Source organism: Aquipseudomonas guryensis, assembly GCF_014164785.1.
Taxonomy (GTDB): domain Bacteria; phylum Pseudomonadota; class Gammaproteobacteria; order Pseudomonadales; family Pseudomonadaceae; genus Aquipseudomonas; species Aquipseudomonas guryensis.
This window is the reverse complement of record NZ_JACJFN010000003.1, coordinates 1-223677: the sequence shown is the minus strand read 5'-3', so window position 1 is coordinate 223677 and position 223677 is coordinate 1. Positions and strand designations below refer to the sequence as shown.

Below are 223677 nucleotides of genomic sequence, written 5' to 3'. Positions count from 1 at the left end.
TGTCCGGCAGTTCTGTGTAAGTCCGGCCCGCGCCTGGTTACTGCTCGTAGCGCTGGTACAGCGCCTGGTACTGTCCGTTGCTGCGCAGCTTGTCGAGGGCTGCCTGCCAGCGCACCACGTCATTGGACGAGGTGTCTTTCGACAAGGCGATAAAGCCCTGGTCATGGCCGAGCACCACCGGGGTGGCCTGGATGCGCGCAGGGTTGACCTGGGCTTCGGCCAGCTCCTGCTGCAAGCCGCCATCGGCCGAAGCCACCAGTTGCACCCGGCCGGCGGCGAGCATACGAAAGCAGCCGCTGTAGGAATTGTGGCGCTTCAGCCGGGTAAAGCCCTGCTGTACCAGCAGCGTGTCGTGGGAGCTGCCGTTGAGGATGCACACCGGCAGCTCGCGGGCATCACTCAGGTGTTGGATGCCGGTGGGCGCGGCGCTGTTTTCGTAGAGGTAGTCGGTTTCCTGCAGGGTCGGTCCGACCCAGTACACCAGGCTCTCGCGCTCCGGCGTGCGGCTGAGGTTGAACAGCACCACATGCGGCTGTTCGGTGACCAGTTTCAGTCCGCGTGCCAGCGGAACTTCGCTGATCGGTGCGCTGCTGCCCAGTTCAGCCAGCAGGGCATGCACCAGCTCCAGGTAAAAAGCGCGCTTGCCGCCGTGTTCCTTGCCATGCAGGGTGCCGCCACTGGCCACGCCTTGCTCGCCCAGGCTATGGGTATAGACCTGCCAGTGCTCGGCACTGGCGTAGCCCGGCGACAACAGCAACAACAGGGTGATCAGGGCGACCCTCACTGCTCGGTCTCTCCTCGGGGCAGATGCGCGACGATGGGTTTAGGTGGCTGCTGTAAGGCCAGCCAGCTAAGCATGTACAGGCAAGAATACGGCCAAGTCAATATTCCTCCCGACAGCCACGGACTGCTTGGCCGTGTGCTGAGGCGATGGGTGCTTGTGCAGGATCAGGCAAAATTTCGGCAGCATTCGGATAACGGCCAACGGCCGTCTGCGTGCAACCTCTGGGCTGTCGCGGTGACCCGCAGTGGGTCATGGCCAACCCTTCCACGCAGAGGAATGCAGCATGTCCAACATCGCAGAAAAAGTCGTGATCATCACCGGCGCCAGCAGCGGCATTGGCGAGGCCACCGCCCTGTTGCTGGCCCGCCAGGGCGCCAAGGTGGTGCTCGGTGCCCGCCGCAGCGAACGCCTGGAACAACTGGTGGCGCAGATCCGCCAGCAGGGCGGTACGGCCGAGTTCCGCAGCCTGGATGTGAGCAGTCGGGAAGACGTGCAGGCTTTCGTCGACTTCACCCTGGCCCGTTTCGGCTGCCTCGATGTGCTGATCAACAATGCCGGGGTGATGCCGCTGTCGCCCCTGGCCGCGCTGAAGTTCGCCGAGTGGGACCGCATGATCGACGTCAACATCCGTGGCGTGCTGCACGGCATCGGCGCGGCCTTGCCGGTGATGCAGCGCCAGGGCAGCGGCCATGTGATCAATGTGGCCTCCATCGGCGCCTACCGCGTGGTGCCGACGGCGGCCGTGTACTGCGCGACCAAGGCTGCGGTGGTGTCGATCTCCGAAGGCCTGCGTCAGGAAGCGGGCGGTACTGTCCGCGTCACCGTGGTGTCCCCGGGCGTGGTCGAGTCGGAGCTGGCCGAGAGCATTTCCGACAGCGCTACCCGCGCGATGATGGACGAGTTCCGCCAGGTGGCGATCCCCGCCAGCGCGATTGCCGAGGCGATTGCTTTCGCCATCGGCCAGCCGCCGCAGGTGGATGTCAGCGAGCTGATCGTGCGGCCCAGTGCCAGCGCCTATTGAGCCATCTGCCCGGCGTTGCTGCTTGGGCGGCGCCGGGTTCTCAGGGAGTGCCTGTGATGAACGATGCGATTCTCAGCCTGGCGCAGATCCGCGCCACTTTCGGCCGCAGCGAGGAACTCGGCCAGCGCTTGTGCGAGTTAGTGCTGCAGGCGCGGCACGACAGCGGCTGCCTGGGTTATGGGCTGCGCCGCGATGCGCGGCAGGCCGATCTCTGGCATTTGCGCGGCCACTGGAGTTCGCCGGAGGCGCTGCAGGCGCACCTGCAACAACCCCATGTGCAACTGCTGGCGCGCCTGGTCGCGCGTGGGCTGATCCGCCAGATGAGTCTGGCCACCGAGCCTGCCACGGCGCCTTATTCGCTGGGGCTGGCCTCGTAGCGGTAGGCGCCGCTGAGGCCGTCCAGTGCGATACGAAAACGCTGGCGTGTGCCGTCATGGCCACTCTCGGCGATGCCGCTGATGTCCAGGCGGGTCTGGCCATCGCTGGTGCAGCGCAGCTGGCTGAGGCTGATTTCGGCGTGGTCGTTGTTGAACTCGACGAAGCCGAAGCCGCGCTCGACCTGCGGGTGGGTACCGTCGGCAGCGGCCTGCAACTGATCGACGAACAGCAGGTCCTGGCCATACAGGGAGAAGCGCAGCAGGCGCAATTCGACGCTGCGTTCGCCCAGTTTCCAGTCACCGCAGCGCTGCAGCTCCTGCAGGCTGGCGAACTGGCCGGCGGCCTCGGCATAGCCGACCTCGCGGCCCAGGCCCAGGGCGGGTTCGACCAGGCAGGCGGCGAGGGCGCCGCACAGCCAGCGCACGGGCTTAACCGCAGCTGACCTGCAACACCACGCCGGCATTGTCGATGTCGATGTTCAGGCGCTGCGAGTTGTAGTCCATGGTCACCGGCTGGTTCGGCCGGGTGATGCGCAGGAAGCGCGCATCGGCCTTGTCGCGTGCCTCTACTGCCATCTCGTCGTCGAGTTGTTCGCCAATCAGGTCATGCACCGGGTCGGCGTCGCAGCGGCTGTCGAAGTCGGCGGTGGGCTCGCTGAGCATTGCCTTGCTGCTGTCCGGGGCCTTGTCCTGGGTTTTTTCCGGGTTGCTGCTGCAGGCGGCGAGCAGGGTCAGGCTGAGGCCGAAGAGGGCGGTACGGGCAAGTGTGCCGGTCATGGTGTCGTCCTTGTGGTGGTCAGGCGCAGAGTGAAACAGGCGGCGCTATGCCGCCCTGACAAGGCCACAATCATAACCAATTACCGCGCGACCTTGGTCGATCCTCTATGCAGGTCGCGCCTGGTGCAAGCCTCACAACACCTTGTACACCTGGCCGGTCTGCTGGCCCTCGGCGCTCTTGGCGTAGGCCAGTGCCACGGTCGCCGCCGGTACCGCCTTGAAGCCGCGGAAGTACGGGCCATAGGCCGGCAGCGATTCCTCCAGCACGGTCGGGCTCACGCCATTGATACGCAGGCCGCGCGGCAGTTCTATGGCGGCGGCGCGGACGAAGCCGTCGAGTGCGGCGTTGACCGTGCTCACGGCGGCGCCGTAGCGGATCGGGTCTTCGCTGAGTACGCCGGAGGTGAGGGTGAAGGAGGCACCATCATTGGCGAACTCGCGGCCGATCAGCACCAGGTTGATCTGGCCCATCAGCTTGTCGTCGAGGCCGACGGCGAACTCCTTGGCCGTCAGTTCCTCCAGCGCGCCGAAGTGGGCGTTGCCGGCGGCGCTGATCAGTGCGTCGAAGCGACCGGTCTGGGTGAACAGGTGGCGGATCGAGGCCGGGTCGCGGATGTCCACCTGCAGCTCGCCGCTGCTGCGGCTGACGCGGATGATCTGGTGACGCTCTTGCAACTCGCTGGCGATGGCCTGGCCGATGGTGCCGCTGGCGCCGATGAGGATGATCTTCATGGGGTGACTCCCGATTGCTGTGGATGACGGAGCCAGTCTAGGGAAAGTGCTGTTGCCAATAATCTAGGCAATGTGAAACCTTTGGTTCTCATATGGAAACAATGAGTGCCGCGTCATGAGCGATCTGCAAGACCTGGCCGCCTTCGCCCTGCTGGTCGAGGCCGGCAGTTTCACTGCCGCCGCCGAGCGCCTGGGGTGCAGCAAGGGTCAGTTGTCCAAGCGCATCAGCCAGCTCGAACGCAGCCTCGACTGCGTGCTGTTGCATCGCACCACCCGCCGTCTGCACCTGACCGCCGCGGGTGCCGCGCTGCTGCCCGAGGCCCAGGCGCTGCAGACCCAGGCCCAGCGCGCCCGCCAGGTGGTGCAGAGCCTGCAGGAGGAGGTGGCCGGCACGGTGCGCCTGACCGTGCCGGTGTCGCTGGGCGAGACCTTCTTCGATGCGCTGCTGCTCGACTTCGTCCACCAGTACCCCAAGGTGCGCGTCGAGCTGGACCTGTCCAACAGCTACCGTGACCTGGTCGCCGAGGGCTTCGACCTGGGCATCCGCTCCGGTCAGCAGCTGGACGAGCGGCTGGTGGCCAAGCCGCTGTTTGCCCTGCAGGAAATCACCTGCGCCGCGCCGGCTTATTTGCAACAGCACGGCACGCCGCAGCAGCCGGCCGAGCTGGCGACCCGGCAGTGCCTGCTGAACACCCATTACAGTGGTTTCGAGGAATGGCTGTACCACCGCCAGCACCAGCTGGAGCGCGTGCGGGTCTCCGGCAATCTGGCCAGCAACCACTACAGCCTGCTGAAGAAGGCGGCGCTGAGTGGCGCCGGCATCGCCCGCCTGCCGTCTTACATGGTTCAGGACGAACTGGCTACGGGTCGCCTGCAATGGCTGCTGCATGATTATCAGACCCGCAGCACCGCGGTGTTTCTCGTGCATCCCTGGCAGGGCAGCCTGCCGCGGCGCACCCAGGCACTGGCGGATTATCTGCTTGGCTGGTTTGAACGCAGTCGCCTGGTACTGGATGGCCTGACTAGGCCGATCGGCGCGCGGCCCACTGGCTGATATGCCGTTCCAGCAGGTCGGCCAGGGGCAGGCAGGCGCCGAGGCGGTAGAGGTTCCAGTAGTGACCTTCCAGCGTGCGGTTGACCAGCAGGGTGCCGGAGGCCGGTTGCAGGCTGCCGAGGGCGGCCATCAGCAGCGGGAACAGTTCCAGCAGTTGCTGGTGCAGGGCGGCGCCGTGGAAGTCCCACTGCGCGCCGGGTTGCAGCAGCGGGTGGAGCAGCTTGTGGATGCGCTTGTACAGACCATGCGGCGCCGGGCTGTCGGCCTGGCGCCCGCCGAGGGCCTGGAATGCCGGCTCCAGGGCGTCGCTGCTTGGCCCGCGCAGGGCGGCGAACAGCTGCACATAGGCATCGAGCAGCGCCGGTTCGAGGGGCTGCACGCTGCCGAAGTCATACACCACCAGCTCGCCGGCAGCGGTCCAGGCCAGGTTGCCGGGGTGCGGATCGGCGTGCAGCAGGCCGAGGCCGAACACCTGCTCGCCCAGCCAGTCACAGAGGTTCAGGGCCAGGCGTTCGCGCACGGCGGCCGGTGCGCTGCCGACTTCGGCCATCGAGTGCCCTGCCACTTCGTGCAGCACCAACACGCCGGGGCGGCACAGTTCGGGCACCGGCTGCGGCAGGCGCAGGCCCGGCCAGCCGGCGAAATGACTGCAGAAGCGTTGCAGGCTGGCCTGCTCGGCCTGGTAATCCAGCTCGGCGTGGATGCTGCCGTGCAGCTCGCTGTATAGCGCTTCCAGCTGCTCAGCTGGTGCGCGGAACAGGCGGCCCAGCGGCAGCAGGCGGCGCAGTTGCTGCAGGTCGGCGGCGCAGATCTCGCGGATGCCCGGATACTGGATTTTCAGCACCAGGGCCTGGCCCTGTGCATCGCGGGCACGGTGCACCTGGCCCAGAGAAGCGGCGGCGCAGGGTTCGGTTTCGATTGGCTGGAACAGCTGGTGCAACTGGCCGTCGTAGAGCTGCTGCAGATGGTCTTCCAGGGCGCTGAAGGGCAGGGCTGGCACGCGGTTCTGCAGGCGCGTCAGAGCCTGGCTGATCGGCTCAGGCAGCACGCCCTGCCACTGCGAGGCCTGCTGGCCGAGCTTGAGCACCGGGCCTTTCATCTGCCCCAGCACATCGCCGAGCAGATCGCCCACCGGTTGCCAGTCCAGACCCGCCTTGCCGGGCGTCAGGCCCTGCAGCATGAGGTTGCCGGCGATGCGCGCACCGGTGCTGCCCAGGCGCAGGAAGCGGCCCAGGGCGGAAACATTCGGTGGCGATGAGCGCGGCATGCTGCTGGCCTGTGGCAAGGCAAAAGCTGATCATGGGCCGACTGGCCGGTGCCGCCAAGGCGAGAATGCTTGCCGGCTGTTGCCGTCCGGGTGCGCGGTGTTCAGCAAGGCCGGTACGGATCTTCCGGTGAACCCACGGCGCACCCTATGCTGGGGTTAGCCGCTATTGCGTGGAGGCACTGCTGCCGATGCTGATTGTCGAGAACCTGCACAAGTCGTTCGCCACCGCCCAGGGCAACCTGGCGGTGCTGCGTGGGGTCGATCTGCAGTTGCCCGGCGCCAGCAGCCTGGCACTGATGGGCGAGTCGGGCAGCGGCAAGAGCACCCTGCTGCACCTGGTCGCCGGCCTGGAGCGGCCCGACAGCGGGCGCATCCTGGTCGATGGCGTGCCGCTGGACGGGCGTCGCGAGGCCGAACTGGCACGCTGGCGCCGCGAAGGCATCGGCCTGGTGTTTCAGCAGTACAACCTGATCAGCAGCCTCAGCGTGGCGGCCAATCTGGCCTTCCAGGCGCGCCTGGCCGGTCGCCATGATCCAGCCTGGGTCGCCTACCTGGCCGAGCGCCTGGGCCTGACGCCACTGCTGCAGCGCTACCCGGAACAGCTCTCCGGTGGTCAGCAGCAGCGGGTGGCCATCGGCCGGGCCCTGGCCGCGCGACCTTCGCTGGTACTGGCTGACGAACCCACCGGCAGCCTGGATGAGGCGAGCAGCGAGGCGGTGCTCGACCTGCTCCTGCAACTGGTCGGCGAGGCCGGCAGCAGTCTGCTCATGGTCACCCACAGTGCGCGCCTGGCCGCCCGCCTGGAGCACAGTCTTTATCTGCACCTGGGCCGGGTTGCGGCTCAGGAGGCTTGATGGGCACGCTGCGCATCAGTCTGCAGGCGCTGCTCAGCCACTGGCGCCGCCATCCGCTGCAGTTCTTTAGCATTCTCACCGGTCTGTGGCTGGCCACGGCGTTGTGGACTGGGGTGCAGGCGCTGAATAGTCAGGCGCGTGCCGACTATGCCCGCGCCAGCGCCGTGCTGGCCGGTCCGGCACAGGCGCAGCTGGTGGCGCGCCAGGGCCCGCATTTCGCTCAGTCCGTCTATGTGCAGCTGCGCCGCAGCGGCTGGCCGGTGTCGCCGCTGCTGGAAGGGCGCCTGCGTTTCGCTGGAGAGGAACCGCTGAGCGTGCAACTGCTTGGCATCGAACCGCTGAGCCTGCCGCATGGCAGCGAGGTGGGTGGGCGCCCCGCCGATGGCTCGGATATCGCCAGCTTTCTCGGCAGTCCGGGCCAGGCCTGGATTGCCGCCGACACCCTGCAACGCCTCGGCCTGCAGGCGGGCGAGCAGGCGCTCACGGCGGACGGCCAGCGCTTGCCGCCCTTGCAGGTACAAGAGCAACTGGCGCCGGGGGTGATCGTGGTCGATATCGGCCAGGCCCAGCGCCTGTTGCAGGCGCCGGGGCAATTGTCGCGCCTGCTGTTGCCGGCGGATTCCGCCACGCGCGCACTGCCGGGCGATCTGCAGGCCGTGCTGCAGCTGCAACCGGCCGCCGACGGCGATGACCTGCAGCGCCTCACCGAGAGCTTCCACCTCAACCTCACGGCCCTCGGCCTGCTGGCCTTTATCGTCGGCCTGTTCATCGTGCATGCCGCCATCGGCCTGGCCCTGGAGCAGCGCCGCGGCCTGCTGCGCACCCTGCGCGCCTGCGGGGTCAGCCTGGGCGGCCTGCTCGGCGCGTTGGCCATCGAACTGGGCTTGTTCGCTCTGCTCAGTGGCTTGGCTGGGGTGGCCAGCGGTTACGGGCTGGCTAGCCTGTTGCTGGCCGATGTCGCCGCCAGCCTGCGCGGCCTGTATGGCGCCGAAGTGGCTGGCCAACTGAGCCTGGCGCCGCAGTGGTGGCTGGCCGGGCTGGCCATCAGCCTGCTCGGCGCCTTGCTCGCTGGCGCCAGCAGCCTGCTGCGGGCGGCCAACCTGCCGTTGCTGGCGCTGGCCCAGCCACAGGCCTGGCGCCTGGCCCAGGGCCTATGGTTGCGCCGTCAGGCCTGGCTGGCAGCCGGGCTGCTGGTGCTGGCGCTGGCCTGCTGGCAATTCGGCGACAGCCTGCTGACGGCCTTCGTCCTGCTCGCCGCCTTGCTCCTGGCCGCGGCGCTGCTGCTTCCGGCCTTGCTGGATGGCGCCCTGGCGCTGCTCGCCCGGCGTTGTCGCGGGCCGTTGAGCGAATGGTTCGTTGCCGACAGTCGTCAGCAACTGCCGGCCCTGGCCCTGGCGCTGATGGCCCTGCTGCTGGCCCTGGCCGCCAGCGTCGGGGTGGGCAGCATGACCGAGGGTTTTCGCCAGACCTTTACCGGCTGGCTCGACCAGCGCCTGTCCGCCGAGCTGTACCTGGCCCCGCGCGACACCGAGCAGGCCGAGCAGATCAGCGCCTGGCTTGCCGCCCAACCAGGTATCACGGCAATCCTGCCGCACTGGCGGGTCGACCTGCGCCTGCAGGGCTGGCCGGCGCAGCTGCAGGGTATCGTCGATCACCCCAGCTACCGCCAGCACTGGCCGCTGCTGGAGCAGCAGGACGATGCCTGGACGCAGCTGGCGGCGGGGCAGGGCGTGCTGCTCAGCGAGCAACTGGCGCGCCGGCTCAAGCTGCGCCTGGGCGACGCGCTGGTACTGCCAGCGGCAGGCGGCGAACAGCGTCTGCCGGTGCTCGGCCTGTACGCCGACTATGGCAACCCCAAGGGCCATCTGCTGCTGAGCGCCGCCTGGCTGCGCCGCCATTGGCCGGACGCCAGCCTGAGCAACCTCAGCCTGCGCCTGCCGGCCGCGCGGGTCGAGCCGCTCAAGGCCGAGCTGGAACAACGCTTTGAGCTGGATGACAGCCGGCTGATCGACCAGGCCTCGCTCAAACGCTGGTCGACCCGGGTGTTCGAGCGCACCTTTGCCGCCACTGCTGCGCTCAACAGCCTGACCCTGGGTGTGGCCGGGGTGGCGCTGTTCATCAGCCTGCTGACCCTCGGCCAGAGCCGCCTGGGCCAGCTGGCACCGCTCTGGGCCCTGGGCCTGGGGCGCGCGCGCCTGGCCTGGCTAAGCCTGGGGCAGACGCTGCTGCTGGCCAGCCTCACTGTGCTGCTGGCCATGCCCCTGGGCCTTCTGCTGGCCTGGTGCCTGGTGGCGGTGGTCAACGTGCAGGCCTTCGGCTGGCGCCTGCCGCTGCATGTGTTCCCCGCCCAGTTGCTGCAGCTGGGCCTGCTCGGCCTGTTTACCAGCCTGCTGGCCGCCGCCGGGCCGCTATGGCAACTGGCGCGCCGCCAGCCGGCCGACCTGTTGAGGCAGTTCGCCGATGAACGCTAGAAGTCTGTTGCTGCTCGCCGCCGTGCTGCTCGCCGGCTGTGACGACGCGCCCGCGCCAAGCGCCGGTTTCGCCGGTCTCGGCCAGGATGTCGCTGGTTTCAGTGCGGTCGAACCCGGCCGGGTGCTGCAGTTCCCGCTCGATCACGGCGCCCACCATGGCTATCGCATCGAATGGTGGTACGTCACCGCCAATCTCACCGACGAGCAGGGCCGCGACTGGGGTGTGCAGTGGACGCTGTTCCGCTCGGCGCTGCGCCCCGGCGCCGAGCAGGCCGGCTGGGACAGCCCCAACCTGTGGCTGGGCCATGCCGGTCTGAGCGGGCCGTTCGGTCACCAGTTCGCCGAGCGCCTGGGCCGTGGCGGTATCGGCCAGGCCGGGGTGGCGGCGCAACCGTTCCGCGCCTGGATCGACGATTGGTCGCTGCACAGCACGGCTGGCGAGGGTTTGCAGCAGCTGCAGATGCAGGCCGCCGGTGCGGACTTTGACTACGACCTGCAACTGCGCGCCGACGGCCCGCTGGTGCTGCACGGCGCGCAGGGCTACAGCGAGAAGTCCGGCCAGGGCCAGGCATCCTATTACTACAGCCAGCCGTTCTACCGGGTCAGCGGCGAGATCGAGCGTGACGGCCAGCGCTACCGGGTTAGCGGCCAGGCCTGGCTCGACCGCGAATGGAGCAGCCAGCCGCTGGCCGCCGAGCAGCAGGGCTGGGACTGGTTTTCCCTGCACCTGGACGGTGGCGCCAAGCTGATGCTGTTCCAGGTGCGCCAGACCGAGGGCCAACCTTATCGTGCCGGCACCTGGATCGGCGCCGACGGCCGCAGCCAAGCACTGCGCGGCGAGCAGATCCAGCTCAGCCCGCTGGCCACTACCGAACTGGACAACGGCCGCCGCGTGCCGACCCGCTGGCGTGTGCAGGTGGCGGGCCATGGCGTTGATGTCGAGGTCGAGGCGCTGCAGCAGCAGGCCTGGATGGGCACCACGTTCCCCTACTGGGAAGGCCCGGTGCGCTTGCAAGGCAGCGGCGGCGGGCGCGGCTATCTGGAAATGACCGGCTACTGAGCTGAGCTCAGAGGCGCACTATTCAATTCATCGATACTGGTCATCAAAGCGTTCGAATTATCGCAGCACTGCCCGGTCTCTAAGATGCCCCCACAGATTTTGCCGAGGGCTTTATGCCCGACAGGAGAACGACGATGAAGATTCTGATGGTGCTCACGTCCCACGACCAGCTCGGCGATACCGGGCTCAAGACTGGTTTCTGGCTGGAGGAGTTCGCCGCGCCTTACTACGTGTTCAAGGATGCCGGTGCGACCATCACCCTGGCCTCGCCCAAGGGCGGCCAGCCGCCGATCGATCCGAAGAGCGATGACGAGGGTGCGCAGACCGATGCCACCCGGCGCTTCCTCGCTGACAGCGCGGCCAAACAGGCACTGGCCAACACCCTGACCCTCGATCAGGTACGCGCCGAAGACTTCGATGCACTGTTCTACCCCGGTGGCCACGGCCCGCTCTGGGACCTGGCCGAGGATGCCCGCTCGATCGCCTTGATCGAACGCTTTCATGCCCTCGGCAAACCGCTGGGGGCCGTGTGCCATGCACCGGCGGTGCTGCGCCACAGTAAGGCGGCGGATGGCCAGCCGTTGGTCAAGGGCAAGCGCGTCACCGGTTTCAGCAACAGCGAGGAAGAGGCGGTGCAGCTGACTCAGGTGGTGCCATTTCTGGTCGAGGACATGCTGGTCGGCAATGGCGCCAGCTACTCGCGTGGCGAGGACTGGTACAGCCATGTGGTGGTCGACGGCCTGCTGGTGACCGGGCAGAACCCGGCCTCCTCGGATGCCAGCGCCGAAGCCCTGCTCAAGCTGATCTAACCCAATATCCATGATGACGGCGGGGCTGCCAGCCCCGCACGGGAACCTGTATGCCGATTGCCCTGTTTGCCAGCCTGACCGCCCACCCCGCGCACCGCACCGCCCTCGAACAGGCGCTGCGCCATATGGTCGAGGCCAGCCGCCGCGAGCCCGGCAACCTGCGCTACGACCTGTTCGTGCGGGGCGATGACGCGGCGACCTTTGACCTCTTCGAGCTGTATGCCGACGCAGCGGCGGTGGCCGCCCACCGTGCCAGCACCCACTACCAGGCCTTTCGCGAACAGATCGGCGGCTGGCTGGCCGCGCCGGTGGATGTGCGTAGCAGCCATGTCCTCGACCTGGCTCCTTTAAATTCCTGAGGCGCTTTGCGCCCACTGATCCATTGCTGTGAGGATTGACGATGTCTGCTCTGTTTTCCCCGTTCCAGCTCAAGGATGTCACCCTGCGCAATCGCATCGCGGTGCCGCCGATGTGCCAGTACAGCGCCATCGACGGCGTCACCACGGACTGGCACCTGCATCATTACGCCGGCCTGGCCCGTGGCGGCGCCGGCCTGGTGATCGTCGAGGCCACGGCAGTATCCCCGGAAGGGCGCATCAGCCCCGGTTGCACCGGCTTGTGGAATGATCAGCAGGCCGAGGGCATGGCCCGTATCGCCCAGGCGATCAAGGCCGGTGGCGCGGTGCCGGGTATCCAGATCGCCCACGCCGGGCGCAAGGCCAGCGCCAACCGTCCCTGGGAGGGCGACGACCATATCGCCGAAGGCGATGCGCGCGGCTGGCAGACCATCGCCCCGTCCGCCGTGGCCTTCGGCGCGCACCTGCCCAAGGTGCCCCAGGCCATGACCCTGGACGACATCGCCCGGGTCAAGGCCGACTTCGTCGCCGCTGCCCGCCGTGCTCGCGATGCCGGTTTCGAGTGGCTGGAGCTGCACTTCGCCCACGGCTACCTGGCGCAGAGCTTTTTCAGCGCGCACTCCAACCAGCGTGACGATGCCTACGGTGGCGATTTCGCCGGCCGCAGCCGTTTCCTCCTGGAAACCCTGGCGGCGGTGCGCGAGGTGTGGCCGGCCAACCTGCCGCTGACGGCGCGTTTCGGCGTGATCGAGTATGACGGCCGTGACGAGGAAACCCTGGCCGAGTCCATCGAGCTGGCCAAGGCCATGCGCCGTGGTGGTCTGGATTTGCTCAGTGTCAGCGTCGGCTTCACCATCGCCGAAACCAACATTCCATGGGGGCCGGCCTTCCTGGCGCCGATCGCCGAGCGCGTACGCCGCGAGGCGGAACTGCCGGTGGCGTCGTCCTGGGGCATCGATGCGCCGGCCAATGCCGAACGCGTGGTGGCCGAGGGGCAGATGGATCTGGTGATGGTCGGCCGCGCCCACCTGGCCAACCCGCACTGGCCGTTGCAGGCAGCGCAGCAACTCGGGGTCGAACGGCCCACCTGGGTTCTGCCGGCGCCTTATGCGCACTGGCTGGAGCGCTACCAGGTCGCCCAGTAACATCCACAGGGTCCGGCATGCCGGACCCTTTGCGTTTAGCGGTCTGGCGTTAACATGAGGCAGGATGCTTTGAGCGGGGCGTATTGATCCGTGCCGGCAAAATGCACCTGCGTGATCCATCAACTTTAGGTTTCCAACGCCCATGCAGCTCAACGCCGACTTCAGCCAACGCGCCGTTATCCGCCCCGGCGACAGCCCCTGGGTGCCCTCGCCGATGCCTGGAGTGGAGCGGCGCATGCTCGACCGCATCGGTGAGGAGCTGGCGCGGGCCACGTCCATCGTGCGCTATGCCGCCGCTTCGCATTTCAGTGAGCACCAGCATCCGGGTGGTGAGGAGTTCCTGGTGCTGGACGGGGTGTTCTCCGACGAGCGTGGCGACTACCCGGCCGGGACCTATGTGCGCAACCCGATCGGCAGCCAACACGCGCCGTTCAGCCGGGAAGGCTGCATCATCTTCGTCAAACTCATGCAGTTCGCCGCCGATGATCAGCAGCCAGTGGTGATCGACAGTCACTCGGCCGCCTGGCACCCGGGGCTGGTGCCGGGCCTGCAGGTACTGCCGCTGCATCAGCATGGCACCGAGCATGTGGCGCTGGTGCGCTGGGCGCCGGGCACGCGCTTCAACCGTCATCGCCACTGGGGTGGCGAGGAAATCCTGGTACTCGAAGGCACCTTCCAGGACGAATTCGGTGACTATCCGGCCGGCAGCTGGCTGCGCAGCCCACACCTGTCCGAACACACGCCGTTCAGCGAGTCAGGCTGCTTGATCTGGGTAAAAACCGGGCATTTGCCAGCTTAGATTCTGTACGGGGCTCGCGCAGATTGTGCCGTGCGCAGCGCAGACCGCTGCGTCGGTACGGCGCACCCTGCGGATCAGGGCTTGCGTTGGGCCAGCAGACGGTCGAGGCGGGCGTCGAGGCGGCGCTTGAGTTCGGCCTCGATCTGCGGGACGAAATCGTCGATCACGTCCTGCAGCAGCAGCTGAGCGGCGGCACGCAGTTCGCCGTCGAGACGGTTCAGTTCGCCGAGCCCCTGAGCGCTGACACTGCGCTGGATGGCGCTGCTTATGCTCGAACTGGCAGGTGCGGTTGTCGCGACGGCGGGTTTGGCCGGCGCTACGGGGGGCGCTGCGGGCTTCGGGCTAACCGGCACAGCCGAGCGCATGGGTGGAGTAGGGCTTGTCGCAGGGACGCTGGCCGGCTGCGCGGTGCCGGCACTTGGCAGCGGGGTGGGCAGGCTTACGGTCGGGCCGGGCTCGATGATGTCGGACAGCAGGGGAATCTGCAGGTCGTCGTCGAGGCTGTCAGTCAGCAGTGGCGGCTCGAGCTGTTGCTCTTCCAGCAGCTTGCGGATGGACTCAAGGTCATCCAGCAGGTGGTCGGGCTTGGGCGGTTTCGGGGTGTCCATGACTTGAATCAGAGCTCTACACGCTGCGGATCATAGCCTTTCTGCCGGTACAGGCGGAAATTCTCGCGGCACAGGGCCAGCAATTGCGGCTCCTGGTTGACGATCTCGATGACCCGGCTGAACTGCTCCAGGTGCGGCGAAAGCGCCGGATTGAGGTTGATCAGCAGGCCCTGGCTGGTCGCCGGAGGTTCGTCCAGGCCGAGTACCACCGGTGCTTGTGGATTGTGCTGGTGCAGGTCGTGGGGCACGAAGCTGTCGTTCTTGAAGTGCCACAACAGCTCGTCCAGCTCTTCGCACTGGGCCTGGTCGGCGCCGCGCACAAACACCGGCATGCCGGCGCGCCAGGCTTTCAGGGCCAGCTGGCAGGCCGCGCGCTGGCGGTCGGCCGGGCTGGCGGTGGAGAGAACGTAGAACTCGACTCTCACTTGACCCTATCCAGCAGGTATTGGGTCAGCAGCGGTACTGGGCGGCCGGTGGCGCCCTTGTCCTTACCACCACTGATCCATGCGGTGCCGGCGATGTCCAGGTGGGCCCAGTGCACGTCCTTGGTGAAGCGCGAGAGGAAGCAGGCGGCGGTGATGGTGCCGGCCTTGGGCCCGCCGATGTTGGCGATGTCGGCAAACGGGCTGTCCAGCTGTTCCTGGTATTCGTCGAACAGCGGCAGCTGCCAGGCGCGGTCGTCGGCGTGCTCGCCCGCCTTGAGCAGTTGCTTGATCAGCGTGTCGTTGTTGCCGAGCAGGCCGGAAGTGTGCGCGCCGAGGGCAACTACGCAGGCGCCGGTGAGGGTGGCGATGTCGATCACTGCCTGCGGCTTGAAGCGCTGGGCGTAGGTCAGGGTATCGCACAGCACCAGGCGGCCTTCGGCGTCGGTATTGAGGATTTCCACGGTCTGCCCGCTCATGGTGGTGACGATGTCGCCGGGGCGGGTGGCGCTGCCGCTAGGCATGTTCTCGGCGCAGGCCAGCAGGCACACCAGGTTGATCGGCAATTGCAGTTCGAGCACGGTCTTGAGGGTGCCGAATACGCTGGCAGCGCCGCACATGTCGTACTTCATCTCGTCCATGCCGGCGGCCGGCTTGATGCTGATGCCGCCGGTGTCGAAGGTCACGCCCTTGCCGACCAGGGCGTAGGGTTGCTCATCCTTATGCCCGCCCTGGTAGTGCATGACGATCATCCGCGGCGGTTGGGCGCTGCCCTGACCGACGGCAAGGAAGGCACCTGCGCCGAGTTCCTTGAGCTTCTTCTCGTCGAGGATCTCAACCTTGAGGTTCTTGTGCGCCTTGCCCAGGGCCTTGGCTTCTTCAGCCAGGTAGCTGGGGTGGCAGAGGTTCGGCGGCAGGTTGCCGAGGTCCTTGGTGAAGGCCATGCCGCTGGCGATGGCCTGGGCATGCAGACTGCCGCGCTCGACGTCGGCCAATTCGGCCTTGTCGGCGATCAGGGTGATCTTCTTCAGCGCCTTGGGTTCGGCCTTCTTACTCTTGAACTGGTCGTACAGGTACTCGCCGTCGGCCAGGGTTTCCACCAGCAGGCGCGCCTTGCCGTAGGCATCGCGACCCTTGACCTTGAGTTCGCCGAGGGCCAGCACGGCATCAGTACCGCCCAGACCTTTCAGTGCGCCCTGAGCGGCTGCAACCAATTTGCGGTACTGGCGGTCGGATAGCTCGCCCTTGCCACTGCCCAGCAGCAGTACGCGTTCGGCCTTGAGGCCCGGCAGGCTGTGCAGCAGCAGGGTCTGCCCGGGTTTGCCGGCGATGTCGCCGCGCTTGAGCAGGGTGCTGATAGCGCCACCGCTGGCCTCGTCGACGGCCTTGGCTGCCGCGCCGAGCTTGCGCCCTTCGCCGAGGGTGACCACCAGGGTGGCGGTCTTCAGGGTTTCCGGACGGGTGCTTTTGACGAGGAATTCCATGGTGAGCTGTCCCCAAGACAAAGAGTCGGGTTTGGCGGATAATGCCCGCTATTTTTTCGAGGGCCTGCATGTGCTGCAGGCCGGCAAAGGTGCGGCTAGTTTGAGCGTAGCCACCGGAGCCTGACAACCCTGGAGTGTCCGGTTTGATCGTCTTCCGCTATCTGTCTCGCGAAGTCTTGCTCACCCTCAGTGCGGTCAGTGCCGTACTGCTGGTGATCATCATGAGCGGGCGTTTCATCAAGTACCTGGCCCAGGCGGCGCAGGGCCTGCTCGATCCCAGCGTGCTGTTCATGATCATGGGCTTCCGTCTGCCCGGATTCCTCCAGCTGATCCTGCCGCTGGGACTGTTTCTCGGCATCCTGCTGGCCTACGGACGTCTGTACCTGGACAGCGAGATGACCGTGCTCTCTGCCACCGGCATGAGCAACAAGCGTCTTCTCACCTATACCATGGCCCCGGCAGCGCTGGTGGCCCTGCTGACGGGCTGGCTGAGCCTGGGTCTGGCGCCGCAGGGGGTGACCGAGGTTACGCGGATCCTCAATCAGCAGGATGCTCTGACCGAGTTCGATACCCTGGTGCCTGGCCGCTTTCAGGCGATGAAGGATGGCTCGCGGGTCACCTACACGGAAAGCCTCTCGGCGGATCGGGCGCAGCTGTCCGGCGTGTTCATTTCCGAGAAACGCTTCAGCCGCGACCAGGCGGAGAAGAATAAGGAGCGTGGCATCACCGTACTGGTCGCCGAGAAAGGTCGCCAGGTGATCCAGGCCGATGGTAGCCGTTACCTGATCCTGGAAAACGGTTACCGCTACGATGGCAACCCTGGCCAGGCCGATTACCGGGCGATCCAGTACGAGACCTATGGCGTGCTGTTGCCCAAACCGTCGGTGAGCAACGAGATCAGCGAGCGTGAGGCCATTCCTACCCGCGAACTGCTGGGTAGCGACAACCCGCGTTATCAGGCCGAGCTGCAGTGGCGCCTGTCGATTCCACTGCTGGTATTCGTCGTCGCGTTGCTGGCAGTGCCATTGTCGCGGGTCAACCCGCGCCAGGGCCGCTTCCTCAAGCTGCTACCGGCGATTCTTCTGTACATGGCCTACCTGGCGCTGCTGATCGGCGCCCGGGGTCAGTTGGACAAGGGCAAGATTCCCCAGGACCTGGGGCTGTGGTGGGTGCACGGCCTGTTCCTGTTGATCGGTCTGGGGCTGTTCTGCTGGACGCCCCTGCAACTCAAGCTGGCCAGCCGCCGCGCAGTGAAGGAGATGGCCCATGGTCAGGCTTGATCGTTACATCGGAACCAGCGTGTTCTACGCCATCCTGGCAGTGCTGGGGATCATCGTCGGCCTGGCGCTGTTGTTCGCCTTTATCGACGAGCTGGGTGACGTAGGCGAGGCCTATGGCACCTTTGAGGCGCTGGTCTATGTCCTGTTGACCTTGCCACGGCGTATCTATGAGATGCTGCCGATGGCCGCGCTGATCGGTTGCCTGATCGGTCTGGGCAGCCTGGCCAGCAATAGCGAGCTGACCATCATGCGTGCGGCTGGCGTATCGGTCAGCCGTATCGTCTGGGCGGTGATGAAGCCCATGCTTGTGCTGATGCTGGTCGGCGTGCTGATCGGCGAATACCTGGCGCCCTGGAGCGAGAACCTGGCTCAGGCCCATCGCTCCATGGCCCAGGGCGGCGGTGAGGCGCAAAGCTCAAAGCGCGGCCTGTGGCATCGTCAGGGGCAGGAATATGTGCACATCAACGCGGTGCAACCGAATGGCCGGCTGTATGGCGTGACCCGCTATCAGTTCGATGAGCAGCGTCACCTGCTTTCCTCAAGCTTTGCCCGGCGTGCCTTGTACCAGGGCGATCACTGGCAGCTGGAAGACGTCAAAACCACGCATTTCCGCGAGCGCAGTACCGAGGTGATCGACGCCCCGATCGAGCGCTGGGATGTCGAACTCAACCCGCAACTGCTCGGCACCGTGGTCATGGAGCCGGATTCCCTGTCGATCAGCGGCCTGTGGCGCTATATCCGTTACCTCGGCGAGCAGGGCCTGAACAATGGCAGTTATTGGCTGGCGTTCTGGACCAAGGTGCTGCAACCGCTGGTGACGGCAGCGCTGGTGTTGATGGCGATTTCCTTCATCTTCGGTCCGCTGCGCTCGGTGACCCTCGGCCAGCGCGTGTTTACCGGTGTGCTGGTGGGCTTCGTGTTCCGCATCGCCCAGGACCTGCTCGGCCCATCGAGCCTGGTGTTCGGCTTCTCGCCGCTGCTGGCGGTGCTGGTGCCGGCCCTGATCTGTGCCGGTGCGGGCTTCGTGCTGTTGCGCCGCGCGGCCTGATCCCAGGCGGGATGTGCAAAGGCCGGGCTTAGCCCGGCCTTTTTGTTGGTGGGGATCGCTGGTGAGCGGATGGCTGCGATGCTGCTTGCCGCGACCGGCCTGATTGCAGCCGCGATGGGCTAAGAGGGGTTGAGTCTGTAAGGCTGTTCACTTAAGTGCTCCCCTCTCCCTAACCCTCTCCCACAAGTGGGAGAGGGGACTGTCCGTATTGCCAGAAAGTCATTATCCCGTTGCATGGCCGCTGCACTTGCCGCAGAAAAAACGCCGCGACTCCTTGGGAGATCGCGGCGTTTTTCTTAAGGGGCAGTGCCAGGGCTAAGGACGGCCTTTCGGCATTATCGAGTGGTTACAGCGTGGCGGGGTTGCTGACGGTGTTCAGGCGCCGGGCCTGCTTCAGGTACAGGGTGACTTCGCGGGCCGGCAGCGGTTTGCTGTACAGGTAGCCCTGGCCCTCGTTGCAGCCGTTGGCGATGATGTAGGCCTCTTGCTCGATGGTCTCCACGCCTTCGGCGATGACCTGCATGCCCAGGCTCTTACCGAGCTGGATGATGGCACGCACGATGGTGGCGTCGTCTTCGTCTTCCAGCACATCCTGGACGAAGCTGCGGTCGATCTTGATCTTGTCCAGTGGCAGGCTCTTCAGGTAGCTCAGCGAGGAGTAGCCGGTACCGAAGTCGTCGATGGCGATCAACGCGCCGGCGCGGCGCAGGCTGAGCAGGTGCTGGGCAGCGGTGGTGATGTCTTCCATCAGGCCGGTTTCGGTGACTTCCAGCTCCAGGCTGCGTGCCGGCAGGCGGTAGACCTGCAGCAGGTTGTTGACCATGCGCGGCAGCTCGGCGTGGTGCAGCTGCACGGTGGACAGGTTGACCGCCATGCGCAGGTTGGTGAAGCCCTGGTCGTGCCATTCGCGCAGCTGGCGGCAGGACTGATCCAGCACCCATTCGCCGATGGCGATGATGGTGCCGTTCTGCTCGGCCAGCGGGATAAACAGGTCTGGCGGGACGAAGCCATGTTGCGGGTGCTGCCAACGCAGCAGGGCCTCGACGCCGACCACCTGGTGGTCGCGGTAGTCGACCTGCGGCTGGTACACCACATGCAGCTCGTTGCGGCCGAGGGCCTCGCGCAGGTCCTTCTCCAGCTCGCGACGGCGACGCATCTCGCTGTCGACGCTGGCGATGTAGAACTGGTAGCGGTTGCGCGAACGACTCTTGGCCAGGGTCATGGTCTGTTCGGCTTTCTGCAGCAGCTTCTCGGTGCTGTCGCCGTCTTCCGGGAACAGGGTGATGCCTATGGTGGCGCGCAGGCGGACTTCCTGCTGCTCCAGGGAGAAGGGCGTGTCCAGGCTGTCGAGGATGCTCTGCGCCAGTTCGGCGGCTTCATAGGGCTGTTCGATGTCGGCCTGGACCAGGGCGAACTGGTCGCCGCCGAGACGGGCCAGGGCGCCCAGTTTGCCGCTGTGGCTGCGCAGGCGATCGGAGAGGGCCAGCAGCAACTGGTCGCCGGTCTGGTAACTGAACTGTTCGTTGATGCCTTTGAAATCGTCCAGGCCGACACACAGCACGGCTACGCGGCGTTGCAGGCGACCGGCGTCTTCGAGGATCTGGTCGAGCTGCTGCTGCAGTTGCTGGCGATTGGGCAGGCCGGTGAGGAAGTCGTACTGCGACATGCGCAGAAGGCTGGTCTCCGCTTCGCGGCGCAGGTGGGTGTTGCGCTCGATAGATTCCAGCAGCTGGTTGGCGGTGTTGATCCACAACCCCAGCTCGTTCTTCTCGTTGCCGCGCAGCATGGGCAGCTTGTGCTCGCTGGGGCGGTCCGGGTTGATGTTGGTCAGGTGCTCGATGATCTTCGACAGAGGCTTGGTCAGCAGCAAGTGGTAGACCAGGTACAGCACCAGGCCCATGGCGAGGGCTCGCAACACGCCGGAGATGAAGATGATCACCGAGGTGGTGAGGAAGTTCTCGCCGTAGCTGGCGGTGTCGAGGGTGATATTGAGATCACCGTAGTACTCGCTGTAGGGACCTTTGCCTACCAGTTGGGTGCTAAAGACCTGCTCCTTGCCGAGAATCGGATCGGTCATCCAGCGGCTGGTCGACTCGATCAGTTCACGCGAGCGTTCGGCCAGCATCGGTTCGTTGGGGTGGCCGATGGCGGCGTAGCGCACTGCTTCGTGCTGGAACAGGCCTTCGATGACCTGCATGCCCATCTCCCGGTCCAGGCTGTAGACGGCCTGGGTCGAGGGGTCGCGGAACATGCCGAGGATGCGCTGGGCATCGCTGGCCACGGCCTGACGAGTCTTGTAGATGTCGAAGACGATCTGTGCACAGCTGAGCACCACGCCAACGATCAGCGCCGAAAGCAGAACCACTCGGAGCAGTTTGAGCGACAGGCTGTTTTTCAATTCCAGCTTCAAATGCGTATTCCTTGTTATCTGCCGGAGCCTACTGACCGTTGTGAGTATTGGCAAATGCGTGGGAGCCGTCAAAGGGCCATTACGTCATCGAGCGGTTTTTTTAGCATTGTTCTGCGCTGGCGCATGAGCGGGGTATGAAATTGGTGATGCGCTCTGCCTTGGTGCGAGCGCATGGCAGGAGCCTCTCGCCTGAGGCTCTCAGGGCTGGCGCAAGAGTTGCTAAGGCTTATCCGTCACTGTGTCGGGGGGCTTGCCATGAAGATCTACCTGCTGTCGCTGTGTGCCTTGTTCTTTCCGTCGCTGGCCCATGCCGCCACGGATGTTGAGCTGAATAGTGCCTGGGTGGTGCTAGCCAGTGCCCTGGTGTTTTTCATGCAGGCGGGTTTTGCCCTGCTGGAAAGCGGCATGTCGCGAGCGAAGAATGCCGTCAATGTGATGATGAAGAATTTCATGGATGGCTGCGCCGGCGGCATCGTCTTCTGGCTGGTCGGCTTCGGCCTGATGTTCGGTGCCAATGCCACCGGCTGGTATGGCATGAGCCACTTCGCGCCACACCAGGGCGAACCCTGGGATTTCACCTTCCTGCTGTTCCAGATGATGTTCGCCGCCACGGCGGCGACCATTGCTAGCGGCGCCATGGCCGAACGTACCCGCTACAGCGCCTACCTGATCGGCGCGGTGGTGATCAGCGGCTTTATCTATCCGATCTTCGGTAGCTGGGTGTGGAGCGGTATCTATGGCGGCCAGGGTTGGCTGGCGAAGATGGGCTTCATCGACTTTGCCGGCTCCACCGTGGTTCATAGCGTCGGTGCCTGGTGCGCGCTGGCCGGGATCATGGTGCTCGGCCCGCGGCTGGGGCGCTTTGCCAGTGACGGCACGCCGCGGGTGATCCCCGGACACAACCTGGCGCTGGTCACCCTGGGTGGTTTCATCCTCTGGCTCGGCTGGTTCGGCTTCAACGCAGGCAGCACCCTGGCGATCAATGCAAGCATCGGCCTGATCGCCCTCAACACCCATCTGGCTGCAGCTTGCGGTGCGGTGGGGGCGATGCTGGCGCTGCGCACCACATCCAGCCCGGTGTTGCTGAGCACCACGGTGAATGGCTCGCTGGGCGGGCTGGTCGGCATAACCGCCGGTTGCGCCACCATGCTGCCGGGCTTCGCCATGCTTACCGGGCTGGTGGCGGGGTTTGTCGTGGTTTTCGGCATGCGTCTGCTCGATCGGCTGCGCCTCGACGATGTGGTGGGGGCCATCCCGGTGCATGGTTTGGCCGGTGTCTGGGGGACTGTCGCCGCTGGTCTGTTCTTTACCGGCGACCTGTTCAGCTGGGCGCGTGTCAGCGTGCAACTGATCGGTGCCGGCATGGCCTTCGTCTGGGCTTTTCCGCTGGCCCTGGCCCTGTATTTCATCCTGGCCAAGACCATCGGTCTGCGCATCAGCACTCAGGATGAACAGCGTGGCCTGGACTATGCCGAGCATGCCGAGATCGGTTACCCGGAGTTCAACCAGTCGCTGACCTTCGATGGCACCGAATTGACGCGGAGGGCGTGAGATGAGTCTGACTACCCGTCGTCGCGCCATCTATACCGGGTTGGCCGGGCACTTTGGCGAAGATGAGCTGCTGCCGCTGTTATCACTGTGGGAGGCCAAGTACGCAGACAAGCCGCCTTTCGCCCTCAACGAATTTCTCGCCGAAGTGGCGCAGCGCAGCGGTCGCAAGCTGGAGCGCGCGCGTCTGTACCGTGAGCTGGTCGGCGCACTGACCGGCCCGACCAGCAATCTGCTGCCCGATCCGGCGCCGCGGGTACATGCCTGGCGCCAGGGTGAAGGCCTGGAAGCAGAAGAAGTTTCCGGGCCGGATGCGCTCGCCCGGCAGACCTTCGATGCGCTGAGCCAGGCCCTGTTCGGCCTGCTCGACCCGGAGATGGTACCGCGCCTACGCCGCTTTGCTGCCGGTAATCTGAATGGCATGCAGGTGGAAACCGAGCTGCGTCTGCGCCTGCGCGGCTGGCTGGAGCAGGGCGGGTCACTGGGGCTGACGGCACTCACGCTGGAGCACCTGCGGGTGCTGCTCAATCTGCTTTATATAGGCCTGTGCGAGTACCTCGGCCCGGTTACTGCCGATCAGGTACTGACCCGTGCCGTGCAGAAGACCGAGCGTATGAATCTGCAGTTGCCACCGCAGAAGCTGCTGTAAAAACCCCTTTGCGATCTTTTCTGCATCGCTTTAGCGGCGTGTAGAGACTGATGCGGAGTGTTTTGCCCCCTCTCCCACAAGTGGGAGAGGGGAGTTTCCGAGATCGTAGACAGGTTCTGAACCACCCTGCAGAAAGCAAAAAACCCGGCCTTAGCCGGGTTTTTTGTGGACGCTGGGTGTGACTCAGGCAGCGAAGTTCTTCGCCACGAAGTCCCAGTTGACCAGGTTCCAGAACGCCTCGACGTACTTCGGACGCAGGTTGCGGTAGTCGATGTAGTAGGCGTGTTCCCATACGTCGCAGGTCAGCAGCGGGGTGTCGCCGCTGGTCAGCGGGCAGCCGGCGCCGATGGTGCTGGCCAGGGCCAGGGAGCCGTCAGCCTTCTTCACCAGCCAGCCCCAGCCGGAGCCGAAGGTGCCGATGGAGGTCTTGCTGAACTCTTCCTTGAACTTGTCGAAGGAACCGAAAGCCGCGTTGATCGCGTCGGCCAGGGCGCCAGTCGGCTGACCACCGCCGTTCGGCGACAGGCAGTTCCAGTAGAAGGTGTGGTTCCAGATCTGTGCGGCGTTGTTGAATACGCCACCCGAGGAAGTCTTGATGATCTCTTCCAGGCTCTTGCCTTCGAACTCGGTGCCTGGCACCAGGTTGTTCAGGTTCACCACGTAAGCGTTGTGGTGTTTGCCATGGTGGAATTCCAGGGTCTCGGCGGACAGGTGCGGCTCGAGGGCGTTTTTCTCGTACGGCAGCGGCGGCAATTCGAAAGCCATGGTCTATCTCCTACTCAGGTCGGGGGCGCGCGGTGCGCACAGGGGCCGTTCACGGGCGGCCGGACTGGCGGCGGAGAGTTTGTCCTCTTTGCGCCGCGAGCCGGGGATCATAGCACCCGAGCTGGGCCTTAACCACGCAGCAACTGTGTGGAAAAGCCGGTGCCAGGGCCTTTGCCACGCCTTACATGGAGCCCATCAGCTGATAGGCCATGGCGAACATCATCAGCGCCACGCCCAGGTCGAGTAGGCGCCAGGTGGCGGGGCGGGCCAGCCAGGGTGCAAGCCAGGCCGCGCCGAGGGCCAGGCTGAAGAACCACAGCAAGGATGCGCTGGCCGCGCCCAGGGTGTAGGCGCCCGGGTCCGGCTGCTGGGCGCCGAGCGAGCCGATCAGCAACACGGTATCCAGGTACACATGCGGGTTGAGCAGGGTGACAGCCAGTGCTGCCAGCAGCACGGCGCGGCGTGAGCGCGGGCCACTGTCCCCAGCCTGCTGCAACGCCTGCGGACGCATCGCGCGCTGCAGAGCCTTGGCACCGTACCAGAGCAGGAAGGCGATACCGCCCCAGCGGGCGATGCCGAGCAGCAGCGGGTTCTGTGCCAGCAAGGCGGCCAGGCCGAAGACCCCGGCAGCGACCAACAGGGCGTCGCACAGCACGCACAGCGCGGCGACCGGCAGGTGATGTTCGCGGCGCAGGCTCTGCGCCAGGACGAAGACGTTCTGTGCGCCGATGGCGATGATCAGGCCGGCGGCGACCAGCAGGCCGTTCAGATAGCTCTGCCACATGGCGTTCACTCCTGTGCCTGGTTGGCGGCGAGTTGGTGCAGCACGGCCATGGCCCGCTCGGCATCGGCTGCGGCGACGAACAGATGATCGTGGTAGAAACCGGCCACTACGTTGCAGCTGATATTGGCGGCGGCCAGGGTGCTGGCGAAGGCAGCGGTGAGGCCGACAGCGGCGAGCGCCGAATGCACGCTCAGGGTGATCCAGGCGGCGACATAGTCGTAGTTCAGGCCCAGGCGGTCGGCCTCTTCCTGGGCGAGGATCAGGGTCAGGCCTTCGGCCTCGCGAAAGCTGCCAATGATCGTCTGGACATCCAGCGGGCTGTCGCTAGCCACGCTGCAGAACACGTAGCGGCCGGGGTTGAGCTCGGGTGACAGGCTGCCGAGCAGTTTGCCGAGTGAAGTTTCGCCAGCCATGGGAGCATCCTTATAAGTGTTGCAGTGATCGTTGCCGGGCAGTTTCCTCTGCGCTCGTGTATAAGAAAAACAAATCATGCTGATCGCTCATTAGGAGAGCTGATTTGTTCGACTACAAACTCCTCGCGGCCCTGGCTGCGGTGGTGGAGCAGGGTGGTTTCGAGCGGGCCGCACAGCTGCTCGGTCTGTCGCAGTCGGCGGTATCGCAACGGATCAAGCTGCTCGAGGCGCGGGTCGGCCAGCCGGTGCTGGTGCGTGCCATGCCGCCAGCGCCCACGGAGATCGGCCGGCGCCTGCTCAACCATGTGCAACAGGTACGCTTGCTCGAGCGCGACCTGCAGGGCCAGGTGCCGGCGCTGGACGACGGTGGCCTACCCGAGCGCCTGCGCATCGCCCTGAATGCCGACAGCCTGGCGACCTGGTGGGCGCGGGCATTGGGCGACTTCTGCGCCGAGCACCGCTTGCTGCTGGATCTGGTGGTGGAGGATCAGGACGTCGGTCTCAAGCGCATGCGTGCCGGCGAAGTGGCCGCCTGCGTGTGTGCGGCCGAGCGCCCGGTGGCCGGCGCCCGCTCCCTGCCGCTTGGCGCCATGCGCTACCGCGCCCTGGCCAGCCCGGACTTTATCGAACGGCACTTTCCCCTGGGCGTGCAGGCCGGCAGCCTGGCGCGGATTCCGGCCATCGTCTTCGGCCCGGACGACCTGCTGCAGCATCGCTATCTGGCGCAGCTGGGCGTCGAGGGGGGCTTTGCTCATCACCTGTGCCCTTCGTCTGAGGGGTTCGTGCGCCTGACCGAAGCCGGCTTCGGCTGGGGCCTGGTGCCCGAACTGCAGGTGCAGCGCGAACTGGCCAGCGGCGCGCTGGTCGAGATCATCCCCGACCTGCCGTTGGATGTGCCGCTGTACTGGCACCACTGGCGTAATGGCGGCGAACTGCTGACGGCACTGACCGAGCACCTGCACCGCGGCGTGGCCGGCTGGCTGGTCAAGCCGTAGCCCGTAGGCAATCCTTGATAGTCGGCATCTACGGCCACGGATTGCATCCGGACTACCAGGCTGACTTTGCCCTAGGTGTAGGAGCCAGCTTGCTGGCGATCAGCTGCTCAATGATCGCCAGCAAGCTGGCTCCTACAGCCACAAACCTCACACCCGCCCTACGCTAGAACACTGTCACAGCTGAAAATGCGCCACCAACTGCTGCTGGCTGCCAGCCACCTTGCGCAGGTGTTCGCCGCAGTTGCGGGTGTGTGCGGCAGTCTGGCGATTTTCCCCGGTCATCTCATGCAGGCGGTGCATGTGCTGGTTGACCTCCTGGGTGGTGGCTGCCTGCTGCTCGGCAGCTGCCGCAATCTGGAAGGCCAGGGCATGCACGCCTTCCAGTGACTGGCTGAGGTGCTCCAGCGAGCCGAGTACGGCCTGGGTTTCGTCTTCCAGTGCGCGGGCCTGCTCGGTGGAACCCTGCATGCGCTGCAGCGCCTCGTCGGAAGAGTCGCCGAGGGCGCCGATGATCTGCACGATTTCCTCGGTGGCGGTACGGGTGCGCAGGGCCAGGTTGCGCACTTCATCGGCGACCACGGCAAAGCCGCGGCCCTGTTCGCCGGCCCGCGCCGCTTCGATGGCGGCGTTGAGGGCGAGCAGGTTGGTCTGCTCGGCGATAGCGCCGATCACACTGAGCACCGAGCCGATCTGCTGGCTGTCGCCGGCCAGGGTCTGCACCACCCGGTCGGCCTGGCGCAGGCCGTCGAGCAACTGGTCCTGGCGGCCGATCATGCGCTGCAGGGTGCTTTGCATAGTGCTGAAAGCTTCCCGTGCGGCGGCGCTGCCATCGGCACTCTGGCTGGCGTTGCTGGCGATTTCCTGGACGGTGGCGGCCATCTGGTCGACCGCGCTGACCACCATTTCCAGAGCTTCCTGCTGCTGGTCGAGGCGGCTGCTGGTCTGCCCGGCGGCGCCGAGGATGTCGCCGCTGGCATCGCCCACCGCACTGCTGGCCTGACGCAGACGTTCGATCACTTCGCGCCAGGCGCCGGCCATTTCATGCAGGGCCTGCATCAGGCCACTGTGCGGAGTGTTCTGGCTGGCCAGGCGCAGTTCGCCGGCGGCCAGACGGCGGGCCAGGTCCGCCATGTTGCTCGGCTCGCCGCCCAGCGGACGCATCACGCTGCGACTGACCAGCCAGGTGGCCAGGGCTACGCCAGCGATGGTCAGCAGGCCGAGCAGGAGCACCTGCCACATCAGCTCACGCACCGGGGCGAAGGCCTGGGCCTGGTCCATTTCAGCGATCAGTGCCCAGCGCTGGCCGTTGAACTCCAGCGGGACGAAGGCCTTGAGCGCCGGTTTTCCGTCCAGCCCCGGTTCGGCCAGGCGGCCTTGCTGCCCCTGCAGCGCCAGTGTCAGGGCTTGGCCGACGAGTGGCGTAGTCTGCGCGCTGCCGCGGCTGACCTGCAGATCGCTGAAACGTACCGAGTCGGAGCGCAGCAGGCCGTCGCTACCCACCAGGTAGGTTTCCCCGGCTTCGCCGAGACCCTGGCGAGTCTGCATCACCGCATTCAGCGGGTCGATCGGCAGTTCCAGCATCAGCATGGCTTGCAGTTCGCCGTCGCTGATGATCGGCGCAGCCAGAAACTGGCTGGGCTCGCCGGTCTGCGGGTTGTTGGCCAGATCGCTGATCAGTGCCTGCTGGCTGTCCAGGCTGGCGCGCGCCAGGCGGGCCATGGGCGTGTCGCGCCAGGCCGGGTCGTTGAGGTTCTGCTGGTAGTCATTACCACGCAGCACGCTGAACAGCACCTTGCCGTCACTGGAGATCAGCTTCAGCTCGCGGTAGCCGAAGGTCTTGATGAAATTCTCGAAAATCGGCCGGTCATAGTTGGCGGTGCTGAGCAGGGCTACGGCGTCCAGGCCGGCGTAGCTGGTGCCGAGGTTGCTGGCCAGGGTGCTGAGCTGGTTATGCCGGGATTGCCAGTTGTCCTGCAATTGCCGTTGTTTGATATTCGCTACGGCTTCCAGGGCGTTCAGCGTCTGCTCCTGCAGAGCCTGGCTGGCCTGGTGGTAGACGGTGAACGCCATGGCCATGACCGGAATAAGGCCGATCATTAGGTAACTTAAGGCTAGCTTCAGGCGTAACGGCATTTCCGTTGGCTCCACGGGTAGAAGAGTTACAAGCGAGGGTGGTGTTGAATATTCTGCAAGAAGCGTGCGAATTGCTTAACGGATGTCAAAAATAATGTCCGGAGTCTGTTTGCAAGGCCGGCTTTCTGGCCTGCCATGTCACAGCCGGACTGGGGTGGGGCTGCTAGAGTCGCTGCTACAACAAGAGTCGCAGGGGAGAGGCGCATGAAAATTCTGGTAACGGGGGCGAGCGGTTTTATCGGTGGGCGCTTTGCCCGGTTCGCCCTGGAGCAGGGTTTGCGTGTGCGGGTCAACGGTCGCCGCCCTGAAGGGGTGCAGCACTTGATCAAGCGTGGTGCGGAATTCGTCCAGGGCGACCTGGCCGATGCCGATCTGGCGCATCACCTGTGCCGCGATGTCGAAGCCGTGGTGCATTGCGCCGGTGCCGTGGGGGTGTGGGGCAGTCGCGAGCACTTCCAGCAGGGCAACGTCGGCCTGACCCAGAACATCATCGAGGGTTGCCTGGGGCAGAAGGTGCGGCGGCTGGTGCACCTGTCTTCACCTTCGGTGTACTTCGACGGTAAGTCGCACATCGGCCTCAAGGAGGAGCAGGTGCCGAAGACCTTCGTCGATCACTACGGCGCGACCAAGTACCTGGCCGAGCAGAAGGTCTTCGAGGCCCAGGAGTTTGGCCTGGAGGTGATCGCCCTGCGTCCGCGCTTCGTTACCGGTGCCGGCGACACCAGCATCTTTCCGCGGTTGATCAACATGCAGCGCAAGGGGCGCCTGGCGATCATCGGCAACGGCCTGAACAAGGTCGACTTCACCAGCATGCAGAACCTCAACGACGCCCTGTTCAGCAGCCTGCTGGCCGCCGGGCCGGCGCTGGGCAAGGTGTACAACATCAGCAATGGCGCGCCGGTGCCGCTGTGGGATGTGGTCAATTTCGTCCTGCGCCAGTTCGACTTGCCGCCGGTGAGCAAGCACATGCCCTATGGCCTGGCCTATGCCGCGGCGACGCTCAACGAGATGGTCTGCAAGGTGCTGCCGGGGCGCCCGGAGCCGAGCCTGTTCCGCCTCGGCGTGGCGGTGATGGCGCGGGACTTCTCCCTGGATATCAGCCGCGCCCGGCAGTACCTGGACTACGACCCGCAGGTGCCGATCTGGACCGCGCTGGAAGAATTCTGCCAGTGGTGGAAGGTGCAGGGGCGCTGAGTACCAATGCTGTGGCGGTTCTCATCGGGGCGCGATCTGAGCCGTACACTGTGACTCTGGTTATCAGGACTGGGTGGCTTATACCCAGTCAACCCAGCCGCAGGTAGCGCCCGACCTATACTGGCCTGTAAAGCCAGCAAGGAAATCCGCATGTTCGCCATGATGGAAAGCGCCCGGCTCGAAGCCCTGCATCTGGCGCAAGATCCTGCCACCGGCCTCCAGGCCATCATTGCCATTCACAACACACGCCTCGGCCCCGCCCTTGGCGGTTGCCGTTATCTCGCCTATCCCGATACCGACAGCGCCGTGCGCGATGCTATCCGCCTGGCCCAGGGCATGAGCTACAAGGCCGCCCTGGCCGGTTTGGAGCAGGGCGGTGGCAAGGCGGTGATCATCCGTCCGGGCCATGTGGATAACCGTGGCGCGCTGTTCGAGGCCTTCGGGCGCATGATCGAATCGCTCAAGGGGGCCTACATCACCGCGATGGACAGCGGCACCTCCAGCGCCGATATGGACTGCATCGCCCAGCAAACCCAGCACGTGACTAGCACCACCAGCGCCGGTGACCCGTCGCCGCACACCGCGATGGGCGTCTACGCCGGCATCCGCGCCACCGCCCTGGCGCGTCTGGGCAGCAGTGATCTGGAAGGGCTGCGCATCGCCGTGCAAGGCCTCGGCAATGTCGGCTTCGCCCTGGCCGAGCAGCTCGCGGCGGCTGGGGTGGAGTTGTTCGTCAGCGACCTCGACCCCGGCCGTGTACAGCTGGCGGTGGAGCAGCTCGGCGCCCATGCGGTGAGTAGTGAGGCATTGCTCAGTACGCCATGCGAGATCCTCGCCCCCTGTGGCTTGGGTGGCGTGCTCAATGCCCAGACGGTCGGCACCCTGCACTGCGCGGCGGTGGCCGGTGCGGCCAACAACCAGCTGGCCAGTGGCGAAATCGCCGATGAGTTGGAGGCGCGCGGTATTCTTTACGCACCGGACTACGTGATCAATTCCGGCGGGCTGATCTATGTCTCGTTGCAGCATCGGGGTTATGAACTGCCGGCGATCACCGCGCACTTGGCGCAGATCGGCTTGCGCCTGACCGATATCTACGCTCATGCCCAGGCCGACAAGCACTCGCCCGCGCGGGTCGCCGACCGGCTGGCGGAGCGACTGCTGTACGGCTAGCTGACAAGGCAACGCCCACGGCAGCAATGCCGTGAACGTTGTCGGCCGCAGGCTCTAGCCCTTGCGAAACACCAGAACCAGCCCCAGCACGATGGCCGCCATACCGACAAGGCTCAGGCTGCTCATGCGGTTGCCGAGGAACAGATAATCCATGGCCGCCGTCACCCCCGGCACCAGGTAGAACAGGCTGGTGACGTTGACCAGATTGCCCGCCTGGATCAGTCGATAGAGCAGCAACTGCGCCACCACCGAGATCACGATGGCCAGCCACAGCAGCGGCAGCAGCAGGTCTAGTGACCAGTCCACGCTAAAGGGCTGCAGCGGCAGCAGCGCCGCGCAGGCCAGCAGGCTCGCGGCGTATTGCAGGGGCAGGGTGTGCAGGGGTGTCTGCTGCAGGCCCTTCTGCAGGATGGCGCCGCCGGTCATGCAGGCCAGCGCCGCCAGGGCATAGACCATGCCTGTCGCGCCCAGGGCCGCTTGCTGCAGGCTATGCCACACCACCAGCACCAGCCCCGCCAGAGCGATGCCCAGCCCCAGCAGGCGCAGCGCGGCAAAGCGCTGCTCCAGGATGAACAGGGTGAGGATTGGCTGCACGCCGAGCAGGGTGGCCAGCACGCCCGGTGTCACGCCGTTATCCAGCGCCAGCAGATAGCAGATGGAGTAGCCGCCGATCAGCAGCAGGCCGGTCGCCGCCGTGCGCCAGCGCTTGCCACGCGCGGGCAACCAGGTACGCGTGAGGCTGCCAATCAGCAACAGAACGCTGAGGGCCAGGGCAAAGCGCAGGGTCAGCAGGGCGAAAGCCGAGGCATGGTCCAGGCCCAGCCTGGCGAAGATCGCGCCGCTGCTCCAGAGCAGGACGAACAGCGCAGTCGAGGCGCATGCGCCCCAGAAGGTCTTGTTGAAATACATGATGAATCACCTGTCGCAAAGGCTTAACAGGCTCCACTAGCCGGTCACTTAGGACAGGCAGGCCAGAAGCGCAACGGAGCCGGGAGTCGGGCTGAAATCAGCCCGCAGCGGTGTACGCGGGTGGCGGCGGAGGTGTGCCGGCCCGACGTGCAGCGGGAGGTGCGACAGGTGGGGAAATCAGGCTCAGGCGCGCAGCAGCATCCCCGGCAGCATGGGCAGCCAGCGGGATGACGAGGGAGTTGTGCGCTTGAAAGGTCATGGGCTCAGGTTGCGAGTGAGCGGAAAGAGGCGATGAAACTAGCGATTGGCGCCTGCGCCGTCAATCCACCGGGTGATCGCCGGCTGCTTGCGGCAAGCAGCCGGTAACGACCTGAAGCGACTTTACTCGGCGGTTTCTGCGCCCAGTTCGGCCAGCGCTTCCGGCTGGTTCTTGAAGGCCTTGGCGAAGGTGTCGCGGTTCTTCGCCATGAAGATGCCGAGTTCTTCCACCTGCTGCTCGCTGAGCGAGGGCACGGCTTTCTGCAGCGCCTCGGACAGCGCTTCGGCCAGTTCCAGCATCTTGTCGTAACGATCGGCTTCGGCCTTATCCATGAACAAGCGCTCCAGGTCGCGACTGCTGCGGTACACCACTTCGACGGCCATTCATCACCTCATTCCTGTATCTGTTGGGAAGAAAAATACTGTATTTGCATACAGTATAAAGAGATGCATCATTGCTGCAAGGCCTGCGCCAAAGTCTTTGCCGGCAGCCCCATCGCTGTGCCCGCAGCCAATGCCCGGGCGTCATGCTGGCCTCCATTCTGCATAACCGTCATCAGGTAGTGCCAGCATGGCCAATCAAGAGTAGTCAGGAGTAACAGCGTGAAATCGAAACAGATCGAAGCCCTGCGCGAGGGCATGCATGACTTTGCGCAGTCCGTCGGCAACCTGATGGTGGAGTCGTTCCACTACCTGGCGCTGTTCGGCATTGGCGGCATTACCGCCTGGGCCTCGGTGGTGGCCTTTCTCGGCATGCTGGAGAAGGGCCATATCACGGTGGATGACATCCTCCTGCTGTTCATCTACCTGGAGCTGGGGGCCATGGTTGGCATCTACTTCAAGACCAACCACATGCCGGTGCGCTTCCTGATCTACGTGGCGATCACTGCGCTGACACGTCTGCTGATTTCCGATGTGTCGCACCATCATCGCCCGGACATGGGCGTGGTCTATGTCTCCGGCGCCATTTTGTTGCTCGGCCTGGCGATCCTGGTGGTGCGCTATGCCTCCTCGCGCTTCCCTTCGGTGCAGGCGCCTATGCGCCTGAGTCGGGAGCGTGAGCGCGAGGCCGGCGAAGTCTGAGGTGGTTCGTGACTAATTTGGCAGGCTTGCCGCCTCTTGTTATGCGCAAGGTCTGCCCGGAAGTGCAGAGGCTAGAACGTTAATAGCTTTCCACTGCAAGTGTTTCTCAATACTATATGGCGCTGATTCGTAGTTGCCAGCCGCTCCCAGATGAGCGGCTTGCATGTATTTACCGAAAACAGCGAGCCGATCTTGAGCAAGAACCCTTCCCTGTCGCGCTGGAGCATTGCCTCGCGTGTGCTGGCTGCCCTGTTCGGCGGTTATGCACTGGCCTATGGCTTTACCGCGTTCTTTTCCGTTTATCTGCCGCTGGTTCGGGCCGACCGCGTGGTGTACGCCAGCCTGGTCTGCTTCGCCATCTGGACGGCAGCGGTGATCTACGTGTTCGCCGCCCGCAGCGCGACCCGCGCCTGGTTGTGGCTGGTCGGCCTAACGGCAGTCTTGTGCCTGGCCGCCTTCCTGCCGACTGAACTGGGAGTACGCCCATGAGCCTGCGTCAATCCATGGCCGGCCTGCATACCTGGGGCGGCCTGCTGCCGAGCTGGCTGCTCTACGTGATCATCTTCGCCGGCACCCTGGCCTGCTTCGACAAGGAGCTGGAGCGCTGGATGCGTCCGGCGCTGCACCAGGGCGTGGCGTCGAGCATGACGGCCGATCAGGTGCGCGGCTGGCTGGAGGCGAATGTCAGCGACGAGCTGCATGCCTTCTGGATGCATGGGCCGACCAGCCGTGATCCGTTCTGGCGCCTGGGCTGGGAAGTGGACAAAACCGAGGAAATGCACAACGTCGCCTTCGATCCGGCCAGCCAGCAGCCGATGCCTGAAACCCTCGGCGGTGGCTTCTTCTTCGAACTGCACTACAACCTGCATGGCGGCACGCTTGGCATGTACATCGTCGGCCTGGCCGGCATGTTCATGCTGGTGGCGCTGGTGTCCGGGGTGATCATCCATCGGCGCATCTTCAAGGACTTCTTCACCCTGCGGCCTAATGCCAATGGCCAGCGCGCCTGGCTGGATGCGCACAACCTGTTCGGCGTGGTCGGCTTTCCCTTCCACCTGGTACTGGCCTACACCGGCGTGGCGATCTTCGTCGCCACCTACATGCCAGCCGGGGCGCAGGTGGCCTACAACAGCAATATCGAACAGTTCTTCACCGACGTGATGGGCGGCTACTCGCGCGAGGGCGTCGGGCAGAAGGCGGCGAGCCAGATGTCGCTGGACGAGCTGATTGAACAGTCGCGCCAGCGCTGGGGTGGCGGTGAGACCGGTTGGGTCAGCGTGCATCATCCGGGCGATGTGGCGGCAGTGGTGGATATCCGCCGTCTGGACAACTCGCGCATCGGCTCGCCGCAGGACACCCTGAGCTACGACGCCGCCAGCGGCGAGCTGCTCAATCAGCAGCAGGCCTCGACCGCCTACCGTGCCTATGCCTGGCTGGCCGGTCTGCATATGGCGCAGTTCGGCGGCACGCTGGTGCGCCTGCTGTACCTGCTGCTCGGCCTGGCCGGTTGCGCCATGCTGGTCGGTGGCTTACAGGTCTGGTTGGCCAAGCGTGAAGCCCGGGGCGGTGCCGGCATCGGCCTGGTGCGGGCGCTCAATGGCGCCGTGTTTGCCGGTTTGCCGCTGGCCAGTCTTGCGCTGTTATGGGGTAACCGATTGATCCCCGCCGATCTGGCCGAACGCGCTACGGCCGAGGGCTGGGTGTTTGTTGGCAGCTGGCTGCTACTGGCGCTGTGGGCGGTAGTGCAGCGCAACCAGCCGCGCCGTCTGCTCAGCCAGCAGTTGGCTCTGGGTGCTGTGCTGGCCCTTGGGTTGCCGCTGGTCAATGTGCTGACCACCAGCCATGGCGGCTTGCCGTCCAGCCTATTGCGCGGCGACTGGGCGCTGGCCGGCATCGATCTGTTCCTGTTGTTCAGCGGCCTGCTCTGTGCCCTGTTCGCCTGGCGCTGGGCCCAACCGCAACAGGCCCAGGAACCCCGCGCGCGTCGCGTGCTGGTCGAGGAGGCACTGTGATGCTGCTGGGTTTTGCCCTGAGTTACCTGGCGCTGCTGGCTCTCAGTCTGGCCATGTCGCGCCACCACAAGACCCTGCTGCAGGGCGCACCCAGCATCGGCCGTCAGCGATTGCTGCACAGCCTGGCGCTGGTCTGCCTGGTTCTCGGTCTGCTGCTGTCCATCGAGCAGTCGGGCGGCGAGATCGGTGCGGTGACCTGGCTGTGCCTACTGATGCTGGCGGGGCTGCTGCTGGTCGCTATGCTGGCCTGGCGCGCGCGCTGGGTGTTGCCGCTGGCCGCGCTGTTGCCGGCTGCTGGTGGCTTGAGTCTGCTGGTCTGATCAGTCCGCTGCGGCGCGTAGCAGACCTGGAGCGGCGCCAAAGACTGCGCGGAAGCGATTGCTGAAGTGGCTGGCGCTGGCGAAGCCGCAGGCCAGGGCGATCTCGCCCAGTGGCAGGCGGCTGTGCTGCAGCAACTGGCGCGCACGCAGCAGGCGCCGTTGCAGCACATAGCGGTGCGGCGGCAGGCCGAAGCTGGCGCGGAACATGCGCACGAAGTGGTATTCCGACAGCGCTGCCAGCTGCGCCAGCTCACCCAGGCTGAGGGACTGGTCGAGATGCTGCTCGATGTACTCGGCCAACCGGCGGCGCAGGTGTGGCGCCAGACCACCCTTTACCTTCAGGCCCTGGCGCAGGCCGACCTGGGTCAGCAGCACATGGCTGATCATCTCGTGGGCCAGGCTGCTGCCGAGCAGGCGCTCGCCTGGCTCCTTCCAGTCCAGCTGCACCAGCTGGCGAAATTGTCCGGCCAGTTGTGGGTCATCGAGGAAGGTGCTTTCCCGCAGCTGCAGTTCGCGCGGCTCGCGGTCGAGCAGGGTGACCGCGCTGGCGGCGAAACGCTCGGGGCTCACATAAAGGTGGGCCAGGCAGATTTCGCCATTGATCACCCAGGATGATTCATGTCCGGCCGGCAGGATGCACAGCTTGTCCGGCGCGCCCTTACTGCCGGGCCTCTCGCGGCGAAAGGTGCCAGTGCCGCCGGCCAGGTAGCAGGACAGTGTGTGCTGGCTCGGCCCCTGGTAGTCGCGGGCGTCGTGGTGGTTGGTCCACAGCGCCGCGGCCAGGTCGTCGCCCAGCTCGGCACCATGCAGCAGGCGCGCGTGCGGAGAGCTGCTGAGGGACTGGAAGACCTGGTTGTGGGCGAGGCTGGTCATTGACGTGTGAGTGCGGAGTTGGACAGTTGCCATCCTACTCCCGGCATTCGTCGCTGCCACCGGCCTGGCGCAGATAAGCGCAATTTTGTGCAAGCGCAGGCGGCCTGGCGGGTCGAGACTGAAGGCCTGTCTCGCGGAGCCTGGCCATGAACCTGTCGCTGTACCTGTTGACCGTGCTGATCTGGGGCACCACCTGGATCGCCCTCAAGCTGCAGTTGGGCGAGGTGGCCATTCCAGTTTCCATCGCCTACCGCTTCGCCCTGGCGGCCCTGGTGCTGTTCGCCATTCTGCTGCTCAGCGGCCGTCTACAACCGATGAACCGCCGGGGTCAGTTGATCTGCCTGGCGCAGGGCTTGTGCCTGTTCTGCATCAACTTCATGTGCTTTTACACCGCCAGCCAGTGGATTCCCAGCGGTCTGGTGGCGGTGATCTTCTCCACCGCGACGCTGTGGAATGCGCTCAATGCACGGATCTTCATGGGTCGGCGGATTGCCGCCAATGTGCTGGCCGGCGGCGCGCTGGGCATGTTCGGCCTGGCCCTGCTGTTCTGGCCGCAACTGGCGGGCCATGAGGCCAGCCGCGAAAGCCTGATCGGCCTGGGCCTGGCGCTGATCGGCACGCTGTGTTTTTCCGCCGGCAACCTGCTGTCCAGCCTGCAGCAGCAGGCCGGGCTGCGGCCGCTGACCACCAATGCCTGGGGCATGTTCTACGGCGCGCTGTTGCTGGTCGGCTACTGCCTGGTCAGCGGTATCCCGTTCACCTTCGAGAACAGCCCGCGCTATATCGGCACCCTGCTGTACCTGGCGATTCCCGGCTCGGTGATCGGCTTCACCGCCTACCTGACCCTGGTCGGGCGCCTCGGCCCGGAGCGCGCGGCCTACTGCACCGTGCTGTTCCCGGTGGTGGCGCTGAATATCTCGGTGTTCGTTGAGGGCTACCAGTGGACCCTGCCGGCGCTGTTGGGGCTGGTGCTGGTGATGCTCGGCAATGTGCTGGTGTTCCGCCAGCCGCGCTCGGTGGTGAGTCCGCAGGCAGATCGGGCCTAATCCGGCCAGTGCCAGGCGGGTTCATTGAGCAGACTCTGGCCCTGTATGGCGGTCTGCCCGAAGCTTTTGTCGAGGACGATGGAGTTGCATTCCGGGTGTTGTTCCAGTGTGGCGATCAGCCGACTGGCGTGGGACACCACCCACACCTGGGTATGCCGCGAGGCCTCGATGATCAGCCGCCCGAGCGCCGGCAGCAGATCCGGGTGCAGGCTGGTTTCCGGCTCATTGAGCACCATCAGTGAGGGCGGTCTGGGGGTGAGCAGAGCAGCCACCAGCAGCAGGTAGCGCAGGGTGCCATCGGATAGCTCTGCTGCCGACAGCGGGCGCAGCAGGCCCTCCTGGCGCAGGGCTACGCTGAAGCGCCCACCGGGTTGGCAATCGATGCTCAGTTCGGAACCGGGGAAAGCGTCGGCGATAGCCTGTTCCAGAGCCGGGCGGTAGCCAATTTCGCGGATAGTCTGCAATGCGGCCGCAAGGTCGCGCCCGTCGTGGTGCAGCACAGGAGTGCGGGTGCCCAGTTGCGGCTGGCGGGCTGGTGCTTCGGCGTCGGTGCGAAAGTGATCGTAGAAGCGCCAGCGACGGATGGCCTCGCGCAGTTGGAACACCTCCGGGAAACCTGGGTCGTTGCCAATCTGGTCAAACAGGCTGTCGTAATTCGGCAGATGCTGGGCCAATACCTGCCAATCGCGGCCCTTACGCTGGCGCACCATCGGCCCTTCGCGATCGACCAGGAGTGCGGCTGGGCGATAGCAGGGGCCGGCCCAGATGCATTCGCGCTTGATCTCGGGGTCGAGGGAGAAGGCTGAACTCGACGGCTCGGGCAGGCCAAGGGAAATGGCGTAGCTGAAGTCCTCACTGGCGAAACCCAGGCGCAGACGGACGACCTCTCGGCGCGGACCACCCTGGATCGGCACCTCGCCGTTGCGCATGCGCCGGCTGATTGTTTCCGGCCCCGCCCAGATAGTCGACTCCAAACCGCCGTCCCGAGCCAAAGCATTGACTACGCCACCTTGGGCCGTTTCGGCCAGCAGGCGTAAGGCGCGGTAGAGGTTGGACTTGCCACTGCCATTGGTACCGGTGATCAGATTGAGCCGACCCAGCGGCATCACCAAATTGTTGATGGAGCGGTAGTTGCCGACGGCAAGGGTATGGAGCATGGCGAGTCGTCCTGACAATAGAACTGCCCTAGGCGATGGCTAGGGGCACACAGGTATCGTAGCGCAGCGGACCGAACAGCTGATCGGCCTGGTAGGTGCAGTAGTGCAGTTCATGGACCGTGAAGTGGAGTGGCTGCGGTTGGCTCAGTGCGGCGGCACGTTCACGCCAGGCCTGGGCGCTGATCGACTGCCGGTAGAGACCGAGGGTCAGGTGCGGCAGGTAGGGGCTCTGGCGGATTTCTTCGGCGTGGCCGGTGAGGCAGTCGCGCAGTGGCTGCAGGCGCCGCTGCGGATCGTCGACCTGCAGAAAGGCCGCGCTGGAGAAGCTGTCCAGGCGGCCGATCTGCAGTTCGAAAGGCGCGAGTGGCAACCGCTGCAAATCCTCGCGCTGGCGCTGCAACTGGTCGCTGCAGAAGTCATCGTCATAACGGCGTTGTAGTGCCTCGAAGCCACAGACGAACAGGGTGATATGGGCCTGGCGCAGATAGCCGGGGTGTAGCCAGTCGCCCAGAAGTTCGCGCGCTGCCTGCATGCGCGCCAGCACTGCCGGGCAGCCGACCGGGATGGCCCAGAGCCCATAACGTTTTCGACCGCAATGCCACTCCGGGTAGTCGCGCAGCTCACAGATCTGGGTATGCGTCGGGCTGTTATGGGCTGTGGAAAACCGCATGCGTTAGGTGGGGCGCCGGCCCAGGTGCAGGGCGAAAGCCAGCGCTACGGGGTAGCTCAGGTAGTGCAGGACGAAGATCAGCTGACCCATATGGCCAGGCTCGTCTTTCAGCCACATCAGGCCCCACAGGCCGAGATAGAGCAGGCCGAGGATCGCGCCGTAGAGCAGGTTGAGGCCCCAGGCTTCGCCGTGGCGTGGCAGGTGGCCTTCGATGCGGGTGAATAGCCAGCGCAGGCCCAGCGCGACGACGATAGCTACCAGCAGGGTAGCGGGAAGACCGCCGATTTTGAGCAGGCCGCGCACCAGCAGGTTGAGCGCGAACACCGCCGCGGCGGCGCCGAGCGCGTACTGGTAGAGGGCAAAGCGGCGCGGGCTGGGCATGGTCTTAGATCAGCTTCTGATTGAGGCCGAAGCGTTTCTTCAGCACGGCCTGCAGCAGTGTGCGCGGCAGCAGGAAGACGAGCAAGGGCAGGCTGCGGCAGCCATGACCAAGGCGCAGCAGGGCCGGGCGCTTGGTGCGTTGCACGGCGGCGAGCAGGTCGGCGGCGAACTCGCTGGCCGGGGTCGGTTTGTCCTGGGAGGCATTGGCGCGGGCGCGGATGCCGTCGCGCAGCGGCCACCAGGGCGAGTTCTGATTGAGCAGCTGCTCGGCCTGGGCGCTGGCATTGCTGCCGAAGCTGGAGGCGATGGCGCCCGGCTGCACTTCCATGACCTCGATGGCGAACGGCGCCAGCTCCATGCGCAGGGCCTCGGACAGCGCATGCACGGCCGCTTTGGAGGCGCAGTAGGTGCCGGCGAACGGGGTCACCAGCACGCTGGAGATGCTGCCGATATTCACCACCAGACCTCGGCTGGCGCGCAGCAGGGGGAAGCAGGCGCGGGTCAGTTCGACCAGGCTGAACACGTTGGTTTCGAACTGTTGGCGCATGCCCGCGGCGCCGCCATCGAGCAGCGGACCCATGGCGCCGTAGCCGGCATTGTTGATCAGCACGTCGAGGCGCCCGGCCTCCGCCCGTACACGCGCGCTGGCGCGGGCGATGTCCCCGGCGTCGTTGACGTCCAGTTTGACCGCGGTGAAGTCGGCCGCGGCCAGCCTCTCTAGATCCGCGCCCTTGCGTGCGGCGGCGAACACCCGGTAACCGGCACCCTGGAAGGCGTCGGCCAAGGCGCGGCCGATGCCGCTGGAACATCCGGTGATCAGTACCACGGGCTGGCTCATGCTGGCTCCTTGTTGTCATGGCTGCGGGGGCTGGTCCCTGCCCGCATCCTACACAAGGGCCGCGCCGCCTGTACTTGCCTTGCGGGCCAAAGTGGCTGGCCCGGCGTGCCAGATGTTTGGAGGCCTGTAGTCCGTAGGGCAGATGACGCTTGTCTCATCCACCATGACGCCGCTCGGTGGATCGACGGAGCGCGATCCACCCTAGCAACTGCCCCTGCCCAGGGCTGAGCCAGTGCGGATCGACGGATTGGCGCGGACTCTTATTCCGTTGGTTGGTCGCGCAGGAACACCAGGCTGTCCGGCTTGGACTGCTCGGCGCTGTAGCGGTAGCCGGCGTAGCTGAAGTCCTTCAGCCCAGCCGGGTCGCGCAGGCGTTCCTTGATCACGTAGCGGGCCATCAGGCCGCGGGCCTTCTTGGCGTAGAAGCTGATGATCTTGTACTGGCCGTTCTTCAGGTCCTTGAACTCGGTGTCGATGATTCGCGCATTAAGGGCCTTGCGCTTGACCGCGCCGAAGTACTCGTTGGAGGCCAGATTAAGCAGCACGTCGTCGCCCTGTTCGGCCAGGGCTTCATTGAGCCAGGCGCTGATCTGCTCGCCCCAGAAGGCATACAGATCCTTGCCGCGCGGGTTGGCCAGTTTGGTGCCCATTTCCAGGCGGTAGGGCTGCATCAGGTCGAGCGGGCGCAGTACGCCGTACAGGCCGGAAAGCATGCGCAGGTGTTGCTGGGCGAAGTCGAAGTCGGCCTCGGCGAAGTCCTCGGCATTGAGCCCGGTGTACACATCGCCCTTGAAGGCGAGCAGCGCCTGCTTGGCGTTGGACGGGTTGAACGGCCGCTGCCAGCTGCCGTAGCGGGCGACGTTGAGGGCAGCGAGCTTGTCCGACAGGTGCATCAGTTCGCCGATCTGCTGCGGGCTCAGTTCGCGCAATTGGCCGATCAGCTCCTGGGCATGGTCCAGGTGCGCGGGCTGGGTGAAGCGGCCGATCACCGGCGGCGTCTCGTAGTCCAGGGTCTTGGCGGGGGAAATCACCATCAGCATTGGATCGTCTCCATAAAACGTGGCGGCGATTCTAGGCTGGATACGGGGCATGGCTCCAGCTATCGGGGCGATCAGTCACAGACTGTGCTGCGGGCTGCGGTTATAGTGGCCGCCGTGCGGTCGTCTGGCCGCGCCTTCCATTCATCGCTTTGACAAGGAGGTCGCAGTGAGTTTTCTCCCTCGCGCCATCGTATCCCTGCTGTTCGCATCCACCGCTGCCCTGGCCCAGGCCGAGCAGTTGCCCATCGAAGTGCTCAGTGCCGTGGTCAAGGACCAGCGCATTGCCGACGCCGAAGTGCTGGTGCAGAAGAACGGTGCGCAGACTGTGGTCGGCAAGACCAACGCCCAGGGTCAGGTCAGCCTGACCACGGCCTTCCCTGATGACGCCGCCAGCCTGCTGATCATCAAGAAAGCCGGCTACTCCAACCTGGTCGCCAAGTGCCCGTGCAAGGGCATGACCTACGCCATCAGCCCGGTCATGCAGAGCCTCGACGGCATGCGTGTGGTGCTCAGCTGGGGTCAGGCCCCGGCCGACCTCGACTCGCACATCGCCTACCCGGGTAATCACATCTTCTTCATGGAGAAAGAGGGCGACGAGGCCAATCTGGATGTCGATGACACCGACAGCTACGGTCCGGAAACCATCACCCTGCAGAAGAAACGCTTCGGCGAAACCTACGTGTATGCCGTGCATGACTTCATCAACAGCGGCAACCCGTCGGCCAATGCCCTGAGCGCCAGCCAGGCCAAGGTTTTCGTCTATGTCGGCCAGTCGCTGGTGCGCACCTATTACGTGCCGCAGGGCCAGCGCGGCAACCTGTGGACGGTGTTCCGCGTCACCGGCAACGGCGACTTCCAGGACATCAACCAGCTGCAGGGCATCAGCGGCGAAAGCGCCACCATCGGCGGCATCCTCCAGCCGCTGCAGAACGAAGGCCAGAGCATTGCCAGCCTGAGCGCCACGCAAACCGCCCAGGGTGATGCCAAGGCGCTCAACCGCCAGGGCGAGACCGCCTACCATGCCGGCCAGCTGGACCAGGCCATCGACTTCTACCGCGAAGCCATCGAGCTGGACGCCAACTACGGCCAGGCCTACGGCAACCTCGGCCTGGCCTACCAGAAGGCCGGGCGCACCGCCGAGGCGATCTGGGCCAACCGCAAGGCCATCGCCCTGGCCAGCGGCGCCAGTGCGGCCACCGTGCGTGCAGGCTCCTACTACAACATCGCGCGTATCTACGAGGCCGCCGAGCAGTACGACGACGCTCTGCGCCACTACCACCTGGCCAAGGAACAGAAGGCCAACCCGGTGTACGACAAGGCCATCCTGCGGGTGCAGGATCGTCACTGATCGGTTGCCGGCTTAATCAGCGCGCTCCTTCGGGGGCGCGTTTTTATTCAAGGAGAGAATTCATGCTTAGAACCCTGGTACTCGGCCTCGGCCTGCTGGCCGGCAGCGCCCAGGCCGCCGGCCCCGCGACCTTCGCCACCCTCGATCGCGGCACCTGGCCCGAGCCGTTGCACAGCCAGGCCGCTTTCGATAGCGCCTCGCGCGCGGAAATCCTCACCTTCGCCCAGGCCCTGCAGGCCAGCGAGGGGCTCGACGAAGCAGGCTGGAAATCCCGCCTGGGTCTCAAGTCGGCCAACCTGCAGTCGATTGCCCAGGTGCGCGAACGCCTCTGGCAGCGCCTGCTGGAGAATTACCGCTTGGCTCGGCAGAGCTGCACGCCAGCCAGCGATTTCTGCGCACCGGTTGCGGATGTCGCCGCGCTGCGCGAGCAGGCCCGGCAGTGGGTGATCGCGCCAGACTCGCGCTACTTCGCCTGGGCCGAGGCCAGCCAGCGTTTCCACCTCGGCTACCTCAACGAGCAGATGCGCCTGGCCGCGCTGTTCCCGCGGATCAGCAGCGAGATCGCGCTGTTCTCCGAGCAGGAACGCAACGGCGACGAACTGGCCGATATGCAGTTCCTCCTGACCTTCGACGACGGCCCCACGGCGCTCGGTGGCCACACTGACAAGTTGGCCGCCTGGCTGCGCCAGCAGGGCCTCAACGGCACCTTCTATGTGCTCGGCAGCAACCTGCAGCAGCGCCTGCAGAAAACCTCGGCCGTCGCCCTGAACCAGCTGTATGCCGGCCAGTGTGTGGCTTCCCACGGCTGGGAGCACAAGTCGCACGCCAGTTGGGCCGACTGGCAGGGCTCTGTGAGTCGAACCCGTGAACTGCTGCAGCGCGAACTGCCGGCGCTGTACGTGCCGCTGTTCCGTCCGCCCTATGGCCAGCGCCAGGCCGACAGCCAGGCCTTCTTCGCCGCGCAGGGCCAACAGGTGGCGCTGTGGCAGATCGACTCGCAGGACTGGAGCAGCAAGGTCAACGCCGAGGCCGCTGGCCAGCGCGTGCTGACCCTGATGCTGTTGTGGCGCCGCGGCGTGCTGCTGTTCCACGACATCCACAACAAGGCCCAAGGCGCCTTGCCCTGGGTGCTGCAGGCGAGCGTAGGGGTGCCGTTGCAGTGGCAGGATTGCCGCAGTTATCGCTGAATTGTGCGCAGATAAAGAGGGTTTTTCGGGGGCTTGCGAAGGGCGTTGCTGAACGAGTCATGGCGGGCTCGTCTAGGGGCAGGACTTCCGACTTTAACGGTGCTGATCGGGTACGCCAAGGGTTATTCGTCTAGCCGATAAAAAAGTCTGCAAGCGATGAAAAAGTTCTTTTTTCTGTCATCCCGAATGGAGTATTAACAAAGACAGACCGCCGAACCCTGCAGCACAGGTGGCGGCCATCGGCCATCACTTTTGCTAGCACTTTCCCGACTTCGGTCGGGTGGTCGGCGGCCCTTCGACGGAGCGCTTTACCGGCTCCGCATGGCCTCCAGATAAGGTGACCGAGTATGGATGATCACGGACACACCCGCTCCACCCAGCCCACCCTCTATGTCCTCGACACCAACGTCCTTATCCACGATCCAAACGCGCTGCTGAACTTCCAGGAACACCACGTCACCATCCCCATGACCGTGCTCGAGGAGCTGGACAAGCTCAAGGCCGGCAAGCACTCGGTCGCCGCCGAATGTCGCCAGGCCATCCGCCTGATCGACCAGGTACTGGGCGAGGCCACACCGGAGGAAGTGGAGAAGGGCGTACCGATCCAGCGTGGCAAGAGCGGGCCTTGCGGCAGTCTGTCGATTCTCATGAGTAAGCGCGCGGAGCCGCTGACCTGGCTACCCGAAGACCTCAACGACAACAAGATCATCAACCAGCTGGTCGATCTGCGCAGCCGCAACCCGGGCGTGCGTGTGGTGCTGGTGACCAAAGACATCAACATGCGCTTGAAGGCGCGTGCCTGTGGCATCTCCTCGGAGGACTACCACACCGACCAGTTGGTCGACGACGTCAACCTGCTGTCGCGCGGCTACCACAACATGACGGGCTCGTTCTGGGACCGCGTGAACAAGGTCGAGACCCGTCAGGGCCACGGCCGTACCTGGCACCAGGTGCAGCTCACCGACAACCTGCCGGCCGTGCATGTCAACGAGTTCATCATCGACGAGCAGGGCTTCGTCGGCTGGGTCAAGGGCATCGACGGACGTACCCTGACCATCCTCGACCTGCATCAGGAGCCGCTGCTGCACCAAGAAGCCTGGGGCCTCAAACCGCGTGACATCTACCAGTCGCTGGCACTGTTCGCCCTGCTCGATCCGGACATCCACCTAGTCAACCTGTCCGGCGCCGCCGGTTCGGGCAAGACCATCCTGGCGCTGGCCGCGGCCATCGAACAGACCATGGTCAGCAAGCGCTATCGGCGCATCATCGCCACCCGCAGCGTGCAGGGCCTGGACGAGGACATCGGCTTTTTGCCCGGTACCGAAGCAGAGAAGATGGAGCCCTGGCTGGGCGCCATCACCGATAACCTGGAAGCGCTGCACATGGACGACGAGAGCACCCATGGCAGCGTCGACTACATCCTGCAGAAGGTGCCGCTGCAGTTCAAATCGCTCAACTACATCCGCGGGCGCAGTTTCCAGCACAGCCTGATTCTGATCGACGAGTGCCAGAACCTCACCCCGCACCAGATGAAGACCATCATCACCCGCGCCGGTACCGGCTCCAAGGTGATCTGCCTGGGCAACCTGGCGCAGATCGATACACCTTACCTGTCCGCCACCAGTTCCGGTCTCACCTATCTCACCGAGCGTTTCAAGGACTTCGAGCACGGCGTACACATCACCCTGCAGGGCGTGCCGCGTTCGCTGCTGGCCGAGTACGCGGAAACTCATATGTAAGGGGGCGAATGTAGAACATATTTACGCTTGTTGAGTGAGGAGATTTCACATGATTGAGTACACGATCAGGCTGGAGCGCAGCAATAACGTTAGAGGCATTCAGGCGGCTTCAAGTCTTGGTACCGACTCCGTGAATGGGATGCTGTCGATTGCTGGGGTTGAACAGCCGGAGATTCTGAGAGAAACAGACGAGTTCGTAGATCTCACCTACAGGTGGAGTGGTGCGAGTAAGTTCTGGGAGACTGATGAGTATCTTGCAAAGTTCGGCGTGCGCCGAGTTTGGCCTGACCCTGTGCGATAAAAGCGGTAGTGATTCGGAGTGGGCGGCAAAGTTTGCACAGAATGCCGACCCACTCTCCTTTTTCGTTTTAACATGGGGCATCTCTAGCCGGTAGAAAGTCCCATGCTGACCCATCTCGATTCCCAAGGCCGCGCCAACATGGTGGACGTCACCGACAAGGCGGTGACCTCCCGCGAGGCCGTGGCCGAAGCCCGCGTGCGCATGCTGCCCGCCACCCTGCAGATGATCGCCAGCGGCGGCCATCCGAAAGGCGACGTGTTTGCCGTGGCGCGCATCGCCGGCATCCAGGCGGCGAAGAAGACCTCCGACCTGATTCCCCTGTGCCATCCGTTGATGCTCACCAGCGTCAAGGTCGAACTGCAGGCCGAGGGCGACGACTGCGTGCGCATCCAGGCGCGCTGCAAGTTGGCCGGGCAGACCGGCGTGGAAATGGAAGCGCTGACCGCCGCCAGCGTCGCCGCGCTGACGATTTATGACATGTGCAAGGCGGTGGACCGCGGCATGGTTATCGAGTCGGTGCGTCTGCTGGAGAAACTGGGCGGCAAGAGCGGCCACTTCGTAGCGGAGCAGCAGGCATGATTCGCGTGCAGTATTTCGCCCGTTACCGTGAGGTGCTGGGTATCGATGGTGAGCAGTTGCAGCTTGCCGCACTGAGTAGCCTCGATCAGCTGCGCCAGCACCTGCTCAGCCGTGGCGGCGTGTGGCAGGTACTGGCCGAGCAGAACCTGATGTGCGCGCGCAACCAGGAGCTGTGTAGCCTGGACAGCGAACTGGCCGATGGCGATGAAGTGGCTTTTTTTCCCACGGTTACCGGAGGTTAGGTCATGGGCGTTCGCGTCGAATCCGCAGCCTTCGACCCCGGCGCCGAGCTGAACGCCCTGCATGCGGCGCAACTGGGCATTGGTGCGGTGGTCGGTTTCGTCGGTTACGTGCGCGACTTCAATGACGGCCAGGACGTGCACGGTATGTTCCTCGAACACTACCCGGGTATGACCGAGAAGGCCCTGCAGAACATCGTGGTGGAAGCCGAGCAGCGCTGGCCGTTGCTGCGGGTGGAGATCGTCCACCGCGTCGGCCAGTTGCCGCCGGGCGAGCCGATCGTCTTCGTCGGCACCGCCAGCGCCCACCGCCAGGCCGCCTTCGACGCTTGCAACTTCATCATGGATTACCTCAAGACCCGCGCGCCGTTCTGGAAGAAGGAAGACACCGCCGAAGGTGCGCGCTGGGTGGAAGGGCGTAGCAGCGACCAGGACGCGGCCGAGCGCTGGAGCAAACCCTGAGCGCCAGGCGTAGCGCGCTCCAGCTCGACATTTCCTGGTTCTTCAGCGGTTCTCTTTGCCCGCCGATTGGCCGTCGACTTACGGTTGTTGCAGTCTGTTGACGATATGTACATAAAAGTCCAGTATGGACTCATAAGTACAAATCAGCAGTGACCGATCATGCATCAGCACCTGCCCCAACCGGCTTCACTCCAGCAGCGACCTGCGTCGCCTGCCCTTTCTTCTGCCACGCCAGTAACGCCTATAGCCAACCTGCCTGCCACCTGCGGCGGGCGTCCACACGTATAGCGGGAGTCGCACCATGAAGAAACTCGTCCTGTTGGGCAGCCTTGCCCTGAGCCTGATGGCATCCAGCCTGTTCGCTGCCGACAAGCCCCTGCGTCTGGGGATCGAGGCTGCCTACCCACCCTTCGCCTTCAAGACCGCCGAGGGTCAGCTGGCGGGCTTCGACGTGGAAATCGGCGGCGCCCTGTGTGCCGAGATGAAGGTCGAGTGCCAGTGGGTCGAGCAGGAGTTCGATGGCCTGATCCCCTCGCTGAAAGTGAAGAAGGTCGACGCTGTACTGTCGTCCATGACCATCACCGACGAGCGCCGCAAGTCGGTGAATTTCACCGGCAAGTACTACTACAGCCCGGCGCGCCTGGCGATGAAGGCCGGCACTGAGATCAGCGCCGACTTCAGCAGCCTCAACGGCAAGCGCATCGCCGTGCAGCGCGCTACCACCACCGACCGTTTCGCTACCGAGGTGCTGGCGCCCAAGGGCGTGGAAGTGGTGCGCTACAGCTCGCAGAACGAAATCTACCTGGACATGGTGTCCGGTCGCGTCGACGGCACCCTGGCCGATGCTATCCCGGTGGATGAAGGCTTCCTCAAGACCGAGCAGGGCAAAGGCTTCGCCTTCGTCGGCCCGGCGTTCACCGACCCGACCTACTTCGGCGAAGGCGCCGGCATCGCCGTGCGCAAGGGCGACCAGGCCCTGCTCGACAAGCTGAATGCGGCGATCCTGGCGATCCGCGCCAATGGCGAGTACCAGAAGATCCAGAGCAAGTACTTCAGCTTCGATATCTACGGCGAGTAATCGGCGCAACTGAAAAAGGCCGCGCATTGCGCGGCCTTTTTGTTGGCTATGGGTCTGTTATCTAGTCCGTCACCGAAGGCTCGGCGACTTGAGAGCACTGGCTTTGCAGCGAGGTGATGAGTGGGCCTAGTCGACGGTGCGCTGAGCTCGATTGATCGCAGTGGCAAGATCGAGCCAATGGCAACTCGGCGAGCAGATACATATAAATGCGCGCCCTAAACGCCATGCCCGGCTCACCGGAGCCGAGCATGGCACCTGACATTACAGGTTGGGTTTGCCACCAGCGGCGGTTGAAGTGACGTTAAGTCCAGCGATGACAAAGCCGGTTTCGCTATCGGCCCGCGGGCAGTGCTCCACGCCTCTGGGGACTATGAACATCTCACCAGGCATGAGCTCGACCGTCCCCTCGCGCAGTTGGATCGTTAGGCAGCCATAGCAGACGATGAACAGCTCATCCTGATCTTCGTGCTTGTGCCAGCGTGTCTCGCCGATGCCCTTGGCTAGCTTGATCAGTTGCCCGTTGGCCTCGCCGACGATGCGCTGGCTCCAGTGCTCGTCGATCCGCGCCAGTTCGTCGAGAAAGTTGACCTTGTGCATGGTTCCTCTCCCTTTACTTGATCCCGGACGTCCTCAGGGCCGCCGGCAGGAATTCAGATTTGGTCGCTCTGAATCCGAACGAAACGGGATTGCCGGAGTTGTACAGTAAGCCCATCACCAGATAGCGGGAGCTGTTGAAGTCATAGATGGCTTCAGCGGCGTACCAGGGCGTATCGGCATAGTAGTACTGCACGTGGAAACCCTCGGAGAAACGCCACAGGGAACCGCGACTGTCATAGTGCTCTGCCAGGGCGATCTGCCAGGTGTCCTCGTCGATGTAGAAGACCCGCTTGGCATAGACGTGGCGCTGACCCTCGCGCAGGGTGCCGACCACTTTCCACACCCGATGCTTCTCGTAACGAAGGAGTTCGGGGTTGAGATGCCCTTGTTGGATCAGGCGTTCGGAGTCGAGATTCTGATCGGTCAGACGGTGGTTGTTGTAGGGGATGTAGATCTCTTGCTTGCCTTCCAGCTTCCACTCGTAGCGATCTGGCGAGCCCGAATACATGTCGACGTTGTCGGAAGTCCTTAGCCCGTCGGCTGCTGTGCCTGGGCCGTCATAAGCGACCTGAGGGGCGCGGCGCACGCGGCGCTGCCCTGCGTTATAGAGCCAGGCCAGGCGAGGTTGCTGGTATTGATTGACGGTTTCGTGGACCAGCAGCATGTTGCCGGCCAGCCGAGCGGGTGCCACGACCTCCTGCTTGGCATAGATCATCACGTTGGCGTCGGTGGCCTGGTCGAAACCGTTGAGATTTTCGGGCCATACTGCGCGCTCTTCGATCTGCACCTCGTTGAAAGAGCCGCTTGACTGTGTCACGACCTGGGTCTGCGACCTGAACAGACTGCCGCCGCGATAGCGCATGAAGTGGTTCCACAGTACTTCCAGTCCGGTCTTGGGCGCGGGGAAGGGGTAGTAGCCCTGGTAACCGGTTACACCATTGCCATCCGGGGTAAGTTGCGCGGTCTCGCGGTTGCGGCTGGCTGCCTGGTAGACCGGCTCGGGCACCGCGGCGGTGCGGCGGGTCTGATAGACGTTCAGCCGGTAGCCGTCTTTATTCCTGCGCAGCTGTTCGATCTGTCCGGGGGTGAGGTGGTTCTGATATTGCTGATAGTTGCTGTGATCGATGGTGAGTTCGATGGGGTCACTGGCAAAGGGATCGATAAAGTCGCGGGCAATGTCGGTTGAGGCCAGCGGCTGACGATAGCCACCTTGCCAGGCGGGAATGGAGCCATCGGCGTTGCCGGCCAATTCCGCACCCAGTGGCGTGGTTTCTGTCGCTTGGGCGGCGGAGTGCAAGGCGAGGCCGAGCGTGAGGAGCAAGGGCAGTCTGATCATGATTACTGGGCTCCTGCGGCCAGTTGCAGGCGGGCGTAGGTGGTGTCCAGCTGTTCTTGCGCGTCTGCTGCGCCCAGTGCCTTGGCCTGCAGGAACCAGCTGTGGGCGTATTCGAGGGCGGGCAGGCCATTGGCGTCGTTGGTTGCCGTGGCGAGATGGCACTTGCCGATTTCCAGCGCGAGGGCCGCATTGACTATGTCGCGCTCCAGTTCGTTGGTGATGCAGTGGCTGTCCGGCTGAGCCAGCACGGCGCCGCTGGCGATGAGCAGACCGAGTGCCAGGAGTTGTTTGATCATGTTGTGGAGACCTCGATTCAGGGTGTTTTGACTTTGGTTCTATAATAGAACCATGCAGGGTTGAAATTAGGTTCTATAATGAAACCTGTCAAGCGCTTTCGCGCCGGGTTTCTCTCGTGGCTTATCTGGAGGTTTGCAGGGTGGAAAGGCTTACGTTCGAGGATCGGAATTGCTCCGTCGCGCGCTCGCTAGATGTGCTGGGGGACTGGTGGAATGTGCTGATCGTGCTGGAGTGCCTGTGGGGCTCTTCGAAATTCGATGAATTCCAGCGCAACCTGGGAGTGTCCAAGGGGATTCTGTCGAAGAGACTGAAGCTGCTGCAGGATCACGACATTCTGATCAAGCGCATGGTCGATGGGGGAACCGAATACCAACTGACCGAGAAGGGCTTGTCATTGCATGTGATAGTTGTGGCCATCCTGCAATGGGGCGACCGCTGGAATCCCTTGCCCGGTGGAGCCCCTGTGATTCCTGTCAATCGCAACAGTGGTGCTCCGGTGAAACCGGTGCAGCTTTTCGACACGCAGGGTGAGGCGGTGGACATCCGCAACCTTGGGTTGCGTGCCGGGCCCGGAGCGAATGCAATCACCAGCCGTCGCCTGGAAGAGCTGGTGCAGCGCCGCAAGGCTGGCGTGAAGGGGGCGCTGGCGGGCTGAATCAGGCCTCGCCCTTGATTTCCTTGAGGTGCTTGTAGACCGTGGCGCGGCCCATGTTCAGCACATTGGCCACGTAGTTGGCCGCGCTCTTGCCCTTGAACGCGCCCTCGTTGTGCAGCGCCTCGACCAGCTCGCGCTTGTGCTCGCGTGTCAGCAGGTTGAGGCCGAGCTGGCGTTGCTGCAGCCAGGCGTGCAGGAAGGTGTTGATACGCTCCTGCCAGTCGTCGCGAAACAGTGCGTCCGGTTGCGGAATCAGTTTGCTGGCGGAGAGGAACAGGTCCAGCGCCTGCTTGGCGCGCTCGAACATCGAGATATTCAGGTTCAGGCACAGCACGGCGATCGGTGTGCCCTTGGCATCGCGCAGTACTGTGCTGACCGAGCGGATCTTCTGTCCATCCCAGTTGAGCTTCTCGTAGGGGCCGATATTGCGCTCGTCCACCTCGCCGCTGAGCATGTCTTCCAGGGCTGCATCGTCGCCGACCGCGCGCTTGGACAGGTTGTTGGCGATATGGTCGATCTTCTGCGTACGCAGGTCGTGCAGCACCACCTCGGCATGGGGATAGAACAGGGTGGCGATGGCGTCGGCGATGGCGCGGAAGTTATCGAGGTCGGCGGCGGGGCGGGGCGTCATGCGGTGGGCTCCTGGATCGGCTCGGCGAGTGTGCCGCAAAGCGCCGGGTGCGTCATCAGGTGCACCGCGGCGCAGTGTCGCTGTAGCTCGGAGGCAATCCGGAGCGGGCGCGAGGCTTATTCCCGGACTGCACCTGGGCTACGCAGGCGGTCGGGGCTGAGCATTGCCGCGCTCAGGCCGAAGGCGGTGAAGCGCTCCGGCAATGGCTGTCGGCGGATCAGTGCGGCGCAGGCCTCGCCCATCGCCGCGCTGGTCTGGATGCCGTAGCCACCCTGGGCAGCGACCCAGAAGAAACCGTCTACCTGCGGGTCGTAGCCGCCGACCAGATCACCGTCGGCAACGAAGCTGCGCAGCCCGGCCCAGGTGTGCTGCGGGCGGCGAATCGACAGCGTGGTGTGCTCCTCGATCTGGTAGATGCCCAGGGCGATATCCAGTTCCTCCGGTTGCACGTCATGAGGCTCGACCGGGTCGGCATTGGCCGGCGAGCCGAGCAGCTGGCCGGCGTCCGGCTTGAAGTAGAAGGCTTCGTGCAGGTCCACCAGGCAGGGCCAGGTATGGCTGTCGATGCCTTCCGGCGGCAGGAAGGTGAAGGCCGCGCGGCGCTTGGGAATCAAGCCAATGGGCGCGACCCCGGCCAGTTGGGCGATCTGATCGCACCAGCCGCCGGCAGCATTGATCAGCACGCGGGCGCGGTATTGCTGCTCGCCGCAGCGCACCAGCCAACCCTCGGCAGTTTGCTCGATGGAATCGACCTCGCGCTGGCAGTGGATTTCCCCATCCTGCTGGCGAATGCCGCGCAGGAAGCCCTGGTGCAGGGCGTCGGTATCGATGTCGGCGGCGCTGGGGTCGAGCATGGCGCCCTGCACCTTGTCGCGGCGCAGCACCGGCACCAGGGCGCAAGCCTGGTCGGCATCCAGCAGGCGCATGTCCGGCACGCTGGCCTTGCCACTCTCGTACTGGCGCTGCAGCTCGTCCGGGTCGCCGCTGAAGTCCACCACCAGTTCGCCGCGTGGGCTGAGCAGCGGGTGGTCGCTGAAACCGGCCGGTGGCTGGTCGAGGAAGGCGCGACTGGCGGCGGTCAGTGCGCGCACCTGGGGCGTGCCATAGGCCACGGTGTAGAGCGCGGCGGAGCGACCGGTGGAGTGGTAGCCGGGCTGACTTTCGCGCTCCAACAGGATGGTCTTGCCGTGCGCAGCGAGGAAATAGCCGGTCGAGGCGCCGGCAATCCCGGCGCCGATAATCAGGTACTCGGTGTCTATCACCGCGCTCATTGGCCCTGCTCCCGCAGCTGGTAGAGGGCGTTGGCCAGAGCGATGTCTTCCAGGCCGAGGCCGATGGAACGGAAGAATACCGGGCGCTGGTAGTCCGGCTTAGGTGCTAGGCCGCTGAGCAGCTCGGGCAGGTCGCCACTGATACTGCTGCGGCTCCAGCCGGCTTCTGCCGCCAGGAGCATCTCGCCGGCCGCGCCAGGGGTGGTAGCGCGGTAGTCGCAGTACACGTCCATGCCAGCCAGGCTGGTGGGCGGCACTTCATGGGCACGCAGGGCGTTGGTGCTGATCGAGGTGACCAGCGTGGCGCGGCCAAGGCTGAGTGGATCGAGCAGGGCCTGGGCCGAGGAGGTGCACAACAGGATCACCTCGGCATCGGCCACCGCCGCTTCCTGGCTGTCGCACAGCTGCAGGCGGCTATCCAGGGCCTGCAGGGCGGCGCGCTCGGCGGCGCTGCGGCTGGCCAGGCTGGGCGAGTACAGGCGGATGCTCTGCCATTCGCGTAGATCTTTCACGTAATGCAGGTGGGCGCGAGCCACCGCGCCGCTGCCGATGATCGCCAGGTGACGGGCGCCGGCCGGTGCCAGTTCGTCGACCGCCAGGGCAGTGGTGGCGGCGGTGCGTGCGGTGGTCAGGCTGTGGGCGTCGCACAGCAGCAGCGGCTGGCCATTGCGCATCGACATCAGCAGGGTCCAGGCGGTGACCACGGCGCCTTGCGGGTCGGGAATGTACGGCGAGGTCTTGACCCCGTACACACCTTCTTCGGCCAGCACGCCCAAGTAGTTGATGAAATCGCCGCCCGCGGGGAATTCCACCAGCTGCTGCGCCGGCTGCACGGCCTTGCCGGCGGCCAAGCTGCGGAACATGCTGCGCAGGGCTGCCGGCACGTCGATGCGGGCGAGCAGGCGTTCGGCTTCGGCCTGGTGGATCACATAGGGAGTCGGGCTGGACATAGGGAAGGCGCTCCGCTGGGCTGGAATTAAACTTATTTGTCCATGTTGGACTTTTAAGTATTTTCCGGCAAGACCGTTGGTCCGTGCATGGCGCCTGCTTGAATGCTTGCGTCGCAGACCTGTCTGCAACCATGAGAATCAGTCCGGGCCACTGGGTCAGATGGTGCCGGCGGCCTTCAAGGCCGCAATCTGTTCGGTGCTGTAGCCCAATCCGCCGAGTACCTGCGCGTTGTGTTCGCCCAGCGCCGGCCCTGTCCATTCCACTGCGCCGGGTGTGTCGCTCAGCTTGGGTACGATGCCGGGCATCTTGAACGGCTTACCGTCCGGCAGCCTGGCCGAGAGGAACATCTCGCGGGCGAGGAATTGCGGGTCCTTGAACATGTCTTCGGCGGAATAGATGCGGCTGGCCGGAACCTCGGCACGCACCAGGGTAGCTTCCACCTCGCTCAGCGGCAGGCTGGCTGCCCAGCGGTCGATCACCCCGTACAGCTCGTCGCGGCGGGCATCGCGGCCGGCGTTGTCGGCCAGGTCCGGTGCATCGGCCAGATCATCGCGACCGATGGCACGCATGAAGCGCTGGAAGATCGCATCGCCATTGGCGCCGATCTGGATGTGCTTGCCGTCGGCACATGTGTGGATCGAGGAGGGGGTGATGCCGGGCATGATGTTGCCGGTGCGTTCGCGGATAAAGCCGAACACGTCGAACTCCGGGACCATGCTTTCCATCATGGCGAAGATCGCCTCGTACAGCGCCACGTCGACCACCTGGCCCTGACCGCCGTTAACCTCGCGATGACGCAGCGCCATCAAAGCGCCGATCACGCCCCACAGCGCAGCAATCGAGTCGCCGATGCTGATGCCGGTGCGCACCGGCGGCCGGTCCTCGAAACCGGTGATGTAACGCAGCCCGCCCATCGACTCGCCCACCGCGCCGAAGCCCGGCTGGTCGTGCATCGGCCCGGTCTGACCGAAGCCGGACAGGCGCACCATCACCAGTTTCGGATTGAGCGCATGCAGCACGTCCCAGCCGAGGCCTAGCTTTTCCAGCACGCCGGGGCGGAAGTTCTCGATCAGGATGTCGGCCTCGCTGAGCAGCTTCTTCAGCATCTCGCGGCCGGCCTCATGCTTGAGGTTGAGGGTGATCGACTGCTTGTTGCGCGCCTGCACGAACCACCACAGCGACGTGCCCTCGTACAGCTTGCGCCACTTGCGCAGCGGGTCGCCGCCATCCGGCGATTCGACCTTGACCACCTCGGCACCGAACTCGGCGCAGATACGCGAGGCGAACGGCCCGGCGATCAGGGTGCCGAGTTCGACCACTTTCAGGCCGTCGAGGGGTTTGCTGGGAATCATGGTGGCTCCGGGGCAGAAGGTGAGCGCATAAGCCTATGCCATTGTGTGCCGGCTGGGGAGCGCGGAGCGCCTGACCAGGCTGTCGCGCGCCGGCATTGTGCGGTTAAATCGCTGGCACCCGCCTAGATGGCCTGGAGCATGGAGCACAGCGGAACGTGAAAGCCTGGATAGTCCCCCGCCTGCAAACGCTGTTAGGTATCGCCGCCTTGATGCTGGCGCTGCAGCTGATCAACAGCCTCAGCGGCAATGCCCTGAATGTCTGGGGCGTGCTGCCGCGTTATCCGGCCAGCCTGCCCGGCATCCTCGCCGCGCCCTGGCTGCATGCCGGCTGGTTGCACCTGTTGAATAACCTGCCGGGGCTGCTGGTGCTCGGCTGGTTGGTCAGCCTGGGTTCGTTGCAGCGTTTTATCGCCGCCAGCGCCTTCATCATCGTCGGCAGCGGCCTGCTGGTCTGGCTGTTTGCTCGTCCTGGCATGCACCTGGGGGCCAGCGGCTGGCTGTTCGGCCTGTGGGGCCTGTTGCTGGCCCAGGCCTGGTTCCAGCGTAGCCTGGGCAATCTTCTGGTCGCGCTGCTTGTGCTGTTCTACTACGGCGGCTGGTGGTTCGGCTTGTTGCCGAGCCAGGGCGTGTCGTTCGAGTACCACCTGTTTGGTGCGCTGTGCGGAGTGTTGTATGCCGCCCTGTTCCGTGAACGGGCGCGACCTGCGGCGAGCTGAGCGCTTGCGCTCGGATGATCGGGCAAGCATCCGGCGTAACCGTGGCGGGTCTTTCGGGTAGACTTGCCAGCTTTCCAGAACATCAAGAAGCACGCCCATGGCCCTGCAAGCCACGCCTTACAAAGTCGACCTGAACCTCACCGATATCGACCGCAGCATTTACGAAAGCCTGCGTTTCACCGTGGCCAAGCATCCCTCGGAAACCGAGGAGCGCCTGTGCGTGCGGCTGATCGCCTATGCGTTGTGGTACCACGAGCAGCTGGCCTTCGGTCGTGGCCTGTCGGATATCGACGAGCCGGCGTTATGGGAGAAGAGCCTGGACGACCGCGTGCTGCACTGGATCGAAGTCGGCCAGCCGGATGCCGAGCGCATCACCTGGTGCTCGCGGCGCGCCGAGAAGTTCAGCCTGGTGGCCTACGGCAACCTGCGCGTGTGGCAGACCAAGGTGCTCGACAATGTGCGCAACCTGAAGAACATCAATGTGGTTGGGGTGAACCAGGAAGCCCTGGAAAACCTGGCCCGTGACCTGCCGCGTACGGTCAGCTGGAGCGTGATGATCAGCGACGGCGAGCTGTTCGTCACCGACGAGCGCGGCCAGCACGAGATTCCCTTGGAGTGGCTGGTCGGCGAACGCTGAGTTCAGCTCGATCGTTCCCAGGCTCTGCGTGGGAGTGCAGCCCGGACGCTCCGCGTCCAGCTTGGGCACACCGGGACGCGGAGCGTCCCTTGAGGGGTTCCCACGCAGAGCGAGGGAACCATCAGTACGAGTCACCCAGGCTTGCTTGGAAGAACAACCGGAATACCCATGCGCATCGAACCCCGCCCGCTTCCCGCCAACTTGCCTGACCTCGGCGATCTGCCGCCGCTACTGACCCGCCTGTATGCGGCGCGTGGTGTGCAGTCTGTCGCCGAGCTGGACAAGGGCCTGGCGCGGCTGATTCCGTATCAGCAGCTGAAGGGTATCGATGCGGCGGTCGAGTTGCTGGTGTTGGCTTTACAGCAACGCCAGCGCATCCTTATCGTCGGCGATTTCGATGCCGACGGCGCCACCGCCAGCTCGGTCGGCGTGCTCGGCCTGCGCATGCTCGGTGCGGCGCATGTCGATTACCTGGTACCCAATCGCTTCGAATACGGCTACGGCCTGACCCCGGAAATCGTCGCCGTGGCCCTGCAGCGCCAGCCTGATCTACTGCTGACGGTGGACAACGGCATCTCCAGCGTCGAGGGCGTGGCCGCAGCCAAGGCGGCCGGGCTGACCGTGCTGGTCACCGACCACCATTTGCCCGGTCCGCAATTGCCGGCTGCGGATGCCATCGTCAACCCCAACCAGCCGGGCTGCGAGTTCCCGAGCAAGGCGCTGGCCGGGGTCGGGGTGATGTTCTATGTGTTGCTGGCTCTGCGTGCCAAGCTCCGCGAAATCGGCTGGTTCGCCAGCAGTGGCGTGGCGGAGCCTAATCTGGGTGAACTGCTTGACCTGGTCGCCCTGGGCAGCGTGGCCGACGTGGTGCCGCTGGACGCCAACAACCGCATCCTGGTCCATCAGGGCCTGGCGCGCATCCGCGCCGGTCGCGCTCGGCCGGGCCTGCGTGCGGTGCTGGAAGTGGCGGGGCGCCAGCATGGGCGCATCACCTCCACTGACCTCGGCTTCATCCTCGGTCCGCGCTTGAACGCGGCTGGGCGTCTGGACGACATGAGCCTGGGCATCGAATGCCTGCTCTGTGACGACGAGGCCCTGGCCCGCGACATGGCCCAGCAGCTCGACGAGCTGAACAAGGACCGCAAGTCCATCGAGCAAGGCATGCAGCGCGAGGCTCTGGCCCAGCTCAAGGATCTGCCGGTGGAAAGCCTGCCTTTCGGTCTGTGTCTGTTTGAGCCAGATTGGCACCAGGGCGTGATCGGCATCCTCGCCTCGCGCCTGAAGGAGCGTTACCACCGTCCGGCCATCGCCTTTGCCGATGCCGGTGAGGGGGTATTGAAAGGTTCGGCGCGCTCGGTACCGGGCCTGCATATCCGCGATGCGCTGGACGCCGTGGCGGCCAAGCATCCGGGGCTGATCAGCAAGTTCGGCGGGCATGCCATGGCCGCCGGCCTGTCGCTGCCGCAGGAACATTACGGTGCCTTCGCCGCTGCTTTCGATGCCGAGGTGCGCCGCCAGCTGAACGAGGACGACCTGACCGGACGCCTGCTGTCCGACGGCCAGCTCGGCGTCGAGGAGTTCCATCTGGAGCTGGCCAAGGCCCTGCGCCATGCCGGACCCTGGGGCCAGCACTTCCCCGAGCCGCTATTCCACGGCGTGTTCCAGATCGTCCAGCAGCGCCTGGTCGGCGACAAGCACCTCAAGCTGGTGCTGAAGACCGAATGTGGCGGGCAGACCCTGGATGGCATCGCCTTCAATATCGACCGCGAGGTCTGGCCCAATCCCAACGTGCGCTGGGTGGAACTGGCCTACAAGCTCGACGTCAACGAGTACCAGGGGCGTGAGAGCGTGCAGTTGATGGTGGCGCATATCGCGCCGCGTTGAGCGTTTGTTTGCGGGCTTTGCCAACCACGGCAAATGAGTGCGCAGTATTCAAGGGTGGCGTGGCGGCCTGGCGTATTCGCTAGCGCGTGAACAGGCACTTAGCGCATGACCAGCATGGCCGCCTTCTGCATGAACATGGCGCTATCGGCTTTGGACATCAGCTCATCCAGCTCCTCGCCATCGCGCGGATACAGGGCCACACCCAGGCTGGCGCTGACCTGCAGCTGGACGTCGGCCCAGCGCAGCGGCAGGGCGATGGCCCGGCAGATCTGCGCAGTCAGCTGCTGGATGTCGGCATCGTTGTGTACCCCGTCGAGCAGGATGACAAATTCGTCGCCACCCATGCGCGCCGCCATGTCGGCTTCGCGGATATGCGCACTGATGGCCCTGGCCGTGTGGATCAGGATCGCATCGCCGGCCTGGTGGCCGTGGGCATCGTTGATCTGCTTGAAGCGGTTGAGGTCGATGTAGCACAGCGCCAGGCATTCGCCGTTGCGCTTGGCGCTTAGCAGTTTCTGCTTGGCGTAGGGGATGAAGCTGTTGCGGTTGGGCAGGCCGGTGAGGCTGTCGTGGAAGGCCAGGTTGCGCACTTCTTCTTCGGCCACCTGGCGGCGCTGGATCTCACGTCTTAGGCGGCGCTGGCTGGCTAATAGCAGTAGCGCAGCCAGTAAGGTCAGAACGGCGCCGATACTGATCAAAACGATCATCTTCTGCAGGCGTTCGATCTGAGAGTGTGGGTTGGGGTCGTAGATAAACCCTTCCAGTGCGCGGGTATCGCTGACCATGCCCAGTTCGTGAAAGGCCTCGGCCATGCGCTGCCAGCGGCCCGGGTTCATGTGGCCGATCTCGATCAGGTCGGGGAGGATCAGGTCGCGCATGGCCTGGGCCTCGAACTGCAGGTGGGCGCGGGATTTCTTCACCTGATACTGCGTAAGCAGCAGGTCGATGATTTCCTCGGGGTTGTCCATGGCGTAGCGCCAGCCACGCAGGGTGGCGCGACGGAAGGCTTCGACCCGCTCGGGGTTGTCGCGCACCTCTGCTTCGCTGGTGAACAGGATGTCGCTGTAGAAGTCGATGCCGTAGGTGTTGGGTGAAATCACCCTGTAATCGATGCCGCGCTGTTGCAGGTGGTACGGCTCATTGGTCAGGTAGGAATTGAACGCGGCCACCTTGCCGGAAACCAGATCTTCGATGTCGTAGCTGCTGGGCTGTAGCTGGATCAGCGTAGGGTCGATGCCTTCCCGGCGGAACATAGCCTGAAAGTCGGCATCGGTCTGCGCGTTCATCAGCATCACGTTCTTGCCGATCAGGTCGTGGGCATTCTCGATGCCGGCATCGGCGCGGGCCAGCAGCACCGAAGGCGAGTGCTGGAAAATCACCGCCAGGGCCACCAGCGGCTTGCCCTTGAGACGCTCGTAGAGCAGTTCGCTATTGGACTCGGCGTACTGTGCGCGGCCGGCCAGCACCTCATCCACCGGAGTACGGCCCGGTGCGCCTTCGTGCAGGCGCACCTCGAAACCTTCTTCGCGGTAATAACCCTGGGCAATGGCGGCGTAGTAGCCAGCGAATTGGAACTGGTGCTTCCAGCGCAGCTGGAAATCGATGATCTGCAGCGTTGGCTGGCCTTTACGCCTGTCGGCTTGATCGCTGACGGCAAGGCCGGGCAGGCACAAGACAAGCAGAAGCAACCCACGGATGAGGGCTGGTCCTGCTGGGTAACGCGTAGTGTGGCGCGTGCAGTAACCGGTCATGGAGCATCATCCGTGAAGGCTGGGCGCCGCCGATATGGCCGCTACCGTACATAAACCTTGTTTCGATGATGCCTGCCGCACTGCCTCGGCGCAATTGCCCGGCCCCGCCTGCCGACAGAGTGAACAGCCGAATGTCTGCTTTAACCCTGCGGCGCTTGCACGGGCGAGCCGTCGACCAGCGTGCGCGCGCTGACGTCCTGCCAGCGCGACAACAACTGCGGCGACTGTTTCGACTGGCGCTGCGGCGCGCTGCCGAGAAAGATCCCGTGGTTGTTGAAGGCATACACCGGCAGCAGGTCGCGGCGTTGGCTGGCGGGACGGATCTGCTGTTGCAGGTTGTCGAGAATCAGTGGTTCTGCGCTCGGGCTGGGGTAATAGGCCAGCACCATATGCGCCTGCTGGCGCTGCAAGGCCTTGACGAAGGTCAGGCGCATCTTGGCGCTGGGCATACCCATGCGCACCAGGCTGAAGTACTTGGCGATGGCGAAATCTTCGCAATCACCACGGCCACGGCTGAGGGTTTCCAAAGGTGTGGCCCAGTAGTCGGCTTCGCCCCAAAGCTCGGTATCTTCAGCATGTACGACGCTGCGGTTGATAAAGCGATTGACCGTTTCCAGCATGGCCAACTCATCCTGATTACCTGGCTGTTGCAGCAGGTTCTGCCAACTGCTCAGACGGGTATCGCGCAGCGCTTCGCCGAGGGCTGTCGGGGCGCTATCGGCATTGCTCAGGTTGCCGCCCAGGCACAGCAGCAAGCTGCTGGCGCATAGCAGTACACGGCGCAGCGCATGGGCACAGCGGAAGAGCTGTTCGGGCATAGTGAGGGGCGCTTCTGCTTTATTGGCTAACCGGGATGGCTGCCGTTTATCGTTATGCCGTCATCCTATCGGCGCGCAATTGCCAGCGCCTAGGCCCGGACTGTGACGCTGGCCACTTTTTGCACAACTTTTCACCGCAGATCGCCGGAATAATCACCATAAATGCACAACCCCGGCACGTGGCCGGGGTTGTGGGTTGCTGGCGAGACTACCAGCCGAGCTGCTTGTTGAAGCCAAGTGCGTCGTAGTAGTCGCCCTGGTAGGCAATCTTGCCGTCCTTGATGCGGATGAAACTGACCCCTTCGAACTTCACTGGCTTGCCAGTTGCCGGGGTTTCCGCGCTCCAGTTGCCAGTGTTGGTACCACTGAATACCCACTGGAAAGCGATACCGTCGGCGCTGACGATCGGCGCGCCAGTCATCTCCCACTTCAGGTCTGGGATTGCGCCGACGAACACCTTGATCACGTTGTCGCGGGCTGCGGCGCGGCCTTTCTGTGCGGTGCCGACGGTGACGTCGTAATACTCGGCATCCTCGGCGAGGAACTCTCCGGCCTTGTCAGCATCATGAGCGTTCCAGGCGGCCATGTAGCCAGCGACGATGGCCTTGGCATCATCCGCCGCCTGGGCCAGGCCGGCGCAGGCGAACAGGGCGAGGAAACCGATATTGCGGAGTACGTTGTGCATTTCTTATTGCTCCAGCTGATTTTCGGGGGTGGAAAAATCGGAGCGATTTGGGCGTAGCGAGCGACTGCCGGGCTAGGCGGCCAGAGCCGAGAAAGCGGAATGTACTGGAGTACATGAGCATTTCGAGGTTCTGGCCAACAACGCCCGGCTGAGCGCAGTAGCCCAAATCAGTGTTTGAACATCACGTGGCGGATCGCCGTGTAGTCCTCCAGTCCGTACATGGACATGTCCTTGCCGTAGCCGGACAGCTTCACCCCGCCATGGGGCATTTCGCTGACCAGCATGAAGTGGGTGTTGACCCAGGTGCAGCCGTACTGCAAACGCGCAGAGAGGCGATGGGCGCGGCCGACATCGCGGGTCCACAGCGAGGAGGCCAGACCGTAGTCGGAGTCGTTGGCCCAGGCCAGTACCTGCGCTTCGTCGTCGAACGGGGTGACCGAGACCACCGGGCCGAACACTTCGCGGCGCACGATTTCGTCGTCCTGGCGGGCGCCAGCGAGCACGGTCGGCTCGAAGAAGAAACCGGGCCCGTCGACCGCCTTGCCGCCGGTCACCACCTGGATATGCGGCAGGGCCTTGGCCCGGTCGACCATGCCCACGACTTTCTGGCGGTGCTGTTCGGTGATCAGCGGGCCAAGCTCTGTGCTTTCGTCATCCTGCAGGCCGTACTTGATGCTGCTCACGGCCGCGCCAAGCTTGGCCACGAACTGCTCATAGATACCTTTCTGCGCGTAGATGCGGCAGGCGGCCGTGCAGTCCTGGCCGGCGTTGTAGAAGCCGAAGGTGCGGATGCCTTCCACGGCGGCGTCGATGTCGGCGTCGTCGAAGATGATTACCGGGGCTTTGCCGCCCAGTTCCATGTGCATGCGCTTCACGGTGTCGGCGGTGCTGCTGATGATGGCCGAACCGGTTGGGATCGAGCCGGTCAGCGAGACCATGCGCACTTTCGGGTGAGTGGTCAGCGGCGCGCCGACGCTCGGGCCGCGGCCGAAGACTATGTTGACCACACCGGCGGGGAAGATCTCGGCGAGGAATTCGGCCAGTTTCAGCGCAGTCAGCGGAGTCTGTTCAGATGGTTTGAGCACCACGCAGTTGCCTGCGGCCAGTGCCGGGCCGAGTTTCCAGGCGGCCATCATCAGCGGGTAGTTCCACGGCGCGATGGAGGCGATCACACCCAGCGGGTCACGGCGAATCATCGAGGTATGCCCCGGCAGGTATTCACCGGCCGCCGAGCCGCTCATCACCCGGCTGGCGCCGGCGAAGAAGCGGAACACGTCGGCGATGGCCGGCAGTTCGTCGTTCAGTGCAGCGCTGTAAGGCTTGCCGCAGTTGTTGGACTCCAGGCGGGCGAGTTCCTCGGCGTGGGCGTCGATCTTGTCGGCCAACTGCAGCAGCAGGGTGGCGCGGTCCTTGGGCGTGGTCTGCGACCAGCTGTCGAAGGCCGCATCGGCGGCGCGTACGGCGGCGTCGACCTGCTCCGGCGTGGCTTCGCGGATTTCCACCAGGGTGGTGCCGAGGGACGGGTTGAGCACGGCCTGCGCGGCGCCTTCGCCAGCGACCAGCTGGCCATTGATCAGCAGTTTGGTTTGCATCGCGTTTCCCTCGTTATGGAGTTGCATGAAAAAGTGAGGGGGGAGGCTGGCCCTCTCCCCCGGCCCCTTTCCCGCAAGCGGGAGAGGGGAGAAGCCTTACTTGCCGCTACCGGCCACGCCTTCGCCGCCCTTGGTCAGGTAGTAGGCGCCGAGAATCGGCAGCATGGTCACGAGCATCACCAGCATCGCCACCACGTTGGTCACCGGCACATCGCGCGGGCGTGACAGCTGGTTGAGCAGCCACAGCGGCAGGGTGCGCTCGTGGCCGGCGGTGAAGGTGGTGACGATGATCTCGTCGAACGACAAGGCGAAGGCCAGCATGCCGCCAGCCAGTAGGGCCGAGCCGAGGTTGGGCAGGACGATGTAGCGGAAGGTCTGCCAGCCATCGGCGCCCAGGTCCATGCTGGCCTCGATCAGGCTGTGGCTGGTGCGGCGAAAGCGGGCGATGACGTTGTTGTAGACGATCACCACGCAGAAGGTGGCATGGCCGATGACGATGGTCAGGAAGCCCGGCTCGATGCCGAAACTCTTGAACGCCGCCAGCAGTGCCAGGCCGGTGATGATGCCGGGTAGGGCTATCGGCAGGATCAGCAGCATGGAGATGCTTTCCTTGCCGAAGAAGTCGCGGCGATACAGCGCGGCGGCTGCCAGGGTACCGAGGATCATCGCCACCAGCGTGGCCAGGGCGGCGATCTGCGCCGACAGCTTGATCGCCTCCAGCACGTCCGGGCGCGCCAGGGCCACGCTGAACCAGTTCAGGGTGAAGCCTTGAGGCGGAAAGCTGAAGCCCGCGCTCTCGGTGTTGAAGGCGTACATGAAGATGATCAGGATCGGGAAGTGCAGAAACACCAGCCCGCCCCAGGCGGCCAGTTTCAGACCCCAGGAGGCTTGATCCCCGTGCTTTTCGACTTTAGAGCGCATCGAAGGCCCCCAGGCGTTTGACGATGGAAAGGTAGACGGCGATCAACACGATCGGTACCAGGGTGAAGGCGGCGGCCATAGGCATGTTGCCGATCGAGCCCTGCTGCGAATACACCATGTTGCCGATGAAGAAGCCGGGCGGCCCCACCAGCTGCGGCACGATGAAGTCGCCGAGGGTCAGGCTGAAAGTGAAGATCGAGCCGGCGGCGATGCCTGGGATCGACAGCGGCAGGATCACCTGCATGAAGGTCTGTCGGGGCTTGGCACCGAGGTCGGCGGAAGCCTGCAGCAAGGAGGGCGGCAGGCGTTCCAGTGAGGCCTGGATCGGCAGGATCATGAACGGCAGCCAGATGTAGACGAACACCAGGAAGCGCCCCAGGTGCGAGGTCGACAGGGTATTGCCGCCCACGCCGGGGATGCCGAGGATCAGCTCCAGCAGCGGCTGCAGGTGCAGCGCCTGGATGAACCACATGGCCACGCCACCCTTGGCCAGCAACAGGGTCCAGGCATAGGCCTTGACGATGTAGCTGGCCCACATCGGCAGCATCACCGCGATGTAAAAGAACGCCTTGGTTTTGCCCGTGGTGTAGCGCGCCATGTAGTAGGCGATGGGGAAGGCCACCAGGGCGCTGGCGATCGATACGGCCACAGCCATGCCGACGGTGCGCAGGATGATGTCGAAGTTGGCCGCCTGGAACAGCGCGGCGAAGTTGGCCAGCGTGAGGTCCGGGGTGACCGTCATGCTGAAGTCGTCGAAGGTATAGAAACCCTGCCACAACAGGGTCAGCAACGAACCCAGGTACACCGCGCCGAACCACAGCAGCGGCGGAATCAGCAGCATCGACAGGTACAGCGTGGGCTTGCGGTAGAGCAGGTCGGACAGCCGGCGCATCAGGCCGCCGCCGCTGTGGTCGAGGGTGAGGGTCTGGCTCATCTCACACGTCCTCGCGCAAGCCGACCATGGCGCCACGCGCCCAGCGCGCGCTGACCCGCTGGCCCGGCTGCACCGGCGCATCGCCCAGTTGCCATTGGTTGTTGGCCTGGCTGACGCAGAAGTTCTGGCCGTTCTCCAGCTGGATCTCGAAACGGGTCGAGGCGCCCTGGTACTGGATGTCGTGCAACAGGCCGCTGATTTCCACTTCGTCGCTGCCCAGCGCTTCGCCAGTGCTCAGGCGGGTGTGCTCGGGACGGATCGAAATCGGCTGTGGCGAACCATTGATACGCGCGGCCAGCTCACCCTTGAGCACGTTGCTGGTGCCGACGAATTCGGCGACGAAAGGGGTAGCCGGCTTCATGTACAGGTTGCGCGGAGTGTCGACCTGCTCGATGCGGCCCTTGTTGAACACCGCCACGCGATCCGACATGGACAGCGCTTCGCTCTGGTCGTGGGTGACGAAGATGAAGGTGATGCCGAGCTGGCGCTGCAGCTTTTTCAGCTCGCTCTGCATCTGCTCGCGCAGCTTGAGATCCAGCGCGCCGAGCGGCTCATCAAGCAGCAGTACACGTGGGCGGTTGACCAGGGCGCGGGCCAGGGCCACGCGCTGACGCTGGCCGCCGGACAATTGCGCCGGTTTGCGCGAACCGTAGCCGCCTAGGGCGACCAGGGCCAGGGACTCTTCGGCACGGGCCAGACGCTCGGCTTTACCGACACCTTTGACCTTGAGGCCGTAGGCGACGTTTTCCAGCACGTTCATGTGCGGGAACAGGGCGTAATCCTGGAACACCGTGTTGACGTCGCGCCGGTAGGGCGCAAGGCCCACGGCCTCCACGCCATGAATACGAATGGAGCCAGCGCTGGGCTGCTCGAAGCCGGCGATCAGGCGCAGGCAGGTGGTTTTGCCCGAGCCGGAAGGGCCGAGCATGGAGAAGAATTCGCCATCCTGGATGTCGATGGACACCCGGTCGACGGCTTTGACGTCGCCGAACGCGCGGGACACATCGGTAAATTGCACTGCAAGGGTCATTTCACGAGCTCCAGGATAAAAGCCATCCACCACCGTCTCGCCCGGGTTGGGTTTGCCGACACAAGACGGGAGAGTCGGTGGTGGATGTACAACGGTGAAAACTGGGGGTGTGCAGGCTGAGGCAGGCTGTACCGCTCATTGCCTGCTGCTGGCGATCCGCTCTTGCGGACGGACAGCAGGATCGCCAGCAAGCTGGCTCCTACAGGTGAGGGTGGCGGCACTACTCGCGTGGTTGCTCGCGCCTCATCAGCTCAGCGAGTTATCTGCCGCCCATGATGGCGATGTAGTCCTGGGTCCAGCGGCTATAAGGCACGTACTTGCCGCCCTCGGCCTGCGGGGTTTTCCAGAAGGCGATCTTCTCGAAGTTGTCGAAGCCGTTGGTCTTGCAGCCTTCGGCGCCGAGCAGCGCGTTGCCTTCGCACGCGGCCGGTACGGCTGGCACCGAGCCGAACCAGGAAGCCAGGTCGCCCTGCACCTTGGGTTGCAGCGACCAGTCCATCCACTTGTAGGCGCAGACCGGGTGCTTGGCTTCGGCGTGCAGCATGGTGGTGTCGGCCCAGCCAGTGGCGCCTTCTACCGGTACGGTGGAGGCGATCGGCTGTTTCTCCAGTTGCAGTGCGTTGACCTGATACGGCCAGGCACCAGAGGCGACCACGCCTTCGTTCTTGAAGTCGTTCATCTGCACGGTGACGTCGTGCCAGTAGCGGTGGATCAGCGGCTGCTGGGCGCGCAGCACTTCCAGCACGGCGGCGTACTGGGTCTCGTCGAGCAGGTAGGGGTCGGTGATGCCCAGCTCCGGCTTGGTGGCCTTCAGGTACAGGGCGGCGTCAGCGATGTAGATCGGGCCGTCGTAGGCCTGCACGCGGCCCTTGTTGCTCTTGCCGTCGGCCAGGGTCTGCTCTTCGAACACCACTTTCCAGCTGGTCGGCGCTTCCTTGAACAGCGTGGTGCTGTACATCAGCACGTTCGGGCCCCACTGGTACGGGGTGCCGTAGTGCTGGCCGTCGACTACGTGCCAGGGCGAATTCTGCAGGCGGCTATCGACATTCTTCCAGCTGGGGATCAGGTCGATATTGACCGGCTGCACGCGCTTGCCGGCGATCAGGCGCAGCGAGGCGTCACCGGAGGCGGTGACCAGGTCGTAGCCGCCCTTGGCCATCAGGCTGACCATCTCGTCGGAGGTGGCGGCGGTCTTGACGTTGACCTTGCAGCCGCTGTCCTTCTCGAACTGGGTTACCCAATCGTAATTCTTGTCGGTTTCGCCACGCTCGATGTAGCCGGGCCAGGCGATGATGTCGAGCTGGCCTTCGGCAGCGCCGAGGGTTTTCAGCGGTTCGGCGGCCTGGGCGGCGCCTGCGGCGAGCAGAGCGGTGGCCAGTGCACTGAGCACTGCGGTTTTATGCGCGGACATCGGGATTCCCTCTTCTTATGGACTGTTATTGGGCAGCAAAATGTCGGCGATACCGCTGCCGAACGGGTGTAATCGATCAGTCTAGTTGTTGTCCGTGGCGCGCCATGATGTGGCGCACCACGCTGTAATCCTGCAATGAGTCGCTGGATAGATCCTTGCCATAGCCGGAGCGTTTGAGCCCGCCGTGGGGCATCTCGCTGGCCAGCATGAAATGGGTGTTGATCCAGGTGCAGCCGTACTGCAGACGCCCGGCAACTTGCATGGCCTTGTCCAGATTCTGCGTCCATACCGAGCTGGCCAGGCCGTACTCGGAGTCGTTGGCCCAGTCCACGGCCTGGCTCAACTGGTCGAAACGGGTGACGGTGACCACCGGGCCGAACACTTCGCGCTGGACGATCTCATCGCTCTGCTTGCAGCCGGCCAGCAGGGTCGGCTGGTAATAGAAGCCGGCCCCGGAATGCGCGGCGGCGCCGGTGACCCGCTCGATATGCGGCTGGCCGAGGGCGCGTTCGACGAAGCTGGCCACGCGGTCGCGCTGGCGGGCGCTGATCAGCGGGCCGATCTCGTTGTCGCTGTCCTTCTTGCGGGCGAAGCTGATGCTCGCCACGGCGTCGCCCAGCTCGCGCACCAGGCGGTCGTGGATGCCGGCCTGGGCGTAGATGCGGCAGGCGGCGGTGCAGTCCTGGCCGGCGTTGTAGTAGCCGTGGGTGCGGATGCCTTCAACCACCGCCTCGATATCGGCGTCATTGCAGACGATCACCGGCGCCTTGCCGCCCAGTTCCAGGTGCGTGCGTTTCAGGGTGCGTGCGGCGCTCTGCAGGATCTTCTGCCCGGTGACGATGTCGCCGGTCAGCGACACCATGCGCACCCGCGGGTGGCCAACCAGCTGGCTGCCGACGCCTTCGCCACCGCCACAGACGATGTTGAGCACGCCGGGAGGGAGGATCTGCGCCAGCGCCGGGGCCAGCGCCAGGATCGACAGCGGGGTATGTTCCGAGGGCTTGAACACCAGCGTATTGCCGGCGGCCAGGGCCGGGGCGATCTTCCACGCGGCCATCATCAGCGGGTAGTTCCATGGCGCGATGGAGGCGACTACACCGACCGGGTCGCGGCGCACCATGCTGGTGTGGCCGGGCACGTATTCGCCGGCCAGCTGGCCCTGTTGGCAGCGTACGGCACCGGCGAAGAAGCGGAATACGTCGGCCGTGGCGGGGATATCGTCCTGGCGCGCCAGGTGCAGCGGTTTGCCGCAGTTCAGCGACTCCAGGCGCGCCAGTTGCTCGGCGTTCTGCTCGATGGCGTCGGCGATGGCCAGCAGCGCTGTGGCGCGTTGTGCCGGGGTGGTGCGTGACCAGCCGACGAAGGCGCGGTGAGCGGCCTGCACGGCGGCTTCGACCTGCTCTAGCGAGGCTTCGGCTATGGCAGTGAGCACTTCGCCGCTGGCGGGATTGATGATGGCTTCGACCAAACCTTCCCCGGCGACCAGTTGGCCGTCTATCAGCAATGTGCTGTACAGGGTGGGTTCGGACATTTTTGGATTTCTTCTTTTTGTTTCTACCTGCATGGCGGCTCCAGTACTGCGCGGAACGCCTGCCTCAATGAGGAACAGAGACTAGGGCCCGGCGCAGAGGTCGACAAATTCTAAAAAATGAAAGCAGCGTTCGATTAAATCGAAACCTTGCGGCTATGCGGTTGTTCGCGCGCCACCGTGAGAAATGGGTCGACCAGCGCAGGTCGCGCCGTGCCTCGGCGCCAGGCCAGGCCGACATCCAGCGGTTCGCTCAGGTCGGCCAATGGCAGGGCCTCGATGATGTCGCCTTCCAGCGACCAGGGTCGGTAAGTCATGTCCGGCTGGATCGACAGGCCGAGGCCGGCCGCCACCAGGCTGCGCACTGCTTCCACCGAGGCGGTGCGCAGGGTCACATGCGGCGTCAGGCCGGCGCGGGTCCAGATGCGCTGGGTGTGCAGGCCCATTTCGTCGGCGTTGAGCTGGATCAGCGGCTCGCCGGCCACATCGGCCAGGCTGATGCTGTCGCGCTCCAGTAGCGGATGCCGTGCCGGTAGCCACAGGCGGTGCGGCGAATGAGTGAGTACTTCGGTCTGCAGGGCGTGGCGGTCTTCCAGGTTGGAGAGGATCAGCACGCCGACATCGATCTCGCCGCTGACCAGCAGGTGCTCGATATAGGGGCGCTCGTCCTCGACCACGCGGGTCTGCACATTGGGGTAGGCGCGCTGGAAGCGGGTGATCAAGTCAGCCAGATAGTAGCCGGCGACCAGGCTGGTCACGCCGATGGTCAGGCTGCCGGCGACCTGATCGGTACTCTGCTGCAGGCTGCGCTTGGCATTATCCACGGTGGCCAGGATCAGGTGCGCCTGGCGCAGGAACTGATGGCCCTGGTGGGTCAGACTCATGCCCTTGGCGTGGCGGTTGAACAGGCTGACGCCAATTTCTTCCTCCAGCTGCTGGATGGCCAGGGTCAGGGTCGATTGGGAAATGAACACCGCCTGGGCGGCGGCGGAGATCGAGCCGGTCTCGGCGACGGCGATGAAATGGCGGATCTGGCGCAGGGTCATCATGGAGGGGCATCCGGTGCGGGCGCAGGGCAGTCGGCATTATGGTTAGTAGATAATGGTTGAAAGCGTTCTTTTTTATAGAAATTAAAGTGTTTTCCCCTGCGCCGGCTGGCGCGGTGCGGTTGCCAGTCGTGGATGGCAATATCTAGAAGCACTCTGTCGGGCCCGCTCCGGCAACCGGCATGGCTAGAATCGGTCGCATCAGGGAACGACACCATCTCAGAGGAGACGCTTATGAATACCCGTGGTTTGCTCGATCAACTGCTGAAATCCGGCCAAGATTTGCTGCAGCAAAAATCTGCTGGTTCATCCGCTGGCGGCCTGAGTGGCGGCCTGGGTGGTGCGCTAGGCGGTCTTCTGGGTGGCGGCAAGGGCGGGCAGGGTGGCGGTGATCTCGGCACCCTGCTCAAGGGCGCTGGCGGCGGTGCCCTGGCTGCTGGCGCGCTGGGCCTGCTGCTGGGCAACAAGAGTGCGCGCAAGTTGGGCGGTCAGGCGCTGACCTACGGCGGCCTGGCGGCTCTCGGGGTGATTGCCTACAAGGCCTACGGCAACTGGCAGGCCCAGCAACAGCAGGGCGGCTTGGCGCAGCCAGTGCATGAGCCGCAGACCGTGGACCGCCTGCCGGCCCCGCAGGCCGAGCTGCACAGCCAGGCCATCCTCAAGGCGCTGGTGGCGGCGGCCAAGGCCGATGGTCATGTCGATGCCAAGGAGCGTCAGCTGATCGAGGAGCAGATCGGTCAACTTTCGGGTGATCCGCAGCTGATGCGCTGGCTGGATGCCGAGCTGAACAAGCCGCTCGACCCGGCCGAGGTGGCGCGTGCCGCCAGCACCCCGGAAATGGCCGCGGAGATGTACATCGCCAGCGTCCTGATGGTCGATGAGGAACACTTCATGGAGCGCGCCTACCTGGAAGAACTGGCCCGCCAGCTCAAGCTCGACCCCGCCCTCAAGGCCGAGCTGGAAGCCCAGGTGCGGCAGACCGTAGCGGTCAACTGAGAGCCAGCCGGGGCAACCTGGCTAACCGGCTCCACGACCGGCGCGGCAGTTTCCAGAACGCGCCTCAGGCAGCCGGCGGTTCGTGCGTCTGAAACTCCGCGCGGTTCCTGCCGGCATGCTTGGCGCGATACAGCGCCTGGTCGGCCAGTTCCAGAGCTTCGCTAAGGTCGGCATGGTCCAGCGGCCATAGGGCGCCACCTATGCTGCAGCCGACTCGTGCCTGCTGGCCGTCCAGGACTACTGGGGCGGCCAGTGCCTGCAGGGTGCGTTCGGCTATCTGCCGGGCCTGCTGCTGTGCCTCGTGCTGCGGCACCTGCAGGATCATCAGAAATTCGTCGCCACCCAGGCGCGCCACCAGGTCGCCGTCACGCAGGCAAGTGCGCAGGCGCTTGGCCACTTCCTGCAGCAGCAGGTCGCCTGCGGCATGCCCGAACTGGTCATTGACCGGTTTGAACCCGTCCAGGTCGAGGTAGAGCAGGGCCAGGCAACCCTGGTGAGCCTGGCTGTGGTGTTGTGCGTGGGGCAGATATTTTTCCAGTGCGGCGCGGTTGGGCAGGCCGGTCAGTGGGTCGCTGTGGGCCTTGTCTTCCATCAGATTGAGAGCGGTCTGTTGGTGGGTCAGGCTTTCCACCAGATGGCGGATCGATTGGCTGAGCGTGGCGATTTCACTGGGGCTGCGCAGATCAGGAATCACTGTGATCTCGCCAGCACTGAGACGGTCGGCGGCATGCGCGATCTGCCGCAGCGGACGGGTGAAATAACCGGTCAGCAGCCAGCCGATGGCGGCGAACAGCAGGGCCAGGCCGCCTCCCCAGAGCATGGTGCTGTGCATCAGCTCGCGGGCCGGTGCGTAGGCCTCGTCGACGGACTGGCGCGCTACCACGATCCAGCCGAGGCCGGCGTAATCACCATAGCCTTTGCTGGCGGCAATCCCGGTCAGGTAGGACTGACCGTCAGGCCATTGCTGTACTGCCCAGGAGCCATCCTGCTTGGCGGATTGTTGCAGTGCTGGCAGTTCAAGCTTCTGGCCGATCATCGCCTTGGGGCCGAGCAGCACGGCGTGGTCGTGGCCGAGCACGAGGAATTCGACGTTGCGTCGTTTCTGGATGGGCTCCAGCAGTGAGCGGCGTACCTCGTCAGCCCATTCCCACGACAGGTGGCTGGCCAGTACGCCGGCCAGCGCGCCATCGGGGCCTTGTACCGGCAGGCTGATATCGACGAACTTCATCGCTTCGCCACTGGGGTTGGGTAGCAGCTTGGCCAGGAGCACGGCTTCGTGCACGTCGCCGATGAACAAGCCCTTGAGGCCTTCCAGATAGACTGGCCGCTGGATGAGGCTAGCGCCTTCGAGAATGCCGTTGCTGGAGGCCAGCACCGTGCCTTGCGGATCGGTTAAGCCAATCCAGGCGATGCTGGGAATCTCATGCTGTAAACGATCGAGCAGGACGCGAATCTCTGCGTTATCCCGCGGTTGGCGCAGGACGCGCAGGCTGCCGAGCACTTGCAGGTAGCTGGCGCGGCTGGCCATGTCGCGGTCCAGGCGATCAATCATCTGCAGCGACACTTCGGCCAGGTCGCGTCCGACTTCTTCGCGAATGCGCTGGCTGGAGTTTTCGCCGATCAGCGAGCCCAGCAACCAGCTGAGCAGGGTCACCAGCAAGGCGATCAGGACGGCGAAACGGCTGCGCAGGCTGTGCGGGAACGGCATGGCACGATGGCTCCTGGAGCAAAACAACGATGGCCCGTGACGATCCCCGAAGTTTAGTTCGGAGTGCCGGCGCGAGTGGCGCCGGCTATTCCACACAATAGTGCGGGCAACTGCAATCTCCGTGGCGTGCGGGTTTAGACTCTACCGATCGACAAGGGAGCCTGCCGGTATGCAAGAAACATCCACCACTGCGCTGCTGCTCACCCTGCTGGCTCTGGGTGGCGCGGGTGTACAGGCGGCTGAGTTACCGCTCAGCCAGCGCAGCCTATTGCTCGACGACAGTCGCCTGCCGCGCGAGGCGGCGCTTGATCGCATGCAGCAGATTCGCTTCGCCTTCCGCGAGCGGCCGGCGCCGGCCGGCCAGCTACAGGGCTGGTCGCGCGGCTATGGGGGGTATGGCTCCTGGGATGGCAGCAGTGACTCGGCGCGTCTGGAACGACGCAGTAAAGGTCTGCTGGTCGGCATCGACCGGCCGCTGACGGGCATGTGGATGGCCGGTGCGCTGGCTGGCGTCAGTCGCAGCGAGTTGCAGGCCGATGAGGGCGGCGACAGCGATGTCGACAGCTATCACCTGGCGGCCTATGCGACGACCCGCTATTACCAGTTGGGCTTCAAGCTCGGTGCCGCCTACAGCTGGCACGAACTGGACAGCCAACGGCGCAGTGCCGGGCAACGCCTGCGCGGCGACAGCCAGGCCGCCAGTACCCAGTTGTTCGGCGAAGCCAGCTACCCCCTGGATTTCCGTGAATTCACCCTGGAACCCTTCGCCGGCCTGGCCTACGTCCACCTGGATGCCGACAGCCTGCGCGAGACCGGCGGTACCGATGCCCTGCAGCTGAGCGGCGAGCAGCAGGATGGCGCTTACCTGACCCTCGGCTGGCGCCTGGCCAGTGCCTGGCAGGTGCGCGAGCGGCGCCTGGTCGGGCGTGCCAGCCTGGCCGCGCGGCATGGCTTCCTCGATGACCGAGCCACGGCTCAGGCCTGGCAGCCGGCGACTGGGCAGGGTTTCGAGCTGAGCGGCCGCGAATTCGAGCGCCATCAGCTGCGCCTGGACCTGAGCCTGGACTATCAACTGAGCGAGCAGCTGTACCTGGGCCTGACCTACGCCGGCCAGTACGCTGACGATGCCCGCGACAATCAGCTGGGTGCTCGTTTCAGCTTGCAATTCTGAGGTTTCCGCCGGTCAGGCCGGGCCTCGCCAGCCGCCTTGGCGGGCTGCCCGCGCGGCGCGGACTCGGGTATACTCGCCGGCTTTTCTGAAACTTCGGGGTCACGGCCTGTCGCCGTGTCCGGTCAGCGGCCGTCCAGGCTGGCTCGCCGGGCCGCACAGGGCCGCTGCGTCCCTCTTTCGCCTGCGAGTGCTGACAGCCATGGAAATCAACCCGATCCTCAACAGCATCAAGGACCTGTCCGAGCGGACCCAGACCATTCGGGGGTATCTTTGACTACGATCACAAGCATGATCGTCTGGTCGAAGTAAACCGCGAACTCGAAGACCCGAACGTCTGGAACAACCCCGAATACGCACAGAACCTGGGCCGCGAACGCGCCGCCCTGGCCCTGATCGTCGACACCCTGGATGACCTGCACAGCAGCCTCGCCGACTCGCGCGACCTGCTCGACATGGCCGCCGAAGAGAACGACGAAGGCGCGGTGAGCGACATCGTCAGCGAAGTCGAGCGCCTGCGCGGCATCCTCGAGAAGCTGGAATTCCGTCGCATGTTCAGCGGCGAGATGGATATGAACAACGCCTACCTGGATATCCAGGCCGGTTCCGGCGGTACCGAGGCCCAGGATTGGGCCAACATCCTGCTGCGCATGTACCTGCGCTGGGCCGACAAGCGTGGCTTCTCCGCCGAGATCGTCGAGCTGTCCGCCGGCGAAGTCGCCGGGATCAAGGGCGCCACCGTGCATATCAAGGGCGAATACGCCTTCGGCTGGTTGCGTACCGAGATCGGTGTACACCGCCTGGTGCGCAAGAGCCCGTTCGACTCCGGCAACCGTCGCCACACCTCGTTCTCCGCGGTGTTCGTCTCGCCGGAAATCGATGACAACATCGAGATCGAGATCAACCCGGCCGACCTGCGCATCGACACCTACCGCTCCTCCGGTGCCGGTGGTCAGCACGTCAACACCACCGACTCGGCAGTACGTATCACCCACGTACCGACCAACACCGTGGTGGCGTGCCAGAACGAACGCTCGCAGCACGCCAACAAAGACACCGCGATGAAGATGCTGCGGGCGCGCCTGTACGAGCAGGAGGTGCAGAAGCGCAACGCCGCCTCCCAGGCCCTGGAAGAGACCAAGTCGGATATCGGCTGGGGTCACCAGATCCGCTCCTATGTACTCGATGCCTCGCGGATCAAGGATCTGCGTACCAACATCGAACGCAGCGACTGCGACAAGGTGTTGGACGGCGATATTGACGAATACCTCGAAGCCAGCCTCAAGCAAGGCCTGTAATACCTTTCGATTCCGCTCTCCAGAGGAGGGCGGCAACGACACCGTGACGGAAACCGATGACCATGAGCGACCAACAACTCGACCACCACGAACTGCAGCAGGAAGAAAACAAGCTGATTGCCCAGCGCAAAGAGAAGCTTGCTGCCATCCGTGAGCAGGGCAACGCCTTCCCCAACGACTTCCGCCGCGACAACTACTGCGCCGATCTGCAGAAACAGTACGCCGACAAGAGCAAGGAAGAGCTGGAAGCCGCTGCCATTCCGGTCAAGGTTGCCGGGCGCATCATGCTCAACCGTGGCTCGTTCATGGTGATCCAGGACATGACCGGGCGCATCCAGGTCTACGTCAATCGCAAGACCCTGTCGGAAGAGAAACTCGCCGAGGTCAAGCACTGGGACATGGGCGACATCATCTCCGCCGTCGGCACCCTGGCCCGTTCCGGCAAGGGCGACCTGTACGTGGAAATGACCGACGTGCGCCTGCTGACCAAGTCGCTGCGCCCGCTGCCTGACAAGCACCACGGCCTGTCCGACACCGAGCAGCGCTACCGCCAGCGCTACGTCGATCTGATCGTCAACGAAGACGTGCGCGAGACCTTCCGCGTGCGTTCGCAGGTGATCGCCCATATCCGCAGCTTCCTGATGCAGCGCGACTTCCTTGAAGTCGAAACGCCGATGCTGCAGACCATCCCCGGTGGCGCCGCGGCCAAGCCGTTCGAGACCCACCACAACGCCCTGGACATGCAGATGTTCCTGCGTATCGCCCCGGAGCTGTACCTCAAGCGCCTGGTGGTCGGCGGCTTCGAGAAGGTCTTCGAGATCAACCGCAACTTCCGTAACGAAGGCGTCTCGACCCGGCACAACCCCGAGTTCACCATGCTCGAGTTCTACCAGGCCTACGCCGACTACGAAGACAACATGGACCTGACCGAGGAGCTGTTCCGCGAGCTGGCCCAGCTGGTCCTCGGCACTACCGACGTGCCGTATGGCGACAAGGTGTTCCACTTCGGCGAGCCGTTCGTGCGCCTGTCGGTGTTCGACTCGATCCTCAAGTACAACCCGGAAATCAGCGCTGCCGACCTCAACGATATCGACCGCGCTCGCGAGATCGCCAAGCAGGCCGGCGCCAAGGTCCTCGGCTTCGAAGGCCTGGGCAAGCTGCAGGTGATGATTTTCGAGGAGCTGGTCGAGCACAAGCTGGAGCAGCCGCACTTCATCACCCGCTACCCGTTCGAAGTCTCGCCGCTGGCCCGCCGCAGCGACGATGATCCGAGCGTCACCGACCGCTTCGAGCTGTTCATCGGTGGTCGCGAAATCGCCAACGCCTACTCCGAGCTCAACGATGCCGAAGACCAGGCTGCGCGCTTCATGCAGCAGGTGGCCGACAAGGATGCCGGCGATGACGAAGCCATGCACTACGATGCCGACTTCGTCCGTGCCCTGGAGTACGGCATGCCGCCGACCGCTGGTGAAGGTATCGGTATCGACCGCCTGGTCATGCTGCTGACCAATTCGCCATCGATCCGCGATGTGATCCTGTTCCCGCATATGCGCCCGCAGGCTTGATCGCCGGGCCCGTTGCGGGCACTGTGCGCACCGCGCTGCATGGCACATGGCTATCACTGCCATGCCGGCGATGAAAAAGAAGGGTCTGCCCATGGCAGGCCCTGTTTTTTGTCCGGATTTTGCGAGGTTTAACCAGCAGTGACTCTCAGCTCAGCCCCGGAATGCCCGGCCAAGATCGCCGGCGAGCTCGCCGAAAACGTGCAATACCGTGGCCGCAAGGCCAGTCGCCAGGGCAGTGAGCAACGCCGCCTGAGCATTCTCGAAGCCGCTCTGCGCATCATCGTGCGTGAAGGGCTGCGTGGCGTAAGGCACCGCGCGGTGGCTGCCGAAGCCGGCGTACCGCTGTCGGCCACTACCTACTATTTCAACGATATCCAGGACCTGATCGCCGACAGCTTCGCGCTGTTCGTCAAACGCAGCTCGACCAATCTGGCCAGTCTGTGGAGCGGTATCGATGAAGACTTCCTGCGTATGTCCGCCGCCATCGAGGGCAATCCGCAGGCGCGGCGTGACATGGTCGAGCATGTCATCGAGCTGGCGGTGGCGCATATCGAGGCCAAGGCCCGCGAAGGCGATGCCGAGCTGCTGGTCGAGCTGGCCTTCCGCCAGGAAGCACTGACCAACAGCGGCCTCAATGCGCTGGCCGTGGCCTACCGCAACCTGCGCTTCCACTTTGCCGAGCGCGCCCTGCGGGCCATGGGCTCGACGGCTCCGTTCGAGGATGCGCAGGTGTTGACTACGCTTATTTTGCGGATGGAATATCATGCCCTTGTCGATGGGGTGGAAAACCTGGATATGCCAGGCCAGCGTGCGGTGCTCAAACGCTTCCTGGACCTGGTCATAGGGCTGTAGGATCAGGCCCGACCAAGCCCCGCTGCTGCGGGGCTTGCCGTTTTCGGCGGCAGTAAACCCCCGCAAGCGGCACCAACGGATCTCACAAGGAGTGCGTAATGAATGCCTGGCGCGTTGCGGTAGCTGCCTTAGCCTGCCTGTTGTTGAGTGGTTGCCTGGTCACCTTCAAGGATCCGATTCCGGCCAACGAGGCGGCGCCGATGCCGCTGCTCGGTGACTGGGAGCGCCAGGACGAGTGGGGCGAGCGCCAGTACCTGTCGATCAGCCGCTCCGGCTCCAACGTGTACAAGGCGCGCGCCTGGCTGGATGGTGAGGAGGGTCTGAAGGAGGTCGACGAGTACGGCTTCACCGTCGCCCATCACGGTCGCCGCTGGTATGTCTCGGCGGGCTTGCCCAAGCGCCTAGGGGCGAATTTCGCGATTGCCGGTTTCGAGCTGACGGCCAACAACGAGCTGGTGATCTACAACCTGGATGTGGAGCGCATTCTGCAGGAAATGCAGGGCGGTACTCTCCAGGGCCAACCGGTGGAAACCAGCGAAGGCGAGGCCGTGCTGGTGACCAGCCCGCTGGATCAGGTCTTCGGTTATCTGGATGACCAGGCCAACGCGGACGTCTTCGTCGAGGTGGCGCGTTATCAGCGCAGCAGCGAGCAGTAGCGAGTAGTCGCGAGCAATAACGGAGCAGTTCGATGAGCAGACGCAAGACGCCGGACGATTACCACAGCACCATCCGTGCCCTGTCCGACCGCATCGTCGAGGCGCAGACGCCGATTCGCGTGCTCGACGCGATCAAGTGGGACGACAGCATCCGCCAGGGCTTCATCAAGGCCAAGGGCAAGCAGATGCCGGCGGTCGACCGCAGCTATTACGACAGCCGTCCGCTGAGCTTCGACTCGACGGCGAAGAAGCTGGAATTCCAGAACATCGAGCGCGACATCACCCGCCAGCTCGGCCAGTTCAACCCGGTCGGGCAGATCATGCGGCGCATGTGCAAGGAATACCGCATGGTTATCCGCATGCTCGAAGCGCGCGGTACTGCGGATTTTGGCCTGATCTCCCAGGAACTCTATGGCGCGGCGTCTGACGCTTTCCATGCCGGCGACCCGACCCTGGCTGATCTCGGCCTGATGCTCTCCGACTACCTGAATAACATCGCTGCCCGGGGTGACCTGGAGGACGAGGCCAAGAACCTCACCGCCAAGGACGCCGTGGCCATCCTCCAGGAGCGCCTGGCTGCGGTGTTCGGCGATGACACCATCCGCGTGTTCGAGTCCGACGGCATCGTCGCCGACGCGGCGGCGGGTGCCGACTACATCAAGGTGCGCGCCGATGCGCTGTTCAATCAGCGCGATGTGCGTGCCCTGGAAGTGCACGAGGGCATGGTGCATGTCGGCACCACGCTGAATGGCCTGAACCAGCCGATTTGCACCTTCCTGGCCAAGGGCCCACCCTCGTCGACGGTGACCCAGGAAGGCCTGGCGATCCTCATGGAAGTGATTGCCTTCGCTTCCTACCCGACCCGTCTACGCAAGCTGACCAACCGCACCCGCGCCATCCATATGGCCGAGGAGGGCGCCGACTTCCTGCAGGTCTACGAGTTCTACCGCGAGCAGGGCTTCAGCCTGGAAGAGAGCTACGGCAACGCCAGCCGCGCCTTCCGCGGCTCGACCCCGACCGGCCTGCCGTTCACCAAGGACTTGTCCTACCTCAAGGGCTTCATCCTGATCTACAACTACATCCAGCTGGCCGTACGCAAAGGCAAACTGGAGCAGATTCCGCTGCTGTTCTGCGGCAAGACCACCCTGGAAGACATGCGCACCCTACGCCAACTGGTCGATGAAGGCCTGGTGGCGCCACCCAAGTACCTGCCACCGCAGTTCCGTGACCTCAACGCGCTGTCGGCCTGGATGTGCTTCTCCAACTTCCTCAATCACCTCAGCCTGGATCGCATCGAAGCGGATTACGCCAACATCCTCTGACGGGCGCGCCGCGTCATCTGTAGGAGCCAGCTTGCTGGCGATCATCGGGTTCTCGGGTGAACGAATCGCCAGCAAGCTGGCTCCTACAGTATCCCTTCGTCTTTCATGGAGCCTGCCATGCCCAGCCACAAACTCGACTACGAAATCCTCGGCGCTTCGGCGCAGACCGTGGAAATCATCCTCGATCCGGGTGAAACGGTGATCGCCGAAGCCGGGGTGATGAACTACATGACCGAGGGCATCCGCTTCGAGACGCGCATGGGCGATGGCTCGGCCAGCGGTGTGCTGGGCAAGCTGTGGGGCGCCGGCAAACGCCTGCTCACCGGCGAGTCGCTGTTCATGACCCACTTCAGCAATGCGGGCCAAGGCCCGCAGCGGGTCGGTTTCGCCGCGCCTTACCCGGGCAGCGTGGTGCCCATCGAATTGAGCCAGGTCGGCGGCAAGCTGATCTGCCAGAAGGACGCCTTCCTCTGCGCCGCCCACGGCACCGAGATCGGCATCAGCTTCAACAAGCGCATCGGCGCCGGCTTCTTCGGTGGCGAGGGCTTCATCCTGCAGAAGCTGGAAGGCGACGGCCTGGCCTTCGTGCATGCCGGCGGCACGGTGATCCGCAAGGAGCTGAACAACGAGACCCTGCGCCTGGATACCGGCTGCCTGGTGGCCTTCACCAGTGGTATCGACTACGACATCGCCCTGGCAGGCGGCTTGAAAAGCATGCTGTTCGGCGGCGAAGGCATTCTCCTGGCCACCCTCAAGGGCACCGGCACGGTATGGATCCAGAGCTTGCCGTTCTCGCGGCTGGCCGAGCGTATCTATGACGCGACCTTCAAGGCGCGCGAGGAAGTCCGTGCTGGCGGCAAAGCATAGTGTTGGCGGGCGCGGCAATCCGTCGCGCGCTCTTGCCAAGGCTGCGCGGCTGTATCAGGCTGCGCCGCCATTGGCTCGAGGCAGCCATGTCCTATTTAGTCAGTTCTAACGGTGAACAACGTCATGAGTGAAGAACGCAACGCCATCCCTCTGATTCTGACCGGCATCGCCAGCATCATCGGCACCATCGGCGTGCTCTGGATGTACGGTTACCTGCATTTTGCCAAGGAGGAGGATGCCCTCCTGCTGGCCGAGTTCACCATGCTCAAGACCGTCCCTGGCGATCAATACAAGCTCCCGGTGAAGCCGGCAAACCAGGTCGCCCAGTGCATCGACGGCGTGCTGGTGCTGTTCGATACCCAGCAGAAGGGTCTGACCGGTGTGCTGGTGGATGACAAGAAGCAGGCCGTGCGCTGCATGGGGCAGGAGACCCCGCAGGCTCCAGTCACCGAGTAAGACGGCCGGCCGCGGGCACGCGGGGCGGGCGCGATAGCCTCTAAGGCAGCCACGAGTCACCCGTGGGTGTGCCGCGCAAATTGCCGCTGGTGCGCCTGGTGCACCCTACGAGCCAGGCATGCTCAGTGCTTGGCGCCGTCCTGCTTGGCGCTCAGGGTCTGCAGGTAGCGGCGCGACAGGGCGAGAAAGCGCGGCGTCGGGCCGATGTCTTCATACAGCGGGTCGCCCTGTTCGTCGGTGGCCACCACCTTGCTGCCTTTCACATAGGGCAGGCTGGCTTCCAGCTCTTCCAGGGCGGCGCCAATCAGCTCGCCGAGTAGCTCCTCGCTGCTGCGTTTCGGGTACATTTCGGAGAGCGCGGCCAGACGGGCGGCGGACTCAAGGTCCAGGTGGATCTGATAATGGCTGGGGGTCAGACGACCCTTGGCGTTCTGTTCCCAATGGCGGACAAGCTCGCGGATCTTCATAAACACCTCTAAGTGCCCATTCATGGTGGGCGGAGTGCAGCCCGGAAACCACTGCAGTCCGGGCAGCGGGCGCTTATGGCGTCCGCTACTCTCAGCCTAGCTCGCGCTCCAGTCTTGCAAGGCCATTCGTCGCGCCCTTGTCAGAAAGCGTCGCGCTGGGCAAGCTGAGGCTCTACCTCGGGCGGAGAGCTGGTTTATGGCGAAAATCGATGCGCGCCTGCGTGAAGAGGTCCATCTGCTGGGCGACCTGCTCGGTGACACCATCGGCAATCAGCGCGGCGCGGCCTTTGTCGACAAGATCGAGCTGATCCGCCAGGGGGCCAAAGCCGCGCGCAAAGGCTCGGCGGCTGGCGAGCAGCAGCTGCGGGCGACCCTCGATGGCCTCAGCGACGACGAGCTGCTGCCGGTGGCGCGGGCCTTCAACCAGTTTCTCAACCTGGCCAATATCGCCGAGCAGTACCACCGTATCCGTCGGCGTGGCCCGAATGAGCCGGAACCGTTCGAGAACCGCGTGCTGGATGAGCTGTTGCAGCGCCTGCAGGGCGCCGGGCACAAGCCCGAGCAACTGGCCCGGCAGATCGGCCGGCTGGATATCGAGCTGGTGCTCACCGCCCACCCCACCGAGGTGGCGCGGCGCACCCTGATCCAGAAATACGATGCGATTGCTGCCCAGCTCGCGGCGCTGGATCACACCGACCTGCTCGCCGCCGAGCGCGCCCAGGTGCAACTGCGCTTGCGCCGCCTGATTGCCGAGGCCTGGCATACCGAGGAAATTCGTCGCACTCGCCCCAGTCCGGTGGATGAGGCCAAGTGGGGCTTCGCGGTCATCGAACACTCGTTGTGGCAGGCCGTGCCGAACTTCCTGCGTCGCACTGACCAGGCCCTGCAGGCCGCTACTGGCCTGCGCCTGCCGCTGGAGGCGGCGCCGATCCGCTTCGCCTCGTGGATGGGCGGCGACCGCGATGGCAACCCTAATGTCACCGCCCAGGTTTCGCGCGAGGTGCTGTTGCTGGCGCGCTGGATGGCGGCCGACCTGTATTTGCGCGATATCGACCAGCTGGCCGCCGAGCTGTCCATGCAGCAGGCCAGCGACGAGCTGCGCCGGGTGGTCGGCGTGCATCCAGAGCCGTACCGCGCGCTGCTCAAACAGCTGCGCGAACGCCTACGCGTCACCCGTGCCTGGACCGAAGCGGCATTGGCCGCTGAAGTCGCCCCCGGCCCCGAGGTGCTGCACGATAACCGCGAGCTGCTCGAACCGCTGGAGCTCTGCTACCACTCACTGCACGCCTGCGGCATGGGCGTGATCGCCGAAGGCGCGCTGCTCGACTGCCTGCGCCGCGCCGCGACCTTCGGCTTGTTCCTGGTGCGCCTGGATCTGCGCCAGGATGCCGCGCGGCATGCCGCCGCCCTGAGCGAGATCACCGACTATCTGGGCCTGGGTCGCTACGCCGAGTGGGACGAGGAGCGACGCATCGCTTTCCTGTTGCGCGAGCTGGACAATCGTCGCCCGCTGCTGCCGCCGCAGCACCGGCCCTCGGCAGACACGGCCGAAGTACTGGCCACCTGCCGGGTGGCCGCCGCCGCACCTGCTGCCTCTCTGGGCTCCTATGTAATCTCCATGGCCGGTGCACCTTCCGACGTGCTGGCGGTGCAACTGCTGCTCAAGGAAGTCGGGTTGCAACGGCCGATCCGTGTGGTGCCACTGTTTGAAACCCTGGCCGACCTGGATAACGCCGGCCCGGCGATCGACCGCCTGCTCGGCCTGCATGGCTACCGCGCGCGTCTGCACGGTCCGCAGGAGGTGATGATCGGCTATTCCGACTCGGCCAAGGACGCCGGCACCACCGCGGCGGCCTGGGCCCAGTACCGCGCCCAGGAAACCCTGGTCGAGGTCTGTCGCAAGCACGAGGTCGAGCTGTTGCTGTTCCATGGTCGCGGGGGCACGGTCGGCCGTGGCGGCGGCCCGGCCCATGCGGCGATCCTCTCGCAGCCGCCGGGCTCGGTAGCCGGGCGTTTCCGCACCACCGAACAGGGCGAGATGATCCGCTTCAAGTTCGGCCTGCCGGACCTGGCCGAGCAGAACCTCAACCTGTACCTGGCAGCGGTGCTGGAAGCCACCCTGCAGCCGCCGCCGGCGCCCGAGCCTACCTGGCGTGCGGCCATGGACCGCTTGGCCGCCGATGGCGTGGCGGCCTACCGCGCGGTGGTGCGCGAGCATCCGCAGTTTGTCGAATACTTCAGCCAGGCTACCCCGGAACAGGAGCTGGGTCGTCTGCCGCTGGGCAGTCGCCCGGCCAAGCGGCGTGCCGGTGGGGTGGAAAGCCTGCGGGCGATCCCGTGGATCTTCGCCTGGACCCAGACCCGCCTGATGCTGCCGGCCTGGCTGGGCTGGGAAGCGGCTCTGGGCAACGCCCTGCAGCGTGGCGAACAGACCCTGCTGGCGCAGATGCGCGAACAGTGGCCGTTCTTCCGTACGCGCATCGATATGCTCGAAATGGTTTTGGCCAAGGCCGATGGCAGCATTGCCGCACTCTATGACCAGCGTCTGGTCAGTGCTGAACTGCGACCGTTGGGCGCGCAATTACGCGACCTATTGTCGCAGTCCTGTGCCATCGTTCTCGGCTTGACCGGGCAGTCGGAGCTGCTTACCCATAGTCCGGAGACCCGCGAGGCAATCACGGTGCGCAACATCTACCTAGACCCGCTGCACCTGCTGCAGGCCGAGCTCCTGGCCCGTTCCAGGCAGCGCCAGAGTCCAGAGGGCAGCCCCCTGGAACAGGCCCTGCTGGTAACCGTGGCGGGGATCGCCGCCGGCTTGCGCAATACCGGCTGAGGCCTATTGGCCTGCTACTTTTGGTGGCTTGTGTGGCAGGGGGCTGCTGTGTATCTTGGTCAACCTTTTGGCCGCTCAGTGACGCCGAAACCCGAATAGTGAGATTGGCCCCATGAGGCGAATCCGACGATTTCTAGTCATTTCTTGAGGAGCACATCGATGCGCGTGATTCTGCTGGGGGCGCCCGGTGCCGGCAAAGGTACCCAGGCTGGTTTTATTACCCAAAAGTTCGGTATTCCGCAGATTTCCACTGGCGACATGCTGCGTGCAGCGGTCAAGGCCGGTACCGAGCTGGGCCTGAAGGCCAAAAGCATCATGGAAAGCGGCGGTCTGGTCTCCGACGACCTGATCATCAACCTGGTCAAGGAACGCATTGCCCAGGCCGACTGCGCCAAGGGTTTCCTGTTCGACGGCTTCCCGCGCACCATTCCCCAGGCTGAAGCCCTGAAGGAAGCCGGCGTGGTCATCGACAATGTGGTCGAAATCGCCGTCGACGACGAAGAAATCGTTCAGCGCATCGCCGGTCGTCGCGTGCACGAGGCCAGCGGCCGCGTCTACCACGTCGTCTACAACCCGCCGAAAGTGGCAGGCAAAGACGATGTCACCGGCGACGAACTGGTGCAGCGCAAGGACGACACCGAAGAAACCGTGCGTCATCGCCTGTCTGTCTACCACTCGCAGACCAAGCCGCTGGTGGACTTCTACCAGAAGCTCTCGGCCGCCGAGGGCACGCCGAAGTACAGCGCCATCGCCGGCGTCGGCTCGGTGGACGAGATCACTGGCAAGGTGCTGGCTGCTCTCAGCTGATCGGCTGCGCGTCGGCCATGCGTCGTTGGAAAAGGGCCTCGGGTGCTCATTTACTGCATGTAAACTCCGCGCCCTCGGCCCTTCTCCGCCTAGCCTGGCTCTAGCTCGCTCGATCATTGGCTAGTAGTTCAACGGCCCGCGCATGCGGGCCGTTGGCGTTTATAATGCGCGACTTTTCTGCCTGACCTGACCGGATTGCCCGATGACCACCTTGCTGGCCCTGGATACCGCCACCGAAGCCTGTTCCGTTGCCTTGCTGCATGACGGCAAGGTGCTCAGTCACTACGAGGTGATCCCGCGCCTGCACGCCCAGCGCCTGCTGCCGATGATCCAGACCCTGCTGGGCGAGGCGGGTGTCGAGCTCTCGGCGCTGGATGCGATTGCCTTCGGCCGTGGCCCTGGGGCATTTACCGGTATCCGTATCGCTATTGGTGTGGTTCAGGGCCTGGCTTTCGCCCTGGATCGCCCGGTGTTGCCGGTGTCCAACCTGGCGGTGCTGGCCCAGCGCGCGTTGCGTGAGCAGGGTGTGCAGCAGGTTGCGGCGGCTATCGATGCGCGCATGGATGAGGTGTACTGGGGTTGCTACCGCGCCGAGCAGGGCGAGATGCGCCTGCAGGGTGTCGAAGCCGTGCTGCCGCCGGAGCAGGCCAGCCTGCCGCGTGGCGCCACGGGTGACTGGTTCGGTGCTGGCACCGGCTGGGGCACCTACGGCGCGCGTATTGCCGTGCAACCCGCTGGCCAGGATGGCGGCATGCTGCCGCACGCCGAAGATCTGCTGCAGCTGGCCCGCTTCGCCTGGGCCCGTGGCGAAGGTTTGCCGGCCGACCAGGCGCAACCGGTCTACTTGCGCGACAAGGTCGCCACGCCCAAGGCCGCGCCTTAGAACCTGCTCAGGGCGAACGGAGTCAGGTTCTTAACCTTCTGTCCGCCCGCTGAGCGTAGAATTGCCAAGGGCCTGCGGCGCCGCTAAATTGCCAGCACGTACTCCGAGCAGTAACTGATGCGTATCGACGGTTTCACTTCCTCTTATTCGCTGGATCGCACGCCCCGTCCGGGCAGTGCGGTCACGCCCTTGCGCGAGAGTCAGCGCGAGATCGAGGATCGTCGTGAGCCAGCGGTTACCCCCAGCCCGGCCAGCAGTCAGGGCTTCGAGCAGACGCCACAGCTGCGTCGGGTGCAGCCGGGCACGGCCAGCAGCGACAGCCTGCCGGCACGCAGCCAAGACGTGCTGAGCCAGCAACGTCCACTGAACGCCAAGGCCAACCAGGCGCTGGCCGCCTATGGCAGCACAGCCAGCTTCACCAGCGAGAGCGACGCGACGGAAGTCCTCGGCCTCGACCTGTACGCCTGACCGCGTGCTGCCTTACTTTCTCGGTTGCCCGTCCTGGAGCGAGCCGGCCTGGCGCGATTCCCTCTATCCCGACAACGCCCGCAGTGCCGATTTCCTGCCGCTGTATGCCCGCCTGTTCAATGCCGTGGAAGGCAACACCACATTCTACGCCCGGCCTTCGGCGCAGACCGTGGCACGCTGGGCGAAGCTGATGCCGGCGGGCTTTCGCTTCTGCGCCAAGCTGCCGCGTGATATCAGCCACACCACCGATCTGCGCGAGCAACTGGCAGCCGCTCAAGACTTCCTGAATCTGCTTGCGCCACTGGGCGAGCGCTGCTCGCCGCTCTGGCTGCAGTTGCCGGCCAGCTTCGGGCCGGCGCGCCTGGGCGAGCTGCAGTATTTCGTCGCGGAGTTGGGGGGCAGTCTGGCGGTGGAAGTGCGCCACCCGGCGTTTTTCGCCAAGGGCGAGGAGGAGCGGGCGCTCAACCGGCTGCTGCGCGATCTGCAGGTGGAGCGCATCTGCCTGGATTCGCGGGCGCTGTTCAGCTGCCAGTCCAGTGATCCGGCCGTATTGCATGCGCAATCGAAGAAACCGCGTCTGCCGCCACGGCCGGCCGCATTCACCGCGCACCCGCAGCTGCGCTTTATCGGCCATCCCGAGCTGGCGGCGAATGATGTGTTCATGGCGCCCTGGCTGGACAAGGTGGCGAGCTGGATCGAGCAGGGGCTAAAGCCGTACGTATTCCTGCATACCCCGGACAACCTGCGGGCGCCGCATCTGGCGCTGCGTTTTCACCAACTGCTGAGTGAGCGCTTGCCGGGGCTGCCGGCGCTGGCGTTTCCCGCGTCAGTGGCAGAGGTCGAACAGCTGGGACTGCTTTATTAAACCCTGTTTCAGCGCTGTGCTAACAGCAGATCGGCGGCCTGGCCAAGACGGCCATCGCTGAAGTCGAAACTGCCGAGCTGGGCGATGGTGTCGTATTGGCCGAGTGCCTGTTTCACGTCGCGGGCCTGCAGCTGGATGGCACTGACCCCAGCCTCGCTCAGGCTGATCTGCTGCTGGCGGCCCTGGGTGTCGAAGCGCAGCAGGCTGAGGCGCTCGAAGATGGCATCCTGAGCGTCGATGCGGCCATCGCGGTTGTCGTCGTATTTGCTCAGCTCGGTAAAGCCGTTGGCGGCGCCGTTCTGGTCGCCGAACAGTTCGCGGCCATCATCGATACGGCCATTGCCATTGCGATCCAGGGCGAGCAGGGCGTCATCGCCGCTGGGGGCGCTGATGCGGTCGATGCGCCCGTCGGCATCCAGGTCGAAGCGCACCGGGTCTTGCAGGCCGCGGGTGGTGAAGCCGTTGCTGGCCAGGTCGAGCACCAGTGGATCGGTTTGCTGCGGCTGCGGGTTTACGCTGACGTTGAGTTCCAGTTCGCGCTGCTGCAGCACCTGCTGGAAGCTGGCGGCCTGGGCGCTGGCCTCAGCCATGGCGCTGCTGGTAGTGCTGTCCGGGCTGCGGGCCTCGTTGATTTCGGCTGCGGCGGCTTCGGGTGCTGGCACTTCGTCCTTGGGCATCAACGTGCGGCGCAGGATCTGGTAATCCAGCGAGTCGCGCAGGCCCGCGTCGAGGTTGTCTTCCAGGTCACCGTTGCGCGAAGGGCGTGCGGCAGCACTGTGCGGGGCGGAAAGGGCATCAAACATGATCAACTCGATGCGGCTGCTAACTACCGCGTCTGGCAAAATAGGGCGTTATGCCTGTATCGGCCGAAAGTTGGCCCGATTGAACATTTTTTGAGCATATTTCCTGATGAGTGACGAGCGGCATATAGCCAGAATTCGCGTCGAAGCCCTGGCTCCAAGTCATGCGGCAGCTGCTGTGCAGTGGGCGCAGCGTCTGGGGTTGCCCCTGGAGGGCGAGGCGGAGTTCGCCCTGCAACTGGGCGCCGAGGGGTTGCAGTTGGCCGAGCTGGGGCCGCAGGCACCGGGGCCGGTGCGGGTGGATTTCGTCGAGGGCGCGGTGGCGCATCGGCGTCTGTTCGGCGGCGGCAGCGGGCAGATGATTGCCAAGGCGGTCGGCGTGCAGTCCGGGGTGCGCCCGGTGGTGCTGGATGCCACGGCGGGCCTGGGTCGCGATGCTTTCGTGCTGGCCAGCCTGGGTTGCCAGATGACCCTGATCGAGCGTCAGCCGATCATCGCCGCATTGCTTGAAGATGGGCTGGAACGTGCCCTGCAGGATGCCGAGGTGGCGCCGATTGCCAGGCAGATGCGTCTGCTCTGTGGCAACGCCATCGAACTGATGAGCCACTGGCAGGGCGAGCCGCCGCAGGTGATCTACCTAGACCCGATGTTTCCCCATCGCGACAAGAGTGCGCTGGTGAAGAAGGAGATGCGTCTGTTCCGCCCGCTGGTCGGCGATGACATGGATGCCCCGGCACTGCTCGAGGCTGCGCTGGCCCTGGCCAGCCACCGGGTGGTGGTCAAGCGCCCGCGCAAGGCGCCGATCATCGAAGGCGGCAAGCCAAGCTATGCGCTGGAAGGCAAGTCCAGTCGTTACGATATCTATCCGAAGAAGGCGCTGAAGCCCTGAGAACCTGCTTACGATCTCCTGGCTGTCGGCCATACGGCGTTAAAAGTGGCCTCAAAATGCTCATTTACAACTCGTAAACTGCGCTTTTTCGGCCATTTTTGCCTTGTCTGGCTCTAATCCAGAAGATCGTAAACAGGTTCTGAGGAGTTGCCCTCTCTCGTAAACGGGAGAGGGGCAAAGGCCAGTGCTACCGCGCTCAGGGCCGGTAGGCGCGCAGAAACAGTTTCACCACTTCCTGCACATGCTCGTCGGCCGCCAGGCCGCTGGGCGGTTCGCAACAGCCGATCAGGCGGCGGAAGTTGCAGCCGCCCTTGATCAGGCTGAAGAAGTGCTCTGCGGCGCGCTGCGGATGCTCAACGCGCAATTGGCCATTGGCGTTGGCCTGCTCCAGCAGATGCTCCATGGCCAGCAGCATGCGCTGCGGACCGGCGTCGTAGAACAACTGGGCCATTTGCGGATTCTGCACGGATTGGGTCATCACCAGACGCATCATCGCCACTGACTCTTCACTGTTGATCAGGCTGTTGAAACCGCGACCGATGGCCAGCAGCACTGTGTCGATGGCGGTGTCGCTGCGCAGCTCGAAATAGGGGGTGGGCAACTGCTCCTCGCACTTGGACTCCACCGCACAGGCGAACAGTGTCTCCTTGTCGGTGAAGTGGCTGTACACCGTGAGCTTGGACACGCCGGCCTCGGCGGCGATGGCATCCATGCTGCTACCTTCATAGCCGTTGCGCATGAACAAACGCTTGGCAGCCTCAAGAATGGCCAGTCGCTTGGCTGGATCCTTGGGTCGTCCGGGGCCGCTGGAGGGCGGTAACAGTTTGTTGGACATTTCGCGTTTTAATACTGGACTGGTGAGTTTGCTATTTTTACTATACCGCTCAGTATAAGTATTCCAAGCATTTCTTTGCGAAAGGTCATCCACCATGTTCCGCCATGCCCTGTCCCTCGCTGTGCCCGTAAGCCTGATCGCCCTGCTGGTTGCCTGCGGCAACGGCGACACCGTTGAAGCGCCGGTACGTCCGGCCATGGTGGTGCAGCCGCAGCCTGCGGGCGACGCCATGGAAACCTACCCGGGCGAGGTGCGCGCGCGCTTCGAGCCTGAGTTGGCCTTCCGTATCGGCGGCAAGATCAGCAAGCGCCTGGTGGATGCCGGGGCACGGGTGAAGAAGGATCAGCCGCTGGCCGAGCTGGACCCCGAAGACGTCAAGCTGCAGCTGGAGGCCGCTCGCGCCCAGGTCGCGGCGGCGGAAGCCAATCTCAAGCTGGTACGCACCGAGCGTGATCGCTACCAGACCCTGCTGGCCCGCCAGCTGATCAGTCAGTCGCAGTACGACAATGTGGAAAACCAGTACCGCGCGGGTGAAGCGCGGGTCAAACAGATCAAGGCCGAGTTCAACGTGGCCAACAACCAGGCCGGCTATTCGGTGCTGCGCGCTTCCCAGGACGGCGTGATTGCCCGCCGCCTGGCCGAGGTCGGTCAGGTGGTCTCGGCTGGGCAGACGGTATTCACCCTGGCGGCCGATGGTGAGCGCGAAGTGCTGATCAGCGTCCCGGAACATGCCTTCGAGCGCTTCCGCATTGGCCAGGACGTCAGCGTCGAGCTGTGGTCACAGCCGGGCAAGCGCTTCCCCGGACGCATTCGCGAGCTGTCGCCGGCTGCCGACGCGCAGTCGCGCACCTTCGCCGCGCGCGTGGCCTTTGCCGGCGGGGCGATGAAAGCCGAACTGGGGCAGAGTGCCCGCGTGGCGATCAAGGCCGAGGGCGAGGTGCCGCTGTCGGTGCCGATGTCGGCACTCAGTGCAGAGAAGGACGTGCCCTTTGTCTGGGTGGTCGATCCCAAGGAGTCCAAGGTGGTCCGTACCCTGGTACGCATCGGTCGCTACGGCCAGGAGCGCGTATCAGTGCTGGAAGGCCTGAAGGAGGGCGATTGGGTAGTCGCCGCCGGTGTGCAGATGCTGCGTGACGGGCAGAAGGTCAAACCGGTGGATCGCGATAACCGCACCGTCAAGCTGATCGCCGGGGAGTAAGCGCATGTCCTTCAACCTCTCCGAATGGGCGCTGCGCAACCGCGCCGTGGTGCTCTATCTGATGCTGGTGATCGCCGTGGTCGGCGCGCTGTCCTATACCAAGCTGGGACAGAGTGAAGACCCGCCCTTTACCTTCAAGGCCATGGTCATCCGTACCGACTGGCCGGGTGCTACCGCCGAGCAGGTCTCGCGGCAGATCACCGAGCGCATCGAAAAGAAGGTCATGGAGACCGGCGATTACCAGATGGTCATGTCCTACTCGCGTCCTGGCGAGTCGGTGGTGACCTTCATGGCCCGCGACAATATCGTGTCGAAGAATATTCCCGAACTCTGGTACCAGATCCGCAAGAAGGTCGGCGATATCCGTTACACCTTGCCAGCGGATATTCGCGGGCCGTTCTTCAACGATGAATTCGGCACCACCTTTGGCAACATCTATGCGCTGACTGGCGAAGGCTTCGACTACGCCGTGCTCAAGGACTATGCCGACCGTCTGCAGCTACAGCTGCAGCGGGTCAAGGACGTTGGCAAGGTCGAGCTGCTCGGCCTGCAGGACGAGAAGATCTGGATCGAGCTGTCCAACGTCAAACTGGCCACCCTTGGCCTGCCCCTGGCGGCGGTGCAGCAGGCGCTGGAAGAACAGAACGCGGTAGCTTCCTCGGGTTTCTTCGAGGCCAGTACTGACCGTATTCAACTGCGGGTTTCCGGCAGCTTCGAGACGGTCGACGAGATCCGCAATTTTCCCATGCGCATCGGCGACCGTACCTTCCGTATCGGCGACGTGGCCGAGGTATTTCGCGGTTTCAATGATCCACCTGCGCCACGCATGCGCTTCATGGATCAGGACGCGATCGGCCTGGCTGTGTCTATGAAAGCCGGCGGCGACATCCTGGTGCTCGGTGAGGCGCTGGAGCAGGAGTTCGCTCGTCTGCAGCAGACCTTGCCGGTCGGCATGGAGCTGAGCAAGGTCTCCGACCAGCCGGCGGCGGTGAAAACCGGGGTTGGCGAGTTCATCCGCGTGCTGGTCGAGGCACTGATCATCGTGCTGTTGGTGAGCTTCTTCTCCCTCGGCCTGCGTACCGGCCTGGTAGTGGCGTTTTCAATTCCGCTGGTGCTGGCGATGACCTTTGCCGTGATGCACTACTTCGGCATCGGCCTGCACAAGATTTCTCTCGGCGCTCTGGTGTTGGCCCTCGGCCTGATGGTGGACGACGCAATCATTGCCGTGGAGATGATGGCGATCAAGATGGAGCAGGGCTATGACCGGCTCAAGGCGGCCAGCTTCGCCTGGACCAGCACGGCCTTCCCGATGCTCACCGGCACCCTGATCACCGCCGCCGGTTTCCTGCCGATCGCCACTGCGCAATCCGGCACTGGCGAGTACACCCGCTCGATCTTCCAGGTGGTGACCATCGCCCTGGTGGTGTCCTGGATCGCCGCCGTGGTGTTCGTGCCTTACCTGGGGGACCGGCTGCTGCCGGACCTGGCCAAACTGCATGCGAAGAAGCATGGTGGCAGCGCCGGCGGCCATGATCCCTACTCGACCACCTTCTACCAGACGGTGCGCGAAATGGTGGAGTGGTGTGTGCGCCGCCGTCGCACGGTAATCCTGGTTACCGTCGGCCTGTTCGTCGCCTCGGTGGTGCTGTTCCGCTTCGTGCCGCAGCAGTTCTTCCCGGCATCCGGGCGCCTGGAGCTGATGATCGACCTCAAGCTCACCGAAGGTTCGTCGCTCAAGGCCACCGAAGAGCAGGTCAAGCGCCTGGAGGCACGCCTCAAGGATCACGACGGCATCGAAAACTATGTGGCTTATGTTGGCACCGGTTCGCCGCGCTTCTATCTGCCACTGGATCAACAGCTACCGGCGACCCGGTTTGCTCAGGTGGTGGTGCTGGCCAAGTCGATTGAGGACCGCGAAGCATTGCGTGTCTGGTTGATTGACGTGCTCAACGACGAGTTCCCGACCCTGCGCACCCGCGTCTCGCGCCTGGAGAACGGCCCGCCAGTGGGCTACCCGATCCAGTTCCGTGTCTCGGGTGAGCATATCGACGAGGTGCGTGCGATTGCCCGCCAGGTAGCCGACAAGGTGCGCGAGAACAGCCATGTGTCCAACGTGCACCTGAACTGGGAAGAGCCGAGCAAGGTGGTCTACCTCAACATCGACCAGGAGCGTGCCCGCGCCCTCGGTGTGAGCACAGCCGATGTTTCGCGCTTCCTGCAGAGTTCGCTGTCCGGCTCCAGCGTCAGCCAGTTCCGCGAAGGCAACGAGCTGATCGAGATCCTCTTGCGTGGCACCGTGCGTGAACGCCAGGAGCTGGAACTGCTACCGAGTCTGGCGGTGCCGATCAGCAATGGCAAGAGTGTGGCACTGTCGCAGATCGCCACCCTGGAATACGGTTTCGAGGAAGGTGTTATCTGGCACCGCGATCGCCTGCCGACTGTCACCGTACTGGGTGACATCTACGGCGGCGAACAGCCGGCCGGGCTGGTCAAGCAGATCATGCCGACCCTGCAGCCGATCCGCGATGCGCTGCCCAGCGGCTACCTGCTGGAAGTCGGCGGTACGGTGGAAGACTCGAGCCGTGGCCAGCAGTCGGTGAATGCCGGTATTCCGCTGTTTATCCTGGTGGTGATGACCCTGCTGGTGCTGCAGCTGAAGAGCATCTCGCGCTCGGTGATGGTGTTCCTCACCGCACCGTTGGGGCTGATCGGCGTGACCCTGTTCCTGTTGGTGTTCCAGCAGCCATTTGGCTTCGTCGCCATGCTCGGCACCATCGCCCTGTCGGGGATGATCATGCGCAACTCGGTGATCCTCATCGACCAGATCGAGCAGGACATCGCCGCCGGCCAGGACCGCTGGCACGCCATCATCGAGGCCACGGTACGGCGCTTCCGGCCCATCGTGCTGACTGCCCTGGCGGCGGTGCTGGCGATGATCCCGCTGTCGCGCAGCGTGTTCTTCGGGCCGATGGCGGTGGCCATCATGGGTGGCCTGATCGTCGCCACGGCGCTGACCCTGCTGTTCCTGCCGGCGTTGTATGCGGCCTGGTTCAAGGTCAAGGAAGTCGAGGCGTAATTAGCGCCATGCCAACAAAAAGCCCGGCTAATTGCCGGGCTTTTTGTTGAGGGCTTAGACGCTCAGAGCGCGCCAAATACCTTCTTCGCCAGGCTGGTAGCGGCGCCGGCCGGGTTTTCGCGGATGCTGGCTTCCTGCTCGGCGATCATCTTGAACAGGCCGTCCAGAGCCTGTTCGGTGACGTAGTTCTCGACGTTGGCGCTCTTCGCATCGACCACGCCGAAGGCTGCAGCCTGACCGGCGAAGGCGTTGTACTGCTGGGCTACGCCCACCTTGTCGGTGGCCTGCTTGACGATCGGCAGGAACTTGGCACGGATCTGCTCGCGGCTGGTCTTGTTCAGGTACTGGGTTGCCGAGTCCTCGCCGCCGGCGAGGATGCCTTTGGCATCGGTCACGGTCATCTTCTTCACGGCGTCCAGCAAAATCACCTGGGCTTGCGGTACGGCCGCTTCGGCAGCCTGGTTCATGCTGGCTTCCAGTTCATCGACTTGGGCGCCCATGCCCATCATCTTCATGGTCTGCGCGGCTTTACCCAGCTTGCCGGGCAGTTCGATGCGCACGTCTTCGTTGTTGCTGAAGCCACCGGGCTTGCCCAGTTGCTTGACGGCGATCTGCGCGCCTTGCGTCAGGGCATCCTTGAGGCCGCTGCTGGCATCGGTCTGGCTGAGGTCGGCGAGGGACAGGGCGAAGGCGTTGGCGCTGAGCAGCAGGCCGGTGGCCAGGGCGGAGAGGCGGAGCATGGGAAGATCCTTTTGCACGGGGGAATGTACCGAGCTTATCGGAGCCGGGCGGGGGAGCCAAATCAGCAGGCGTTCTGTCGCACTTTTAAGGGGGCGGGCAGCCCGGCAGGTCGTGCGCCCGCGTGCGCTTGCGGGTATCGTTGCCCACTCTGCATCCATGCGTTAAGGATCTATCCGCTTGATCATCCGCAATCCCGTTCGCGCGCTCATCCTCGGCGCAACCCTGTTCTGTGCCCCAGCCGCTATGGCCAAGGTCGAGGTGGAAGCCGTGCAGCACAAGACTATCGGCCGCATGCTGGTGGCCAAGGTGTCCGAAGAAATCGCCCCAGGTGACTATGAGCAGCTGCTGCGCGGCATCATGGCCAATCCGGGCAAGTTTGCGCAGAAGGTCCTGCTGCTGGACTCTATCGGCGGTAGCGTGCCCGAGGCGATCAGGATGGGGCGGCTGGTGCGTGAGGCGGGGTTCGATACGCTGGTGCCTTCCACCGGGGTCTGCCAGGGCACCTGTGTCTACCTGCTGGCCGCTGGTCGCGACAAGACCGTGCGTGGCCATGTCGGCATCCATCGACCGCCTTTCCCGGGGGGCGATTCGGCCCAGTCCGCCCTCAGCCCTGCCGGCGCGAGGTACAGCCCGGCAGCCTATTTCAGGGAGATGGGCATTCCCGGCAGTCTGCTCGAAGACATGCACAGAATCGAACCCAGCAAGATGCGCGTGCTGTCGATTCAGGAACTAGCCCGCTATCGGCTCAACTGAGCCTGATTCTCCCGTCGCACAACGCACAAGGGCCGCATAAGCGGCCCTTGCTGTTACAGCGGCCTGGATCAGGCTTGCTGTTCGGTGTCCTCACCACGCTCCAGTGCGACCTGGCGGATCGACAGGCGAATCTCCGCCGGTAGCACGCGCTTGGCCGCGCCCTCGGCCAGCCCGTCCAGCTGCGGGTGGTGGCTGAGCTTGCCGGCGCTGTCCTGACGCAGCACGCCTTCGTCGAGCAGGGTCTGGATGAAGTGGCGGAACAGGCTCTTGTCGAAGAACTCCGGGGCATTCAGGCCATGCAGGATCGACAGGCGCTGGGCCATGACCACGCAGAGGTTCTCCAGCTCCTCGGCCGACAGCACGTTCTGCCCGGCGTTGCTCAGCAGTGCGGTGGCCATGTAGAAGCGCTGCAGGGTCTGCACGATGGCGCGGGCCAGTAGGGTGAGCAGGACGAACTGGCGCGAGCTCGGTGCCGGGCGGATGTACACATCCTCTTCCTGGCGCAGCAGGCCCTGTTCGACGAAGGCCGCCAGCCACTGGTCGACCACGCCTTCCAGCTCCTCGCGTGACCAGCGGATGAACAGCTCGGACTGCAGGTACGGGTACAGCGCCGTGGTGTAGCGCAGGATCTGTTCGCGGCTCATCCGCGAACTGCTCTGGAAGAAGCTCGCCAACAGCGCCGGCAGGGCGAAGATGTGCAGCACGTTGTTGCGGTAGTAGGTCATCAGGACGGCGTTCTGCTCGTCCAGATAGAAGATCTTGCCCAGTGCATCCTTCTGCTCGGCCAGCAGGTCCATGCTCTGAACGTAGCGAATCAGCGCCGCGCCATCGCCTTCCGGCAGGGTCGCGTGGGGCGAGTAGGGCACCTGGCGCAGCAGCGCCAGATACAGGTCAAGCACCCGCACCAGGCTCTTCTCGTCCAGCGCCAGCTTGCTGGTGGAGAGCAGGGCCAGGCCGACCAGGTTGACCGGGTTGACCGCCGCGGCCTCGTTGAGGTGCTGCGCCACGCGCTCGCCGAGGCGGTTGGTGGTGCTGTTCAGCCAGTCCGGGCGGAACTGCGTACCGTAGTCCTGGCTGCGCCAGTCCGGCTGCTCCGCATCGAGGAACTCGGCCAGCTTGATCGGCTCGCCGAAGTTGACCCAGACGCTGCCGAAGCGCTGTTTGCGGATGGCGCTGATGACCTTGAAGATGTCGAAGATCGACTCTTTCTTCTTCGCCGCGCCACGCAGCTCGCCTAGGTAGGTGCGGCCTTCCAGTACGCGCTCGTAGCCGATGTAGACCGGCACGAACACCACCGGCAGGCGGCTGGAGCGCAGGAAGCTGCGCAGGGTGATGGCCAGCATGCCGGTTTTCGGCTGCAGCATGCGCCCGGTGCGCGAGCGCCCGCCCTCGACGAAGTACTCCACCGGGAAACCGCGGCTGAACAGGGTGTGCAGGTATTCGTTGAACACCGCGGTGTACAGCGGGTTGCCCTTGAAGGTGCGACGCATGAAGAAGGCGCCACCGCGGCGCAGCAGGCCGCCGATCACCGGCATATTGAGGTTGATCCCGGCGGCGATGTGCGGCGGGGTCAGGCCGTTGCGGAACAGCAGGTAGGACAGCAGCAGGTAGTCGATGTGGCTGCGGTGGCAGGGCACATAGATCACCTCGTGGCCGTGGGCCACTTCGCGCACGGCATCGATATGGTTGACCTGGATACCTTCATACAGCTTGTTCCAGAACCAGCTCAGCACCAGTTCGAGGAAGCGGATGGCGGTGTAGGTGTAGTCCGAGGCGATTTCGTTGCCGTAGCGCAGGGCCTGGCTCTCGGCCTTCTCCACGCTGATCTTCTCGCGCTCGACTTCGTCGAGGATCGCCTGGCGCACTTGCGGGCCGTGGATCAGGCCCTTGACCAGGTTGCGCCGGTGCGACACGTCGGGGCCGATCACCGCCGCCTTCTGGTTGCGGAAGTGCACGCGCAGGATGCGCTGGGCCATGCGCTGGGTACGTTGCAGGCCCTTGTCCTGGGCCAGCAGCTCGCGCAGGTGGATTGGCGCGGAGAACTGCACGCGGGTCTTGCGGCCGAGGATCAGGATGCTCACCAGCTTGCGCAGGCGTCCGGTGACCGCCCAACTGTCGGCGAACAGCAGCTTCCACGGGCTGGTCTCGCGATCCGGCGACTGGCCCCAGAACACGCTGACCGGGATGATCTGTGCGTCGTCCACCGCATTGCGCTCGAGGGCGGCCAGGGTGCGCACCAGCGCCGGCGGCGCGCCGCGCTTGTCATGCCCGCCAAACCAGCCCGGCTCGGGGGTCAGGTAGAAAAATGCGGCAGGCTCGATCTGCTCGCCGATCGCCACCGGCAGCACCGGGCGTGGCAAGCCGGCCTTGCTGCATTCCGTGTCGACCACTGCCAGGTCGCTCGCCGAAGGCTGCTGCAGCACGTAGAACACCGGCTTGCTGCGGTCGAGCTTGAGGGTGAAGGCGGACTGGTTGATGGTTTCCGAGCGCACCCAGAGGTACAGCACGCGGCGTAGGGCACCAAAAACGAGACGGCGGAAGGGCGAGCGGGTCATACGGACTCTGCGGGGCAATCAAGCGAGCATTTGCTCGGGGGCGCTAGTTTGCCGGATTCGCCGCGCGGCGGCAAAAGCCATCAGTGCTGGCGTGCGCTGGCCAATGGCCGGGACTCGACCCGGCTGGTGGCCGATTGGGGACTATTCTCCAGGTCTGACGTTTGTGCCCCGCGAGTCATGGCCTGACCAGTTGTTGATCGCCGGCGAGAGGGCGGGAACGCAGCACATTCAATGCTATGCAAGGAGGTTGCTATGAACAGGCTTTCATTGCTCTGTCTGTGCGTTGCCGTGGCGGGGGCTGCTGGCCAGGCACAGGCCGAAACAGTGGTGCCGCTGCAGGGCCAGAGCTCCCAGCAGATCCAGCAGGATATCGATGCCTGCCGCAGTGCGGCCACCAGTTCGTCCAGCAGTTCGACGGACAGCGGGCCGTCCGGTCAGCGCCTGCGTGGTGCTGCAGTCGGGGCTGCCGCAGGGGCTGCCGGGGCGCAGGTGCGCGGCAACCAGCACGATGAGGTGTACGACCGCGTCGATGATGATGTGAAGCAGGAGTACCGCCAGGATCGCGCCAAGGAAACCGCGGTGGCGGGTATGGTGGTCGGTGGCTCGCGCGAACGCCGTGATCGCCGGGACGAGCGCCGCGCCGACTCGACCAGCACTGGTCAGGTCGATTCGGCGGCCTATGCCAGTTGTCTGCAGGGGCGGGGTTATCAGGTCAGCCCCTGATTCTGCTGCGTTTACGCGCAGAAACACTCTGCGCAACTTTCTCTATGACAGGCTGTCTTGCAATAGCCGCGATGGCTTCATATAGTCCGGCGGCATTTTGGCAGCCTGTCTCCGCTGGGTTATCCAGGTGTCGAGATGGGTCCTCATGGGCCCCGTGGTGAGTACGGCTGGGCCCTTACCGAAAATGGTGAGAGACCATGATCGAGATAAAAAATCTAACTAAACGTTTTGCCGGACATACGGCCGTCGATAACCTCTCGTTCAACGTCCAGCAGGGGGAAGTGCTGGGCTTTCTCGGCCCTAACGGTGCCGGCAAATCCACCACCATGAAGATGTTGACCGGGTTCCTCGCGCCGACTTCCGGCACGGCGAGCGTCCTCGGCTACGACATACAGCGTCAGACCCTCAAGGCCCAGCAGCAGATCGGCTACCTGCCGGAAGGCGCGCCGTGCTATGGCGACATGACGGTGCGCAGCTTCCTCGAATTCATCGCCGAGGTGCGTGGCTTCCGTGGCGCCGAGAAGCGCGAGCGGGTCAGCCGTGCGGTCGGCCAGGTGGAGCTGGACAAGGTCCTCGGCCAGTCCATCGACACCCTGTCCAAGGGCTTCAAGCGCCGTGTCGGCCTGGCCCAGGCGATCCTGCATGATCCCAAGGTGCTGATTCTCGACGAGCCCACTGACGGCCTCGACCCGAACCAGAAGCACCAGGTGCGCGGGCTGATCCAGAGCCTGGCCCACGACAAGATCGTCATCATCTCCACCCATATCCTCGAAGAAGTCAGTGCCGTGTGCACCCGCGCTGTGGTGATCGCCTCCGGCAAACTGGTTGCCGATGGCACGCCGCTGGAGCTGGAAAGCCGCTCGCGCTACCACCAGGCCGTTACCCTGGTCAGCAGCAGCGAGCTGGACCAGGCCGCGCTAGCGGCCCTGCCGGGCGTGGCCGGGGTCGAGGAAAACCGCCAGGAACGCAGTCTTACCGTGCTGGCCCAGCCGGGCCAGGTGATCTTCCCGCAGGTCAACGCGCTGATTCACCAGCGCGGCTGGCTGGTCGAGGAACTGGACGTGGAGCGCGGTCGCCTCGATGAAGTGTTCCGTACCCTGACGCGCGGAGAAGCGGCATGAAACAGCTACCGGTAGTCTTCAAACGCGAGCTGGCCAGCTATTTTGCGACCCCGCTTGCGTACGTGTTTATCCTGATCTTCTTGGTCCTGTCCGGGGTCTTCACCTTCTATATGGGTGGTTTCTACGAGGGCGGCCAGGCCGATCTCAAGGCCTTCTTCAGCTTCCACCCCTGGCTCTACCTGTTCCTGGTGCCGGCCCTGGCCATGCGCCTGTGGGCCGAGGAGCGCAAGTCCGGCTCGATCGAGCTGCTGATGACCCTGCCGATCACCCGTTTCGATGCGGTCACCGGCAAGTTCCTCGCCGCCTGGGTGTTTGCCGGCATCGCCCTGCTGCTGACCTTCCCGATGATCATCACGGTCAACTACCTGGGTGAACCGGACAACGGCGCCATCGTCACTGCCTACCTGGGCAGCTGGCTGCTGGCCGGCTCCTACCTGGCCATCGGCTCGTGCATGTCGGCCCTGGCCAAGAACCAGGTGATCGCCTTCATCCTCGCGGTCAGCGCCTGCTTCCTGTTCATCGTCAGCGGTTTCCCCATGGTGCTGGATGCCTTCACCGGCTGGGCGCCGCAGTGGCTGCTGGATGCGGTGGCTTCGCTGAGCTTCCTGACCCGTTTCGACGCGATCAGCAAGGGCGTGATCGACCTGCGCGACCTGCTCTATTTCATCACCCTGATGGCTGCCTGGCTTGCTGCCACCGCCATCGTGGTCGATCTGAAGAAGGCTGACTGAAGATGAAAAAACTGATGTATTCCGGCGCCGGCCTGCTGCTGATCGCCGCCGCCTTCCTGGCATTCAACGTGCTGTCCGGGTTGACCCTGGGTAATGCCCGCCTCGACCTGACCGAGCAGAAGCTCTACACCATTAGTGAGGGCACCAAGCAGATCCTCGGCGAGATCAAAGAGCCGATCGACCTGTACTTCTTCTACTCCGACAAGTCGGCCCGCGAGTTGGCCGTGCTGCGCAACTACGCCACCCGCGTGGAAGAGTTGCTCAAGGCCTACGAGCGTGCGGCCAAGGGCAAGATCAAGCTGCATGTGATCGACCCCGAACCGTTCTCCGAGGACGAAGACAAGGCCGCCGGCTTCGGTCTGCAGGCCGTGCCGGCAAACCAGAGCGGCGAGCAGATCTACTTCGGCCTGGCCGGCACCAATGGCCAGGACGACAAGCAGATCATCCCGTTCTTCCCGCTAGACCAGGAAGAGTTCCTCGAATACCAGGTCAGCCAGCTGGTGCAGAGCCTGGCCAAGCCTGAGCTGCCGGTGGTTGGCCTGATGTCGGGGCTGCAGATCAACGGCGGTTTCGACATGGCCAGCCGCCAGCCGACTGCGCCCTGGATGTTCATGGAGCAGGCGCGTCAGTTGTTCAAGATCGCCAGCCTGAAGATCGGCATCGACCAGATCCCGGACGATATCTCGGTGCTGCTGCTGGTACACCCCAAGCAGCTGCCTGAGGCGACGCTGTATGCCATCGACCAGTTCGTCCTGCGCGGCGGCAAGTTGCTGGTGTTCGTCGATCCGTTCAGCGAAGCCGATACCGGCATGCCGATGCTACCGGGCGATGGCGCCGACAAGGCATCCGATCTGGAACCGCTGTTCAAGGCCTGGGGCCTGCGCCTGATGCCGGACAAGGTACTCGGTGACGGTTCCTACGCCATGGCCGTGGGCATGGGCCAGAGTCAGCGTCCGGTGCGCCATGCCGGTTGGCTGGGGCTGCCGCCGCGCGCGCTGAACCAGGAGGACGTGAGTACGGCCGGCCTGGAAAGCATCAATGTCGCCACCAGCGGTATTCTCGAACCGGTCGAAGGCGCCAAGACCCAGTTCCTGCCGCTGCTGCAGAGCTCGGAATACGCCATGCCCTTCGAGGCCGCGCGTTTTGCCATGCTCAACAATCCGGAAGAACTGCTGCGCGATCTGCAGCCAACCGGTGAGCGCTATGCCATCGCCGCGCGCATCAGCGGCCCGGCGCAGTCGGCCTACCCGAACGGCATCGAAGGGCAGAAGGACGGCCTCAAGGCGGCGGACAACATCAATGTCATCGCCGTAGCGGACACCGACCTGCTCAGCGACCGCATGTGGGTGCAGGTGCAGGACTTCTTCGGCCAGCGCATGCCGCAGCCGTTCGCCGACAACGCCGGCTTCGCGATCAACGCCTTGGACAACCTGTCCGGCTCGGATGCGCTGATCAGCGTGCGCTCGCGCGGCCGTTTCAGCCGCCCGTTCGAGGTGGTCGAAGCGCTGCAGCGCGAGGCCGAGGCGCAGTTCCGCGTCAAGGAAGAGGACCTACAGAAGCGCCTGGGCGAGACCGAGCAGAAACTCGCCGCCCTGCAGCAGAACCAGGACCCGAGCAAGCCCATGGAGCTGACTCCGGAACAGCAGGCCACCGTGCAGCAGTTCCTCGCCGAGAAGGTGCGCATCCGCAAGGAGCTGCGCGAGGTGCGCTTCCAGCTCAACTCGAAGATCGAGGAACTGGGGGGCGTGCTCAAGTTCGTCAACATCGCCCTGGTGCCATTGCTGCTGACCCTCGGCGTGCTGGCGCTGTGGCTGTGGCGCCGGCGCAAGGCCGCTTAAGAAGTCATTCGCCTCTAATGAGCCAGGCGCCTTGCCTGGCTCAACCGTGGATAACGCTTTGCTTATCCACCACGGCTGACTCGTCGCGGCTGTTGGCGGAAAAAGCTGACCGTTCTGCTCCCTGAGAAACCCTGTAAAAGCCCTGTAGGCCATATGCTACGTGCCTTGCAGGCTGTCCTGAATTATCTCTTGGCAGGCCAAACACTTGTTTTATACTCGGCTGGCGGTTGCTTCAGGAGCACTTTCAGCATCCCGTCCCATGCCGGTCTGGTGTGTGGACGAAGCGCGGGGGAGGGCGCCAGTGGCACCGGCGAAGTCCATCCGGGCAATAACAATAATGTGAGTCGAGGAAGTGCGAATGGCTGAGCGTGAGACTGGAACCGTCAAGTGGTTCAATGATTCCAAGGGCTATGGCTTCATTCAGCGTGGCAGCGGGCCGGACGTATTCGTCCACTACCGCGCCATCCGTGGCGAAGGCCACCGCTCGCTGGTCGAAGGCCAGCAGGTCGAGTTTTCCGTGATCCAGGGCCAGAAAGGCCTGCAGGCGGAAGACGTATCCCAGCTCTGATCCCTACAGCTCGCAGAAAAACAAAAGGCCCGTCAGTGACGGGCCTTTTGTTTTTCCGGGCAGCGCTTCAGTCGGTGCGCCAGATGATCTCTTCTTCACCGTCGCTGCTGATGCGAATCCAGCGGTCGGCGGTTTCCACGCTTTCCTCCTCGTCCCAGCCACCAGGGGCGCAGCGTACTTCCACGTCCAGTGCAGCGAAGGCAGCGCGGGCGCAGGCAAGGTCGTCGTCCCAGGGCGTGGCGTCGCTTTCCAGATAAAGGCTGTGCCATTTGCCCACGGCCTTCGGCAGCCAGGTTACCGGCACGGTGCCGGCGCGGCATTTGAAGGTCTGGCCCTGTTGGCGCCATTCGCTGACCGGGCCAATGGCTTGACCCAGCCAGGCGGCAATGGCCTTGTGATCGGCGTCCTTGAGGTAGATCTCGATATCGGGTTGGCGCATGGCGGGCTCTCTAGATTTTCTCGATCCAATCGTAGCGAATGGATACAGTCACTTCGAAGTCTTCGGCGATCACCGCGGCGCGGCGTTCGGCGCTGGCGCGCCAGCCGTGCGGGGTCATGGCCAGCAGGTCGGCACGGGCCTGGCTGCTGTCCAGCTGCAGGGCAAAAGTCAGGGTTTCGCTGTGGGCCAGGCGCATGCCCGGTGGAATCAGTTCGAGGTGCTTCTGCTCATCATAGTCGCGCACTTCGTCGTACAGCTTCTGCCGCAGCTGCATCAGGTGCTCGCCGGTCGGGCCCATGCGCAGCAGGCCGCCACCGGGAGCGAGCAGGCGCAGCGCTTCCTGCCAGTCGAGCGGGCTGAACATGCTGGCCAGCAGATTGCAACTGGCATCCGCCAATGGCACCCGGGCCATGCTCGCCACCAGCCAGCTCAGCTGAGGGGCGCGCTTGCAGGCCCGCTTGACCGCCTCGCGGGAGATATCCAGGGCATAGCCATCGGCATCCGGCAGCAACTCGGCGAGCTGCGCGGTGTAGTAGCCCTCGCCACAACCGATATCCAGCCAGCGCTGCGGCGCACGCTCGGCGGCCAGTTCGGCCAGGCGCCGGGCCAGCGGGGCGTAGTGGCCGCCGTCGAGGAAACGTCGACGGGCCTCGACCATGGCCGCGTTATCGCCTGGGTCACGGCTGTTCTTGTGCTGCACCGGCAGCAGGTTCAGGTAACCCTGGCGCGCGCGGTCGAAGCGGTGGTTGGCCGGGCAGGCCACGCCGTTGTCGACGACGCTCAGCGCCTGCTGGCAGATCGGGCAGGTCAGACTCATGCGAGCAGATTGACCAGGGTCTGGTAGTAGATTTCGGTCAGCACATCCAGGTCGCTGGCCAGCACGCGCTCGTCGATCTGGTGGATGGTGGCGTTGACCGGGCCCAGCTCGACCACCTGGGTGCCCAGGGTGGCGATAAAGCGCCCATCCGAGGTGCCGCCGGAGGTCGAGGGCGTGGTCTCGCGCCCGGTGACGCTGCGGATGCTGGCGGCCACGGCGTCGAGCAGGTCGCCCGGCTGGGTAAGGAATGGCAGGCCAGACAGGGCCCAGTCCAGTTCGTAGTCCAGGCCATGCTTGTCGAGAATGGCGCGCACGCGCTGCTGCAGGCCTTCGACGGTGGATTCGGTGGAGAAGCGGAAGTTGAACACCGCCTTCAGTTCGCCGGGAATCACGTTGGTGGCTCCGGTGCCGGCATTCAGGTTGGAGACCTGGAAGCTGGTCGGCGGGAAGTAGGCGTTGCCATTGTCCCAGTGCTCGGCGGCCAGTTCGGCCAGGGCCGGAGCGGCCAGGTGGATGGGGTTGCGGGCCAGGTGCGGGTAGGCCACGTGGCCTTGCTTGCCGCGCACGGTCAGGGTGCAGCCGAGCGAGCCACGGCGGCCGTTCTTGACCACGTCGCCGACCAGGGTGGTACTCGACGGTTCGCCGACGATGCACCAGTCCAGGCGTTCGCCGCGCTCGCGCAGGCGCTCGACCACGGCCTTGGTGCCGTGGTGGGCCGGGCCTTCTTCGTCGCTGGTGATCAGGAAAGTAATCGCGCCCTTGTGGTTCGGGTGGTCGACGACGAAGCGCTCGACGGCGATGATCATCGACGCCAGGCTGCCCTTCATGTCCGCCGCGCCGCGGCCGCAGAGCATGCCCTGCTCGTCGATCAGCGCATCGAACGGCTGGTGCTGCCAGGATTGCAGGGGGCCGGTCGGTACCACGTCGGTATGCCCGGCGAAGCACAGCACCGGACCGTCGCCGCCACGATGGGCCCAGAAATTGTCCACTTCCTCGATACGCATTGGCTCCAGCGTGAAGCCGACGGCGGCCAGGCGCCGCATCATCAGTTCCTGGCAGCCTTCGTCGACTGGGGTCACGGACGGGCGGCGGATCAGGTCGCAGGCGAGCTCGAGGGTGGGGGTGAGGGCGGTCATGGAGAACACTCAAAGCACGGAAAAGGCGCATATCTTAAAGCAAAACGGCGGCCCAAGGCCGCCGTTTCGACAAGCAGAAACTCACTCAGACCGGGGCCGTGGCCTCGTCCTCGCTCGTTTCCAGCGGCTTGGGCAGGGACGACAGCAGCGCCATGATCAACGCCGCCAGGTACGGCAGCGACTGCACCAGGAGCATGGCCACCCAGAACTTCACGTCTGAGCTGGGGAAGCCCTGGACGATGCCGATACCGACCGCCGAACCCCACAGCAGGAGCATGATGAATACCTCCTCGCGGGCTTCGGCCAGGGCCACCATGATGCCGTGGTTGCTGGCCATCTTCGGCGTGCGGAAGAACGGGATGGTCTTGGTGAAGGCGCCGTAGAGCACCGCCTTGGCGATGGTGTGCGACAGCGCCAGACCGGCCAGGGCCGCCTGGAACGAGCGCACCAGGTCGACGCCCATGGCCTTGCGGTAGAGGAACAGGATCTTGCCCAGCTTGAAGAAGAACAGTGCCAGCGGCGGGATGGCGAAGATCATCAGCGGCGGGTCGACCCGCTGCGGCACGATGATCATGCCGGCCGACCAGAGCAGGGCGCCGACGGTGAAGAAGATGTTCAGGCCATCGGCGATCCATGGCAGCCAACCGGCGACGAAGTGGTAGCGCTGGCCAGTCTTGAGTTCGGAGTCCTTGCCGAGGAACAGGCTGCGCGCATGGCCCTTCATGATCTGGATGGCGCCATAGGCCCAGCGGAAGCGCTGCTTCTTGTAGTCGATGAAGGTGTCGGGCATCAGCCCCTTGCCGAAGCTCTCGTGGGCGTAAGCCGCCGAGTAGCCCTTCTCGAATACGCGCAGGCCCAGCTCGGCGTCTTCACAGATGGTCCAGTCGGCCCAGCGCAGTTCGTCCATCACGCTGCGGCGGATCATGGTCATGGTGCCGTGCTGGATGATCGCGTCGCGGTCGTTGCGGGTCACCATGCCGATGTGGAAGAAGCCTTTGTACTCGGCGTAGCAGAGCTTCTTGAAGGTGTTCTCGTTGCCGTCGCGGTAGTCCTGCGGTGACTGCACCACGGCGATCTTCGGGTCGGCGAAGTGCGGCACCATGTGCTTGAGCCAGTTCCTGTCGACGCAGTAGTCGGAATCGATCACCGCCACCACTTCGGCATCGGGCGCGGTATGCGGCAGGATGTAGTTCAGCGCGCCGCCCTTGAAACCGTGCAGCGGGGCGACGTGGAAGAAGCGGAAGCGCGGGCCGAGCTGCTCGCAATAGGCCTGCACCGGCTCCCACACCGCAGGGTCCTTGGTGTTGTTGTCGATGATGATGACTTCGTAATCCGGGTAGTCCAGCGCAGCGAGGGCGTCGAGAGTCTGTTTGACCATCTCCGGCGGCTCGTTGTAGCAGGGCACGTGGATCGACACCTTGGGCCGGTAGGCGGTATCCGTCAGCACCGGCAGGAAGGGCCGACGGCGGGTGCGGGTCCAGGCGGTCTCGGCCAGCTCATGGGCTTCGGTGAGCAGCACGATGAACACACCGAAGGCGCCGATGCCGAGCAGCAGGCCGACGAGGGTACTGAACCAGGTGCTGTACTGCTGGCTATAGTCGTAGCCGATCCACACCAGCATGGAGCCGCCGGCGAAGGCGACGAAGGTCAGGAAGGTGCGGCCGCGCTGGCGCAGCGCACTGCCGTCGATCAGCATCAGGGCCAGGGTCAGCAGGGCCAGAACCACCGAGGCAATGGCCAGCAGGCGCCATTGCGGAATGGCCACCACCGGGCCTTCGAAGGCGAACTTGGGTTGGCGGTCGAGGTTGTACACGCCCCAGTAGGCGCCGACCGAACCTTCTTCGCTGGCCTTCCACGGCTGGTCGAAGGCCTCGATGACGAAGTAGTTGTAGCCCTTGGCGTTGAGCGCATTGACCAGGGTGCGCAGGTAAATGGCCTGGTCCGCCTGGGAGGCCTCGGCGCCACCGCGCATGCGGCCGTTGCTTGGCCAGCCGACCTCGGAGAGCAGCAGGGGCTTCTTCGGGAAGAGTTTCTTCAGATCCTTGGCGCGCTCCAGCACGAATTCGGTGGAGTCCTCCATCGGCACGAATTCCCAATAGGGCAGCACGTGGGCGGCGACCAGGTCGGTGTGCTTGGCCAGCTCCGGGTATTCCTGCCAGATGTGCCACTGTTCGGAGGTGGTCACCGGTACCTTGACCGCTGCACGCACACGGTCGATGTAGGCGATCAGGTTTTCTGGGGTCACCTCGGTGCGGAACAGGGCTTCGTTACCGACCACCACGCGCACCACACTGCGGGAGTCGTTGGCGATCTCGATGGCCTTGGCGATTTCCCGCTCGTTGCGCTCCAGGTCCGGGCTTATCCAGATACCCAGGGTTACGCGCAGGCCGAATTCCTCCGCCAGCTGCGGGATGTTGGCCAGGGCGCCATCCACCGAGTAGGTGCGGATGTTGTCGGTGTGTTTGCTCAGCAGTTCGAGGTCGGCGCGGATCTGCGCATCGCTCGGGTAGGTGTTCTGCTGCGGGTTCTGCCCGGCGCGGAAAGGCGAGTAGGAAAAACCGGAAATCTGTTCCGGCCAGTCCGGTGCGGTTACAGGGCGGTTGTACAGGGCCCAGATGCCAGTGAACAGGGCGGCGACCGCCACGAAGACTGCCAGGTTGAGTCCGAATTTGCGCGTTGGCATAGCTGTTTTCAGGTTCCGCAGGGAGCAGCAGGGGGAAAGATCCGACGAACGCCGGTCGGCGCGCATGCTACTCCCCTGTCCGCAGGCTGTATAGGCCGCCAGCCCCGGCGCACGGGGCCTGCCGCTGGATGGCAGATGGTCGTATGGAGCCTGTTTCCGATGGTTGCAGGGTGAGTCCTGCGCCGTAGGCCCCTATAATGCCGGCCGGTTTTCGAGGGTGGCGGTATGGCGACAGATGATCAGCGTTTCGGCGGGATTGCCCGGCTCTATGGCCTAGAGGGCTTGCAGCGCCTGCAAGCGGCGCACGTGGCGGTGGTCGGCATTGGCGGCGTGGGCTCCTGGGCGGCCGAAGCGCTGGCCCGCTCGGGGGTGGGCGAGATTTCCCTGTTTGACCTGGACGATGTCTGCATCACCAACACCAATCGCCAGGTGCATGCCCTCAGTGGCGCGGTGGGCAAGGCCAAGGTCGAGGTCATGGCCGAACGTATCCGCGCCATCAATCCGGCCTGCGTGGTACATGCAGTGGCCGATTTCGTCACCCGCGAGACCATGGCCGAGCACATCACCGAGGAACTCGACGCGGTGATCGACTGTATCGACAGCGTTACGGCCAAGGCGGCGCTGATTTCCTGGTGCAAGCGGCGCAAGATCCAGATCGTCGCCACCGGTGGTGCTGGCGGGCAGATCGACCCGACCAAGATCGAGATCGCCGACCTCAACAAGACTGTCAACGACCCGCTGATCGCCAAGGTGCGCTCACTATTGCGCCGCGACTACAACTTCTCGCGCACCCCGGGGCGTACCTACAGCATCACCTGCGTCTACTCGCGCGAGCAGCTGCGCTACCCCTTGCCCGACGGCAGCGTGTGTCTGAGCAAGGTCATGCCCAGCGATGGCACCCGCCTGGACTGCGCCGGTGGCTTCGGCTCGGCGATGATGGTCACGGCCAGCTTCGGCATGGTCGCGGCGGCGAAAATCATCGACAAGCTGGTGGCCGGTGCCAGGCGACCAGCGGAACGCCAGCGCTCGGACTGATGGTCGTACTCGGCTAAGCTAAAACCACGGACGATGAATCAGCCGCCAGGGACAGAATCGAGGTGTACCTGAGGTGCCAATCAATTGCGCTGTATGTGTGTGAAGACCTGGCTGGTGTTGCTCTGCCTGTTGTTGCCTGTAAGTGCCGCGCAGGCGCAGCAAACCGTGCGTATCGGTACTGGCGATTGGGCGCCCTATGTCGATCAGCGCCGCGCCGATGGTGGCGCCCTTGGGCGGCTGATCAGCGCCGTGTTCGCCGAGGCTGGCTATCGGGTCGAATACCTGTTCTACCCCTGGGATCGCAATGTCCTGCTGCTCCAGCATGGCGAGCTGGATGCCATCATGCCCTACAGTTGTACGCCCAAGCGCCTTCAGTACGGGGCGTGCAGCGAGCCGCTGGTGCAGGGTGAGATCGTCCTGTTTCACCGCAAGGACCTGTCGTTCGACTGGCGCGGCATCGATGACCTGCGACCCTTCCGTATCGGCACCACCCTGGGGTACTCCTACGGTCCGCAGTTCGATGCGGCATTGCAGGCAGGCAGTTTGCAAGCGCTGCAGAACCACAAGGAGGACACCAACTTTCGTCTGCTGGAGCTTGGGCGCATCGACCTGCATCCGCAGGATCGGGCGGTGGGTTACAGCATGCTGCGCCAGCGTTTCTCCGCCACCGAACTGGCCAGCATTACCCATCATCCGCGCCAGTTGAATACCGAGCCGTTGCGCCTGCTGTTTCGCAAGGATGACCCGGCGTCCCTGGCGGTGATGCGGCAGTTCAATGAAAGTCTCAGGCGTTTTGCCGAACGCGGTGAGCTGCAGGATCTGCAGCGGGCACTGTATAGCGGTGATCCGGATAGCTGGATGCCGACGTTGCTGGCGCCGCGCGACTGAGGAAAAACTGCCTTTGGCAGCAGGGCTGCGCTTTTATCTGCCGTGTGGCCGGCCGGCTACCCGTATAATCGCGCCTTTCCCGCGTCTGCCGGGCCTTACGAGATGTACCGATGATCAACAACGATGTGCTGCGCAGCCTGCGCTACCTGCTGGATGTCAGCGACGCCAAGCTGGTCGAAATCTGCCAGCTGGCCGACTACTCGCTGAGCGAGGCCGATGTCGCCGCCTATCTGCTGAAGGAAGAGGAAGAGGGCTATCTGCCCTGCCGCGACGAGGTGCTGGCGCATTTCCTCGATGGTCTGGTGTTCTTCAAGCGTGGCAAGGATGACAGTCGCCCGGCCTTGCCGGTGGAGAAGCGCCTGACCAACAACATCATCCTGAAGAAGCTGCGCGTGGCCTTCGAGCTGAAGGACGACGATATGCACGCCATCCTCCAGGCCGCCGACCTACCGATGACCAAGGCCGAGCTGAGCGCGCTGTTCCGCAAGCCGGGGCACAAGAACTTCCGCCTGTGCGGCGACCAGGTGCTGCGCAACTTCCTCCGTGGCCTGACCCAGCGCCAGCGCGGCTGACAGCCTGCCGCAGGCTGGCTGGTGGATAAGCACAGCGTTATCCACCATGGGTTCCTAGAACCTGCTCACGACTTCCCGTGGGGTGCGCTGTGCGCACCACAACCCCCATACGAGTATTCCGGTGCGCACAGCGCACCCTACGCAAAGGGCGTCCGGTCCACAGCTGTGCGGTCTGCTTGCTTATTTGTCGCGGTTGGGAAAGATCGCAAATAGGCTCTTAGCCCCGGGTCAGCTCGCGCATGCGCTGCAGCACGGCGTTGAGGCCGTTGCTGCGCGACGGTGACAGTTGCCGGGCCAGGCCCAGCTGGTTGAACCAGTCGGCCAGGTCGACGCCCTGCAGCTCGCCGCCGTCCAGGCCATTGACTCGCGCCAGCAGCACGGCCAGCAGGCCGCGGATGAGGCGGGCGTCGCTGGCGGCGCGGAACTGCCAGTGGCCGTCGCTACAGGCGCCGACCAGCCAGACCTGGCTGTCGCAACCGTGTACGCGGTGGCTTTCCTGCCGTTCCTCTTCGCTCAGCGCCGCCAGGCGTTCGCCCCACTGCATCAGCAGGCGCGCGCGCTGTTCCCAGCCGGGGCACTGACCGAAGGCCTCCAGCGCTTCACGGGCGGCGGCGGGCAGGCTCATCGCAACAGCTCCAGGCTTTTGTCCAGGGCAGAGAACAGCCGTTCCAGGTCCTCGCCGTCGTTGTACAGGCCCAGGGACACGCGGATCGTCCCGGGCAGGCCGAGGCTTTTCAGCAGCGGCATGGCGCAGTGATGGCCGGCGCGCACGGCGATGCCCTGTTCGCTGAGCAGGTGCGCGAGGTCGGCGCTGTGCACGCCGTCCACCACGAAACTGGCCAGGGCCACCTGGGGCGCGCCGAGCAGGCGCACGCCTTCGCGCGCGTTCAGGCCGGCCAGCAGCTTGGCGTGCAGGGCGGCCTCATGGCCGGCGACGGCGGCGCCATCCAGGCCGGCCAGGTAGGTGAGGCTCGCGCCCAGGGCGATGACGCTGGAAATCGCCGGGGTGCCGGCCTCGAAGCCCAGCGGAGCAGGGCGGAAGCGCGCGTGCCGGTAGTCGGCCTCCAGCACCATTTCCCCGCCGAACTGCCAGTGGCGCAGCTGCGCCAGGGCCTCCCGGTGGCCGTAGAGCAGGCCGACGCCGTCCGGGCCGTACAGCTTGTGGCTGGAGCAGGCGTAGAAGTCGCAGCCCAGCGCCTGCACGTCATGCCGGCCATGCACCACGCCCTGGGCGCCGTCGACCACCGTCAGCGCGCCCTGTGCCTGGGCCAGGGCGATCAGCTCGCGCACGGGCTGCCAGCAGCCCAGCACATTGGACAGCTGCGACACCGCCAGCAGGCGGGTGCGCGGGCCGATCAGCGTGGCGGCCTGGGCCAGGTCGATCCGTCCGTCGCGGTCGAGGGGCAGCACCACCAGCTTGAGCCCACGGCGCAGGGCCAGTTGCTGCCAGGGCAGCAGGTTGGCGTGGTGCTCCAGGGCGCTGATGGCGATTTCGTCGCCGGCGGCGAACCGATGCTCCAGGCCATAGGCCAGCAGGTTGAGGGCTTCGCTGGTGCCGTGGGTGAAGACGATCTCTTCGCTACTGGCCGCATTCAGCCACTGCGCCACCTTCGTCCGGCTGGCCTCGAAGGCGCGTGTGGCGCGTTCGCCCGGCAAGTGCTGGGCGCGGTGCACGTTGGCGGCGCCGCTGGCGTAGTAACCGAGCAGGCTGTCGAGCATGGCCTGCGGCTTCTGCGCGGTTGCGGCGCTGTCCAGGTAGGTCTGGCCTTGGTTGTCCAGGGCCAGGATGCCGGGGAAGTCGGCGCGCCAGGGGGAGTTCAGGGGCATGGGCTTCGGCACTGCTGGGAGATGTGCTGAGTATAAATAGACAGGCCGGGCATGGGCCCGGCCTGTAGCGACTGCAGTGCGCTTAGTTGTGCGCGTGCAGGGCCTCGTTCAGCTCGATCGCGGTCTTGTTGGTCTTGCACTCCACTGCACCAGTCTGCGAGTTGCGACGGAACAGTAGGTCGGCCTGGCCGGCCAGTTCGCGGGCCTTGATCACCTTGACCAGGTTGTTCTGCTCGTCGAGCAGGGCCACCTTGGTGCCGGCGGTGATGTACAGGCCGGATTCTACGGTGCTGCGATCACCCAGCGGGATGCCGATGCCGGCGTTGGCGCCGATCAGGCAGCCTTCGCCGACGCTGATGATGATGTTGCCACCACCGGACAGGGTGCCCATGGTCGAGCAGCCGCCGCCCAGGTCCGAGCCCTTGCCGACGAATACGCCAGCGGAAACGCGGCCTTCGATCATGCCCGGGCCGGCGGTGCCAGCGTTGAAGTTGACGAAGCCTTCGTGCATTACCGTGGTGCCTTCACCGATGTAGGCGCCCAGGCGCACGCGGGCGCTGTCGGCGATACGCACGCCGGCCGGCACCACGTAGTCGGTCATTTTCGGGAACTTGTCCACCGAGAACACTTCCAGCAGCTCGCCCTTCAGGCGTGCTTCCAGTTGGCGCTCGGCCAGCTCGGCCAGGTCGACGGCGCCCTGGCTGGTCCAGGCCACGTTCGGCAGCAGCGGGAAGATACCGGTCAGGTTCAGGCCGTGCGGCTTGACCAGGCGATGCGACAGCAGGTGCAGCTTGAGGTAGGCCTCGGGCGTGCTGGTCAGGGCGATGTCGGCATCGAGGAAGGTCGCTACCAGCGGCTTGTGGCTTTCGGCCAGGCGGGTGAGCAGGGCGGCCTGGGCAGCATCGATACCTTTCAGGCTTTCGGCCAGCTCGGCGGCCTGCTGGGTGGTGAAGGCGATGGCCTGGTTGCCGCCGCTGTAGCCGAGCTTCTGCGCGACTTTATCGGTCAGAGCGGTGCTCGGGTGCAGCAGCGGCTGGGCGTAGAAGATTTCCAGCCAGTTGCCCTGGCGGTTCTGGGTGCCGACACCGAAGGCGATGCTGAACAGTTGGGTAGACATGGCAATTCCTCTTGCTGAATCAGGTTGTGACAGGCCGGCGCTTGAGCAGCCAGGCAAATTCGGGGGATCAGTTCAGGGCGGCGGCGTACAGCTCAGGCTTGAAGCCGACCAGGGTCTTGTCACCGAGGTCGAGCACCGGGCGTTTGATCATCGAGGGCTGGGCCAGCATCAGTTCGATGGCGCGTGCTTCGTCGAGATCACTCCTCTGCGCCTCGTCGAGTTTGCGGAAGGTCGTGCCGGCGCGGTTCAACACGGTTTGCCAACCGTGCTCGGCGCACCACTGCTGCAGACGGGCGCGGTCGATGCCGGCGACCTTGTAGTCATGGAATGCATAGGTAGCACCCTGCTCGTCAAGCCAGGTACGGGCCTTCTTCATCGTGTCGCAGGCCTTGATGCCATACAGACACAGGTTTTGGCTGGTTTTGCTCACTCTGCGCGCTCTCCGCAAGCGATTGAACGTTCGGTGCAATCAGCCGGCAATTATGCCACGCCCGGCTGCTTTCGGCCGTTTTCAGGCTGTTTTCAGTGATTCGCCTGGAATCTGGCGTCAGACGAACGGCGATTCAATATGAGACCTGGTCGAAAATTAACCAGTTGCTACCTGTCTATCCTGCGCCGGGTGCGAAGTAGAGAGGTGCACGCCATGATTGATCTTAGCCATTGGGATCTGTCGATCCCGGAAGGAAACCCCGTTATCGTCATTGAGAGTCCGCGGCTGGTGGCAGGTTACAACGACCAGTATTTCAAACCTGCGGGCAGCTCCATCCAGTTCTGGGCCCCGGTCAGCGGCACCAGTACCAACCTCAGCGATTACCCGCGCACCGAGCTGCGTGAAGCGTATGCCGATGGCAAGCCGCGCAACTGGCTGTACACCGAGGGTACTGCCACCCTCAGTGCGCGCTTGGCGGTCAACCAGCTGCCGTCCGCTGGCGGGGTGATCGTCGGGCAGATCCATGCCAAGGACAATCCCTATCCCTTCCTCAAGCTCAGCTATCGCCTGGTTCAGGGGGTCGGCTACCTGGATGTCACCCTGCGCCGGAAGCCGACGGACACTGCCAGCCCGGTAGTGCTGACCTACAAGAGCATGCCGCTCAACACCGCCTTCGACTATTCCTTCAAGGTTTCGCCGAGCGGTCGGTTGGATGTGAATGTTGCGGGCATGCAGTACAGCACCACGGTCAATAGTGCCTGGGCGCAGAAGGCGTTCTACTTCAAGACCGGCAACTACATTCCGGACAATCAGGGTCCGGCCACCGAGGGTGGACGGGTGACCTTTTATGACATCAAGGTCGGTCACCAGCCCAAGTAATCAGCCGCGGATGAACTGGCGAATGCGCTCGGCGGCTTCCACGCATTCGGCCAGCGGTGCGACCAGGGCCATGCGCACGCGCCCGGCGCCCGGGTTATCGCCGTTCACCTCGCGTGACAGGTAGGAGCCGGGCACCACGGTGACGTGCTGTTGGGCGAACAGTTCGCGGGTGAACTGGCTGTCATCGCCTGGCGTCTTGGCCCACAGGTAGAAACCGCCGTCGGGGCGCTGCACCTCGAGCACAGGGTCGAGGATGTCGAGCATGGCGGCGAACTTCTCGCGGTACAGGTCGCGATTGGCGCGTACGTGGGCTTCGTCGTTCCAGGCGGCGACGCTGGCCAGCTGGGTCTGCACCGGCATGGCGCAACCGTGGTAGGTGCGGTACAGCAGGAAGGCTTTGAGGATGTCGGCATCGCCGGCCACGAAGCCCGAGCGCAGCCCCGGCAGGTTGGAGCGCTTGGACAGGCTGTGGAACACGACGCAGCGCTTGAAGTCACTGCGGCCCAGCTCGGCGCAGGCGCTGAGCAGGCCGGGTGGTGGGTTGTCCTCGTCGAAATACAGCTCGCTGTAGCACTCGTCGGCGGCGATCACGAAGTCATGCTCATCGGCCAGGGCGATCAGCTTCTTCAGCTGTTCCAGTGGCACCAGGGCGCCAGTGGGGTTGCCGGGCGAGCAGAGGAAGAGGATCTGGCAGCGCTGCCAGACATCGGCCGGTACGGCGTCGAAGTCCGGATTGAAGCCGTTGGCTTCCAGGCACGGCAGGTAATGCGGGGTGGCGCCAGCGAGCAGGGCGGCGCCTTCGTAGATTTGGTAGAACGGGTTGGGGCTGACCACCAGGCCCTGGCTCTCACGGTTTACCATGGTCTGAGTGAAGGCGAACAATGCCTCGCGGGTGCCATTGACCGGCAGTACGTGGCGCGCGGCATCCAGCCAGCCAGCGGGTACCTTGAAGCGGCGTTCGCACCAGGCGGCGATGGCTTCGCGCAGGGCCGGGATGCCCAGGGTGGTCGGATAGACGGCCAACTGATCGAGATTGGCGCTCAGTGCTTCGGCGACGAAGGCTGGCGACTTGTGCTTGGGTTCGCCGATAGACAGGGCGATCGGGCGTTTGTCTGCCGGCGGCTGGGCACCAGCGAGCAAGGTACGCAGTTTCTCGAAGGGGTAGGGCTGCAGCTGGGTCAGGGCGTGGTTCATAACGTCTCTTTCTACACAGGCGGGCCGCGCGGCCCGGGTCAGATGCGGATGGCGCCGGTGGTCTGGGTTTCGCCGTTGGCGTGCGACAGTTGCTGGACGATGGCGTCCTGCAGGCGGGCGCACAGCTCCGGGTCGGCCAGTGGCTGGTGGTGTGCGTCGGTGATGAAGAAGATGTCTTCTACGCGCTCGCCCAGGGTGGCGATCTTGGCGTTCTGCAGCGACAGGTCGAAGTCCAGGAAGATCTTGCCGATGCGCGCCAGCAGGCCGGGGCGGTCCGGGGCGGTCAGCTCGATCACGGTCACCGGGCGCTGCGCATCGTTGTGGATGCTCACCTGCGGGGCGAAGGCGAAGTGCTTGAGCTGGCGCGGCACGCGGCGCTGGATGATGTTTGGGTAGTCGTCCGGGTTCTTCAGCGCGCCGATCAGGCCTTCGCGGATCTGCTTGATGCGTGCCGGGTTGTCGCCGATGCGGCCGCCCTCGGTATCCAGAACGATATAGGTGTCGAGGGTGAACTGGCTGGTTGAGGTGATCACTCGCGCGTCATGGATGTTCAGGTTGAGCTGGTCCATGGCGGCCACGGTCACGGCGAAGAAGTCGTGCTGGTCCGGGGCGTAGATGAATATCTGCGTGGCGCCCTCGAACTCGCGCTGGGCGGTTTCCTTGATCAGCACCAGTGGGTCGTTGCCGGCCGGGTGCTGGAGGATTGCCTCGGTGTGCCAGGCCACGTCGGCTGCGGTGTGGCGCAGGAAGTAGTCGTCGCCGAGCTGGCTCCACAGTTGTTCGGCGTCGTCCTGGTCGATGCCGCCGCGCACCAGGATGTCGATCGCCGAGCTCTGCGTCTGGCGGATCTGTTCCTCGCGGTCCAGTGGGTTTTCCAGGCCGCGGCGCAGGGCACGCTTGGTCTCGGTGTAGAGCTGGCGCAGCAGGCTGGCGCGCCAGGAGTTCCACAGGCTGGGGTTGGTGGCGTTGATGTCGGCCACGGTCAGCACGTAGAGGTAGTCGAGGCGGGTCTGGTCGCCGACCAGTTGGGCGAAGTCGAAGATCACCTGCGGGTCGGAGAGGTCCTTGCGCTGGGCGGTGGTCGACATCACCAGGTGGTTCTGCACCAGCCAGGTGATCAGGCGGGTGTCCCAGGTCGGCAGTTGGTGGCGTACGCAGAAGGCTTCGGCATCCACCGCGCCCAGTTCCGAATGGTCGCCACCACGGCCCTTGCCGATGTCGTGATAGAGGCCGGCGAGGTAGATCAGCTCGGGTTTAGGCAGTTTGCCCATGACCTTGCTGGCCAGCGGAAACTTCTCTGCCAGCTCCGGCCACTTGAGTTTGCGCAGGTGCTTGATCAGGTTCAGCGTGTGCGCATCGACCGTGTAGATGTGGAACAGGTCGTGTTGCATCTGTCCGACGATCAGGCCGAACTCCGGCAGGTAGCGGCCGAGGATGCCGTAGCGGTTCATTCGCCGCAGGTTGCGGTGGATGCCCTGGGGTGACTTGAACAGTTCGATGAACAGGCTGGTGTTACGGATATCGCGGCGGAAGTCATCGTCGATCAGATGGCGGCTATCACGCAGCAGGCGGATGGTGTCGGCGCGCACACCCTTGATCTCTGGGTGCTGGGCCATCAGCGCGAAGACTTCGAGGATGGCGAATGGGGTGCGTTTGAATACCCCGGCGCTGGTCACTTCGATATAGCCATCGCGCAGCTGGAATCGACTGTTCAGCGGCTGCGCTGTGCCGCATTCGCCGGCGCGCAGGATGACTTCCTCGAAGTGCTGGTTGATCAGCTCGCTCAGCTCGGCAACGCCCATCACCACGCGGTAGTACTTTTGCATGAAGCGCTCGACTGCCATCTTGCCGTCGCCGTCTTCGAAGCCGAGGAGGGCGGCGATCTTGCGCTGGTGGTCGAACAACAGGCGGTCTTCGGCGCGCCCGGCGAGCATGTGCAGGGCGTAGCGCACCTTCCACAGGAACTCCTGGCTGGAGGCGAGCATGCTGTACTCGCTGTCGACCAGGAAGCCTTCCTTGACCAGCGAGTGCAGATTGAGCGTGGCGAGCTGGCGGCGGGCGACCCAGAGGATGGTCTGGATGTCGCGCAAGCCGCCGGGCGAGCCCTTCACGTTGGGTTCGAGGTTGTATTCGGTGTCGTTGTACTTGGCGTGGCGCGCCATCTGTTCCTTGCGCTTGGCCAGGAAGAAGTGCTTGCTCGGCCACATCTGCTCGCTGCTGGTGACGGCCTGCATGCGCAGGCGCAGGCGCTCGGGGCCGGCGATGGTGCGACTTTCCATCAGGTTGGTGATCACCGTCAGGTCGGCGCGCGCCTCTTCGGCGCACTCATCCACCGAGCGCACGCTCTGGCCGACTTCCAGGCCGATATCCCAGAGCAGGGTGAGGAAGCCTTCGATGGGGCTGCGGAAGACTTCGTGGTCGGCGCTGTCGAGCAGGATCAGCAGGTCGATGTCGGAGTTGGGGTGCAGCTCACCACGGCCGTAGCCGCCGACCGCCAGCAGGGCGATGTCGGCGTCTTCGCTCCAGTCGAAGCGTTTCCAGGCCTCTTGGAGAATTTGGTCGACGAACCAGGCACGATCTTCGACCAGGCGGCGAATGTCGCGACCTTCGCGGAAGCGCCCGTCGAGCACTTCGCGGGCCTGTTTCAGGGCTTTCTTGAAGGCGGCGATGGGGCTGGACTTGAGCGCCAGTTCTGCCTGGAACTGGCCGCGATCAAACAACTCCGGGTCCATCTGCGGCATGCGTGCCTACCTTCTATATATGTGGGCTCAGGCTGAGGTGCGCGGCAGGGTGTCGTCACTGCGCAGGGTGAGGATCTCGTAACCGTCGGCGGTGACCAGTACGGTGTGTTCCCACTGTGCGGAGAGCTTGCGATCCTTGGTGATGGCGGTCCAGCCGTCGCCGAGTAGGCGGGTTTCCGGGCGGCCCTGGTTGATCATCGGCTCGATGGTGAAGGTCATGCCTTCCTTGAGTTCCATGCCGGTGCCGGCGCGGCCGTAGTGCAGTACCTGCGGCTCTTCATGGAATACGGCGCCGATGCCGTGCCCGCAGTACTCGCGCACCACGCTGAAACCATGCTTTTCGGCGTGTTTCTGGATGACTTCGCCGATATCGCCCAGGCGTGCGCCCGGTTTGACCAGCTGGATGCCCTTGTACATCGATTCCTGGGTGACCTGGGCCAGCTTGACGGCCCACTCGGGCACCTTGCCGACCATGAACATCTTGCTGGTGTCGCCGTGGTAGCCATCCTTGATAACGGTGACGTCGATGTTCAGCACGTCGCCATCTTTCAGCGGCTTCTCGTTGGGGATGCCGTGGCAGACCACATGGTTGAGCGAGGTGCAGATCGACTTGGGGAAGCCTGGGCGGCCCGGTGCGGCGCCATAGTTGAGCGGTGCCGGGATGGCCTTCTGCACGTTGACGATATAGTCGTGGCAGATGCGGTCGATTTCTTCGGTGGTGACGCCGGGCTTGACGTGCTCGCCGATCATCTCCAGCACTTCGGCGGCCAGGCGGCCGGCCACGCGCATTTTTTCGATTTCTGCGGGAGTCTTGATGGTGACGGTCATGCAGTCTCTCTCGGCGCCGGCGGCGCAAGGCAAAAACAGGGAAGACGGCGATATTAGCAGCTTCAAGCCTCAAGCCATAAGCTCCCAGCTGTAGCATTCTCTTTCTGGCAGTTTGGCTGCTTGTAGCTTGTGGCTGCTCTTTATGGTATAAAACGCGCCGCTTTACGGGCAGTGGGCTCGTGAAGCTTTAATCCGCACACGTATCGACACGTTATCCTGGGTGCCTGAAAGGGTTGGATAGCGGGATGCGTGGAGGCCTAACCCGACTTATCAAGGAACTATCATGTCCCAAGTCAATATGCGCGATATGCTGAAGGCCGGTGTGCACTTCGGCCACCAGACCCGTTACTGGAACCCGAAAATGGGCAAGTTCATTTTCGGCGCGCGCAACAAGATTCACATTATCAACTTGGAAAAGACCCTGCCGATGTTCAACGAGGCCCTGTCCTTCGTTGAGAAACTGGCTAACGGCAAGAACAAGATTCTGTTCGTGGGCACCAAGCGTTCCGCTGGCAAGATCGTTGCTGAAGAAGCTGCACGTTGCGGTTCGCCGTACGTCGATCATCGCTGGTTGGGCGGCATGCTGACCAACTACAAAACCATCCGTGCTTCGATCAAGCGCCTGCGTGATCTGGAAACCCAGTCCCAGGACGGCACCTTCGCCAAGCTGACCAAGAAAGAAGCCCTGATGCGCACCCGCGACCTGGAAAAACTGGATCGCAGCCTGGGTGGTATCAAGGACATGGGCGGTCTGCCAGACGCTCTGTTCGTGATCGACGTTGACCACGAGCGCATTGCTATTACCGAAGCCAACAAGCTGGGCATCCCGGTCATCGGCGTAGTCGATACCAACAGCAGCCCGGAAGGCGTTGACTTCATCATCCCGGGTAACGACGACGCCATCCGCGCCATCCAGCTGTACATGGGTGCTATGGCCGACGCCGTGATCCGTGGTCGCAACAACGCTGCCGGCGGCGCCGACGAGTTCGTCGAAGAAGCTTCCTCCGAGGCCAGCGAAGGCTGATAGCGGGCGACCAACGTCACCCGTTGCGCAAGAAGGGGGCTAGGCCCCCTTTTTGCCACTTACGAATTTGTACCCGGTATCCGGGTTGATTGGTTGACTACCGATTCAAGAGGATCAAGAACATGGCAGAAATTACTGCAGCCCTGGTTAAAGAACTGCGCGAGCGCACCGGCGAAGGCATGATGGATTGCAAGAAGGCCCTGACCAAGGCCGGCGGCGACATCGAAAAAGCCATCGATGACATGCGTGCCTCGGGCGCCATCAAGGCCGCCAAGAAGGCTGGCAACATTGCCGCCGAAGGCGCCATCGCGATCAAGGACGACGGTAAATCCGCCGTGCTGCTGGAAGTCAACTCGCAGACCGACTTCCTGGCTCTGCAGGATGACTTCAAAGCCTTCGTCGCTGCCAGCGTCGAGCAGGCTTTCGCTGACAAGCTGACCACCGTCGAGCCGCTGATCGAAGCCCGTGAAGCTGATCGTCTGGTGCTGGTTGGCAAGACCGGTGAGAACGTCAACATCCGCCGTCTGGCTCGCGTTGAAGGCGACGTGCTGGGTTCCTACCTGCACGGCAACAAGATTGGCGTGGTCGTGGCTCTGAAAGGCGGTAGCGTCGATCTGGCCAAAGACATCGCCATGCACGTAGCTGCCAGCAACCCGGAATTCCTGCTGCCGAGCCAGGTCTCTGCCGAGGCCATCGAGCGCGAGAAGAACGTGTTCCTGTCGCTGAACGAAGACAAGATGAAAGGCAAGCCGGCTGAAATCGTCGAGAAGATGATTGCTGGTCGCATCAGCAAGTTCCTGGCCGAAGCCAGTCTGGTTGAGCAAGCTTTCGTCAAGGATCCGGAAATTACCGTCGGTGCTCTGGCCAAGAAAGGCGGCGCTGAAATCGTTTCCTTCACCCGCTTCGCGGTCGGTGAAGGCATCGAGAAGCCGGTCGACAACTTCGCTGACGAAGTTGCTGCTCAAGTGGCTGCCGCCAGCAAGCAGTAAGACGGTTCTACACTGTCGTACCGAAGAGGCTGCCCGCTTATGCGTGCAGCCTCTTTTGCAAAGCGCGGCATAATTGTCCGTCGCGCCGCACCAATTCACCGGGCAGTGGTCTGACTGCCGGGTAAAAATATGAAGCTCACGAGGCTTCGCTAGAAAACAACGCCGCAGGAGAGATACGCATGGCTCAGCAGGTGAGTGGTCGCCAACCTCGCTATAAACGCATTCTGCTCAAACTTAGCGGCGAGGCCCTGATGGGCTCCGAAGACTTCGGTATCGACCCGAAGGTTCTCGATCGCATGGCGCTGGAGGTCGGCCAACTGGTCGGCATCGGCGTGCAGGTCGGTCTGGTGATCGGCGGTGGCAACCTGTTCCGCGGTGCGGCGCTGTCCGCGGCCGGCATGGATCGGGTTACCGGTGATCACATGGGTATGCTCGCCACCGTGATGAACGCCCTGGCCATGCGCGATGCGCTGGAGCGCTCGAATATCCCGGCTATCGTGATGTCGGCGATTTCCATGGTCGGCGTGACCGATCACTACGATCGCCGCAAGGCCATGCGCCACCTGAAAACCGGTGAAGTGGTGATTTTTGCGGCCGGTACCGGCAATCCGTTCTTCACCACCGATTCCGCCGCCTGCCTGCGTGCAATCGAAATCGATGCCGATATCGTGCTCAAGGCCACCAAGGTTGATGGCGTGTACACTGCCGATCCTTTCAAGGACCCAAATGCAGAGAAGTTCGAGCGCCTGACCTATGACGAGGTGCTCGACCGCAAGCTGGGCGTCATGGATCTGACGGCCATCTGCCTGTGCCGCGATCACAAGATGCCGCTGCGGGTTTTCAACATGAACAAGCCAGGCGCCCTGCTGAATATCGTGGTGGGCGGCGCCGAAGGAACCCTGATCGAGGAGGATGCACAATGATCAACGAGATCAAGAAAGACACCCAGGAGCGCATGCAGAAGAGTCTGGAGTCGCTGAGCCATGCGTTCAGCCGGATTCGTACCGGTCAGGCGCACCCGAGCATCCTGGGTGGCGTGATGGTGCCTTACTACGGCGCTGATACCCCGCTCAATCAGGTGGCCAACGTCACCGTCAAGGATGCTCGCACCCTGCAGGTGGTGGCGTTCGAACGCGGCATGCTGGCTGCCGTCGACAAGGCGATCCAGAGCTCCGGCCTGGGCTTCAACCCGACCAACCTGGGCGAGCTGCTGCTGATTTCGATGCCGGCGCTGACTGAGGAAACCCGCAAGGGCTTCACTAAGCAGGCGCGTGGCGAGGCGGAAAACGCCCGTGTGGCGGTGCGCAATATTCGTCGTGATGCCCTGGCCCAGCTGAAAGACCTGGTCAAGGAAAAGGAAATCAGCGAAGACGAAGAGCGTCGCGCTTCCGACGAAGTGCAGAAGCTGACTGACAAGTTCATCGCCGAGGTGGAGAAGGCTCTGGAAGCCAAAGAAGCCGATTTGATGGCGGTGTGACGGTCTTCTAGCCATGGTCAAGAGCAAGCAGGAAGCCCAGGCGATAGTGCCACGTCACGTGGCCATCATCATGGATGGGAACAATCGCTGGGCGAAAAAGCGTCTGCTGCCTGGTGTGGCTGGACACAAAGCCGGCGTCGATGCCGTGCGTGCGGTGATCGAGGTGTGTGCCGAGGCGGGGGTCGAGGTGTTGACCCTATTCGCCTTCTCCAGTGAGAACTGGCAGCGCCCGGCCGATGAGGTTGGGGCGTTGATGGAGCTGTTCCTCAGCGCTCTGCGCCGCGAGGCGAAGAAGCTCAAGGACAATGCCATCAGTCTGCGCATCATCGGTGATCGCTCGCGCTTTCATCCGGAGTTGCAGGCTGCCATGCGCGAGGCCGAGCAGGCCACGGCCGGGGAAAATCGCTTCGTCCTGCAGGTGGCGGCCAATTATGGCGGTCAGTGGGATATCGCTCAGGCTGCGCAGCGTCTGGCGCGTGATGTGCAGGCTGGGCATCTGCAGCCGGAGGATCTGACTCCCGAGCTGTTGCAGAGCTGCCTCACTACCGGTGATCTGCCGCTGCCTGACCTGTGCATTCGTACCGGTGGCGAGCACCGCATCAGCAATTTCCTGCTCTGGCAGCTGGCTTATTCCGAGCTGTATTTCTCCGACCTGTTCTGGCCGGATTTCAAACACGAGGCCATGCGTAAGGCGCTGGCCGATTTCTCTACCCGTCAGCGGCGCTTCGGCAAGACCAGCGAGCAGGTAGAAGCCGAGGCGCGTAGCTGATGCTCAAACAACGGATCATCACGGCGCTGCTTCTGCTGCCGATTGCTCTGGGTGGTTTCTTTTTGCTCGATGGCGGGTTGTTTGCCCTGTTCATTGGTGCAGTAGTCACTCTCGGTGCCTGGGAATGGGCGCGCCTGGCCGGTTTTGCCGCGCAAGGCCTGCGTGTCGGCTATGCCGCGCTGGTCGCGGCGCTGCTCTATCTGCTTTATCTCATCCCGGCGCTGGCGCCCTGGGTGCTGGGTGCTGCGGTGCTCTGGTGGGCGCTGGCGACCTTGCTGGTGCTGACCTATCCGGATAGCAGCCGCTACTGGGGTGGCCTGCCTGGCAAGTTGCTGATCGGCCTGTTGATCCTCTTGCCGGCCTGGCAAGGCCTGGTGCTGCTCAAGCAGTGGCCGCAGGCGAACATGCTGATCATCGCGGTAATGGTGCTGGTCTGGGGTGCCGATATCGGCGCCTATTTCTCCGGCAAGGCCTTCGGCAAGCGCAAGCTGGCGCCGAGCGTCAGTCCCGGCAAAAGCTGGGAAGGTCTGTATGGTGGGCTGCTGGCCAGCCTGCTGATCACCGCGGCTGTCGGCCTGCAGCAGGGCTGGCAGGCTAAGGGCTTCGTCCTGGCCCTGGCGGGCGCGGCGCTGGTGGTGCTGGTGTCGGTGGTTGGTGACCTGACCGAGAGCATGTTCAAACGTCAGTCCGGGATCAAGGACAGCAGTAATCTGCTGCCCGGTCACGGCGGCGTGCTGGATCGCATCGACAGCCTGACCGCCGCCGTACCGCTGTTTGCCGTATTGCTCTGGCTGGCCGGTTGGGGCGCCCTGTGAGTCAGCCACAACAGATCACGGTGCTGGGGGCGACCGGTTCGATCGGTCTCAGCACCCTTGATGTGATTGCGCGTCACCCCGATCGTTATCAGGTGTTTGCGCTGAGCGGTTTCTCGCGCCTGCAGGAGCTGGAGCAGCTCTGTCGCACACATCGCCCGCAATTCGCGGTAACCCCTGATGAGGCTTCGGCGGCAGCACTGCAGCGTGCGTTACGCGCCGCAGGTCTGTCGACCGAAGTGTTGGCGGGTGCGCAGGCGCTGTGCGACGTGGCCGCACATGTCGAGGTGGATGCGGTGATGGCTGCTATTGTTGGTGCTGCGGGCTTGCAGCCGACCCTGGCGGCAGTCGAGGCGGGCAAGAAGGTGCTACTGGCCAACAAGGAAGCGCTGGTGATGTCCGGCGACCTGTTCATCCAGGCCGTGCGCCGCAGCGGTGCCGTGCTGCTGCCGATCGACAGCGAGCACAATGCGATCTTCCAATGCCTGCCCGGCGACTATGCGCGCGGCCTGGGGGCGGTCGGCGTGCGGCGTATCCTGCTGACCGCTTCCGGTGGGCCGTTTCGTGAAACGCCGTTGGCCGAGCTGGAGCAGGTCAGTCCCGAGCAGGCCTGCGCCCATCCCAATTGGTCGATGGGGCGCAAGATCTCGGTCGATTCGGCGAGCATGATGAACAAGGGGTTGGAGCTGATTGAGGCCTGCTGGCTGTTCGATGCCAAGCCGGCCCAGGTCGAGGTGGTGATTCATCCGCAGAGCGTGATCCATTCGCTGGTCGATTACGTCGACGGCTCGGTGCTGGCTCAGCTGGGCAATCCTGATATGCGCACGCCGATTGCCCATGCGTTGGCTTGGCCACAGCGGATCGACTCCGGGGTGGCGCCGCTGGATCTGTTTGCCGTCGCGCGTCTGGATTTCCAGCGTCCGGATGAGCAGCGTTTTCCCTGTTTGCGTCTGGCGCGGCAGGCAGCGGAAGTCGGTGGCAGTGCGCCGGCCTTGCTCAATGCGGCGAATGAAATTGCGGTGGCGGCCTTTCTCGAGCGGCGCATCCGCTTTCCTGAGATCGCGCGTATCATCGATGAAGTGCTGAATCTTGAGGCGGCCGTTGCGGTCGAAAGTCTCGATGCGGTACTGGCCGCCGATGCTCGGGCACGGGTGCTGGCCGGTGAATGGTTGAATCGCCACGGGCGTTGAGTCCGGAGGAAGACGATGAGCGCGTTGTACATGATTTTTGGCACCCTGATCGCCCTCGGGGTGCTGGTCACGATCCACGAGTTCGGCCATTTCTGGGTGGCCCGTCGCTGCGGGGTCAAGGTTCTGCGTTTTTCCGTGGGTTTCGGTAGCCCGCTGCTGCGCTGGCATGATCGCCAGGGTACCGAGTTCGTCGTTGCTGCCATTCCGCTGGGTGGCTACGTGAAAATGCTCGATGAGCGTGAGGGTGATGTGCCTGCCGATCAGCTCGAGCAGTCCTTCAATCGCAAGCCGGTGCAGCAGCGCATCGCCATTGTTGCAGCCGGGCCGATCGCCAACTTCCTTCTGGCCATTCTGTTCTTCTGGCTACTGGCCATGCTGGGCAGTCAGCAGATCAAGCCGGTCATCGGTAGCGTGCAGCCGGATAGCCTGGCCGCGGCCGCTGGTCTGTTGCCGGGGCAGGAAATTCTGGCGGTGGATGGTGAGCTGACCCAGGGTTGGGGGGCGGTCAATCTGCAGCTGGTACGTCGTCTCGGTGAGAGCGGCACGCTGGAGTTACTGCTGCAGGAACCTGGCTCTACGGCGCAAAGTACCCGCCAGGTGATTCTGCGTGATTGGCAGAAGGGGGCGGATGAGCCTGATCCGCTGCGCTCCCTGGGTATTCAGCCGTGGCGCCCGAATATCGCGCCGATATTGAAGGAAATCGATCCCGATGGTCCGGCCCATGCCGCCGGTGTGCGTCTGGGCGATCGTTTGCTGGCGATCGGTGAGCAGCGTATCGAAGACTGGCAGCAGGTGCTCGATGTGCTGCGTGAATTGCCGGCCAAACAGGTCACGCTGGTTGTCGAGCGTGCGGGGGAGAGGCTGGAGTTATCCGCCAACCTGGGGGTGCGTGGCGAGGGTGATTCGCGTGGCGGCTATCTCGGGGTGGGCGTCGGCTCCGTCGAGTGGCCGGCAGAAATGCTCCGCGAGGTGCGCTACGGGCCTTTGGATGGCGCGGTCGAGGGGCTGCGGCGGACTTGGCACATGACCCTGCTGACCTTCGATTCGGTCAGGAAAATGCTGGTCGGCGAGCTCTCGGTAAAAAACTTGAGTGGGCCGATAACCATTGCTAAAGTGGCGGGCGCTTCAGCCCAGTCGGGAGTGGGGGATTTTCTTTATTTCCTGTCCCTGCTGAGCATTAGTTTGGGGGTTCTCAACCTGTTGCCCATCCCCGTGCTGGATGGGGGGCATCTGCTGTTTTACCTGGTGGAATGGGTGCGCGGGCGTCCACTCTCCGAACGGGTGCAGGGTTGGGGAATGCAGATCGGCATCAGTCTGGTGCTTGGGGTGATGTTGCTGGCCCTGATCAACGACTTGGGTCGCCTGTAACAAATCGCTGAATTGTGAAGCTGCCGCGTATCGCGGCAGTTTCTTTATTGCCAGTTGGAATAAGAAAGGACTTCATGAAACGTCTGCTGCTACCTGCGGTGCTCGCCGCATTGATGATCGCCGAAGTTCACGCCGAGTCCTTCACCATCTCAGATATTCGCGTCAACGGCTTGCAGCGGGTTTCCGCTGGCAGCCTGTTCGGCGCTCTGCCGCTCAACGTAGGTGAGCAGGCGGACGATAATCGTCTGGTTGAAGCCACTCGCTCCCTGTTCAAGACCGGTTTCTTCCAGGATATCCAGCTGGGTCGCGAAGGCGATGTGCTGGTTATCAATGTGGTAGAGCGCCCGTCCATCTCCGGTATCGAGATCGAAGGCAACAAGGCGATCACCACCGAAGACCTGATGAAAGGGCTGCAGCAGTCTGGCCTGGCGGAAGGCGAAATCTTCCAGCGCGCCACCCTTGAAGGTGTACGTAACGAGTTGCTGCGCCAGTACGTGGCTCAGGGGCGTTACTCGGCGACCATCGAGGCTGAAGTCATTCCGCAGCCACGCAACCGCGTGGCGCTGAAGATCGATATCAATGAAGGTTCGGTTGCCGCCATCCAGCACATCAACGTGGTGGGTAACAGCGTATTCCCGGACGAAGATCTGGTTGGTCTGTTCGAGCTGAAGACCACTAACTGGCTGTCCTTCTTCAGGAACGATGACAAGTACGCCCGCGAAAAGCTCTCCGGTGACCTGGAGCGTCTGCGCTCCTACTATCTGGATCGCGGGTATATCAACATGGATATCTCTTCTACTCAGGTATCCATTACGCCTGACAAGAAGCACGTCTACGTCACGGTCAACGTCGAAGAAGGCGAGAAGTACAGCGTCAGCGAAGTCAAACTGTCCGGCGACCTGAAAGTGCCGCAGGAAGAAATCGAGAAGCTGCTGTTGGTCAAACAGGGTCAGGTGTTCTCGCGCAAAGTGATGACCACCACCTCCGAGCTGATCACCCGTCGCCTGGGCAACGAAGGCTATACCTTCGCCAACGTCAACGGTGTGCCGCAGCCCAACGATGAAGACAAGACCGTTGCCATCACCTTCGTGGTTGATCCGGGCAAGCGCGCTTACGTTAATCGCATCAACTTCCGCGGCAACACCAAGACCGAAGACGAAGTACTGCGCCGCGAAATGCGCCAGATGGAAGGTGGCTGGGCGTCGACCTACCTGATTGATCAGTCCAAGACCCGCCTCGAGCGCTTGGGCTACTTCAAGGAAGTCAACGTCGAGACCCCGCAGGTTCCGGGTACCGACGATCAGGTTGACGTCAACTACAGCGTCGAAGAACAGGCTTCCGGTTCGATCACCGCCAGCGTCGGCTTTGCCCAGAACGCCGGCCTGATCCTCGGTGGCTCGATCAGCCAGAACAACTTCCTCGGCACCGGTAACAAGGTTAGCGTCGGTCTGACCCGCAGCGAATACCAGACCAGTTACAGCTTCGGCTTCGTCGATCCCTACTGGACCGCCGATGGTGTCAGCCTGGGTTACAACGCCTTCTACCGCACCACTGACTATGACGATCTGGATGTCGACGTATCCAGCTATGCGGTGGACAGCTATGGTGCCGGCGTCAGCATCGGCTACCCGATCAGCGAGACCTCGCGCCTGACCTATGGCCTGACCATTCAGCAGGACAGCATCGATACCGGTGACTACACCGTGGACGAGATTCTCGACTTCCTCGAGGAAGAAGGGGATGACTACCTCAACCTGAAAGGTTCGATCGGTTGGTCTGAGTCGACTCTGAACCGTGGCGTGATGGCCAACCGTGGCCACTCGCAGAGTCTGGTGCTGGAGACCACTATTCCGGGTAGCGACTTGTCGTTCTTCAAGATCGACTACCGCGGCCAGCTGTTCAAGCCGGTGACCGAGAATTACACCCTGCGCTTCCACACCGAACTGGGTTATGGCGACAGCTACGGCTCCACGTCTGACCTGCCGTTCTACGAAAACTACTTCGCCGGTGGTTTCAACTCGGTACGTGGTTTCGAAGACAGCAGCCTGGGCCCGCGCAGTACCCCAAGCGTGGCTCGAGATGCCAATGGCAACCCGTTGCCGGGTGGCGAAGGTGCTGGCCCTGGTGTCGACGGTCGCTATACCGACGATCAGGATCCGCTGCCCTTCGGTGGCAACGTGCTGATCCAGGGTGGCGTGGAAATGCTCTTCCCGCTGCCGTTCGTCAAGGATCAGCGCTCCCTGCGTACCGCGCTGTTCTGGGACGTGGGTAACGTGTACGACACCAATTGTTCCAAGACCCAGAAGCAGAATGGCAGCACCTGCGACCTGGATCTTGGCGAGCTGGCCAGTTCCGTGGGTGTGGGTCTGACCTGGATTACTGCCCTGGGCCCACTAAGTTTCAGCCTGGCAGCACCGATCAAGAAACCGGACGATGCCGACACCCAGGTCTTCCAGTTCTCTCTTGGCCAGACTTTCTAATTGCTTGATAAATGACAACAGTGTTTGTTGCAGGAGTGCATCGTGCGTAAGTTGACTCAACTGGTTCTGATCACCATGGCCCTGGTGGCGACTCCGGCGTTTGCCGAGATGAAGGTGGCAGTACTGAATTACCAAATGGCCCTGCTTGAGTCTGACGCTGCGAAGAAATACGCCGTGGATGCCGAGAAGAAATTCGGTCCGCAACTGAACAAGCTTAAGCAGCTGGAAACCGACGCCAAGCGTATTCAGGATCGCCTGGTCAAAGAAGGCGAGCGTATGCAGCAAGCCGAGCGTGAGCGCCTGGAGCTCGAGTTCAAGCAAAAAGCCCGTGACTTCCAGTTCCAGTCCAAGGAGCTCAACGAAGCCAAGGCCATCTCCGATCGCGACATGCTCAAGCAGCTCAAGCCGAAGCTGGACAAGGCAGTCGAAGAAGTGATCAAGGGCGGCAATTTTGACCTGGTGCTGGAGCGTGGTGCGGTAATCGACGTCAAGCCGCAGCTCGACATTACCCGTCAGGTCATCGAGCGCATGAACAAGCTGCGCTGATCATGAGCGCAGTGTCGTTTACCCTCGGTCAGCTGGCCGAGCAGCTGGGCGCCACCTTGCGTGGCGCTGCCGACAAGCCGATTCGTGGCCTGGCGTCCTTGCAGGATGCCGGTTCCGAGCAACTCAGCTTTCTGGCCAATGCCCAGTACCGCAAATTTCTGGCCGATACGCAGGCCGGCGCCGTATTGCTCACCGAGGCGGATGCCGATGGCTTCGCGGGTGATGCTCTGGTGGTTGCCAATCCCTATCTGGCTTATGCCCAGCTGTCTCATCTGTTCGATCGCAAGCCCGTTGCCGCTGCCGGGATTCATCCGACAGCCATAGTGGCTGCCGATGCTCAGGTCGACGCGAGCGCCAGTATCGGCGCCTATGCGGTGATCGAAAGCGCGGCGCAGATCGGCGCTGGCGTGACCATCGGCGCGCATTGCGTGATTGGTGCGCGCAGCTCTATCGGCGAGCATGGCTGGCTTGCGCCGCGCGTGACCCTGTATCACGACGTGCACATCGGCAAGCGTGTGGTCATTCAGTCCGGCGCCGTGCTCGGTGGCGAGGGCTTCGGCTTCGCCAACGAAAAGGGTGTCTGGCAGAAGATCGCGCAGATCGGTGGCGTGACCCTGGGTGACGATGTTGAGATCGGTGCCAACACCACCATCGACCGCGGCGCCCTGGCCGATACCCTGATCGGTAACGGGGTCAAGCTGGATAACCAGATCATGATCGCGCACAACGTGCAGATCGGTGACAACACGGCCATGGCTGGTTGTGCGGGAATTTCCGGCAGCACCAAGATCGGTAAGAACTGCATGATTGCCGGTGGCGTGGGCATGGTTGGGCACATCGAGGTGTGCGACAACGTGTTCGTCACCGGTATGACCATGGTCACCCGTTCGATTACCGAACCTGGGGCCTACTCCTCAGGTACTGCGATGCAAACTGCGGCCGACTGGAAGAAGAGCGCTGCGCGCATTCGCCAGTTGGACGATATGGCACGACGCCTGCGCGACATGGAAAAGCGCCTGGCTGCCGTGACCCCGGGCGCCGATGCCTCATCAGATGCCTGACCCGCGTCTGACGCACGTCCCCATTCTTTAGAACAGGCTTTCCGTACATGATGGACATCAACCAGATTCGCGAATACTTGCCGCACCGTTACCCGTTCCTGTTGGTGGACCGGGTTGCAGAGCTGGATCTCGAGGGCAAGAGCATTCGTGCTTACAAGAATGTCAGCATCAATGAGCCGTTTTTCAACGGGCATTTCCCCGAGCATCCGATCATGCCGGGTGTGCTGATCATCGAGGCAATGGCCCAGGCCGCCGGGATTCTCGGTTTCAAGATGATGGATCTGAAACCCTCCGATGGCACCCTGTATTACTTTGTCGGCTCCGACAAGCTACGCTTTCGTCAGCCAGTGGTACCGGGTGATCAGTTGATGCTCGAAGCCAAGTACCTGAGCAACAAGCGCAGCATCTGGAAGTTCGAGTGCAAGGCCAGCGTCGATGGCAAGGAAGTCTGCTCGGCAGAAATCATCTGTGCGGAACGCAAACTATGAGTTTGATTGACCCTCGTGCCATCATCGATCCGTCGGCCAAGCTGGCGGATGACGTTCAGGTCGGCCCCTGGTCGATCATTGGACCCGATGTGGAAATAGGCGAGGGTACCGTGGTCGGCCCCCATGTGATCATCAAGGGCCCGACCCAGATTGGTAAGCACAACCGCATCTACCAGTTTTCCTCGGTGGGTGAAGACACCCCTGACCTGAAGTACAACGGTGAGCCGACTCGCCTGGTGATCGGTGACCACAACGTGATTCGCGAAGGTGTCACCATTCACCGCGGTACCGTGCAGGATCGCTCGGAAACCACCATCGGCGATCACAACCTACTGATGGCCTATGTGCATATCGGTCACGACAGCGTGATCGGCAATCACTGCATCCTGGTCAACAACACCGCCCTGGCCGGCCACGTGAAGATGGATGACTGGGCAATCCTCTCCGGCTTCACCCTGGTCCATCAGTTCTGCCGCATTGGCGCGCACAGCTTTTCCGGCATGGGCACGGCGATCGGCAAGGATGTACCGGCCTACGTCACCGTGTTTGGCAACCCGGCCGAGGCGCGCAGCATGAACTTCGAAGGCATGCGTCGGCGTGGTTTCAGCGCCGAAGCCATCGCCGCACTGCGCCGTGCCTACAAGGTGGTGTATCGCCAGGGATTGACCGTCGAGCAGGCGCTCGCCGAGCTGGCCGAGTCCTCCGCGCAATTTCCGGAAGTGGCGGTATTCCGCGACTCCATCCAGGCTTCGACCCGCGGCATCACCCGCTAAGTCATGACACGTCCTCTTCGCATAGCGTTGGTGGCCGGCGAGGCCTCTGGCGATATTCTCGGCGCCGGCCTGATGCAGGCGCTCAAGCGCCAGCATCCGCAGGTCGAATTCATCGGCATCGGTGGGCCACGCATGGAGGCCGAAGGTCTGGCTTCCTACTTCCCCATGGAGCGCTTGGCGGTGATGGGCCTAGTCGAGGTGCTCGGCCGCCTGCCTGAGTTGCTGGCCCGGCGCAAACGCCTGATTCGTACGCTGATCGAGGCCAAGCCGGATGTGTTCATCGGCATCGATGCGCCGGACTTCAACCTGACCCTCGAACTCAAGCTGCGCCAGGCCGGGATCAAGACCGTGCATTACGTCAGCCCGTCGGTCTGGGCCTGGCGGCAGAAGCGCGTGTTGAAGATTCGTGAAGCCTGCGACCTGATGCTGACCCTATTCCCCTTCGAGGCGCGTTTCTACCTCGATCACCAGGTGCCGGTGCGTTTTGTCGGGCATCCACTGGCCAATACCATTCCCATGCAGGCCGACCGTGCGGCGGCGCGCGACGTCTTGGGGTTGGATCGAGATGTTGCGGTAGTTGCCCTGTTGCCGGGCAGTCGTGGTGGCGAGGTGGCGCGCCTGGGTGCCTTGTTCCTCGATGCGGCCGAGCGTCTGCGCGCTCTGCGCCCGGGCGTGCGCTTCGTCCTGCCCTGCGCCAGTCGTGAGCGACGTGTGCAACTGGAAGAACTGCTGGGTAACCGCGATCTGCCGTTGTTGTTGCTCGACGGTCAGTCCCATGAAGCCTTGGCGGCCTGTGATGCCGTGCTGATCGCTTCCGGTACGGCGACCCTCGAAGCGCTGCTGTACAAGCGGCCGATGGTGGTGGCCTACAAGGTGGCGCCGCTGACCTATCGCATCCTCAAGCGCCTGGTGACCAGTCCTTATATCTCGCTGCCCAACCTGCTGGCCGAGCGCCTGCTGGTGCCGGAGCTGATTCAGGATGCCGCCACTCCGGATGCGCTGGCGCAGACTCTGGCGCCGTTGCTGGATGACGGCGCGGTGCAAACCGAAGGCTTCGATGTGATTCATCGCGCTTTGCGTCACGATGCCTCCGAGCAGGCCGCCGATGCGGTGCTCAAGCTGGCGGGGCTGGCCTGATGCAGATGGGGTTGGATTTCACTTTGGTCGAGGAGCTGGTTGCCGGGGTCGACGAAGTCGGCCGTGGTCCGCTCTGTGGTCCGGTGGTCACTGCTGCGGTGATCCTCGATCCGGCGCGGCCGATCCTGGGTCTCAATGACTCGAAAAAACTCAGCGAAGCGCGCCGCGAGAAGCTGTTCGACGAAATCTGCGAGAAAGCCCTGGCCTGGTGCATTGCCCGCGCCGAGGTGGAGGAGATCGACCGTCTGAATATCCTGCACGCCACCATGCTGGCCATGCAGCGCGCGGTGGAAGGGCTCAGCGTGACGCCGCGCCTGGCGTTGATCGACGGCAACCGCTGCCCGAAACTGGCGGTGCCCAGCGCGCCGGTGGTCAAGGGTGACAGCCAGGTACCGGCCATCGCCGCCGCCTCGATCCTGGCCAAGGTCAGTCGTGATCGCGAGATGCAAGCGCTGGAAGCCCTTTATCCCGGTTATGGCATCGGCGGGCACAAGGGCTACCCCACGCCCGTGCACCTGGAAGCGCTCAAGCGCCTGGGGGCCACGCCGATCCATCGGCGCTCCTTCGCACCGGTGCGCAATGTGCTTGAAGGTATCGACTAGCGACAGTCTCAAGCTGTCGTTTGAGTGCAGGCCCGGTACAATCCGGGCCTTATTGTTTTTGTGTTCTGTACAGGATCGTCATGACCACCACCTTCGTCCATCTGCGCCTGCATACCGAGTTTTCCCTGGTCGATGGCCTGGTCCGGGTCAAACCCCTGGTCAAGGCGGTGGCTGGTGCCGGCATGCCGGCAGTGGCGGTGACCGACCAGAGCAACATGTGCTCGCTGGTGAAGTTCTACAAGGCGGCCATGGGCGCCGGTATCAAGCCGATCTGCGGCGCCGATATCTGGCTTGCCAGCGATCAGGAAGATGGCCCGCTGACGCGCATGACCCTGCTGGCGATGAATGCCAAGGGCTATCGCAACCTCACCGAACTGGTTTCCCGTGGCTGGAGTGATGGGCAGAGCAACGACCTGGTAATCATCCAGCGTGACTGGGTCAAGGAAGCGGCCGAAGGTCTGATCGCCCTGTCCGGTGCCCGCGACGGCGAGATCGGGCATGCTTTGCTGGCAGGCGAGCAGGCGCGTGCCGAGGCGCTGCTGGGCGAATGGCAGGCGGTATTCCCCGAGCGTTTCTACCTCGAACTGCACCGCTGCAACCGCATCAACGACGAGGAACACGTGCATGCCGCCGTGGCCCTGGCCGCTCGCTGCGGTGCGGCGCTGGTGGCGACCAACGATGTGCGCTTCCTCAAGCAGGGCGACTTCGAGGCCCACGAAACCCGCGTGTGCATCGGCGAGAGCCGCACCCTGGATGATCCGCGCCGGCCGCGTACCTATTCCGACCAGCAGTACCTGAAGACCCCGGCCGAGATGGCCGAGCTGTTCAGCGACATCCCCGAGGCGCTGGAAAATACCGTCGAAATCGCCAAGCGCTGCAACATCGAAGTGCAGCTGGGCAAATATTTCCTGCCGGACTTCCCGGTGCCGGATGGCATGACCATCGACGAGTACTTCCGCAAGGTCTCCTTCGACGGCCTGGAAGAGCGGCTGCAAGTGCTGCTGCCCAAGGACACTCCCGACTACGAGGCGAAGAAGCAGGTCTATATCGACCGGCTGAATTTCGAGCTGGATATCATCATCCAGATGGGCTTCCCCGGTTACTTTCTGATCGTGATGGACTTCATCCAGTGGGCCAAGAGCAACGGCGTGCCGGTCGGCCCGGGCCGCGGTTCGGGTGCCGGTTCGCTGGTGGCCTACGTGCAGAAGATCACCGATCTCGACCCGCTGGCCTACGACCTGCTGTTCGAACGCTTCCTCAACCCCGAACGCGTTTCCATGCCCGACTTCGACGTCGACTTCTGCATGGACGGCCGCGACCGGGTGATCGACTACGTGGCCGAGAAGTACGGCCGTAACGCGGTGAGCCAGATCATCACCTTCGGCACCATGGCGGCCAAGGCTGTGGTGCGCGACGTGGCGCGGGTGCAGGGCAAGTCCTACGGCCTGGCCGACCGCCTGTCGAAGATGATCCCCTTCGAGGTCGGTATGACCCTGGAGAAGGCCTACGAGATGGAGGAGCCGCTGCGCGACTTCCTCAAGGTCGACGAGGAGGCGGCGGAAATCTGGGAGATGTCGCTCAAGCTCGAGGGCATCTGCCGTGGTACCGGCAAGCACGCCGGCGGTGTGGTGATCGCACCGACCAAGCTCACCGACTTCTCGCCGATCGCCTGCGATGAAGAGGGCGGCGGCCTGGTCACCCAGTTCGACAAGGACGACGTGGAGGCGGCCGGCCTGGTCAAGTTCGACTTCCTCGGCCTGCGCACCCTGACCATCATCAAGTGGGCAATGGAGACGATCAATCGCGAGCAGGCGAAGAAGGGCCTGCCGGATGTGAACATCGACTTCATCCCGCTGGATGACAAGAAAACCTACGACATGCTGCAGAAGGCCGAGACCACTGCGGTGTTCCAGCTTGAATCGCGCGGCATGAAGGAGCTGATCAAGAAGCTCAAGCCGGACTGCCTGGAAGACATGATCGCCCTGGTGGCGCTGTTCCGTCCCGGTCCGTTGCAGTCAGGCATGGTGGACGACTTCATCAACCGCAAGCACGGCCGTGAGCAGCTGTCCTACCCGCACCCGGACTACCAGTACGCGGGCCTGGAGCCGGTGCTCAAGCCCACCTACGGCATCATCCTGTACCAGGAACAGGTGATGCAGATCGCTCAGGTCATGGCCGGCTACACCCTCGGCGGTGCGGACATGCTGCGTCGTGCCATGGGTAAGAAGAAGCCCGAGGAGATGGCCAAGCAGCGCGGCGGTTTCATCGAAGGCTGCGCCAATAACGGCATCGACGCTGAGCTGGCGGGCAACATCTTCGACCTGGTGGAAAAGTTCGCCGGTTACGGCTTCAACAAATCTCACTCGGCCGCCTATGGCCTGGTCTCCTACCAGACCGCCTGGCTCAAGGCGCATTTCCCGTCGCCGTTCATGGCGGCAGTGCTCTCGGCGGATATGCACAACACCGAGAAGGTTGTGACCCTGATCGAGGAGTGCCGCAGCATGAAGCTGCGCATCCTCGCCCCGGATGTGAACAATTCCGAGTTTAAGTTCACTGTCGATGACGACGGGCGCATCGTCTACGGCCTGGGTGCTATCAAGGGCGTGGGCGAGGGGCCGGTGGAGGCTATCGTCGAGTCGCGCCAGGATGGGCCGTTCAAGGACCTGTTCGACTTCTGCTCGCGGGTCGACCTCAAGCGCATCAACAAGCGCACCCTGGAAGCATTGATCCGTGGCGGCGCGCTGGATCGCCTGGGGCCTTACTTCGCTGACGAACTCAAGGCCTACCAGGCCGGCATCGACCGCAACCGTGCGGTGCTGCTGGCGGCCATGGAAGAGGCGGTGCAGGCAGCCGAGCAGGCGGCGCGCAGCCATGACAGCGGGCATGCCGACCTGTTCGGCGGCTTGTTCTCCGAGCCCGAGGCGGACGTCTACGTCAACCATCGCAACGCTCGCGAGCTGTCGCTGAAGGAGCGCCTGAAGGGCGAGAAGGACACACTCGGTCTGTACCTCACCGGTCACCCGATCGACGAATACGAAGGTGAAGTGCGCCGCTTCGCCCGTCAGCGCATCATCGACCTGCGTCCGGCGCGCGAGAGCCAGACCATCGCCGGTCTGATCGTCAACCTGCGGGTGATGAAGAACAAGAAGGGCGACAAGATGGGCTTCATCACCCTCGACGACCGCTCCGGGCGGATCGAGGCCTCGCTGTTCGCCGATGCCTTCGCCAGCAACCAGGCGCTGCTGCAGAGCGATGCGCTGGTGGTGGTCGAGGGCGAAGTGAGCAATGACGACTTCTCCGGCGGCCTGCGCCTGCGCGCCAAACGCGTGATGAGCCTGGAAGAGGCGCGTACCGGCCTGGCGGAAAGCCTGCGCCTGCGTGTAGGGCGCGAGGCGCTGCAGGGTGATCGCCTGCGCTGGTTGGGCGAGTTGCTCGGCAAGTACCGCGGCGCCTGCCCGCTGACCCTAGATTACAGTGGCAGCGACGCCAAGGCCGTGTTGCAGTTTGGCGAGCAGTGGCGCATCGATCCGGCCGATGGTCTGATCCAGAGCCTGCGTGACCAGTTCGGCAAAGACAACGTCTTCCTCCAATACCGCTGAGTGGCGGGCCACAGGCCTGCCTTCTCGGTCTCGACCCCAGGCGCCTTATCCCTTAAGGTAATGCGCCAGATGGAACCAGCCGCCCGGCCATTCGGCCGCCGATGCAAGACGGACGCCTATGAACCCGAACTTTCTCGACTTCGAACAGCCGATCGCCGACCTGCAAGCCAAGATCGAAGAGTTGCGCCTGGTCGGTAACGACAATGCGCTGAACATCAGCGACGAGATTGCCCGCCTTCAGGACAAGAGCAATACGCTGACCGAGAGCATCTTCAGTAACCTCAGCAGCTGGCAGATCTCCAAGCTGTCGCGCCACCCGCACCGTCCTTATACCCTCGACTACATCGAGCACATCTTCACCGAGTTCGACGAGCTGCATGGCGATCGGCACTTCTCCGACGATGCCGCCCTGGTCGGTGGTGTTGCCCGCCTGGATGACCAGCCGGTGATGGTGATCGGTCACCAGAAGGGCCGCGAGGTGCGCGAGAAGGTGCGCCGCAACTTCGGCATGCCGCGCCCGGAAGGCTACCGTAAGGCCTGCCGCCTGATGGAAATGGCCGAGCGCTTCAAGCTGCCGATCCTGACCTTTATCGATACGCCCGGTGCTTATCCGGGTATCGACGCCGAAGAGCGCAACCAGAGCGAGGCCATCGCCTGGAACCTGCGCGTGATGTCGCGCCTGAAAACCCCGATCATCGCCACCGTGATCGGCGAAGGCGGTTCCGGCGGCGCGTTGGCCATCGGTGTCTGCGACCAGTTGAACATGCTGCAGTACTCCACCTACTCGGTGATCTCGCCGGAAGGCTGCGCCTCGATCCTGTGGAAAACCTCGGAGAAGGCGCCGGATGCGGCCGAGGCCATGGGCATCACTGCCGATCGCCTGAAAGGTCTGGGCATCGTCGACAAGGTGATCGCCGAGCCATTGGGCGGCGCCCACCGTGACCCTGCTCTGGCGGCGGCGAGCATTCGCAAGGAGCTGCTGTCGCAGCTCAAGGGCCTGAAGAAGCTCGATAACGACAAGCTGTTGGAGCGTCGTTACCAGCGTCTGATGAGCTACGGCATCGCCTGATCATCCTGCTGCACGCACAACGGGCCTTCGGGCCCGTTGTTGTTTAATCTAGACCGATGATCGCTCTCGAAAACCGCCTGCTCGAAACCCTGCGCCCCTGGCTGGCGGCCCCAGCCTGGCGGGTGGCGCTGTCCGGTGGCCTGGACTCCAGTGTGCTGCTACACCTGCTGGCGCGTCTGCGCGTGCACCAGGCCTTGCCGCCGCTCTCGGCCATTCATGTGCACCATGGCTTGCAGGCGGTTGCCGATACCTGGCCGCAGCACTGTCAGCAGTTGTGCGATGGGTTGGACGTGCCGTTGCGGATCGAGTATGTGCAGGTCGACGCAGGTGCCAGCCTTGAGCGGGCAGCGCGTGAGGCGCGCTATGGCGCATTCGAGCGCTGTCTGGGGGCTGGCGAACTGTTGCTGACCGGCCAGCATCGCGACGATCAGGCCGAAACCTTGCTGTTTCGCCTGTTGCGTGGTGCCGGCGTGCGCGGTCTGGCGGCCATGCCGGTGCAGCGGGCGCTCGGCCATGGCCTGCTGCTGCGCCCATTGCTGGCGGTTTCGCGCAGTGAGCTCGAGGCTTATGCGCTGCAGCATGCGCTGAGCTGGGTCGAGGATCCGTCCAATATCGATACGCGGTTCGCGCGTAACTTCCTGCGCACGGAAGTACTGCCCCTGCTGGCGCGCCACTGGCCGCAGGCTGGGCAAAACCTGGCACGCAGTGCCGAGCACATGCGCGAAGCACAGGGCCTGCTCGATGAGTTGGCTGAACTGGACCTGGCTGCTGCTGCGTGCCCGTCGGAATATGCCTGGCTGGGGCTGCCTTCGCTGGCGCTCGAACCGCTGCGTCAGTTGTCGGCAGCACGCCAGCGCAATGCGCTGCGGCACTGGCTGGCGCCACGCACAGCGCTGCCGGATAGCGAGCACTGGCAGGGCTGGCAGGATCTGCGTGATGCGGCAATCGGCAGTGCGCCGGTCTGGCGTCTGGCGGCGGGTGAGCTGAGGCGGGCCGACGAACGGTTGTGGTGGCTGGCGGGCGATTGGCTGCGCATGCCGTCATCCCCCGCAGCCTGGTCTGAACCGGCGCAGTCGCTGCAATTGCCGGGCAATGGTCGGCTCCATTTGCGCGGCGAATACCCCGTGGGCGCGTTGCAGGTGCGCTACCGCGTAGGGGGAGAAGTACTGGCGCTGCCGGGGCGTGGCCATCGCGATCTGAAACGTCTGCTCAACGAGCGCGGCGTGCCGGCTTTTGTCCGCGGCCGATTGCCGCTGCTGTATCGCGGCGAGGAGCTGCTGGGCGTGGCCAACCTGCCTGGCCTGGACGGTTCGCAGTGGGGCGAGTGGCAATTGTCCTGGCAACCGCCGACGAGCGAGCAAGGTTTGAGCTGAAAGGGCCTTTCCGGTAGACTACGCTCCCGTCTTGTTACTGCTTTCTGCGAGTTCCCCGGAGCCCGCGGAAGCTTGCTTATTTCAGGTTGGCCAAGAGTGCCGGCCTGCGCTTTCACCCCGGCGGCGCTGACCGCTTGAACGCAGACTTCTAGGATTTTTCATGACGCGCTACATCTTCGTCACGGGTGGTGTTGTTTCTTCATTGGGGAAAGGCATCGCTTCGGCTTCACTGGCAGCCATCCTGGAGGCGCGGGGCCTGAAGGTCACCATGCTCAAGCTGGATCCCTATATCAACGTGGATCCGGGCACCATGAGCCCGTTCCAGCATGGTGAGGTGTTCGTCACCCACGACGGCGCCGAGACCGACCTCGATCTGGGCCACTACGAGCGGTTCATCCGCACCACCATGACCCAGAACAACAACTTCACCACCGGCCGCGTCTACGAAGACGTACTGCGCAAGGAGCGCCGTGGTGATTACCTGGGCGCGACCATCCAGGTCATCCCGCACATCACCGACGAGATCAAGCGCCGCATCATCAAGGGTGCTGGCGATGCCGACGTGGCTATGGTCGAGATCGGCGGTACGGTCGGCGACATCGAGTCGCAACCGTTCCTCGAGGCGATTCGCCAGCTGCGCGTGGAAGTGGGCGCCAAGCGCGCCATGCTGATGCACCTGACCCTGGTGCCGTACATTGCCACCGCGGGCGAGACCAAGACCAAGCCGACCCAGCACTCGGTCAAGGAACTGCGCTCCATCGGCCTGCAGCCGGACGTGCTGATCTGCCGCTCCGACCATGAAGTCGACCAGTCCTCGCGGCGTAAGATCGCCCTGTTCACCAACGTCGAAGAGCGTGCGGTGATCGGTCTGGAAGACGTCGACACCATCTACAAGATTCCGTCCGTGCTGCACGCCCAGGGCCTGGACGACTTCGTCGTCGAGCGCTTCGGCCTGCAATGCAATCCGGCCGACCTCTCCGAGTGGGATCGCGTGGTGGATGCCAAGCTGAACCCGGAGAAGGAAGTCACCATCGCCATGGTCGGCAAGTACATGGAGCTGCTGGATGCCTACAAGTCGCTGATCGAAGCGATGAGCCATGCCGGCATCCAGAACCGCACCAAGGTCAACCTGCGCTATATCGACTCCGAAGACATCGAGAACAAAGGCACCAGCCTGCTCGAAGGTGTCGATGCCATCCTGGTGCCCGGCGGCTTCGGTCTGCGTGGCGTGGAAGGCAAGATCACCACCGTGCAGTACGCTCGCGAGAACAAGATCCCGTACCTGGGCATCTGCCTCGGTATGCAGGTCGCGGTGATCGAGTTCGCCCGCAACGTGCTGGGCTGGAAAGACGCCAACTCCACCGAGTTCGACCAGAACGGCGCGCACCCGGTGGTTGGTCTGATCACCGAATGGCAAGACGCCACCGGCGCCACCGAAGTCCGTACCGATGCCTCCGACCTGGGCGGCACCATGCGTCTGGGCGCCCAGGACTGCCAGCTGCAGGCCGGCTCCAATGTGCGTGAGTGCTACGGCAAGGACGTGATCGTCGAGCGCCATCGCCATCGTTACGAAGTGAACAACAACCTGCTGCCGCAACTGCTGCAGGCCGGTCTGAAAGTCACCGGTCGCTCTGCCGACGGCGCCCTGGTTGAAGTGGTCGAGGCGCCGGATCATCCGTGGTTCGTCGCCTGCCAGTTCCACCCGGAATTCACCTCCACCCCGCGTGATGGCCACCCGTTGTTCAGCGGTTTCGTCAAGGCCGCACTGAAGCAGGCCGGCAAGGCATAAGGCAAAGGACATGACCCAGAAGATCATCAAGGTCGGCGGCATCGAGATCGCCAACGACAAGCCGTTCGTGCTGTTCGGCGGCATCAACGTCATGGAATCGCGTGACCTGGCAATGAAGGCCTGCGAAGAATATGTACGGGTTACCGAGAAGCTCGGCATCCCCTACGTGTTCAAAGCCAGCTTCGACAAGGCCAACCGCTCCTCGATCACCTCCTTCCGCGGCCCTGGCCTGGAAGAGGGCATGAAGATCTTCGAGGAAGTGAAGAAGACCTTCGGCGTGCCGGTGATCACCGATGTCCACGAGCCTTATCAGGCCGCCCCGGTGGCCGAGGTATGCGACATCATCCAGCTGCCGGCCTTCCTCTCGCGGCAGACCGACCTGGTGGTGGCCATGGCCAAGACCGGCGCGGTGATCAATATCAAGAAGGCCCAGTTCCTCGCCCCGCAGGAGATGAAGCACATCCTCAAGAAGTGCGAGGAGGCCGGCAACGACCAGTTGATCCTCTGCGAGCGTGGCTCCTCCTTCGGTTACAACAACCTGGTGGTGGATATGCTCGGCTTCGGCATCATGAAGCAGTTCAACTACCCGGTGTTCTTCGACGTCACCCATGCCCTGCAGATGCCAGGCGGGCGCGCCGATTCCGCCGGTGGCCGCCGTGCCCAGGTCACCGACCTGGCCAAGGCCGGTATGAGCCAAGGGCTGGCCGGCCTGTTCCTCGAGGCTCACCCGGATCCGGATAACGCCAAGTGCGACGGTCCTTGTGCCCTGCGTCTGGACAAGCTGGAACCCTTCCTCACCCAGCTCAAGCAGCTGGATGATCTGATCAAGAGTTTTGCGCCGATCGAAACTGCCTGAGTTTCGTTTACGGATCGCGTATTTCAACTGTTGGAGCTGACAAGAATGGCAAAGATCGTCGACATCAAGGGCCGTGAGGTTCTCGACTCCCGTGGCAACCCCACCGTAGAAGCCGATGTAATCCTCGAAAACGGCATCATCGGCAGCGCCTGTGCGCCGTCCGGTGCTTCCACCGGTTCGCGCGAAGCGCTGGAACTGCGTGATGGCGACAAGAGCCGTTACCTGGGCAAGGGCGTGCTCAAGGCCGTGGCCAACATCAACGGCCCGATCCGTGACCTGCTGCTGGGCAAAGATGCTCGCGAGCAGAAAGCCCTCGACCTGGCTATGATCGACCTCGATGGCACCGAGAACAAAGGCAAGCTGGGCGCCAACGCCATCCTCGCCGTGTCCCTGGCCGCCGCCAAGGCTGCCGCCCAGGCCAAGGGCGTGCCGCTGTACGCGCACATCGCCGACCTCAACGGCACCCCGGGCGTCTACTCGATGCCGGTACCGATGATGAACATCATCAACGGCGGCGAGCATGCCGACAACAACGTCGATATCCAGGAGTTCATGGTGCAGCCGGTTGGCGCCAAGACCTTCTCCGACGCACTGCGCATGGGCACCGAGATCTTCCATCACCTGAAAGCCGTGCTGAAAGCCCGTGGCCTGAGCACTTCCGTCGGTGATGAAGGCGGCTTCGCGCCGAACCTGGCCTCCAACGAAGACGCTCTGGCTGCGATCGCCGAAGCCGTGGCCAACGCCGGTTACAAGCTGGGCAGCGACGTGACCCTGGCTCTGGACTGCGCTTCTTCCGAGTTCTTCGAAAATGGCCAGTACGACCTGGCTGGCGAGGGCAAGGTATTCAGTGCCGAAGGTTTCGCCGACTACCTGGCCGGCCTGACCCAGCGCTACCCGATCATTTCCATCGAAGATGGCATGGACGAGTCTGACTGGGCTGGCTGGAAAGTGCTGACCGACAAGATCGGCGAGAAAGTCCAGCTGGTTGGCGACGATCTGTTCGTCACCAACACCAAGATCCTCAAGCGCGGCATCGACGAGTCGATCGGCAACTCGATCCTGATCAAGTTCAACCAGATCGGCTCGCTGACCGAAACCCTGGAAGCCATCCAGATGGCCAAGGCTGCCGGCTACACCGCGGTGATCTCGCACCGTTCGGGTGAAACCGAGGACAGCACCATCGCCGACCTGGCTGTGGGCACTGCTGCCGGCCAGATCAAGACCGGCTCCCTGTGCCGTTCCGATCGCGTGTCCAAGTACAACCAGCTGCTGCGTATCGAAGAGCAGTTGGGCGGTAAGGCTCCTTATAAAGGCCGTGCCGAGTTCCGCGGCTAAGCCGGGAATGGTAAAAGGGCAGCGCAAGCTGCCCTTTGCTTATGGATTCTGAGTTCGATGGCTAAAGCCCCTTACTGGTTGTTCCTCGCTCTGCTGTTGGTGCTGTCCGGCCTGCAGTATCGCCTGTGGGTGGGCGATGGCAGCCTGGCCCAGGTCACCGAGCTGAAGCGCCAGATCGCCGAACAGCAGGGCGAGAACGAGCGCCTGCTGGAGCGTAACCGGATTCTCGAAGCCGAAGTCATGGAGCTCAAGCAGGGCACCGAGACCGTCGAGGAACGGGCGCGCCACGAACTGGGTATGGTCAAAGAGGGCGAGACCCTCTATCAGCTGGCCGAATGACCACTACCGCCTTGCCGCCGTTCTGGGTGGTGATTCCCGCTGCCGGCATCGGTTCGCGCATGCGTGCCGACCGGCCCAAGCAGTACCTGCAGTTGGCCGGGCGCAGCATTCTCGAACACACCCTCGATTGTTTTCTCGATCATCCGCAGCTCAAGGGCCTGGTGCTCTGCTTGGCGGCGGACGATCCCTTCTGGCCGGCACTGCCCGGTGCCAGTGATCCACGTATCCAGCGTGTCGATGGCGGCGGCGAACGCGCCGACTCGGTACTCAATGGCCTGCTGCATCTGCGCGAGCTGGGGGCGCAGGAAGGCGACTGGGTGCTGGTACATGATGCGGCGCGGCCTAACCTGGCGCGCACCGATCTCGATCTGCTATTGGCTGAGCTGGCCAATGATCCTGTCGGCGGCCTACTTGCCGTGCCGGCACGCGACACACTCAAGCGCGCCGGCGCAGATGGCCGAGTGCAGGAGACGGTTGATCGCAGCGTGATCTGGCAGGCCTACACGCCGCAGATGTTCCACTTCGCTGCACTGCACCGTGCCCTGGCCGATGCCCTGGTCGCGGGTGTGGCAGTGACCGACGAGGCGTCGGCGCTGGAGTGGGCGGGCTTGTCGCCACGCCTGATCGAGGGGCGGGCGGATAACCTGAAGATCACCCGCCCGGAAGACCTGGAATGGCTGCGCCAGCGCTGGGTACTCAAGACCTGATAGACCTGTAGGAGCCAGCTTGCTGGCGATCAGCGGGGCGGCGGATCGCCAGCAAGCTGGCTCCTACAAAGCAGGCCTTTTCTCTGCTTAAACGCGGAACTGATTGATCAGACGACGCTGCTGCTCGGCCAGCTTGGTCAGTTCGGCGCTGGCCTGGCTGGCTTCGTCGGCGCCCCCGGCAACCTCTCCAGCCACCTGGCCGATATTGGTGACGTTGCGGTTGATGTCTTCGGCTACCGCGCTTTGCTCCTCGGCGGCACTGGCGATCTGGGTGTTCATGTCGTTGATCACCGACACTGCCTGGGTGATCGATTCCAGCGCCTGAGCGGCAGCGGCGGCCTGCTGCACGCTGTCGTCGGTGCGCGCCTGACTCTGCTCCATGACGTTGACCACTTCGCGGGTGCCATGCTGCAGCTGCTGGATCATCGACTGGATTTCTTCGGTGGCCTGCTGGGTCTTCTGCGCCAGATTGCGCACCTCATCGGCGACCACGGCGAAGCCACGGCCCTGCTCACCGGCTCGTGCGGCCTCGATGGCGGCGTTGAGGGCGAGCAGGTTGGTCTGCTCGGCTATGCCACGAATGGCGGTAAGAATGGCGTTGATGTTCTCGCTGTCCTTGGCCAGGGTCTGCACCACGCTGGTGGCACGACCGATTTCGGTAGCCAGCGAGGCAATCGCGTTGGAGGTTTTCTGCACGATGTGCTTGCCGTCGTTGGCCGAACGGTCGGCATGGTTGGCGGCCTCGGCAGCCTGGGTGGCGTTGCGCGCCACGTCCTGGGCGGTGGCGGTCATCTCGTGCACTGCGGTGGCGACCTGGTCGATCTCGGCCATCTGCCGCTGTACGCCTTCGTTGGTGCGGATGGCGATGTCGGCGGTGTGCTCGGAGGAGTCGCTGACCTTCTGCACCGAGGTGACCACGTCACGGATCATGTTCTGCAGCTTGTTGAGGAAGGTGTTGAAACCTTTGGCGATCTGACCCAGTTCGTCGGCCCGGTCTACTTGCAGGCGCTTGGTCAGGTCGCCATCGCCTTTGGCAATATCGTCAAGCATCAGCACCATCTGCCGCAGCGGCTGGGCGATGCCGTAGCCGACGAACCAGATCACCAACAGGCCGATACCGGCCACCAGCAGGCCGACCAGGGTCATGCCGAAGGTGTCTTCCTGGGCTTGCTCGGCAAGACCGCTCTGGAGTTTTTTCAGGTCAGCAAATACGGCGCTGGTCGGCAGCTCGATGGCCAGGGTCCAGCGTGTCGCGGTGCCAGCCACCTTGAATGGCAGTAGCAACTGGAACAGCTCACGCTCCTCGTCGAGCCTTTTGATTGCCTGCTCACTGCTGCTCTGTTTGAGCTGGTCGAGCAGCTCGGCATCCAGTGCCTTGCTGGCCGGTTGGCCGATCAGGCTGGCGTCTTTGGTGGCGGCGATCAGGGTACCGTTGGCGGCGATCAGGGCCAGTTCGCCAGCACCGTCATACAGTTCGCCCTTGGCGGTATTGAGCAACCCCTGGATGAAGTCCAGAGCCAGGTCGTTACCGACGACGCCTTTGAATTGGTTATCAACCAGAACGGGAGCATTGAAAGAAGCGACCAGCACCTGCTTGCCGCCGAAATCGTAGGAGGCTGGGTCAACTACGCAGGGCTGCTTGGTAGCCTTGGGGCACAGGTAGTACTCACCTTCACGTACACCCGTGGGCAACACCTTCTCGCTTTCCATCTGTGCAACGGTCAGCGGAGCTACCTTGAGTTGGCCGCCGTCCCTGTACCACCAAGGCATGAAGCGCCCTGTGGCGTCATAGCCTGCGGCCTCCTGGCCGGCGTAGAGATCATCATCCTGATCGAAGGCATTGGGTTCCCAGCCGATATAGAGGTCTATCAGTTCCGGATTCTTTTCTAGGTACAGGCCGACCAATGTCGACAGCTCCTCCCGGCTGAGACTTACCTTGGGTGCGCCATCCGCGCCTTGGGCCATCTGGCTATTGAGCGCAGCCAGAAACTTTGAGAGGTTCATCGGTGTTTCGAACTGGCGCTGAAGGTCGCCGACTTGCGCCTCGGCCAGTGCAACCAGGCGCTGATTGATCACTTCCTCGAGCAGGCCTTGAGTGCGTTCCTGCACCAGGCTCTGGGTACGTGATCCGGCGAACAGGGCGTAGAGCACCAGTGCTACTACCACAGCCAGAATGCTGGCTCCCGCCAGGGTGACTACGGAAAACTGGATCGACTTGAATTGCATGGGGACTCCACAACTGTCTGGTTGTTGCACCGGTCCCTGGCTTATCGGCCGCAAATCAATAAAGCATTAGCTGGCCATGCAACTAGCAAAGAACGCTGTGGGTCATAGTGCAAGTAGTGCAGGTTGTTCTGTTATCAAGGCCGACCTAGCATATGTGCCCTGTTGTAACGGAGAACTGCGATGAACACCCCATTTCGCCTGGCCGGGCTAACGCTCTGCACCCTGCTGACGGCTTGCCAGGCCGTGAATACCACCAGTGGTGGCGCCGTTGGCGTCGAGCGCAAGCAGTACATGTTCAGCATGCTGTCGACCGCCGAGGTCAACCAGATGTATGCGCAGTCCTACCAGCAGACCCTCAGCGAGGCATCGAGCCAGGGCGTGTTAGACAAGCGCAGCAAAAATGCCAAGCGTGTCGATGCCATTGCCAGGCGTCTGATTGCCCAGGCGCCGGTATTCCGCGCGGATGCGGCGCAGTGGGACTGGCAGGTCAATCTGATCGACAGCAAGGAGCTGAATGCCAACTGTGGGCCGGGCGGCAAGATCATCGTCTACAGCGGTTTGATCGAGCAGCTGCAACTGACGGACGATGAGCTCGCTGCGGTGATGGGGCATGAGATTGCTCATGCGCTGCGTGAACACAGCCGCGAGGCGATGTCCAAGGCTTACGGCATGGAAATGGCCAAGCAGGGCGCAGGGGCCTTGCTGGGGCTCGGTCAGGACAGCCTGGCGCTGGCCGATGCGGCCGTGCAATACGGCATGACCCTGCCCAACAGCCGTGGCAACGAGAACGAGGCGGATATCATCGGCCTGGAGCTGGCAGCACGTGCCGGCTACAACCCGAATGCGGCGATCAGCCTGTGGCAGAAAATGAGTCAGGCCGGCGGTGGCGCACCGCCGGAGTTCATGAGTACGCACCCATCGTCCAGTACGCGTATCTCGTCACTGCAGGCGGCGATCCCCAAGGTGATGCCGTTGTATCAGCAGGCCAGGGGACGGTGATCTGAGAAGCCACGCTGTTGTGCCTCTATCGGATCTCGCGAGCTAGAGTGAGACAAGGCAAAAACAGCCGAAGACGCGCAGTTTACAAGTTGTAAATGAGCAGTCTGAGGCTGTTTTTAACGCAGTATCACCGACGCGCAGCAGATCCGAGTTCAGGGCAGGGCTTTTTCGGCGAACGGGCGGGTCTCCAGTCCCAGCTGGGCGCGGAAGCTTTCCATGTCGAACATGGTGCAGATCTCGCGAATATCGCCGGCCGGAGTAAAGGTCCAGAAGGCCATGGCCGAGATGCTCATGACCTTATCGCTGGGTGGGTAGCCCAGGGCCGGTTTCTGGATGGTGCCGATCAGGGTGCTCCAGGTGACGACCTTGTAGCCTTCGGCGATGCAGTCCTCGATCACCACTTCCAGATCCGGCATGGCATGGCGGATGTCCTGCACCATCTGCACATAGCCGCTACTGCTCAGCGGCCGGCCCACGAACGAGCTCTTGTAGAGAAAGTCCTGGCTGTGCAGCTGCTCGGCCAGGGCCAGGCGGCCCTTATTCCAGGACAGGTCGATATGCTGGCGAACCCGTTTCTTCATCTCTTCCAGTGACATGTACTGCTCCTTGCCTGGGTTGGTAACTGCGCAACTTGCTGCACAGATTACCAGCCCGACTGCAGACGTCATCCCGCTATTGCAAGCTGTCAGGCCAGGCGAATTGTCACGCGGTGCTGCCCAGGCCCAGTGCTTGACAGGCCGCGTAGATGGCCAGGGCGAGGAAGCAGGCAGCGGCGAGGCGATGAATGAGCGTCATTGGCAGACGATCGGCAGCAAAGTGTCCTGCCAGTACGACCGGCACGTTGGCCAGCAGCATACCCAGGGTCGTACCGGCGACCACCATCAGCAGCTGTTGGTATTGGGCGGCGAGCATCACAGTGGCGATCTGCGTCTTATCACCCATTTCGGCAATGAAGAATGCGATCAGCGTGGTGAGGAAGGGGCCGTAGCGCTTGAGGCTGGAGGCTTCGTCGTCATCGAGTTTGTCCGGGATAAGGGTCCAGATGGCCACGGCGAAGAAACAGGCAGCGAGGATCCAGCGCAGGGTGGTTGGGGAGAACAGTCCGGCGACCCAGTGCCCAGCGGCGCCAGCGACGAAGTGGTTGGCCAGGGTGGCGATGACAATGCCCCAGATGATCGGCCAGGGGCGGCGAAAACGAGCGGCCAGGACCAGCGCGAGCAGCTGCGTCTTGTCGCCGATTTCAGCGAGGGCAACAATTCCGGTGGAAACGAATAGGGATTCCAGCATTGAGCGGTTCCTAAGGGGCGGGTTCGACAGTTGGCTATGACACGTACGACCTTCCCGCCCCGGGTAAGGTGTGCGTGTCATAGGTCTTGTCAAACCCAGGCCGGTAAAGGCCTTGGGTCGCATGCGCCATGCTCTGCGGAGCAAGTGTGTTGACGCATGCCGGGTGAGCGGGCGCTCACGGGAGACTACTCCCCTAGGACGGGTGGCATTTTGCCCAACTTGGCCGGGATGGGCAACCCAGGGCGACAGATAGTCGCGCCCGTGGGCCCAGATTCAGCGACGGATGGCGCGGTAGATGCGAAAGCCCTCGGCGTCCTTGAGCGTCTGGCAGTTGCCCAGGTGCTGCTCGATCAGCGGTGGGTACTTGAGGAAGCTGTTGGCCACCAGGCGTAACTCACCACCGCGCACCAGATGGCTGGCAGCCTGGCGCAGCAGGTGTTCGCTGGCTTGATAGTCGGTGTGCACGCCCTGGTGGAAGGGCGGGTTGCTGAGGATGGCGGCCAGCTCCCGTGGCGCTGCATCGATGCCATCGCCGGCGATCACCATGCCCTCCAGGCCGTTGGCAGCCAGGGTCAGGCGGCTGCTTTCGACAGCGAAGGCATCCACATCCAGCAGGCTGACCTGGCTTTGCGGGTAGCGACGTTTGAGTACCGCGCCCAGTACGCCGGCGCCACAGCCGAAATCCAGCAGATGGCCGCTGGGCAGGCCTTCCAATTGCTCCAGCAGCAGCGCGCTGCCGCGGTCCAGGCGACCATGGCTGAACACGCCTGGCAGGCTCAGCACCTGCAGTGGGCCGTCGCTAAGCTCCAGCTGGTAGTGCTGCGCCAGGCTGTGCAGGTCAGGAGTCGTAGGGGCTTGCGTGACGCTGACCTGCCACAGCTGGCAGTGGCGGGCGCTGTCCAGCTTGCGCGGTTTGCCGTAGGCGGCCAGCTGCTTGGCGGCGCGCTCGATGCCGCCACGTTTCTCACCCACCAGAAACAGTTCGCCACCGGTCAGGCGTGCGGCGAGGGACTGCAGCAGGTAATCGGTGAGTTCGCGTGATTTGGGCAGGAACAGTACGGCGCTGTCGAAACTGCGCTGCGGCGCAATGGTGCCGAACTGGCTGCGCCCGGCAAAGCGGGCGCCCAGCACCTGCTGCTCGCCAGCGTGCCAGCTCCAGCCGTGGGCGCGCGGCAGGCGGCCGAGTAGGTCGTCGGCGGGCAGCCCGGCGAGCAGCAGGTCGCCCTGGAAAAGTTCTGCCTGGCGCAGGAGTACTTCGCTGCGTGGATCCATTCCGGTTCTCCGGCCGCTGAAAAAGGCGCGTAGTTTACCCGCTGACTACTCGCTTGGGCGCGCCGGAAAAGAACGCCGCGGCGTTCTCGGCCAGTTGCCCGACGATGCGTTGGCGCGCCTCGCGGCTGCCCCAGGCATTGTGCGGGGTGATGATCAGTCGTGGGATGTTGGGTGGCAGCAGTGGATTGCCGTGGCGTGGCGGCTCCTCGCTGAGCACATCGCAGGCCGCGCCGCCCAGATGGCCCGCGCGCAAGGCATCGGCCAGGGCCTGTTCGTCGATCAGGCCGCCGCGGGCGGTGTTGATCAGTAACGCTTGCGGCTTCATCAGGGCCAGCTCGGCAGCGCCGATCAGGTTGCGGGTGTCCTCGGTCAGCGGGCAGTGCAGGCTCAGGGCATCGACCTGCGGCAGCAGTTCGTGCAATGGCAGGCGATCGGCGCGAACGGGGCGGCCGGGCAGGGCGCCGAGTAGCACACGCATGCCGAAGGCCTCGGCCAGGCGCGCCACCGCGCCGCCCAGTTCGCCGTGGCCGAGTAGGCCGAGGGTCTTGCCCTGCAACTCGATGATCGGGAAGTCCAGCAGGCAGAATTGGCTGGCGCGCTGCCAGGCGCCGTCACGGATGGCGCGCTGATAGTCCGGCAGGCGGGTGGCCAGAGCGAGCAGCAGCATCAGTGTGTGCTGCGCGACTGAAGGTGTGCCATAGCCCTGGCAGTTGCTGACGGTAATGCCCAGGGCGCGCGCTGCGGCCAGGTCGATATTGTTGGTACCGGTGGCAGATACCAAGATCAGCTTGAGCTCGGGGCAGGCTGCCAGGATGGCGGCATCTAGGCGCACCTTGTTGCTGATCGCTACCTGTGCGCCTTGTAGGTGTTCGGCCGCTTGCTCTGGGGTGCTGCTGGCATGCAGGGTCAGCTCGGCGAAGGACTGGCGCAGGGGCGCCATGTCGAGGTCGCCGAGGTCGAGGGAGGCGTGGTCGAGGAAGACCGCGCGAATGCTGTTATTCATCAACTGTGCCTGTCGTCAGCAAGGGTGCTGGCGTAAGGTTGCCAGCCTGGGCGGATGTTTCCCACTATTTGGAGGTTGTATGTACTGGGCAGAGTTTCTCACCGTGGCGCTGATCCACCTGTTGGCCGTGGCCAGCCCGGGGCCGGATTTTGCCATCGTGGTGCGCGAGAGCGTGGCCCATGGGCGCCGCGCCGGCACCTGGACTGCCGTTGGCGTCGGTACGGGCATCTTCGTGCATGTTGCCTATTCGCTGCTGGGTATCGGCCTGATCGTGTCGCAGTCGATCGTGCTGTTCAATGCGCTGAAGTGGCTGGCGGCGGCCTACCTGTTCTATATCGGCATCAAGGCCTTGCGCGCGCGCCCGGCGCCAGCGGGTGCGCTGGAGGTGCAGGTCGATGGGCTGGCGCGCTCGGCACGCAGTGCGTTCATGATCGGCTTCGTCACCAATGGTCTGAATCCCAAGGCCACGCTGTTCTTCCTCTCGCTGTTCACCGTGGTCATCAATCCGCATACCCCGCTCACCGTGCAGGCTGGCTACGGCGTCTACCTGGCCATTGCCACGGGCCTGTGGTTCTGTCTGGTGGCGCTGTTGTTCAGCCAGGCGCGGGTGCGTTCGGGTTTTGCGCGGATGGGCCACTGGTTCGACCGGATGATGGGCGCCGTGCTGGTCGGGCTGGGTATCAAGCTGGCCTTTACCGAGCTGCGCTGATCGTTCGCACATAAAAAAGCCCCGCCTAGGCGGGGCTTTTCGTTGGCGTGTTACTTACAGCAGTTCGATTGCTACTGCGGTGGCTTCACCGCCGCCGATGCACAGCGAGGCCACGCCGCGCTTGCCGCCCTTTTTCTGCAGGGCGTTGATCAGGGTGACGATCAAGCGCGAGCCGGTCGAGCCGACCGGGTGGCCCTGGGCGCAGGCGCCGCCGTAGACGTTGACCTTGGCGTGGTCCAGGCCGTGCTCACGCATGGCCAGCATGGTGACCATGGCGAAGGCTTCGTTGATCTCGTACAGATCGACGTCTTCCTTGCTCCAGCCGGTCTTCTTGAACAGATTGCTCATGGCGCCGATCGGCGCGATGGTGAACTCGCTCGGATCCTGGCTCTGGGTGGCGTGGGCGACAATCTTGGCCAGCGGCTTGAGGCCGCGCTTGGCCGCTTCCTCGGCAGTCATCAGCACCAGAGCGCTGGCGCCGTCGGAAATCGAGCTGGCGTTGGCGGCGGTGATGGTGCCGTCTTTCTTGAATGCCGGCTTGAGGCCCGGAATCTTCTCCAGGTTGGCATTCAGCGGCTGTTCGTCATCCTTCACGACCACCTCACCTTTGCGGCTGCTGACGGTGACCGGGACGATCTCGCTGGCCAGCGAGCCATCGGCGATGGCGGCCTGGGCGCGCTTGAGCGACTCGATGGCGTAGGCGTCCATCTCTTCACGGCTGATGCCGTACTGGTCGGCGGTTTCCTGGGCGAAGGAGCCCATCAGGCGACCCGTGCGGGCATCTTCCAGGCCGTCGAGGAACATGTGGTCCTTGATCTCACCGTGGCCCATGCGCAGGCCGGTGCGGGCCTTCTCGAGGATATAAGGGGCGTTGGACATGCTTTCCATGCCACCGGCGACCATGATCTGGTTGCTACCGGCCTTGAGCGCGTCGAAGGCCTGCATCACGGCTTTCATACCGGAGCCGCACAGCTTGTTGATGGTGGTACAGCCGGTGGCGGCAGGCAGGCCGGCACCCAGCGACGCCTGGCGGGCCGGGCCCTGCTTGAGGCCGGCAGGCAGCACGCAGCCCATGATCACTTCCTGCACGTCGGCGGGCTGGATGCCGGCACGGGCCACGGCTTCGCGGATGGCGATGGCGCCCAGCTCCACGGCGGGCACGCCGGACAGGCTGCCCTGGAAGCCACCCATGGGGGTGCGGGCGCCGCTGACGATGACGATATCGGACATCGGTATTACCTCTTGTTGGAAAACCTAATACCACTTACTCAAGACGATTCTACTCCGTGACTAAAAGCGGCCAAAGAGTCATGGGGAAAATCATTCTTTGGGCTGATTTAGCACGGGTTGCGCCCCTCTAGATTGGGCGCCATAGAACAACTCCAAGAAGTCAGGTGCCGACATGCTGCAGACCAAGATCATCCCGCCAACCGAAAGTGCTAACCAGGCGCCGCTGCTGATCAAGCGTCTGCTGCTCTCCGGTGTGCGCTATGAAAAGACCCGTGAGATCGTTTACCGCGATCTGGTGCGTTACAACTACGCCACCTTCAATGAGCGTGTGGCGCGCCTGGCCAATGCGCTGAGCGAGGCCGGGGTCAAGGCTGGCGATACCGTGGCGGTAATGGACTGGGACAGCCATCGCTACCTGGAGTGCATGTTCGCCATTCCGATGATCGGCGCGGTGCTGCACACCATCAACATCCGTCTGTCTGCCGATCAGATCCTCTACACCATGAACCATGCCGAGGATAAGTTCGTCCTGGTCAACAGCGAGTTCGTGCCGCTCTACAAGGGCATCGAAAGTCAGCTGACCACCGTGGCCAAGACCATTTTGCTGACAGACGCACCGGAAAAAACTGCAGACATCGCCAATCTGGTGGGCGAATACGAGAACCTGCTGGCCGCTGCCAGCACGAAGTATGACTTCCCGGATTTCGACGAAAATTCGGTGGCTACCACCTTCTACACCACCGGTACCACGGGCAATCCCAAGGGCGTGTATTTCACCCACCGCCAACTGGTGTTGCATACCCTGGCCGAGGCCAGTGTGCTGGGCAGTCTGGATAGCGTGCGCCTGCTCGGTACCAGTGATGTGTATATGCCGATCACGCCGATGTTCCACGTGCATGCCTGGGGTATTCCCTATGTGGCCACCATGCTAGGCGTCAAACAGGTTTATCCCGGCCGCTACGAGCCGGACATGCTGTGTCGGCTGATTCGCGAGGAGAAGGTGACCTTCTCGCATTGCGTGCCGACCATCCTGCAGATGATGCTCAATGCACCGAGCGCTCAAGGCTATGACTTCGGTGGGCTGAAGGTGATCATCGGCGGCAGCGCGCTGAATCGCGCCCTCTACGAAGCAGCCAAGGCGCGCGGCATTCAGCTGACGGCGGCATACGGTATGTCCGAGACCTGCCCGCTGATTTCCTGTGGCCATATCAATGACGAGTTGTTCGCGGGCAGCGAAAGCGAGCGCATCAGCTATCGGATCAAGGCGGGTGTCCCGGTGCCTTTGGTGGAAGCGGCCATCATGGCTGCGGACGGGAGTCTGCTGCCGGCCGATGGCGAGACTCAGGGGGAGCTGGTGCTGCGTGCGCCCTGGCTGACCATGGGCTACTTCAACGAACCGCAGAAAAGTGCCGAGCTGTGGGAGCACGGCTGGCTGCATACCGGTGATGTGGCGACCCTGGATGACTTCGGTTTCATCGATATTCGCGATCGCATCAAGGATGTGATCAAGACCGGTGGCGAATGGCTGTCTTCGCTGGAACTCGAGGATCTGATCAGTCGCCATCCGGCCGTGCGTGAAGTAGCGGTGGTGGGGATTGCTGACCCGCAGTGGGGGGAGCGTCCATTCGCGTTACTGGTCGTCCGCGAAGGGCAAACCCTCGATGCGCGTGGGTTGAAGGAACATCTCAAGCCCTTCGTTGAACAGGGCAGTATCAACAAGTGGGCGATACCCAGTCAGATTGCACTTGTTACCGATATTCCCAAGACCAGCGTAGGCAAGCTGGATAAGAAACGTATTCGCCTGGATATCGCTCAGTGGCAGGCTGCGGGGAGTGCATTCCTGTCTACTCTGTAGGCGCCTGATCACGCCAATCGCAGCTTTTATCGAGAACCGAGCAAACGCTTGGCTTGTAAATTGCTGTTGAACGGCGTGCTTTCAGCCCGTATGAGTTTCGTGACTCGGCGGTCTAGAGGGGTTGGGCTCGGAAATCACACTTTCGGGGGATCAAGCCCAATGGGCCACTGGCTATAGTCCGCACCATCCATAACAAAAAACACATGGAGTAGCGTCGATGACAACAACTAAACCGTTCTGGCGTCTGGCCAAGCTGCCTCTGGCAGTCAGCCTTGCCTCAACCCTGGCTGCCCCGGCATTCGGCGTCACCTTCAACATCGGTGAGATCGAGGGTCAGCTCGACTCCTCTCTCTCCGTGGGTGCCAGCTGGTCCACCAAAAGTGCCGATCCTGACCTGATTGGTGTCAACAACGGTGGGCAAGGCCTGTCGCAGACCACCGACGACGGTCGCCTGAACTTCAAGAAGGGCGAAACCTTCTCGAAGATCTTCAAGGGTATCCACGACCTGGAGCTGAAGTACGGCGACACAGGCGTGTTCGTCCGTGGCAAGTACTGGTACGACTTCGAACTGAAGGACGAAAGCCGCCTGTTCAAGGATATCGACGACAGCAACCGTAAAGAGGGCGCTCAGGCATCCGGTGCGGAAATCCTCGACGCCTTCGTCTACCACAACTACTCCATTGCCGATCAGCCGGGCTCCGTGCGTCTGGGCAAGCAGGTAGTGAGCTGGGGTGAAAGTACCTTCATCCAGAACAGCATCAACGCCATCAACCCGGTCGACGTTTCCGCTTTCCGTCGCCCGGGTGCCGAGGTCAAGGAAGGTCTGATCCCGGTCAACATGTTCTATGTGTCGCAGAGCCTGACCGACAACCTGTCGATGGAGGCTTTCTATCAGCTGGAGTGGGAGCAGACCGTAGTCGACAACTGCGGCACCTTCTTCTCCCAGGTTGACGTGGCGGCAGATGGTTGCGACGACAACCTGCGCCTGCTGACCAACAACGAAGCCTTGGTCAACGGCGTACTGAACCCGATCCTGGTTGGTAATGGTCTGGATCCGCTGGATGTCAATGGCGAGGGCAACTTGGTTGCACGCGCGGATGATCGCGATGCTCGCGATAGCGGTCAATGGGGCTTGGCATTCCGCTACTTCTCCGAGCCTCTGGATACCGAGTTCGGCGCCTATGCCATGAACTACCACAGTCGTGCACCGATTCTCAGTGCCACTGCGCCTGGCCAGGACGTGTATGACGTTGCCAACGGTGTTTTGGGAGTTAGAAATGGTGCTGCATCGGCACTGGCGATTGCCGGTAGCTCCAGCTATTTCATCGAGTATCCGGAAGACATCCGCCTTTATGGTCTGAGCTTCTCCACTACGTTGCCCACCGGCACTGCATGGAGTGGCGAGGTCAGCTATCGTCCCAACGCTCCGGTTGCGCTCAATACCACGGACGTTCTCTACTCGGCTGTCCGTCCGTTGAACAACCCAAATGTCGACAACCCCTATGCTGATGCTTCTGTGTTGGAGGGGGGAGTTGGTGCTACTCGCCACGGCTATAACCGTAAGGAAGTTACCCAGATCCAGACTACTTTCACCCACTTCCTCGATCAGGTCATGGGTGCAAGCCGTTTGACTCTGGTGGGCGAGGTTGGTATGACTTTTGTCGGTGGCCTGGAGCACACTAGCGAAGCGCGTTATGGACGTGATCCGGTCTTCGGTCCGGGTGAACTTCCGAATGGCACTTGTGAACTCTTGAATAACTCCACCGTTGGTGGTGCTGTCGACAATGCCGACTTCTCCAACGCCACCAAGGACTGCAACGACGACGGCTACACCACTCACAGCTCCTGGGGCTATCGTACCCGTGCGATCTGGGATTACCCGGATGTGTTTGCCGGTGTGAACCTGCGTCCGAGCGTGGCCTGGTCGCATGACGTGGATGGTTACTCGCCTGGCCCGGGTGCCAACTTCGAGGAAGGCCGCAAGGCTGTGAGCCTGGCCGTAGAAGCTGAATACCAGAACACCTACACCGCCAACCTGTCCTACACCGACTTCTTTGGTGGCGACTACAACACTTCGATCGACCGTGACTTCGTAGCGCTCAGCTTCGGCGCGAACTTCTAAGCGCTCAGGATCCTTTGAGGAAAGACATGCAAATGAAAACAACAAAGTTCTTGCTGCAATCCGGTGCTCTGGCTCTGTCCCTGATGGCTACCAGCGTGATGGCTGCAGTTTCTGCCGATGAAGTAGCCAAACTGGGCAACAGCCTGACTCCGCTGGGGGCGGAGAAGGCTGGTAACGCCGATGGCTCGATTCCCGAGTGGACTGGTGGTCTGCCAAAAAACGCCGGTACGGTTGATGATCGTGGCTTCCTGTCCAACCCGTTCGCTGGTGAGCAGCCGCTGTTCACCATCACTGCGCAGAATCTGGATCAGTACAAGGACAAACTGACCCCGGGTCAGGTAGCGATGTTCAAGCGCTATCCGGACAGCTACAAGATTCCGGTGTACAAGACCCATCGCTCCGCCACTGTGCCGCAGAACGTACAGGACGATGCCAAGTTCAACGCCGCCAATACCAAGCTGGTCGAAGGTGGTAACGGCCTGGAGAACTTCAAGTCCGCGTACCCCTTCCCGATGCCGCAGAACGGCCTGGAAGCGATCTGGAACCAGATCACCCGCTACCGCGGTGGCAGTGTCCGTCGTCTGGTTACCCAGGCCACTCCGCAGCCGAACGGTTCCTACAGCCTGGTGTACTTCCAGGATGAGTTCAGCTTCCCGACCAGTCTGACCGACTACGACCCGAGCAAGCCGAGCAACATCCTGTTCTACTTCAAACAGCGCGTAACTGCTCCTTCGCGTCTGGCTGGTAACGTGCTGCTGGTGCACGAAACCCTCAACCAGGTGAAAGAGCCGCGTCTGGCCTGGCTGTACAACGCCGGTCAGCGTCGCGTACGCCGTGCCCCGCAGGTTTCCTACGACGGCCCAGGTACCGCTTCCGACGGTCTGCGTACTTCCGACAACTTCGACATGTACAACGGTGCTCCTGACCGTTATGACTGGAAGCTGAACGGCAAGAAGGAAATCTATATTCCGTACAACACCTACGAGCTGGATTCGCCGAAGGCCAAGTACGCCGATATCATCAAGCCGGGCCACATCAACCAGGAAATGAGCCGTTACGAGCTGCACCGTGTATGGCACGTGACTGGTACCCTGAAGGCGGGCGAGCGTCACATCTACGCCAAGCGTGATGTGTACATTGATGAAGATACCTGGCAGGCCGCGGTAATCGACCACTACGACGGTCGTGGTGCCCTGTGGCGTGTGGCTGAAGCCCATGCTCAGTACTACTACGACAAAGAAGTACCGTGGTACACCGTGGAAACCCTGTACGACATCATCTCCGGTCGTTACCTGGCCCTGGGTATGAAGAACGAGGAAAAACAATCCTACGACTTCAACTACAAGGCTGGCACCAGCGATTACACCCCGGCAGCCCTGCGTCAGGCTGGCGTGCGTTAATCCGCTACCCGCAACAAGAAAAAGCCGGCCTAGTGCCGGCTTTTTTCTTTCCGGGGACGAAGCGGGCTTCAAATACGGGGAGCAAGGGGATAGGCTGCGCTCATTTAACCGCCGATGAGCCGCAATCTGCCCAGTGACTGACCTGTCCCGCTCGCCCAGCATCGCCTGTTTGCCTGTCAATCCTGGGGAAGGGCGTTTCTTTCGCCCGCCGTTGCCAGACGGATACGTTTTGCGTCCCCGTTTATGTGAACGGCTTGCCGAGGGAATGGCGGGGCGTTTGATGTTGGTCTGTGCGCCAGCAGGCTTCGGCAAGAGTTCACTGGCCATCGAGTTTTGCGAGCGCTTGCCAGAGCAGTGGCAGAGCCTCTGGCTTGGCCTGAGTCGGCGCGACAGCGATCCCGGACGTTTCCTGGAGCGTCTACTTGATGGCTTGCGCCAGTCGTTCCCAACGATTGGCGAGGAAGCGCTGGGCCTGTTGAAGATGCGCCAGCGCCATCAGCCGTTTGCCTTTGAAGAGCTGCTGGATGGGCTGCTCGATGAGTTGGGGCAACGCCTGGATCCTGCGGCTCCGCTTTTGCTGGTCCTCGACGATTACCACCTGGCCCAGGGCGCGGTGCTGGATCGTTGCCTGCAGTTTTTCCTCAATCACCTGCCCGCCGGAATGCTGCTGCTGGTCACCAGCCGCCAGCGTCCGGACTGGCATCTGGCCCGCCTGCGCCTGTCACGGCTGTTGCTTGAGCTGCAGGAGCAGGATCTGCGTCTGACCACGGAGGAGACCCAAGAGCTGCTGGCCAGCCAGGGAGCGAGTCTCGATGGCGAGGCCTTGCGCAATCTCCTGCAGCGCAGTGAGGGTTGGGTGGCTGGGCTGCGCCTGTGGCTGCTGACGGCGGATGAAGCAGGTAGCGAAGAGTCGGTGCGGGATCTGCACGGCGCCCAGGGACTGATTCGCGACTACTTGCTTGAAGAAGTGATTGAGCGCCAGCCCGCCGAGGTGCAGAGCTTCCTCTACGATACGGCGTGCCTGGAGCGTTTCTGCGTCGAACTGTGCGATGCGGTGCGTGAGAGCCATGACAGCGCGGCTATCCTGCAACACTTGCAGGCCAACCAGATATTTCTGGTGCCACTTGATGAGCATGGGCGCTGGTTCCGCTATCACCACCTGTTTTCCGACTTGCTGCGCGCCAGTCCAGCCCTCGGGTTGTCGCTGCCGCTGTCGAGCCTGCACTTGCGCGCTTGCCGCTGGTTCAGTGGGCAAGGCGTGCTCGATGAGGCGGTGGAGCAGGCCCTGCGCGCCGGTCAGCCGGATGTGGCCGCCAGCCTGGTGCAAAACTTCTCCGAAGAGCATCTGCTGGCCGAACAGAATGTGGCCATGCTGCTGCGCTGGAAGATGGATTTGCCCGATAGCCTGCTGAGCAGCACGCCGCGCCTGATCGTGTTGTACAGCTGGGCTCTGGCCCTGGCTTGCCAGCTGGATGCGGCGGAAGACCTGGCCAGCCAGCTTGTGCGTTTTTTGCCTGCCCCCTCGGCGGTGGAGCAACAATCGCTGCTGGCCCAATGGCTCGCCGTAAGTGGCGTGATTGCCCGGGGCCGTGGTGATAGCACGCGAGCCGAGGAATATTGCACGGCGGCCCTGGCGACCTTGCCGATACAACGCTTCGGGCCGCGGCTTTTGTGCCTGTCGACCCTGGCCAATCTGGCAGTGGTCAGCGGTGATCTGTGGCGTGCCCGCGGTCTCAATCGCGAGGCCCTGGAGTTGGCCCAGCGCCAGGGTAACCCGCTGTTCGAGGCCTTCTGTCACTACGATCGTGGCCGGGTGCTGCAGGCACGTGGCGAAGTGACTCGTGCACTCGAAGAGGTGCGTCACGGCCTGCAATGCCTGCGCGAGCTGCCGGCGCAGCGTCTATATGCCGTGCGGGCACGGCTGACCTTGTATGAAGGCTTCCTGCTGGCATTGCGTCTGCAACCCGATGAGGCGAAGAATCGGCTGTTGGCCGGCGTGGCCGAAGCCCGTGGTTGTCGAGACATCAGCCTGTTGATCGGCTATTGCATTCTGGCCAGCCAGGAAGGACGCTCTGGGCGTTTCGCCGAGGCCTTTGCCTATCTGGCTGAGGCCGAGCGGCTGATGCATATCTGGGATGTGCCGCCGGTCTACTACCTGGCGATGATCACCCTGAGCAAGTGTGAGTTGTGGTTGACCCAGGGGCAGGTCGAGCTGGCCAATGCCTGGTTGATGCGTCTGGCCGATACCTACAGCGGCGAGCAGGCGGCGACGGCACCGGAGTTCCATCCACAGCTGTCCCTGCATATCGAAATTCACCGTGCTGCGCTGGAGCGTCGTCAGGGCCAGGTGGAGGCTGCCGAGCGTCGTCTGCGGGCTCTGGTGATAAGAGCGCAGAGCTGCGGTGGGCAGTTGCTCGGCACGTTTGCTCATGTCCAGTTGACCTTGCTGTTGTGTTCCACCGGTCGTGAACGGGAAGCTCAGCAGCAACTGCTGAGTTGCCTGGAGGCTGCTGCCGGTGGTTGCCTGTTACCCTTCCACGAATTGCTTGCCCACCAGCCGGACTGGTTGCGCGAGCAGTTGCAGACGGCACCGAACACCGCCCTGACCGAGGCCTTGCAGCTGCATTTGCCGGAAAGTGCGGAAGTAGGGCAGAGCTTCGCTTTTCTGGGTGTGGCTGAGAGTCTGAGTACCCGCGAGCTGGCGGTTCTGCGCCTGATTGCGCTGGGCTGTTCGAATCAGGAAATTAGCGAGCGTCTGTTCATCTCGCTGCATACCGTGAAGACCCATGCCCGCCACATCAACAGCAAGCTGGGGGTGGAGCGGCGCACCCAGGCCGTGGCGCGGGCCAAGAGCCTGGGGCTGTTGCGTTAAGCGCTGCTGCCGTTTCGTTCCGGTTAAAGAATCAGGCAGGCGCAGTTTTTAAGCGGCTTCGACCACGCCGTCGAACTCGCGGCGGTAGTGCAGAATCACCTGCATGTTGTCGTGTTGCCAAGGGTGGAAGTCGCGCTTGTAGAAGTCCAGGTAGGTGCGCACCAGCGGCCGCAGGATGCCCCGACTTCCCCACAGCCAGCCCAGCCCATCGCGCCATACCCGCCAGTTCCACAGCAGTCCATCGCGCTTGAGCATGTGCACCAGGCCTTTGAAGGTATCCAGGGTGAAATACAGCGTGCTGTGCAGCATGGCTCGCCGCCGCAGCCAGACACTGCCGCAGACCTGTTGATACAGATCGAAGGCGACTGCCTTGTGTTCGCTTTCTTCCAGTGCATGCCAACGCCACAGTTTGGCCATGCTCGGCTCGGCTCCGGCCAGCCAATTCGGGTTCTGCAGGATGGCGTCGGCCATGATGGCGGTGAAGTGTTCCACAGCCACGGTGGAAGCCAGGTGCAACTTGGGCGGCAGATGCTTGCGCACAAATGCCAGGCGGCGCTTCAGCCGATGCTCCAGGTAGTCGAGGTCGTAGCCGCAGTGGCGTAGTGCCTCGCTATAGCGATCATGCTCGCGGCTGTGATGTGCCTCCTGGCCGATGAATCCACTGATCTGCTTCTGCAGGTGCGGGTCCGTGGCCTGGTCGCGGTAGTGTCGCACCGAGTCGATGAAGAAGCGTTCGCCATCAGGGAACAGCAGCGACATGGCATCGAAGAAGTGGCTCTTGAAGGCATTGTCGTCGTGCCAGTGGCGCACCCAGGGCTGGGGCAGGGTAAAGCCGGGCTGGCGTGCCTTGATCAGCAGGTCTGGCGGTGTCGGGCTGGGCATGCTGCCTCCCCTTTAATTGTTATGGTTACAGGGTCTGTTGCCGCTTCGTTCGTGGTCGCGACGGAGCCCGTTTTTGCGCGGAGCTAGGCGCGAGACGCGAAGTTTGGTGGTCCAAATGAGTCGTCGAGTAACGACGTTCCGCGCAAAAACGGGCCCGTCCCTTCGGGTTGCGCGAAAAATCGCGCCATGCGTCGTTGCGGGACTTGCCAAGGGATGACCATTGCCTGCGTCCCGCGCCTAGTCTGGCGCGATTTTTTGCAGCAACGCGGCTCACGAACGAAGCGGCAACAGACCCTTGGACTATGGGCTTGTCGGGTTTCGGCGGGCAAGGTTATCTTCTGCCATTATTCGGGTCATTTCCGGCCACTGCTGATAGGCGGCAGACTGATGAAGAAGCTGCTCACGCTGAACTCCGCGCTGGTTCCGCTGGCTTACGCTCAAGCTCTGATCGAGCTTGCCGGGGAGCTGGGCGTGCCGCGTGATCAGCTCTTGTTCGCCGCCGGCATCGCCCCGCAGGTTCTGCAGAATCCAGCTGGCAGGCTGTCTTTTCTCGACTTCCGCCAGCTCGCCAACGCCGCGTTGCTGGCGGCTGACGATCCAGCCCTGGGGCTGTTGCTGGGGCAGCGCCTGAACGCCTCGGCCCATGGCATTCTTGGCTATGCACTGCTCTCCAGTGCCACCCTGGAGAAGGCCCTGCACTTTGCGCTCAAGTATTACCGCGTCCTCGGGCTGAGCTTCGATCTGGAGCTGATCGAACATGCTGACCGCCTGGAGTTGCGGGCCAGCGAGTCGATTCCGCTCGGAGCGCTCAGCCGTTTTGCCGCAGAAGGTCTGTTGGCCAGTCTTTACAGCATCGCCCAGTTCCTTCTCGGCGAGACACCGCAAGGCGTGGCGCTTGGCTTTTCCTATCCGGCTCCCAACTATGCTGATCGCTACCGCGACGTCTTCGGCGTTGCAGCATCGTTCGAGCAACCCTGGCACTGGCTGAGTCTGCCGCGAGCCTATCTGGATCGGCCGATGGCCCTGGCCAATCCGGCGACCATGCAGATGTGCGAACAGCAATGCGAAGCTCTGCTGGCGACACTCGATGTGCAGGACGGCTTGCTCAGCCGGGTGCGCCGTCTGCTGCTGGCCCGTCCAGGCGAGTTTCCCGATCTGGATAGTGCTGCGCGGGCCTTGCACATCAGTGGTCGCAGTCTGCGGCGTCATCTGGCCGGTTCGGGGACCAGTTACCAGCAGATCCTCGATGAGGTGCGTAAGCGCCTGGCCTTGCAGTACCTGAGCACTACCCACCTGCCGCTCTATGAAATCGCCGCATTGCTGGGTTTCAGTGACCCCTCCAATTTCCGCCGCGCCTTCCGCAAATGGACGGGGCGGCAGCCGAACGATTATCGTGCCGGCCCTGATCATCGATGAGGATTGTCCAATGAGCACCAGCCCCCAGCCCCAGCTGATTCGTGAAACCTTCCCCGTCGGGCCGTTACAGTGCAACTGCACCATCATTGGCGACCCGTTGACCAAGAAGGCCATCGTGGTTGATCCGGGCGGCAATCCCGAGTTGATCATGGCGCGCCTGGAGGCCCATGGCCTGCAAGTGGTGAGCATCATTCACACTCATGCCCATCTCGATCACTTCCTCGCTTCGGGCCAGATGAAAGAGAAGACTGGTGCCACGCTGCACCTGCACAAGGAGGACCAGTTCCTCTGGGACAACCTGGAGATGCAATGCCGCATGTTTGGTGTGCCCTATACCCCGGTGCCGGCGCCGGACCAGTGGCTGGCCGATGATGAGGAACTGGCCTGTGGCTGTGGCGTGGCGCTGCATACCCCAGGGCATACGCCAGGCTCGATGAGTTTCTGGTTTCCCCAGGACAAGTTGCTGATCGCCGGCGACACCCTGTTCCGTCGCGGTATCGGGCGCACTGACCTGTGGGGTGGTGACTACGCCACCATCGAGCGTTCAATTAAGCAGCGTCTGTACAGCCTGGACGAGGAAGCCACCGTGGTCACCGGGCATGGGCCGGACACGCGGCTGGGTGATGAAATGCGCGAGAATCCCTTTATTCGCGCCTGAGGCTGGCACGCTGGCTGTGGCTGATTGTGCCGCGAGGGAATCTTCTGCGCGGCCAGTGCTCTAAACTTCATCTGTTTATCTGCACGCAAGACTGCCTCAGGAGCTTCAACCATGTTTACCCCTTCACGCCTCGTCCTCGCCGCTACCCTGGCCGCCCTGATGACCGGCTGTGCCTCGCAAAACCCGTACGACAATCCAAGCGCTGAACAGAGCACGGGTGGCATGAGCAAGACCGCCAAATACGGTGGTCTCGGTGCCCTGGCCGGTGCAGTCGCCGGTGCGGCGATCAACCATGACAACCGTGGCAAGGGTGCGCTGATCGGTGCCGCTGTTGCCGGTGCTGCGGGTGCCGGTTACGGCTACTACGCCGACAAGCAGGAAGCCGAACTGCGCCGCAGCATGGAAGGCACCGGGGTGCAGGTCGAACGCCAGGGCGACAACATCCAGCTGATCATGCCGGGCAACATCACCTTCGCCACCGATTCGGCGGAGATCGCCAGCAACTTCTACAACCCGCTGAACAACCTGGCCAACTCGTTTCGCCAGTACGACCAGAACAGTATCGAAATTATCGGCCACACCGACAGCACGGGCAGCCATACCTACAACATGAGTCTGTCGCAGCGCCGTGCGCAGAGCGTGGCCAACTACCTGCTGGCACAAGGGGTCAATGCCGGCCGCGTAAGCACCCGTGGCGCCGGCCCGGATCAACCGATTGCCAGCAATGCCACAGCAGAAGGGCGTTCACAGAACCGTCGGGTGGAGATCAACCTGCGCCCCTTGCCCGGCCAGCAATAACCGCTGCTGCTTTACAAGAGGCCCCGAACAGGGGCCTTTTGCATTTTGGGTGCCGCCCGTCGTGTCACTCGACGGCCTTAAATTCCTGACTAGACTGCTCAACATATGTTCTGCAGTCCGCGTTCCTGACACCTGTCCCTGCGCCGATTGCCGTGCATCAATCAAGGATCAGGAGAGTGCATGGACGACACCGCACCGGCTATTTCACCGCGTAAACCCTGGATCCCTCTGCTGGTCACCGTCTTGCTGTTGGCCGGCCTGAGTGTCCTGGTGACCTGGCAGTGGCTGGTGCTGGGAGCCAGCAACCGCGAAGAACAGAACGCCCGTTTTGCCCTGGCCGTGGATGGCATCGAGCAGAGTGTGCGCGAGCGCATGCTGGCCTACGAAATGGTTCTGCGGGGCATGTCCGGATTGATGGCCGGCAGTAGTGACGTGTCCCATGAAGAGTGGCAGCGTGCGGCGGACCAGTTGCAGTTGCAGGAGCGCTACCCCGGCATCCAGGCCCTGAGCTGGGGCCGCTACCTGCGTGACAGCGAACTGGATGCCTTCGTGCAGCGCGAGCGCGGCAATGGCCGGCCAGAGTTTCAGGCCTATCCCCCAGGGCCGCGTGACGAGTACCTGATCGTCGACTTTATCAATCCGCTGGACTGGCGCAACCGTCGGGCCCTTGGCTTCGACATGTACAGCGAGGCGACCCGGCGCCTGGCCATCAGCCAGGCCCGTGACAGCGGTGAAGCGGTGCTGACCGGGCCGCTCAAACTCAGGCAGGAAATCGAACAGGATGTGCAGGCCGGTGCCCTGCTGTACCTGCCGGTGTATCGCCATAACGCGCCGCAGACCAATGTCGATGAGCGGCGCGCCGCAGTGTTGGGCATGGTTGCCGGCACCTTTCGCATGGGCGACCTGATGCAAGGCATCCTTGGCAGCAGCAGCGAACTGTTCTGGGTCGAGCTGCGCGACAGTCAGGATGCCGCCAACCCATTGCTTAAGGCGGTCTCGACAGACGCTCAGCAACCTCGCTTCGAGACTCAGCGCACGCTGAACATCTACGGTCGGACCTGGCAGCTCAAGGTCAGCAGCACCCCCCAGTACGAGCAGACGCTGCACAACAGCAGCCTGAGCATCGGCCTGGGCAGCGGCTTGCTGGCCGCGTTGCTGCTGTCCTTGCTGATTGGTGGTTACCTGTTCCTGCGTGAGCGTGCGCTGGCCAACAGCGAACGCCTCAATCAAGGCGTGCGCGAGCGCGAGGAGCGTTTCCGTCTGGTGATCGAGGCATCGCCCAACGCCATCGTGCTGGTCGACAGCCATGGCCGGGTCGCCATGGTCAATCGGCAGACCGAGCTGATGTTTGGCTATAGCCGCGAAGAGACCCTCGGCCAGCCGGTGGAAAAGCTCTTGCCGGAGTCCATTCGCAAGGCCCACGTCGGCATGCGCGAGAACTTCCAGGCGGCGCCGGAGCCTCGGCGCATGGGCGGCAGCCGCGAGCTGTTCGGTCAGCATCGCGATGGTCGACAGATTCCCCTGGAGGTTGGTCTGTCACCGATCCGCGCCGGTACTGAAGTGCTGGTGCAGGCGGTGATTATCGACATCAGCGAGCGCAAGGCCGCCGAAGAGCGTTTCCGCCTGGTGGTCGAGGCGTCGCCCAACGCCATCGTGCTGGTCGATGGCCATGGTCTGGTGGCCATGGTCAATCGGCAGACCGAACAGATGTTCGGCTACTCGCGTGATGAGCTGTTGGGTCAGCCGGTCGAGCAGCTGCTGCCGGAATCCCTGCGCAAGATGCACCCGCACCTGCGCGATAGCTTTATCAACGACCCGTCGCCACGGCGCATGGGCGGCAACCGCGAGCTGTTCGGCCAGCATCGCGATGGTCACCTGATCCCCCTGGAAGTAGGCCTCTCGCCGCTGCGCAGCGGCACTGATGTGCTGGTGCAGGCGGTGATCATCGACATCAGCGAGCGCAAGGCTGCCGAGCAGCGCTTGCGTGAGCAGGCTGAGCAGCTGGCGCTGGCCAACCGCTACAAGTCCGAATTCCTCGCCAACATGTCCCATGAGCTGCGCACGCCGCTGAACAGCATCCTGATCCTCAGTGAACAGCTGAAGCAGAACATGGCTGGCAACCTCACGGAAAAGCAGGTCAAGCATGCCGATATCGTCTACAAGGCCGGCAATGATCTGCTGCAACTGATCAACGATGTACTCGACCTGGCCAAGATCGAAGCGGGGCGGGTGCAGCTCAAGCTCGAACCGCTGAATGTCCACGACATGCTGGTGGAACTGGACTCCAGCCTGCGGCCGATGGCCGAGCTCAAGGGCCTGCGTCTGCTCAATACCTTGGAGCCTGGCGTGCCGCGGGTGATTCATACCGACCGCGGGCGCCTGCATCAGATCTTGCGCAACCTGCTGTCTAATGCGCTCAAATTTACCGAGGCGGGTGAGGTGGAGCTTTCCATCAGTCGCTCGCCAACACCGCTGGATGATGAGCGCGAAACCCTGCAGATTGTCGTACGCGATACCGGCATCGGGATCGCTCCGGAGCAGCATGAGCGGATCTTCCAGGCCTTCCAGCAGATCGACGGTTCCACCAGTCGGCGCTTCGGTGGCACCGGTCTGGGGCTAGCGATTACCCGTCAGCTGGTCGAAGTGCTGGATGGCAAGATCAGCCTGGAGAGCCTGCCTGGGCAAGGTTCGCGCTTCATCGTGCAGTTACCGGTGGTGGCTCTGACTCAGGTCGAGCCGGATCAGCCCCTGAGCAGCGTGCCCGTGCGTAGCGGTCAGGGGCCGGCGCTGCTGGTCATCGAGGACGACCTCAATTTCTCCGCGGTGATTGCCGAAGAGGCCCAGGCCCATGGTTTTTCCAGCGTACTCTGCCGCAGTGGCAAACAGGCGATCAACCTGCTGCAGAGCGAGCGCTTTGTCGCCGTAGTGCTCGACATCCTGCTGCCGGATATCAGCGGCTGGCAGATCTACCGGCGCCTGCGCAGCCTGGCGCAGTACCGCGATATACCGGTACACATCATTTCCTGCGTGCCGCAGCCACAGGACTGGCATGAGGATGGCACGCGCTATCTGGTCAAACCCATAGGCCGCAATGATCTCGAGCAGGTCTTCGTCGGGCTCGCCGGCCTTGGTCAAACCCTACGCCCATTGCTGCTGGTGGAGGACGTCGAGATTGAGCGCGAGCACTACCACGAGCACTTGAGCCAACTCGGCTTCACCGTCACCTCGGTCAGCAGTGCCGAGGCGGCGCGCCAGGCCTATGCGGAGCAAGGTTTCAGCGCTCTGGTGATCGATCTCGATCTGCCGGACCAGGACGGTTTCGAGCTGCTCGAAGCCATGGACCGACAGCGTCCCCTGCAGTCGACCCAGGTGGTGATCAACACCGGCCTGGATGTCACCCGCCAGGATCTGCAACGCCTGCGCCGTTACTCGGCCGTGGTGGTGCGCAAGAGTGGCGACGACCTGAGTCCGCTGAGCGCTGCCCTGCAAGGCTTCCTGTCCGGGGTGCGCGAGCCGCAGAGCGACAGCTCCGGCCTGGCCGGCAAGCGTGTACTGCTGGTGGATGACGATATCCGTAACATCTACGCGATGACCGCGTTGCTGGACGAGGTCGGTCTGGTTGTCACTCCGGCCAAGGATGGTGTGGAAGCGCTGGAGCGCTTCGCACTGCAACCGTTCGATCTGGTACTGATGGACATGGCGATGCCGCGTATGGACGGCTACACCGCCACACGCCTGCTCAAGGAAGAGCACGATTGTCGGGTGCCGATCATTGCCCTGACCGCCCATGCGATGAAGGGTGACCGCGAGAAATGCATCACCGCCGGGGCCGACGACTACCTGGCCAAACCGGTTAGTCGTCAGGAGTTGCTGGAGCACCTGCACCGCTGGTTGAGCGCTGCTCCGCAACCGTTGCGGCAGGCACAGGGATGAACAGGGCGGGCAGATTGCGGATGGTCTGCCGCGAGCCGCGCGTGAGGAGGGCGATATGGCGCAGTTAGAACTCGATACGCAGGTGGATTCCCAGGTGCTGCTGGTGGTCGATGACCGCGAAGAAAACCTGGTGGCCATGGAGGCCCTGCTCGGTGATGGCGAGTGGGATGTGCGCACCGTCAATTCCGGCGAGGCCGCCCTGCAGTGCATGATTGATGAGCCGGTTGGCCTGGTCCTGCTGGATGTGCAGATGCCAAAGATGGATGGCTTCGAAGTCGCCCGTCTGATGCGTGGCAGCCCGCACACCCGGCATACGCCAATTATCTTTCTCTCTGCCATCGCTCATACCGAGGATTCGGTGCTGCACGGCTATGCCATCGGCGCCGTGGACTTCATCCTCAAACCCTTCGACCCCAAGGTGCTGCGGCACAAGATCAGCGCCTTGCTCGAGCATGAACGTCATCGCCATGAGCTGCTCCAGCTCAGCCAGCAGCTGGACAGCGCGCGGGCCTTCAATGCCTCGGTGCTGGAGAATGCCTCTGAAGGCATTCTGGTGCTGGATCAGGAGGGTAAGATCAGCTTTGCCAACCCGGCCATGGCGCAGATGCTCCACGGCGAAGTGGCCGACTTGCAGGGCACCCAGCTGCTTTCCTACCTGCATGCACCGCAGATGCCGGCGGACTGGAAGACCTCCGAGTTCTACCTCAGTTGGCGCTCCGGCAAGACCTATCGTCTGCATGATGCCGTGCTCAGCACCTTCAGCGGCAGCTTCCTGCCGGTGGCGCTGTCCTGCTCACCACTGCCGCAGTACCAGAACGCGATGGTGCTGATTGCCCTGGACATGTCGGTGGTGAGCAACCTGCATGCTCAGCTCGAGTCGCAGGCGATTACCGATGCGCTGACCGGCCTGTACAACCGCCGCGGCTTCAATCAGGCCCTGGAAGCGGCACTGTCGCGCATCGACCGCAGCGGCAAGCGCATGGCCGTGCTCTATCTCGACCTGGACGGCTTCAAACGGGTCAACGATTCCCTGGGGCATGCCGCTGGCGACGAGATCCTTCGCACAGTGGCCGAGCAGCTGAAAACCTGCCTGCGCCCCTATGACATCCTCGCGCGCATGGGTGGTGACGAGTTCACCGCGCTGCTCGATTCGCTGGACCATCCGGAGGATGCGGCGCGGGTGGCGGAGAAGCTGATCGAGCTGGTGTCGGTGCGCCACAAGGTCGATGGCGTCGAGTTCACCCTGGGTGCCAGCGTCGGTATCGCTTGCTTCCCCGAGTGCGGGCAGACCGTCGATGGCCTGCTGCGTGCAGCGGACATGGCCATGTACGAAGCCAAGCGCGCCGGGCGCCAGCAGTACCGCTTCTTCTCCCCGGAAATGAACGGCCGCGCGCGCTCGCGGTTGATGCTCGAGGAGAGCCTGCGCACGGCCATCGATCAGGACGATTTCGTCCTCGTCTACCAGCCGCAGATCGACCTGGCCAGCGGCCGCCTGCGCGGTTTCGAGGCGTTGCTGCGCTGGCAGCACCGGGTCGCCGGCACCATCGCGCCGGGCGTGTTCATTCCGTTGCTGGAGGAAACCCGGCTGATCAACCGCCTGGGCGACTGGATCTTCCAGCGTGGCATTCAGCAGTGCCGTGCCTGGCGTCCGCAATTCGGCGAGGACCTGCTGCTCAGCCTCAACGTCAGTCCGGTGCAGTTCAGCATGCCGCAGCTGGTCGGTGACCTGCGCCGGGTGCTGGAGACCCATCAGCTCAAGCCGTCACAGCTGGAAGTGGAAGTCACCGAGAGTGCGCTGATGCAGAATCTCGACACCACCCGCGAGCAGCTTCAGCAGCTGCGTGCGTTGGGGGTGCGCATCGCCATCGACGATTTTGGCACCGGCTATTCATCGCTGGCCTACCTGCGCCATTTCGAGCTGGATACGCTGAAGATCGATCGCCTGTTCATCGCCAACATGCTCGACTCCCCGAAGGATGCGGCCATCGTCAGCACCATCATCGACCTGGGCCATCACCTGGGTCTGGAGGTGATCGCCGAAGGGGTGGAGACCCTCGCCCAGCGCGACTGGTTGATCGCCCATCAGTGCAGCACCATGCAGGGCTTCCTGGTGGCGCCAGGGTTGTCGGTGGAGAAGGCCGGGGCATTTCCGCCCCAGCTCGATTGGGCGACCTGGGCGCCCGAGGCCTGATTACCGGCGGGTGGCTGGGAACTGCTGGTGCAGCTGCGCCAGTTCGGCATCCTTGGCTTCCCAGAGCTGGTTGACCCACTGCTGGAAGGCCAGTCGGTAGCTCTCATCCTGGTCGTAGTTCTGGCCGATGAACTCGGCCGGAATCTGCAGCTCGGCAAAACGCACCACTACCTTGTCCAGACGCCCACAGAGCAGATCCCAGAAGCCCGGGCTGCCGCCTGGGTAATGGATGGTCACGTTGATGATCGAGTGCAGTTGCTCGCCCATGGCGTCCAGCACGAAAGCGATGCCGCCGGCCTTGGGCTTGAGCAGGTACTGGAAGGCCGAGCCCTGCTGATCATGCTTGGCCTGGGTGAAACGGGTGCCTTCGAGGAAGTTGAACACCGACACCGGGTTGCTTTTGTAGCGCTCGCACGCCTTGCGCGTGGTGGCCAGATCCTGGCCGAGCTTCTCCGGGTGCTTGGCCAGGTAAGCCTTGGAGTAGCGCTTCATGAAGGGGAACTCCAGCGCCCACCAGCACAGGCCAATCACCGGCACCCAGATCAGCTCCTGCTTGAGGAAGAACTTGAGCAGTGGCATGCGCCGGTTCAGTTGGTACTGCAGCACCAGGATATCGACCCAGCTCTGGTGGTTGCTGGTTACCAGGTAGGAGTGGCGGGTGTCGAAGTTCTGCGTACCGGCTACGTCCCAGTGGGTGCGGCAGACCAGGTTCATCCAGAACTTGTTGACCCCGATCCAGAACTCGGCGATGCCATGCATGACGGAGCGCAGGCCGCGTTGGAGCGCCGGTACCGGCAGGAGCAGCTTGAGCAGCGCTACGGCGAACAGTGGCCAGCAGCAGATCAGGGTGTTGGCAGCCAACAGCAGGGCAGCGATGACGCCACGCAACGGGGCAGGCAGAAAGTGCAGCATGGGGGCGTGAGCCTCCTGACAGTGGGGGCATTCTGTGTGCCCCGGAGCGGTCGGGTTACCTGCGGCAGTTCCCTTGCACAAGGCGGTCGGTTGCCAAGGTTAACGCTTGTACACTGACCGGCAAGCGCTGGCTTTGACTAATGGGTCAATCGACCCGGCGCATTTCACCGTATTCAGACGGGACGAATTCTAACGCAAGCAGCGCTTTCGTAGCCTGGATGCAATCCGGGGAGTTCTCGGTGTGGGCTTACCCCGGATTGCATTCGGGCTACGTTGGCCTATGCCTCCCTGGCCGCGGCCTGGATGGCGGTGAGGGCGATGGTGTAGACGATGTCGTCGACCAGGGCACCGCGCGACAGGTCATTTACCGGCTTGCGCAGGCCCTGCAGCATCGGCCCCACGCTGACGCAGTCGGCACTGCGTTGCACCGCCTTGTAGGTGGTGTTGCCAGTGTTCAGGTCGGGGAAGATGAACACCGTGGCGCGCCCGGCTACCGGGCTGTTCGGCGCCTTCTGCAGGCCGACGCTGGCAATGGCGGCAGCGTCGTACTGCAACGGGCCGTCGATCAGTAGCTGCGGGTTCTGTTCGCGAGCCAGGCGGGTGGCTTCGCGGACTTTCTCCACCTCGGCGCCACTGCCGGAATCACCGGTGGAGTAGCTGATCATCGCCACCCGCGCGGCGACGCCGAAGGCTTCGGCGGAAGCGGCGCTCTGCAGGGCGATCTCGGCCAGTTCAGCCGCGTTCGGGTCGGGGTTGACCGCGCAGTCGCCATACACCAGCACCTGATCCGGCAGCAGCATGAAGAACACCGAGGACACCAGGTTGTAACCGGGCGCGGTTTTGATCAGCTGCAGCGCCGGGCGAATGGTGTTGGCGGTGGTGTGGATAGCGCCGGATACCAGGCCGTCGACCTCGTCCAGTGCCAGCATCATGGTGCCCATCACCACGGTGTCTTCCAGCTGGGCAGTGGCCATCGGCGCGTTGAGGCCCTTGCTCTTGCGCAGCTCGACCATCGGCCCGACATAGCGCTCGCGGATGAGATCCGGATCGAGGATTTCCAGCCCAGGCGGCAACTCGATGCCCTGGGCCTTGGCCACCGCCTGCACCGCTTCCGGCTTGGCCAGCAGCACGCAGCGGGCGATGCCGCGTGCCTGGCAGATGGCGGCGGCCTGCACGGTGCGCGGCTCACTGCCTTCGGGCAGGACGATGCGCTTGTTTGCCGCCTGGGCGCGGCGCATCAGCTGGTAGCGGAACGCCGGTGGCGACATGCGCGCCTCGCGCGGGGTGCCGCAGCGCTGCTTGAGCCAGTCATGGTCGATATGGCTGGCGACGAACTCGGTGACCTTCTCCGCGCGCTCGCGGTCGTCGATGGGGATTTCCTTGTTCAGCCGGTTGAGATTGGTTGCCGTGTCGTAGGAACCGGTGCTCACGCTGAGCACCGGCAGGCCACTGGCCAGGGCGCCGCGGCACAGCTCCATGATGCGTGGGTCCGGGGCGAAGTCGCTGCACAGCAGCAAGCCGGCCAGCGGCACGCCATTCATCGCGGCCAGGCTGGCAGCGAGGATGATGTCGTCGCGATCGCCCGGGGTCACTACCAGCACGCCAGGCGTCAGCAGTTGCACGGTGTTGGGCACGGCGCGGGCGCAGAGAACGATCTTGGCTACCCGGCGCTGCTCGTAGTCGCCGGCATTCAGCACCCGTGCACCGAGCAGTTCGGCGATGTCGCGGGTGCGTGCGGCATTCAGTTCGTCTTGCCAGGGAATGCAGCCGAGCAGGCGGAACTGCTCGGTCTTCAACAGCGGCGAAAGCTCCTGCAGACGCGTGGCGAAGTTTTCGCCGCGCACCTTGTTAAGGATGGCGCCGAGCACTTTCGGCTCCTGCGGCCCGCCGAACAGCTGGGCCTGGATCTCGATGCGGTCGGACAGCTCGGTCATGGCCTGGGCCGAATCACCTTCCGGTGCGGAGACCAGGATGATCTCAGCATCCAGGCTGCGCGCCAGGTGCACGTTGATGCGTGCCGCGTAGCTGGCGTGGCGGGTGGGCACCATGCCCTCGACGATCAGCACGTCCATGCCCTCGCTGGCCTGCTGGTAGAGGCTGACGATTTCTTCCAGCAGGTCATCCAGGTGACCGTCGCCGAGCATGTGTTCGACCCGTGCCAGCTCGAGCGGCTTGGGCGGCTTCAGACCGAGGGTGCGGGCGATCAGTTCGGTGGAACGTTCCGGGCCTTCATCGCCCGGGTGTGGCTGGGCGATTGGCTTGAAGAAACCGACCTTCAGGCCGTCGCGTTCCAGGGCGCGGACCAGGCCGAGGCTGATGGAGGTGAGGCCGACACCGAAGCCGGTGGGGGCGATGAAGAAGGTATGCATGGTTTCTTCGTCCTGGTAGGCGTTCGCGTTGATCGCTTGCGGTATTCGATTCGCGAGCAGAGCTCGCTCCTGCGCTTTATTCGTTGAGCAGGGCCAGGGTGTCGAGAGCGATCTGTCGCTCCTCGTTGGTCGGTACGACCAGTACGCGCGGGCTGCCTGGGCTGTGGATCGGCCCGGCGGCGCCACGGATGCAGGCGGCGTTAGCCGTTTCATCGAGGGCGAGATTGAACAGTCTTAGGTGCGCCAGCGTCTTGCTGCGGATCAACGGCGAGTTCTCGCCGATGCCACCGGTGAAGATCAGCCCGTCCAGCCGTGGCAGAGCGCAGCTCATGGCGGCCAGAGACTTGGCCAGGCGGTAGCAAAACACCTCGATGGCCAGTGTCGCGCCGGCATGCCCCTCGGCGCGTGCCTGCTCCAGGCTGCGCATGTCGTTGGACAGGCCGGACAGGCCAAGCAGGCCGCTTTCCTTGTTCAGCAGGCTGTCGATGCGTTCCAGGCTCCAGCCCAGGGTGCGCGCCAGGTGACCATGCAGATTGGGGTCGACATCGCCGCTGCGGGTGCCCATCACCAGGCCTTCCAGCGGGGTCAGGCCCATGCTGGTGTCGCGGCTCTGACCATTGACGATGGCGCAGGTCGAACAGCCATTGCCCAGGTGCGCCGACAGCCAGCTGCTGTCGGCAAAGTCCAGGCCACTCATCTCGGCCGCGCGCTGGCTGACGAAACGGTGGCTGGTGCCGTGGAAGCCATAGCGGCGCACGCCGTGCTCGCGGTACAGCGCCTCCGGTACGGCGTAGCGGAAGGCATGTTCGGGCAGGCTCTGGTGGAAGGCAGTGTCGAATACCGCGACCTGCGGCAGCTCGGGGAACAGCTTGAGCGCGGCCTCGATACCCAGCAGATTGGCTGGGTTGTGCAGTGGCGCCAGCGGCGCGGTGGCGCGGATCGCCAGCAGGCTGAGCGGGTCAATCAGACAGGCGCTGGTGAACTGCTCGCCGCCATGTACCACGCGATGGCCGATGCCATGCAGCTGGCCACCAGCGGCACTCTGCACCAGCGGCAGTAGCTGGGCGAGGGCGGCGCGGTGATCGCCGCCCTGCAGCAGCAGGCTGTCCTTGTTGTCGGCATGCTGCCAGTGCAGCACCGCTTCCGGGCTGCCCAGTCGTTCGGCCAGGCCGCTGAGGATGAAGTCGGGTTGGGCTTCGTTGATCAGGGCGAATTTGATCGACGAACTGCCGCAGTTGATTACCAGAATGTTGCGTGCCGGCATGACTACTCCTTACTCGTTGTCGGCGCCTTGTAGGCTCTACCTTCCAGCTCGGCCTGGCACCAGCCACAGGCGAACGGCTGGCCGATGCGTTGCTGGCGCTGCTGGGCATCTGTCACCCAGTCACGGTTCTGCCAGGGCGGCTGGTGGCGCAGGTGCTGAGTATGCCCACAGGACAGCTCGGCCACCCAGTGACCTTCTTCATCCTGATGGAAGCCCAGCAGTTGACTGGGCTGAGCGTTCCGTCCGTCCGGCTTCTGGTCGCATTCGACCGAGCCGACAGGTAAACTCGCGCGTTCTTCAATCTTTTGCAAAAGGTCCCACCTCATGCTGATCGCCGCTAACAAGGCAGTCTCCATCGACTATACCCTGACCAACGATGCCGGTGAGGTGATCGACAGCTCCGCCGGTGGCGCGCCGCTGGCGTACCTGCACGGTGCTGGCAATATCATCATCGGCCTGGAAAAGGCCCTCGAAGGCAAGCAGGCCGGCGACGAGCTGAAGGTGGCCATCGAGCCGGTAGATGCCTATGGCGAATACAGCGCCGAGCTGGTGGCTACCCTCAACCGCAGCATGTTCGAGGGTGTCGACGAGCTGGAAGTGGGCATGCAGTTCCACGCCTCCGGGCCGGACGGCGGCATGCAGATTGTCACCATCCGTGACCTCGACGGCGACGACGTGATCGTCGACGGCAACCACCCGCTGGCCGGTCAGCGCCTGCACTTCCAGGTCAAAGTGGTCAGCGTTCGCGAGGCCCTGGCCGAAGAGCTGGCTCACGGTCATATCCACGGCGAAGGTGGTCATCACCACTAAGAACTGTTCACGATCTGCCGTTCGCTCTGACCCGCAAGATCGTGTTTCAGCTCTTATTGGCAGCCTGATTGATGACCCCGTAAATCGACTTATGGTCGTTCCAACGGTGGTCGCGGCTGCTACGCTGAGTGAACGGAAAAGGCGCCCGCGGGCGCCTTTTTTGTCCTCTGCGCAGAATATCTTGCATTCTCAAGGAGTTATTCATGAGTGCCTTTCACGACCTCAATCTGCGTGCGCTGGATGGCCAGGATCTGCCCCTTGCGCCTTACAAAGGCCAACTGGTGCTGGTGGTCAATGTCGCCTCCAAGTGTGGCCTGACCCCGCAATACGCCGCCCTGGAAACCCTCTACCAGCAGTACCGTGAGCGCGGCTTTACCGTGCTGGGCCTGCCGTGCAACCAGTTCGCCGGCCAGGAACCGGGCACTGAAGAGGAAATCCGCACATTCTGCAGCCTCACCTACGGCGTGACCTTCCCCCTGGGCAGCAAGCTGGAGGTCAACGGCCCCGGCCGTCACCCGCTGTACCGACTGCTGGCGGGCGAGGGTGCCGAGTTCCCTGGCGACATCACCTGGAACTTCGAAAAATTCCTGGTCGGCCGCGATGGCCGCGTGCTGGCGCGTTTCTCCCCGCGCACCACGCCAGATGATCCGGCGCTGCTGCAGGCCATCGAGAAAGCCCTGGGCTGATGCACCCGGACGCATTTGCCCAATAGCGGGCAAATGCGCCAATGCTCCGGCTGTTTCCCCCGTACGGCTTGTCGAGCGCAGCGTCGCCCTGCTTAATCGGCTGACTTGCCGAGGAGCAGTGCGATGACCAGTTTTCCCCAGGATGATGCCGTGGCCCATGCTTCGCCGGCGGCTTTGCGTGCGCTGATCGAGAGCCGCCGCGCGGTGCGTCGCTTCACCAGCGAGGCGGTGCCCGAGGCGGTGATTCGCGACTGCCTGGAGCTGGCCGTGCTCGCGCCCAATTCCTGCAACCTGCAGCCCTGGAGCTTCCAGGTGATCCGCGATCCGGCACTGCTGGCACACCTGCACCCGGTGTGCATGAGTCAAAACGCGGCCAAGGCGCCGCTGATCATCGCCGTGCTGGCGCGCCCGGATACCTGGCGCCAGGCCTGCCGGAACATTGTCGACTACTGGCCCGAAGCCGAGGTGCCGCTGCGCATCCGCAGCTTCTACGCCAAGACTGCGCCGTTTCAGTACAACCAAGGCCCGCTGGGCCTTTTCGGCCTGTTCAAGCGCCAGTTGGTGCGCCTGGCCGCGCTGCGCAAGCCGCTGATGCGCAAACCCAACAGCAAGGCCGACATGCGCATCTGGGCGGTAAAGTCCACCGCCCTGGCGGCCGAGAACCTGATGCTGGCCTTCCAGAGTCACGGTTTTGCGACCTGCCCAATGGAGGGCTTTGACGAGGTGCGCCTGCGCAAGGTGTTGGACATCCCGCGCCAGGCCATTCCGATCATGCTGCTGGCCGTGGGCCGCCAGGGCGAGAAGGGCGTGTACAACCCGCGCCTGCGCTTTCCCCTTGAACAGCAGGTGACCTGGCTGTAAGCACCGCCGCCGCCCATATTTGTAGGAGCCAGGCCGGCGCGGTGATCAAAACGCTGCCGGCTTCTGGGGCTAAATCACCAGAATCAATAGTGCTGGGCGAGGCGAGACGACCGGTCATATGCTCGCCGTCATGAACACCAGCATTCGATTCGACAAGCGTGACCTGATCCTGGCCAAGGGCTCGGCGGTAATGACCCGCCGCGGCTACCACGGCACCGGGGTGCAGGAAATCGTCCAGGCCGCGGGCATCCCCAAGGGTTCCTTCTACCACTACTTCGCCAGCAAGGAAGACTTCGCCCTGCAGGCCCTGGAGTTCGTCTACCAGCCGCGCCTGCAGCGCTATGCCGAAGCCCTGGGCAACCCCGAGCTGAGCCCGCGAGCGCGCATCCTGGCCTACTACCGCGAGCTGCAGGCGCACTTCCTGCGCCAGGAAAAAGCCGAATACCACTGCTTCATCGGCAGCCTGAGTTTCGAGATGAGCGAGCTGCTGCCGGCCATCGGCGCGCAGGTCGAAGCGATTCAGCAGGCTTCGGTGGACATCCTCCAGCGCTGCCTGGAACAGGCCCGTCAGGCCGGCGAGCTGCATGCCGAGGAAGACTGCGCCAACCTCGCCAGCTTTATCGCCAACGCCTGGCAGGGTGTGCTGGCGCGACTCAAGGTCGGCCGCAGCACGCAAGCCCTGGATGCCTTTATCACCCGTCTGGAGCTGCTGCTGCAGCCCTGATTTTTTAACACCCGATTAACGAGACGACCGGTCGACCGACCGGCTTGAGGAGCTCCCATGACCGCCCCCGTACAAGCCCTGTTCCAATCCTTCCGCCTGGGCAATCTGGAATTGCCGACCCGCGTGGTGATGGCGCCGATGACCCGTTCCTTCTCCCCAGGCGGTGTGCCCAATGCCCAGGTTGTCGAGTACTACCGTCGCCGCGCCGCTGGCGGTGTTGGCCTGATCGTCACCGAAGGCACCACCGTCGGTCACAAGGCCGCCAACGGTTACCCGCACGTGCCGCGCTTCTATGGCGCCGACGCACTAGCCGGCTGGAAGCAGGTGGTTGATGCGGTACACGCTGAAGGCGGCAAGATCGTCCCGCAGCTGTGGCACGTGGGTAACGTGCGCAAGCTGGGCACCGAGCCGGACGCCAGCGTGCCGGGCTACGGCCCGAGCGAGAAGGTGAAGGACGGCAACGTGGTCGTGCATGGCATGACCAAGGGCGACATCGACGAAGTCATCGCCGCCTTTGCCCAGGCCGCCCGTGACGCCCAGGCCATCGGCATGGACGGCGTGGAAATCCACGGCGCCCACGGCTACCTGGTCGACCAGTTCTTCTGGGCTGGCAGCAACCAGCGCAGCGACGAATACGGTGGCGACCTGGCCCAGCGTTCGCGTTTCGCCATCGAGCTGATCCAGGCCGTGCGCGCCGCCGTAGGCCCGGACTTCCCGATCATCTTCCGCTTCTCCCAGTGGAAGCAGCAGGACTACACCGCGCGTCTGGTACAGACCCCGGAAGAGCTGGGGGCCTTCCTCAAGCCGCTGTCCGACGCCGGCGTGGATATCTTCCACTGCTCGACCCGCCGCTTCTGGGAGCCGGAGTTCGAAGGTTCCGACCTCAACCTGGCCGGCTGGACCCGTCAGCTGACCGGCAAGCCGACCATCACTGTGGGCAGCGTCGGCCTGGACGGCGAGTTCCTGCAGTTCATGGTCAACACCGACAAGGTCGCCGAGCCGGCCAGCCTGGAGAACCTGCTGGAGCGCCTGAACAAGCAGGAGTTCGATCTGGTGGCCGTGGGCCGTGCCCTGCTGGTCGACCCGGACTGGGCGGTGAAGGTGCGCGACAACCGTGAGCAGGACATCCTGCCGTTCAGTCGTGAAGCCCTCAAGCAACTTGTCTGATCAGCCCGTGTTACCCCTGTGCGCCGGCTTGCCGGTGCACCCTTCGAGCCCCGGCACACCGGGGCTTTTTTATGCCTGTCGGTTGGCGGCATGGGCTTTGTGGGAGCAGATTTATCCGCGATGCCGTTTGCCGTGCACGCATCGCGGCTGCAGCCGCTCCTAGGAAAGCCGCGCCTGCAGCAGATGACCTTCGAACTGCTCGACGATCGCCGCCCAGCCTTGCCGGCTGGCGTGCTGGCGAGCATTGAGGCGCACCCGGCGCAGGCTTTCGCGGTCTTCCAGCAGCCAGTGGGCGGCGTCGATGAAGCCTTGCTCGTCACCGGGCATGGCCAGCGCGCCACTGTGTCCGTGGCGGATGTGCTGGGCCGCTGCGGCCTGGTCGAAGGCGACCACGGCCAGGCCTGAGGCCAGCGCTTCGAGCACCACGTTGCCGAAGGTTTCCGATAGGCTGGGGAAGAGGAACAGGTCGCCGCTGGCATAGTGCGCGGCCAGTTCTTCGCCACGTTGCAGGCCGCAGAAAATGGCGTCCGGCAGGGCGTTCTGCAACTCGGCGCGCTGCGGGCCATCGCCGACCAGTACCAGTTGCAGGCGCTGCTGCGGATAGCGTGACTGCAGGGCCAGGAAGCTGCGTTGCAGCAAGGCCAGGTTCTTTTCCGGCGCCAGGCGGCCGACATGCAGTATGGCGATGTCATCGTCGTGCAGGCCCCAGCTGGCGCGCAGTTCGGCCGAGCGCCGGGCCGGGTGGAACAGCTGGCTGTCGACCCCGCGGGCGAGCAGTTGCAGGCGCTCGAAACCACGCCGTTGCAGTTCCAGACTCTGGCTGGCGCTGGGGACCAGGGTGGTGCTGGTGCGGTTGTGAAACCAGCGCAGGTAGTGGGTGAGCAGGCGGGCCAGCAGGCCCAGGCCGTAGTGCCCGCTGTATTGCTGGAAGTTGGTATGAAAGCCGCTGACCACCGGGATGCCCAGGCGCCTGGCCGCACGGATGGCGGACAGCCCCAGCGGCCCTTCAGTTGCGACATACAGCACGTCCGGGCGGTTGTGCTGCCAGCGGCGCAGCAGCTTGTTCAGCGCCGACTGTCCCCACTGTAGGCCGTTATAGCCGGGTAGCGGCCAGCCGCGTGTCAGCAGCAGATCGTCGTCGCTGCGCCGTTGCTGGTCCTCGCTTTGCCGTGGGCGGATCAGCTGCAGCCGATGGCCGCGCTCGCGCAGGCCCTGGCACAGGCGTCCGAGGGTATTGGCCACGCCGTTGATTTCCGGCGGGAAGGTTTCGCTGACGAGAGCGATATGCAGGCTTGTGACAGTCATGGCGCCAGTTTCCGGCGGCGCCATGTCGTTGATATGACGGTTGGGTGACCGGCGCATGACGGCCCAGGCGCCGTCACTCCCAGCCTTTCACTCCGCTCATGTCCGGCAGGTGGTGGGCGATGCCCTTGTGGCAATCGATGCAGGTGGCCTCGCCGGCGGCCAACGCGGTGGAGTGCATCTGCCGGGCGCGCTGGCCCTGGCGGGTGAAGTCCATGAACTCGAAGTTGTGGCAGTTGCGGCACTCCAGCGAGTCGTTGGCCTTGAGCCGGGCCCATTCGTGCTCGGCCAGTTCGCGGCGCAGGGCGAGAAACTTGTCGCGGGTGTCGATGGTGCCAAAGATCTTGCCCCAGACCTCCTTGGAGGCCTGCATCTTGCGCGCAATCTTGTCGGTCCACTGGTGCGGCACGTGGCAGTCCGGACAGGTGGCGCGCACGCCGGAGCGGTTGGTGTAGTGGATGGTGTCCTTCAGCTCGACGTACACGTTGTCGCGCATCTCGTGGCAGGAGATGCAGAACGCCTCGGTGTTGGTGGCCTCCAAGGCGGTGTTGAAGCCGCCCCAGAAGATGATGCCAGCGACGAAGCCGGACAGGGTCAGAAAGCCCAGGCTGTAGTGCACGCTGGGTTTGCGCAGGACACGCCAGTAGCTCAGCAGCCAGGCGATCAATGTTTTCATATCGCCTCCTTCAGGGCTGCTCGGCTGACTGACGCTGCAGTATCTGGTCGATGGTCTCGAAGGTATTGCCGACCAGCGGCTGCACCTCCTTCTGCGGCACATGGCACTGGGTGCAGAAGTAGCGCCGTGGCGCCACTGCGGCCAGGGCCTGACCATCGCGATCCATGTAGTGGGTGATGCTGATCATCGGCGCCTGGGTGCGTGCGCTACTGGCCCGGCTGTGGCAGGTCAGGCACTTGTTGGCGTTGATGTCGACCAGGTAGCCGCGAATGCTGTGCGGGATGGTCGGTGGCTGCTCGGGGTAGTTGCGCTCGCGGCGCTGGTCCTTGTTCTCGTCGCTGGGCAGCACCGGGGTTGGCAGTTCGTCGGCGATGGTGCCGCCGGGCCGGCGCCCGTCCGGTGCTGGGGCGTTGAGCGGGTAGGCGAGGTCGTCGGCCAGCAGCGGCAGGCTGCACAACAGGGCCAGGAGCGCGGCAGTGATGCGTTTCATGGCTGTCTCCTCAGGCCAGGCTGACCAGTTCGATGCGCACCGCGCACTTCTTGTAGTCGGTCTGCTTGGAAATCGGGTCGGTGGCGTCCAGGGTGACCTTGTTGATCAGCTTGTTGGCATCGAAGAACGGCACGAACACCAGGCCCTGCGGTGGCTTGTTGCGCCCGCGGGTCTCGACCCGGGCGCGCATCTCGCCGCGCCGGCTGATCACTTTCACCTCGCTGCCGCGGCGCAGCTTGAGCTGCTGGGCGTCGTCGGGGTGCATGTACACCAAAGCGTCGGGCACCGCCTTGTACAGCTCGGGCACCCGCGCGGTCATGCTGCCGGTGTGCCAGTGTTCGAGCACGCGGCCGGTGCTCAGCCAGAACGGGAATTCCTGGTCCGGCGCCTCGGCTGGCGGTTCGTAGGGCAGGGCGAAGATGATCGCCTTCTTGTCCGGATAGCCGTAGAACTGCACGCCGCTGCCCTTGGCCACATAGGGGTCGTGGCCCTCGCGGTAGCGCCAGCGGGTTTCCTGGCCATCCACCACTGGCCAGCGCAGGCCGCGTGCCTCGTGGTAGGCGTCGAACGGTGCCAGGTCATGGCCGTGGCCACGGCCGAAGGCGGCGTACTCCTCGAACAGGCCCTTCTGGATATAGAAGCCGAACGCCTTGGCCTCCTCGTTGGCGTAGCCCTCGGCGATCTCGTCGTTGCCATAGGCATCGACCTGGCCGTTCTGGTACAGCACCTCGAACAGGGTCTTGCCCTTCAGCTCCGGGGCCTTGGCCAGCAGCTCGGCCGGCCACACCTCGTCGGTGGTGAAACGCTTGGAGAACTCGACCAGCTGCCACAGGTCGGAGCGCGCCTCGCCAGGCGCCTTGACCAACTGATGCCAGAACTGGGTGCGCCGCTCGGCGTTGCCATAGGCGCCTTCCTTCTCCACCCACATGGCGCTGGGCAGGATCAGGTCGGCGGCCTGGGCCGAGACGGTGGGGTAGACGTCGGAGACGATCACGAAATTGTCCGGGTTGCGCCAGCCCGGCAGCACCTCGCCCATGATGTTCGGCCCGGCCTGCATATTGTTGCTGACCTGGGTCCAGTACACGTTGAGCACGCCGTCCTTGAGCATGCGGCTCTGCTGCACGGCGTGGAAGCCAGGCTTTTCCTGGATGGTGCCGGCCGGCAGCTTCCAGATCTTCTCGGCGGTGGCGCGGTGTTTCGGGTTGGCCACCAGCAGGTCGGCCGGCAGGCGGTGGGAGAAGGTGCCGACCTCGCGCGCGGTGCCGCAGGCGGACGGCTGGCCGGTGAGGGAGAAGGGGCTGTTGCCCGGCTCGCTGATCTTCCCGGTGAGCAGGTGGATGTTGTAGATCAGGTTGTTGGCCCACACCCCGCGAGTGTGCTGGTTGAAGCCCATGGTCCAGAACGACATGACCTTGCGCTTGGGGTCGGCATACATCTCGGCGAGCTTCTGCAGGCGCTCGGCGCTGACCCCGGATTCCTTGGCCGCGCGCTCCAGGGTGTAGGGTTTGACGTAGTCGGCGAACTGGGCGAAGGAGATATCGGTCCAGGTGTTGGCCTTGTCGGCGTTTTTCGCCTTCTGCTCCAACGGGTGGGTGGGACGCAGGCCGTAGCCGATGTCCTCGGCGCCGTGGGCGAACTTGACGTGCTTGCCGATGAACTCCTTGTTTACTGAACCGCTCTGGATGATGTGGTTGGCGATGTAGTTGAGGATGATCAGGTCGGTCTGCGGCTTGAACACCATGGGGATGTCGGCCAGGTCGAAGCTGCGGTGCTCGAAGGTGGACAGCACGGCGACCTTGACCTGCGGCGCGCTGAGTCGGCGGTCGGTGACCCGCGACCACAGCACCGGGTGCATCTCGGCCATGTTCGAGCCCCAGAGCACGAAGGTGTCGGTGGCCTCGATGTCGTCGTAGCAGCCCATCGGCTCGTCCATGCCGAAGGTGCGCATGAAGCCCATCACCGCCGAGGCCATGCAGTGGCGGGCGTTGGGGTCGATGTTGTTGGAGCGCAGGCCGGCCTTCATCAGTTTGTTGGCCGCGTAGCCTTCCCAGATCGTCCACTGCCCGGAGCCGAACATGCCGACCGATTCGGGCCCCTTGGTCTTTATCGCAGTCTTGAACTTCTCGGCCATGATGTCGAAGGCCTGGTCCCAGCTGATGGCCTGGAACTCGCCCTGCTTGTCGTACTGGCCGTTCTTCATGCGCAGCAGCGGCTCCGTCAGGCGGTCGCTGCCGTACATGATCTTCGACAGGAAGTAACCCTTCACGCAGTTGATGCCGCGGTTGACCTCGGCCTTGATGTCGCCGTGGGTGGCCACCACCTTGCCGTCGCGGGTGGCGACCATCACGCTGCAGCCGGTGCCGCAGAAGCGGCAGGGCGCCTTGTTCCAGTCCAGGCGGGTCATGTCCGCCTCGGTGATCAGGTTGCTGGCGCTGCTGAAGATCGGCAGGCCGACGGCGGCCGCGGCGATGGCGGCGGCGTTGGCCTTGGCGAATTCACGTCTGCTGAGTTTCATCAGGCATCTCCGATGCGGTGCCCTTCACGGCTGGGCGGGGGAGTCCAGTTCTTCGAGGACTTCGTGGTAGACCAAGGCGGCGTTGAGCACGCCGGGCAGGTTCTGGATGGCGTCGAGGGTGGCGAGAATCTGTGCCTCGTCTTCCGCCTCGAGCACCACGACCAGCTTGCCCTGGGGGCTTTCCTGATGCAGTTCGAGGCCGGGCAGGCGGCGCAGGTTGGCCTTCACCGCTGTCATCAGCGCGGGTTGGGCATGCACGATCAGGCTGGCAATCTGGATGCTGTCTGGCACGGGCCTGGACTCCTGGCAGTTAACTCTTGGGGCGAGCGCTACACGGGAGGGCCGGGTGGACCAACAATCAGCTGGTACATCCAAATGATGAAACCGAAGCCGCCGACGACGACCACGGACAGGATGGGAAACAGGCAAACCACAAGGAACAGGAACAGCTTGGTTTCCTTGCCTTTGCTGTCGTCAGACTCGATCTCGAGTGGCATGGCGACGCACCTCCTTCGATGACAGCTTTCAGCCTAGACCATCAATGCGCGGAGGTGAGTCTCAGGGGGGGGCGATAGAGCAGAGGGACATGGCAGCGAGCCTGTCGGCTGCCATGCAACGCGGATGCAGCGGGGGTTACTGCGCGACGATGTCCACTGCGCCGCGCTCACGCACCCAGAACAGTGTGGCGCCGGCTACCGCTGCGGGCATTACCAGGATGTTGAAGAAGGGAATCAGCAGCGCCACATACACCGCACCGCCAAAGCCCAGGCTCTGCCAGCGTTTCTCACGGAGCCAGGCGAGCATGTCGTCCCAGCTGACCTTGTTATTGTCGCAGGGGTAGTCGATGTACTGCACGGCCATCATCCAGATGCCGAAGAGAATCCACAGCGGGGCGGCGATCAGGTTGAGTACCGGCACGAAGGTGAGGATCAGCAGGGGAATGGCGCGTGGCAGGAAGTAGGCCAGCTTGCGCAGCTCGCGGCCGATGGTGCGCGGCATCATGGCCAGCAGCTCGTTCCAGCTGAACGGCGGGAAGTCATCGCGGCCACGTACCACCACTTCTACCTTTTCCGCGAGGAAGCCGTTGAACGGTGCGGCGATGATATTGGCCAGCAGGGTGAAGCTGAAGAACATGATCACCAGGACCAGCAGCACGAACAGCGGCCAGATCAGGTATTCGAGGAAGCTCAGCCAGTCCGGCAGGTTGGGCATGAAGGTGTCGACCCAGCCGCCGAACTGCTGCATGGCCAGCACGATCAGGCCGATGAACAGCAGCAGATTGATCGTCAGCGGCAGCAATACGAACAGGCGCAAGCCGGGGCTCAGTATCAGTTTCAGGCCTTCGCCCAGATACTGCGGGCCAGACAAGGCGGGTTTGAGCATGGTGAAGCTCCGGTAGGCTGATTAACGCGCCGACCTTACCGATTTTACGACTCTGAAGAAAGCGCTTCGGGCTGGTAGACGCAGGCCCGGTTGCGCTCGCGCTTGGCCTCGTACATGGCGCTGTCGGCTGACTTGATCAGGCCCTCCGGGTCTTGTGCGTGCTCGGGGTAGAGAGCGATGCCGATACTCGGTGTAACAAAGTCGATGTGCTGCGCGCCCAGCTGCAGCGGTGTGCCGAGGGCGGTGAGCAGGCGTTCAGCGAGCTTGAGCGCCATCTCGCGGCTGGCGTCCTGCAGCAGCAGGGTGAACTCGTCGCCACCCAGGCGATAGACCCGATCCGGCTGGCGCATGGCATTGCGCAGTCGCTCGGCGATCTTCTGCAGCAGGGCATCGCCGGTGTCGTGGCCGAAGCGGTCGTTGACCTCCTTGAAACGGTCGAGGTCGAGATACAGCAGGGCCAGCTGGCCTTGCTGGCGCTGGGCCTGTTCCAGGGCGTTTTTCAGGTGTTCGGCAAAAGCCTTGCGGTTGCCCAGGCCGGTCAGCGGGTCGCGGTAGGCCATATCGAGCAGCTGATTCTGGTACGCCACCTGGGCGCTGATGTCGCGCAGGATGCCGCGAAAACCACTGAAACGACCCTGGCTGTCGTGGACCAGGGAGAAGCGCGTTTCGTAGTAGCCAAGGCTGCCATCGCGGCGGCAGAAGGGTGCGGCGAAGGTGGCATTCTCGCCACTGTCACGGGCCTGGGTGAACAACTGGCGGGCACGCTGGCTATCTTCGGCATTGAGGACGTTATCGAACCTGTGCTGCAGCAGCTCCTCGGCGCTGTAGCCGAGCATCTGGCAGAGCGCGCGGTTGACCGCCAGGATGACGCCGGTGGGATCCAGCTCGAAGTAGCCGTCCTGGATCGCATCGAGAATCTGCCGGTCACGCACTTCGCTCTGTTCCAGGCGCTCGAGCATGCGGTTGGCTTCGCCGGCCAGCTGGCCGAGCTCATCGCGACCGCTATCGCTGAGGCGCTGATGCGGGGAGTCCGGACCGATGGCGGCCATCTCACGGTGCATGCGCGACACCCGGTACAGGATCCAGTGTTCCAGGCCCAGATAGATCAGCAGCCAGGCGAGCAGGCCGATGGCGCTGCTCAGCAACAGGAAGATGGCGATGGTCTGTCGGCCATCCTGGTAGAGGCGCCGATCCTTGGTCAGCTCCAGCAGCAGCTCGGGTTCGCCTAGGCTGTTGCTGAACAACAGCAGCCGCTGCTGGTGTTCAGAATCCAGCAGTCGGCGTGGGCTGATATGCACCGGATTGAGACCGTTGCCGGGCGCAGGTAGCAGCTGCCAGTCGGTCGGCATGCCGTCTGGTGGCAGCAGGCGCAGCACGGCATTGACCCGGCTTTGCAGTTGCTCGGCGCGTTCGCCATCGATGAAGTAACCGGCGATCAGGGTGCCAAGTGGCGCCAGGCTACCTTCGCTGTTGCTGATCGCACTCATGGCCAACACCACGGGCACACCCTGCACCCGCACGAATTGTCCTTTAAGGTTGCTGCTGCCGTTCTGCTTCAGGCGTTTGCCCAGGTTGAGGATGTCGTCGCGCAGGCTGAGGTGGTTCTCTGGGCGCCGGTCGCCGAGTACCAGCAGCTCCGGAAGATCGGGTGGCACCCACTGTTCGGCGTAGACCTGATCCTGCATGTCGAGAAAGACCATGAAGTCGAAATTCGACAGGCGCATGGCTTCGGTGTCCATGTTGCTGCGGATGAAGTCCGGGTTGCCGCCCTGCATGAATTCGTAGCTGTCATCCCACTCACCATAACCATTGACCAAGTCGAGGTTGCGCTTGAGGTTGTCGTCCAGCAGGTTGCGCAGGCGCTTGGCCTCGGTGTCCAGCAGGGCGCTGTCCTGGCGGTCGAAGCGCGTGAGGATGAGCTGCTGCGAGAGCACGAAGGCGCTGCTCAGGACTAGCACAAGCAGGGGGCCAAACAGCCAGAACAGACGTTTGCGCAGAGTCATGGCGGGTCTACTGCCAGGGCTAGGTAGTGAGGCTGAGTATAGCTATGCATGGATACGGCTCCGGGTCACATAGCCAGGCCCTATCGCCGGCATTGAGAAACGAAATTTTCGCCTATCTATCTGACTGCGTAGGCTGGCCCCAGTTGCGTTTCCAGGGGCTGTCCGCTTCATTCAAGCCTTCCCCCAAGTGCTTTGGCTGGCCCCTCTTTTATTAACCTGGAGTTGTCCATGTCCGCCATTCGTCATTCCCGCGTGATCATTCTCGGCTCCGGCCCGGCCGGCTACAGCGCTGCGGTGTATGCCGCACGGGCCAATCTCAAGCCCTTGCTGATCACTGGCATGCAGGCCGGTGGTCAGTTGACCACCACCACCGAAGTCGACAACTGGCCGGGCGACCCGCACGGACTGACCGGCCCGGCGCTGATGCAGCGCATGCAGGAGCATGCCGAGCGCTTCGAGACCGAGATTGTCTTCGACCATATCAATGCGGTGGACCTGGCCGGCAAGCCCTTCACCCTGCGCGGCGACAATGCCACCTACAGCTGCGATGCGCTGATCATCGCCACGGGTGCCAGCGCCCGTTACCTGGGGCTGCCGTCCGAAGAGCTGTTCATGGGCAAGGGCGTGTCCGCCTGCGCCACCTGCGACGGTTTCTTCTACCGTAATCGTGAAGTAGCGGTGGTCGGTGGTGGTAACACGGCGGTGGAGGAGGCGCTGTACCTGGCGAACATCGCCAGCAAGGTGACCCTGGTGCATCGCCGCGAGACGTTCCGCGCCGAGAAGATCCTGCAGGACAAGCTGCGGGCGCGGGTGGCCGAAGGCAAGATCGTGCTCAAGCTGAATGCTGAAGTCGATGAAGTGCTGGGCAACGACCTTGGGGTCACCGGCGTGCGCCTGCGCAACAACGATGGCAGCAGTGCAGAGCTGACCGTCGATGGTCTGTTCGTGGCCATTGGTCACACGCCGAACACCTCGCTGTTCGAGGGCCAGCTGGCGCTCAAGGACGGTTACCTGGTGGTCAATGGCGGGCGCGATGGCAATGCCACCGCCACCAACGTGCCCGGCGTGTTTGCCGCGGGCGACGTGGCCGACCATGTCTACCGCCAGGCCATCACCTCGGCCGGTGCCGGCTGCATGGCAGCGCTGGATGTAGAGCGGTATCTGGACGCCTTCTAAGCGTTCTCAGCCGGTATGAAAAAGCCCCGCAATCGCGGGGCTTTTTCATACCAGGGTATTCAGGCTCAGGGTGCGCGAGCTGATGCGCAGGTATTCCGCACTGGAGCGCATCAGCAGGGCGTCCTGGTCGACCAGCAGTTCGCTGGCGGCATGGCCTTCCGCTTCGCTGCGGTACAGCGCCTGGCCGTCGCTCTGGCGCAGGTACTGGTAGCGCTGGCTGCGCGCCTCCACGCGCAGGCTGAGCAGATCGACGTAGGCGACGTCCAGCTGTTCGCTTTCGCCAACTTCCAGGGCGCAGCGTTGCAGGGCAGGGGTGTGGGTAAAGGGCGAGGCGGAAAGCATGACCTGCTGGCAGTGGGCGAGATCCTCACGCAGTTCGCCGTTGAGGAACCAGTGGCCGCGGATGTCGCGACGCAGATCGAGACTGCGCTGGCCCTGGTTGTCGACTTTCAGCCAGAGGCGGCGGAAGCGCCAGCGCACATCGCATTTGAGCACGTAGGTGGCAGCAATGCTGTTGCCACGAATACTCTGCATCAGGTGGCTGCTGGCATTGATGCCGTGGCTGTCGATATCCAGGCTGAGGTGCTCGACGCCCGGGTTGCTCCAGGGTTTCCAGACCAGACTTTGTTGCATCCTTGCACTCCACGGCTCAAGGGCCGGGGCCTCGCGTCAGCATCCTGCTGACGACCTTACTGAAGGCACCCGACGCTCAGATGGCGGCAGGATACGAGGCTTTTTAGAGGCTGTCTGTCAGCCAAAGCCGACAGTTAGGCAACTTTTTGCGCAGCTCAGGCCTTGCGCGTGAGCGGCTGCTGCTCGAAATGCACACCGGGCAGACCAGTGTCCTGCAGTGCGCGAATATTGCCGTGGTCGCTGCCGTCCGGGTTGGCCAGCACGGCGCGGTAGTGCTCGCCGAAGGCACGCAGGGTTTCTTCCAGGCTCAAACCTTCGAGCAGGGCCAGACCGAGGGTCTTGCAGGAGCCTTCATTCTGGCCGCTGGCGTTGTCCACGTTGCCGTTGCGAAAGGCGCTGGGCTGGTAGTCGTAGTGCGCGGCGATAAAAGCCAGGGTTTCGGCAAACAGGAACTGCTCGCTGTGCAGGCGGGCGCGGAAGTCTTGCAGGTTCATCAGTGCTTTCCCTTGGCGAAGGTGGCCTGCTGTGCGGCGCTGGCTTCTTTCTGGTATTTGGCTTTCCACTCGGCATACGGCATGCCGTAGATTTCTTCGCGGGCCTGTTCGACGCTGACGTCCACTTCGAGGTCGTCGGCGGCGGCCTTGTACCATTTGGACAGGCAGTTGCGGCAGAAACCGGCCAGGTTCATCAGGTCTATGTTCTGTACATCGGGACGCGAACGCAGGTGCTGGACCAAGGTGCGAAAGGCGGCGGCTTCGAGTTCGAGGCGTTGTTGTTCAGTCATGGCGGGCTCCCGGGCGACGATGGAGGCGCAGATGATAGAAGGCCGGAACAGGCCCGGCAACGCCCGCCGCCGCTCTGGCTGCGGGCGTTTGGACTCAGCGCTGGGCGGCGAGGGTGATCGACACCGATTCGGCGAAGCGCAGGGCGTGCAGTTTGTCGACTTCCACTTCGGCGTAGTGCACAGCCGAGTTGCTCATCACCAGATCGAGGATTTCCTGGGTCAGGCGTTCGAGCAGGGCGAAGCGGTTTTCCTCGACATGACGGATCACCGCCTTGGTAATGGTGCGGTAGTTCAGCGCGTGGTCGATGTCGTTGTCACGCACCGCCTCGTCGGCCGGGTAGAGGATGGTCAGATTGATCAGCACATCCTGTTTGTTGAGGATTTCCTCTTCCTTGATGCCGATATAGGTACGCAGGCGCAGATCCTTGACGCGGATACGCGCCATGCCGGGGTCCAGGCGTGGCATTTACTTGCTCCGTCCGATCAGTTGCAGGAATTCCTGGCGAGTGTTGCAGGACTCGCGGAAGGCACCCAGCATAACCGAGCTGCTCATTACCGAGTTCTGCTTTTCCACCCCGCGCATCATCATGCACATGTGCTTGGCCTCGATCACCACGGCCACGCCGGCTGCATGGGTCACGCTCTGAATGGCGTCGGCGATCTGCTTGGTCAGGTTCTCCTGGATCTGCAGGCGCCGCGCGTACATGTCGACAATGCGCGCCACCTTCGACAGGCCGAGCACTTTGCCGGTGGGGATGTAAGCGACATGCGCCTTGCCGATGAAGGGCAGCAGGTGGTGCTCGCACAGCGAGTACAACTCGATGTCGCGGACGATCACCATCTCGTCGTTATCGGAGGCGAACAGCGCACCGTTGACGATCTCATCGAGCGACTGCTGATAGCCATGGCAAAGGTACTGCATGGCCTTGGCGGCACGCTTGGGCGTATCGAGCAGGCCCTCGCGCTCGGGGTTTTCGCCCACGCCAATAAGAATTTCACGATAGTGCTGCGGCAGTTGCGGATTCATATAAAGCCCTCGCGGTGCCCCTCAAACGAGGTGGCGACCGCCATTGACGGCAAGCGTTGTGCCGGTGACATAGGGGTTGTCGAGCAAGTAGCGCAAGCTCTGGTAGATGACCTCGGCGCCGGGTTCGATACCCAGCGCTGATTCGGCCAGGCGCTTGGCGCGGTAGGCCGCGTCATCGCCTTCGTTGAACTGGATCAGTGCGGGAGCAATGCCGTTGACCTTGATTGCCGGGGCGAAGCGCGCGGCGAAGGACAGGGTCAGGCTGTCCAGGCCAGCCTTGCTGGCGCAGTAGGCCGGGCGCTTGGCGCTGCCGGCGCGCACCACATCATCGCTGATATGAATGATGTCGGCCGGCGTGCTGCGGCGCAGCAACGGTTCGCAATGCAGGTTGATCAGGTACGGCGCGAGCATATGCACATTGACCATCTGCTGGAACACTGCGGCTTCGTTGCCGGGCGTCTCAGTCAGCCAGTCGGAAGCGTTGTGCACAATCGCGCGCAGGTTGTCGGTGTGGCTTTTCAGGGTTTCGATGAAAGCCATGATGCCGGTTTCGCTGGCGAAGTCGGCCTGCAGGGTCAGTGCGCCGCGCTCACGCAGCTGATCAAGGCCGGGGCGTTCGCTGCGGTAGCTGACAATCACTGTTTGCCCGCTTTCGAGCAGGCGCAGCGCACAGTGCAGGCCAAGACGCTGGCTGGCACCGGTGAGCAGAATGGGGGCGGCGGAACCGCTCATGGATGCCTCGCATACAGGAGGATGAAGTGGCAGCCAGGACCTGTGCCCTAAACTGCCGATGACAGGACAAACTTATACCAGGCACTGGCTTTGTACAACCATGCGCAGTCTGTGGGAATCCGTTTTGCTGACTTAAATAAGCATATCTATATGATATTTAAGCAATTTAATTGCTTATATCGAAATTCCCCTGCGGCTTCTCGTGTACAGCTTTTCGGATTCTGTACAGCTTGTGTAGATAGATGTGTCTGCGACATTAACGGCCGAGCAAGCGGAGTTTACGGGCTGTAAATGAGCATGACTCGTTTCACTCACCCTTCGGGCCGCGCTGAAGCGCGTTAGCCGCAAGCGGCTTGCCGAGGCTGTTTTTAACGCGGTATGGCCGCGAGTCAGGAGATCGTAAGCAGGTTCTCAGTGCACCTGCAGGGCCGAGTCTGTGGGCGCAGACGCTTTGCGCGCGTGCAGCCAGGGGGCGAGCAAACGGGTCGAGAGCGGGATGAACCAGTAAGTCATAAGGGGCGTCAACGCCAGGGTGCTGAGCAGCACGCGCAAGGTCAGCGACAGGTCGTCTAGCCAGCCACCCAATAGCAGATTGAAGCCCAGCGATACGGGGAAGAACGCCAGCCAGATGGCCACGCTTTGCTTCCAGCGTGGCGGTTGGCGAAGGCTGTGGCCGAACCAGGCGTCGAGGCCCTGGATACGCCGCTCCTGCGGGTCGGCGAACAGTCCGCTGCCGCGTTGCAGCCAGGCCCGGCGCGATGCCGAGTGTTCCCAGGCGGCGAGCGTGGTCTGATCGGCGAAGCGGAAGACGATCTGGAATTCGTCGTCGCCTGGTGGTGGCGCCAATACACCTGATCCCAGGTAGCCCGCAAAATCGGCAGCGAGCAACTGGCCTTCATGCAGCCAGGTGCGGAATTCGGGGAAGCGTTCGCGATGGACGCGACGGGCCACCATCAGGGTGACGGGATCAGCAGACATTGTGTATCTCCTTGCAGCGAACGCCGGCCCGGATAGGGCAGGCGCATCCCGCAGCGCCGGGGTGATGGCACTGCGCATAATGACAGACGCGATTATTCCGGTTTTTCTCGATTACGCCAGCGGTTTGCTCGTCAGCGGCTTGTGGTGCAGGCTCTGTAGCACATGTGGCCTGGGCATTTCAGGCCTGGGCCTTGCCTGAGGTACACTGCGGGCATTCTCTTTCGGCGATTCCTTCCATGACCGAACGCGCTGGCGCTGCTCTTGTCTCCGACTCCCTGCAACAGGAGGAGTTGTTTCCCATTCGTGAGGTTTCGCGGCTTACCGGGGTCCACCCGGTTACCTTGCGTGCCTGGGAGCGACGCTATGGGTTGATCCAGCCGACCCGCACCGACAGTGGCCATCGCCTGTATTCGGCGGCGGACATCGAATCGGTACGCAGCATCCTCGCCTGGATCGAGCGTGGCGTATCGGTGAGCAAGGTCGGCAAGATTCTCGCCCGCAGCAGCGCGATCAAGATGCCGACACCGGTCTATGTCGAGGTCACCGCCAGCGAGTGGGGCGAGTGGCAGGCGCGTATCCGTAGCGCCGTGGCGGCATTCGATGGCGTGCAGCTGGAGCGCCTGTACGGCCAGATTTTCTCCACCTACCCGTTGCTGGTGGTGTTCCAGGATATCTTCGTGCCGCTGTGGCAGGAGTTGCTGCTGCACCGTGACGATTACGGCCAGACCAGTGCCTGGCTGTTCCTCGATGCCTTCCTCCGTGCTCGCGCCTTACAGCGCCTGCAACTGGCTGCCAGCGGGCAGGGCGCTGTGCTGTTGTCGGCCTTGCCGGGGCATTGCCGTGAGCTGGAACTGCTGGTGGCCGGCCTGTTGCTCGGTGGTGCCGAAGGCCGGGTGCAGGTGCTGGCGTTGGGCCAGCCGTTGGAGGAGCTGGCGCTGGTCTGCGAGAAGGTGCAGCCCCAGGCGCTGGTGCTGTTCTCCAACCAGCCACCGGCAGACGATCTGCCGCGTCAGCTCAGTCGTCTAGCTCTGGCGTTGCCCTGTCCGCTGCTGCTGGCCGGCGATGCCTCCGAACTGGTCGAGGAAGAGCTCAGCGGCTCGCCGATTGCCTGTCTGGGCAATGAAGGGCGTCTGATGCACCAGCGCCTGCAGCAATTCCTCGCCGGTCATCTGGATACCTGAGAACGTCTTCAGGATCTTTGCGGGGCTGACATTCCTCCTGCCCACACAGCCAGCGCGCTTTTTCGTGCGCACCGGGAACTCTCTACGAGTTTTCTGGCGCCCATGGCGCCCCCTGCGGGCGATCCGAAATAGCCGTTAAAAACATTTCCCCCTTGTACAGCTAACGACACAAGTGAGTAGGGCGTCGTCTGATTTTGCCTATTTTCCGAAAAAAGCTTGCACTGTGTAGGCTTGTCGCTATACAAAAGCTGTACATTAAATTTACTTGTACAGCTTAAGGGTTCAGATCAATGCCTGCTTACCGTGCTCCCTTACGTGATATGCGCTTCGTTTTCGACGAGGTGCTCGACGCTTATGCCACCCTGCAGTCGCTGCCCAGTCAGCGCGAGTTCGGTAACGATCTCGGTGGCGCCATACTCGAGGAGGCCGCCAAGCTGGCGGAAAACGTCCTCGCTCCACTGAATGGCCCCGGCGACAAACAGGGCTGCCAGTACGACCCGCAGAGCAAGGCGGTGAAAACCCCCGATGGCTTCCCGGCGGCCTACAAGCAGTTCGCCGAAGGTGGCTGGACCGCACTGGCCTGTGCTCCGGAGTTCGGCGGCCAGGGTCTGCCCCATGTGCTGAACATGATGGTTGAAGAGATGGTCTGCTCGGCCAACCTGTCGCTGGGCATGTACCCGGGCCTGACCCACGGTGCTATCAACGCGTTGACCGAACACGGTACCCGTGAACAGCAGGATCAGTACTTGCCCAAGCTGATCAGTGGCGAGTGGACTGGCACCATGTGTCTGACCGAGCCGCAGTGCGGCACCGACCTGGGCCTGATCCGCACCCGTGCACTGCCCCAGGCCGATGGCAGCTACGCCATCAGCGGCACCAAGATCTGGATTACCGGCGGCGAGCATGACCTTGCCGACAACATCGCTCACCTGGTGCTGGCCAAGCTGCCGGATGCCCCGGACAGCGTCAAAGGCATCTCACTGTTCCTAGTGCCCAAGTTCCTCGAAGACGGTACGCGTAACCCGGCGTTCTGCGGCGGTCTGGAACACAAGATGGGCATCAAGGGCTCGGCCACCTGCGTGATGAACTTCGAGGGCGCTCGCGGCTGGCTGATCGGCGAGCCGAACAAGGGCCTCAAGTGCATGTTCACCATGATGAACTCGGCGCGCCTGATGGTCGGTATGCAGGGGCTGGGGATTGCCGAGAGTGCCTACCAGGTCAGCCTTGGTTTCGCCAAAGAGCGCCTGCAGAGTCGCTCGCTGTCGGGCCCGAAAGTGGCGGACAAACCCGCTGATCCGATCCTGGTGCACCCGGATGTACGGCGCATGCTGCTGCGGCAGAAGGTGATGATCGAAGGTTGCCGCGCTCTGGCTTATTTCACCGGCATGCACCTTGATGTCGCCCATGACCATGAAGATCCGCAGGTACGCCAGCAGTCCGACGATCTGGTGCAACTGCTGACCCCGGTGGTCAAGGCGTTCCTCACCGATGAAGGTTTCAACTGCGCCAACGATGGCCTGCAGGTACTCGGCGGCTCCGGCTTCACCGAAGACTGGGGCATCGAGCAACTGGTGCGCGATTGCCGCATCACCCGTATCTACGAAGGCACCAACGGCATCCAGGCCCTCGACCTGGTCGGGCGCAAGCTGGCCCTGGGCGGTGGTCGCGCGGTGCGTAGCTACTTCGCCCTGGTCGAAGGCTGGCTCAAGGCCAATGCCGACGCGCCGCATGCTGCGGCTGTGGGCAAGGCGCTCAAGCAGCTGCAACAGGCCACGATGTGGATCGCCACTGAAGGTATGAAGGACCCGGAGCAGGCGGGCGCCGCATCCGTGCCTTACCTGCGTCTGTTTGCTCTGACCACCCTGGCCTGGTTCTGGTCGCGCATGGCGCTGACTGCCCAGCACAAGCTGGCCGCTGGCAGCAGCGAAAGCGCTTTCTATGGTGCCAAGCTCAAGTCAGCTGATTTCTACATGGCACGCGTGCTGACTGAAACTGACAGCCTGCTGGCCGAGGTGCAGGCCGGCAAGAGCAGCCTGATGGCCTTCAGCGAGGAGGAGTTCGCCGCTTAACGTCTGCGCAACCGACAGCCACTTCTCCCCTTTATTTCGGCTGTCGGTCTTTTATCCCTGAGCACGGCTGGTTATCCAGCCTGCCTTTACGACCCGCACCCGACGGGTCATTTTTTTGCCCATAAAAAGGTTGCCCATGAAAAAGCCCGGCACTGGGCCGGGCTTCGTCACTGCTGCGCGGTGTTACTTGATTTCCACCGCCAGGCTGTCGTGGATCTTCTTCTGCCAGATCGCCGGGCCGGTGATGTGCACCGACTCGCCTTTGGTATCGACCGCCACGGTTACCGGCATGTCCTTCACTTCGAACTCGTAGATGGCTTCCATACCCAGCTCGGCGAAGGCCAGCACCTTGGACTTCTTGATCGCCTGGGCGACCAGGTAGGCGGCGCCGCCGACGGCCATCAGGTACACGGCCTTGTTGTCCTTGATCGCGTCGATGGCGATCGGGCCGCGCTCGGACTTGCCGATCATGCCCAGCAGGCCGGTGCTTTCGAGGATCTGCCGGGTGAACTTGTCCATCCGCGTGGCGGTGGTCGGGCCGGCTGGGCCGACTACTTCGTCACCGACCGGATCGACCGGGCCGACGTAATAGATGAAGCGACCTTTAAGGTCCACCGGCAGTTCTTCGCCCTTGTTCAGCATGTCGACCATGCGCTTGTGCGCGGCGTCGCGGCCGGTGAGCATCTTGCCGTTGAGCAGCACGGTCTCGCCCGGTTTCCAGCTCTGCACTTCTTCCGGAGTGATGGTGTCCAGATTGACGCGGCGCGCGCTCGGGCCGGCTTCCCAGACGATTTCCGGGTAGGCGTCGAGGGGCGGCGCTTCCAGTTCGGCTGGGCCGGAACCGTCGAGCACGAAGTGGGCGTGACGGGTGGCGGCGCAGTTGGGGATCATGCACACCGGCAGGGAGGCGGCGTGGGTCGGGTAGTCCATGATCTTCACGTCGAGCACGGTGGTCAGGCCGCCGAGGCCCTGGGCACCGATGCCCAGCTGGTTGACCTTGTCGAACAGCTCGAGGCGCATTTCCTCGATCTTGTTCTGCGGGCCGCGGGCTTTCAGCTCATGGATGTCGATGGACTCCATCAGCACTTCCTTGGCCATCACTGCGGCCTTCTCGGCGGTGCCGCCGATGCCGATGCCGAGCATGCCCGGCGGGCACCAGCCGGCGCCCATTTCCGGGACGGTCTTGAGCACCCAGTCGACGATCGAGTCGGACGGGTTGAGCATGGCCATCTTCGACTTGTTCTCGGAGCCGCCGCCTTTGGCTGCGACGTCCACTTCCACCTGGTCGCCAGGGACGATGGAGTAGTGGATCACGGCCGGGGTGTTGTCCTTGGTGTTCTTGCGGGCACCGGCTGGGTCGGCCAGGATCGAGGCGCGCAGGACGTTTTCCGGCAGGTTGTAGGCGCGGCGTACGCCCTCGTTGATCATGTCGTCGACGCTCATGGTCGCGCCATCCCAGCGTACGTCCATGCCGACGCGGACGAACACGGTGACGATACCGGTGTCCTGGCAGATCGGCCGGTGGCCAGTGGCGCACATGCGCGAGTTGATCAGGATCTGCGCCATGGAGTCGCGCGCGGCCGGCGACTCTTCCTTCAGGTAGGCCTCATGCATGGCCTGGATGAAGTCGACGGGGTGGTAGTAGGAGATGAACTGCAGGGCGTCGGCGACGCTCTGAATCAGGTCATCCTGCTTGATCACGGTCATGCAAGCGCTCCTCTAGTACGGGAACATCGGTAGGGAAGCGCCGGACCACGACCCGGCGCACTGCATCAAAAAAGGCGCCGAAGTATAGCGCGGTAGAGGGCTGCGGCACAGTCGCCGGCAGTCGACCCTGGTCGTATGGACGCCATTTTTCAGGCGCCGGACACAGTGCCATGACCCTAGGTTTTTTGTGCCCGCAGGGGTAGAGTGAGGCCAGGTGCCAGTACGGGACGGAGCCCAGAGCACAATGACTCACCGGGTAGCCAAACGAACCTTGCAAAGTCTGCTGCTGAAGCGTTTCGGCATGGCCGCGGCCACCCACGGGCTGGCTCTGGCGTTGCTGTGGCTGGCTGTATTCAGCGACCTGTTCAGTGGCCAGATATCCTGGGCACTGTTCTGCAGTGGGCTGGTGATGGTTTCCCAGCTGAGCTTCCTGCTGCTGTTCCGTACGGGCTACAACCTGCGCTTTCGCGATCCCAGCCTGACGGAAGCGCAAATCCTGGTCGCCCTGGCCCTGCATACCTTTGTGTTGGCCAGCTTCGACAGCGCCCGTGGCAGCCTGTTGATGTTCTACCTGATCATCCTGCTGTTCGGCATTTTCCAGCTGCAGCCTAGGGTCTTCGTGCGCTGCGCCTTCTTTGCCTTTTTCGCTTTCTCCAGCCTCAATCTGTGGGAAGGCTATCAGATGCGCCTGGCCGATCCGGGGCTGGCGTTGCTGCAGTGCTGCGCCTTGTTCCTCGCGCTCGCCTGGCAAAGCCTGTTTGCCAGTTACATCCAGGGTTTGCGCCAGCGCATGCGCCAGCGCAGCTTCGCCCTGCAGGCGCACCAGGACACCCTGCGCGGCATGATGCGTCAGCTTGAAGACCTGGTGGCCACCGACGAGCTGACCGGCCTGTTCAACCGCCGCCACTTCCTGCGCCTTGCCCTGCGTGAGCTGGAGAACCTCGGCCCGGGACGCCAGCACGGCCTGGCCCTGATCGATCTCGACTACTTCAAGCGGATCAACGATGTACACGGCCATGCCGCCGGCGATCGTGTGCTACAGACCTTTGCCGCAGTGGCGCGGGCCTGTGTGCGTGATGGTGATGTGCTGGCACGTTACGGTGGCGAGGAGTTTGTCCTGCTCCTGCCCAACGCCGACGCCGATCGTCTGACCACTTGCTGCGAGCGCTTGCGCGAAGCCTTTGCCGCGGCCGAGCCGCTGGGCGTACAGGTCGCCAGCCTGAGCCTGTCCGCCGGGATGACCCTGCTCAGCGAAGGTGATGACCTCGATGTGGCCCTGCAACGGGCCGACCAGGCCTTGTACCGGGCCAAGCGTGGCGGACGTAATCGCTGCGATGCGGCCTGGGAGGGCGCGGGTGCCTGAACTTCATGTGGCCGGCCAGTCCTGGTCGGTGCCCAACGCTAGCAACCTGCTCGACGCACTCAACGCTGCAGGCTTGCGCGTGCCCTATAGCTGCCGTGCCGGTAGTTGCCATGCCTGCCTGGTGCGCTGCGTACGCGGCGAGGTGGAGAACGCCGCGCCGCAGGCCCTGAGCCCCGAGCGCCTGGCCGAGGGCTGGCGCCTGGCCTGCCAGTGCCGGGTCGTCGATGAGCTGATCCTGGAGCTGTTCGACCCGGCCCGCGACGGCCTGCCGGCCAAGGTAGTGGCCAGCGACTGGCTGAGCCCGAGCGTGCTGCGCCTGCGCTTGCAGCCGGAAAAAAACCTGCGCTACAGCGCCGGCCAGCATCTGGTGCTCTGGGCTGACGCAGCGCTGGCGCGACCTTATTCACTGGCCAGCCTGCCGGGCGAGGATGCCTGGTTGGAGTTCCATCTGGATTGCCGCCAGCCGGGCGCATTCAGCGATGCGGCGCGGCAGTTCCGCCCCGGTGATGTGTTGCGCCTGGGTGAGCTGCGCGGCGGCGCCTTGCACTATGACCCGGACTGGCACAGCCATCCGCTCTGGCTGCTGGCGGCCGGCACTGGCCTGGCGCCGCTCTGGGGCATCCTGCGCGAGGCCTTGCGCCAGCAGCACGAGGGGCCGATCCGCGTACTGCATGTGGCCCACGACAGTTCTGAGCATTACCTGGGCGAAGCCTTGCGGGCATTGGCCGCTACGCACCCGCAACTGCAGGTCGAGCTGCTGACGGCGACCGAGCTGACAGCGGTTTTGGCGGAACTGAAGCTTGTTTCCCGGCAAACCCGCGCCTTACTCTGCGGCTCTCCCGCCAGCGTGGAAAGTTTCGCGCGCCGCCTGTACCTGGCCGGCGTGCCGCGTAACCAGGTGCTGGCCGACGTCTTTCTGCCCCGCGCATAAGCTGCTTGCGTTCGGGGCGCCCCGAATCTGCAAGGAGTTGTGATGAGCGAGCATGTACTGGTCGAGCGCGAAGGCGGCCTGCTGACCCTGCGCCTGAACCGCGCGGACAAGATGAATGCCCTGACCCGCGCCATGTACAGCCAGCTGGCCGACCAGCTGGATGCTGCCAACGAAGACCGCAGCGTGCGCGCGGTACTGATCACCGGCGGCAGCGAATGCTTCACCAGCGGCAACGACGTGGCGGATTTCCTCCAGGCCCCGCCCACCGGCATGGACAGTCCGGTATTCCAGTTCATGCGCGCGCTGTTCGACTTCAGCAAACCGGTGATCGCCGCGGTCAACGGCCCGGCGGTGGGCATCGGTACCACCCTGCTGCTGCATTGCGATCTGGTCTATGTCAGCCGTACCGCCAAGTTGAAGATGCCCTTCGTCAACCTCGGCCTGTGCCCGGAGTTCGGCTCCAGCCTGATCCTGCCGCGCCTGCTCGGTCAGGCCCGCGCCTCCGAACTGCTGCTGCTCGGCGAGAGCTTCACCGGCGAGCAGGCAGCGCAGTGGGGTATCGCCAATGCGGCGCTGGAAGGCGGCGCCGAGGTGCTGGCCAAGGCCCGCGAGATGGCTCTGCGCTTCCTCGAATTGGCACCTTCGGCTGTGGCTGACAGCAAGCGCCTGATGCGCGCGCCGGGGCGTGCCGAGCTGCGCCAGGTGATCGAGGAGGAGGGTGCGCTGTTCGGCCAGCGTTTGCGTTCGCCGGAAGCCCTCGAAGCGCTGTCGGCCTTCATGCAGCGGCGCAAGCCGGACTTCTCCAAGTTCGCCTGAGAGCCTGTTCACGATCTCCTGTCCGTCGGCCATGCTGCGTTAAAAACAGGCTCGGAATGCTCATTTACAACTCGTAAACTCCGCTTCCTCGCCTGTTTTTGCCTTGCCTGGCTCTAGTCCAAAAGATCGTGAACAGGTTCTGAGACCTCAGGCGTTTTCCCAGGGCGGGTTGGCCAGGCGTTGCTGCAGAAAGTCACATAGGGCCAGTACCTTGCGCGAGGCCCGGCTGGATCGCGGGTACAGGGCGTAGACCGCGTAGGCTTGGGCACGAGCCTGCGGCAGTACCTCGATCAGCGAGCCATCGCGCAGGTGGCGGTGCACGATGAAGCTCGGCAGTAGCGCAAGACCCTGGCCTGCAAGTGCCATTGCACACATCACTTCGCCGTTATTGCTGGCGAACCGCCCGCGCGGCGCAATGCTCAGCAGATCACCTGCGGCGTCGCAGGTCTCGAATGACCAGAACTGCCCGGAGCTGACGTTGCTGTAGCCGATGCAGTCGTGCGCCAGGAGTTCCTCGATCTGTTCCGGCACTCCATGCCGGGCGGCATAGTCAGGGCTGCAGCAGAGTACGCGGTTGCTGCTGGCCAGCTTGCGGGCGATCAGTGCGCTGTCGCCGATGTGGGAAATACGCACGCACAGGTCGTAGCCTTCACGCTCGAAGTCGCTGATACGGTCGTCGAGATGCAGGGTGACTTCCAGTTCCCGGTGCAGGCACATGAATTCGGCGAGCAGCGGTGCCAGCCAGAGCGTGCCAAAGCTCATTGGCGCCAGCATCTGCAGACGTCCACGCAGCCCGCTGTCGTTGAAGGTCGCGGCTTCGGCCGCCTCGTGCAGGTCGCGCAAGGCGCCCTTGGCCTGCTGGTAGAAGCGCAGGCCGTTCTCGGTCGGCCCTACCTTGCGTGTGGAGCGGTGCAGTAGCTTGGCCCCCAGCTGCTGTTCCAGATCGCTGAGGCGCTTGCTTACCACCGATTTGGACAGTGCCAGTGCCTCGGCAGCACGGCTCACGCCACCCAGTTCCACCACGCGCAGAAAGGTTTCGATTGCCTGCAAGTCCAGTTTCATGGCGTCCGCCCCGAGTATGAGATTGGCCAAGAATAGCCTTCCTATGGAGGCGGACTGTTCGGATTTATCGAAAAGCTATTTGTTCATTTGCCGGGACGTCAGGGTTATCGCCAGCGGCTAGGCTGAAAGTCCATCCATTCGATGCCCAATCCGCCGCAACCCCAAGGGAGGTTCAACCATGTCCTTTATTTACAAGCGACTGAACAAGGATGACGCCGTTGTGCTGCTGGTCGACCACCAGGCCGGTCTGTTGTCCCTGGTGCGCGACTACAGCCCGGACGAGTTCAAGAACAACGTGCTGGCCCTGGCCGACATTGCCAAGTTCTTCAAACTGCCGACCATCCTCACCACCAGCTTCGAGCAAGGCCCGAACGGCCCGATAGTGCCGGAGCTCAAGGCCATGTTCCCGGATGCGCCCTATATCGCCCGACCTGGCCAGATCAACGCCTGGGACAACGAGGACTTCGTCAATGCGATCAAGGCCACCGGGCGCAAGCAACTGATCATTGCCGGTGTGGTGACCGATGTTTGCGTGGCCTTTCCGACCCTGTCGGCGCTGCAGGAGGGCTATGAGGTGTTTGTGGTCACCGACGCATCCGGCACCTTCAATACCTCGGTACGTGATGCGGCATTGACCCGCATGGCCCATGCCGGTGCGCAGTTGCTCAACTGGTTCAGCGTCGGCTGCGAGCTGCACCGCGACTGGCGCAACGACATCGAAGGCTTCGGCGGCATCCTCGGCGGCCACCTGCCGGCCTACGCCAACCTGATCCAGAGCTACAGCCAGAAATAGGGCCGGCAGCGCCAATGAAAAGGCCGCTCAGTGAGCGGCCTTTTGCATTACACGCGGCATTACACCATCGGATCGCCGACATGCAGGATCTTCATGGTGTTGGTGCCGCCGGTGCCGTGGTAGCTGTCGCCCTTGGTCAGGATTACCCAGTCACCTGGCTCGACCACGCCGAGCTTGAGCAGCTCGTCCACCGCCGCCTGGCTGACCTTGTTGGCCGGCATGGCAGTCGGGTCGAACGGCACGGTATAGACGCCACGGAACAGCGCCACCCGGGCCTGGGCTTCGCGGTGCGGGGTGAAGGCGAAGATCGGGATCGACGAGCGAATGCGCGACATGATCAGCGGGCTGTAGCCGCTCTCGGTCAGGCTGATGATCGCCTTCACGCCGGGGAAGTGGTTGGCGGTGTACATGGTCGCCAGGGCCACGCTCTCGTCGCAGCGCTCGAAGGTGCGGCCGATGCGGTGACTGGATTTCTGGCTGGTCGGATGTTTCTCCGCGCCCAGGCACACACGGGCCATGGCTTGCACCGCTTCCAGCGGGTATTCGCCGGCGGCGCTCTCGGCCGAGAGCATCACCGCGTCGGTGTAGTCCAGCGCGGCGTTGGCTACGTCGGAGACTTCCGCGCGGGTCGGCATCGGGCTGTGGATCATCGACTCCATCATCTGCGTGGCGGTGATCACCGCTTTGTTCAGACGGCGGGCGTGGGCAATGATCTTCTTCTGGATACCGACCAGCTCGGCATCGCCAACTTCCACACCAAGGTCGCCGCGCGCCACCATCACTGCGTCACTGGCGCGGATCAGGCCATCGAGGGTTTCGTCGTCGGCCACCGCTTCGGCACGCTCGATCTTCGCCACCAGCCAGGCGGTGCTGCCGGCTTCGTCGCGCAGACGGCGGGCCAGCTGCATGTCGGCGGCATCACGGGGGAAGGACACGGCCAGGTAGTCCAGCTCCATCTCGGCGGCCAGCTTGATGTCGGCCATGTCCTTCTCGGTCAGTGCCGGCGCGGTCAGGCCGCCGCCACGACGGTTGATGCCCTTGTTGTCGGACAGCGGGCCGCCGATGGTGACGCGGCAGTGCAGTTCGTCGGCGCCCTTGAGTTCGACCTGCATGACTACGCGGCCGTCATCCAGCAGCAGTTCGTCGCCGACGTTGCAGTCCTGGATCAGCGCCGGGTAGTCGATGCCGACCACCTCCTGAGTGCCCTCAGTGCGCGAGTGGCTGGAGGACAGGCGGAACAGGTCGCCTTCCTTGAGTTCGATGCGCTTGCCTGCGAACTTGGCGATGCGGATCTTCGGGCCTTGCAGGTCACCGAGCAGGGCTACATGGCGGCCGTGCTTGGCGGCCAGGTCGCGCACCAGTTGGGCGCGGGCCTTGTGGTCTTCGGGCGAGCCGTGGGAGAAATTCAGACGGGCCACGTCGATGCCGGCGAGGATCAACTGCTCAAGCATTTCCGGCGAGTTGCTGGCCGGGCCGAGGGTGGCGACGATTTTGGTGCGACGCAAGGTCATGCAGGGACTCCATTTACAAGGCGTGGCGCGAGGCTACTACGGCAAAACACTGTAGTCATTGTTCCGATGCACTACCTTGAAAACGGTGGATAACTTGCTGCCAGGCATCGGCCTCTGCAGAAACCGCCACAGCAGTCGATACACTGCGCAATGGAGGACAACACCATGCGTACCCTGATCATGTTTTTCGCCCTGGCCAGTCTGGCCGGGTGCAGCCGGATGGCACTCGACAATCACCTCAACGATGCCTATCGCAATTACGACCAAGGCAACTGCGAAGAGGCCCTGCTCGACCTCTCGCGCGCCGAGCGCACCAGCCGGGCGCGGCGCTATGTCCAGCCGGAAATCTCCCTGCTGCGTGGCCAGTGCCTGGAGCGGCAGAACCTGTTCGTCGATGCGGCGCAGACCTATCAGTTCATCATCAACCAGTACCCGACCAGCGAATACGCCTATCGGGCGCGGGCGCGTCTGGAAACCCTCGAGCAACTGGGGCACCATCGCCAGCTGGAGCCGGCCAAGGCTTCGCCTGCGGCGCTCTGAAGCCGCTGGTCGGCCGGTTTATAGGGAGTTTCGACCAGGGTTAAGCTCTGGTTTTCGAAGGAGTGAACGATGCTTCGACTGCTGTGCTGTGTCCTGCTGTTGCCCGCGCTGGCATCAGCGGAAATCTACCGTTGGACCGATGCCCAGGGCCGCGTGCATTTTGGCGAGCGCCCAGGGGCGAGCGATGCGCAAACGGTGGAAGTGAAGCCGCAGGTGGTAGAGCGTGATGACGCCACCCGCCAGCGCGAGCAGCGCACCGAACAGTTCTACGAGGCACGTCGCGCGGAGCAGGCCAGGGACGACCAGCAGGCTGCAGCCGCCCAGGCCAAGCGAGCCGAGGAGTGCCGCCAGCTGCGCCATAACCAGGCGCAAATTCAGCAGAGCGGGCGCTTCTACAGCATGGATGCCGCCGGCAACCGGGTGTACTACAGCGACAAGGAAATGGAGGCCGCGCGTAGCCGCCTGTCGACTCAGATCGCCGAACGCTGCAGCTGAGCCTGGCGAGAGTCTTGGGCTGCGGCCATACTCAGGAATCCATCCATAGCGATTGGCCATCATGCATATTCCGCGCAGCATTGAACGCCATCAGTTGCCTTACTACCTCAAGGTGTTCAACCGTATTACCGACAAGCCCATGGGCTATATCGGCAACGTTTCCCTGGACGGCCTGATGCTGATCAGCCAGCTGCCGATGCTGGTCAACGCGCGTTTTGATATGCGCCTGAAAATTCCGGGCCGCGATGGCCACATCCATAACATCGACTTTTATGCCACCTGCCAGTGGAGTCGCGAGGACATCACGCCAGGCAGCTACGACTCCGGCTTTTCCCTGGTGGCGCCGCCCGCCGACTATGTGGAGATGGTCGACGCGCTGCGTCACTACTTCAGCTTTCGTCCCTTGCAGGCCTCTGCCTGAGGCCTGAACGCCTTTTCTACTGATTGACCTTCGCCACCCTGGCGCCTGTCCCTGTTACACGGGTGCAGTCCGCAGGTTTCCTGAGCATGCAGCCGGCACGTCTCAGGCAATCGGTGGCAGGATGATCTTATCGCTGCGGCTGATGCCGGCCGTGAGCTCACGACACAGCTCGAGAAATTCACGCATGGCCGCCGTTTGGTACTTCTGCTTGTGCCAGATGAAGTAGAACTGCCGGGTCAGATCCAGTTGCGGGGTTTCCACGGCCACCAGGCTGCCACGCCGGAAGGCGTCGCGCAGGGCCAGGCGCGAGATGCAGCTGATGCCCAGCCCCGATTCCACCGCGCGCTTGATCGCCTCGGTATGCTCCAGTTCCAGGCGAATGTTCAGCGGCGTGGGGTGATGGCGCATGGCCTGGTCAAAGGTCAGGCGCGTCCCGGAACCCTGTTCGCGCAACACCCAGGCTTCGCGCGTTAGTTCTTCCAGGCTGGCCTGGCCACTGCGGGCGAACGGATGCTGCGGCGCGCAGAACACCACCAGCTCGTCTTCCACCCAGGGTTGCACCTCGATATCCGTGTGCTGGCAGTCGCCTTCGATCAACCCCAGATCAAGCTCATAGTGGGCAACCTGTTGCACGACATGGGCAGTGTTGTGCACTTGCAACTTCACCCGGCATTCCGGATGGCGCTGCATGAAACTACCGATCAGCAGGGTGGCCAGGTAGTTGCCCACAGTCAGCGTGGCGCCCACCTCCAGCGAGCCGAAGCCGCTCTTGCCGTTGAGCAACTGCTCGATCTCGCGAGCCTGGTCGAGCAGGGCCACCGCCTGCGGCAACAGTTGCTGGCCAAGGGCGTTTAGGATCAGTCGCTTGCCTGCCCGGTCGAACAGCTGGCAATCGGATTGCCGCTCCAGCTCGCTCAGCGAGGTGCTCGCCGCCGATTGCGACAGGGCCAATGACTGCGCGGCCCGGGAGACGCTTTCCTGTTTGGCGACGGCGACGAACACTTGCAGCTGACGCAACGTAAATCGCATATCTATATAACCTATAACTTATATCTTAATAATCCATTTCACAGATATTGTGGCCCCCTCTAGAATTGTGCGCAATCACTGCCAGCCCTGGCAGCATCCTGCCGACCTGATAGCGCCAGTCTTGGAGAAACACATGAGCAACCTGAACGTCGAGCGCGTAGTCAGTGTGCACCACTGGAACGACACCCTGTTCAGCTTCAAATGTACCCGTGATCCGGGTCTGCGCTTCGAAAACGGCCAGTTCGTCATGATCGGCCTGCAGCAGCCCAATGGCCGCCCGCTGATGCGTGCCTACTCCATCGCCAGCCCGAACTGGGAGGAGCACCTGGAGTTCTTCAGCATCAAGGTGCCGGACGGCCCGCTGACCTCGCAGCTGCAGCACCTCAAGGAAGGCGACGAGATCATCATCAGCAAGAAGCCCACTGGCACGCTGGTACTCGACGACCTCAACCCCGGTAAGCACCTGTACCTGCTCAGCACCGGTACCGGCCTGGCGCCGTTCATGAGCGTGATCCAGGACCCGGAAACCTACGAGCGCTTCGAGAAAGTGATCCTTGTGCACGGCGTGCGCTACGTGAACGAAGTGGCCTACCGCGAGTTCATCACCGAGCACCTGCCGAAGAACGAATTCTTCGGCGATGCCCTGAAAGACAAGCTGATCTACTACCCGACCGTGACCCGCGAGCCGTTCGAGAACCAGGGCCGCCTGACCGACCTGATGCGCAGCGGCAAACTGTTCGCCGACATCGGTCTGCCACCAATCAACCCGCAGGACGACCGCGCCATGATCTGCGGCAGCCCGAGCATGCTCGACGAGACCAGCGAAGTGCTCGACAGCTTCGGCCTGAAAATCTCCGCCCGTATGCGCGAGCCGGGCGACTACCTGATCGAACGCGCCTTCGTCGAGAAGTAAGCGTCAGTCGCCGCATACACAAACCCGCCGCTCGGCGGGTTTGTCGTTTTAGTCCCCCTTTCCTGTTTTCGGGAGAGAGGCCGGGGGCGGTGACAACCCGCAGCAAAGGTCCCGCGGAGCCCGGATGCAATCCGGGACAGACGCCACCGTTCAGGCAGGCACAACTTCCAGCAAGCGGATCAGCCCCGCCTGCGGGTAATGCCAGCGCACCTGCACATCCCAGAACTGTACGCCATAGCGGCGCTCCGGCTCCGGCACCTGGTAAGCCGGGCGTGGGTCCTGCGCGAGACACTGCTCGATCAACTCGACCAGTGGCTCGCCCAGACGCAAGGCGTGCTGTTGCGCCTGCTCTAGTGCGGCGCCTGCCCACTCCACGGCGATCGCCTCTGGCGCCGCATCGGCCAGCGCATTGTGTGCCTGGGTCACGCAGTCGGCGTAGGGCACATAGGGCTTGATATCCAGCACTGGCGTGCCATCGAGCAAGTCGATCCCGGACAGCCACAACCGGCCAGGCTCGACCTTGTCCAGTCGCACCACCGACTGGCCAATGCCATTGGGGCGGTGTGTGGCGCGGCTGGCGAATACTCCGATGGATGTATTACCACCGAGCCGAGGTGGGCGAACCTTGAGCCGCGGCTTGTCTTCCAGGGTCTGGTGGAACAGAAACAGCAGCCAGACATGACTGACCTGCTCCAGCCCAGCAATAGCTTCCGCCCGATCAAACGGCGCCAGCAACTCCAGCACGCCACGGGCCGCCGGCGCTAATTGCGGTTGGCGAGGAATGGCAAACTTCTCCTTGAAACAGGAGCGGACGAAACCAATGGGAGCGACGGTGTAGGACATGGCGAGACAATGCGGCGGAGTGAGTGCGCATGGTAGCCGATCAGTCATCGGCCTGGCCGTGTCGGGTTGGGTCAGTTACAGGCTGTACCGAAATGCGCGCATTGCCCGCTGGCGGTGACGTGATAACAGGTCTGGTAGGCCCTGGCCTGCGCATTGAACATACACTGCCCGGATGTGCCGGTCGGGGCCCCGAAGTGAGCGCACTTACCGTCAGCCGTAACGTGATGGCAGATGTGGTTGGCCCCGGTTTGCGGGTTGTAGAACGCCTGATCGCCCGGGGCGCAAACCGTACCGTAATGCGCACAGCGCCCATCGGCAGTCACGTGGTAACAGCTCTGGTGGCTACCGGAATCAGGGTTGAACAGGCAGGGTGCATCTGCCTGGGCAATACCGGTGGCGAGAGTTAGAAGGAGGGGGAGGAGAGGGCGCATAGGGCTGTGGTATCTGCTGCTGATTTGACAGGTGGATCTGAGTTGTTACGGATGGCACTTACTGTTGGAAGTTCACTTCGGCGGCATCAGCAGAAGTCATCTCTGCGGGTGTGCTCAATTTCATGCTGCACGATCTCGACTTAAAGGGCATTACGCTTGAGTTAAGCCGCGCCGCGAAGCGGCGTTGGATTAAATGAATTGTTAGGCCACTGCCGACAGTTCACGGCAGTGGCCCGAACTTTGAAAGCCATGGTTCTTTGCCTGCACATGCCGACAGTAGATGGTTAGCTCCAAGGATCGCGAGAGCGGTGCCCCCGATCAGTTCTGACTCAGTCATCGGAGAGGCTGTGAGAAGTACATATACACCGCCCCCAACTAGCAGGGTCCCGAACACAGACGACACAAGACGGTATCCGTGTGTCGTATAGAAAGGCTTGGAGTCGCCGTGGTGTCTCATTCTGTGGCCTAACGTTTGGCTATGGGGTCGGCTTTAGCCGGTCCCGAGTGAGCAAAGCGAACGGCTTGAACCGATTGTTAGAGCTTATGCACATTGTAAAGCCCGACCTCGGTAATGCTTGGAAAGAAGTGGCTTACGATAACCAGCATAATTATCGTTGAAATAAGCATGGCTACATTTATGCAGAACTCGGAACAGAGTGTTGAACCAAGACTCACGATCAGCCCAATTAAATATGCGACAGCCACAACTCCAGGGGCGATTGCAAAGCTGGCCTCAAGGAAATAAGACACGAGCCCGCTGAGTGTTAAGAATACTATTGAGTTGAGGGCTAGGGCTTTCATGGTTTGAGTGCTCTAACGATTAAGCTAAGGGGCCGCGGAACGCGGTCCCAGCGAACGAAGTGAGCGCTTTGAGCGCATTGTTAGGAGTTACTAGACGTTATTTGTGGATGCTCGCCAATATTGCGAGATTTACATATCTCTTGAATAACGTCTTCTCGCCAACAGAGGCCCAATGCCGCACCTTCCTCTTCCTTTCCAACTCTGCCGCTGTAGCAGCCGATAAATTGCATCCGATTTTCACCGAGTAAGACGTCATCTCGACTCCAAAAATTTGGGTCATCCATATTCAATTCTTTGTATGGGTCTGATGAGTCCCAGTTTCCAGTGTACGCAGCGAAAACTGGAGAGCCAGACATTCCCGACCTAGTTAGGGAGTCGATAAAGAATGCCGGCAATTTGGTGCCTCCTTGAGTCCCTGCAATTTCTGAAAGACTTCCACCTATTTCAATATCGTAATGTGGCTCTGAGGCAATATAACCAGATTTCCAAAGCGGCAGACCAAATCCAACACTTAAGGAATGAGGGAATCCAATAATGAACGCTGTACAGCCAGGTTTTACAGGGATTTTTATTTTACTGATGCAGTTGGCCGCGTTATGCATGAATTCTGGACAGCTTTTCGGCCTATTTAAAGGAAGGGCAACGACATCACATTTATGCCCTAACGTAGGGTGTTGATACCAGCATGGTTCGTAATCTTTGTAAATATCAACCCGTTGCGCAATAGTTGTGAATTTATCCCCGTCAATGTAGGTGGATAACTTTACCTTAATATATGTAGGGAACCTTGAGGAGTCGCTAAGTGGAGCTCTCGTTAAAAAGTGCCGGCCACTGAAATTATGCCAATTGGTAATAAGGAACCATTCTTCCTCATATTTATAGAAAAATGCACTACCTGTTGATATGACGCCAGCGTCATCGCACATAAAAATCTGAAATGGAGATTGAGAGTATGTGCTACGAATACCGTTTTCAGGCACGTGCCTTTCTCCTAACGTTTGGTTAAGGGGCGGGCTTTAGCCCGTCCCAGTGAGCGAAGCGAACGGTTTGAACCATTTGTTAGGCTTTAGTTGACGTGACGTCTGTAGCAAAGCCAATTGCAACATATTCGCCTTTAGTAAAGTCAAGGCTGGTGTCATCTAAAAGACTATTATCGATCACTAATGCGATATTTACAGGAAAGTCTTCCATTCCACGCCCAACATGGCTGCCCTCAATTCTGGCGCCGATAATAATGTGTGTAATTTCTTGGCCTTTCCATTCAAGTGCTGCGTCTAATTTTGCTAATACGTAATCCGATCCATCAGGTGCAGCAAGGGGCCGAATAAGTTCAATATGAAGTGGAAGCTGTTTGTATAGTTCTTCTGGTGCGTTATCAAATTCTTTAATAAGTGCAAGCAGCATCTGAATTCTCTGATTTAGGCCTAACGATTAAGCTAACGGGCGAGCAAAAGCGTAGCTTTTGCGAGTCCAGCGAACGGAGTGAGCGACAGTTGAGCGCATTGTTAAGTGCCAACAGTAATTCCGAGCCACTTTTTCAGGTAGGGGCTTGCGACTAGGCCAGCGATAAAAAGTATTGTGCCGGCAACCAGGTTGATTATGAATGCAATGACCCGTTCTGAGACTTTGCTTTTATTTATTGAGGCGTCTAGTTGCGTAAGTAGTGCCTTCGCTTTTTCTTGCTCGATACTGGCTAATGCTGCATAGCGCTGATGCTCATCCTTTAGTCTTGAGACATTTTCCATTTTTGACTTTAACTCGGTTTCCAGGCGTTCCACGAGTCGGGAGGTTTCTTGGAGCGACTCATATGCTTGGTCAATCTTTCGGCCGAAAGACTGTTCGTTTTCTGTTAGGTCTTCCAGAAGATACTTGAAGTCTTGTGAGACATACGGTGTGAACATTTTTACCAAGGATCGATACACATACCTGGTAATCATGTTCAGCTTTTCTTGGCGGGTACGATTCATTTTTGGCACTTAACGATTAAGCTAAGGGGCCGGCTTCGCCGGTCCCAGCGAACGGAGTGAGCGCTTTGAACGCATTGTTATGTTTCATTGCGCAAGGCCTCATTGCTTTTGCCTTTTAAAATATTTTTCAGTGCCATGCTGGCGTCGTTGAGCCCGTTATTACTTGCCCTTTGTAGCCACGTAATTCCTTCGGTCTCGTTGTTGCTTCCAGCCCAGCCGTCGATTAGGGATAGTCCGTAGTTGTATTGAGCCGGTGCAAAGCCCCTTTGAGCGGACTTAAAGAACCACTGAGATGCCGTGGCTTCACATTTGGGGTGGTACAGGCCGTTCATGTACATATTGCCGATGTTAAATTCGGCAAATTTTGTACAGGGGCTGAGCCTGCTTGCTACGAAGGAGTAGCACTCAAATGCTTTTTTGTAGTTCTTTTCAATTGAGGCACCATTCTCCAATCTTGCTCCTAGCTCAAGCATGCCCCAGTCGTCACCTAATTCTGTGAGCGAGTGAAGATGCTTTATTGCGATTCTCTCAATGTTTTTTTCAAACCCAACCACCATCCAGTGGTGGTAGAAGATTTTTAGTGATCTAACGATGCGGTTCATGATTGAAATATAACGATTAAGCTAAGGGGCCGGCTTTAGCCGGTCCCAGCGAACGAAGTGAGCGCTTTGAGCGCATTGTTAGCCCCGCGCATGGATTGACTGTGCCAGTGCACATAAGCGCCCGTATCCAGAGCGCCTCAAGTTGAGCCATAGTGTCTCCAAACTATCGACTGAATGGCCGAAGACTCGAACCACTCGACTACTTGCGCTGCTGCTTCCTTATTGTCAGACCAAAAGGCGTTTCCCAGTCTCTTTTTTGGAAGATCCGCAGCATTGAGTTCAAAGAAGCCAATGAGAGCCTCTGTGGCTGCATGGGCTTCAAGCTTCTGTAGGAATGGGGCGACATCTACGCCAGCAAGTGCCAAACCACAGATCCATGAGTCGATTTCGTATTCTTGGTCTTCTTCGCAGCTAATTACATCATTGAATGCAGAGTCGAAAAGTGATTGTAGGACCTCGCGCTCGCCTTTATGCCAAGACTTCCAGCCTGCCAACGCAAGACTTCGAAGGACAATCTCGCGATCTGGCCACCAGCCACGATCATGGATAGATATTTCGAGAATGCGAGGCAGAAAATATCGGAAGTCAGGCTCGCTACCTGCAGTTAAAAACACCGATGATGCGTAGCTCGACAATTGTGCGGGCGTGATCTTGCGGAGCGGTGTGGATAGAAGAGTGCAGACGTGGGCTTGATCAATGCAGCAAGGGCACGCGGAGATTGTGCGTGGCTTTTTTTGCGTTGAGAAAGCTTGATATACGCGGTCGAGGGCTTCAGGTGTATTCATATAGGGCTAACGTTTGGTTAAGGGGCCGGCTTTAGCCGGTCCCGCAGTGAGCGAAGCGAACGACTTGAACCAGTAGTTAGAGGCCATTTTGCACCTTGCAAAGTAGCTCTTCTGCTTCCTCTTTTCCTGCTGGCGTAATGTTACTTGAGATTAATGCCTTTGAAAGATGTTCTTTGGCGGCAGAAAAAGATTTGCGAACGCCTTTGCCGGAAATTAAGAGCTTTGCTAGCTCTACCTCTGCGTCACCATCATTTAGTTGGATTGCGCGCTTGAACCATTGCGCAGTGAGATCGAAACGACCCTGTTCGCGGTAGAGGATGGCTATGTTCGAGGCGGCAGAGCTACTACCAAGGCGATAAGATTTCTTATACCAGTACATAGCCCGTTTTTTATCTATAGCAGTACCGATTCCTTCATCATAGAAGTATCCGAGATCCAGCATGCAACCCTCTGAGCCTTGGCGTGCACATTCTGAGAAGAGCTCAAAAGCGAGACTTACATTTCCAGAGTCCCACGCATCATGTGCTTTGAGCTCAGCATCTTCCATGACAATGGCCTCTAACGATTAAGCTAAGGGGCCGGCTTCGCCGGTCCCAGCGAACGAAGTGAGCGCTTTGAGCGCATTGTTATAAGGCATTACTGGATCTCTATTAGCGGTTCTCTGTAAATGATCAGTGCTTTGAGAAGGGCTAGGCTGATGAGCACAGAAAAGACGAGAAATACACTGCCTGTGATTAGGAATAAAGCCAGTGCCACCAAGAAGAACACTATCTCTGAAAATATTGAGGTTGCAAACCCTCCGAACAAATTCTCTCGTTTCTCGAACCCAACGACTGCATGACATTCGATACAAGAAACGCAGGTGAGCCTAGTTAGTGCATAGAGGTATAACTTTTCATTTGAAATTCCTGCACATCTACAGCGAGGGCACGTTCTCATTGACTTGCCTTATAACGTTTGGTTAAGGGGCCGCGGAACGCGGTCCCGAACGAGTGAAGCGAGTGACTTGAACCAGTTGTTAGGCAGCGGGCATCGAGTCGTACGCAGGCGATTAATACCGCACTGTGGCCAACCCGCAGCGGCCTTGCAAGCACCTGATTCGTTCTTGCTGGGAGCTCACTCATGCGGCCTGTCCGGCCCGTACGATCATCGAGTTTGGCTTTTGGAAATCAGCACGTGAGCTAGAGCGGGCTAACGGCTTAACAGCAAAATGAAAGACTTCCATGCCCGTACATCCTTTAATTGCTTTTGCCGCCTAACGATTAAGCTAACGGGCGAGCAAAAGCGTAGCTTTTGCGAGTCCAGCGAACGAAGTGAGCGACAGTTGAGCGCATTGTTAGAGGCCAACTCCACGCTCTGATGGGGATAGATATTGTGCCTCGGTAATAATTGGCTCCATACGCTGGCTTTGATTGAAGCCAGGAGAGCAAAAGCTAAAGAAACTATTTGGCGGCCAGTTTAAGTTTATTTTCCAGCGAAAAGTAGAATAGCCATTGGGATAGGTAATCGGCTCTTGCTGAATTTCATGGATGGCCATGGGTTGAACTGCTGCGCTTGCTTCGGCGTAGTTTATAGAAATTACTAAGTCCGAGACCTCGTGAAATATTAGATTCGATGGCGCGACTTTGAAATTGTATTTTTCGTTGGTTGGCGGTAGCCATTCGGCAATGAAATCAATGTCAAAGATAAGCTCACCACAAACGTCTCCTTCCAAAATTCGGAAGGCATGAATTGCGTTGTCATGCCACTGAATTTTTCCAAAGTCTTCGGTGGAGAACATGCTTTGGCCTCTAACGTTTGGTTAAGGGGCTGGCTTTAGCCGGTCCCGAGTGAGCGAAGCGAACGGCTTGAACCATTTGTTAGGGGCACTATTGCACCAATGCCCAGACTCTGAAAAATAACCAATATACGATAGAGGACGCTCCGACAAATAAAACAATATAGAGCAAGGATAGTTGAATTTTGTTTAATTGAGCGCTGGGAACGACATTGACATACTTGGCGTTCATTTCGTCTGACTTGCAATATGAATGAACATTGTGCCAAGTGTTGGGCGGGAAATATAAATACGAAATATTTAGCTGCTCGTCAGGTACCAATGTCGGTATAAGAATTTCGGCAGCACCATTGTCACCACGGATAATTTCGTGCGTGAGTTGTGGGTGTAATTGAAAGCTTTGTGGCAAATAGTTGTGACCAATCCTTACATTTTTAGCTGTTTTTTTACCAGAATTCCGCACAACAATGCTGTGCGTATTTACACTCCCATTTTCCTCATTGTGTAGTGGTATGGCGGAAGCGTGTACCATGTAGGTTATTAGTTTAGGTCTGGATTCAAAGTATTTCTTAATAAAAAACACTAATATGGCTGTTAACGTTGGAGCCAGAAGTTTTGCTAGAGTTTCGATTTCCATGACTACTCCGTAGTGATCCTAACGTTTGGTTAAGGGGCCGGCTTTAGCCGGTCCCGCAGTGAGCGAAGCGAACGACTTGAACCAATTGTTAGAGCGACTCAGGTGATTCGGCCTAACTGAAAAATTGGCATATACATTGCCAGAATCATGGCTGGCATAACAATGACAAGACTTATAATTCCAACTAGGCACGAAGCTAAAGGACGCCGCTGAGTTTTTGGCCAGAAAATGCGTGCGGCGATGACAAATATAGGGAGCGTCCAAAGCCACAAGTGATAGCTCAATGCAATATGAGTTATCAGCGGGACTTGTGCGCCGAAGCCATTGAATACCTGTTGGAACTGAGGAATTACTAGCGCTGGGACAAGTGCAGCAATAAGCGCGCAAACCAGCCCGACGATCAACTGGATGACAGCAGATGAATCGTTTCTTGGCTTCAGAGAGGCTTCAAAAGCTGACTCAGGAGTTTGGTATGGATTTGTCATAGGCTCTAACGTTTGGCTAAGGGGCCGGCTTCGCCGGTCCCGAGTGAGCGAAGCGAACGACTTGAGCCAATTGTTAGATTGCCCAGCCGTACGCTGCAAGTGAGGCCAGCGCTGCGCTTGACCGACGGTACGCACGGCGTGTCGGTTTTGACCCCGGAAGTTATTTGTGATGTGCACATTCTTTGAAAGCAACTCCTTTGCTGGCCACAAATAACGGCCTCTACTGTCAGGCGACCATTCGATTCAGGAACACCGCGTCGATGCGGTGATTGTGTTTCCTGGCTCGGTGCTGAATAACCAATTTTGCCTTTGCGCCTAACGATTAAGCTAAGGGGCCGCGGAACGCGGTCCCAGCGAACGGAGTGAGCGCTTTGAGCGCATTGTTAGAGGCCATATGCACTCCTTGCTGTGTCATGTGAGAACGAAAAAGAAAGCAGCAAAAATTGGTAGACATTGTAGTGCCCATTTCACCTTCCAATCCCTAGTGAACGATTGGCTTGCCAGCATGAGTAGCCCTGAGAAAGCGATAAGAATTAAACCCGAGAATAACGCTAGTTGCCCACCGTGACTGTCGTTCTCTGGAGGGCTAAAGGAAAACCAAATGTTGTAGAGGCCATAAATGCCTACCGCGATTGCTACAACTGCATTTGCCCAAGCCAATACACGAATGATTGCCATATGGCCTCTAACGATTAAGCTAAGGGGCCGGCTTCGCCGGTCCCAGCGAACGAAGTGAGCGCTTTGAGCGCATTGTTAGCCTTCATGTTGCAGGGATGACCAGACTGCTTTGATTATTACCATGGAGGCTTCATCTGGATGGCACCCTTTTCCGCATGCGGACTCGATGAGCTTTTCGTTGCCTCTCCATAAGCCATAGTAGTTACGAATTCCGGTTCCCCAGCCATGGTGGTACATAATTAATTCATCTTTCTTGTTTTTACGCAGCATCTCTTTGTCCTCGGGAGATAGGGAGGCCAGAATATCTGCGACAGTTGCTTTCACTGTGGTGGGCCATTTGTCCGGGCCTAAATTCTGCCCATCTTGTGCAGAAGCCGCAGTGGAGATAATGAGGGCTAGCAGTAGAGTATTTTTCATGATGGCTAACGTTTGGTTAAGGGGCCGGCTTTAGCCGGTCCCGAGTGAGCGAAGCGAGCGACTTGAACCAGTAGTTAGATGTGGCCACTCGCTAGTAAAGCTTTATCTCTAGAACCAACTCGGTCAGTCTGTGAGGAATTCCAAGTGTGGTTAATTCTTGCGATAGTTCGCTTATATTTTGTTGTCTGTGGCCATGGGTAAATTCTTTGTTTTCAATTTTTTCCCAATAGAACTGTGCAGGAATTATAAAGTGAGCAATTTGCTCGTAGTGGAACGGTTGCCCCCAAACTCCACCGTCGGCCGTGTAACTCTCATAAATATCATGCTCATCTGGAAGACCACTTTTCCAGTAATTTATGTCTGAGCTCAAGCTTTGAAACGTAGTCCAGGCACACCAAGATTTGCTTGCCCATGAGACGGGCGCTCCTTGCCCAAGGATGCGTCGCGCGGTTTTTAGAAATTCTTGCCACTGTGCATTAGTCATGAGCTGCATCTAACGTTTGGTTAAGGGGCCGGCTTTAGCCGGTCCCGAGTGAGCGAAGCGAACGACTTGAACCAATTGTTAGAGCACTCACACTCCGAGTTTAACTGAGCTGATTTTCGTGCCAATTGGAAGGTCGCGTACTTGTTTCTGGATTTGTCCAAGTGTGTTGAAGTGCACTGCAACGCTTGTTGGCTTGAAATTTTCTGGAGAGAACGACCCTCCGAGCGTTAGAGGAATTTTATAACTAAAGCACTCACGATGTGACAGGCCCTTGCCAGATGACAATAAGTCCCCTACGAGCATTGGGGAAAACCATTGATCTGCGTGATTTGTAGTTTGACGAAGAGTGTCAAATTCAGCTCGACTAGCGGCAATTTTTGAAATTTCTGCGCTGCCAGTATCAAGCCAATAGATCTCGCCTAGTTCATTTTCAAGAAATGCATCGCCTAGAGCTGAGACCATGCGGAGTGATAATCCAGAAGGTATTAGCCAGCGCCACTCTTTTAGGATCTCATCTGGAGACTCCTCGGAAATATCAATTGCTAGTTCGCGCCAGGTGATTTTCATCTTGAGTGCTCTAACGATTAAGCTAAGGGGCCGGCTTCGCCGGTCCCAGCGAACGGAGTGAGCGCTTTGAGCGCATTGTTAGCCGGCACGTGCACGGTTGATAGCTAGCCGGATTAGGCTCAGGGCGCACATAACAGCCGCTAATATTGTTACTACGATAAATAGCTGGATGCTGATAAGCATAATGCCACCTTCAGTGGCTTTGTGGCTTCCTTGCTGCTGCAGCAACCCAGCTAGAAATTGTGAGGCAGTGATGCCCGCGCCGCCTAATAGACAGAAGACTGTAGTTTCAGCAAACCCGCGTAATTTCCAAGCTGCAAGCACACAAATTATTGCCACCGGCAAAAAGGTGGCGAACAACCACATTGCGGGAATTTCCACCCAAATACCGAGCTTAGGAACAATCAATGGCTCATATATAAATTTTTGCTCGGCCCAGAAAGCAAGCACAAGCAAGGCTGGAAGTAGGATTGAGCGGGCTATACGGTTCATATTGTGTTGGCTAACGTTTGGCTAAGGGGCCGGCTATGCCGGTCCCGAGTGAGCGAAGCGAACGACTTGAGCCAATTGTTAGATTGCCCAGCCGTACGCTGCAAGTGAGGCCAGCGCTGCGCTTGACCGACGGTGTGCACGGCGTGTCGGTTTTGGCCCCGGAAGTTATTTGTGATGTGCACATTCTTTGAAAGCAACTCCTTTGCTGGCCACAAATAACGGCCTCTACTGCCAGGCGACCATTCGATTCAGGAACACAGCAACGGTACGGTGATTGTGTTTCCTGGCTCGGTGCTGAAAACCAATATTGCCCTTGCGCCTAACGATTAAGCTAACGGGCAGGCAAAAGCGCAGCTTTTGACTGTCCAGCGAACGGAGTGAGCGATAGTTGAGCGCATTGTTAGGTGCTCACTTAGATGGCTCTTGGTACGCCAGGAGCTCTATCATTGCGGCCTTCACCTATGGCAATTAACCCCAAAAGCATAGCGAATTCTTCGGCGAGCTGGATATTTTGCTTTGCCGCCGGTAGATACTCAGCTCTGCTCTCGATGACCTGTTGAGCCGAAAGCAAGTAGTGAAGTACTTGCTTGGAGACAACATGCTCTGACTTTATAAGATCTGCCTTCTGGCATAGATATTCATGGAAAGCATCAAAGGCAGAGGCATCAAAATAATCTGTCATGAGCTGACCTACAGACCTTTCATAAAGATCCTTTAGCTCAACATCAAAGTCGCTTGGACTCATTTTTGCACCTAACGATTAAGCTAAGGGGCCGCGGAACGCGGTCCCAGCGAACGAAGTGAGCGCTTTGAGCGCATTGTTAGGCATTTGCCTCACTTAACCATTTTTTGAACCACTCTACCGGAAGCCGCTCACTTTCGAAGGACTCCGACCGAAGCTGTTCATATGTATACGTGTTGGCTAGGTAAAGATCCCACTGGGTCTCGACGTCTGTAAGAATTGGGAGGAGCTTCTCGATTTCTGGAGGCGCATCTATATCGAGGTACTGACACCAGAAACGATCACACCACTCCGCGATTTGCTTGTGTGAGTATGGTGAGGCGTCGGGATTTGCTCCCCACTCCAGCATTTGGAGTGCAGATTCTGGAGTGAACGGCAAATCTGCTTCTTGAGATTGGCGCAAATTTTTCTCCAAATGCCTAACGTTTGGTTAAGGGGCCGCGGAACGCGGTCCCGAGTGAGCGAAGCGAACGGCTTGAACCAGTAGTTAGAGGTCACAGCTCATACTCTGGGTTGAATACAATGAAATGGGGTGAGTTTAGGAAGCCTTTGTCTTTGTCAGATAGATGCTCGTGGCACCAAGATTTTCCAGATAATTCCATTCCGCTCGCGCAGTGATCAAGAAATTTTGCGATGCGGCGCAATTCGTCAGGCGATGCTACTAGCGTTATTTCAGCGAGTTCAGACGGAATTAGGTTTTCAACGTCTTGCTCTTCCTTGGCATAACCGTGAACTTTCACTGTGACCTCTAACGATTAAGCTAAGGGGCCGGCTTCGCCGGTCCCAGCGAACGGAGTGAGCGCTTTGAGCGCATTGTTAGGCACTGGTAGACCTCAATTTCTTGACTCCCAATGCTATTAGCAAACCTGCTGCGATTAGACAGACTATGCCAAAGACGATGAGATGCAAACATGTGAATGTGGTGCATTCTGCTATTCCTGTTGTGGAGCAGATGCGGAAGAAATGACTGCCGTTTGAAGCTGTGGCCTGGGTAATGGCGCTCCAGGCTAAAAAGAGTGATGCAAGAAAAAGAGACAACGGCAAAAGTGCCGTAGTGAGGATTGCAATAGCTGGGAGTCTTCCTTGGCTCATTTGAAGTGCCTAACGTTTGGTTAAGGGGCCGCGGAACGCGGTCCCGAACGAGCGAAGCGAGTGACTTGAACCATTTGTTAGGCGGCTCACTCGGTGACCTGCTTTAAATTCGCATGCTCTGCAATAAGCCATTTTGAGCCAACAGAAGGGAAGGTTATGTTTATAACCGTGATGCCTTCTTCTGGTTGGATCTCTTCAACTTTTCCAACGCCGAACTTTGCATGGGTGAGCTCTTGCCCTATGCGCACGGTGGCAAGGCCGATAATTTCATGCTCTTGAACGCTGTCCACTCCAGGTAGTTAGCTTGCGGGAATAGCTTCTGCAGAAATGCACGCTGCAAAGGCAAAGAAAGTGGCTTTAAAAGGCGATTTCATTTGTTTTACGCCTAACGTTTGGCTAAGGGGCCGGCTTTAGCCAGCCCCGAGTGAGAGAAGCGAACGGCTTGAATCATTTGTTAGGCTTCTGGGTGTCCATTGTTAGCGCTCGCTTGATCATTGACTATAGAGATACCCATATCGCTGATCATCAGCAATATGTCATTGATAAGCTCTTCTTGTGTGATGTCTTCAGGCAATATTTCTAGGACTTCAGACTTCAGTAGGAAACCTTGGGATCGCCCCTTGCTTATTAGGGATTTTAGGTCTGGATGCATCCGGCTATGACCTCTGCCTCTGTGAGCCTAACGTTTGGTTAAGGGGCCGGCTTTAGCCGGTCCCGAGTGAGCGAAGCGAGCGGCTTGAACCAGTAGTTAGGTTTCGCTTGCACAAGTTGTCCCTCACTAGAGTTGCCGCAATTTGTTGAGCAGACCACTGGCGAGTAACCCAGATGGTTAGTGCTGCGCCAGACGTGTGCCACCAAGTATTGTTGCCCATACGATGAGCAGCATTATAGGTGCTCGCAATTCGCCATGCGGCGCGTTCTCCTGGTGTCGTACGCATTGGATTGCCAAACAGAAACTTACTCGCTAGAGCCCATGGATTGGTAGGTTTAACAGTGACAGGCAGCTTCTCGTTGCATTGACTCCATGCTTTATCAATGACCTCCTGACTGTAGCTCTCAGGATTTGCAGGGACTGGGCGGCCGTCAACTCTGTATATGCCGATGATATAAACAATTCCGGGGAATGCGGCAGCCAATAGAAAAGACACGAGCAGTATTGAAAGGATGACCCGGCGCAAGATAAGCATGGGGTGATACCTAACGTTTGGTTAAGGGGCCGGCTTTAGCCGGTCCCGAGTGAGCGAAGCGAGCGGCTTGAACCACTAGTTAGGGGCTCACACTACGGGCCTGGATACACGTCATACACAATGGACGCTCCAAG

Annotated in this window: 214 protein-coding genes and 1 riboswitch; of the genes, 111 read left to right on the top strand and 103 right to left on the bottom strand. The window is 62.8% G+C overall.

Annotation, left to right across the window (positions count from 1 at the left end):
• Positions 1 to 37 precede the first annotated feature (37 nt).
• Positions 38 to 784, bottom strand: a complete 747-nt coding sequence (locus tag H3H45_RS12710) for a substrate-binding periplasmic protein (RefSeq protein WP_182834115.1) — start codon at positions 782 to 784, stop codon at positions 38 to 40.
• A gap of 283 nt (positions 785 to 1067) precedes the next feature.
• Here H3H45_RS12710 and H3H45_RS12705 point away from each other — a divergent pair, with 283 nt between their 5' ends.
• A complete protein-coding gene (locus H3H45_RS12705; protein ID WP_182834114.1) occupies positions 1068 to 1805 on the top strand; it encodes an SDR family oxidoreductase in 738 nt (245 codons plus the stop codon).
• Between the two features lie 56 nt (positions 1806 to 1861).
• Complete coding sequence (locus tag H3H45_RS12700; protein WP_182834113.1) at positions 1862 to 2182, top strand: putative quinol monooxygenase; 321 nt, start codon at positions 1862 to 1864, stop codon at positions 2180 to 2182.
• Here the strand turns inward: H3H45_RS12700 and H3H45_RS12695 are convergent.
• The 3 genes from H3H45_RS12695 to H3H45_RS12685 form a co-directional block, all read right to left on the bottom strand.
• Positions 2158 to 2607 (bottom strand): hypothetical protein, encoded by a 450-nt coding sequence (locus H3H45_RS12695; protein WP_182834112.1) that lies wholly within the window; start codon positions 2605 to 2607, stop codon positions 2158 to 2160. The two genes, H3H45_RS12700 and H3H45_RS12695, sit on opposite strands and share 25 nt — an antisense overlap.
• A gap of 4 nt (positions 2608 to 2611) precedes the next feature.
• Entirely contained in the window at positions 2612 to 2959 is a 348-nt protein-coding gene (locus tag H3H45_RS12690; RefSeq protein ID WP_182834111.1) for an I78 family peptidase inhibitor, read from the bottom strand.
• A gap of 132 nt (positions 2960 to 3091) precedes the next feature.
• The gene (locus tag H3H45_RS12685; RefSeq protein WP_182834110.1) at positions 3092 to 3691 is read right to left on the bottom strand and encodes a short chain dehydrogenase; all 600 of its coding nucleotides are present in this window, start codon (positions 3689 to 3691) and stop codon (positions 3092 to 3094) included.
• A gap of 115 nt (positions 3692 to 3806) precedes the next feature.
• Here H3H45_RS12685 and H3H45_RS12680 point away from each other — a divergent pair, with 115 nt between their 5' ends.
• On the top strand, positions 3807 to 4745 hold the full coding sequence (locus tag H3H45_RS12680) for a LysR family transcriptional regulator (protein ID WP_182834109.1): 939 nt from the start codon (positions 3807 to 3809) through the stop codon (positions 4743 to 4745).
• Here H3H45_RS12680 and H3H45_RS12675 read toward each other — a convergent pair.
• The gene (locus tag H3H45_RS12675; RefSeq protein ID WP_182834108.1) at positions 4714 to 6012 is read right to left on the bottom strand and encodes an ABC1 kinase family protein; all 1299 of its coding nucleotides are present in this window, start codon (positions 6010 to 6012) and stop codon (positions 4714 to 4716) included. The two genes, H3H45_RS12680 and H3H45_RS12675, sit on opposite strands and share 32 nt — an antisense overlap.
• A gap of 188 nt (positions 6013 to 6200) precedes the next feature.
• Here H3H45_RS12675 and H3H45_RS12670 point away from each other — a divergent pair, with 188 nt between their 5' ends.
• From H3H45_RS12670 to H3H45_RS12640, 7 genes are all read left to right on the top strand, one after another.
• Positions 6201 to 6866: an ABC transporter ATP-binding protein gene (locus tag H3H45_RS12670; RefSeq protein WP_182834107.1), complete on the top strand. Its 666-nt coding sequence runs from the start codon at positions 6201 to 6203 to the stop codon at positions 6864 to 6866.
• Complete coding sequence (locus H3H45_RS12665) at positions 6866 to 9337, top strand: ABC transporter permease (protein WP_182834106.1); 2472 nt, start codon at positions 6866 to 6868, stop codon at positions 9335 to 9337. Before H3H45_RS12670 ends, H3H45_RS12665 begins: the two co-directional genes overlap by 1 nt.
• Positions 9327 to 10397: a lipocalin-like domain-containing protein gene (locus tag H3H45_RS12660; protein ID WP_182834105.1), complete on the top strand. Its 1071-nt coding sequence runs from the start codon at positions 9327 to 9329 to the stop codon at positions 10395 to 10397. The genes H3H45_RS12665 and H3H45_RS12660 overlap by 11 nt, the downstream gene beginning before the upstream one ends.
• Positions 10398 to 10531: 134 nt before the next feature.
• A complete protein-coding gene (locus tag H3H45_RS12655) occupies positions 10532 to 11206 on the top strand; it encodes a type 1 glutamine amidotransferase domain-containing protein (RefSeq protein ID WP_182834104.1) in 675 nt (224 codons plus the stop codon).
• Between the two features lie 50 nt (positions 11207 to 11256).
• On the top strand, positions 11257 to 11565 hold the full coding sequence (locus H3H45_RS12650) for a putative quinol monooxygenase (RefSeq protein WP_182834103.1): 309 nt from the start codon (positions 11257 to 11259) through the stop codon (positions 11563 to 11565).
• A 41-nt stretch (positions 11566 to 11606) separates the two neighbouring features.
• Positions 11607 to 12707: an NADH:flavin oxidoreductase/NADH oxidase gene (locus H3H45_RS12645; RefSeq protein ID WP_182834102.1), complete on the top strand. Its 1101-nt coding sequence runs from the start codon at positions 11607 to 11609 to the stop codon at positions 12705 to 12707.
• A 142-nt stretch (positions 12708 to 12849) separates the two neighbouring features.
• On the top strand, positions 12850 to 13506 hold the full coding sequence (locus H3H45_RS12640) for a cupin domain-containing protein (RefSeq protein ID WP_182834101.1): 657 nt from the start codon (positions 12850 to 12852) through the stop codon (positions 13504 to 13506).
• A gap of 74 nt (positions 13507 to 13580) precedes the next feature.
• Here H3H45_RS12640 and H3H45_RS12635 read toward each other — a convergent pair whose 3' ends face one another.
• Genes H3H45_RS12635 through H3H45_RS12625 form a run of 3 tightly spaced genes read right to left on the bottom strand, consistent with a single transcriptional unit; the run spans position 13581 to position 16020 of the window.
• A complete protein-coding gene (locus tag H3H45_RS12635; RefSeq protein ID WP_182834100.1) occupies positions 13581 to 14114 on the bottom strand; it encodes a DNA polymerase III subunit chi in 534 nt (177 codons plus the stop codon).
• Between the two features lie 8 nt (positions 14115 to 14122).
• On the bottom strand, positions 14123 to 14539 hold the full coding sequence (locus H3H45_RS12630) for a DNA polymerase III subunit chi (protein WP_182834099.1): 417 nt from the start codon (positions 14537 to 14539) through the stop codon (positions 14123 to 14125).
• Entirely contained in the window at positions 14536 to 16020 is a 1485-nt protein-coding gene (locus tag H3H45_RS12625; RefSeq protein ID WP_182834098.1) for a leucyl aminopeptidase, read from the bottom strand. The genes H3H45_RS12630 and H3H45_RS12625 overlap by 4 nt, the downstream gene beginning before the upstream one ends.
• A gap of 143 nt (positions 16021 to 16163) precedes the next feature.
• On the opposite strand from H3H45_RS12625, the gene lptF reads away from it, so the two are divergent.
• Complete coding sequence (gene lptF, locus H3H45_RS12620; protein WP_182834097.1) at positions 16164 to 17300, top strand: LPS export ABC transporter permease LptF; 1137 nt, start codon at positions 16164 to 16166, stop codon at positions 17298 to 17300.
• A complete protein-coding gene (gene lptG / locus H3H45_RS12615) occupies positions 17287 to 18348 on the top strand; it encodes an LPS export ABC transporter permease LptG (RefSeq protein ID WP_182834096.1) in 1062 nt (353 codons plus the stop codon). The genes lptF and lptG overlap by 14 nt, the downstream gene beginning before the upstream one ends.
• Positions 18349 to 18694: 346 nt before the next feature.
• Here the strand turns inward: lptG and H3H45_RS12610 are convergent, their stop codons facing one another.
• On the bottom strand, positions 18695 to 20758 hold the full coding sequence (locus H3H45_RS12610; RefSeq protein ID WP_182834095.1) for a putative bifunctional diguanylate cyclase/phosphodiesterase: 2064 nt from the start codon (positions 20756 to 20758) through the stop codon (positions 18695 to 18697).
• Between the two features lie 255 nt (positions 20759 to 21013).
• On the opposite strand from H3H45_RS12610, the gene H3H45_RS12605 reads away from it, so the two are divergent.
• Together H3H45_RS12605 and H3H45_RS12600 are read left to right on the top strand one after the other, a co-directional pair.
• Positions 21014 to 22309 carry an ammonium transporter gene (locus H3H45_RS12605; RefSeq protein ID WP_182834094.1) on the top strand — a complete coding sequence of 432 codons (1296 nt, stop codon included), beginning with the start codon at positions 21014 to 21016 and terminating at the stop codon, positions 22307 to 22309.
• Position 22310: 1 nt separating this feature from the next.
• A complete protein-coding gene (locus tag H3H45_RS12600) occupies positions 22311 to 22955 on the top strand; it encodes a hypothetical protein (protein ID WP_182834093.1) in 645 nt (214 codons plus the stop codon).
• 183 nt (positions 22956 to 23138) lie between these two features.
• On the opposite strand, the gene sodB is transcribed toward H3H45_RS12600, so the two are convergent.
• From sodB to H3H45_RS12585, 3 genes are all read right to left on the bottom strand, one after another.
• Positions 23139 to 23720 carry a superoxide dismutase [Fe] gene (sodB, locus tag H3H45_RS12595; protein ID WP_173204005.1) on the bottom strand — a complete coding sequence of 194 codons (582 nt, stop codon included), beginning with the start codon at positions 23718 to 23720 and terminating at the stop codon, positions 23139 to 23141.
• A gap of 181 nt (positions 23721 to 23901) precedes the next feature.
• Positions 23902 to 24504, bottom strand: a complete 603-nt coding sequence (locus H3H45_RS12590; protein ID WP_182834092.1) for a LysE/ArgO family amino acid transporter — start codon at positions 24502 to 24504, stop codon at positions 23902 to 23904.
• Positions 24505 to 24509: 5 nt separating this feature from the next.
• The gene (locus H3H45_RS12585; protein ID WP_182834091.1) at positions 24510 to 24917 is read right to left on the bottom strand and encodes an ACT domain-containing protein; all 408 of its coding nucleotides are present in this window, start codon (positions 24915 to 24917) and stop codon (positions 24510 to 24512) included.
• A gap of 104 nt (positions 24918 to 25021) precedes the next feature.
• On the opposite strand from H3H45_RS12585, the gene H3H45_RS12580 reads away from it, so the two are divergent.
• Complete coding sequence (locus H3H45_RS12580) at positions 25022 to 25912, top strand: LysR family transcriptional regulator ArgP (RefSeq protein ID WP_182834090.1); 891 nt, start codon at positions 25022 to 25024, stop codon at positions 25910 to 25912.
• 174 nt (positions 25913 to 26086) lie between these two features.
• On the opposite strand, the gene H3H45_RS12575 is transcribed toward H3H45_RS12580, so the two are convergent.
• Complete coding sequence (locus H3H45_RS12575; RefSeq protein WP_235983688.1) at positions 26087 to 28009, bottom strand: methyl-accepting chemotaxis protein; 1923 nt, start codon at positions 28007 to 28009, stop codon at positions 26087 to 26089.
• 240 nt (positions 28010 to 28249) lie between these two features.
• Here H3H45_RS12575 and H3H45_RS12570 point away from each other — a divergent pair, with 240 nt between their 5' ends.
• Both H3H45_RS12570 and H3H45_RS12565 read left to right on the top strand, forming a co-directional pair.
• The gene (locus H3H45_RS12570) at positions 28250 to 29239 is read left to right on the top strand and encodes an NAD-dependent epimerase/dehydratase family protein (protein ID WP_182834088.1); all 990 of its coding nucleotides are present in this window, start codon (positions 28250 to 28252) and stop codon (positions 29237 to 29239) included.
• Positions 29240 to 29389: 150 nt separating this feature from the next.
• Complete coding sequence (locus tag H3H45_RS12565) at positions 29390 to 30409, top strand: Leu/Phe/Val dehydrogenase (RefSeq protein WP_182834087.1); 1020 nt, start codon at positions 29390 to 29392, stop codon at positions 30407 to 30409.
• Positions 30410 to 30463: 54 nt separating this feature from the next.
• Here H3H45_RS12565 and H3H45_RS12560 read toward each other — a convergent pair whose 3' ends face one another.
• Both H3H45_RS12560 and H3H45_RS12555 read right to left on the bottom strand, forming a co-directional pair.
• On the bottom strand, positions 30464 to 31318 hold the full coding sequence (locus H3H45_RS12560; RefSeq protein ID WP_182834086.1) for a DMT family transporter: 855 nt from the start codon (positions 31316 to 31318) through the stop codon (positions 30464 to 30466).
• A 381-nt stretch (positions 31319 to 31699) separates the two neighbouring features.
• The gene (locus H3H45_RS12555; RefSeq protein WP_182834085.1) at positions 31700 to 31960 is read right to left on the bottom strand and encodes a YebG family protein; all 261 of its coding nucleotides are present in this window, start codon (positions 31958 to 31960) and stop codon (positions 31700 to 31702) included.
• 255 nt (positions 31961 to 32215) lie between these two features.
• Between H3H45_RS12555 and H3H45_RS12550 the strand changes: the two genes are divergently transcribed.
• The 4 genes from H3H45_RS12550 to H3H45_RS12535 all read left to right on the top strand — a co-directional run bounded on the left by H3H45_RS12550 (position 32216) and on the right by H3H45_RS12535 (position 34991).
• Complete coding sequence (locus tag H3H45_RS12550) at positions 32216 to 32659, top strand: phosphate-starvation-inducible protein PsiE (protein WP_220494293.1); 444 nt, start codon at positions 32216 to 32218, stop codon at positions 32657 to 32659.
• A gap of 192 nt (positions 32660 to 32851) precedes the next feature.
• Positions 32852 to 33148, top strand: coding sequence for a DUF3649 domain-containing protein (locus tag H3H45_RS12545; protein WP_182834083.1), 297 nt, complete (start codon positions 32852 to 32854; stop codon positions 33146 to 33148).
• Positions 33145 to 34671 (top strand): PepSY-associated TM helix domain-containing protein, encoded by a 1527-nt coding sequence (locus H3H45_RS12540; RefSeq protein ID WP_182834082.1) that lies wholly within the window; start codon positions 33145 to 33147, stop codon positions 34669 to 34671. The genes H3H45_RS12545 and H3H45_RS12540 overlap by 4 nt, the downstream gene beginning before the upstream one ends.
• Entirely contained in the window at positions 34671 to 34991 is a 321-nt protein-coding gene (locus H3H45_RS12535; RefSeq protein ID WP_182834081.1) for a DUF3325 family protein, read from the top strand. Before H3H45_RS12540 ends, H3H45_RS12535 begins: the two co-directional genes overlap by 1 nt.
• Here the strand turns inward: H3H45_RS12535 and H3H45_RS12530 are convergent, their stop codons facing one another.
• Entirely contained in the window at positions 34992 to 35864 is an 873-nt protein-coding gene (locus H3H45_RS12530; RefSeq protein ID WP_182834080.1) for a helix-turn-helix domain-containing protein, read from the bottom strand.
• Positions 35865 to 36010: 146 nt separating this feature from the next.
• Here H3H45_RS12530 and H3H45_RS12525 point away from each other — a divergent pair, with 146 nt between their 5' ends.
• Entirely contained in the window at positions 36011 to 36910 is a 900-nt protein-coding gene (locus tag H3H45_RS12525) for a DMT family transporter (RefSeq protein ID WP_182834079.1), read from the top strand.
• Here H3H45_RS12525 and H3H45_RS12520 read toward each other — a convergent pair.
• The 5 genes from H3H45_RS12520 to yaaA form a co-directional block, all read right to left on the bottom strand.
• Positions 36907 to 38067 carry an AAA family ATPase gene (locus H3H45_RS12520; RefSeq protein WP_182834078.1) on the bottom strand — a complete coding sequence of 387 codons (1161 nt, stop codon included), beginning with the start codon at positions 38065 to 38067 and terminating at the stop codon, positions 36907 to 36909. The two genes, H3H45_RS12525 and H3H45_RS12520, sit on opposite strands and share 4 nt — an antisense overlap.
• Positions 38068 to 38095: 28 nt before the next feature.
• Positions 38096 to 38737, bottom strand: coding sequence for a 2'-5' RNA ligase family protein (locus H3H45_RS12515; RefSeq protein ID WP_182834077.1), 642 nt, complete (start codon positions 38735 to 38737; stop codon positions 38096 to 38098).
• Between the two features lie 3 nt (positions 38738 to 38740).
• Positions 38741 to 39118: a hypothetical protein gene (locus H3H45_RS12510; protein ID WP_220494271.1), complete on the bottom strand. Its 378-nt coding sequence runs from the start codon at positions 39116 to 39118 to the stop codon at positions 38741 to 38743.
• Positions 39119 to 39122: 4 nt separating this feature from the next.
• Positions 39123 to 39956, bottom strand: a complete 834-nt coding sequence (locus H3H45_RS12505; protein WP_182834076.1) for an SDR family oxidoreductase — start codon at positions 39954 to 39956, stop codon at positions 39123 to 39125.
• Between the two features lie 260 nt (positions 39957 to 40216).
• Complete coding sequence (gene yaaA / locus H3H45_RS12500) at positions 40217 to 40996, bottom strand: peroxide stress protein YaaA (protein ID WP_182834075.1); 780 nt, start codon at positions 40994 to 40996, stop codon at positions 40217 to 40219.
• Between the two features lie 187 nt (positions 40997 to 41183).
• Here yaaA and H3H45_RS12495 point away from each other — a divergent pair, with 187 nt between their 5' ends.
• The 8 genes from H3H45_RS12495 to H3H45_RS12460 all read left to right on the top strand — a co-directional run bounded on the left by H3H45_RS12495 (position 41184) and on the right by H3H45_RS12460 (position 47929).
• Positions 41184 to 42344, top strand: coding sequence for a tetratricopeptide repeat protein (locus H3H45_RS12495; protein ID WP_182834544.1), 1161 nt, complete (start codon positions 41184 to 41186; stop codon positions 42342 to 42344).
• A 62-nt stretch (positions 42345 to 42406) separates the two neighbouring features.
• Positions 42407 to 43531, top strand: a complete 1125-nt coding sequence (locus H3H45_RS12490; protein ID WP_182834074.1) for a polysaccharide deacetylase family protein — start codon at positions 42407 to 42409, stop codon at positions 43529 to 43531.
• 347 nt (positions 43532 to 43878) lie between these two features.
• On the top strand, positions 43879 to 45270 hold the full coding sequence (locus H3H45_RS12485) for a PhoH family protein (protein WP_182834073.1): 1392 nt from the start codon (positions 43879 to 43881) through the stop codon (positions 45268 to 45270).
• 49 nt (positions 45271 to 45319) lie between these two features.
• Positions 45320 to 45571 carry a hypothetical protein gene (locus H3H45_RS12480; RefSeq protein WP_182834072.1) on the top strand — a complete coding sequence of 84 codons (252 nt, stop codon included), beginning with the start codon at positions 45320 to 45322 and terminating at the stop codon, positions 45569 to 45571.
• 102 nt (positions 45572 to 45673) lie between these two features.
• On the top strand, positions 45674 to 46150 hold the full coding sequence (gene moaC, locus H3H45_RS12475; protein ID WP_182834071.1) for a cyclic pyranopterin monophosphate synthase MoaC: 477 nt from the start codon (positions 45674 to 45676) through the stop codon (positions 46148 to 46150).
• Complete coding sequence (locus tag H3H45_RS12470; RefSeq protein WP_182834070.1) at positions 46147 to 46392, top strand: MoaD/ThiS family protein; 246 nt, start codon at positions 46147 to 46149, stop codon at positions 46390 to 46392. Before moaC ends, H3H45_RS12470 begins: the two co-directional genes overlap by 4 nt.
• A gap of 3 nt (positions 46393 to 46395) precedes the next feature.
• A complete protein-coding gene (gene moaE / locus H3H45_RS12465) occupies positions 46396 to 46851 on the top strand; it encodes a molybdopterin synthase catalytic subunit MoaE (RefSeq protein ID WP_182834069.1) in 456 nt (151 codons plus the stop codon).
• 301 nt (positions 46852 to 47152) lie between these two features.
• Complete coding sequence (locus H3H45_RS12460) at positions 47153 to 47929, top strand: ABC transporter substrate-binding protein (RefSeq protein ID WP_182834068.1); 777 nt, start codon at positions 47153 to 47155, stop codon at positions 47927 to 47929.
• A 261-nt stretch (positions 47930 to 48190) separates the two neighbouring features.
• Here the strand turns inward: H3H45_RS12460 and H3H45_RS12455 are convergent, their stop codons facing one another.
• Genes H3H45_RS12455 through H3H45_RS12445 form a run of 3 tightly spaced genes read right to left on the bottom strand, consistent with a single transcriptional unit; the run spans position 48191 to position 50158 of the window.
• Positions 48191 to 48526, bottom strand: coding sequence for a cupin domain-containing protein (locus tag H3H45_RS12455; RefSeq protein WP_182834067.1), 336 nt, complete (start codon positions 48524 to 48526; stop codon positions 48191 to 48193).
• 13 nt (positions 48527 to 48539) lie between these two features.
• Entirely contained in the window at positions 48540 to 49862 is a 1323-nt protein-coding gene (locus tag H3H45_RS12450) for a DUF1329 domain-containing protein (protein ID WP_182834066.1), read from the bottom strand.
• 2 nt (positions 49863 to 49864) lie between these two features.
• On the bottom strand, positions 49865 to 50158 hold the full coding sequence (locus H3H45_RS12445; RefSeq protein WP_182834065.1) for a hypothetical protein: 294 nt from the start codon (positions 50156 to 50158) through the stop codon (positions 49865 to 49867).
• A gap of 116 nt (positions 50159 to 50274) precedes the next feature.
• Here H3H45_RS12445 and H3H45_RS12440 point away from each other — a divergent pair, with 116 nt between their 5' ends.
• Positions 50275 to 50814 (top strand): winged helix-turn-helix transcriptional regulator, encoded by a 540-nt coding sequence (locus H3H45_RS12440; RefSeq protein ID WP_328822340.1) that lies wholly within the window; start codon positions 50275 to 50277, stop codon positions 50812 to 50814.
• A 1-nt stretch (position 50815) separates the two neighbouring features.
• Here the strand turns inward: H3H45_RS12440 and H3H45_RS12435 are convergent, their stop codons facing one another.
• The 4 genes from H3H45_RS12435 to H3H45_RS12420 form a co-directional block, all read right to left on the bottom strand.
• Entirely contained in the window at positions 50816 to 51445 is a 630-nt protein-coding gene (locus tag H3H45_RS12435; RefSeq protein WP_182834064.1) for a helix-turn-helix transcriptional regulator, read from the bottom strand.
• Between the two features lie 116 nt (positions 51446 to 51561).
• Positions 51562 to 52707, bottom strand: a complete 1146-nt coding sequence (locus tag H3H45_RS12430) for an NAD(P)/FAD-dependent oxidoreductase (protein WP_182834542.1) — start codon at positions 52705 to 52707, stop codon at positions 51562 to 51564.
• Between the two features lie 5 nt (positions 52708 to 52712).
• Entirely contained in the window at positions 52713 to 53666 is a 954-nt protein-coding gene (locus H3H45_RS12425; RefSeq protein WP_182834063.1) for an ornithine cyclodeaminase family protein, read from the bottom strand.
• 156 nt (positions 53667 to 53822) lie between these two features.
• A complete protein-coding gene (locus tag H3H45_RS12420) occupies positions 53823 to 55019 on the bottom strand; it encodes a CaiB/BaiF CoA transferase family protein (protein WP_182834062.1) in 1197 nt (398 codons plus the stop codon).
• A gap of 209 nt (positions 55020 to 55228) precedes the next feature.
• On the opposite strand from H3H45_RS12420, the gene H3H45_RS12415 reads away from it, so the two are divergent.
• The 3 genes from H3H45_RS12415 (at position 55229) to recJ (ending at position 58256) form a co-directional block, all read left to right on the top strand.
• Positions 55229 to 55735, top strand: a complete 507-nt coding sequence (locus H3H45_RS12415) for a rhomboid family intramembrane serine protease (RefSeq protein WP_182834541.1) — start codon at positions 55229 to 55231, stop codon at positions 55733 to 55735.
• Between the two features lie 97 nt (positions 55736 to 55832).
• A complete protein-coding gene (locus tag H3H45_RS12410) occupies positions 55833 to 56372 on the top strand; it encodes a YaeQ family protein (protein ID WP_182834061.1) in 540 nt (179 codons plus the stop codon).
• Between the two features lie 168 nt (positions 56373 to 56540).
• A complete protein-coding gene (gene recJ, locus H3H45_RS12405; RefSeq protein ID WP_182834060.1) occupies positions 56541 to 58256 on the top strand; it encodes a single-stranded-DNA-specific exonuclease RecJ in 1716 nt (571 codons plus the stop codon).
• Positions 58257 to 58354: 98 nt separating this feature from the next.
• Here recJ and H3H45_RS12400 read toward each other — a convergent pair whose 3' ends face one another.
• The 10 genes from H3H45_RS12400 to H3H45_RS12355 form a co-directional block, all read right to left on the bottom strand.
• Positions 58355 to 59944, bottom strand: a complete 1590-nt coding sequence (locus tag H3H45_RS12400) for a GGDEF domain-containing protein (RefSeq protein ID WP_182834059.1) — start codon at positions 59942 to 59944, stop codon at positions 58355 to 58357.
• Between the two features lie 203 nt (positions 59945 to 60147).
• Positions 60148 to 60825: a transglutaminase-like cysteine peptidase gene (locus H3H45_RS12395; RefSeq protein WP_182834058.1), complete on the bottom strand. Its 678-nt coding sequence runs from the start codon at positions 60823 to 60825 to the stop codon at positions 60148 to 60150.
• 208 nt (positions 60826 to 61033) lie between these two features.
• Positions 61034 to 61510, bottom strand: a complete 477-nt coding sequence (locus H3H45_RS12390; RefSeq protein WP_182834057.1) for an ester cyclase — start codon at positions 61508 to 61510, stop codon at positions 61034 to 61036.
• A gap of 167 nt (positions 61511 to 61677) precedes the next feature.
• A complete protein-coding gene (locus H3H45_RS12385) occupies positions 61678 to 63102 on the bottom strand; it encodes a gamma-aminobutyraldehyde dehydrogenase (RefSeq protein WP_182834056.1) in 1425 nt (474 codons plus the stop codon).
• A gap of 96 nt (positions 63103 to 63198) precedes the next feature.
• Positions 63199 to 64023 (bottom strand): ABC transporter permease, encoded by an 825-nt coding sequence (locus tag H3H45_RS12380; protein WP_182834055.1) that lies wholly within the window; start codon positions 64021 to 64023, stop codon positions 63199 to 63201.
• On the bottom strand, positions 64013 to 64957 hold the full coding sequence (locus H3H45_RS12375) for an ABC transporter permease (protein ID WP_182834054.1): 945 nt from the start codon (positions 64955 to 64957) through the stop codon (positions 64013 to 64015). The genes H3H45_RS12380 and H3H45_RS12375 overlap by 11 nt, the downstream gene beginning before the upstream one ends.
• Before the next feature lies 1 nt (position 64958).
• The gene (locus H3H45_RS12370; RefSeq protein WP_182834053.1) at positions 64959 to 65987 is read right to left on the bottom strand and encodes an ABC transporter ATP-binding protein; all 1029 of its coding nucleotides are present in this window, start codon (positions 65985 to 65987) and stop codon (positions 64959 to 64961) included.
• A 259-nt stretch (positions 65988 to 66246) separates the two neighbouring features.
• Complete coding sequence (gene ydcS / locus H3H45_RS12365) at positions 66247 to 67398, bottom strand: putative ABC transporter substrate-binding protein YdcS (RefSeq protein WP_182834052.1); 1152 nt, start codon at positions 67396 to 67398, stop codon at positions 66247 to 66249.
• A 76-nt stretch (positions 67399 to 67474) separates the two neighbouring features.
• Complete coding sequence (locus H3H45_RS12360; RefSeq protein ID WP_235983686.1) at positions 67475 to 68929, bottom strand: gamma-aminobutyraldehyde dehydrogenase; 1455 nt, start codon at positions 68927 to 68929, stop codon at positions 67475 to 67477.
• Between the two features lie 134 nt (positions 68930 to 69063).
• The gene (locus H3H45_RS12355) at positions 69064 to 69975 is read right to left on the bottom strand and encodes a LysR family transcriptional regulator (RefSeq protein WP_182834050.1); all 912 of its coding nucleotides are present in this window, start codon (positions 69973 to 69975) and stop codon (positions 69064 to 69066) included.
• A 231-nt stretch (positions 69976 to 70206) separates the two neighbouring features.
• On the opposite strand from H3H45_RS12355, the gene H3H45_RS12350 reads away from it, so the two are divergent.
• Positions 70207 to 70968 (top strand): tellurite resistance TerB family protein, encoded by a 762-nt coding sequence (locus H3H45_RS12350; protein ID WP_182834049.1) that lies wholly within the window; start codon positions 70207 to 70209, stop codon positions 70966 to 70968.
• A gap of 64 nt (positions 70969 to 71032) precedes the next feature.
• Here the strand turns inward: H3H45_RS12350 and H3H45_RS12345 are convergent, their stop codons facing one another.
• Positions 71033 to 72676, bottom strand: coding sequence for a sensor domain-containing diguanylate cyclase (locus tag H3H45_RS12345; protein ID WP_182834048.1), 1644 nt, complete (start codon positions 72674 to 72676; stop codon positions 71033 to 71035).
• A gap of 169 nt (positions 72677 to 72845) precedes the next feature.
• On the opposite strand from H3H45_RS12345, the gene H3H45_RS12340 reads away from it, so the two are divergent.
• The 8 genes from H3H45_RS12340 (at position 72846) to H3H45_RS12305 (ending at position 80860) form a co-directional block, all read left to right on the top strand.
• Positions 72846 to 73847, top strand: coding sequence for an autotransporter outer membrane beta-barrel domain-containing protein (locus tag H3H45_RS12340; protein ID WP_182834047.1), 1002 nt, complete (start codon positions 72846 to 72848; stop codon positions 73845 to 73847).
• 199 nt (positions 73848 to 74046) lie between these two features.
• A protein-coding gene (gene prfB, locus H3H45_RS12335) for a peptide chain release factor 2 (protein ID WP_182834046.1) occupies positions 74047 to 75142 on the top strand; the annotation gives its coding sequence in 2 pieces (ribosomal slippage) (positions 74047 to 74118 and positions 74120 to 75142; 1095 coding nt in all).
• A 62-nt stretch (positions 75143 to 75204) separates the two neighbouring features.
• Complete coding sequence (gene lysS, locus H3H45_RS12330) at positions 75205 to 76707, top strand: lysine--tRNA ligase (RefSeq protein ID WP_182834045.1); 1503 nt, start codon at positions 75205 to 75207, stop codon at positions 76705 to 76707.
• Between the two features lie 138 nt (positions 76708 to 76845).
• Positions 76846 to 77559: a TetR/AcrR family transcriptional regulator gene (locus H3H45_RS12325; protein WP_182834044.1), complete on the top strand. Its 714-nt coding sequence runs from the start codon at positions 76846 to 76848 to the stop codon at positions 77557 to 77559.
• 98 nt (positions 77560 to 77657) lie between these two features.
• Positions 77658 to 78215: a hypothetical protein gene (locus H3H45_RS12320; protein ID WP_182834043.1), complete on the top strand. Its 558-nt coding sequence runs from the start codon at positions 77658 to 77660 to the stop codon at positions 78213 to 78215.
• Between the two features lie 32 nt (positions 78216 to 78247).
• Positions 78248 to 79537: a flavohemoglobin expression-modulating QEGLA motif protein gene (locus tag H3H45_RS12315; protein WP_182834042.1), complete on the top strand. Its 1290-nt coding sequence runs from the start codon at positions 78248 to 78250 to the stop codon at positions 79535 to 79537.
• Between the two features lie 117 nt (positions 79538 to 79654).
• On the top strand, positions 79655 to 80404 hold the full coding sequence (locus tag H3H45_RS12310) for a TIGR00266 family protein (RefSeq protein ID WP_182834041.1): 750 nt from the start codon (positions 79655 to 79657) through the stop codon (positions 80402 to 80404).
• A 123-nt stretch (positions 80405 to 80527) separates the two neighbouring features.
• Complete coding sequence (locus H3H45_RS12305; protein ID WP_182834040.1) at positions 80528 to 80860, top strand: hypothetical protein; 333 nt, start codon at positions 80528 to 80530, stop codon at positions 80858 to 80860.
• 122 nt (positions 80861 to 80982) lie between these two features.
• Here the strand turns inward: H3H45_RS12305 and H3H45_RS12300 are convergent, their stop codons facing one another.
• Complete coding sequence (locus H3H45_RS12300; RefSeq protein WP_182834039.1) at positions 80983 to 81327, bottom strand: pilin assembly protein; 345 nt, start codon at positions 81325 to 81327, stop codon at positions 80983 to 80985.
• A gap of 196 nt (positions 81328 to 81523) precedes the next feature.
• Between H3H45_RS12300 and ppc the strand changes: the two genes are divergently transcribed.
• The 5 genes from ppc to H3H45_RS12275 all read left to right on the top strand — a co-directional run bounded on the left by ppc (position 81524) and on the right by H3H45_RS12275 (position 87183).
• Entirely contained in the window at positions 81524 to 84160 is a 2637-nt protein-coding gene (gene ppc, locus H3H45_RS12295) for a phosphoenolpyruvate carboxylase (protein WP_182834038.1), read from the top strand.
• 159 nt (positions 84161 to 84319) lie between these two features.
• Positions 84320 to 84967: an adenylate kinase gene (gene adk / locus H3H45_RS12290; RefSeq protein WP_182834037.1), complete on the top strand. Its 648-nt coding sequence runs from the start codon at positions 84320 to 84322 to the stop codon at positions 84965 to 84967.
• 202 nt (positions 84968 to 85169) lie between these two features.
• A complete protein-coding gene (gene tsaB, locus H3H45_RS12285) occupies positions 85170 to 85850 on the top strand; it encodes a tRNA (adenosine(37)-N6)-threonylcarbamoyltransferase complex dimerization subunit type 1 TsaB (RefSeq protein ID WP_182834036.1) in 681 nt (226 codons plus the stop codon).
• Between the two features lie 117 nt (positions 85851 to 85967).
• Positions 85968 to 86318, top strand: coding sequence for a hypothetical protein (locus H3H45_RS12280; protein ID WP_182834035.1), 351 nt, complete (start codon positions 85968 to 85970; stop codon positions 86316 to 86318).
• Positions 86319 to 86322: 4 nt separating this feature from the next.
• Complete coding sequence (locus H3H45_RS12275; protein WP_328822338.1) at positions 86323 to 87183, top strand: DUF72 domain-containing protein; 861 nt, start codon at positions 86323 to 86325, stop codon at positions 87181 to 87183.
• A gap of 8 nt (positions 87184 to 87191) precedes the next feature.
• On the opposite strand, the gene H3H45_RS12270 is transcribed toward H3H45_RS12275, so the two are convergent.
• Positions 87192 to 87986, bottom strand: coding sequence for a hypothetical protein (locus H3H45_RS12270; RefSeq protein ID WP_182834033.1), 795 nt, complete (start codon positions 87984 to 87986; stop codon positions 87192 to 87194).
• A gap of 106 nt (positions 87987 to 88092) precedes the next feature.
• Between H3H45_RS12270 and H3H45_RS12265 the strand changes: the two genes are divergently transcribed.
• Complete coding sequence (locus H3H45_RS12265) at positions 88093 to 88872, top strand: class I SAM-dependent methyltransferase (RefSeq protein ID WP_182834032.1); 780 nt, start codon at positions 88093 to 88095, stop codon at positions 88870 to 88872.
• Positions 88873 to 89068: 196 nt separating this feature from the next.
• On the opposite strand, the gene H3H45_RS12260 is transcribed toward H3H45_RS12265, so the two are convergent.
• Positions 89069 to 89707, bottom strand: coding sequence for a TetR/AcrR family transcriptional regulator (locus H3H45_RS12260; RefSeq protein ID WP_182834031.1), 639 nt, complete (start codon positions 89705 to 89707; stop codon positions 89069 to 89071).
• Between the two features lie 94 nt (positions 89708 to 89801).
• Between H3H45_RS12260 and H3H45_RS12255 the strand changes: the two genes are divergently transcribed.
• Together H3H45_RS12255 and H3H45_RS12250 are read left to right on the top strand one after the other, a co-directional pair.
• Entirely contained in the window at positions 89802 to 90905 is a 1104-nt protein-coding gene (locus H3H45_RS12255) for an efflux RND transporter periplasmic adaptor subunit (RefSeq protein ID WP_182834030.1), read from the top strand.
• 4 nt (positions 90906 to 90909) lie between these two features.
• Complete coding sequence (locus H3H45_RS12250; RefSeq protein WP_182834029.1) at positions 90910 to 93981, top strand: efflux RND transporter permease subunit; 3072 nt, start codon at positions 90910 to 90912, stop codon at positions 93979 to 93981.
• Positions 93982 to 94043: 62 nt separating this feature from the next.
• Here H3H45_RS12250 and H3H45_RS12245 read toward each other — a convergent pair whose 3' ends face one another.
• The gene (locus H3H45_RS12245) at positions 94044 to 94721 is read right to left on the bottom strand and encodes a DUF4197 domain-containing protein (RefSeq protein ID WP_182834028.1); all 678 of its coding nucleotides are present in this window, start codon (positions 94719 to 94721) and stop codon (positions 94044 to 94046) included.
• 181 nt (positions 94722 to 94902) lie between these two features.
• Here H3H45_RS12245 and H3H45_RS12240 point away from each other — a divergent pair, with 181 nt between their 5' ends.
• A complete protein-coding gene (locus tag H3H45_RS12240) occupies positions 94903 to 95475 on the top strand; it encodes a COG3904 family protein (RefSeq protein ID WP_182834540.1) in 573 nt (190 codons plus the stop codon).
• Between the two features lie 68 nt (positions 95476 to 95543).
• Here the strand turns inward: H3H45_RS12240 and plsB are convergent, their stop codons facing one another.
• Entirely contained in the window at positions 95544 to 98030 is a 2487-nt protein-coding gene (gene plsB / locus H3H45_RS12235) for a glycerol-3-phosphate 1-O-acyltransferase PlsB (RefSeq protein WP_182834027.1), read from the bottom strand.
• Between the two features lie 252 nt (positions 98031 to 98282).
• Here plsB and H3H45_RS12230 point away from each other — a divergent pair, with 252 nt between their 5' ends.
• From H3H45_RS12230 to H3H45_RS12210, 5 genes are all read left to right on the top strand, one after another.
• Positions 98283 to 98753 carry a YMGG-like glycine zipper-containing protein gene (locus H3H45_RS12230; RefSeq protein ID WP_182834026.1) on the top strand — a complete coding sequence of 157 codons (471 nt, stop codon included), beginning with the start codon at positions 98283 to 98285 and terminating at the stop codon, positions 98751 to 98753.
• A 197-nt stretch (positions 98754 to 98950) separates the two neighbouring features.
• Complete coding sequence (locus tag H3H45_RS12225; RefSeq protein ID WP_182834025.1) at positions 98951 to 99874, top strand: ABC transporter ATP-binding protein; 924 nt, start codon at positions 98951 to 98953, stop codon at positions 99872 to 99874.
• Positions 99871 to 100605 (top strand): ABC transporter permease, encoded by a 735-nt coding sequence (locus H3H45_RS12220; protein WP_182834024.1) that lies wholly within the window; start codon positions 99871 to 99873, stop codon positions 100603 to 100605. Before H3H45_RS12225 ends, H3H45_RS12220 begins: the two co-directional genes overlap by 4 nt.
• A gap of 2 nt (positions 100606 to 100607) precedes the next feature.
• Positions 100608 to 102443 (top strand): GldG family protein, encoded by a 1836-nt coding sequence (locus tag H3H45_RS12215; RefSeq protein WP_182834023.1) that lies wholly within the window; start codon positions 100608 to 100610, stop codon positions 102441 to 102443.
• A gap of 358 nt (positions 102444 to 102801) precedes the next feature.
• Positions 102802 to 103011: a cold-shock protein gene (locus H3H45_RS12210; RefSeq protein WP_173204140.1), complete on the top strand. Its 210-nt coding sequence runs from the start codon at positions 102802 to 102804 to the stop codon at positions 103009 to 103011.
• Between the two features lie 67 nt (positions 103012 to 103078).
• Here the strand turns inward: H3H45_RS12210 and H3H45_RS12205 are convergent, their stop codons facing one another.
• From H3H45_RS12205 to H3H45_RS12190, 4 genes are all read right to left on the bottom strand, one after another.
• On the bottom strand, positions 103079 to 103450 hold the full coding sequence (locus H3H45_RS12205; RefSeq protein WP_182834022.1) for a hypothetical protein: 372 nt from the start codon (positions 103448 to 103450) through the stop codon (positions 103079 to 103081).
• A gap of 10 nt (positions 103451 to 103460) precedes the next feature.
• A complete protein-coding gene (locus H3H45_RS12200) occupies positions 103461 to 104267 on the bottom strand; it encodes a putative RNA methyltransferase (RefSeq protein WP_182834021.1) in 807 nt (268 codons plus the stop codon).
• Positions 104264 to 105403 carry a succinyl-diaminopimelate desuccinylase gene (gene dapE, locus H3H45_RS12195; protein WP_182834020.1) on the bottom strand — a complete coding sequence of 380 codons (1140 nt, stop codon included), beginning with the start codon at positions 105401 to 105403 and terminating at the stop codon, positions 104264 to 104266. The genes H3H45_RS12200 and dapE overlap by 4 nt, the downstream gene beginning before the upstream one ends.
• A gap of 85 nt (positions 105404 to 105488) precedes the next feature.
• Complete coding sequence (locus H3H45_RS12190) at positions 105489 to 108086, bottom strand: glycosyltransferase (protein WP_182834019.1); 2598 nt, start codon at positions 108084 to 108086, stop codon at positions 105489 to 105491.
• A 225-nt stretch (positions 108087 to 108311) separates the two neighbouring features.
• Between H3H45_RS12190 and tcdA the strand changes: the two genes are divergently transcribed.
• The 3 genes from tcdA to H3H45_RS12175 all read left to right on the top strand — a co-directional run bounded on the left by tcdA (position 108312) and on the right by H3H45_RS12175 (position 110581).
• Positions 108312 to 109121 (top strand): tRNA cyclic N6-threonylcarbamoyladenosine(37) synthase TcdA, encoded by an 810-nt coding sequence (gene tcdA / locus H3H45_RS12185; protein WP_182834018.1) that lies wholly within the window; start codon positions 108312 to 108314, stop codon positions 109119 to 109121.
• A gap of 93 nt (positions 109122 to 109214) precedes the next feature.
• Positions 109215 to 110009, top strand: coding sequence for a substrate-binding periplasmic protein (locus tag H3H45_RS12180; RefSeq protein WP_182834539.1), 795 nt, complete (start codon positions 109215 to 109217; stop codon positions 110007 to 110009).
• Positions 110010 to 110119: 110 nt separating this feature from the next.
• Positions 110120 to 110581: a YehS family protein gene (locus H3H45_RS12175; RefSeq protein WP_182834017.1), complete on the top strand. Its 462-nt coding sequence runs from the start codon at positions 110120 to 110122 to the stop codon at positions 110579 to 110581.
• Between the two features lie 217 nt (positions 110582 to 110798).
• On the opposite strand, the gene H3H45_RS12170 is transcribed toward H3H45_RS12175, so the two are convergent.
• The 4 genes from H3H45_RS12170 to H3H45_RS12155 form a co-directional block, all read right to left on the bottom strand.
• A complete protein-coding gene (locus H3H45_RS12170) occupies positions 110799 to 111206 on the bottom strand; it encodes a SufE family protein (protein WP_182834016.1) in 408 nt (135 codons plus the stop codon).
• On the bottom strand, positions 111203 to 112408 hold the full coding sequence (locus H3H45_RS12165) for an aminotransferase class V-fold PLP-dependent enzyme (protein ID WP_182834015.1): 1206 nt from the start codon (positions 112406 to 112408) through the stop codon (positions 111203 to 111205). Before H3H45_RS12165 ends, H3H45_RS12170 begins: the two co-directional genes overlap by 4 nt.
• A gap of 82 nt (positions 112409 to 112490) precedes the next feature.
• On the bottom strand, positions 112491 to 113525 hold the full coding sequence (dapD, locus tag H3H45_RS12160) for a 2,3,4,5-tetrahydropyridine-2,6-dicarboxylate N-succinyltransferase (protein ID WP_182834014.1): 1035 nt from the start codon (positions 113523 to 113525) through the stop codon (positions 112491 to 112493).
• A 67-nt stretch (positions 113526 to 113592) separates the two neighbouring features.
• Positions 113593 to 113955 (bottom strand): ArsC family reductase, encoded by a 363-nt coding sequence (locus H3H45_RS12155; protein ID WP_182834013.1) that lies wholly within the window; start codon positions 113953 to 113955, stop codon positions 113593 to 113595.
• Positions 113956 to 114168: 213 nt separating this feature from the next.
• On the opposite strand from H3H45_RS12155, the gene H3H45_RS12150 reads away from it, so the two are divergent.
• The gene (locus H3H45_RS12150; RefSeq protein WP_182834012.1) at positions 114169 to 114834 is read left to right on the top strand and encodes a polysaccharide lyase family 7 protein; all 666 of its coding nucleotides are present in this window, start codon (positions 114169 to 114171) and stop codon (positions 114832 to 114834) included.
• Here H3H45_RS12150 and dapC read toward each other — a convergent pair whose 3' ends face one another.
• Genes dapC through map form a run of 3 tightly spaced genes read right to left on the bottom strand, consistent with a single transcriptional unit; the run spans position 114835 to position 119597 of the window.
• Positions 114835 to 116028 carry a succinyldiaminopimelate transaminase gene (dapC, locus tag H3H45_RS12145; protein WP_182834011.1) on the bottom strand — a complete coding sequence of 398 codons (1194 nt, stop codon included), beginning with the start codon at positions 116026 to 116028 and terminating at the stop codon, positions 114835 to 114837.
• Between the two features lie 38 nt (positions 116029 to 116066).
• The gene (locus H3H45_RS12140) at positions 116067 to 118769 is read right to left on the bottom strand and encodes a [protein-PII] uridylyltransferase (protein ID WP_182834010.1); all 2703 of its coding nucleotides are present in this window, start codon (positions 118767 to 118769) and stop codon (positions 116067 to 116069) included.
• A 27-nt stretch (positions 118770 to 118796) separates the two neighbouring features.
• Positions 118797 to 119597 carry a type I methionyl aminopeptidase gene (gene map, locus H3H45_RS12135; protein ID WP_182834009.1) on the bottom strand — a complete coding sequence of 267 codons (801 nt, stop codon included), beginning with the start codon at positions 119595 to 119597 and terminating at the stop codon, positions 118797 to 118799.
• Positions 119598 to 119880: 283 nt separating this feature from the next.
• On the opposite strand from map, the gene rpsB reads away from it, so the two are divergent.
• The 23 genes from rpsB to ispD all read left to right on the top strand — a co-directional run bounded on the left by rpsB (position 119881) and on the right by ispD (position 145380).
• Positions 119881 to 120621 carry a 30S ribosomal protein S2 gene (gene rpsB, locus H3H45_RS12130; protein ID WP_182834008.1) on the top strand — a complete coding sequence of 247 codons (741 nt, stop codon included), beginning with the start codon at positions 119881 to 119883 and terminating at the stop codon, positions 120619 to 120621.
• A 122-nt stretch (positions 120622 to 120743) separates the two neighbouring features.
• Complete coding sequence (gene tsf / locus H3H45_RS12125; protein ID WP_182834007.1) at positions 120744 to 121610, top strand: translation elongation factor Ts; 867 nt, start codon at positions 120744 to 120746, stop codon at positions 121608 to 121610.
• Between the two features lie 179 nt (positions 121611 to 121789).
• The gene (pyrH, locus tag H3H45_RS12120) at positions 121790 to 122533 is read left to right on the top strand and encodes a UMP kinase (protein ID WP_182834006.1); all 744 of its coding nucleotides are present in this window, start codon (positions 121790 to 121792) and stop codon (positions 122531 to 122533) included.
• Complete coding sequence (gene frr / locus H3H45_RS12115) at positions 122530 to 123087, top strand: ribosome recycling factor (RefSeq protein WP_182834005.1); 558 nt, start codon at positions 122530 to 122532, stop codon at positions 123085 to 123087. The genes pyrH and frr overlap by 4 nt, the downstream gene beginning before the upstream one ends.
• A gap of 13 nt (positions 123088 to 123100) precedes the next feature.
• Positions 123101 to 123856 carry a polyprenyl diphosphate synthase gene (gene uppS, locus H3H45_RS12110; protein WP_182834004.1) on the top strand — a complete coding sequence of 252 codons (756 nt, stop codon included), beginning with the start codon at positions 123101 to 123103 and terminating at the stop codon, positions 123854 to 123856.
• Positions 123856 to 124671, top strand: a complete 816-nt coding sequence (locus H3H45_RS12105) for a phosphatidate cytidylyltransferase (protein WP_182834003.1) — start codon at positions 123856 to 123858, stop codon at positions 124669 to 124671. The genes uppS and H3H45_RS12105 overlap by 1 nt, the downstream gene beginning before the upstream one ends.
• Positions 124668 to 125858 carry a 1-deoxy-D-xylulose-5-phosphate reductoisomerase gene (gene ispC, locus H3H45_RS12100; protein WP_182834002.1) on the top strand — a complete coding sequence of 397 codons (1191 nt, stop codon included), beginning with the start codon at positions 124668 to 124670 and terminating at the stop codon, positions 125856 to 125858. Before H3H45_RS12105 ends, ispC begins: the two co-directional genes overlap by 4 nt.
• 15 nt (positions 125859 to 125873) lie before the next feature.
• On the top strand, positions 125874 to 127226 hold the full coding sequence (gene rseP, locus H3H45_RS12095; protein WP_182834001.1) for an RIP metalloprotease RseP: 1353 nt from the start codon (positions 125874 to 125876) through the stop codon (positions 127224 to 127226).
• A 74-nt stretch (positions 127227 to 127300) separates the two neighbouring features.
• Positions 127301 to 129706 (top strand): outer membrane protein assembly factor BamA, encoded by a 2406-nt coding sequence (gene bamA / locus H3H45_RS12090; RefSeq protein ID WP_182834000.1) that lies wholly within the window; start codon positions 127301 to 127303, stop codon positions 129704 to 129706.
• A gap of 42 nt (positions 129707 to 129748) precedes the next feature.
• The gene (locus H3H45_RS12085; protein WP_173204193.1) at positions 129749 to 130252 is read left to right on the top strand and encodes an OmpH family outer membrane protein; all 504 of its coding nucleotides are present in this window, start codon (positions 129749 to 129751) and stop codon (positions 130250 to 130252) included.
• The gene (lpxD, locus tag H3H45_RS12080; RefSeq protein WP_182834538.1) at positions 130252 to 131313 is read left to right on the top strand and encodes a UDP-3-O-(3-hydroxymyristoyl)glucosamine N-acyltransferase; all 1062 of its coding nucleotides are present in this window, start codon (positions 130252 to 130254) and stop codon (positions 131311 to 131313) included. The genes H3H45_RS12085 and lpxD overlap by 1 nt, the downstream gene beginning before the upstream one ends.
• Before the next feature lie 47 nt (positions 131314 to 131360).
• Positions 131361 to 131801 (top strand): 3-hydroxyacyl-ACP dehydratase FabZ, encoded by a 441-nt coding sequence (gene fabZ / locus H3H45_RS12075; protein ID WP_182833999.1) that lies wholly within the window; start codon positions 131361 to 131363, stop codon positions 131799 to 131801.
• Positions 131798 to 132574: an acyl-ACP--UDP-N-acetylglucosamine O-acyltransferase gene (gene lpxA, locus H3H45_RS12070; RefSeq protein WP_182833998.1), complete on the top strand. Its 777-nt coding sequence runs from the start codon at positions 131798 to 131800 to the stop codon at positions 132572 to 132574. Before fabZ ends, lpxA begins: the two co-directional genes overlap by 4 nt.
• Positions 132575 to 132577: 3 nt before the next feature.
• Positions 132578 to 133711: a lipid-A-disaccharide synthase gene (gene lpxB / locus H3H45_RS12065; RefSeq protein ID WP_182833997.1), complete on the top strand. Its 1134-nt coding sequence runs from the start codon at positions 132578 to 132580 to the stop codon at positions 133709 to 133711.
• Complete coding sequence (gene rnhB / locus H3H45_RS12060; protein ID WP_182833996.1) at positions 133711 to 134313, top strand: ribonuclease HII; 603 nt, start codon at positions 133711 to 133713, stop codon at positions 134311 to 134313. The genes lpxB and rnhB overlap by 1 nt, the downstream gene beginning before the upstream one ends.
• Before the next feature lie 80 nt (positions 134314 to 134393).
• Positions 134394 to 137912 carry a DNA polymerase III subunit alpha gene (gene dnaE / locus H3H45_RS12055; RefSeq protein ID WP_182833995.1) on the top strand — a complete coding sequence of 1173 codons (3519 nt, stop codon included), beginning with the start codon at positions 134394 to 134396 and terminating at the stop codon, positions 137910 to 137912.
• 118 nt (positions 137913 to 138030) lie between these two features.
• A complete protein-coding gene (gene accA / locus H3H45_RS12050; RefSeq protein ID WP_182833994.1) occupies positions 138031 to 138981 on the top strand; it encodes an acetyl-CoA carboxylase carboxyl transferase subunit alpha in 951 nt (316 codons plus the stop codon).
• Positions 138982 to 139037: 56 nt separating this feature from the next.
• A complete protein-coding gene (gene tilS, locus H3H45_RS12045; protein ID WP_182833993.1) occupies positions 139038 to 140354 on the top strand; it encodes a tRNA lysidine(34) synthetase TilS in 1317 nt (438 codons plus the stop codon).
• A gap of 160 nt (positions 140355 to 140514) precedes the next feature.
• Positions 140515 to 142143, top strand: coding sequence for a CTP synthase (locus H3H45_RS12040; RefSeq protein WP_182833992.1), 1629 nt, complete (start codon positions 140515 to 140517; stop codon positions 142141 to 142143).
• A gap of 10 nt (positions 142144 to 142153) precedes the next feature.
• Positions 142154 to 142999, top strand: a complete 846-nt coding sequence (kdsA, locus tag H3H45_RS12035; protein WP_182833991.1) for a 3-deoxy-8-phosphooctulonate synthase — start codon at positions 142154 to 142156, stop codon at positions 142997 to 142999.
• A 45-nt stretch (positions 143000 to 143044) separates the two neighbouring features.
• Positions 143045 to 144334 carry a phosphopyruvate hydratase gene (gene eno / locus H3H45_RS12030; RefSeq protein WP_182833990.1) on the top strand — a complete coding sequence of 430 codons (1290 nt, stop codon included), beginning with the start codon at positions 143045 to 143047 and terminating at the stop codon, positions 144332 to 144334.
• Between the two features lie 57 nt (positions 144335 to 144391).
• On the top strand, positions 144392 to 144673 hold the full coding sequence (ftsB, locus tag H3H45_RS12025; protein WP_182833989.1) for a cell division protein FtsB: 282 nt from the start codon (positions 144392 to 144394) through the stop codon (positions 144671 to 144673).
• Positions 144670 to 145380 (top strand): 2-C-methyl-D-erythritol 4-phosphate cytidylyltransferase, encoded by a 711-nt coding sequence (gene ispD / locus H3H45_RS12020; protein ID WP_182833988.1) that lies wholly within the window; start codon positions 144670 to 144672, stop codon positions 145378 to 145380. Before ftsB ends, ispD begins: the two co-directional genes overlap by 4 nt.
• 87 nt (positions 145381 to 145467) lie before the next feature.
• Here ispD and H3H45_RS12015 read toward each other — a convergent pair whose 3' ends face one another.
• Entirely contained in the window at positions 145468 to 147606 is a 2139-nt protein-coding gene (locus H3H45_RS12015) for a methyl-accepting chemotaxis protein (RefSeq protein WP_182833987.1), read from the bottom strand.
• Between the two features lie 180 nt (positions 147607 to 147786).
• On the opposite strand from H3H45_RS12015, the gene H3H45_RS12010 reads away from it, so the two are divergent.
• A complete protein-coding gene (locus H3H45_RS12010) occupies positions 147787 to 148605 on the top strand; it encodes a M48 family metallopeptidase (RefSeq protein ID WP_182833986.1) in 819 nt (272 codons plus the stop codon).
• A 152-nt stretch (positions 148606 to 148757) separates the two neighbouring features.
• Here H3H45_RS12010 and H3H45_RS12005 read toward each other — a convergent pair whose 3' ends face one another.
• From H3H45_RS12005 to H3H45_RS11990, 4 genes are all read right to left on the bottom strand, one after another.
• Positions 148758 to 149201 carry an ester cyclase gene (locus H3H45_RS12005; RefSeq protein WP_182833985.1) on the bottom strand — a complete coding sequence of 148 codons (444 nt, stop codon included), beginning with the start codon at positions 149199 to 149201 and terminating at the stop codon, positions 148758 to 148760.
• A 106-nt stretch (positions 149202 to 149307) separates the two neighbouring features.
• Positions 149308 to 149892, bottom strand: coding sequence for a TMEM165/GDT1 family protein (locus H3H45_RS12000; protein ID WP_407926697.1), 585 nt, complete (start codon positions 149890 to 149892; stop codon positions 149308 to 149310).
• Positions 149893 to 149983: 91 nt separating this feature from the next.
• Positions 149984 to 150098, bottom strand: a riboswitch (yybP-ykoY riboswitch).
• Between the two features lie 67 nt (positions 150099 to 150165).
• The gene (locus H3H45_RS11995; protein WP_182833984.1) at positions 150166 to 151164 is read right to left on the bottom strand and encodes a class I SAM-dependent methyltransferase; all 999 of its coding nucleotides are present in this window, start codon (positions 151162 to 151164) and stop codon (positions 150166 to 150168) included.
• A gap of 34 nt (positions 151165 to 151198) precedes the next feature.
• Positions 151199 to 152167: a 2-hydroxyacid dehydrogenase gene (locus H3H45_RS11990; RefSeq protein WP_182833983.1), complete on the bottom strand. Its 969-nt coding sequence runs from the start codon at positions 152165 to 152167 to the stop codon at positions 151199 to 151201.
• 79 nt (positions 152168 to 152246) lie between these two features.
• Between H3H45_RS11990 and H3H45_RS11985 the strand changes: the two genes are divergently transcribed.
• On the top strand, positions 152247 to 152876 hold the full coding sequence (locus H3H45_RS11985; RefSeq protein ID WP_182833982.1) for a LysE family transporter: 630 nt from the start codon (positions 152247 to 152249) through the stop codon (positions 152874 to 152876).
• A 54-nt stretch (positions 152877 to 152930) separates the two neighbouring features.
• On the opposite strand, the gene H3H45_RS11980 is transcribed toward H3H45_RS11985, so the two are convergent.
• The gene (locus tag H3H45_RS11980) at positions 152931 to 154106 is read right to left on the bottom strand and encodes a thiolase family protein (RefSeq protein WP_182833981.1); all 1176 of its coding nucleotides are present in this window, start codon (positions 154104 to 154106) and stop codon (positions 152931 to 152933) included.
• A gap of 172 nt (positions 154107 to 154278) precedes the next feature.
• Between H3H45_RS11980 and H3H45_RS11975 the strand changes: the two genes are divergently transcribed.
• From H3H45_RS11975 to H3H45_RS11960, 4 genes are all read left to right on the top strand, one after another.
• Positions 154279 to 155961 (top strand): fatty acid--CoA ligase, encoded by a 1683-nt coding sequence (locus H3H45_RS11975; RefSeq protein ID WP_182833980.1) that lies wholly within the window; start codon positions 154279 to 154281, stop codon positions 155959 to 155961.
• A 217-nt stretch (positions 155962 to 156178) separates the two neighbouring features.
• Entirely contained in the window at positions 156179 to 158083 is a 1905-nt protein-coding gene (locus H3H45_RS11970) for a DUF1302 domain-containing protein (protein ID WP_182833979.1), read from the top strand.
• A 32-nt stretch (positions 158084 to 158115) separates the two neighbouring features.
• Positions 158116 to 159483, top strand: a complete 1368-nt coding sequence (locus H3H45_RS11965; protein ID WP_182833978.1) for a DUF1329 domain-containing protein — start codon at positions 158116 to 158118, stop codon at positions 159481 to 159483.
• Positions 159484 to 159616: 133 nt separating this feature from the next.
• Complete coding sequence (locus tag H3H45_RS11960) at positions 159617 to 162355, top strand: LuxR C-terminal-related transcriptional regulator (protein ID WP_328822335.1); 2739 nt, start codon at positions 159617 to 159619, stop codon at positions 162353 to 162355.
• Between the two features lie 48 nt (positions 162356 to 162403).
• Here the strand turns inward: H3H45_RS11960 and H3H45_RS11955 are convergent, their stop codons facing one another.
• A complete protein-coding gene (locus tag H3H45_RS11955; RefSeq protein WP_182833976.1) occupies positions 162404 to 163237 on the bottom strand; it encodes a metal-dependent hydrolase in 834 nt (277 codons plus the stop codon).
• A 387-nt stretch (positions 163238 to 163624) separates the two neighbouring features.
• Between H3H45_RS11955 and H3H45_RS11950 the strand changes: the two genes are divergently transcribed.
• From H3H45_RS11950 to H3H45_RS11930, 5 genes are all read left to right on the top strand, one after another.
• A complete protein-coding gene (locus H3H45_RS11950) occupies positions 163625 to 164653 on the top strand; it encodes an AraC family transcriptional regulator (RefSeq protein ID WP_182833975.1) in 1029 nt (342 codons plus the stop codon).
• Positions 164654 to 164663: 10 nt separating this feature from the next.
• The gene (locus H3H45_RS11945) at positions 164664 to 165311 is read left to right on the top strand and encodes an MBL fold metallo-hydrolase (protein WP_182833974.1); all 648 of its coding nucleotides are present in this window, start codon (positions 164664 to 164666) and stop codon (positions 165309 to 165311) included.
• 111 nt (positions 165312 to 165422) lie between these two features.
• Positions 165423 to 166109, top strand: a complete 687-nt coding sequence (locus H3H45_RS11940) for an OmpA family protein (RefSeq protein ID WP_182833973.1) — start codon at positions 165423 to 165425, stop codon at positions 166107 to 166109.
• Between the two features lie 180 nt (positions 166110 to 166289).
• Positions 166290 to 170042 (top strand): CHASE domain-containing protein, encoded by a 3753-nt coding sequence (locus H3H45_RS11935; RefSeq protein WP_182833972.1) that lies wholly within the window; start codon positions 166290 to 166292, stop codon positions 170040 to 170042.
• Between the two features lie 55 nt (positions 170043 to 170097).
• On the top strand, positions 170098 to 172233 hold the full coding sequence (locus H3H45_RS11930) for a putative bifunctional diguanylate cyclase/phosphodiesterase (protein WP_182833971.1): 2136 nt from the start codon (positions 170098 to 170100) through the stop codon (positions 172231 to 172233).
• On the opposite strand, the gene H3H45_RS11925 is transcribed toward H3H45_RS11930, so the two are convergent.
• The 4 genes from H3H45_RS11925 to H3H45_RS11910 form a co-directional block, all read right to left on the bottom strand.
• Complete coding sequence (locus tag H3H45_RS11925; protein ID WP_182833970.1) at positions 172234 to 173145, bottom strand: acyltransferase; 912 nt, start codon at positions 173143 to 173145, stop codon at positions 172234 to 172236. It lies immediately after the preceding gene.
• A gap of 278 nt (positions 173146 to 173423) precedes the next feature.
• Entirely contained in the window at positions 173424 to 175514 is a 2091-nt protein-coding gene (gene pta, locus H3H45_RS11920; protein ID WP_182833969.1) for a phosphate acetyltransferase, read from the bottom strand.
• Positions 175515 to 175590: 76 nt separating this feature from the next.
• Positions 175591 to 176778: an acetate kinase gene (locus H3H45_RS11915; protein WP_182833968.1), complete on the bottom strand. Its 1188-nt coding sequence runs from the start codon at positions 176776 to 176778 to the stop codon at positions 175591 to 175593.
• Between the two features lie 2 nt (positions 176779 to 176780).
• Positions 176781 to 177134, bottom strand: coding sequence for a DUF3565 domain-containing protein (locus tag H3H45_RS11910; RefSeq protein WP_182833967.1), 354 nt, complete (start codon positions 177132 to 177134; stop codon positions 176781 to 176783).
• On the opposite strand from H3H45_RS11910, the gene H3H45_RS11905 reads away from it, so the two are divergent.
• The 5 genes from H3H45_RS11905 (at position 177103) to H3H45_RS11885 (ending at position 181026) form a co-directional block, all read left to right on the top strand.
• A complete protein-coding gene (locus tag H3H45_RS11905) occupies positions 177103 to 177588 on the top strand; it encodes an FKBP-type peptidyl-prolyl cis-trans isomerase (protein WP_182833966.1) in 486 nt (161 codons plus the stop codon). The genes H3H45_RS11910 and H3H45_RS11905 overlap by 32 nt on opposite strands.
• A 203-nt stretch (positions 177589 to 177791) precedes the next feature.
• The gene (locus H3H45_RS11900) at positions 177792 to 178274 is read left to right on the top strand and encodes a glutathione peroxidase (RefSeq protein WP_182833965.1); all 483 of its coding nucleotides are present in this window, start codon (positions 177792 to 177794) and stop codon (positions 178272 to 178274) included.
• A 123-nt stretch (positions 178275 to 178397) separates the two neighbouring features.
• On the top strand, positions 178398 to 179135 hold the full coding sequence (locus H3H45_RS11895) for a nitroreductase family protein (RefSeq protein WP_182833964.1): 738 nt from the start codon (positions 178398 to 178400) through the stop codon (positions 179133 to 179135).
• A gap of 130 nt (positions 179136 to 179265) precedes the next feature.
• Positions 179266 to 179859, top strand: coding sequence for a TetR/AcrR family transcriptional regulator (locus H3H45_RS11890; RefSeq protein WP_456237033.1), 594 nt, complete (start codon positions 179266 to 179268; stop codon positions 179857 to 179859).
• A gap of 57 nt (positions 179860 to 179916) precedes the next feature.
• A complete protein-coding gene (locus H3H45_RS11885; RefSeq protein ID WP_182833962.1) occupies positions 179917 to 181026 on the top strand; it encodes an NADH:flavin oxidoreductase in 1110 nt (369 codons plus the stop codon).
• A gap of 159 nt (positions 181027 to 181185) precedes the next feature.
• Here H3H45_RS11885 and H3H45_RS11880 read toward each other — a convergent pair whose 3' ends face one another.
• The 8 genes from H3H45_RS11880 to H3H45_RS11845 all read right to left on the bottom strand — a co-directional run bounded on the left by H3H45_RS11880 (position 181186) and on the right by H3H45_RS11845 (position 189395).
• Entirely contained in the window at positions 181186 to 182355 is a 1170-nt protein-coding gene (locus H3H45_RS11880) for a glycosyltransferase family 4 protein (RefSeq protein WP_182834536.1), read from the bottom strand.
• Positions 182356 to 182404: 49 nt separating this feature from the next.
• Positions 182405 to 183004, bottom strand: a complete 600-nt coding sequence (locus tag H3H45_RS11875) for a cytochrome c3 family protein (protein ID WP_182833961.1) — start codon at positions 183002 to 183004, stop codon at positions 182405 to 182407.
• A gap of 10 nt (positions 183005 to 183014) precedes the next feature.
• Positions 183015 to 183494, bottom strand: coding sequence for a nitrate reductase cytochrome c-type subunit (locus H3H45_RS11870; protein ID WP_182833960.1), 480 nt, complete (start codon positions 183492 to 183494; stop codon positions 183015 to 183017).
• A gap of 10 nt (positions 183495 to 183504) precedes the next feature.
• Positions 183505 to 186009, bottom strand: coding sequence for a nitrate reductase catalytic subunit NapA (gene napA, locus H3H45_RS11865; protein WP_182833959.1), 2505 nt, complete (start codon positions 186007 to 186009; stop codon positions 183505 to 183507).
• Positions 186010 to 186033: 24 nt separating this feature from the next.
• Positions 186034 to 186300: a chaperone NapD gene (locus H3H45_RS11860; RefSeq protein WP_182833958.1), complete on the bottom strand. Its 267-nt coding sequence runs from the start codon at positions 186298 to 186300 to the stop codon at positions 186034 to 186036.
• Positions 186301 to 186338: 38 nt separating this feature from the next.
• Positions 186339 to 186506, bottom strand: a complete 168-nt coding sequence (napE, locus tag H3H45_RS11855) for a periplasmic nitrate reductase, NapE protein (protein WP_182833957.1) — start codon at positions 186504 to 186506, stop codon at positions 186339 to 186341.
• Positions 186507 to 186642: 136 nt separating this feature from the next.
• A complete protein-coding gene (gene cysZ, locus H3H45_RS11850) occupies positions 186643 to 187392 on the bottom strand; it encodes a sulfate transporter CysZ (protein ID WP_182833956.1) in 750 nt (249 codons plus the stop codon).
• A 44-nt stretch (positions 187393 to 187436) separates the two neighbouring features.
• A complete protein-coding gene (locus tag H3H45_RS11845) occupies positions 187437 to 189395 on the bottom strand; it encodes a sensor domain-containing diguanylate cyclase (protein WP_182833955.1) in 1959 nt (652 codons plus the stop codon).
• Between the two features lie 228 nt (positions 189396 to 189623).
• Here H3H45_RS11845 and trxB point away from each other — a divergent pair, with 228 nt between their 5' ends.
• Positions 189624 to 190571 carry a thioredoxin-disulfide reductase gene (gene trxB, locus H3H45_RS11840; protein ID WP_182833954.1) on the top strand — a complete coding sequence of 316 codons (948 nt, stop codon included), beginning with the start codon at positions 189624 to 189626 and terminating at the stop codon, positions 190569 to 190571.
• Positions 190572 to 190616: 45 nt separating this feature from the next.
• Here trxB and H3H45_RS11835 read toward each other — a convergent pair whose 3' ends face one another.
• The 7 genes from H3H45_RS11835 to H3H45_RS11805 all read right to left on the bottom strand — a co-directional run bounded on the left by H3H45_RS11835 (position 190617) and on the right by H3H45_RS11805 (position 194725).
• Entirely contained in the window at positions 190617 to 191204 is a 588-nt protein-coding gene (locus tag H3H45_RS11835; RefSeq protein ID WP_182833953.1) for a putative glycolipid-binding domain-containing protein, read from the bottom strand.
• A 155-nt stretch (positions 191205 to 191359) separates the two neighbouring features.
• Positions 191360 to 191698: a HopJ type III effector protein gene (locus H3H45_RS11830; protein WP_182833952.1), complete on the bottom strand. Its 339-nt coding sequence runs from the start codon at positions 191696 to 191698 to the stop codon at positions 191360 to 191362.
• A complete protein-coding gene (locus tag H3H45_RS11825; RefSeq protein WP_182833951.1) occupies positions 191698 to 191988 on the bottom strand; it encodes a DUF1244 domain-containing protein in 291 nt (96 codons plus the stop codon). The genes H3H45_RS11830 and H3H45_RS11825 overlap by 1 nt, the downstream gene beginning before the upstream one ends.
• Before the next feature lie 94 nt (positions 191989 to 192082).
• On the bottom strand, positions 192083 to 192454 hold the full coding sequence (gene folX / locus H3H45_RS11820) for a dihydroneopterin triphosphate 2'-epimerase (RefSeq protein WP_182833950.1): 372 nt from the start codon (positions 192452 to 192454) through the stop codon (positions 192083 to 192085).
• Positions 192455 to 193015: a GTP cyclohydrolase I FolE gene (gene folE, locus H3H45_RS11815; protein WP_173204259.1), complete on the bottom strand. Its 561-nt coding sequence runs from the start codon at positions 193013 to 193015 to the stop codon at positions 192455 to 192457. It lies immediately after the preceding gene.
• Positions 193016 to 193036: 21 nt separating this feature from the next.
• A complete protein-coding gene (folM, locus tag H3H45_RS11810) occupies positions 193037 to 193747 on the bottom strand; it encodes a dihydromonapterin reductase (RefSeq protein ID WP_182833949.1) in 711 nt (236 codons plus the stop codon).
• Between the two features lie 411 nt (positions 193748 to 194158).
• Complete coding sequence (locus H3H45_RS11805) at positions 194159 to 194725, bottom strand: antibiotic biosynthesis monooxygenase (RefSeq protein ID WP_182833948.1); 567 nt, start codon at positions 194723 to 194725, stop codon at positions 194159 to 194161.
• 236 nt (positions 194726 to 194961) lie between these two features.
• Here H3H45_RS11805 and H3H45_RS11800 point away from each other — a divergent pair, with 236 nt between their 5' ends.
• Together H3H45_RS11800 and H3H45_RS11795 are read left to right on the top strand one after the other, a co-directional pair.
• A complete protein-coding gene (locus tag H3H45_RS11800) occupies positions 194962 to 195906 on the top strand; it encodes a MerR family transcriptional regulator (protein WP_182833947.1) in 945 nt (314 codons plus the stop codon).
• A 290-nt stretch (positions 195907 to 196196) separates the two neighbouring features.
• Positions 196197 to 197975: an acyl-CoA dehydrogenase C-terminal domain-containing protein gene (locus H3H45_RS11795; RefSeq protein WP_182833946.1), complete on the top strand. Its 1779-nt coding sequence runs from the start codon at positions 196197 to 196199 to the stop codon at positions 197973 to 197975.
• Positions 197976 to 198158: 183 nt separating this feature from the next.
• On the opposite strand, the gene H3H45_RS11790 is transcribed toward H3H45_RS11795, so the two are convergent.
• On the bottom strand, positions 198159 to 199682 hold the full coding sequence (locus H3H45_RS11790; RefSeq protein ID WP_182833945.1) for a fumarate hydratase: 1524 nt from the start codon (positions 199680 to 199682) through the stop codon (positions 198159 to 198161).
• A gap of 244 nt (positions 199683 to 199926) precedes the next feature.
• Between H3H45_RS11790 and H3H45_RS11785 the strand changes: the two genes are divergently transcribed.
• Genes H3H45_RS11785 through H3H45_RS11775 form a run of 3 tightly spaced genes read left to right on the top strand, consistent with a single transcriptional unit; the run spans position 199927 to position 202792 of the window.
• On the top strand, positions 199927 to 201045 hold the full coding sequence (locus H3H45_RS11785) for a GGDEF domain-containing protein (RefSeq protein WP_235983683.1): 1119 nt from the start codon (positions 199927 to 199929) through the stop codon (positions 201043 to 201045).
• A complete protein-coding gene (locus H3H45_RS11780; protein ID WP_182833944.1) occupies positions 201038 to 201976 on the top strand; it encodes an iron-sulfur-binding ferredoxin reductase in 939 nt (312 codons plus the stop codon). The genes H3H45_RS11785 and H3H45_RS11780 overlap by 8 nt, the downstream gene beginning before the upstream one ends.
• 42 nt (positions 201977 to 202018) lie before the next feature.
• Positions 202019 to 202792, top strand: coding sequence for an enoyl-CoA hydratase (locus tag H3H45_RS11775; protein WP_182833943.1), 774 nt, complete (start codon positions 202019 to 202021; stop codon positions 202790 to 202792).
• Positions 202793 to 202939: 147 nt separating this feature from the next.
• Here the strand turns inward: H3H45_RS11775 and H3H45_RS11770 are convergent, their stop codons facing one another.
• Complete coding sequence (locus tag H3H45_RS11770) at positions 202940 to 203854, bottom strand: LysR family transcriptional regulator (RefSeq protein ID WP_182833942.1); 915 nt, start codon at positions 203852 to 203854, stop codon at positions 202940 to 202942.
• Between the two features lie 178 nt (positions 203855 to 204032).
• On the opposite strand from H3H45_RS11770, the gene ycaC reads away from it, so the two are divergent.
• On the top strand, positions 204033 to 204647 hold the full coding sequence (gene ycaC / locus H3H45_RS11765) for an isochorismate family cysteine hydrolase YcaC (protein WP_182833941.1): 615 nt from the start codon (positions 204033 to 204035) through the stop codon (positions 204645 to 204647).
• A 59-nt stretch (positions 204648 to 204706) separates the two neighbouring features.
• On the opposite strand, the gene pyk is transcribed toward ycaC, so the two are convergent.
• Positions 204707 to 206158, bottom strand: a complete 1452-nt coding sequence (gene pyk, locus H3H45_RS11760; RefSeq protein WP_182833940.1) for a pyruvate kinase — start codon at positions 206156 to 206158, stop codon at positions 204707 to 204709.
• Between the two features lie 165 nt (positions 206159 to 206323).
• Here pyk and H3H45_RS11755 point away from each other — a divergent pair, with 165 nt between their 5' ends.
• From H3H45_RS11755 to H3H45_RS11745, 3 genes are all read left to right on the top strand, one after another.
• Positions 206324 to 206698, top strand: a complete 375-nt coding sequence (locus H3H45_RS11755) for a tetratricopeptide repeat protein (RefSeq protein WP_182833939.1) — start codon at positions 206324 to 206326, stop codon at positions 206696 to 206698.
• Between the two features lie 69 nt (positions 206699 to 206767).
• The gene (locus tag H3H45_RS11750; protein ID WP_182833938.1) at positions 206768 to 207193 is read left to right on the top strand and encodes a DUF4124 domain-containing protein; all 426 of its coding nucleotides are present in this window, start codon (positions 206768 to 206770) and stop codon (positions 207191 to 207193) included.
• A 61-nt stretch (positions 207194 to 207254) separates the two neighbouring features.
• Positions 207255 to 207614, top strand: coding sequence for a PilZ domain-containing protein (locus H3H45_RS11745; protein ID WP_182833937.1), 360 nt, complete (start codon positions 207255 to 207257; stop codon positions 207612 to 207614).
• A gap of 102 nt (positions 207615 to 207716) precedes the next feature.
• On the opposite strand, the gene H3H45_RS11740 is transcribed toward H3H45_RS11745, so the two are convergent.
• Positions 207717 to 208643 (bottom strand): LysR family transcriptional regulator, encoded by a 927-nt coding sequence (locus H3H45_RS11740; RefSeq protein WP_182833936.1) that lies wholly within the window; start codon positions 208641 to 208643, stop codon positions 207717 to 207719.
• Positions 208644 to 208776: 133 nt separating this feature from the next.
• Between H3H45_RS11740 and fpr the strand changes: the two genes are divergently transcribed.
• Positions 208777 to 209556, top strand: coding sequence for a ferredoxin-NADP reductase (gene fpr / locus H3H45_RS11735; RefSeq protein ID WP_182833935.1), 780 nt, complete (start codon positions 208777 to 208779; stop codon positions 209554 to 209556).
• Positions 209557 to 209706: 150 nt separating this feature from the next.
• On the opposite strand, the gene tsaA is transcribed toward fpr, so the two are convergent.
• The 18 genes from tsaA to H3H45_RS20415 form a co-directional block, all read right to left on the bottom strand.
• On the bottom strand, positions 209707 to 210399 hold the full coding sequence (gene tsaA, locus H3H45_RS11730) for a tRNA (N6-threonylcarbamoyladenosine(37)-N6)-methyltransferase TrmO (RefSeq protein WP_182833934.1): 693 nt from the start codon (positions 210397 to 210399) through the stop codon (positions 209707 to 209709).
• Between the two features lie 965 nt (positions 210400 to 211364).
• Positions 211365 to 211631, bottom strand: a complete 267-nt coding sequence (locus H3H45_RS11725) for a hypothetical protein (protein ID WP_182833933.1) — start codon at positions 211629 to 211631, stop codon at positions 211365 to 211367.
• Positions 211632 to 211711: 80 nt separating this feature from the next.
• Positions 211712 to 212611 carry a serine protease family protein gene (locus tag H3H45_RS11720; RefSeq protein ID WP_182833932.1) on the bottom strand — a complete coding sequence of 300 codons (900 nt, stop codon included), beginning with the start codon at positions 212609 to 212611 and terminating at the stop codon, positions 211712 to 211714.
• Between the two features lie 79 nt (positions 212612 to 212690).
• Positions 212691 to 213035 carry a hypothetical protein gene (locus tag H3H45_RS11715; protein ID WP_182833931.1) on the bottom strand — a complete coding sequence of 115 codons (345 nt, stop codon included), beginning with the start codon at positions 213033 to 213035 and terminating at the stop codon, positions 212691 to 212693.
• A gap of 101 nt (positions 213036 to 213136) precedes the next feature.
• The gene (locus H3H45_RS11710) at positions 213137 to 213598 is read right to left on the bottom strand and encodes a hypothetical protein (RefSeq protein ID WP_182833930.1); all 462 of its coding nucleotides are present in this window, start codon (positions 213596 to 213598) and stop codon (positions 213137 to 213139) included.
• A 77-nt stretch (positions 213599 to 213675) separates the two neighbouring features.
• The gene (locus H3H45_RS11705; RefSeq protein ID WP_182833929.1) at positions 213676 to 214200 is read right to left on the bottom strand and encodes a tetratricopeptide repeat protein; all 525 of its coding nucleotides are present in this window, start codon (positions 214198 to 214200) and stop codon (positions 213676 to 213678) included.
• A 137-nt stretch (positions 214201 to 214337) separates the two neighbouring features.
• Positions 214338 to 214985 (bottom strand): hypothetical protein, encoded by a 648-nt coding sequence (locus H3H45_RS11700; RefSeq protein ID WP_182833928.1) that lies wholly within the window; start codon positions 214983 to 214985, stop codon positions 214338 to 214340.
• Positions 214986 to 215061: 76 nt separating this feature from the next.
• Entirely contained in the window at positions 215062 to 215532 is a 471-nt protein-coding gene (locus tag H3H45_RS11695) for a tetratricopeptide repeat protein (protein WP_182833927.1), read from the bottom strand.
• A gap of 789 nt (positions 215533 to 216321) precedes the next feature.
• A complete protein-coding gene (locus tag H3H45_RS11690; RefSeq protein WP_182833926.1) occupies positions 216322 to 216765 on the bottom strand; it encodes a hypothetical protein in 444 nt (147 codons plus the stop codon).
• 88 nt (positions 216766 to 216853) lie between these two features.
• Positions 216854 to 217399, bottom strand: a complete 546-nt coding sequence (locus tag H3H45_RS11685; RefSeq protein ID WP_182833925.1) for a hypothetical protein — start codon at positions 217397 to 217399, stop codon at positions 216854 to 216856.
• A 1238-nt stretch (positions 217400 to 218637) separates the two neighbouring features.
• The gene (locus tag H3H45_RS11680; protein WP_182833924.1) at positions 218638 to 218979 is read right to left on the bottom strand and encodes a DUF6794 domain-containing protein; all 342 of its coding nucleotides are present in this window, start codon (positions 218977 to 218979) and stop codon (positions 218638 to 218640) included.
• 91 nt (positions 218980 to 219070) lie between these two features.
• The gene (locus H3H45_RS11675; protein WP_220494266.1) at positions 219071 to 219463 is read right to left on the bottom strand and encodes a hypothetical protein; all 393 of its coding nucleotides are present in this window, start codon (positions 219461 to 219463) and stop codon (positions 219071 to 219073) included.
• A gap of 87 nt (positions 219464 to 219550) precedes the next feature.
• The gene (locus tag H3H45_RS11670) at positions 219551 to 220030 is read right to left on the bottom strand and encodes a T6SS immunity protein Tdi1 domain-containing protein (protein ID WP_182833922.1); all 480 of its coding nucleotides are present in this window, start codon (positions 220028 to 220030) and stop codon (positions 219551 to 219553) included.
• 78 nt (positions 220031 to 220108) lie between these two features.
• Positions 220109 to 220522, bottom strand: a complete 414-nt coding sequence (locus H3H45_RS11665; RefSeq protein ID WP_182833921.1) for a hypothetical protein — start codon at positions 220520 to 220522, stop codon at positions 220109 to 220111.
• A gap of 412 nt (positions 220523 to 220934) precedes the next feature.
• Complete coding sequence (locus H3H45_RS11660) at positions 220935 to 221267, bottom strand: hypothetical protein (RefSeq protein ID WP_182833920.1); 333 nt, start codon at positions 221265 to 221267, stop codon at positions 220935 to 220937.
• Between the two features lie 491 nt (positions 221268 to 221758).
• Positions 221759 to 222004, bottom strand: coding sequence for an Imm32 family immunity protein (locus H3H45_RS11655; RefSeq protein ID WP_182833919.1), 246 nt, complete (start codon positions 222002 to 222004; stop codon positions 221759 to 221761).
• Positions 222005 to 222442: 438 nt separating this feature from the next.
• Positions 222443 to 222646: a hypothetical protein gene (locus H3H45_RS11650; RefSeq protein ID WP_182833918.1), complete on the bottom strand. Its 204-nt coding sequence runs from the start codon at positions 222644 to 222646 to the stop codon at positions 222443 to 222445.
• A gap of 164 nt (positions 222647 to 222810) precedes the next feature.
• Positions 222811 to 223008, bottom strand: a complete 198-nt coding sequence (locus H3H45_RS20415) for an RNA polymerase sigma factor region1.1 domain-containing protein (RefSeq protein WP_182833917.1) — start codon at positions 223006 to 223008, stop codon at positions 222811 to 222813.
• Positions 223009 to 223677: the final 669 nt, after the last annotated feature.

Excerpts from the sequence above, each read along its gene's own strand:
- rpsB (WP_182834008.1), top strand. The coding sequence starts at position 119,881 with ATGTCCCAAGTCAATATGCGCGATATGCTGAAGGCCGGTGTGCACTTC.
- tsaB (WP_182834036.1), top strand. The coding sequence starts at position 85,170 with ATGACCACCTTGCTGGCCCTGGATACCGCCACCGAAGCCTGTTCCGTT.
- H3H45_RS12180 (WP_182834539.1), top strand. The coding sequence starts at position 109,215 with ATGTGTGTGAAGACCTGGCTGGTGTTGCTCTGCCTGTTGTTGCCTGTA.
- H3H45_RS12445 (WP_182834065.1), bottom strand. The coding sequence starts at position 50,158 with ATGATCAAACAACTCCTGGCACTCGGTCTGCTCATCGCCAGCGGCGCC.
- ycaC (WP_182833941.1), top strand. The coding sequence starts at position 204,033 with ATGTCCTTTATTTACAAGCGACTGAACAAGGATGACGCCGTTGTGCTG.
- bamA (WP_182834000.1), top strand. The coding sequence starts at position 127,301 with ATGAAACGTCTGCTGCTACCTGCGGTGCTCGCCGCATTGATGATCGCC.
- H3H45_RS12170 (WP_182834016.1), bottom strand. The coding sequence starts at position 111,206 with ATGAGCCTGCCCGCCGCCGCCCGTGAAGCGCTGGAGGCCTTCGGTCAG.
- rnhB (WP_182833996.1), top strand. The coding sequence starts at position 133,711 with ATGCAGATGGGGTTGGATTTCACTTTGGTCGAGGAGCTGGTTGCCGGG.
- H3H45_RS12690 (WP_182834111.1), bottom strand. The coding sequence starts at position 2,959 with ATGACCGGCACACTTGCCCGTACCGCCCTCTTCGGCCTCAGCCTGACC.
- fabZ (WP_182833999.1), top strand. The coding sequence starts at position 131,361 with ATGATGGACATCAACCAGATTCGCGAATACTTGCCGCACCGTTACCCG.
- H3H45_RS12485 (WP_182834073.1), top strand. The coding sequence starts at position 43,879 with ATGGATGATCACGGACACACCCGCTCCACCCAGCCCACCCTCTATGTC.
- H3H45_RS11870 (WP_182833960.1), bottom strand. The coding sequence starts at position 183,494 with ATGAAACGCATCACTGCCGCGCTCCTGGCCCTGTTGTGCAGCCTGCCG.
- H3H45_RS11975 (WP_182833980.1), top strand. The coding sequence starts at position 154,279 with ATGCTGCAGACCAAGATCATCCCGCCAACCGAAAGTGCTAACCAGGCG.
- H3H45_RS11775 (WP_182833943.1), top strand. The coding sequence starts at position 202,019 with ATGAGCGAGCATGTACTGGTCGAGCGCGAAGGCGGCCTGCTGACCCTG.
- frr (WP_182834005.1), top strand. The coding sequence starts at position 122,530 with ATGATCAACGAGATCAAGAAAGACACCCAGGAGCGCATGCAGAAGAGT.
- H3H45_RS11980 (WP_182833981.1), bottom strand. The coding sequence starts at position 154,106 with ATGTCCGATATCGTCATCGTCAGCGGCGCCCGCACCCCCATGGGTGGC.
- H3H45_RS12245 (WP_182834028.1), bottom strand. The coding sequence starts at position 94,721 with ATGCTCCGCCTCTCCGCCCTGGCCACCGGCCTGCTGCTCAGCGCCAAC.
- H3H45_RS12665 (WP_182834106.1), top strand. The coding sequence starts at position 6,866 with ATGGGCACGCTGCGCATCAGTCTGCAGGCGCTGCTCAGCCACTGGCGC.
- H3H45_RS12470 (WP_182834070.1), top strand. The coding sequence starts at position 46,147 with ATGATTCGCGTGCAGTATTTCGCCCGTTACCGTGAGGTGCTGGGTATC.
- H3H45_RS12515 (WP_182834077.1), bottom strand. The coding sequence starts at position 38,737 with ATGCGGTTTTCCACAGCCCATAACAGCCCGACGCATACCCAGATCTGT.
- pyrH (WP_182834006.1), top strand. The coding sequence starts at position 121,790 with ATGGCTCAGCAGGTGAGTGGTCGCCAACCTCGCTATAAACGCATTCTG.
- moaE (WP_182834069.1), top strand. The coding sequence starts at position 46,396 with ATGGGCGTTCGCGTCGAATCCGCAGCCTTCGACCCCGGCGCCGAGCTG.
- H3H45_RS11750 (WP_182833938.1), top strand. The coding sequence starts at position 206,768 with ATGCTTCGACTGCTGTGCTGTGTCCTGCTGTTGCCCGCGCTGGCATCA.
- H3H45_RS11800 (WP_182833947.1), top strand. The coding sequence starts at position 194,962 with ATGACCGAACGCGCTGGCGCTGCTCTTGTCTCCGACTCCCTGCAACAG.
- H3H45_RS12420 (WP_182834062.1), bottom strand. The coding sequence starts at position 55,019 with ATGATTCCCAGCAAACCCCTCGACGGCCTGAAAGTGGTCGAACTCGGC.
- H3H45_RS11835 (WP_182833953.1), bottom strand. The coding sequence starts at position 191,204 with ATGCAACAAAGTCTGGTCTGGAAACCCTGGAGCAACCCGGGCGTCGAG.
- H3H45_RS11770 (WP_182833942.1), bottom strand. The coding sequence starts at position 203,854 with ATGAAACTGGACTTGCAGGCAATCGAAACCTTTCTGCGCGTGGTGGAA.
- H3H45_RS12505 (WP_182834076.1), bottom strand. The coding sequence starts at position 39,956 with ATGAGCCAGCCCGTGGTACTGATCACCGGATGTTCCAGCGGCATCGGC.
- kdsA (WP_182833991.1), top strand. The coding sequence starts at position 142,154 with ATGACCCAGAAGATCATCAAGGTCGGCGGCATCGAGATCGCCAACGAC.
- H3H45_RS11795 (WP_182833946.1), top strand. The coding sequence starts at position 196,197 with ATGCCTGCTTACCGTGCTCCCTTACGTGATATGCGCTTCGTTTTCGAC.
- H3H45_RS12510 (WP_220494271.1), bottom strand. The coding sequence starts at position 39,118 with ATGCCCAGCCCGCGCCGCTTTGCCCTCTACCAGTACGCGCTCGGCGCC.
- H3H45_RS11710 (WP_182833930.1), bottom strand. The coding sequence starts at position 213,598 with ATGAATCGTACCCGCCAAGAAAAGCTGAACATGATTACCAGGTATGTG.
- H3H45_RS12650 (WP_182834103.1), top strand. The coding sequence starts at position 11,257 with ATGCCGATTGCCCTGTTTGCCAGCCTGACCGCCCACCCCGCGCACCGC.
- H3H45_RS12105 (WP_182834003.1), top strand. The coding sequence starts at position 123,856 with ATGCTCAAACAACGGATCATCACGGCGCTGCTTCTGCTGCCGATTGCT.
- lysS (WP_182834045.1), top strand. The coding sequence starts at position 75,205 with ATGAGCGACCAACAACTCGACCACCACGAACTGCAGCAGGAAGAAAAC.
- lptG (WP_182834096.1), top strand. The coding sequence starts at position 17,287 with ATGGTCAGGCTTGATCGTTACATCGGAACCAGCGTGTTCTACGCCATC.
- H3H45_RS12675 (WP_182834108.1), bottom strand. The coding sequence starts at position 6,012 with ATGCCGCGCTCATCGCCACCGAATGTTTCCGCCCTGGGCCGCTTCCTG.
- H3H45_RS11845 (WP_182833955.1), bottom strand. The coding sequence starts at position 189,395 with ATGACTCTGCGCAAACGTCTGTTCTGGCTGTTTGGCCCCCTGCTTGTG.
- H3H45_RS12260 (WP_182834031.1), bottom strand. The coding sequence starts at position 89,707 with ATGTCCAACAAACTGTTACCGCCCTCCAGCGGCCCCGGACGACCCAAG.
- H3H45_RS12310 (WP_182834041.1), top strand. The coding sequence starts at position 79,655 with ATGCCCAGCCACAAACTCGACTACGAAATCCTCGGCGCTTCGGCGCAG.
- H3H45_RS12660 (WP_182834105.1), top strand. The coding sequence starts at position 9,327 with ATGAACGCTAGAAGTCTGTTGCTGCTCGCCGCCGTGCTGCTCGCCGGC.
- H3H45_RS11925 (WP_182833970.1), bottom strand. The coding sequence starts at position 173,145 with ATGCTGCACTTTCTGCCTGCCCCGTTGCGTGGCGTCATCGCTGCCCTG.
- H3H45_RS12700 (WP_182834113.1), top strand. The coding sequence starts at position 1,862 with ATGAACGATGCGATTCTCAGCCTGGCGCAGATCCGCGCCACTTTCGGC.
- H3H45_RS12320 (WP_182834043.1), top strand. The coding sequence starts at position 77,658 with ATGAATGCCTGGCGCGTTGCGGTAGCTGCCTTAGCCTGCCTGTTGTTG.
- H3H45_RS11910 (WP_182833967.1), bottom strand. The coding sequence starts at position 177,134 with ATGGAGACTGCCTTGTTAGCGGCGATCAGCATGAGGTGGGACCTTTTG.
- H3H45_RS11900 (WP_182833965.1), top strand. The coding sequence starts at position 177,792 with ATGAGTGCCTTTCACGACCTCAATCTGCGTGCGCTGGATGGCCAGGAT.
- H3H45_RS12375 (WP_182834054.1), bottom strand. The coding sequence starts at position 64,957 with ATGAGCCAGACCCTCACCCTCGACCACAGCGGCGGCGGCCTGATGCGC.
- H3H45_RS12000 (WP_407926697.1), bottom strand. The coding sequence starts at position 149,892 with ATGCTGGAATCCCTATTCGTTTCCACCGGAATTGTTGCCCTCGCTGAA.
- H3H45_RS11755 (WP_182833939.1), top strand. The coding sequence starts at position 206,324 with ATGCGTACCCTGATCATGTTTTTCGCCCTGGCCAGTCTGGCCGGGTGC.
- napA (WP_182833959.1), bottom strand. The coding sequence starts at position 186,009 with ATGAAACTCAGCAGACGTGAATTCGCCAAGGCCAACGCCGCCGCCATC.
- H3H45_RS12535 (WP_182834081.1), top strand. The coding sequence starts at position 34,671 with ATGCTGCTGGGTTTTGCCCTGAGTTACCTGGCGCTGCTGGCTCTCAGT.
- H3H45_RS12140 (WP_182834010.1), bottom strand. The coding sequence starts at position 118,769 with ATGCCGCAGATGGACCCGGAGTTGTTTGATCGCGGCCAGTTCCAGGCA.
- folX (WP_182833950.1), bottom strand. The coding sequence starts at position 192,454 with ATGCCACGCCTGGACCCCGGCATGGCGCGTATCCGCGTCAAGGATCTG.
- folM (WP_182833949.1), bottom strand. The coding sequence starts at position 193,747 with ATGAGCGGTTCCGCCGCCCCCATTCTGCTCACCGGTGCCAGCCAGCGT.
- H3H45_RS12385 (WP_182834056.1), bottom strand. The coding sequence starts at position 63,102 with ATGCAAACCAAACTGCTGATCAATGGCCAGCTGGTCGCTGGCGAAGGC.
- H3H45_RS11705 (WP_182833929.1), bottom strand. The coding sequence starts at position 214,200 with ATGAACCGCATCGTTAGATCACTAAAAATCTTCTACCACCACTGGATG.
- H3H45_RS11985 (WP_182833982.1), top strand. The coding sequence starts at position 152,247 with ATGTACTGGGCAGAGTTTCTCACCGTGGCGCTGATCCACCTGTTGGCC.
- H3H45_RS12370 (WP_182834053.1), bottom strand. The coding sequence starts at position 65,987 with ATGACCCTTGCAGTGCAATTTACCGATGTGTCCCGCGCGTTCGGCGAC.
- tsf (WP_182834007.1), top strand. The coding sequence starts at position 120,744 with ATGGCAGAAATTACTGCAGCCCTGGTTAAAGAACTGCGCGAGCGCACC.
- pta (WP_182833969.1), bottom strand. The coding sequence starts at position 175,514 with ATGCATACCTTCTTCATCGCCCCCACCGGCTTCGGTGTCGGCCTCACC.
- rseP (WP_182834001.1), top strand. The coding sequence starts at position 125,874 with ATGAGCGCGTTGTACATGATTTTTGGCACCCTGATCGCCCTCGGGGTG.
- H3H45_RS11690 (WP_182833926.1), bottom strand. The coding sequence starts at position 216,765 with ATGTTCTCCACCGAAGACTTTGGAAAAATTCAGTGGCATGACAACGCA.
- H3H45_RS12415 (WP_182834541.1), top strand. The coding sequence starts at position 55,229 with ATGCTGGCGCTGCAGCTGATCAACAGCCTCAGCGGCAATGCCCTGAAT.
- ftsB (WP_182833989.1), top strand. The coding sequence starts at position 144,392 with ATGGCTAAAGCCCCTTACTGGTTGTTCCTCGCTCTGCTGTTGGTGCTG.
- trxB (WP_182833954.1), top strand. The coding sequence starts at position 189,624 with ATGTCCGCCATTCGTCATTCCCGCGTGATCATTCTCGGCTCCGGCCCG.
- H3H45_RS12210 (WP_173204140.1), top strand. The coding sequence starts at position 102,802 with ATGGCTGAGCGTGAGACTGGAACCGTCAAGTGGTTCAATGATTCCAAG.
- H3H45_RS11745 (WP_182833937.1), top strand. The coding sequence starts at position 207,255 with ATGCATATTCCGCGCAGCATTGAACGCCATCAGTTGCCTTACTACCTC.
- H3H45_RS12435 (WP_182834064.1), bottom strand. The coding sequence starts at position 51,445 with ATGACGCCCCGCCCCGCCGCCGACCTCGATAACTTCCGCGCCATCGCC.
- cysZ (WP_182833956.1), bottom strand. The coding sequence starts at position 187,392 with ATGCTCAAACCCGCCTTGTCTGGCCCGCAGTATCTGGGCGAAGGCCTG.
- H3H45_RS12230 (WP_182834026.1), top strand. The coding sequence starts at position 98,283 with ATGAACAGGCTTTCATTGCTCTGTCTGTGCGTTGCCGTGGCGGGGGCT.
- H3H45_RS11675 (WP_220494266.1), bottom strand. The coding sequence starts at position 219,463 with ATGACTAATGCACAGTGGCAAGAATTTCTAAAAACCGCGCGACGCATC.
- H3H45_RS12360 (WP_235983686.1), bottom strand. The coding sequence starts at position 68,929 with ATGTCCGAACCCACCCTGTACAGCACATTGCTGATAGACGGCCAACTG.
- H3H45_RS12655 (WP_182834104.1), top strand. The coding sequence starts at position 10,532 with ATGAAGATTCTGATGGTGCTCACGTCCCACGACCAGCTCGGCGATACC.
- H3H45_RS12355 (WP_182834050.1), bottom strand. The coding sequence starts at position 69,975 with ATGATGACCCTGCGCCAGATCCGCCATTTCATCGCCGTCGCCGAGACC.
- accA (WP_182833994.1), top strand. The coding sequence starts at position 138,031 with ATGAACCCGAACTTTCTCGACTTCGAACAGCCGATCGCCGACCTGCAA.
- H3H45_RS12670 (WP_182834107.1), top strand. The coding sequence starts at position 6,201 with ATGCTGATTGTCGAGAACCTGCACAAGTCGTTCGCCACCGCCCAGGGC.
- H3H45_RS12005 (WP_182833985.1), bottom strand. The coding sequence starts at position 149,201 with ATGTCACTGGAAGAGATGAAGAAACGGGTTCGCCAGCATATCGACCTG.
- H3H45_RS12600 (WP_182834093.1), top strand. The coding sequence starts at position 22,311 with ATGAGTCTGACTACCCGTCGTCGCGCCATCTATACCGGGTTGGCCGGG.
- adk (WP_182834037.1), top strand. The coding sequence starts at position 84,320 with ATGCGCGTGATTCTGCTGGGGGCGCCCGGTGCCGGCAAAGGTACCCAG.
- H3H45_RS12350 (WP_182834049.1), top strand. The coding sequence starts at position 70,207 with ATGAATACCCGTGGTTTGCTCGATCAACTGCTGAAATCCGGCCAAGAT.
- H3H45_RS12410 (WP_182834061.1), top strand. The coding sequence starts at position 55,833 with ATGGCCCTGCAAGCCACGCCTTACAAAGTCGACCTGAACCTCACCGAT.
- H3H45_RS12395 (WP_182834058.1), bottom strand. The coding sequence starts at position 60,825 with ATGCCCGAACAGCTCTTCCGCTGTGCCCATGCGCTGCGCCGTGTACTG.
- H3H45_RS12550 (WP_220494293.1), top strand. The coding sequence starts at position 32,216 with ATGCATGACTTTGCGCAGTCCGTCGGCAACCTGATGGTGGAGTCGTTC.
- H3H45_RS12390 (WP_182834057.1), bottom strand. The coding sequence starts at position 61,510 with ATGCACAACGTACTCCGCAATATCGGTTTCCTCGCCCTGTTCGCCTGC.
- ispD (WP_182833988.1), top strand. The coding sequence starts at position 144,670 with ATGACCACTACCGCCTTGCCGCCGTTCTGGGTGGTGATTCCCGCTGCC.
- eno (WP_182833990.1), top strand. The coding sequence starts at position 143,045 with ATGGCAAAGATCGTCGACATCAAGGGCCGTGAGGTTCTCGACTCCCGT.
- dapE (WP_182834020.1), bottom strand. The coding sequence starts at position 105,403 with ATGACCGCCCTCACCCCCACCCTCGAGCTCGCCTGCGACCTGATCCGC.
- sodB (WP_173204005.1), bottom strand. The coding sequence starts at position 23,720 with ATGGCTTTCGAATTGCCGCCGCTGCCGTACGAGAAAAACGCCCTCGAG.
- H3H45_RS12480 (WP_182834072.1), top strand. The coding sequence starts at position 45,320 with ATGATTGAGTACACGATCAGGCTGGAGCGCAGCAATAACGTTAGAGGC.
- H3H45_RS12640 (WP_182834101.1), top strand. The coding sequence starts at position 12,850 with ATGCAGCTCAACGCCGACTTCAGCCAACGCGCCGTTATCCGCCCCGGC.
- H3H45_RS11880 (WP_182834536.1), bottom strand. The coding sequence starts at position 182,355 with ATGGCGCCGCCGGAAACTGGCGCCATGACTGTCACAAGCCTGCATATC.
- H3H45_RS12490 (WP_182834074.1), top strand. The coding sequence starts at position 42,407 with ATGCTTAGAACCCTGGTACTCGGCCTCGGCCTGCTGGCCGGCAGCGCC.
- H3H45_RS11950 (WP_182833975.1), top strand. The coding sequence starts at position 163,625 with ATGAAGAAGCTGCTCACGCTGAACTCCGCGCTGGTTCCGCTGGCTTAC.
- H3H45_RS11955 (WP_182833976.1), bottom strand. The coding sequence starts at position 163,237 with ATGCCCAGCCCGACACCGCCAGACCTGCTGATCAAGGCACGCCAGCCC.
- H3H45_RS11805 (WP_182833948.1), bottom strand. The coding sequence starts at position 194,725 with ATGTCTGCTGATCCCGTCACCCTGATGGTGGCCCGTCGCGTCCATCGC.
- H3H45_RS11965 (WP_182833978.1), top strand. The coding sequence starts at position 158,116 with ATGAAAACAACAAAGTTCTTGCTGCAATCCGGTGCTCTGGCTCTGTCC.
- recJ (WP_182834060.1), top strand. The coding sequence starts at position 56,541 with ATGCGCATCGAACCCCGCCCGCTTCCCGCCAACTTGCCTGACCTCGGC.
- H3H45_RS12250 (WP_182834029.1), top strand. The coding sequence starts at position 90,910 with ATGTCCTTCAACCTCTCCGAATGGGCGCTGCGCAACCGCGCCGTGGTG.
- dapC (WP_182834011.1), bottom strand. The coding sequence starts at position 116,028 with ATGAACCACGCCCTGACCCAGCTGCAGCCCTACCCCTTCGAGAAACTG.
- H3H45_RS11740 (WP_182833936.1), bottom strand. The coding sequence starts at position 208,643 with ATGCGATTTACGTTGCGTCAGCTGCAAGTGTTCGTCGCCGTCGCCAAA.
- folE (WP_173204259.1), bottom strand. The coding sequence starts at position 193,015 with ATGAATCCGCAACTGCCGCAGCACTATCGTGAAATTCTTATTGGCGTG.
- H3H45_RS12680 (WP_182834109.1), top strand. The coding sequence starts at position 3,807 with ATGAGCGATCTGCAAGACCTGGCCGCCTTCGCCCTGCTGGTCGAGGCC.
- H3H45_RS12685 (WP_182834110.1), bottom strand. The coding sequence starts at position 3,691 with ATGAAGATCATCCTCATCGGCGCCAGCGGCACCATCGGCCAGGCCATC.
- H3H45_RS11935 (WP_182833972.1), top strand. The coding sequence starts at position 166,290 with ATGGACGACACCGCACCGGCTATTTCACCGCGTAAACCCTGGATCCCT.
- H3H45_RS11665 (WP_182833921.1), bottom strand. The coding sequence starts at position 220,522 with ATGAACCGTATAGCCCGCTCAATCCTACTTCCAGCCTTGCTTGTGCTT.
- H3H45_RS11830 (WP_182833952.1), bottom strand. The coding sequence starts at position 191,698 with ATGAACCTGCAAGACTTCCGCGCCCGCCTGCACAGCGAGCAGTTCCTG.
- H3H45_RS12150 (WP_182834012.1), top strand. The coding sequence starts at position 114,169 with ATGATTGATCTTAGCCATTGGGATCTGTCGATCCCGGAAGGAAACCCC.
- H3H45_RS12455 (WP_182834067.1), bottom strand. The coding sequence starts at position 48,526 with ATGCACAAGGTCAACTTTCTCGACGAACTGGCGCGGATCGACGAGCAC.
- ydcS (WP_182834052.1), bottom strand. The coding sequence starts at position 67,398 with ATGTCCGCGCATAAAACCGCAGTGCTCAGTGCACTGGCCACCGCTCTG.
- H3H45_RS12520 (WP_182834078.1), bottom strand. The coding sequence starts at position 38,067 with ATGCTCCATACCCTTGCCGTCGGCAACTACCGCTCCATCAACAATTTG.
- H3H45_RS11890 (WP_456237033.1), top strand. The coding sequence starts at position 179,266 with ATGAACACCAGCATTCGATTCGACAAGCGTGACCTGATCCTGGCCAAG.
- H3H45_RS12605 (WP_182834094.1), top strand. The coding sequence starts at position 21,014 with ATGAAGATCTACCTGCTGTCGCTGTGTGCCTTGTTCTTTCCGTCGCTG.
- H3H45_RS12460 (WP_182834068.1), top strand. The coding sequence starts at position 47,153 with ATGAAGAAACTCGTCCTGTTGGGCAGCCTTGCCCTGAGCCTGATGGCA.
- H3H45_RS11685 (WP_182833925.1), bottom strand. The coding sequence starts at position 217,399 with ATGGAAATCGAAACTCTAGCAAAACTTCTGGCTCCAACGTTAACAGCC.
- H3H45_RS12645 (WP_182834102.1), top strand. The coding sequence starts at position 11,607 with ATGTCTGCTCTGTTTTCCCCGTTCCAGCTCAAGGATGTCACCCTGCGC.
- H3H45_RS11875 (WP_182833961.1), bottom strand. The coding sequence starts at position 183,004 with ATGAAAACATTGATCGCCTGGCTGCTGAGCTACTGGCGTGTCCTGCGC.
- H3H45_RS12315 (WP_182834042.1), top strand. The coding sequence starts at position 78,248 with ATGAGCAGACGCAAGACGCCGGACGATTACCACAGCACCATCCGTGCC.
- H3H45_RS12015 (WP_182833987.1), bottom strand. The coding sequence starts at position 147,606 with ATGCAATTCAAGTCGATCCAGTTTTCCGTAGTCACCCTGGCGGGAGCC.
- H3H45_RS11915 (WP_182833968.1), bottom strand. The coding sequence starts at position 176,778 with ATGCCGGCACGCAACATTCTGGTAATCAACTGCGGCAGTTCGTCGATC.
- H3H45_RS12220 (WP_182834024.1), top strand. The coding sequence starts at position 99,871 with ATGAAACAGCTACCGGTAGTCTTCAAACGCGAGCTGGCCAGCTATTTT.
- plsB (WP_182834027.1), bottom strand. The coding sequence starts at position 98,030 with ATGACCCGCTCGCCCTTCCGCCGTCTCGTTTTTGGTGCCCTACGCCGC.
- H3H45_RS20415 (WP_182833917.1), bottom strand. The coding sequence starts at position 223,008 with ATGCATCCAGACCTAAAATCCCTAATAAGCAAGGGGCGATCCCAAGGT.
- H3H45_RS12540 (WP_182834082.1), top strand. The coding sequence starts at position 33,145 with ATGAGCCTGCGTCAATCCATGGCCGGCCTGCATACCTGGGGCGGCCTG.
- yaaA (WP_182834075.1), bottom strand. The coding sequence starts at position 40,996 with ATGCTGATGGTGATTTCCCCCGCCAAGACCCTGGACTACGAGACGCCG.
- H3H45_RS11825 (WP_182833951.1), bottom strand. The coding sequence starts at position 191,988 with ATGACTGAACAACAACGCCTCGAACTCGAAGCCGCCGCCTTTCGCACC.
- H3H45_RS12625 (WP_182834098.1), bottom strand. The coding sequence starts at position 16,020 with ATGGAATTCCTCGTCAAAAGCACCCGTCCGGAAACCCTGAAGACCGCC.
- H3H45_RS11715 (WP_182833931.1), bottom strand. The coding sequence starts at position 213,035 with ATGCTGCTTGCACTTATTAAAGAATTTGATAACGCACCAGAAGAACTA.
- lpxA (WP_182833998.1), top strand. The coding sequence starts at position 131,798 with ATGAGTTTGATTGACCCTCGTGCCATCATCGATCCGTCGGCCAAGCTG.
- H3H45_RS12585 (WP_182834091.1), bottom strand. The coding sequence starts at position 24,917 with ATGGCTGGCGAAACTTCACTCGGCAAACTGCTCGGCAGCCTGTCACCC.
- H3H45_RS12165 (WP_182834015.1), bottom strand. The coding sequence starts at position 112,408 with ATGCCCCTGAACTCCCCCTGGCGCGCCGACTTCCCCGGCATCCTGGCC.
- H3H45_RS12555 (WP_182834085.1), bottom strand. The coding sequence starts at position 31,960 with ATGGCCGTCGAAGTGGTGTACCGCAGCAGTCGCGACCTGGAGCGCTTG.
- H3H45_RS12040 (WP_182833992.1), top strand. The coding sequence starts at position 140,515 with ATGACGCGCTACATCTTCGTCACGGGTGGTGTTGTTTCTTCATTGGGG.
- H3H45_RS12530 (WP_182834080.1), bottom strand. The coding sequence starts at position 35,864 with ATGACCAGCCTCGCCCACAACCAGGTCTTCCAGTCCCTCAGCAGCTCT.
- H3H45_RS11945 (WP_182833974.1), top strand. The coding sequence starts at position 164,664 with ATGAGCACCAGCCCCCAGCCCCAGCTGATTCGTGAAACCTTCCCCGTC.
- H3H45_RS11790 (WP_182833945.1), bottom strand. The coding sequence starts at position 199,682 with ATGACCGTGATCAAGCAGGATGACCTGATTCAGAGCGTCGCCGACGCC.
- H3H45_RS12205 (WP_182834022.1), bottom strand. The coding sequence starts at position 103,450 with ATGCGCCAACCCGATATCGAGATCTACCTCAAGGACGCCGATCACAAG.
- napE (WP_182833957.1), bottom strand. The coding sequence starts at position 186,506 with ATGCCACTCGAGATCGAGTCTGACGACAGCAAAGGCAAGGAAACCAAG.
- H3H45_RS11970 (WP_182833979.1), top strand. The coding sequence starts at position 156,179 with ATGACAACAACTAAACCGTTCTGGCGTCTGGCCAAGCTGCCTCTGGCA.
- H3H45_RS12200 (WP_182834021.1), bottom strand. The coding sequence starts at position 104,267 with ATGAGTCTGACCTGCCCGATCTGCCAGCAGGCGCTGAGCGTCGTCGAC.
- H3H45_RS11895 (WP_182833964.1), top strand. The coding sequence starts at position 178,398 with ATGACCAGTTTTCCCCAGGATGATGCCGTGGCCCATGCTTCGCCGGCG.
- H3H45_RS12255 (WP_182834030.1), top strand. The coding sequence starts at position 89,802 with ATGTTCCGCCATGCCCTGTCCCTCGCTGTGCCCGTAAGCCTGATCGCC.
- H3H45_RS12450 (WP_182834066.1), bottom strand. The coding sequence starts at position 49,862 with ATGATCAGACTGCCCTTGCTCCTCACGCTCGGCCTCGCCTTGCACTCC.
- H3H45_RS12425 (WP_182834063.1), bottom strand. The coding sequence starts at position 53,666 with ATGTCCAGCCCGACTCCCTATGTGATCCACCAGGCCGAAGCCGAACGC.
- ppc (WP_182834038.1), top strand. The coding sequence starts at position 81,524 with ATGGCGAAAATCGATGCGCGCCTGCGTGAAGAGGTCCATCTGCTGGGC.
- moaC (WP_182834071.1), top strand. The coding sequence starts at position 45,674 with ATGCTGACCCATCTCGATTCCCAAGGCCGCGCCAACATGGTGGACGTC.
- H3H45_RS11995 (WP_182833984.1), bottom strand. The coding sequence starts at position 151,164 with ATGGATCCACGCAGCGAAGTACTCCTGCGCCAGGCAGAACTTTTCCAG.
- tcdA (WP_182834018.1), top strand. The coding sequence starts at position 108,312 with ATGGCGACAGATGATCAGCGTTTCGGCGGGATTGCCCGGCTCTATGGC.
- H3H45_RS12280 (WP_182834035.1), top strand. The coding sequence starts at position 85,968 with ATGCGTATCGACGGTTTCACTTCCTCTTATTCGCTGGATCGCACGCCC.
- H3H45_RS11785 (WP_235983683.1), top strand. The coding sequence starts at position 199,927 with ATGACTCACCGGGTAGCCAAACGAACCTTGCAAAGTCTGCTGCTGAAG.
- H3H45_RS11695 (WP_182833927.1), bottom strand. The coding sequence starts at position 215,532 with ATGGAAGATGCTGAGCTCAAAGCACATGATGCGTGGGACTCTGGAAAT.
- H3H45_RS11725 (WP_182833933.1), bottom strand. The coding sequence starts at position 211,631 with ATGAAAGCCCTAGCCCTCAACTCAATAGTATTCTTAACACTCAGCGGG.
- lpxB (WP_182833997.1), top strand. The coding sequence starts at position 132,578 with ATGACACGTCCTCTTCGCATAGCGTTGGTGGCCGGCGAGGCCTCTGGC.
- dapD (WP_182834014.1), bottom strand. The coding sequence starts at position 113,525 with ATGTCTACCCAACTGTTCAGCATCGCCTTCGGTGTCGGCACCCAGAAC.
- H3H45_RS12175 (WP_182834017.1), top strand. The coding sequence starts at position 110,120 with ATGATCAACAACGATGTGCTGCGCAGCCTGCGCTACCTGCTGGATGTC.
- H3H45_RS11940 (WP_182833973.1), top strand. The coding sequence starts at position 165,423 with ATGTTTACCCCTTCACGCCTCGTCCTCGCCGCTACCCTGGCCGCCCTG.
- H3H45_RS12525 (WP_182834079.1), top strand. The coding sequence starts at position 36,011 with ATGAACCTGTCGCTGTACCTGTTGACCGTGCTGATCTGGGGCACCACC.
- H3H45_RS11700 (WP_182833928.1), bottom strand. The coding sequence starts at position 214,985 with ATGAATACACCTGAAGCCCTCGACCGCGTATATCAAGCTTTCTCAACG.
- H3H45_RS12215 (WP_182834023.1), top strand. The coding sequence starts at position 100,608 with ATGAAAAAACTGATGTATTCCGGCGCCGGCCTGCTGCTGATCGCCGCC.
- H3H45_RS12190 (WP_182834019.1), bottom strand. The coding sequence starts at position 108,086 with ATGCCAACGCGCAAATTCGGACTCAACCTGGCAGTCTTCGTGGCGGTC.
- H3H45_RS12635 (WP_182834100.1), bottom strand. The coding sequence starts at position 14,114 with ATGGACACCCCGAAACCGCCCAAGCCCGACCACCTGCTGGATGACCTT.
- H3H45_RS11660 (WP_182833920.1), bottom strand. The coding sequence starts at position 221,267 with ATGAGTCCAAGCGACTTTGATGTTGAGCTAAAGGATCTTTATGAAAGG.
- H3H45_RS12705 (WP_182834114.1), top strand. The coding sequence starts at position 1,068 with ATGTCCAACATCGCAGAAAAAGTCGTGATCATCACCGGCGCCAGCAGC.
- H3H45_RS12380 (WP_182834055.1), bottom strand. The coding sequence starts at position 64,023 with ATGCGCTCTAAAGTCGAAAAGCACGGGGATCAAGCCTCCTGGGGTCTG.
- pyk (WP_182833940.1), bottom strand. The coding sequence starts at position 206,158 with ATGACCTTGCGTCGCACCAAAATCGTCGCCACCCTCGGCCCGGCCAGC.
- H3H45_RS11680 (WP_182833924.1), bottom strand. The coding sequence starts at position 218,979 with ATGAAAAATACTCTACTGCTAGCCCTCATTATCTCCACTGCGGCTTCT.
- uppS (WP_182834004.1), top strand. The coding sequence starts at position 123,101 with ATGGTCAAGAGCAAGCAGGAAGCCCAGGCGATAGTGCCACGTCACGTG.
- H3H45_RS12565 (WP_182834087.1), top strand. The coding sequence starts at position 29,390 with ATGTTCGCCATGATGGAAAGCGCCCGGCTCGAAGCCCTGCATCTGGCG.
- H3H45_RS12570 (WP_182834088.1), top strand. The coding sequence starts at position 28,250 with ATGAAAATTCTGGTAACGGGGGCGAGCGGTTTTATCGGTGGGCGCTTT.
- H3H45_RS12270 (WP_182834033.1), bottom strand. The coding sequence starts at position 87,986 with ATGTTTGATGCCCTTTCCGCCCCGCACAGTGCTGCCGCACGCCCTTCG.
- tsaA (WP_182833934.1), bottom strand. The coding sequence starts at position 210,399 with ATGTCCTACACCGTCGCTCCCATTGGTTTCGTCCGCTCCTGTTTCAAG.
- dnaE (WP_182833995.1), top strand. The coding sequence starts at position 134,394 with ATGACCACCACCTTCGTCCATCTGCGCCTGCATACCGAGTTTTCCCTG.
- tilS (WP_182833993.1), top strand. The coding sequence starts at position 139,038 with ATGATCGCTCTCGAAAACCGCCTGCTCGAAACCCTGCGCCCCTGGCTG.
- H3H45_RS12225 (WP_182834025.1), top strand. The coding sequence starts at position 98,951 with ATGATCGAGATAAAAAATCTAACTAAACGTTTTGCCGGACATACGGCC.
- H3H45_RS12300 (WP_182834039.1), bottom strand. The coding sequence starts at position 81,327 with ATGAAGATCCGCGAGCTTGTCCGCCATTGGGAACAGAACGCCAAGGGT.
- H3H45_RS11930 (WP_182833971.1), top strand. The coding sequence starts at position 170,098 with ATGGCGCAGTTAGAACTCGATACGCAGGTGGATTCCCAGGTGCTGCTG.
- H3H45_RS12305 (WP_182834040.1), top strand. The coding sequence starts at position 80,528 with ATGAGTGAAGAACGCAACGCCATCCCTCTGATTCTGACCGGCATCGCC.
- H3H45_RS11905 (WP_182833966.1), top strand. The coding sequence starts at position 177,103 with ATGCTGATCGCCGCTAACAAGGCAGTCTCCATCGACTATACCCTGACC.
- H3H45_RS12010 (WP_182833986.1), top strand. The coding sequence starts at position 147,787 with ATGAACACCCCATTTCGCCTGGCCGGGCTAACGCTCTGCACCCTGCTG.
- H3H45_RS11670 (WP_182833922.1), bottom strand. The coding sequence starts at position 220,030 with ATGAAAATCACCTGGCGCGAACTAGCAATTGATATTTCCGAGGAGTCT.
- H3H45_RS12590 (WP_182834092.1), bottom strand. The coding sequence starts at position 24,504 with ATGTGGCAGAGCTATCTGAACGGCCTGCTGGTCGCCGCCGGCCTGATC.
- H3H45_RS11885 (WP_182833962.1), top strand. The coding sequence starts at position 179,917 with ATGACCGCCCCCGTACAAGCCCTGTTCCAATCCTTCCGCCTGGGCAAT.
- H3H45_RS12340 (WP_182834047.1), top strand. The coding sequence starts at position 72,846 with ATGCAAGAAACATCCACCACTGCGCTGCTGCTCACCCTGCTGGCTCTG.
- fpr (WP_182833935.1), top strand. The coding sequence starts at position 208,777 with ATGAGCAACCTGAACGTCGAGCGCGTAGTCAGTGTGCACCACTGGAAC.
- H3H45_RS12575 (WP_235983688.1), bottom strand. The coding sequence starts at position 28,009 with ATGATCGGCCTTATTCCGGTCATGGCCATGGCGTTCACCGTCTACCAC.
- map (WP_182834009.1), bottom strand. The coding sequence starts at position 119,597 with ATGACCGTCACCATCAAGACTCCCGCAGAAATCGAAAAAATGCGCGTG.
- H3H45_RS12265 (WP_182834032.1), top strand. The coding sequence starts at position 88,093 with ATGAGTGACGAGCGGCATATAGCCAGAATTCGCGTCGAAGCCCTGGCT.
- H3H45_RS12560 (WP_182834086.1), bottom strand. The coding sequence starts at position 31,318 with ATGTATTTCAACAAGACCTTCTGGGGCGCATGCGCCTCGACTGCGCTG.
- H3H45_RS11990 (WP_182833983.1), bottom strand. The coding sequence starts at position 152,167 with ATGAATAACAGCATTCGCGCGGTCTTCCTCGACCACGCCTCCCTCGAC.
- H3H45_RS12345 (WP_182834048.1), bottom strand. The coding sequence starts at position 72,676 with ATGCCGTTCCCGCACAGCCTGCGCAGCCGTTTCGCCGTCCTGATCGCC.